Source organism: Kitasatospora sp. NPDC059673, assembly GCF_042734215.1.
Taxonomy (GTDB): Bacteria; Actinomycetota; Actinomycetes; order Streptomycetales; family Streptomycetaceae; genus Kitasatospora.
The window spans coordinates 1-161,781 of sequence record NZ_JBHWEN010000019.1 but is presented as its reverse complement, the minus strand read 5'-3'; the positions used below and the strand labels follow the sequence as shown (position 1 = coordinate 161,781).

160 protein-coding genes and 2 pseudogenes are annotated in these 161,781 nt (G+C 72.7%); 87 read left to right on the top strand and 75 right to left on the bottom strand.

Translation table 11 applies throughout. From position 1 onward, the window contains the following. The first annotated feature begins 82 nt into the window (after positions 1–82). The 19 genes from pafA (at position 83) to ACFV18_RS22580 (ending at position 17,772) form a co-directional block, all read left to right on the top strand. Entirely contained in the window at positions 83–1,444 is a 1,362-nt protein-coding gene (gene pafA / locus ACFV18_RS22670) for a Pup--protein ligase (RefSeq protein WP_380485913.1), read from the top strand. A 72-nt stretch (positions 1,445–1,516) separates the two neighbouring features. Continuing rightward, positions 1,517–2,503 (top strand): FKBP-type peptidyl-prolyl cis-trans isomerase, encoded by a 987-nt coding sequence (locus ACFV18_RS22665; RefSeq protein WP_380485911.1) that lies wholly within the window; start codon positions 1,517–1,519, stop codon positions 2,501–2,503. A 114-nt stretch (positions 2,504–2,617) separates the two neighbouring features. After that, positions 2,618–3,892 carry an FKBP-type peptidyl-prolyl cis-trans isomerase gene (locus ACFV18_RS22660; protein ID WP_380485909.1) on the top strand — a complete coding sequence of 425 codons (1,275 nt, stop codon included), beginning with the start codon at positions 2,618–2,620 and terminating at the stop codon, positions 3,890–3,892. Positions 3,893–3,952: 60 nt separating this feature from the next. Then, positions 3,953–4,324, top strand: coding sequence for an FKBP-type peptidyl-prolyl cis-trans isomerase (locus tag ACFV18_RS22655; protein WP_189273557.1), 372 nt, complete (start codon positions 3,953–3,955; stop codon positions 4,322–4,324). Between the two features lie 116 nt (positions 4,325–4,440). After that, positions 4,441–5,415 (top strand): helix-turn-helix transcriptional regulator, encoded by a 975-nt coding sequence (locus tag ACFV18_RS22650; protein ID WP_380485907.1) that lies wholly within the window; start codon positions 4,441–4,443, stop codon positions 5,413–5,415. After that, positions 5,412–6,368 carry a helix-turn-helix transcriptional regulator gene (locus ACFV18_RS22645; RefSeq protein ID WP_380485906.1) on the top strand — a complete coding sequence of 319 codons (957 nt, stop codon included), beginning with the start codon at positions 5,412–5,414 and terminating at the stop codon, positions 6,366–6,368. The genes ACFV18_RS22650 and ACFV18_RS22645 overlap by 4 nt, the downstream gene beginning before the upstream one ends. A gap of 5 nt (positions 6,369–6,373) precedes the next feature. Beyond that, on the top strand, positions 6,374–6,604 hold the full coding sequence (locus ACFV18_RS22640; protein WP_380485904.1) for a hypothetical protein: 231 nt from the start codon (positions 6,374–6,376) through the stop codon (positions 6,602–6,604). A 16-nt stretch (positions 6,605–6,620) separates the two neighbouring features. Beyond that, the gene (locus tag ACFV18_RS22635) at positions 6,621–6,776 is read left to right on the top strand and encodes a hypothetical protein (protein ID WP_380485902.1); all 156 of its coding nucleotides are present in this window, start codon (positions 6,621–6,623) and stop codon (positions 6,774–6,776) included. Positions 6,777–6,937: 161 nt separating this feature from the next. Continuing rightward, positions 6,938–7,204: a Sec-independent protein translocase subunit TatA gene (tatA, locus tag ACFV18_RS22630; RefSeq protein ID WP_380485900.1), complete on the top strand. Its 267-nt coding sequence runs from the start codon at positions 6,938–6,940 to the stop codon at positions 7,202–7,204. Positions 7,205–7,299: 95 nt separating this feature from the next. Next, positions 7,300–8,193, top strand: a complete 894-nt coding sequence (gene tatC, locus ACFV18_RS22625) for a twin-arginine translocase subunit TatC (protein ID WP_380485923.1) — start codon at positions 7,300–7,302, stop codon at positions 8,191–8,193. Positions 8,194–8,363: 170 nt separating this feature from the next. Continuing rightward, on the top strand, positions 8,364–9,530 hold the full coding sequence (locus ACFV18_RS22620) for an NAD(P)/FAD-dependent oxidoreductase (RefSeq protein WP_380485898.1): 1,167 nt from the start codon (positions 8,364–8,366) through the stop codon (positions 9,528–9,530). Between the two features lie 49 nt (positions 9,531–9,579). Continuing rightward, positions 9,580–9,888: a (2Fe-2S)-binding protein gene (locus ACFV18_RS22615; protein ID WP_380485896.1), complete on the top strand. Its 309-nt coding sequence runs from the start codon at positions 9,580–9,582 to the stop codon at positions 9,886–9,888. Next, positions 9,869–11,266, top strand: coding sequence for an FAD-dependent oxidoreductase (locus ACFV18_RS22610; RefSeq protein ID WP_380485894.1), 1,398 nt, complete (start codon positions 9,869–9,871; stop codon positions 11,264–11,266). The genes ACFV18_RS22615 and ACFV18_RS22610 overlap by 20 nt, the downstream gene beginning before the upstream one ends. A 117-nt stretch (positions 11,267–11,383) precedes the next feature. Further along, positions 11,384–12,247: a dihydrodipicolinate synthase family protein gene (locus ACFV18_RS22605; RefSeq protein ID WP_380485921.1), complete on the top strand. Its 864-nt coding sequence runs from the start codon at positions 11,384–11,386 to the stop codon at positions 12,245–12,247. Between the two features lie 89 nt (positions 12,248–12,336). Next, entirely contained in the window at positions 12,337–13,344 is a 1,008-nt protein-coding gene (locus ACFV18_RS22600) for a proline racemase family protein (RefSeq protein WP_380485892.1), read from the top strand. A gap of 32 nt (positions 13,345–13,376) precedes the next feature. Next, positions 13,377–14,753 (top strand): aldehyde dehydrogenase family protein, encoded by a 1,377-nt coding sequence (locus ACFV18_RS22595; protein WP_380485890.1) that lies wholly within the window; start codon positions 13,377–13,379, stop codon positions 14,751–14,753. A 367-nt stretch (positions 14,754–15,120) separates the two neighbouring features. After that, positions 15,121–16,128, top strand: a complete 1,008-nt coding sequence (locus ACFV18_RS22590) for a proline racemase family protein (RefSeq protein ID WP_380485888.1) — start codon at positions 15,121–15,123, stop codon at positions 16,126–16,128. Next, complete coding sequence (locus ACFV18_RS22585; protein WP_380485886.1) at positions 16,125–17,045, top strand: ornithine cyclodeaminase family protein; 921 nt, start codon at positions 16,125–16,127, stop codon at positions 17,043–17,045. The genes ACFV18_RS22590 and ACFV18_RS22585 overlap by 4 nt, the downstream gene beginning before the upstream one ends. Before the next feature lie 49 nt (positions 17,046–17,094). After that, a complete protein-coding gene (locus ACFV18_RS22580) occupies positions 17,095–17,772 on the top strand; it encodes a GntR family transcriptional regulator (protein ID WP_380485884.1) in 678 nt (225 codons plus the stop codon). Positions 17,773–17,919: 147 nt separating this feature from the next. Here ACFV18_RS22580 and ACFV18_RS22575 read toward each other — a convergent pair whose 3' ends face one another. Continuing rightward, positions 17,920–18,528: a flavin reductase family protein gene (locus ACFV18_RS22575; RefSeq protein ID WP_380485882.1), complete on the bottom strand. Its 609-nt coding sequence runs from the start codon at positions 18,526–18,528 to the stop codon at positions 17,920–17,922. 140 nt (positions 18,529–18,668) lie between these two features. Here ACFV18_RS22575 and ACFV18_RS22570 point away from each other — a divergent pair, with 140 nt between their 5' ends. Then, a complete protein-coding gene (locus ACFV18_RS22570; protein WP_380485880.1) occupies positions 18,669–19,358 on the top strand; it encodes an ArsR/SmtB family transcription factor in 690 nt (229 codons plus the stop codon). 9 nt (positions 19,359–19,367) lie between these two features. On the opposite strand, the gene ACFV18_RS22565 is transcribed toward ACFV18_RS22570, so the two are convergent. Together ACFV18_RS22565 and ACFV18_RS22560 are read right to left on the bottom strand one after the other, a co-directional pair. Continuing rightward, positions 19,368–20,063, bottom strand: coding sequence for an ABC transporter ATP-binding protein (locus tag ACFV18_RS22565; protein ID WP_380485878.1), 696 nt, complete (start codon positions 20,061–20,063; stop codon positions 19,368–19,370). Positions 20,064–20,095: 32 nt separating this feature from the next. Beyond that, positions 20,096–21,151 (bottom strand): ABC transporter permease, encoded by a 1,056-nt coding sequence (locus ACFV18_RS22560; RefSeq protein ID WP_380485877.1) that lies wholly within the window; start codon positions 21,149–21,151, stop codon positions 20,096–20,098. Between the two features lie 178 nt (positions 21,152–21,329). Between ACFV18_RS22560 and ACFV18_RS22555 the strand changes: the two genes are divergently transcribed. The 4 genes from ACFV18_RS22555 to ACFV18_RS22540 all read left to right on the top strand — a co-directional run bounded on the left by ACFV18_RS22555 (position 21,330) and on the right by ACFV18_RS22540 (position 25,257). Beyond that, positions 21,330–22,688, top strand: coding sequence for a sensor histidine kinase (locus ACFV18_RS22555; protein WP_380485875.1), 1,359 nt, complete (start codon positions 21,330–21,332; stop codon positions 22,686–22,688). Then, the gene (locus ACFV18_RS22550; RefSeq protein WP_380485873.1) at positions 22,685–23,329 is read left to right on the top strand and encodes a response regulator; all 645 of its coding nucleotides are present in this window, start codon (positions 22,685–22,687) and stop codon (positions 23,327–23,329) included. Before ACFV18_RS22555 ends, ACFV18_RS22550 begins: the two co-directional genes overlap by 4 nt. Before the next feature lie 63 nt (positions 23,330–23,392). After that, positions 23,393–24,295, top strand: coding sequence for a TetR family transcriptional regulator (locus ACFV18_RS22545; protein ID WP_380485871.1), 903 nt, complete (start codon positions 23,393–23,395; stop codon positions 24,293–24,295). A 2-nt stretch (positions 24,296–24,297) separates the two neighbouring features. Next, complete coding sequence (locus ACFV18_RS22540) at positions 24,298–25,257, top strand: hypothetical protein (protein ID WP_380485870.1); 960 nt, start codon at positions 24,298–24,300, stop codon at positions 25,255–25,257. Here ACFV18_RS22540 and ACFV18_RS22535 read toward each other — a convergent pair. Further along, positions 25,250–26,095 (bottom strand): NAD(P)H-binding protein, encoded by an 846-nt coding sequence (locus ACFV18_RS22535; RefSeq protein WP_380485868.1) that lies wholly within the window; start codon positions 26,093–26,095, stop codon positions 25,250–25,252. The two genes, ACFV18_RS22540 and ACFV18_RS22535, sit on opposite strands and share 8 nt — an antisense overlap. Before the next feature lie 124 nt (positions 26,096–26,219). Here ACFV18_RS22535 and ACFV18_RS22530 point away from each other — a divergent pair, with 124 nt between their 5' ends. From ACFV18_RS22530 to ACFV18_RS22515, 4 genes are all read left to right on the top strand, one after another. Further along, positions 26,220–26,609, top strand: coding sequence for a winged helix-turn-helix transcriptional regulator (locus tag ACFV18_RS22530; RefSeq protein ID WP_380485866.1), 390 nt, complete (start codon positions 26,220–26,222; stop codon positions 26,607–26,609). A 270-nt stretch (positions 26,610–26,879) separates the two neighbouring features. Next, positions 26,880–27,062: a VOC family protein gene (locus ACFV18_RS22525; RefSeq protein ID WP_380485865.1), complete on the top strand. Its 183-nt coding sequence runs from the start codon at positions 26,880–26,882 to the stop codon at positions 27,060–27,062. A gap of 90 nt (positions 27,063–27,152) precedes the next feature. Further along, on the top strand, positions 27,153–27,638 hold the full coding sequence (locus ACFV18_RS22520; RefSeq protein ID WP_380485863.1) for a hypothetical protein: 486 nt from the start codon (positions 27,153–27,155) through the stop codon (positions 27,636–27,638). Between the two features lie 80 nt (positions 27,639–27,718). Beyond that, a complete protein-coding gene (locus tag ACFV18_RS22515) occupies positions 27,719–28,141 on the top strand; it encodes a hypothetical protein (RefSeq protein ID WP_380485861.1) in 423 nt (140 codons plus the stop codon). A 522-nt stretch (positions 28,142–28,663) separates the two neighbouring features. Here ACFV18_RS22515 and ACFV18_RS22510 read toward each other — a convergent pair. After that, positions 28,664–29,137, bottom strand: coding sequence for a carboxymuconolactone decarboxylase family protein (locus ACFV18_RS22510; RefSeq protein WP_380485859.1), 474 nt, complete (start codon positions 29,135–29,137; stop codon positions 28,664–28,666). Between the two features lie 135 nt (positions 29,138–29,272). Next, entirely contained in the window at positions 29,273–29,746 is a 474-nt protein-coding gene (locus ACFV18_RS22505; RefSeq protein WP_380485858.1) for a hypothetical protein, read from the bottom strand. A 149-nt stretch (positions 29,747–29,895) separates the two neighbouring features. On the opposite strand from ACFV18_RS22505, the gene ACFV18_RS22500 reads away from it, so the two are divergent. Together ACFV18_RS22500 and ACFV18_RS22495 are read left to right on the top strand one after the other, a co-directional pair. Then, positions 29,896–30,915, top strand: a complete 1,020-nt coding sequence (locus tag ACFV18_RS22500; RefSeq protein ID WP_380485856.1) for a nitronate monooxygenase — start codon at positions 29,896–29,898, stop codon at positions 30,913–30,915. 94 nt (positions 30,916–31,009) lie between these two features. Then, positions 31,010–31,678 carry a RibD family protein gene (locus ACFV18_RS22495; protein ID WP_380485854.1) on the top strand — a complete coding sequence of 223 codons (669 nt, stop codon included), beginning with the start codon at positions 31,010–31,012 and terminating at the stop codon, positions 31,676–31,678. A gap of 9 nt (positions 31,679–31,687) precedes the next feature. Here ACFV18_RS22495 and ACFV18_RS22490 read toward each other — a convergent pair whose 3' ends face one another. Next, complete coding sequence (locus tag ACFV18_RS22490; protein ID WP_380485852.1) at positions 31,688–32,809, bottom strand: DUF6183 family protein; 1,122 nt, start codon at positions 32,807–32,809, stop codon at positions 31,688–31,690. Between the two features lie 123 nt (positions 32,810–32,932). Continuing rightward, the gene (locus tag ACFV18_RS22485) at positions 32,933–34,378 is read right to left on the bottom strand and encodes an aminopeptidase P family protein (protein WP_380485850.1); all 1,446 of its coding nucleotides are present in this window, start codon (positions 34,376–34,378) and stop codon (positions 32,933–32,935) included. Positions 34,379–34,648: 270 nt separating this feature from the next. On the opposite strand from ACFV18_RS22485, the gene ACFV18_RS22480 reads away from it, so the two are divergent. The 7 genes from ACFV18_RS22480 to ACFV18_RS22450 all read left to right on the top strand — a co-directional run bounded on the left by ACFV18_RS22480 (position 34,649) and on the right by ACFV18_RS22450 (position 44,918). Beyond that, on the top strand, positions 34,649–36,388 hold the full coding sequence (locus ACFV18_RS22480) for an ABC transporter substrate-binding protein (RefSeq protein ID WP_380485848.1): 1,740 nt from the start codon (positions 34,649–34,651) through the stop codon (positions 36,386–36,388). Positions 36,389–36,404: 16 nt separating this feature from the next. Further along, positions 36,405–37,364, top strand: coding sequence for an ABC transporter permease (locus tag ACFV18_RS22475; RefSeq protein WP_380485846.1), 960 nt, complete (start codon positions 36,405–36,407; stop codon positions 37,362–37,364). Next, entirely contained in the window at positions 37,361–38,350 is a 990-nt protein-coding gene (locus ACFV18_RS22470; RefSeq protein WP_380485845.1) for an ABC transporter permease, read from the top strand. Before ACFV18_RS22475 ends, ACFV18_RS22470 begins: the two co-directional genes overlap by 4 nt. After that, entirely contained in the window at positions 38,347–39,330 is a 984-nt protein-coding gene (locus ACFV18_RS22465; RefSeq protein ID WP_380485843.1) for an ABC transporter ATP-binding protein, read from the top strand. The genes ACFV18_RS22470 and ACFV18_RS22465 overlap by 4 nt, the downstream gene beginning before the upstream one ends. Next, the gene (locus ACFV18_RS22460; RefSeq protein WP_380485841.1) at positions 39,327–40,343 is read left to right on the top strand and encodes an ABC transporter ATP-binding protein; all 1,017 of its coding nucleotides are present in this window, start codon (positions 39,327–39,329) and stop codon (positions 40,341–40,343) included. The genes ACFV18_RS22465 and ACFV18_RS22460 overlap by 4 nt, the downstream gene beginning before the upstream one ends. A 289-nt stretch (positions 40,344–40,632) precedes the next feature. Continuing rightward, positions 40,633–42,954, top strand: coding sequence for a collagenase (locus tag ACFV18_RS22455; RefSeq protein ID WP_380485839.1), 2,322 nt, complete (start codon positions 40,633–40,635; stop codon positions 42,952–42,954). A 170-nt stretch (positions 42,955–43,124) separates the two neighbouring features. Then, the gene (locus ACFV18_RS22450) at positions 43,125–44,918 is read left to right on the top strand and encodes a glycoside hydrolase family 36 protein (RefSeq protein WP_380485837.1); all 1,794 of its coding nucleotides are present in this window, start codon (positions 43,125–43,127) and stop codon (positions 44,916–44,918) included. A 2-nt stretch (positions 44,919–44,920) separates the two neighbouring features. On the opposite strand, the gene ACFV18_RS22445 is transcribed toward ACFV18_RS22450, so the two are convergent. From ACFV18_RS22445 to ACFV18_RS22395, 11 genes are all read right to left on the bottom strand, one after another. Then, positions 44,921–45,295 (bottom strand): hypothetical protein, encoded by a 375-nt coding sequence (locus ACFV18_RS22445; protein WP_380485836.1) that lies wholly within the window; start codon positions 45,293–45,295, stop codon positions 44,921–44,923. A gap of 98 nt (positions 45,296–45,393) precedes the next feature. Beyond that, positions 45,394–45,825: a roadblock/LC7 domain-containing protein gene (locus tag ACFV18_RS22440; protein ID WP_380485834.1), complete on the bottom strand. Its 432-nt coding sequence runs from the start codon at positions 45,823–45,825 to the stop codon at positions 45,394–45,396. Between the two features lie 37 nt (positions 45,826–45,862). Further along, positions 45,863–46,732: a transcriptional regulator gene (locus ACFV18_RS22435; protein ID WP_380485832.1), complete on the bottom strand. Its 870-nt coding sequence runs from the start codon at positions 46,730–46,732 to the stop codon at positions 45,863–45,865. Positions 46,733–46,965: 233 nt separating this feature from the next. Further along, positions 46,966–47,349 carry a hypothetical protein gene (locus ACFV18_RS22430; protein WP_100584651.1) on the bottom strand — a complete coding sequence of 128 codons (384 nt, stop codon included), beginning with the start codon at positions 47,347–47,349 and terminating at the stop codon, positions 46,966–46,968. A 178-nt stretch (positions 47,350–47,527) separates the two neighbouring features. After that, on the bottom strand, positions 47,528–48,826 hold the full coding sequence (locus ACFV18_RS22425) for an MFS transporter (RefSeq protein ID WP_380485830.1): 1,299 nt from the start codon (positions 48,824–48,826) through the stop codon (positions 47,528–47,530). Further along, on the bottom strand, positions 48,823–49,395 hold the full coding sequence (locus ACFV18_RS22420; protein ID WP_380485828.1) for a helix-turn-helix domain-containing protein: 573 nt from the start codon (positions 49,393–49,395) through the stop codon (positions 48,823–48,825). The genes ACFV18_RS22425 and ACFV18_RS22420 overlap by 4 nt, the downstream gene beginning before the upstream one ends. A 64-nt stretch (positions 49,396–49,459) precedes the next feature. Further along, entirely contained in the window at positions 49,460–51,805 is a 2,346-nt protein-coding gene (locus ACFV18_RS22415) for an immune inhibitor A domain-containing protein (protein ID WP_380485826.1), read from the bottom strand. A 62-nt stretch (positions 51,806–51,867) separates the two neighbouring features. Then, on the bottom strand, positions 51,868–53,949 hold the full coding sequence (locus ACFV18_RS22410; protein ID WP_380485824.1) for a prolyl oligopeptidase family serine peptidase: 2,082 nt from the start codon (positions 53,947–53,949) through the stop codon (positions 51,868–51,870). Between the two features lie 302 nt (positions 53,950–54,251). Beyond that, the gene (locus tag ACFV18_RS22405) at positions 54,252–54,581 is read right to left on the bottom strand and encodes an ArsR/SmtB family transcription factor (RefSeq protein ID WP_380485822.1); all 330 of its coding nucleotides are present in this window, start codon (positions 54,579–54,581) and stop codon (positions 54,252–54,254) included. Between the two features lie 48 nt (positions 54,582–54,629). Then, positions 54,630–55,004 (bottom strand): hypothetical protein, encoded by a 375-nt coding sequence (locus ACFV18_RS22400; protein ID WP_380485821.1) that lies wholly within the window; start codon positions 55,002–55,004, stop codon positions 54,630–54,632. 756 nt (positions 55,005–55,760) lie between these two features. Further along, on the bottom strand, positions 55,761–56,492 hold the full coding sequence (locus ACFV18_RS22395; RefSeq protein WP_380485819.1) for a hypothetical protein: 732 nt from the start codon (positions 56,490–56,492) through the stop codon (positions 55,761–55,763). A gap of 402 nt (positions 56,493–56,894) precedes the next feature. On the opposite strand from ACFV18_RS22395, the gene ACFV18_RS22390 reads away from it, so the two are divergent. Next, positions 56,895–59,744 carry a DEAD/DEAH box helicase gene (locus ACFV18_RS22390; RefSeq protein ID WP_380485817.1) on the top strand — a complete coding sequence of 950 codons (2,850 nt, stop codon included), beginning with the start codon at positions 56,895–56,897 and terminating at the stop codon, positions 59,742–59,744. A gap of 201 nt (positions 59,745–59,945) precedes the next feature. Here ACFV18_RS22390 and ACFV18_RS22385 read toward each other — a convergent pair whose 3' ends face one another. Further along, a complete protein-coding gene (locus tag ACFV18_RS22385; protein WP_380485816.1) occupies positions 59,946–60,782 on the bottom strand; it encodes an SAM-dependent methyltransferase in 837 nt (278 codons plus the stop codon). Positions 60,783–61,097: 315 nt separating this feature from the next. On the opposite strand from ACFV18_RS22385, the gene ACFV18_RS22380 reads away from it, so the two are divergent. Further along, complete coding sequence (locus tag ACFV18_RS22380; protein WP_380485814.1) at positions 61,098–61,670, top strand: RNA polymerase sigma factor; 573 nt, start codon at positions 61,098–61,100, stop codon at positions 61,668–61,670. A gap of 2 nt (positions 61,671–61,672) precedes the next feature. Beyond that, entirely contained in the window at positions 61,673–62,473 is an 801-nt protein-coding gene (locus tag ACFV18_RS22375) for a hypothetical protein (RefSeq protein ID WP_380485812.1), read from the top strand. 7 nt (positions 62,474–62,480) lie between these two features. Here the strand turns inward: ACFV18_RS22375 and ACFV18_RS22370 are convergent, their stop codons facing one another. Then, entirely contained in the window at positions 62,481–63,383 is a 903-nt protein-coding gene (locus ACFV18_RS22370) for a 5'-3' exonuclease H3TH domain-containing protein (RefSeq protein WP_380485919.1), read from the bottom strand. 174 nt (positions 63,384–63,557) lie between these two features. Continuing rightward, positions 63,558–64,622 carry a cation diffusion facilitator family transporter gene (locus ACFV18_RS22365; protein ID WP_380485810.1) on the bottom strand — a complete coding sequence of 355 codons (1,065 nt, stop codon included), beginning with the start codon at positions 64,620–64,622 and terminating at the stop codon, positions 63,558–63,560. Positions 64,623–64,816: 194 nt separating this feature from the next. Here ACFV18_RS22365 and chrA point away from each other — a divergent pair, with 194 nt between their 5' ends. Further along, positions 64,817–66,016 carry a chromate efflux transporter gene (gene chrA, locus ACFV18_RS22360; protein ID WP_380485808.1) on the top strand — a complete coding sequence of 400 codons (1,200 nt, stop codon included), beginning with the start codon at positions 64,817–64,819 and terminating at the stop codon, positions 66,014–66,016. Positions 66,017–66,152: 136 nt separating this feature from the next. Next, a complete protein-coding gene (locus ACFV18_RS22355) occupies positions 66,153–66,440 on the top strand; it encodes a hypothetical protein (protein ID WP_380485806.1) in 288 nt (95 codons plus the stop codon). 409 nt (positions 66,441–66,849) lie between these two features. On the opposite strand, the gene ACFV18_RS22350 is transcribed toward ACFV18_RS22355, so the two are convergent. Then, positions 66,850–67,584, bottom strand: coding sequence for a gamma-glutamyl-gamma-aminobutyrate hydrolase family protein (locus ACFV18_RS22350; protein ID WP_380485804.1), 735 nt, complete (start codon positions 67,582–67,584; stop codon positions 66,850–66,852). A 217-nt stretch (positions 67,585–67,801) separates the two neighbouring features. On the opposite strand from ACFV18_RS22350, the gene ACFV18_RS22345 reads away from it, so the two are divergent. Beyond that, positions 67,802–69,010, top strand: a complete 1,209-nt coding sequence (locus ACFV18_RS22345) for a DUF2510 domain-containing protein (protein ID WP_380485802.1) — start codon at positions 67,802–67,804, stop codon at positions 69,008–69,010. Positions 69,011–69,056: 46 nt separating this feature from the next. Here the strand turns inward: ACFV18_RS22345 and ACFV18_RS22340 are convergent, their stop codons facing one another. The 5 genes from ACFV18_RS22340 to ACFV18_RS22320 form a co-directional block, all read right to left on the bottom strand. Next, complete coding sequence (locus ACFV18_RS22340; protein WP_380485917.1) at positions 69,057–70,208, bottom strand: RNA polymerase sigma factor; 1,152 nt, start codon at positions 70,206–70,208, stop codon at positions 69,057–69,059. 26 nt (positions 70,209–70,234) lie between these two features. Beyond that, positions 70,235–70,645 (bottom strand): YciI family protein, encoded by a 411-nt coding sequence (locus tag ACFV18_RS22335; RefSeq protein ID WP_380485800.1) that lies wholly within the window; start codon positions 70,643–70,645, stop codon positions 70,235–70,237. 108 nt (positions 70,646–70,753) lie between these two features. Then, positions 70,754–71,974 (bottom strand): alanine racemase, encoded by a 1,221-nt coding sequence (locus tag ACFV18_RS22330; protein ID WP_380485798.1) that lies wholly within the window; start codon positions 71,972–71,974, stop codon positions 70,754–70,756. Between the two features lie 343 nt (positions 71,975–72,317). Further along, positions 72,318–73,352 (bottom strand): ABC transporter substrate-binding protein, encoded by a 1,035-nt coding sequence (locus ACFV18_RS22325; protein WP_380485796.1) that lies wholly within the window; start codon positions 73,350–73,352, stop codon positions 72,318–72,320. A 107-nt stretch (positions 73,353–73,459) separates the two neighbouring features. Next, on the bottom strand, positions 73,460–73,795 hold the full coding sequence (locus ACFV18_RS22320) for a hypothetical protein (protein ID WP_380485794.1): 336 nt from the start codon (positions 73,793–73,795) through the stop codon (positions 73,460–73,462). 107 nt (positions 73,796–73,902) lie between these two features. On the opposite strand from ACFV18_RS22320, the gene ACFV18_RS22315 reads away from it, so the two are divergent. The 3 genes from ACFV18_RS22315 to ACFV18_RS22305 all read left to right on the top strand — a co-directional run bounded on the left by ACFV18_RS22315 (position 73,903) and on the right by ACFV18_RS22305 (position 75,611). Continuing rightward, a complete protein-coding gene (locus tag ACFV18_RS22315; RefSeq protein WP_380485792.1) occupies positions 73,903–74,637 on the top strand; it encodes an SseB family protein in 735 nt (244 codons plus the stop codon). Positions 74,638–74,792: 155 nt separating this feature from the next. Then, the gene (locus ACFV18_RS22310) at positions 74,793–75,146 is read left to right on the top strand and encodes a beta/gamma crystallin domain-containing protein (RefSeq protein ID WP_380485791.1); all 354 of its coding nucleotides are present in this window, start codon (positions 74,793–74,795) and stop codon (positions 75,144–75,146) included. Positions 75,147–75,404: 258 nt separating this feature from the next. After that, a complete protein-coding gene (locus ACFV18_RS22305) occupies positions 75,405–75,611 on the top strand; it encodes an MbtH family protein (RefSeq protein ID WP_380485789.1) in 207 nt (68 codons plus the stop codon). A 98-nt stretch (positions 75,612–75,709) separates the two neighbouring features. On the opposite strand, the gene ACFV18_RS22300 is transcribed toward ACFV18_RS22305, so the two are convergent. After that, positions 75,710–75,877, bottom strand: a complete 168-nt coding sequence (locus ACFV18_RS22300) for a hypothetical protein (protein ID WP_380485787.1) — start codon at positions 75,875–75,877, stop codon at positions 75,710–75,712. 347 nt (positions 75,878–76,224) lie between these two features. Between ACFV18_RS22300 and ACFV18_RS22295 the strand changes: the two genes are divergently transcribed. Further along, positions 76,225–76,914 (top strand): GNAT family N-acetyltransferase, encoded by a 690-nt coding sequence (locus ACFV18_RS22295; RefSeq protein ID WP_380485785.1) that lies wholly within the window; start codon positions 76,225–76,227, stop codon positions 76,912–76,914. A 141-nt stretch (positions 76,915–77,055) separates the two neighbouring features. Here ACFV18_RS22295 and ACFV18_RS22290 read toward each other — a convergent pair whose 3' ends face one another. Together ACFV18_RS22290 and ACFV18_RS22285 are read right to left on the bottom strand one after the other, a co-directional pair. Continuing rightward, positions 77,056–77,247 (bottom strand): DUF5999 family protein, encoded by a 192-nt coding sequence (locus ACFV18_RS22290; protein WP_043911656.1) that lies wholly within the window; start codon positions 77,245–77,247, stop codon positions 77,056–77,058. A 359-nt stretch (positions 77,248–77,606) separates the two neighbouring features. Then, positions 77,607–78,344: a hypothetical protein gene (locus ACFV18_RS22285; RefSeq protein ID WP_380485783.1), complete on the bottom strand. Its 738-nt coding sequence runs from the start codon at positions 78,342–78,344 to the stop codon at positions 77,607–77,609. Positions 78,345–78,705: 361 nt separating this feature from the next. Between ACFV18_RS22285 and ACFV18_RS22280 the strand changes: the two genes are divergently transcribed. The 3 genes from ACFV18_RS22280 to ACFV18_RS22270 all read left to right on the top strand — a co-directional run bounded on the left by ACFV18_RS22280 (position 78,706) and on the right by ACFV18_RS22270 (position 81,497). Further along, positions 78,706–80,205, top strand: a complete 1,500-nt coding sequence (locus ACFV18_RS22280) for a glutamate--cysteine ligase (RefSeq protein ID WP_380485781.1) — start codon at positions 78,706–78,708, stop codon at positions 80,203–80,205. 108 nt (positions 80,206–80,313) lie between these two features. Next, positions 80,314–81,102: a CPBP family intramembrane glutamic endopeptidase gene (locus tag ACFV18_RS22275; protein ID WP_380485779.1), complete on the top strand. Its 789-nt coding sequence runs from the start codon at positions 80,314–80,316 to the stop codon at positions 81,100–81,102. A 101-nt stretch (positions 81,103–81,203) separates the two neighbouring features. Next, entirely contained in the window at positions 81,204–81,497 is a 294-nt protein-coding gene (locus tag ACFV18_RS22270) for a hypothetical protein (RefSeq protein WP_380485777.1), read from the top strand. On the opposite strand, the gene ACFV18_RS22265 is transcribed toward ACFV18_RS22270, so the two are convergent. The 7 genes from ACFV18_RS22265 to ACFV18_RS22235 all read right to left on the bottom strand — a co-directional run bounded on the left by ACFV18_RS22265 (position 81,478) and on the right by ACFV18_RS22235 (position 87,426). Continuing rightward, the gene (locus ACFV18_RS22265) at positions 81,478–81,996 is read right to left on the bottom strand and encodes an HAD domain-containing protein (RefSeq protein WP_380485776.1); all 519 of its coding nucleotides are present in this window, start codon (positions 81,994–81,996) and stop codon (positions 81,478–81,480) included. The genes ACFV18_RS22270 and ACFV18_RS22265 overlap by 20 nt on opposite strands. 81 nt (positions 81,997–82,077) lie before the next feature. Then, positions 82,078–83,334, bottom strand: coding sequence for an MFS transporter (locus ACFV18_RS22260; protein ID WP_380485775.1), 1,257 nt, complete (start codon positions 83,332–83,334; stop codon positions 82,078–82,080). Positions 83,335–83,377: 43 nt separating this feature from the next. Continuing rightward, entirely contained in the window at positions 83,378–83,737 is a 360-nt protein-coding gene (locus ACFV18_RS22255) for a GNAT family N-acetyltransferase (RefSeq protein ID WP_380485773.1), read from the bottom strand. Positions 83,738–83,784: 47 nt separating this feature from the next. Next, positions 83,785–84,480, bottom strand: coding sequence for a dienelactone hydrolase family protein (locus ACFV18_RS22250; RefSeq protein ID WP_380485771.1), 696 nt, complete (start codon positions 84,478–84,480; stop codon positions 83,785–83,787). A gap of 120 nt (positions 84,481–84,600) precedes the next feature. Then, positions 84,601–86,052 (bottom strand): sugar porter family MFS transporter, encoded by a 1,452-nt coding sequence (locus ACFV18_RS22245; RefSeq protein ID WP_380485769.1) that lies wholly within the window; start codon positions 86,050–86,052, stop codon positions 84,601–84,603. A 67-nt stretch (positions 86,053–86,119) separates the two neighbouring features. Beyond that, positions 86,120–86,767, bottom strand: coding sequence for an FMN-binding negative transcriptional regulator (locus ACFV18_RS22240; protein ID WP_380485767.1), 648 nt, complete (start codon positions 86,765–86,767; stop codon positions 86,120–86,122). Continuing rightward, on the bottom strand, positions 86,761–87,426 hold the full coding sequence (locus tag ACFV18_RS22235) for a pyridoxamine 5'-phosphate oxidase family protein (protein ID WP_380485765.1): 666 nt from the start codon (positions 87,424–87,426) through the stop codon (positions 86,761–86,763). Before ACFV18_RS22235 ends, ACFV18_RS22240 begins: the two co-directional genes overlap by 7 nt. A gap of 34 nt (positions 87,427–87,460) precedes the next feature. Here ACFV18_RS22235 and ACFV18_RS22230 point away from each other — a divergent pair, with 34 nt between their 5' ends. After that, on the top strand, positions 87,461–88,804 hold the full coding sequence (locus tag ACFV18_RS22230; RefSeq protein ID WP_380485763.1) for an aminotransferase class I/II-fold pyridoxal phosphate-dependent enzyme: 1,344 nt from the start codon (positions 87,461–87,463) through the stop codon (positions 88,802–88,804). 103 nt (positions 88,805–88,907) lie between these two features. Here ACFV18_RS22230 and ACFV18_RS22225 read toward each other — a convergent pair whose 3' ends face one another. Next, positions 88,908–90,266 carry an NAD(P)/FAD-dependent oxidoreductase gene (locus ACFV18_RS22225; RefSeq protein ID WP_380485762.1) on the bottom strand — a complete coding sequence of 453 codons (1,359 nt, stop codon included), beginning with the start codon at positions 90,264–90,266 and terminating at the stop codon, positions 88,908–88,910. Positions 90,267–90,410: 144 nt separating this feature from the next. Here ACFV18_RS22225 and ACFV18_RS22220 point away from each other — a divergent pair, with 144 nt between their 5' ends. The 4 genes from ACFV18_RS22220 (at position 90,411) to ACFV18_RS22205 (ending at position 93,008) form a co-directional block, all read left to right on the top strand. Continuing rightward, positions 90,411–91,166: a HipA family kinase gene (locus tag ACFV18_RS22220; protein ID WP_380485760.1), complete on the top strand. Its 756-nt coding sequence runs from the start codon at positions 90,411–90,413 to the stop codon at positions 91,164–91,166. Further along, positions 91,166–91,552 carry a DUF3037 domain-containing protein gene (locus ACFV18_RS22215; protein WP_380485758.1) on the top strand — a complete coding sequence of 129 codons (387 nt, stop codon included), beginning with the start codon at positions 91,166–91,168 and terminating at the stop codon, positions 91,550–91,552. Before ACFV18_RS22220 ends, ACFV18_RS22215 begins: the two co-directional genes overlap by 1 nt. Before the next feature lie 83 nt (positions 91,553–91,635). Further along, the gene (locus tag ACFV18_RS22210; RefSeq protein WP_380485756.1) at positions 91,636–92,079 is read left to right on the top strand and encodes a MarR family winged helix-turn-helix transcriptional regulator; all 444 of its coding nucleotides are present in this window, start codon (positions 91,636–91,638) and stop codon (positions 92,077–92,079) included. A gap of 11 nt (positions 92,080–92,090) precedes the next feature. Continuing rightward, a complete protein-coding gene (locus ACFV18_RS22205) occupies positions 92,091–93,008 on the top strand; it encodes a DUF2797 domain-containing protein (RefSeq protein ID WP_380485754.1) in 918 nt (305 codons plus the stop codon). A gap of 7 nt (positions 93,009–93,015) precedes the next feature. Here the strand turns inward: ACFV18_RS22205 and ACFV18_RS22200 are convergent, their stop codons facing one another. Together ACFV18_RS22200 and ACFV18_RS22195 are read right to left on the bottom strand one after the other, a co-directional pair. Further along, positions 93,016–93,372, bottom strand: a complete 357-nt coding sequence (locus ACFV18_RS22200; protein ID WP_380485752.1) for a DUF6204 family protein — start codon at positions 93,370–93,372, stop codon at positions 93,016–93,018. 32 nt (positions 93,373–93,404) lie between these two features. Next, a complete protein-coding gene (locus ACFV18_RS22195; protein ID WP_380485750.1) occupies positions 93,405–95,627 on the bottom strand; it encodes a HelD family protein in 2,223 nt (740 codons plus the stop codon). Positions 95,628–95,757: 130 nt separating this feature from the next. On the opposite strand from ACFV18_RS22195, the gene purB reads away from it, so the two are divergent. Together purB and ACFV18_RS22185 are read left to right on the top strand one after the other, a co-directional pair. Next, positions 95,758–97,197 (top strand): adenylosuccinate lyase, encoded by a 1,440-nt coding sequence (gene purB / locus ACFV18_RS22190; RefSeq protein ID WP_380485748.1) that lies wholly within the window; start codon positions 95,758–95,760, stop codon positions 97,195–97,197. 197 nt (positions 97,198–97,394) lie between these two features. Continuing rightward, on the top strand, positions 97,395–98,054 hold the full coding sequence (locus ACFV18_RS22185) for a hypothetical protein (RefSeq protein WP_380485746.1): 660 nt from the start codon (positions 97,395–97,397) through the stop codon (positions 98,052–98,054). A gap of 20 nt (positions 98,055–98,074) precedes the next feature. Here ACFV18_RS22185 and ACFV18_RS22180 read toward each other — a convergent pair whose 3' ends face one another. After that, positions 98,075–99,568 (bottom strand): MFS transporter, encoded by a 1,494-nt coding sequence (locus ACFV18_RS22180; RefSeq protein WP_380485744.1) that lies wholly within the window; start codon positions 99,566–99,568, stop codon positions 98,075–98,077. A 1,127-nt stretch (positions 99,569–100,695) separates the two neighbouring features. After that, a complete protein-coding gene (locus ACFV18_RS22175) occupies positions 100,696–101,622 on the bottom strand; it encodes a diiron oxygenase (RefSeq protein WP_380485742.1) in 927 nt (308 codons plus the stop codon). A 175-nt stretch (positions 101,623–101,797) separates the two neighbouring features. On the opposite strand from ACFV18_RS22175, the gene ACFV18_RS22170 reads away from it, so the two are divergent. Together ACFV18_RS22170 and ACFV18_RS22165 are read left to right on the top strand one after the other, a co-directional pair. After that, entirely contained in the window at positions 101,798–102,802 is a 1,005-nt protein-coding gene (locus ACFV18_RS22170) for a PHP domain-containing protein (protein WP_380485740.1), read from the top strand. Between the two features lie 64 nt (positions 102,803–102,866). Beyond that, complete coding sequence (locus tag ACFV18_RS22165) at positions 102,867–103,553, top strand: VOC family protein (RefSeq protein WP_380485738.1); 687 nt, start codon at positions 102,867–102,869, stop codon at positions 103,551–103,553. Between the two features lie 40 nt (positions 103,554–103,593). Here the strand turns inward: ACFV18_RS22165 and ACFV18_RS22160 are convergent, their stop codons facing one another. Next, positions 103,594–104,394 carry a tyrosine-protein phosphatase gene (locus tag ACFV18_RS22160; protein WP_380485736.1) on the bottom strand — a complete coding sequence of 267 codons (801 nt, stop codon included), beginning with the start codon at positions 104,392–104,394 and terminating at the stop codon, positions 103,594–103,596. A 234-nt stretch (positions 104,395–104,628) separates the two neighbouring features. Here ACFV18_RS22160 and ACFV18_RS22155 point away from each other — a divergent pair, with 234 nt between their 5' ends. Beyond that, the gene (locus ACFV18_RS22155; protein WP_380485734.1) at positions 104,629–105,198 is read left to right on the top strand and encodes a DJ-1/PfpI family protein; all 570 of its coding nucleotides are present in this window, start codon (positions 104,629–104,631) and stop codon (positions 105,196–105,198) included. Positions 105,199–105,259: 61 nt separating this feature from the next. Further along, positions 105,260–105,865 carry a TIGR03086 family metal-binding protein gene (locus ACFV18_RS22150; RefSeq protein WP_380485732.1) on the top strand — a complete coding sequence of 202 codons (606 nt, stop codon included), beginning with the start codon at positions 105,260–105,262 and terminating at the stop codon, positions 105,863–105,865. Between the two features lie 55 nt (positions 105,866–105,920). Here ACFV18_RS22150 and ACFV18_RS22145 read toward each other — a convergent pair whose 3' ends face one another. Further along, positions 105,921–106,520: a TetR/AcrR family transcriptional regulator gene (locus tag ACFV18_RS22145; RefSeq protein ID WP_380485730.1), complete on the bottom strand. Its 600-nt coding sequence runs from the start codon at positions 106,518–106,520 to the stop codon at positions 105,921–105,923. Between the two features lie 391 nt (positions 106,521–106,911). Here ACFV18_RS22145 and ACFV18_RS22140 point away from each other — a divergent pair, with 391 nt between their 5' ends. Next, positions 106,912–108,345: an MFS transporter gene (locus ACFV18_RS22140; RefSeq protein ID WP_380485728.1), complete on the top strand. Its 1,434-nt coding sequence runs from the start codon at positions 106,912–106,914 to the stop codon at positions 108,343–108,345. Positions 108,346–108,413: 68 nt separating this feature from the next. On the opposite strand, the gene ACFV18_RS22135 is transcribed toward ACFV18_RS22140, so the two are convergent. Beyond that, positions 108,414–108,803: an SCO5389 family protein gene (locus ACFV18_RS22135; RefSeq protein WP_380485726.1), complete on the bottom strand. Its 390-nt coding sequence runs from the start codon at positions 108,801–108,803 to the stop codon at positions 108,414–108,416. Between the two features lie 208 nt (positions 108,804–109,011). On the opposite strand from ACFV18_RS22135, the gene ACFV18_RS22130 reads away from it, so the two are divergent. Then, a complete protein-coding gene (locus ACFV18_RS22130) occupies positions 109,012–109,281 on the top strand; it encodes a DUF2630 family protein (protein ID WP_380485724.1) in 270 nt (89 codons plus the stop codon). 90 nt (positions 109,282–109,371) lie between these two features. On the opposite strand, the gene ACFV18_RS22125 is transcribed toward ACFV18_RS22130, so the two are convergent. After that, the gene (locus ACFV18_RS22125; protein WP_380485722.1) at positions 109,372–109,896 is read right to left on the bottom strand and encodes a MarR family winged helix-turn-helix transcriptional regulator; all 525 of its coding nucleotides are present in this window, start codon (positions 109,894–109,896) and stop codon (positions 109,372–109,374) included. Between the two features lie 78 nt (positions 109,897–109,974). Between ACFV18_RS22125 and ACFV18_RS22120 the strand changes: the two genes are divergently transcribed. The 3 genes from ACFV18_RS22120 to ACFV18_RS22110 all read left to right on the top strand — a co-directional run bounded on the left by ACFV18_RS22120 (position 109,975) and on the right by ACFV18_RS22110 (position 113,599). Continuing rightward, positions 109,975–111,051, top strand: coding sequence for a substrate-binding domain-containing protein (locus ACFV18_RS22120; RefSeq protein WP_380485720.1), 1,077 nt, complete (start codon positions 109,975–109,977; stop codon positions 111,049–111,051). 128 nt (positions 111,052–111,179) lie between these two features. Further along, a complete protein-coding gene (locus ACFV18_RS22115; RefSeq protein WP_380485718.1) occupies positions 111,180–112,583 on the top strand; it encodes an APC family permease in 1,404 nt (467 codons plus the stop codon). After that, complete coding sequence (locus ACFV18_RS22110) at positions 112,580–113,599, top strand: acetamidase/formamidase family protein (protein WP_380485717.1); 1,020 nt, start codon at positions 112,580–112,582, stop codon at positions 113,597–113,599. Before ACFV18_RS22115 ends, ACFV18_RS22110 begins: the two co-directional genes overlap by 4 nt. 157 nt (positions 113,600–113,756) lie before the next feature. On the opposite strand, the gene ACFV18_RS22105 is transcribed toward ACFV18_RS22110, so the two are convergent. Continuing rightward, a complete protein-coding gene (locus ACFV18_RS22105; protein ID WP_380485915.1) occupies positions 113,757–114,185 on the bottom strand; it encodes a MarR family winged helix-turn-helix transcriptional regulator in 429 nt (142 codons plus the stop codon). A 301-nt stretch (positions 114,186–114,486) separates the two neighbouring features. Between ACFV18_RS22105 and ACFV18_RS22100 the strand changes: the two genes are divergently transcribed. Next, positions 114,487–114,897, top strand: a complete 411-nt coding sequence (locus ACFV18_RS22100; RefSeq protein ID WP_380485715.1) for an organic hydroperoxide resistance protein — start codon at positions 114,487–114,489, stop codon at positions 114,895–114,897. 261 nt (positions 114,898–115,158) lie between these two features. On the opposite strand, the gene ACFV18_RS22095 is transcribed toward ACFV18_RS22100, so the two are convergent. Then, positions 115,159–115,941, bottom strand: coding sequence for an SGNH/GDSL hydrolase family protein (locus ACFV18_RS22095; protein WP_380485713.1), 783 nt, complete (start codon positions 115,939–115,941; stop codon positions 115,159–115,161). A gap of 140 nt (positions 115,942–116,081) precedes the next feature. Between ACFV18_RS22095 and ACFV18_RS22090 the strand changes: the two genes are divergently transcribed. Further along, complete coding sequence (locus ACFV18_RS22090; RefSeq protein WP_380485712.1) at positions 116,082–116,213, top strand: DUF6126 family protein; 132 nt, start codon at positions 116,082–116,084, stop codon at positions 116,211–116,213. 69 nt (positions 116,214–116,282) lie between these two features. Here the strand turns inward: ACFV18_RS22090 and ACFV18_RS22085 are convergent, their stop codons facing one another. Continuing rightward, entirely contained in the window at positions 116,283–116,630 is a 348-nt protein-coding gene (locus ACFV18_RS22085) for a MazG-like family protein (RefSeq protein ID WP_380485710.1), read from the bottom strand. A 152-nt stretch (positions 116,631–116,782) separates the two neighbouring features. Continuing rightward, positions 116,783–117,145, bottom strand: coding sequence for a UBP-type zinc finger domain-containing protein (locus ACFV18_RS22080; RefSeq protein ID WP_380485708.1), 363 nt, complete (start codon positions 117,143–117,145; stop codon positions 116,783–116,785). Positions 117,146–117,503: 358 nt separating this feature from the next. Between ACFV18_RS22080 and ACFV18_RS22075 the strand changes: the two genes are divergently transcribed. Next, on the top strand, positions 117,504–118,079 hold the full coding sequence (locus ACFV18_RS22075) for a TerD family protein (RefSeq protein ID WP_380485707.1): 576 nt from the start codon (positions 117,504–117,506) through the stop codon (positions 118,077–118,079). On the opposite strand, the gene ACFV18_RS22070 is transcribed toward ACFV18_RS22075, so the two are convergent. Both ACFV18_RS22070 and ACFV18_RS22065 read right to left on the bottom strand, forming a co-directional pair. Further along, positions 118,061–118,396 carry a hypothetical protein gene (locus ACFV18_RS22070; RefSeq protein ID WP_380485705.1) on the bottom strand — a complete coding sequence of 112 codons (336 nt, stop codon included), beginning with the start codon at positions 118,394–118,396 and terminating at the stop codon, positions 118,061–118,063. The two genes, ACFV18_RS22075 and ACFV18_RS22070, sit on opposite strands and share 19 nt — an antisense overlap. A 787-nt stretch (positions 118,397–119,183) precedes the next feature. After that, complete coding sequence (locus tag ACFV18_RS22065; RefSeq protein ID WP_380485704.1) at positions 119,184–119,693, bottom strand: hypothetical protein; 510 nt, start codon at positions 119,691–119,693, stop codon at positions 119,184–119,186. A gap of 116 nt (positions 119,694–119,809) precedes the next feature. Between ACFV18_RS22065 and ACFV18_RS22060 the strand changes: the two genes are divergently transcribed. Next, on the top strand, positions 119,810–120,793 hold the full coding sequence (locus tag ACFV18_RS22060) for an aldo/keto reductase (protein WP_380485703.1): 984 nt from the start codon (positions 119,810–119,812) through the stop codon (positions 120,791–120,793). Positions 120,794–120,949: 156 nt separating this feature from the next. On the opposite strand, the gene ACFV18_RS22055 is transcribed toward ACFV18_RS22060, so the two are convergent. The 4 genes from ACFV18_RS22055 to ACFV18_RS22040 all read right to left on the bottom strand — a co-directional run bounded on the left by ACFV18_RS22055 (position 120,950) and on the right by ACFV18_RS22040 (position 124,318). Continuing rightward, on the bottom strand, positions 120,950–121,180 hold the full coding sequence (locus ACFV18_RS22055; protein WP_380485702.1) for a DUF6296 family protein: 231 nt from the start codon (positions 121,178–121,180) through the stop codon (positions 120,950–120,952). A gap of 140 nt (positions 121,181–121,320) precedes the next feature. Continuing rightward, on the bottom strand, positions 121,321–122,220 hold the full coding sequence (locus ACFV18_RS22050; RefSeq protein ID WP_380485700.1) for a hypothetical protein: 900 nt from the start codon (positions 122,218–122,220) through the stop codon (positions 121,321–121,323). Next, on the bottom strand, positions 122,217–123,293 hold the full coding sequence (locus tag ACFV18_RS22045; RefSeq protein WP_380485699.1) for an SPFH domain-containing protein: 1,077 nt from the start codon (positions 123,291–123,293) through the stop codon (positions 122,217–122,219). Before ACFV18_RS22045 ends, ACFV18_RS22050 begins: the two co-directional genes overlap by 4 nt. Before the next feature lie 155 nt (positions 123,294–123,448). After that, positions 123,449–124,318, bottom strand: a complete 870-nt coding sequence (locus tag ACFV18_RS22040) for an NAD(P)-dependent oxidoreductase (protein ID WP_380485698.1) — start codon at positions 124,316–124,318, stop codon at positions 123,449–123,451. A gap of 287 nt (positions 124,319–124,605) precedes the next feature. On the opposite strand from ACFV18_RS22040, the gene ACFV18_RS22035 reads away from it, so the two are divergent. Then, complete coding sequence (locus tag ACFV18_RS22035; RefSeq protein WP_380485697.1) at positions 124,606–124,923, top strand: DUF6191 domain-containing protein; 318 nt, start codon at positions 124,606–124,608, stop codon at positions 124,921–124,923. A 263-nt stretch (positions 124,924–125,186) separates the two neighbouring features. Here ACFV18_RS22035 and ACFV18_RS22030 read toward each other — a convergent pair whose 3' ends face one another. From ACFV18_RS22030 to ACFV18_RS22015, 4 genes and pseudogenes are all read right to left on the bottom strand, one after another. Beyond that, positions 125,187–125,963 carry a VOC family protein gene (locus tag ACFV18_RS22030; protein ID WP_380485696.1) on the bottom strand — a complete coding sequence of 259 codons (777 nt, stop codon included), beginning with the start codon at positions 125,961–125,963 and terminating at the stop codon, positions 125,187–125,189. A 338-nt stretch (positions 125,964–126,301) separates the two neighbouring features. Then, on the bottom strand, positions 126,302–127,171 hold the full coding sequence (locus ACFV18_RS22025; protein ID WP_380485694.1) for an SGNH/GDSL hydrolase family protein: 870 nt from the start codon (positions 127,169–127,171) through the stop codon (positions 126,302–126,304). A gap of 347 nt (positions 127,172–127,518) precedes the next feature. After that, positions 127,519–128,688, bottom strand: coding sequence for a glycosyltransferase (locus ACFV18_RS22020; RefSeq protein ID WP_380485692.1), 1,170 nt, complete (start codon positions 128,686–128,688; stop codon positions 127,519–127,521). A 536-nt stretch (positions 128,689–129,224) separates the two neighbouring features. Further along, positions 129,225–130,376: pseudogene (locus tag ACFV18_RS22015) on the bottom strand (glycosyltransferase family 4 protein); the annotation flags it as partial. Between the two features lie 492 nt (positions 130,377–130,868). Here ACFV18_RS22015 and ACFV18_RS22010 point away from each other — a divergent pair. Beyond that, the gene (locus ACFV18_RS22010; RefSeq protein ID WP_380485690.1) at positions 130,869–133,598 is read left to right on the top strand and encodes a TIM-barrel domain-containing protein; all 2,730 of its coding nucleotides are present in this window, start codon (positions 130,869–130,871) and stop codon (positions 133,596–133,598) included. Between the two features lie 249 nt (positions 133,599–133,847). Here the strand turns inward: ACFV18_RS22010 and ACFV18_RS22005 are convergent, their stop codons facing one another. After that, the gene (locus ACFV18_RS22005; RefSeq protein WP_380485689.1) at positions 133,848–134,270 is read right to left on the bottom strand and encodes an avidin/streptavidin family protein; all 423 of its coding nucleotides are present in this window, start codon (positions 134,268–134,270) and stop codon (positions 133,848–133,850) included. Positions 134,271–134,593: 323 nt separating this feature from the next. Here ACFV18_RS22005 and ACFV18_RS22000 point away from each other — a divergent pair, with 323 nt between their 5' ends. Both ACFV18_RS22000 and ACFV18_RS21995 read left to right on the top strand, forming a co-directional pair. Continuing rightward, the gene (locus ACFV18_RS22000; RefSeq protein ID WP_380485687.1) at positions 134,594–135,424 is read left to right on the top strand and encodes a pentapeptide repeat-containing protein; all 831 of its coding nucleotides are present in this window, start codon (positions 134,594–134,596) and stop codon (positions 135,422–135,424) included. Between the two features lie 152 nt (positions 135,425–135,576). Then, on the top strand, positions 135,577–135,849 hold the full coding sequence (locus ACFV18_RS21995) for a hypothetical protein (RefSeq protein WP_380485685.1): 273 nt from the start codon (positions 135,577–135,579) through the stop codon (positions 135,847–135,849). Between the two features lie 211 nt (positions 135,850–136,060). On the opposite strand, the gene ACFV18_RS21990 is transcribed toward ACFV18_RS21995, so the two are convergent. From ACFV18_RS21990 to ACFV18_RS21980, 3 genes are all read right to left on the bottom strand, one after another. Then, complete coding sequence (locus tag ACFV18_RS21990; protein ID WP_380485684.1) at positions 136,061–136,633, bottom strand: rhodanese-like domain-containing protein; 573 nt, start codon at positions 136,631–136,633, stop codon at positions 136,061–136,063. 147 nt (positions 136,634–136,780) lie between these two features. After that, positions 136,781–137,794, bottom strand: a complete 1,014-nt coding sequence (locus tag ACFV18_RS21985) for a sulfite exporter TauE/SafE family protein (RefSeq protein WP_380485682.1) — start codon at positions 137,792–137,794, stop codon at positions 136,781–136,783. Then, on the bottom strand, positions 137,791–138,168 hold the full coding sequence (locus ACFV18_RS21980) for a rhodanese-like domain-containing protein (RefSeq protein WP_380485681.1): 378 nt from the start codon (positions 138,166–138,168) through the stop codon (positions 137,791–137,793). Before ACFV18_RS21980 ends, ACFV18_RS21985 begins: the two co-directional genes overlap by 4 nt. A 403-nt stretch (positions 138,169–138,571) precedes the next feature. Between ACFV18_RS21980 and ACFV18_RS21975 the strand changes: the two genes are divergently transcribed. Together ACFV18_RS21975 and ACFV18_RS21970 are read left to right on the top strand one after the other, a co-directional pair. Beyond that, entirely contained in the window at positions 138,572–139,942 is a 1,371-nt protein-coding gene (locus ACFV18_RS21975; protein WP_380485679.1) for a rhodanese-like domain-containing protein, read from the top strand. Positions 139,943–140,074: 132 nt separating this feature from the next. Beyond that, positions 140,075–140,341: a metal-sensitive transcriptional regulator gene (locus tag ACFV18_RS21970; protein WP_380485677.1), complete on the top strand. Its 267-nt coding sequence runs from the start codon at positions 140,075–140,077 to the stop codon at positions 140,339–140,341. A 245-nt stretch (positions 140,342–140,586) separates the two neighbouring features. On the opposite strand, the gene ACFV18_RS21965 is transcribed toward ACFV18_RS21970, so the two are convergent. From ACFV18_RS21965 to ACFV18_RS21955, 3 genes are read right to left on the bottom strand one after another with little or no spacing between them, the layout of a single operon-like run. After that, positions 140,587–140,853, bottom strand: a complete 267-nt coding sequence (locus ACFV18_RS21965) for a metal-sensitive transcriptional regulator (RefSeq protein ID WP_043911730.1) — start codon at positions 140,851–140,853, stop codon at positions 140,587–140,589. A 32-nt stretch (positions 140,854–140,885) separates the two neighbouring features. Further along, positions 140,886–141,848, bottom strand: a complete 963-nt coding sequence (locus ACFV18_RS21960; RefSeq protein WP_380485675.1) for a lysophospholipid acyltransferase family protein — start codon at positions 141,846–141,848, stop codon at positions 140,886–140,888. Continuing rightward, on the bottom strand, positions 141,845–142,801 hold the full coding sequence (locus ACFV18_RS21955) for a GNAT family N-acetyltransferase (protein ID WP_380485674.1): 957 nt from the start codon (positions 142,799–142,801) through the stop codon (positions 141,845–141,847). Before ACFV18_RS21955 ends, ACFV18_RS21960 begins: the two co-directional genes overlap by 4 nt. Positions 142,802–143,198: 397 nt before the next feature. Here ACFV18_RS21955 and mptB point away from each other — a divergent pair, with 397 nt between their 5' ends. Continuing rightward, positions 143,199–144,644 carry a polyprenol phosphomannose-dependent alpha 1,6 mannosyltransferase MptB gene (gene mptB, locus ACFV18_RS21950; RefSeq protein WP_380485672.1) on the top strand — a complete coding sequence of 482 codons (1,446 nt, stop codon included), beginning with the start codon at positions 143,199–143,201 and terminating at the stop codon, positions 144,642–144,644. A gap of 47 nt (positions 144,645–144,691) precedes the next feature. Next, a complete protein-coding gene (locus ACFV18_RS21945; protein WP_380485670.1) occupies positions 144,692–145,882 on the top strand; it encodes a glycosyltransferase 87 family protein in 1,191 nt (396 codons plus the stop codon). A gap of 72 nt (positions 145,883–145,954) precedes the next feature. Here ACFV18_RS21945 and ACFV18_RS21940 read toward each other — a convergent pair whose 3' ends face one another. From ACFV18_RS21940 to ACFV18_RS21920, 5 genes are all read right to left on the bottom strand, one after another. Beyond that, positions 145,955–146,788, bottom strand: a complete 834-nt coding sequence (locus ACFV18_RS21940) for a class I SAM-dependent methyltransferase (protein WP_380485668.1) — start codon at positions 146,786–146,788, stop codon at positions 145,955–145,957. Between the two features lie 120 nt (positions 146,789–146,908). Then, positions 146,909–148,102 (bottom strand): glycerate kinase, encoded by a 1,194-nt coding sequence (locus ACFV18_RS21935; RefSeq protein WP_380485666.1) that lies wholly within the window; start codon positions 148,100–148,102, stop codon positions 146,909–146,911. Positions 148,103–148,293: 191 nt separating this feature from the next. Further along, positions 148,294–149,154, bottom strand: a complete 861-nt coding sequence (locus tag ACFV18_RS21930) for a sugar phosphate isomerase/epimerase family protein (protein WP_380485664.1) — start codon at positions 149,152–149,154, stop codon at positions 148,294–148,296. Next, positions 149,151–150,299, bottom strand: coding sequence for a dihydrodipicolinate synthase family protein (locus ACFV18_RS21925; protein ID WP_380485662.1), 1,149 nt, complete (start codon positions 150,297–150,299; stop codon positions 149,151–149,153). Before ACFV18_RS21925 ends, ACFV18_RS21930 begins: the two co-directional genes overlap by 4 nt. Positions 150,300–150,785: 486 nt before the next feature. Then, entirely contained in the window at positions 150,786–151,937 is a 1,152-nt protein-coding gene (locus ACFV18_RS21920) for a Gfo/Idh/MocA family protein (protein WP_380485661.1), read from the bottom strand. 419 nt (positions 151,938–152,356) lie between these two features. On the opposite strand from ACFV18_RS21920, the gene ACFV18_RS21915 reads away from it, so the two are divergent. Together ACFV18_RS21915 and ACFV18_RS21910 are read left to right on the top strand one after the other, a co-directional pair. Then, positions 152,357–153,397, top strand: a complete 1,041-nt coding sequence (locus ACFV18_RS21915; protein WP_380485659.1) for a LacI family DNA-binding transcriptional regulator — start codon at positions 152,357–152,359, stop codon at positions 153,395–153,397. 118 nt (positions 153,398–153,515) lie between these two features. Further along, positions 153,516–153,824, top strand: a complete 309-nt coding sequence (locus ACFV18_RS21910; RefSeq protein WP_380485657.1) for a hypothetical protein — start codon at positions 153,516–153,518, stop codon at positions 153,822–153,824. 197 nt (positions 153,825–154,021) lie between these two features. On the opposite strand, the gene ACFV18_RS21905 is transcribed toward ACFV18_RS21910, so the two are convergent. Beyond that, positions 154,022–154,459, bottom strand: a complete 438-nt coding sequence (locus ACFV18_RS21905) for a MarR family winged helix-turn-helix transcriptional regulator (RefSeq protein ID WP_380485655.1) — start codon at positions 154,457–154,459, stop codon at positions 154,022–154,024. 132 nt (positions 154,460–154,591) lie between these two features. On the opposite strand from ACFV18_RS21905, the gene ACFV18_RS21900 reads away from it, so the two are divergent. Beyond that, entirely contained in the window at positions 154,592–155,440 is an 849-nt protein-coding gene (locus ACFV18_RS21900) for an NAD(P)H-binding protein (RefSeq protein ID WP_380485653.1), read from the top strand. A 58-nt stretch (positions 155,441–155,498) separates the two neighbouring features. Here ACFV18_RS21900 and ACFV18_RS21895 read toward each other — a convergent pair whose 3' ends face one another. Next, positions 155,499–155,978, bottom strand: coding sequence for a MarR family winged helix-turn-helix transcriptional regulator (locus tag ACFV18_RS21895; protein WP_380485651.1), 480 nt, complete (start codon positions 155,976–155,978; stop codon positions 155,499–155,501). Positions 155,979–156,005: 27 nt separating this feature from the next. Between ACFV18_RS21895 and ACFV18_RS21890 the strand changes: the two genes are divergently transcribed. The 6 genes and pseudogenes from ACFV18_RS21890 (at position 156,006) to ACFV18_RS21865 (ending at position 161,717) form a co-directional block, all read left to right on the top strand. Further along, positions 156,006–156,347 (top strand): 4Fe-4S dicluster domain-containing protein, encoded by a 342-nt coding sequence (locus ACFV18_RS21890; RefSeq protein WP_380485649.1) that lies wholly within the window; start codon positions 156,006–156,008, stop codon positions 156,345–156,347. Further along, positions 156,344–156,562 (top strand): hypothetical protein, encoded by a 219-nt coding sequence (locus ACFV18_RS21885; RefSeq protein WP_380485648.1) that lies wholly within the window; start codon positions 156,344–156,346, stop codon positions 156,560–156,562. The genes ACFV18_RS21890 and ACFV18_RS21885 overlap by 4 nt, the downstream gene beginning before the upstream one ends. Positions 156,563–156,611: 49 nt before the next feature. After that, positions 156,612–156,893 (top strand): annotated as a pseudogene (locus ACFV18_RS21880) (hypothetical protein); the annotation flags it as partial. Positions 156,894–157,019: 126 nt separating this feature from the next. Further along, positions 157,020–157,424, top strand: a complete 405-nt coding sequence (locus ACFV18_RS21875; RefSeq protein WP_380485646.1) for an SHOCT domain-containing protein — start codon at positions 157,020–157,022, stop codon at positions 157,422–157,424. A 46-nt stretch (positions 157,425–157,470) separates the two neighbouring features. Next, positions 157,471–159,513 carry a SpoIIE family protein phosphatase gene (locus ACFV18_RS21870; RefSeq protein ID WP_380485644.1) on the top strand — a complete coding sequence of 681 codons (2,043 nt, stop codon included), beginning with the start codon at positions 157,471–157,473 and terminating at the stop codon, positions 159,511–159,513. Further along, entirely contained in the window at positions 159,510–161,717 is a 2,208-nt protein-coding gene (locus ACFV18_RS21865; RefSeq protein WP_380485642.1) for a SpoIIE family protein phosphatase, read from the top strand. Before ACFV18_RS21870 ends, ACFV18_RS21865 begins: the two co-directional genes overlap by 4 nt. Positions 161,718–161,781 lie beyond the last annotated feature (64 nt).

Here is a 161,781-nt window from a genome sequence, read left to right as displayed (position 1 = left end):
CCCCCCTGCCGGGCGGGCCGCCTGCCGATCCATCACCGCACCGAGGGGTTTCACGGAGCTTCCCACAGAGAAGAGTCGCCATATGGACCGCCGAATTTTCGGGCTCGAGAACGAGTACGGCGTCACCTGCACCTTCCGCGGCCAGCGCCGCCTGTCGCCGGACGAAGTCGCCCGCTACCTCTTCCGCCGTGTCGTCTCCTGGGGCCGCAGCAGCAACGTCTTCCTGAAGAACGGCGCCCGCCTCTACCTCGACGTCGGTTCCCACCCCGAGTACGCGACCCCCGAGTGCGACGACGTGGTCGAGCTGGTCACCCACGACAAGTCCGGCGAGCGGATCCTCGAAGGGCTGCTGGTGGACGCCGAGCGGCGGCTGCACGAGGAAGGCATCGCCGGCGACGTCTACCTGTTCAAGAACAACACCGACTCCGCCGGGAACTCCTACGGCTGCCACGAGAACTACCTGGTCGCCCGGCACGGCGAGTTCTCCCGGCTGGCGGACGTGCTGATCCCGTTCCTGGTGACCCGCCAGCTGATCTGCGGCGCCGGCAAGGTCCTGCAGACCCCGCGCGGCGCCGTCTACTGCGTCAGCCAGCGCGCCGAGCACATCTGGGAAGGCGTCAGCTCCGCCACCACCCGCTCCCGCCCGATCATCAACACCCGCGACGAGCCGCACGCCGACGCCGAGCGCTACCGCCGCCTGCACGTCATCGTCGGCGACTCCAACATGTCGGAGACCACCACACTGCTCAAGGTCGGCGCCACCGACCTGGTGCTGCGGCTGATCGAGGCCGGCGTGGTGATGCGGGACCTGACGCTGGAGAACCCGATCCGGGCGATCCGCGAGGTCAGCCACGATCTGACGGGCACCCACCAGGTCCGGCTCGCCAACGGCCGGGAGGCCAGCGCCCTGGAGATCCAGGAGGAGTACTACACCAAAGCGCTGGAGTTCGCCGACCGCAAGGGCCTCAACGAGGGCACCGTGGCCCGCGTCCTGGACCTGTGGGGCCGCACCCTGGACGCGGTGCGCAGCGAGGACCTCGGCAAGGTCGGCACCGAGATCGACTGGATCATGAAGTACCAGCTGATCGAGAAGTACCGCGCCAAGCACCAGATGACCATGTCCAACCCGCGGGTCGCCCAGATCGACCTCGCCTACCATGACATCCACCGCCGCCGCGGCCTGTTCTACCTGCTGCAGAAGAACGGCCAGGCGCAGCGCGTCACCACCGACCTCAAGACCTTCCAGGGCAAGTCGGTGCCCCCGCAGACCACCCGGGCCCGGCTGCGCGGCGACTTCATCCGGCGCGCCCAGGAGCAGCGCCGCGACTTCACCGTCGACTGGGTGCACCTGAAGCTGAACGACCAGGCGCAGCGCACCGTGCTGTGCAAGGACCCGTTCCGGTCGGTGGACGAGCGGGTGGAGAAGCTGATCGCCGGAATGTGACGTTGACGGTCCGTCGGGGGCGCGCCCGAGTGCCTCCGACGGACCGGACGAATCGGGCCATACGCTGGCTTCATGCGTCGAATCGCCTGCCTGCTCTCCGTTCCCCTCGCCGCCGTGCTGCTGACCGCGTGCGGCAGTGACTCCGGCAAGACCTCGGGGGCGACGCCCTCCGCGGCCGCCTCCCCGGTGGAGGTGCCGAGCCCGGTGGCGTCCGCCTCGCCGATGCCCACGATCAGCGGGGAGTTCGGTTCGAAGGCGACGATCACGCTGCCCGCCGGCCAGCCGAGCGGGCAGTTCGTGGTGAGCACCGAGACCGAGGGCACCGGGGCGACCGTCAACAAGAACGACTGGGTGACCGTCAACTACACCGCCAAGGACTGGACCAGCGGCAAGGATCTGACCAGCTCCTACGACTCCGGCGGCAAGCCGCAGCTGTACCAGGCGGGCAGCGGGCAGCTGGTGCCGGCGTTCGACGTCAGTGTGGAGGGCAAGAAGGTCGGCAGCCGGCTGGTGGTGGTGGCCCCGCCGGCCGCCGGGTTCGGCACCCAGGGATCGACGGCGCTCGGCGTCGGCAAGGACGACACCGTGGTGTTCGTGCTGGACATCATGCAGTCGGTGCCGCAGGACGCCACCGTCTCCGGGCAGGTCACCGAGCCGCCCGCGAACGCGCCGCAGGTCAAGGACAACGGCAAGGCCGCGCCCACCATCACCATCCCGGCCGGTGAGCAGCCGCCCGCCGATCTGCAGCAGTACGTGCTGATCAAGGGCACCGGCCCGGAGGTGAAGTCCGGTCAGACCCTGGTGGTCCAGTACACCGGCGTGACCTGGGCCGACGGCAAGCAGTTCGACTCCTCGTGGAGCCACGGCGGGGCGCAGGCGCTGCAGGTCGGCACCGGCAGCCTGATCAAGGGCTGGGACCAGGGCCTGGTCGGCAAGACCGTCGGCAGCCGGGTGATGCTGGTCGTCCCGCCGTCGCTGGGCTACGGCGACAAGGCCAGCGGCGCGATCCCGGCGAACTCCACCCTGGTGTTCGTGATCGACATCCTGGAAGCTGTCTGATCACCACCTGACAGCGGGGCCAGGACCGGACTGACCGGCTCTCATTCCGACCTGACATACTGCTGCCCCGCACCAGTGGTACATGCGTCGTCGGGCGAGATGAATTGGGGAGTCATGTCTGAGAAGCCGTCGAGCCCGGGCGAGGCCGACAACACCGGGCAGCGCCGGCCGGGAGACCGCGAATCGATCGTGGTTCCCGCCGAGATGCTGACCCAGGCCGGCTGGGCCCCGCCGTCGCCCTCGGCGCCGGGCGCGGAGGGCAAGGCCGCCGAGGCGCCGCAGGTGTTCGCCTCCACCCAGCGCAAGGCCGACCGGTCCGAGGCCGGCTACGACGAGGACCCGGGCAGCTCCGGCCGCCTCGGCGCGATCCTCGGCACGGTGCTCGCGGTGCTGCTGATCGGCTCCGCGATCACCATGTACCAGGTCAACAAGAGCGACGACAAGCCGGCCGGCAAGTCGGACGCGGCGAAGCCCGCCGCCAGCGACACGCCCAGCCAGGAGCCGGTGCCGCCGATCAAGGACAGCGCCAAGGCGCTCCCCACGGTCACCGGTGACTTCGGCACCAAGGCGACCATCACCGTGCCGGAGGACAAGCCGGACGGCACCTTCGTGGTCAAGGAGCTGTCCGCGGGCACCGGCCCCAAGGTCGAAAAGGGCAACTGGGTGTCCGTCGACTACACCGCGATGGACTGGAACACCGGCAAGGAGATCCCCGGCTCGTACGGCGAGAAGGCCGGCAAGCCGCAGCTGTACCAGGCCGAGGCCGGCAAGCTGATCCCCGCCCTGGACAAGGCCGTCGCCGGGCACAAGGCCGGCAGCCGGGTGCTGGTGGTCGCCCCGCCCGCCGCCGCGTTCGGTTCCCAGGGCAACACCCAGCTCGGCATCGGTGCCACCGACAGCCTGGTCTTCGTGCTCGACATCCGGCAGGCCACCGCGCCCGACGCGGTGCTCACCGGCGAGATGACCCCGCCGCCGGCCGACATGCCGCAGGTCAAGGACAACGGCAAGAAGCCGTTCGACATCACGCCCGTCCCCGGCGCCGCCGACCCGACCGAGCTGAAGTCGCACGTCCTGATCAAGGGCAAGGGCCGCAAGGTCGAGAGCGGCGAGAAGGTCGTCGTCCAGTACACCGGCGCGCTGTACAAGGACGGCAAGAAGTTCGACTCCTCGCTCGACCGCGGCCAGGCGTTCACCTTCGCCACCGGCGCCGGCAGCGTCATCGAGGGCTGGGACAAGGGCGTCGTCGGCCAGACCATCGGCAGCCGCATCGAACTGGTCATCCCCGCCTCGCTGGCCTACAAGGACCAGGCCAGCAACGGCATTCCGGCGAACTCCACGCTGGTGTTCGTGATCGACATCCTGGACGCCGGCGTCGGCGGCGAGGACTGACCGGCCGCCGCTTTTGTCTAGGATGAGCAGCGTTCACGCAACCGAACGAGAAGAGCAACAGTGAGCCTGACCAAGCCGGAGATCGACTTCCCGGGCGGCGACGCCCCGACCGAGCTCCAGATCCGCGACATCGTGGTCGGCGACGGCGCCGAGGCCAAGGCCGGCGCGAACGTCGAGGTCCACTACGTCGGTGTCACCTTCGCCTCCGGCGAGGAGTTCGACGCCTCCTGGAACCGCGGCCAGACCTTCCGCTTCCCGCTCGGCAAGGGCCGCGTCATCAAGGGCTGGGACCAGGGCGTCGAGGGCATGCGCGTCGGCGGCCGCCGCGAGCTGGTCATCCCGCCGCACCTGGCGTACGGCAACCAGTCCCCGAGCCCGCTGATCCCGGCCGGCTCCACCCTGATCTTCGTGGTGGACCTGCTGGGCGTCTGACCTCGGACGCACCACCGAACCCCCGGCCGCGCACGCAGCCGGGGGTTCGGCTTTCGCGGAGCGTGTCCGTACCGGTACGGTCGGCGGGTCACCCCCGAACGGAGGAAAGGTCAGCGATGGCGATCGCCAAGGCAGAGCGGCTGATGAACCTCGCCCTGTGCCTGATGAACACCCGGCGTCCGCTCTCCAAGAAAGAGCTGCGCGAATCCGTCGAGGCGTACCGGGAAGCCTGGCAGCAGGGCTCCGAGGACGCCTTCAACCGGATGTTCGAGCGCGACAAGGACGACCTGCGCGAACTCGGACTGATCATCGATGTGGACGAGAACGCGCTCGACGGCGAAGTGGGATACCTCGCCCGCCGTGACCGCAACCGCCTCCCCGAGATCGCCCTGGACGCCGAGGAGGCCGCCGCGCTCGCCCTCGCCGCCCGGGTCTGGCAGCAGGCCAAGATGTCCGGCGCGGCCAGCGGTGCCCTGCAGAAGCTGCGGGCCGCCGGCGTCCCGTTCGCCGAGGAGCGCGAGCACGGCGCGCTGGAGCCGCGGATCCCCGGCCGGGAGGCCGCGTTCGAGCCGCTGCTCACCGCCGCCCGCGACCGGCGTCCCGTCACCTTCGACTACCGCAAGGCCGGCGCCGCCGTCGCCGAGCCGCGCTCGGTCGAGCCGTGGGCGCTGGAGTGCTGGCGCGGCCACTGGTACCTGGCAGGCTGGGACCGCGACCGCGGCTCCGCCCGGGTGTTCCGGCTGTCCCGGATCACCGGCAAGGTCCGCTCCCGGGCCGGGGCGTTCACCGGCGAGGTTCCCGAGCACGTCGATGTGCGTGCCGTGGTCGCCCGGTTCGCCGGGGAGGGCGCGACCGCCGTGGCCGTGGTGCGGATCCGGCGGGGCGCGGCCTACCCGCTGCGCCAGCGCGCCCTGGACACCCGGCCGGTGGACGCCGACTGGGACGAGCTGGACATCCCGTACGGCAACGGCCTGGGCGCCGACCTGGCCGAGTACGGCCCCGACGTCATCGTGATCGGCCCCGAGGACCTGCGGGCCGACGTCATCGACCGGCTGCGCGCCGTCGCCGGTCTCGCGGAGGTTCAGGCATGAGTAACGCGATCGACCAGACGCGGCGGATGCTGTCGCTGGTCACCTACCTGCGCGAACGCCCCGGGGCCGAGGTCGCCGAGGTGGCGCGGGCGTTCGGGATCACCGAGCGCGAACTGATCGGCGACCTGAACGTGCTGCCGATGTGCGGGACGTCCTTCCGCGGCGGCGACCTGCTCGACATCGACACCGACGGCGAGCGGATCTGGTGGCACAACGTGGACGACGTCGCCCAGCCGCTGCGGCTGGCCGCCGACGAGGCCACCGCGCTGCTGGTCGCCGCCCGGGCGGTGGCCGGCCTGCCCGGACTGCGTGAGCGCGACCGGCAGGCGCTGACCCGGGCCGTGGCCAAGATCGAGGACGCGGCCGGCGAGAGCGCCGAGTCCGCCGCCCGGATCGGCGTCACCTTCGAGGCCGAGGGCACCGTCTTCGCCGACATCGACCGGGCGCTCAGCGAGGGCCGGCTGATCTGGCTGCGCTACTGGTCGCACGGCCGCGGCGAGCTCACCGAGCGCGAGGTCGACCCGATCCGCCTGGTCACCGAGGGCCACACCTACCTGGAAGGCTGGTGCCGCACCTCCGAGGACCGCCGCACCTTCAGGCTCGACCGGATCGCCGAGATCAAGGTCCTCGAGGAGCCCGCCAACCCGCCCCGGATGCAGCCCCGCGACCTGTCCGCCGGCCTGGTCGCGCCCGGCGCCGACGACCCCGAGGTGGTGGTCGAGGTCGGTCCCGGCGGCCGCTGGGTCGCCGAGTACTACACCCACGACAGCGCCGAGGAACTCCCCGACGGCGGCCTGCGGATCACCCTGCGCTCCGCCGAACCGTCCGGCCTGCGCACCCTCGCCCTGCGGCTCGGCCGGGACGGCCGGATCACCAAGCCGCCGCAGCTCGCCGAACAGGCCCGCACCGCCGCGCTGGCCGCGCTGGAGCACTACCGGGACGGACAGGTCTGAACCACGTGACCGAGGGCACCAGATTCAAGGTGTACTGCTCGCAGTGCCGGGAGAAGGTCGAACTCCCGGCACCCGAGTTCCGGCTGGCGCTCGGGGCGAGCAAGGAACGCACCTTCTACAGCTTCACCTGCCCGGCCTGCGGAGCGTCCGTCCGCAAGATCGCCGGGGAGCGGATCGTCGCCGCGCTCACCGCAGCCGGCGTGCACACCATGCGGCTGCTGCCGGTGGACGGATAGGAAAGGCCGCACGCACATGAACTGGACCCTGGTCGGAGCCGTCCTGCTGTCCACCGCCGGACTGCTGGTGCTCGGCGTGCTCGCCGTGCGGCTCTGGCTGGACGCGCGGGCGCTGACGCGGGAGGTGGACGGGGCGGTGGCCGCCCTGCAGCGGGCCGCGGACCGGGACTGACGGTTCGGGTGGGCCCGGTCACTGATCGTTGGGGACCGGGTTCCCGCCGCGACACCCCGAGCGGCTACCATCGCGCAGGGGGAGCCCTGCCTCCCTGACCTCCCGGACCTCCGGACCTCCCGGACCTCCCGGACCTCCCGGACAAGGAAGGCGGTGCTCCGATGCGGATTCTGTCACCCGCCTCGCTGCTGATCGTTGCGGTGTTCGCCGTGCTGCTGTTCGGCGGCAAGCGGCTGCCCGACGTGGCGCGGGGGCTCGGGCGGTCGCTGCGGATCCTCAAGAGCGAGGGCAAGGCACTGCGCGGCGAGTTCGCGGCCGGGGCGCAGGGCCCGACGGCCGGCTCCCCGGCTGCCGCCGCCGAGCCGGAGCGGGTGGTCAAGGCCGCTCCGGGCGCCCCCGGCGCCTCCCGTACCGACCGGGTCGCCTGAGCCGGCCCGCACTTTCCGACCACCACCGACGAGCGCACGATTCGAGGACCGGGTTGAGCAAGACGACCAAAGCGCCCAAGGACCCTGAGGGGCGGATGGCGCTCGCCGACCATCTGCGCGAGCTGCGCAACCGGCTGGTCAAGTCACTGCTGGCGATCATCGTGTTCACGATCGTCGCGGCGTTCTTCCACAGGGACCTGATCGACTTCCTGATCAAGCCGCTGCCGGCGTGCAACCCGGACGGGTCGTTGCCGGGCGGTCTGAAGCACTGCGTGGAGGTCTCCACCATCGGCCTGGCCACGCCGTTCACCATCGCGCTGAAGGTCAGCCTCACGGCCGGTGTGGTGGCCGCCACCCCGGTGTGGCTGTACCAGCTGTGGAGGTTCGTGGCGCCGGGCCTGCACCGGCACGAGAAGCGCTACTCGATGTCGTTCCTGGCGCTCGGCACCCCGCTGTTCCTGGCCGGCGCGGTGCTCGCGTACGTGGTCATGCCGACCACCGCGATGATGCTGATCAGCTTCGTCGCGGACGGCGTCAAGCCGATCGTGCCGGTGGAGACCTACCTCGACCTGATCACCCGCATGGTGCTGGTCTTCGGTCTGGGCTTCGAACTGCCGCTGTTCCTGGTGATGCTGAACGTGGTCGGGGTGCTCTCCGGCAAGCGGCTGATGGGCTGGTGGCGGGGCTTCGTGATGGGCATCACGGTGTTCGCGGCCTTCGCCACCCCGTCCGCCGAACCGCTGTCGATGCTGGCGCTGGCCGCGCCGATCTGGCTGCTGTACTTCATGGCGGCCGGGTTCGCGCTGCTCAACGACAAGCGCAGGCTGGCCCGCAACCCCGACGCGCTGCTGGACGACGAGGAGGCCTCCGTGGTCGACCTGACCGTGGAGGGCGTCGCGGACGCGGAGGCGGTGGGTGCCGCCGAGCCGGTGCAGGCCTCGGCGCCGGTGCCGGCCGCGCGCCACGACCAGATCGACGACATCACCTGACGCGCGAGCGCTGAGCGCGGGCGGCCCCGGACCTGACGGTTCGGGGCCGTTCGGCGTTCTGGGGAGCGGGGGTCCGCATGGGATTCGCTGCGCGCCTCAGCGGGTGGGCGAGCGGGTTCGGGCTGGTGGGGGGCTTGTCGGTGATTCTGAACATGTGACATATTACTGACGTGCTGAAGCGAAACCCCTACGACGTTGTGGTGGTCGGCGCCGGTGTGGTCGGTGCCGCGTGTGCCTACTACGCGGCCCGGGCCGGGCTGCGGGTCGCCGTGGTCGACCGCGGGCCGGTGGCCGGCGGTACCACGGGCGCCGGTGAGGGCAACCTGCTGGTCTCCGACAAGGAGCCCGGGCCCGAACTCGACCTCGCGCTGCTCTCCTCAGGTCTGTGGCGAGAGCTCGCGGAGGAGTTCGGCGACCGGGTCGAGTACGAGCCCAAGGGCGGCCTGGTGGTCGCCTCCGCGCCCGCCGGGCTGGATGCCCTGCACCGCTTCGCCGAGGAGCAGCGGGCGGTCCGGGTGGAGGCCGTCCCCGTCGATGCGCAGGCGCTGCGCGAGCTGGAGCCGCACCTCGCCGAGGGTCTGCCCGGCGGTGTGCTGTACCCGCAGGACGCGCAGGTGCAGCCCGCGCTGGCGGCGGCCCACCTGTTGCGGGCCTCCGGTGCCGACCGTTACCTCGGCGAGGCCGTCACCGCGCTGCGGCGTGGCCCGGGTGGGGCGATCGCCGGTGTGGTCACCGAGCGGCGGGAGCTGGCCGCGCCCGCGGTGGTCAACGCGGCCGGTACCTGGGGTGGTGCGGTGGCGGAGCTGGCCGGGGTGCGGTTGCCGGTGCTGCCGCGGCGCGGCTTCGTGCTGGTGACCGAGCCGCTGCCGCGAGTGGTGCGCCGCAAGGTGTATGCCGCCGACTACGTGGCGGACGTCGCCTCCGGGTCGGCGGACCTGCAGTCCTCGGCGGTGGTCGAGGGCACTCCGGCGGGGCCGGTGCTGATCGGTGCCAGCCGGGAGCGGGTCGGGTTCGACCGCACGCTCAGCCCCGAGGTGCTGCGGCGGCTGGCCGCGCAGGCGATGGCGCTGTTCCCGGTGCTGCGGACGGTTGCCGTGCAGCGGGCGTACCGGGGATTTCGGCCGTACCTGCCCGACCACCTGCCGGCGATCGGCGAGGACGCGAGGGTGCCCGGGCTGTACCACGCGTGCGGTCACGAGGGCGCGGGGATCGGGCTGGCGCCGGCGACCGGGCTGCTGATCAGTCGCCAACTGGTGGGTGCCGCGCCCGAGTTCGAGATGGCGCCGTTCCGTCCCGAGCGGTTCGAGGATGCGGGCGCGGATACGGGGGAGCAGTAGTGCCGGCGGTGGGGTTGCGGGTGTTCGGTGTTGGCTGGGAGGTGTGAACGTGGATCCGGTTGATCTGGTGGGTGCTGAGCCCGGGGCGGCGCGGGTGGTGCTGTTCGACGGGCGGGCGGTGACGGCGTTGCCCGGGCAGACCCTGGCGGCGGCCCTGTGGGCGGACGGTGTGATGGCGTGGCGGCGGACGCGGGTGGGCGGACGGCCGCGCGGGGCGTTCTGCGGGATCGGGCAGTGCTTCGACTGTCTGGCGACCGTCAACGGGCGTCCGAATCAGCGGCTGTGTCTGGTGACCGCCGAGGACGGCGACGTGGTGAGCACGCAGGAAGGGCACGGTCGTGGTGAACTCGCGGTCTGAGTACGACCTCGCGGTGATCGGTGCCGGCCCGGCCGGGCTGGCGGCCGCTGATGCGGCTGCCGGGTTCGGGCTGCGGGTGGCGCTGGTGGACGCGGGGGCGCGGCTCGGCGGGCAGTACTACCGGCATCCCGCGCCCGAGCTCGGGGCGGCGCGGCCGGAGAAGCTGCATCACGGGTGGGAGACGTTCGCGGGGCTGCGTGAGCGGCTGGCGGCGGCCCCGTCGGTCGAGCACCTGGCCGGACATCACGTGTGGGCCGTCGAGCGGGGCGGGGACGGGTGGACCCTGCACACGACCCGGGGGCCGGAGGGCGGCGACCGGGACACCGTCCGGGCGCGTTCCCTGCTGCTGGCCACGGGCGCGTACGAGCGTCAACTGCCGTTCCCCGGTTGGACCTTGCCCGGTGTGGTGACCGCCGGTGGGGCGCAGGCGATGCTGAAGTCGGGGCTGGTGCTGCCGGGGCGGCGGGTCGTGGTGGCGGGCAGTGGGCCGCTGCTGCTGGCGGCCGCGTCCTCGCTGGCGGCGGCCGGGGCGCGGATTCCCGCGATCGTGGAGGCGACGGCCTACCTCGGCTATGCGCGGGGGCTGCCCGTGCTGGCGGGCAACCCGGCCAAGCTCGTGGAGGGCGCCGACCACGCGGCCCGGCTGCTGCGGCACGGGGTGCGGCTGCGCCGTCGGGCCGCCGTGGTCGAGGCGCACGGCACCGACCGGGTCACCGGCGTCACCGTGGCCCGGCTGGACGCCCGCTGGCGGCCGGTGCCCGGCACCGAGCGGCGGATCGCGTGCGATGCGCTGGCGGTCGGGCACGGCCTGGTGCCGCAGATCGAGCTGGCCGTCGAACTCGGCGCGGACACCGTCACCACCGCCGACCACACCGCCGCGCTGCGGGTGGACGCCCAGCAGCGCACCAGCGTGCCCGGGCTGTGGGCGGCGGGGGAGACCTGCGGCGTCGGCGGCGCGGACCTGGCGCTCGCCGAGGGGGTGCTCGCCGCCCACTCGGTGGCCGGAAAGCCCGCTCCCGCACGGGAGTTGAGGACTCGTCGGCGGCGGCGGGAGTTTGCCGCGCTGATGGCCGCCGCGCACGCGCCCGGGCCGGACTGGACCGGCTGGGTGACCGACGACACCGACGTCTGCCGGTGCGAGGAAGTACCGGCGCGGGCCGTCCGGGAGGCCGTCACCGAACTCGGCGCCGCCGATGCGCGGACCGTCAAACTGCTCACCCGGGCCGGCATGGGCTGGTGCCAGGGCCGGATGTGCGGGACCGCCGTGGCCTGCCTGTCCGGCGGGCCGCTCGGGCGGCCCGACAGCCGGCCGCTGTCCTGTCCCGTTCCGCTGGCCCAGCTGGCGCAGCAGGACGGGACGTCGGAACTGTCGGAGTAGAGCTCCGGCGGGGGTCTTGCGCCCTCGTCGAGGATTTGTAAAATGTCACACATCATATCGAGGGAGATCCCCGTGACTCGCACCGCCCACGACCCCGCCCGCCCCTGGCGCGGCATCATGGTCGCCACCACCCTGCCGTTCCACGAGGACGGCAGCGTGGACTACGACGCCTACGCCGACCACGTCCGCTGGCTGATCGACAACGGCTGCGACGGCGTCGTCCCCAACGGCTCGCTCGGCGAGTACCAGACCCTCACCCCCGAAGAGCGCGCCAAGGTCGTCACCACCGCCGTCGAAGCCGCCGGGGACGGCTCCCGCGTGATGCCCGGCGTCGCCGCCTACGGCAGCGCCGAGTCCCGCCGCTGGGCCGAGCAGGCCGCCGAGGCCGGCGCCGGCTCCGTGCTGCTGCTCCCGCCGAACGCCTACCGCGCCGACCACGACGCCGTGCGCGCCCACTACGCCGAGGTCGCCGCCGCCGGCGTGCCGATCGTCGCCTACAACAACCCGATCGACACCAAGGTCGACCTCGTCCCCGCGCTGCTCGCCGACCTGCACTCGGCCGGGCACATCGTCGCCGTCAAGGAGTTCTCCGGCGACGTCCGCCGCGCCTACGAGATCGCCGAACTCGCCCCCGGCCTCGACCTGCTGATCGGCGCCGACGACGTCCTGCTGGAACTCGCCATCGCCGGCGCGGTCGGCTGGATCGCCGGCTACCCCAACGCGCTGCCCGCCACCAGCGCCGAGCTGTACCACGCCGCCGTCGCCGGCGACCTGGCCACCGCGCTGCCGCTCTACAAGTCGCTGCACTCGCTGCTGCGCTGGGACTCCAAGACCGAGTTCGTCCAGGCGATCAAGCTCTCGATGGACATCGCCGGCCGCACCGGCGGACCCACCCGCGCCCCGCGCCTGCCGCTGCGCCCCGAGATCGAGGCCGCCGTGCGCGCCGCGACCGAGAAGGTGCTCGCCGAGGGCCACAAGTAGGCCAGGTCCAGCAGGAGATGAAGCACCGGTCCGGATCGGCGACTGCCCGGTCCGGACCGGACCACCACCCGTCAGGAGGGAACCCCGCGATGCGGACCCGTCACGTCTTCCACGCCGTCGACTCGCACACCGAGGGCATGCCCACCCGGGTGATCACCGGCGGCTTCGGCACCATCCCCGGCGCCACCATGGCCGAGCGGCGCGCCCACTTCCAGCAGCACCTGGACCACTTCCGCACCCTGCTGATGTACGAGCCGCGCGGCCACGCCGCGATGAGCGGCGCGGTCCTGCAGCCGCCCACCCGGCCGGACGCCGACTTCGGGGTGCTGTACATCGAGGTGTCCGGCCTGCTGCCGATGTGCGGACACGGAACCATCGGTGTCGCCACCGTGCTGGTCGAGACCGGCATGGTTCCGGTGGTCGAGCCTGTCACCACGGTCCGGCTCGACACCCCCGCCGGTCTGGTGGTCGCCGAGGTCCGGGTCGAGGGCGGCGCGGCCGTGGGCGTCACCATCCGGAACGTGGCCTCGTACTCGGTGGCGCTCGACCGCAAGCTCGACGTGCCCGGGTACGGCACGGTGACGTACGACCTGGCGTACGGCGGCAACTACTACGCGATCCTGCCGCTGGAGCAGTTCGGGCTCCCGTTCGAACGGGAGCGCAAGGACGAGATCCTGGCCGCCGGGCTCGCCATGATGGACGCCATCAACGCCTCCCCCGAGCACCGCCCCGTGCACCCCGAGGACCCGAACATCCACAGCTGCCACCACGTCCAGCTGCTCGCCCCCGGCTCCGACGCCGTCCACTCCCGGCACGCGATGGCCATCCACCCCGGCTGGTTCGACCGCTCCCCGTGCGGGACGGGCACCTCCGCGCGGATGGCGCAGCTGCACGCGCGCGGCGAGCTGGCGATCGGGGCGGACTTCCGCAACGACTCTTTTCTGGGTACCACGTTCGTGGGTCGTCTGGTGGAGGAGACCACGGTGGCCGGCCTGCCCGCCGTGGTGCCGACCGTCACCGGCCGCGCCTGGGTGACCGGGACGGCGCAGTACTTCCTCGACCCGACGGATCCGTTCCCGGCCGGGTTCCTGCTGTAGACGTTTTTGGCTTGAGTGAAAGGTATGTGCCTGTGAGCACCATCGACTCGTACAACCCTGCCGACCCCGGTGATCTGGTTGTCTCGGTAACTGCGGCAGGGGCGGAGGGAGTTGAGGCGTCCATCGCGCGGGCGCGGGCCGCCCAGCGGGAGTGGTGGGCGCTCGGTGCGGCCGGGCGCTCGGCAGCGCTCGGGAAGGCCGCGGCGGCGGTGGAGGCGGCCGCCGACGAGCTGGTCGCGCTGACGGTGCGCGAGGTCGGCAAGCCGGTCGCGGAGGCGCGCGGCGAGGTGGCGCGGACGGTCGCGATCTGGCGCTACTACGCGCAGGCGCCGTTCGCCGCGTCCGGCGAGGTGCACGAACCGGCCGCCGGGCAGGGCCTGCTGCTGACGCGGCGCCGGCCGTACGGCGTCGCGGGCCTGGTGACGCCGTGGAACTTCCCGCTGGCGATCCCGACCTGGAAGGCCGCGCCCGCGCTGGCCGTCGGCAACACTGTGGTGCTCAAGCCCGCCCCCGAGGCGACCGCCTGCGCGCTGCGCCTCGCCGAGCTGGCCGGCCTGCCGGACGGCGTGCTGACGGTCGTCCCCGGCGGCGGCGAGGAGGGCGCGGCGCTGGTCGCCGGGACGGACGTGGTGTCGTTCACCGGTTCGACCGCCGTCGGGCGGCAGGTGGTTGCGGCGGCGGCCGGCCGGGGCGTTCCCGTGCAGGCGGAGATGGGCGGGCTGAACGCCGCGCTGGTGCTTCCGGATGCCGACTTCGGGCAGGCGGCCGCGCAGATCGCGTCCGCGATCGCCGGGTACGCGGGGCAGAAGTGCACCGCGACCAGCCGGGTGATCGCTGTCGGTGACGCGTACGAGCCGTTCGCGGAGGCGCTCTCGAAGGCGCTGGCGCAGGTTACCGCCGCTGACCCGGCGATGGCGTCCGCGGTGTGCGGGCCGGTGATCAACCGGCAGGCGCTGGAGCGGCTCACCGACGCGATCGACGGTGCGCGGGCCGATGGTGCGAAGGTGCTGGCCGGCGGGGCCCGGGCGGAGCGGGACGGGTGGTACCTGGAGCCGACACTGCTGGCGGACGTGCCGGCCGAACACCCGCTGGCGAGTGAGGAGTTCTTCGGGCCGGTGGCGGTGCTGCTGGCCGCCGCCGATCTGGACGAGGCGATCGCGCTGGCCAACGGGACCCGGCACAGCCTGTCGACGTCCGTCCACTCGCGGAGCCTGGACGTTGCGCTGGCCGCGGCGGATCGGCTCGACGCGGGCATGATCCGGATCAACGCGCCGTCGAGCGGGGTGGACTTCCACCTTCCGTTCGGCGGGGCGAAGGCGGCGTCGTACGGGTCACGGGAGCAGGGGCGGGCGGCGCTGGACTTCTACACCGCCTCGCGGACGGTGAGTGTGCTGCCGGCCGGGGAGTAGCAAGGCGGCGGCGTTCGGCTGGCGCGCGAGGGGCCTCCGGCGGGTGGGCGATGCGGGCGCCGGGTGGCCCACGGGCGCGCGGCGGACGGGCGTCCGGGCCGGGGCGGCGTGGTGCGGTTGGACGCCGGCGTTGGTTGTGGCGGCCGGCGGGCGGGTGTCCGTGCCGGGCAGTCGGTGCGGCCGGTGGTGGGTGGGCGGGTGGCTCTGTGCGGGAGCCGCGCGCCCCCCGCCGGGCGCCGGGTGGCCGGGGTGCCTGCGGCGGCTGCGCGCCCCGCCCGGTCCGCCGCCGTGAGGGGGCTGGTGTGGCGTCCGCTTGGGCGTTTGTTGTTTTGTCCGTTGTCAGCGTGCTTTTTGTCGTGGAGTACTGATGAACATCACCACCACCGACTATCACACCGCCGGTGAACCGTTCCGGATCGTCACCGGTGGGCTGCCGCCGGTGCCCGGGGACAGCGTCGCCGAGCGGCGGGCGATTGCCATTGGGGCAGGGGGCACGGCGACGTCGCCGAGGCGGGGGGCGTTGGACGATGTGCGCCGGTTGCTGACGCGGGAGCCGCGGGGCCACGCGGGGATGTACGGCGGGTTCGTGGTTCCGGCGGACGACGGGGAGGCGCACTTCGGGGTGCTTTTCTGGCACAAGGACGGGTATTCGACGGCGTGCGGGCACGGGACGATGGCGCTCGGCGCGTGGGCGGTGGACACCGGTCGGGTGGCGGCGCCGGACGACGGGACGGCGCTGGTGCGGATCGATGTGCCGTCGGGCCGGGTGAGTGCGACGGTGCACCGGCGCGGTGGGCGGACCACTGCTGTGACGTTCCGCAATGTGCCGACCCGGGTGCTGGCGCGGAAGGCCGAGTTGAATGTCTTCGGTGGGACGGTGACGGTCGATCTGGCGCATTCCGGTGCGGTGTACGCCTCGCTGCCGGCTGCCGCGTTCGGGCTGTCCGTCGTCCCTGAGCGGCTGGCCGAACTGACCGCTGCCGGGCGGGAGGTCAGGGCCGCGCTGGAGGGGCATCCGGCGCTGGCGGAGGACCGGGACGGCGTCTACGGCGTCATCCTGTACGACGAGCTGCCCGACACGCCGTCGGGACCGCATCAGCGGAACGTCACGGTGTTCGCGGACGGCCAGATCGACCGCTCGCCCTGCGGGTCCGGTACCTCCGCGCGGCTGGCGCTGCTCGCCGACGAAGGGGCGCTGCGGCCGGAGCAGACGCTGCGGCACGACTCGATCATCGGCACGGTGTTCACCGGCCGGGTCCGCGGGCAGGGGCCGGACGGCGTGGTCACCGAGGTGACGGGTGCGGCGCACCGTACCGGTGAGCACCGGTTCGTGCTGGACAGTGACGACACTCTCGGCGCGGGGTTCCTGCTGTGAGGCCGACGCTGGAGTTGACGCTCGATCACCGGGCGGCCGTCGAGGCGCTGGAGCGCACGCTGCTGGACGGGCTGGACGTCGAGGGCTGCCCGCAGCGGTCCGCGGTGCCGGTGCCGGCCGGGGAGTTGCTGCTGATGCCCGCCGCCACCCGTGCGTACGCCGGGGTGAAGGTCGCCGGGGTGGCGCCCGCGAACCCGGCGGCCGGGCTGCCGCGGATCACCGGCAGTTACCTGCTGCTGGACGGGCCGACCCTGCAACCGCTGGCCCTGCTGGACGGTGCGGCCCTCACCTCGTTGCGCACGCCCGCCGTCACGGCGCTCGCGCTGCGCGCGCTGGCCGGGCCGGACGTCGCGCACCTGGTGGTGTTCGGTGCGGGCCCGCAGGCGTTCGGGCATGTGGCGGCGTTGCGTGCGGTGCTGCCGTTGGAGCGGGTGACGGTGGTGGCCCGCCGGCCCGATGCGGCGGCTCAACTGGTGCGGTACGCCGCCGAGTTGGGGCTGGAAGCGGCGGCCGGCGGTCCGGAGGCGGTGGCGAAGGCGGACGTGGTGGTGTGCTGCACCACGGCGCGGACCCCACTGTTCGACGGGCGGCTGGTGCCGGACGGGGCGGCGGTCGCGGCGGTCGGTTCGCACGAGCCGGACGCGCGCGAGGTGGATGCCCAACTGGTGGGCCGCGCCGATCTGTTCGTGGAGGCGCGGGCGGTGGCCCGGCGGGAGGCGGGGGACCTGCTGATGGCCCAGGCGGCAGAGGAAAGGCTGGTCAATCTGTCGGAACTGCTGGCCGGGGCGGCAGTTGTCCGCCATGATCGGCCGAGGTTCTTCAAGAGCGTCGGCATGGCCTGGCAGGATCTGGCGGTGGCGGCGGCCCAGTACGAGCTCACGGGGTCAGGTGAAAGCGGATCAAAGCGTTCACTGTGAGCAACGTGACATTGTACAATGGGGCTCTGCTGACCCCGGAGGAACCGCCATGTCCGACCTGAAGCCCCGCAACCTCATCTCCGTCCAGGAGCGGCTGCGCGACCAGGTCGCCCACGCCCTGCGTGCCGCCCTGATCTCCGGTGAACTGCGCCCCGGCGTGGTCTACTCCGCGCCCGCGCTGGCCACCGACTTCGGGGTCTCCGCCACCCCCGTCCGGGAGGCGATGCTCGACCTGGCCCGCGAGGGCCTGGTCGAGGCCGTCCGCAACAAGGGCTTCCGGGTCACCGAACTCAGCGAGCGCGACCTCGACGAGTTCACCGAGATCCGCGCACTGATCGAAGTCCCGACGGTGGGCCAGGTCGCCCGCACCGCCACCGCCGAGCAGTTGGAGGCGCTGCGCCCGCAGGCCGCGGCGATCGTCGCGGCCGCCCGCAAGCACGACCTGATCGGCTACCTGGAGGCCGACCGCAAGTTCCACCTCGACCTGCTGGCCCTCGCGGGCAACGCCCGCCTGGTGGAGACCGTCGGCGACCTGCGCAAGCGCTCGCGCCTGTACGGCCTCAACCGGCTCGACCAGGGCGGCGAACTGGTCACCTCCGCCGAGGAACACCTGGAACTGCTGGACGTGCTGCTCACCGGCGACGCCAAGGCCGCCGAGGAGTGCATGACCCGGCACCTCGGCCACATCCGCCACCTGTGGGCGGCCGGGGACCAGGCCGGCGGCTGAACGGCTGTCGGCGGCTGAACGGCTGTCGGCGGCGGGAGCCCCTGCGGCTGACGGCTGTCAGGTGCGGGGCGTACGGTTGACCGGCCGCCAGGTGCGGAGCGTGCGGCTGGCCAGCCGTCGGCCGCAGGGCATGCGACTGGCCGGCCTTCAGGTGCGGGGCGTGCGGCTGCGCGAGGAGTGGCCGAGCTCCGCGCCCAGCCCGAAGTAGTGCCGGAAGTTGTACACCAGCGGGCTCCACGCGGCCGGCTCCACGTAGTCGGTGCCCGGCACGGTGATCGACTCGGCCGCGTGCACCCGCAGCACCCGCACCTCCGCCACCAGGAACTCCCCCGTGGTGTCCGCTCGCAGGTCCGCCACCTCGGCCTCCAACTGGAGCGGGCACTCGGCGACCCGGGGCGGCGCCACCAGCTCGGCCGGCTGCGCGGTCAGCCCCGCGTGGGCGAACTTGTCGCGGACGAAGTGCGCCGCGTCCGCCCGCCCGGTGGTGTCACCGAGCGACTCCACCTGCCGCCACAGCCCCGGGCCGGGGACGTTGACCACCAGTTCGGGGCGGGCGGCGAGGTTGCGGGAGGTCTGCCCGTCGGGCCCGAGGCCCAGGACCACGGTGCGGTCCAGCGCCCAGGCGGAGGAGATCGGCGCCAGGTTGACCGCGCCGTCGGCGTCGACCGTGCTCAGCAGCACCACCGGCGTGCCGAAGTACAGGATGTGCGGTTCCACCACGCGGTGCGCCAGCGGCAGGTGGTTCGGTTCGTTCACGCGGTGCGCCCGTGGCGGGTGGTTCGGTTCGTTCACGCGGTGTGCCAGTGGCGGGTGGTTCGGTTCGTTGTGCATGCCGCCGACCGTAGGCCCGGCACCCTTCGGCCACCGCCGAAGCGTCCGCGCGGCACCATGGACGGGTGGACTCCCTGCTCAGCGCCCGCCGGCTCGCCGACACCGCGGCCCTGCTCGCCGACCCGACCAGGGCCGCGATCTGCCTCGCCCTGCTGGACGGGCGGGCCTGGACGGCCGGCGAACTCGCCCGGCACGCGAAGGTCGCCGCCCCCACCGCCACCGGCCACCTCAACCGGCTGGTCGCCGCCGGGCTGCTCGCCGAGGAACGCCAGGGCCGCCACCGCTACCTGCGGCTCGCCGGGCCCACCGCCGCCGAACTCGTCGAAGTACTCGCCCAGTTCACCGGCGGACCGCCGCCCGCCGCGACCTCGCTGCGCGCCGCCCGCCGGGACGCCGAACTCGCCCGCGCTCGCACCTGCTACGACCACCTGGCCGGGGCGCTCGGCGTCACCGTCACCGAGGCGATGACCACCCGTGGCCTGCTGGACGACCGGCACGGCCTCGCCCTCACACCCGCCGGCACCGACTGGCTCGCCGCGGCGGCCATCACCGTCGCCCCCGCCCGCCGCGCCGCCGTCCGCGCCTGCCTCGACTTCACGGAACGCCGCCCGCACCTGGCCGGCGCCGTCGGCGCCGCGCTGTGCGCGCACGCGCTGACGGCGGGCTGGGTGGAGCAGCGGCCGGACAGCCGGGCGGTGCGGGTGACGGCGGCGGGGGAGCGGGCGCTGCGCGACCTGCTCGGCGTGCGGTGGTGAGCCGCGGCCTCAGCGGGTCGTCAGGCGGCCGTCCTGCATCTCCAGGACCCGGTCGGTGCGGCTCAGCAGGTCGCGGTCGTGGGTGACCATGACGGTGGCCGTGTTGTGGGTGCGGGTGACCTCGGCGAGGAGGTCGACGACCTGGGCGCCGCGTTCGTGGTCGAGGGCGGAGGTGGGCTCGTCGACCAGGAGAACGGAGGGGTCGCCGAACAGGGCACGGGCGATGTTCACCCGCTGGCGCTCGCCGCCGGACAGCTGGTGCGGGCGGCGCTGTTGCTTCGGGCCCGCCAGGCCCACCGACTCCAGCAGGTCCTCGGCGCGCTGCCGGGCCGCGGCCGGGCGGCGGCCGCGGACGGATTCGAGGACCAGGAGCTGCTCCACGGCGGTCAGCGAGGCCAGCAGGTTCGACTGCTGGAAGACGATGCCCAGGCGCTCGCGGCGCAGCGACGTGCGTTCCTTGTCGCTGAGCGCGCCCGCGTCCACACCGTCGATCAGCACCTGCCCCGTGTCGGGGCGCTGGAGCGTCGCGGCGACTGCCAGCAGGCTGGACTTGCCGCAGCCCGACGGGCCCACGATGGCCGCGAACTCGCCCGGGGCGACGGACAGCTCGACGTTGTTCAGGGCCGTCAGCCGGCTCTCGCCGTCCGGGTAGGTGAGGGTGACGCCGCTCAGCGCGAGGCCGGTGCGGACGGCAGTGGTGGTCATGGCTAGGTCCTTCGGGAAGAGAGGTACGACGGTCATCGGTTGGCGCCCAGCGCGGCGAGCGGGTCCACGGCGGTGATCCGGCGCACTGCGAGAGCCGCGCCCAGCAGGCCGAGCACCACCATCGCGCCGACCGGCACCGCCACCGTGAGCACGCCCACGTCGAACGGCACCGCCGCCGAGGCGATCGCCCCGCCGATCGCGCCGATCGCCCCGCCGAGCAGCGAACCCGCCACCAGTACGGCCGCGGCCTGGGCGAGGGCGTCGCGCACCAGGTAGCCGCTGGAGGCGCCGACGGCCTTGAGCACCGCGATGTCGGGGCGGCGCTGCACCGTCCACACCGTGAAGAACGCGCCGATCACCAGGGCGCTGACCGCGAACAGGAAGCCCTGGATCATCAGCAGGCTGCCCCGCTCCGCCGAGTACCCGTTGATGCCCGCGAGTGCGTCGCTCCGGGAGACCGCCTTCAGGTCGGTGGGCAGGTCCTTCGGGGTGCCGTGCACCGCGATCGCGGTCGGCTGCTTCTGGCCGGAGACCTGCTGCCACGTCGTCGGGGTGGTCCACACGCTCGGCGCGTGCGACAGCGAACGCTCCGCGGTGACCGCGCTGACCGTCAGCCTCTCCGCGCCCAGGGTGACCTGGCTGCCGGGGGACAGGTGGTACTGCTTCGCGACGTCGGAGCCGACGGCGACCTCGCCGTCCTTGGGCGCCGCACCGGACGACACCGGCGGCAGCAGCGCCGCATCGGTGCCCAGCACGCTCACCGAGGCTGCGCCGTCGGGGGCCGTCAGCCGCGTCATCGCCACGCCCAGCGAGTGCGCGTCCCGGGTGCCCGGGGCCGCGGCGACCTTCGCCTGCTGGTCGGCCGTCACCGTGCTGGAGGCGAATGACACCTCCGGCTCCGCGCCGGCCGGCGCGCCGAACACCACGCCGTCCACGGGCAGTTCGGCGATCGTCGAGGACGCCGCCGACGAGAGGCCGCCGGTAAGGCCGTAGAGGAACACCACCAGGGTCGTGATCAGAGTGACCACCGCACCCATCAGGGCGAACCGCCCCTTGGCGAAACGGATGTCACGCAATGCGACGAACACGGGAAACCTTCCGAAAGGACACTGGACGAGACCACTCCACCTTCGCGTTTTTCGCCCGCCCTGCCATCGGCGAGATGGGCGGAGTACGCACCGTCCGAGCGGTGCAGCCGAAAATCCATCGAAAGGTTGATGCCGCGCCGTACCGACCGGCCGCCGGCGCCCCGTACCCTCGGACAGCGTGCCCCGTACCGAACCCTCCCCGTCCACGCCGCGCACCGAGCCGCGCACCGAACCGCACCGCTCACCCGTCGGCCCGACGCCCGCGCTGCGGCTGGCCAACCTCGCCGTGCACGGCCTGTTCTTCACGCTGCTCGTCGTGCTGCTGATCCGCGCCGCCGCCAACGGCGAACTCGGCGTGGCCGGCTGGGCCTGCGCCGGGGCACTCGCCGCCGCGTACGCCGCGGGCGGTTTGATGCGGCAGATTCGCGAGTCCCGCGCCCTCGGCGCCGCCTGGCTGCTCGTGGTCGCCCTGCTGTGGATCGAACTCACCCTTCACCACCCCGAGTTCAGCTACCTCGCGTTCCCGCTGTACTTCGTCTGCCTGCACGTCCTGCCCGTGCGGTTGGCGCTGCCCGCCGTCGCCGCCCTGACCGGCGCCGTGATCGCCGCACAGGCCACCACCCCCGGCGGGCTCACCACCGCCAAGGTGCTCGGCCCGCTCGCCGGCGTCGTCGTCGCCCTGCTCACCGCCTACGGCTACGCCGCCCTCTACCGGGAGAGCCGGGCCCGCCAACAGCTCATCGACGACCTGGTCCGCACCCGCGACGAACTCGCCGACAGCCAGCGCGAAGCCGGGCGCCTCGCCGAACGCCAGCGCCTGGCCCGGGAGATCCACGACACCCTCGCCCAGGGCCTGTCCGGCATCGTGCTGATGGCCCGCGAGAGCGCCGCCGCACTGCCGCACACACCCTCGGACGCCGCCACGCTGCTGGGCGACATCGAACGGACCGCCTCCGCGAACCTCGCCGAGGCCCGCCGCTTCGTCCACGCCCTCACCCCGCCCGCGCTCGACGACACCACCCTCGCCGACGCGCTGCGCCGCCTCGCCGACGGAGCCGACGCCGCCTTCCACCTCGACGGCGAGCCCTACCCCCTGCCCGTCGAAGCCGAGGTCGCCCTGCTGCGCCTCACCCAGGAAGCCCTCGCCAACGCCGTCCGGCACTCCGCCGCCCAGCACATCGCCGTCACCCTCGGCTACCTCGACGACACCGTCACCCTCGACGTCTTCGACGACGGCACCGGCTTCGACCCCGCCACCGCACCCGCCCCCGGCTCCTTCGGCCTGCACGGAATGCACGAACGCATCGCCGCGCTCGGTGGCACACTCACCGTCGAGTCCACGCCCGGGGAAGGCACCGCCGTCGCCGCGACCCTGCCGCTGCGCGCGATCGACCCGCCGGGGGGTCCGGTCGAAGAGCCGCCGGCGGGTGAACCGGCCCCGGGCGAAGCACCGCCGGACCGACCCTGGCCGTCGCCGCCGGGCACCGCGCAGCGCGTGCGACCGGCGGGGACGCGGCTGGTGGGGGTGCGGCGATGATCCGGGTGCTGGTGGTGGACGACCACCCCGTGGTGCGGCGCGGCCTGCGCGCGATGGTCGACGAGCTGCCCGACGTCACCGCCGTCGGCGAGGCCGCGGACGGGGCCGCCGCGCTCGACCTGCTCGCCGCACTGCCGGCCGGGCAGCGCCCGCACGTCGTCCTGATGGACCTCCAGATGGGCGCGGGCATGCACGGCGTCGAGGCCACCCGCCGGATCACCGCGCTGCCCGACCCGCCCGCCGTCCTCGTCCTCACCACCTACTCCACCGACGCCGACATCCTCGCCGCCGTCGAAGCCGGCGCCACCGGCTACCTGCTCAAGGACGCCCCGCCCGAGGAGCTCGTCGCCGCCATCCACGCCACCGCGCGCGGCGAGACCGTCCTCGCCCCGCCGGTCGCCGCCCGCCTGCTCGGCCGGGTCCGGGCCGGGCGCCCCACGCTCTCCCCGCGTGAGGCCGAGATCCTCCAGCTGCTCGCCGAGGGCCTCCCCAACCGGCAGATCTCCAAGCGGCTGTTCATCAGTGAGGCCACCGTCAAGACGCATCTGGTCCACGTCTACGAGAAGCTCGGCGTCGACTCGCGCACCTCGGCCGTCGCGGCGGGGCTGGCGGCCGGGCTGATCCGGCCGGTGGATCGCTGAGCCCGGCGCTTTGGCTTTTTGGACTGGGTATGATTTTGTACCCGGTCTGGATATGCTGAGCGGATGGTCGGACTACGGGAATTCAAGAAGGAACGGACCGGACGCCGGATCGCCGAGCAGGCCCTGCGCCTGTTCGGCGAACGCGGCTTCGAGGACGTGACGATGGGCGAGATCGCCCAGGCGGCCGAGGTGGCGCGGGCGACCCTGTTCGCCTACTTCCCCACCAAGGAGTCGCTGGTCCTCGACGGCGTCGCCGGTGACGACCTGGCCACGATCGTCGCCGACCGCCCCGACGGGCAGAGCGCCCTCGCCGCCCTGCGCGCCCACCACCGCGACCTGGCCGCCGGCCCCGTCGCCGCCGCCGACCTGCCCGCGCTGCTCACCCGCGTCCGGGTGATCCAGGCCAGCCCCACGCTGCGCGCCGCCGCCGACAGCCTGCGCTACCGGCAGCGGCAGGCACTCGCCGACGTCCTGGCCGAGGAGTGCGGCGAGACGGCGGGCGCGCTGATGGCCGCCCAGATCGCTGCCTCGCTGGCCGTCCTGCAGGAACGCCACTTCGCCCGGCTGGTGGCCGGCGCGAGGGCGGAGGAGGCCGGCGCGAGGGCGGAGGAGGCCGGTCGGGTCCTTGTCGCGGACCTTGAACTCGCCTTCGACCTGCTGGAGCGTGGCCTCGGCGGGGCGGAGAGTGGCTGTGGTCGGGTGGAGGGGCAGACGGAAGGCGGCTTCGGCGGGGCGAGCGGGCTGGCGGAGAGCGGCTTCGGCGGGGCGAGCGGGCTGGCGGAGAGCGGCCTCGGCGGGGCGGAGGGGCGGCTGGAGAGTGGCCTTGGCGGGGCGAGCGGGCTGGCGGGGGGTGGTCTCGGCGGGGCGGAGAGCGGCCTCGGCGGGGCGGGCGGGCTGGTGGAGGGTGGTCTCGGCGGGGCGGAGGGGCAGACGGAGAGCGGCTGCGGGCGGGCGGAGGGGTACTGACCGTGCGTACCCTCGGCATCACCTACGACACCGGAACGTTCACCGGCGAACGTCTCACCCGCCGCCGCTTCGACCACGCGCAGGTCCGCCGCGACCTGTCGGTGATCGCCGACGAGCTGCACTGCGACGCCGTCCGGATCACCGGTGGCGACCCCGAACGGCTCGATGTGGCCGCGCGGTTCGCCGCCGACGCCGGACTGGAGGTCTGGTACTCGCCGTTCCCCGCCGACCTGCCGCCCGCCGGGTTGCTGCCGCTGTTCGCGGACTGCGCCCGACGCGCAGAGGCCTTGCGTCGCTCCGGCGCCCGGGTGGTGTTCGTCGCAGGCGGCGAACTCAGTGTGTTCGCCGAAGGGTTCCTGCCCGGCGCCACCCACCTCGACCGGCTGCACGCCATGACCACCGCCGACCTGGACTGGTGGCTCTCGCTCGGCCCCGTCCCGGAACGGCTCAACGCCTTCCTCGCCGAGGCCGCGACCATCGTCCGGCAGGAGTTCGCCGGCCCCGTCGGCTACGCGGCCGGACCGTGGGAGCCCGTCGACTGGACCCCGTTCGACCTGGTCGGCCTCGACGCGTACCGCTCCGCGCAGAACGCCGCCGACTTCCGCGAGCAGCTGCGGGCCGCCCGCGCCCACGGCAAACCCGTCGCTGTCACCGAGTTCGGCACCTGCGCCTACCGGGGCGCCGCCGACCTCGGCGGCATGGCCTGGCAGGTGCCGCCCGGCGCCGTCCCCGACGAGAGCGAACAGGTCCGCTGTCTTGGCGAACTGCTCGACGTCTTCGAGGAGGAGGGCGTCGGGGCCGCGTTCTGGTTCACCTTCGCCTCCTACCACAAGCCCGGCCCGCGCGACCTCGGCTCGTACGGGGTGGTGCGCACCCTGGACGGCGACGGTGGGTGGGAGCGCAAGCAGGTGTTCGGGGCGATGGCGGGGCGATACGGGGGCGCTGACGGAAAGGTCACTTGAACGCGGTGAGGTGCCGCTGCGCCCAGGCGGCGAAGGTGCGCGGGGCGTGGCCGAGGATGCGTTCGACGTCCGGGCTGATGCGTCGTTCGGCCGGGGTGGGGTCGCCGAGGATGCTCAGGGTGGTCGCGGCGACCGGCTCCGGCATGAATCGGAGCAGGTGGGCGCGTGCCTCGGCCGGGGTCAGTTCGACGAAGCGCACCGGTTCGCCGAGTGCGTCGGCGAGTGCCTCGGCCTGCTGGCGGGGGGTGATGGCTTCCGGGCCGGTCAGTTGGTAGATCTCGCCGTCGTGGCCGTGTTCGAGGAGGGCGGTCGCCGCCACCTCGGCGATGTCGTCCGGATCGACGGAGGGCAGGGCGACGTCGGCGAACGGCGCGGCGACGGTCCGCTGGGTGCGGACCGACTCGGCCCAGGCGTACGCGTTGGAGTGGAAGCCGCCCGGCCGCAGGATCGTCCACGCCAGCCCCGACCGCCGCACCGCATCCTCGAAGGCGAGGCCCGTTGCCCCGTGCGACTGCGACTCGGGACGGGTCACCACGCCCAGGGAGGACAGCAGGACGATCCGGCTGATGCCGGCGGCCTTTGCGGCGTCGAGGATGTCGGCCGGGTTCAGCAGGTGGGCGCTCGGCCCGCCGTTCTGCAGGAACAGCGCGTCGGCGCCGTCGAACACGGGCCGCAGGCTCTCCGGATCGGCGAGGTCCGCGCGGAGGTGCGCGACCTGCTCCGGCACGTCCGCCGTCGAGACGTTCCGGGAGGTCGCGGTCGTCCGTGCGCCGGCCGCCGCGAGGATCCGCACCAGCGAACCGCCCACGTTGCCGGTCGCGCCCGTCACTACGATCATGAACAACTCCCGTGGCTTTTGGGGTGGTTGAAGCCGCCCGGTTGGTGCGTTCAGGCGGTGGGAGGACGCTAACAAGGCCGATACAGTAGGTACCTAGAGGAAAGTGACTACCCGTGGAGTGCGCGTGGCCACCGAGACGGACTGGGCGCCGGCCGCCGACGCCGACCCCGAACTCGCCTGCCCCACCAGCGCGGTGGTGGACATCGTGTTCAGCCGGTGGACCACGCCGATCCTGTGGACCCTGCACACGCACGGCCGGCAGCGCTTCGTCGAACTGGAGCGGAGGATCGGCACGATCACGCCGAAGGTCCTGACGCAGCGGCTGCGGCAGTTGGAGCGCGACGGCATGGTGGTGCGCACGTACCACCCGGAGGTTCCGCCGCGCGTCGAGTACGAGATCAGCGAACTCGGCCGCAGCTTGGCGCCGTTGTTCGCGCAGCTCGCCGGGTGGGCGGCGGCCAACCTCGACAAGGTCGAGCGGGCTCGGCACGAGTACGACGGGCAGGCGTCCTGACGGGTCCGGCCGTTGCGCCTGCTCCTGGCTGAGGGCTCCGGGCGGGGGCGGCGAGGTCGTCCGAGATTGTGATGGCGAGGTGTGTGTCGATGGCCTCGCCGCGTGCTGCGGGCCGCGTGCGGTCGGAGTCAGGTGGTGGTGGCGGTGCGTGTCGTTGCGGGTGCGGCAGCGGACAGGCGGAGGGCAGAAGGCGAAGCGCCCGCTGCAGTCCTGGTTGGCGACGGTCCGGGGTGCGGCGGTGGTGCGCGGATCGCGCTTGGGTTCGGCCGGATGCCGGTGCAGGAGCACCCGCGCGTTCACCTCGACCTGTACGACGAGGATGCGGCGGAGCAGGCCGCCGAGGTCGAGCGGTTGGTGGTGCTCGGTGCGCAGCGCGTCGAGTGGGACGGCTGCCCCGAGGACCCGGACTTTGTCGTGCCTACGCCGAGGCCGAGGGCAATCGCTTCTGTGTGATCGACACCAGTCACGGCTGACGGTCGGGTGGGTGGGCGAGCTTGGGAAAACCGCTGGTCGGGAGGGTGGCGGGCTGGCAGGCTGCGGGTCATGAAGACATTGCGGGTGATGGCGATGCGTCAGGTCGCCGGGCGGCTCTGGCCCGAGCACCTTCCGATGGCCGCTGCGGAGTTGCTGGTCGGCGGCCACGACTCCCCGGCCTTGCGGGAGTTGGCGGGGTGTAGCGGACGCGAGCGGCGCGACGATCTGGAGCAGCTGTGGTACCAGGTGCTCGACGAACTGGGCGTGGAGCGGCTCGAGTTGCAGGAGGCCGAGCGGTGGGCGCTGCGCGACATCGCCGCGCGGCTGGTCTCGGGTGACCTTGTGTCGCTCCCCGAACTGGTGGCGGAAGTCACCGGGTTGGACATCGACAACGCGGAAGGGGAACTGGAGCTGGGGTTCTCCCTCGCGGTGCGGGCGGGCTGCTGCGAGGGGTGCGTCGCCGATGAACTCGCTGCCGGGAAGCCAGAGTTGCTCGCCGGGTGGGAGGCGGAGGTGCGGGCTGCCGCGGTGGCGTTGGTGGCGGAGGGGCGGTGAGTGGGGTGTTGAAGTTGGGGCGGGTGCGGGTGGTTGCTCTGCGGTATCGCGCCGGCGAATTGTCTACGGGTGAACTGCCCATGGCGGCGGCCGAGTTGGTGGCGGATGGGTTCGAGTCGTTGGCGCTGTACGACTTGGCCGGGCGGGGGCGGCGGGAGCCGGCGTCCGAGCTGGAGCCGTTGCTGCGGCAGGCGATGGAAGAGTTGGGGGTGCCGTTTCCGGGGTGGGCGGAGAGTGAGCGCTGGCTACTGCGCGACCTGGCGGCCCGGGTGGGGGAGGGGCGTTTGACGCCTCGGGAGTTCGCGGAGGCGGTGGAGGGCGGGGAGTTCGCCAGGGCCGTGGAGGGCCGGGAGTCGGGCGGCGCGGGCCAGGACGAGGCGGCGTTGTGCAGGCTGCTGGCCGACTGCTGCTCGTGCTGTGTCGGGCATTGGGCGCCCTCGGTGTTCGCTGCGTGGGAGGCGGAGGTGCGGGTGGCTGCCGCCGCGTTGGTTGCGCGGGGGTGAGTGGGGTGCGGGAGCGTGTGGGTGGGTCGGGGTCGGGCTGATGGTGAACTGGCGTTGGTCGCTGCTGAGTTGGTGGTCGGTGGGGGCGTGCGTCCGATGTGGAGCCGCTGTTGTGGCGGGTGCTGGGCGAGTTCGGGGTGCTGAGGCGAACGTCGGGTGCCTGGGGGTGTTCGTCGCGGGGTCGAGTCGGTTTTGGTGAACTGCCGCTGGCTGGCGCCGAGTTGATGGCCGGTGAGAGCTCGCAGGTCCGGGTTGGAGCCGTTGTTGCCGTTTTCCTGGGCGCGCGGACGGTGAGTGACGGTTGCGCGCGGGCTTGCTGCCCGGGTGGGGGAGTTGGCTGAGGCGGTGATGGACCGGGGGTTGGAGGGGGCGGGCCGGGAGGAGGTGGCGCTGCCGCGGCAGGTGCCGGGCGAGTCCGGGTGCCGTTTCCGGGAGGGGTGAACGTGGCCACCCGCCGTGGCGCCCCCCGGGGCCGCCACCCGCCGTGGCGCCCCCCGGGGCGTCACGGCGGGTGGTGGTGTGTCAGGCGTACTGGCCCGGGACGTAGTCGCCCGCAGGCTGGCGGATGATCACGTTGACCCGGTTGTAGGTGTTGATCAGCGCGATCAGGCCGACCAGGGCGATCAGCTGCTCCTCGTCGTAGTGCTTGGCGGCCTCCGCCCAGGCCTCGTCGCTGACGCCGCCCGCCGCGTCGGCGATTCGGGTGCCCTGTTCGGTGAGTTCGAGCGCGGCGCGCTCGGCCTCGGTGAAGACGGTCGCCTCGCGCCAGGCGGCGACCATGTTCAGGCGCTGCTGGGTCTCGCCGGCGTGCGCGGCGTCCTTGGTGTGCATGTCGGTGCAGAACCCGCAGCCGTTGATCTGGCTGGCGCGGAGCTTCACCAACTCCTGGGTGGCGGCCGGCAGCGAGGAGCCACCGATGGCGGCGCCGGCCGAGTTGATGTGCTTGAGGATCTTCCCCGCGAGCGGGTTGCCGAAGTAGTTCAGACGTGCGTCCACGGTCGGGCTCCTTGTCGTGTGTGCCTCTGCAAGGACTGACCCCGCTGCTCCCCCGAATGTGACAGCCCCGCGGATGTGACGCCCGTCACGCTACCTGTTCATGTCTGTTCGGTCGCGCAGGCGGGCCGGGACGGTTCAGGCCGGCGTCGCCCCGACGTCGCGCACCCACACCGGGAAGGGCGGGAACTCCGGCTCGGGGGCCGATCCGTCGGGAACGTCCTCGGCATTCGCCCAGGGAACCGCGATCAGCTCCTCGTCGCGCAGGTAGCCCTCGACGACCGGGCCGAGATCGTCCACCGGCAGGTACGCGGCCCCGAAGGGCAACTGTTCGGCGGGCACCGACCCGGTCGAACACCGGAGCTGCCCGGCCTGCTCGTCGTGCCACACGTAGAAGGTCGCCACCCCGGCGAAGCCCTGCTCGCGGACGCGCCGCCGGATGCCCTCGGCGGTCCGCTCGAAGGCGGCGACGACCTCCGCCACGGACAGGGAGTGCCGGTCCTCGTCCTCCGTGCTCAGCAGCCAGGTATTGGTCCGCCACTCCACCCGCCGGTCGGCCGGCTCCAGCGCCAGCGGTTCGTCCGCCACCTCGGCGATCCAGGTCAACAGCATCCGGGGAGTATCCCGGTGCGGTGAGCGCTCCGGCAACCGGCCGACCGGACGCCGACCGACCCCGTACCGAACGACCATCAGTGGAATCGGTCGCAGACGTAGGGTGGGCGGCGAGCGGAATCGGTGCGTACGGAGGCGGAGGGAACGGCATGGCGTTCGACGTGGAGGTGCCACTGATCGCGGCGCCGATGGCCGGCGGGCCGAGCACTCCCGAACTGGTCGCGGCCGTCAACGGTGCGGGTGGCCTCGGTTTCCTCGCCGCCGGGTACCGGACGGTCGGCGCGACGCTCGAACAGATCCGCCGCACCCGCGAGCTGACGGAGCGCCCGTTCGGCGTCAACCTGTTCGTACCCGCGCCGCCCTCCGACCCCGGGCCGGTCGCCGCCTACCGCGAGCGGCTGCAGCCGGAAGCCGAACGGTGGGGCGTCGAGCTGCCCACCGAGATCCGGGCCGACCGCGACGACTGGGACGCCAAACTCGACGCGCTGCTGCGCGAGCCCGTCGCGTACGTCTCCTACACCTTCGGGCTGCCCGGCCGTGACGAGGCCGATGCGCTGCGGGCAGCCGGCATCCGCCAACTCGGCACCGTCACCAGCCCCGAGGAGGCCCGCGACGCCACTGCGCTCGGCCTCGACTCGCTGGTCGTCCAGGGGCCGGAGGCCGGCGGGCACCGTGGCACTCATCGCACCGAGGACGTCCCCGGCACTCTCCCGCTGCTCCAACTCCTGGCTGCTGTAAGGGAAGTGACCTCGCTTCCGCTCGTTGCGGCGGGCGGCCTCGGGGACGGCACCGCAATTGCCGCTGCGCTGCGAACGGGGGCGAGTGCCGCGCAACTCGGCACCGCGTACCTGCGCACCGACGAATCCGGCGCCACGGCCACACACCGCCGGGCGCTCGTCGAACTCCCCGAGACCACCGTCACCCGCGCCTTCACCGGCCGCCCCGCGAGGGCGCTCCGCAACGCGTTCATCGCCCGTCACGAGGCGTACGCCCCGGCGGCGTACCCGGAGGTGCACTACCTGACCCAGCCGTTGAGGGCGGCCGCTGCCCAGCGCAACGACCCTGCGGGGATGCACCTTTGGGCGGGTACGGCGCACGCCTTGGCTCGGGAGGGCGGTGCGGCGGAGGTGACACGGGGGTTGTGGGGGGACGCGCTGCGCGCGGGGTAGGGACGCGGGGGCGTTGCTCTCGGTGACGTTGTGCGGCCTGGCGTGTGATCATGCCCGAGGACCGCCGGAGTCCATTGCTAAGAACGGAGCCATCATGGCCGAGCGGCCCTTTGTCTTGCTGAGCGTTGCGACGTCGATCGACGGGTGCATCGATGACACCTCGTCGGAGCGGCTGCTGTTGTCGAATGCGGAGGACTTCGATCGGGTGGATCAGGTGCGGGCCGAGTCGGATGCGATCCTGGTCGGCGGGAACACGTTGCGGTCGGACAATCCGCGGCTCCTCGTCAACAGTGAGAGGCGGCGGGCCGAGCGGGTGGCGGCGGGGAAGCCGGAGTATCCGTTGAAGGTGACGGTCACGGCGGCGGGTGACCTCGATCGGGGGCTGAGGTTCTGGCACTTCGGGGGCGAGAAGGTCGTCTACACCACTGACGCCGGTGCGTCGAAGCTGGGCGACACGCTGGACGGGCTGGCCGAGGTGGTGAGCACCGGCGACACCGTCGATTTCGGGGCGATGCTCGATGACCTCTCTGCCCGTGGGGTGCGGCGCCTGATGGTGGAGGGCGGCGGACGGATTCATACGCAGTTCCTGTCGCTGGGCCTGGCCGACGAGATCCATCTGGCGGTGGCGCCGTTGCTGGTCGGCGAGGCGGAAGCGCCGCGCTTTGTGTATCCGGCCGAGTTTCCGGGCGGCAGTACGCATCGGATGAGGTTGCTGGGGGCCGAGACGGTGGGTGATGTGGTGCTGTTGCGCTACGCGCCGTGAGGGCGGCTGTCAGTCGGTGTCGGTGGCTGCGAGGACGGCGAGGCGGCGGCGGTCGGGGGTGAGGGTGGCGAGGCCGAGGTCCCAGGCGATGTGGTCGAACCAGGGGGCGGGCGCGTCGAAGGTGAACCAGTGGCAGGCGGTGGCGCGGGCTTCTGCGGTGGGGAGGGTGGCGTCGGACAGGGCGGCCACGGACTGCCAGGCGGCGAGGCGACCGTAGGCGCCGTGCGCGCCGAGGTTGTAGGCGCCGCCGGTGGACGCGGCGGTGAACAGGATGCTCCAGGCCTCGGCCGGTGGGCAGGTGGTGACGGAGAGAGCGGAAGGTTCGGCGCCGGCCAGGCAGTCCAGGCCGAGGGCGAGGAGTGCGGCGGGGACGGACTCGACGGGCAGGGGCACGGCGAGGTCGAACACCCGGGCCTCGATGCGACCGTTGGACTCCTCGGCCCAGTTGGCGACGGCCCGGCCGAGGGCCTCGGTCAGCTCCGGGGTGGTGGTCTCGGTGGCGGGCGGGAGCGGCGCAGCGCTGCGGCGGGCCGTCAACTGCCTGCCTTCCGACGGCGGGTGGGGCAAGACGTGGCAACTGTCCTGCGGGCCGTGGCCGGGCAGGTCGGCGAGCGCCTCCAGCGGGGAGGGCGTCAGGGGCAGCGCGCCCAGCGGGTGGTGGGCGTAGTGCGGGGCGGTCGCCCAGGCAGAGAGGCGGGGAATCGCGGAGAGGTCCACGCCGCGCAGGATCAACTCGTGGACCAGGCAGGCCCGTAGCTCGTTCGAGGCGGGCCCGGCGAACACGGCGGCGAGGTCGGCCGGCCGGTGGCCGGATGCCAGCAGCGAGGCCACGAGGCGGTCGGGGCCCCGGCTGCCGGACGGTGCGGCGGCGAGCAGACGCAGTGCCTGGCGGAGGTTCTCGGCGCCCGGCGTGGTGGCGAGCAGGCGTACCAGGTGGTTGTGGACGCTCCGGTACTGCCACACCTCCGGGGAGGAGTTCAGGTCGGCGGCGAGGGCGAGGCCGAGGTCGGCGAGGAACGCGGCGTCGCCCGCTGCGAGCCGTTCCTCGGCCACCGCCCAGATGCCGGTGACGCTCTTCAGGTCGGGGAGTTCGGCCAGGATGCGGGCGATACGGACGATACGGTCGGTCACGGGAGCCGAGCCTACGCACCCGTGACCCGACCGTTCATCCGGTTGTCGGGCCGCCCGCCCGCCGATCGGGCCGCCCGCCCGCCGATCGGGCCGCCAGCTCGCCGATCGGACCGGCCGCGTGCCTCAGGCCAGCAGCTCGCCCATCCAGGACTCGATGCCGTCCACGGTGCGCGGCAGCGCGCCGGACATCAGGCGGGCGCCGTCGGCGGTGATGACCAGGTCGTCCTCGATGCGGATGCCGGTGCCGCGCAGGGCGGGCGGCAGGGTGAGGTCGTCGGGCTGGAGGTAGAGGCCGGGTTCGACGGTGAGCACCATGCCCTCCTCCAGGACGCCGTCCAGGTACGTCTCGGCGCGGGCCTTCGCGCAGTCGTGGACGTCCAGGCCGAGCATGTGGCCGCTGGCGCAGAGGGTGTAGCGGCGGTACAGGCCGGAGTCCTCGCGCAGCGCCTGCTCGGCGGGGACGGGCAGCACGCCCCAGTCGGCGAGGCCTTCGGCGATCACTCGCATCGCGGCGCGGTGGAAGTCGCGGAAGGACGCGCCGGGGCGCAGCGTGGCGATGCCCGCGTTCTGGGCGGCGAGGACGAGTTCGTAGGCGTCGCGCTGCGCGGAGGAGAAGGTGCCGGACAGCGGCAGGGTGCGGGTGATGTCGGCGGTGTAGAGGGTGTCGGTCTCCACGCCGGCGTCGAGCAGCAGGAGCTGGGTGGGGTCGAGCGCACCGTCGTTGCGGATCCAGTGCAGGACGCAGGCGTGCGCGCCGGAGGCGACGATGGTCTCGTAGCCGGTGCCGTTGCCCTCGGCGCGGGCGCGGGCGTTGAACGCGCCCTCCAGGATGCGTTCGCCGCGGTGGTGGCGCAGCGCGGCGGGCAGGGCGCGGACCACGTCGGCGAAGCCGGTGGCGGTGTGGTCCACGGAGAGCTGGAGCTGCTCGACCTCCCACGGGTCCTTGATCAGGCGCAACTCGGAGAGTGCGGCGGCGAGTTGGCCGTCGCGCACGGCGTTCTCGGCGGACGGGCGGCCGGCCAGGGCGTCCAGGACGGGGTCGACGTCGGCGAGGACGCGGGTGGGGGCGCCGGTGGTGAACAGCTTCGGCAGGTCGTCGAGGTGGGCGGTGCGCAGGCCGGTGAGGTTGGCGGCCTCGGCGAGGTCGGCGCGGCGGCCGACCCAGAACTCGCCGTAGCGGCGGTCGCGGAAGAACTCGCCGGTGCCGTTGGCCCGGTCGGAGCGGGGTCGCAGGTACAGCACGGCCTCGCCGTCGGGCTCGATCACCAGGACGTGGCCGACCTGCTCCTCGCCGGTCAGTCCGGTGAGGTGGGCGTAGGCGCTGTGCGGGCGGAAGCGGTAGTCGCAGTCGTTGCTGCGGATCTTCAGCTGCCCGGCGGGGACGAGGAGTCGCTCGCCGGGGAAGGCGGCGGCGATTCGGGCCCGGCGGGCCGGGGTGTACGCGTGGCCGGGGACGCGCAGGTCGGCGGGCAGCGGGGTGGCGGCCCACTGGTCGGCCATGAAGTCGGCCAGGGCGGGGGAGACGGGGAGGTCGTGGCTGCCGGTGTTCAGGGTGGGCTGGTCGGCCATGGAAGGGGAGTCCTCCGAGCGGGGTCGAGACGGGAACAACTGGTTTGAGCGGCAAGGAAGTTGCACTACTGAGCGGCGGGCAATGACACGGCTCGATAACGGTCCGGCCGCCTCATTGCGTAGTGCAATTTCACATTACTATGTTACGGGTCACACCTTAGAGCGGGCCAGACCCCGGCGGCACCGATCCCCGGCGGCACTGATCCCCGACGGCGCCGATCCCTCGGCAGCCCGATCCCCGTTGAGCAGCCCCCAGTTCCGGAGATACACATGAACAGGCGTACCCACGCCGCCCTCGCGGCGGCCATCGCGGCGTCCCTCACCCTCGCCCTCGGCGCGTGCAGCAGCAGCGGCAGCGGCAGTGACGACAGCGGCGACCAGCACGGTGTGACCACCGAGGGCAACGGCATCGTCGGCGGCACCCCCGTCAAGGGCGGCACCCTGACGATCCTGTCGAACCAGGACTTCGACCAGCTCGACCCCGCCCGCAACTGGACCATGCCGGTGATGGACGTCGGCGTGCGGATGCTCTACCGCACCCTGACCACCTTCAAGGCCGCCCCCGGCGCCGAGGGCCTGAAGATCGAACCCGACCTGGCCACCGACCTCGGCACTCCCAGCGACGGCGCGAAGACCTGGACCTTCCACCTGAAGGACAACCTCAAGTACGAGGACGGCACCCCGATCACCGCCGACGACATCAAGTACAACGTCGAGCGGTCGTACTCGCCGGAGCTGCCCGGCGGCCCCGACTACGCGGTGCGCTACCTCAACGCCCCGGCCGGCTACCAGGGCCCGCTGGGCGGCGAACGGCTCGGCAACGAGGCCATCGAGGTCCCCGACGCCAAGACCATCATCTTCCACCTCAAGCGCCCGGTCGCCGAGTTCGGCTACACCGCCACCCTGCCGACCTTCTCGCCCGTCCCCAAGGCCAAGGAGACCGGCGCCAACTACTCCAACCACCCGGTCTCCTCCGGCCCTTACAAGATCGAGAGCTACGACCGCGGCAAGCGCATGGTGCTGGTCCGCAACACCAACTGGGACGAGGCCACCGACCCGGTCCGCAAGGCCTACCCCGACAAGATCGTGGTTGACCAGACCCTCAAGAGCACCGGCATCGCCGACCGCCTGATCGCCGACCAGGGCGACGACAAGAGTGCCATCTCCTACGTGGACCTGACGCCCGCGAAGATCTCCGAGGTGCTCACCAACCCCGAGGTCAAGAAGCGCCTGATCAGTGAGAACGCGGGCTGCACCACCAAGCTCGACATGAACACCACCAAGGCGCCGTTCGACAACGCCAAGGTCCGCCTGGCCATGCAGTACGCGGTGGACAAGGAGTCCCTCGCCGCCGCCATGGGCGGCCCCGCGTTCAACGACATCGCCACCACCTACCTTCCCCCGGTGCTCACCGCCGGCACGCCCGTCGACCACTTCAAGATCAAGCCGGGCGGCGACCCCGAGAAGGCCAAGCAGCTGCTCGCCGAGGCGGGCTTCCCGAACGGTTTCTCCACCGACTTCGTCACCTCCACCGGCGGCAAGCCGCAGGCCGAGGCCATCCAGGCCGCACTCAAGCGGGCCGGAGTGAACGTCACCATCACCACCGTCGACCCCACCGCCGTCAACTCGATCGTCGGCGACAAGGACAAGCAGCCCGGACTCACCAGCCTCGGCTGGTGCCCCGACTACCCGTCCGCCGCCACCTTCCTGCCGATGATCTTCGACGGCCGGGCGATCAAGGACAAGGGCAACAACGGCAACATGACCCGGTTCAACGACTCGGCGGTCAACGCCGAACTCGACCGGATCGCCGGCCTGGACAACCTGCAGAAGGCCAACGAGGCCTGGCTCGCCCTGGACGGAAAGATCATGGACGCCTCGCCCGCCGTCCCGATGGTCTGGCAGAAGAAGCCCGTGCTGGTCGGCTCCAACGTGGCCGGCGCCTACGCCCACCCGGTCTGGGCCGGACAGCTCGACTACGCGGTCATCGGCCTCAAGTCCGTCAAGTAGAGCGGGAGTTCCCACCATGACCACCCCGCTCCCGACGGCCGCGGCCGAGGGGGCGGGGGCCCCGGACACCGCCGAGGCCCCCGCGTCCCCCTGGAAGCTCGCCCTGCACCGCCTGCGCCGCCAGAAGGCCGCCCTCGTCGGCGCCGGCATCATCGCCTTCTTCGTCCTCGCCGCACTCCTCGCCCCGGTGCTCACCGCGATCAGCGGCACCCGCCCCGACACCGTCGACAAGAAGGCCGTCGATCCCTACCTCGGCGGCCTGCCCCGCGGCGCCCTCGGCGGCATCAGCCCCCAGCACTGGCTCGGCGTCGAACCGCTGCTCGGCCGCGACATCTTCGCCCGGCTCCTCTACGGCGCCCAGATCAGCCTGCTGGTCGCGTTCAGCGCCGCCCTGCTGATCACCCTGATCGGCACCGTCCTCGGCATCACCGCCGGCTACTTCGGCGGCCGCGTCGATGCCCTGATCAGCCGGTTCATGGACGTCATGATGTCCTTCCCCAGCCTGATCTTCATGATCGCGCTGCTCTCCGTCGCCCGGGACGTCAACCGCGTCCTGCTGCTGGTCGGCGTGATGTCGCTGTTCTCCTGGCCCTACATCGCCCGCGTGGTCCGCGGCCAGACCCTCTCCCTCAAACACCGCGAATACGTCGAGGCCGCCCGCGCCAGCGGCACCCGCAACAGCCGCATCCTGTTCGGCGAGATCCTGCCCAACCTCACCGGCACCATCATCGTCTACGTCACCCTCGCCGTCCCCGGCCTGATCGGCACCGAGGCCGCCCTCAGCTTCCTCGGCGTCGGCATCCGCCCGCCCACGCCCTCGTGGGGCCAGATGATCTCCGACGCGGTGCTCTACTACAAGGTCGACCCGATGTTCTTCATCCTCCCCAGCGCCTGCCTGTTCCTGGTGGTCCTGGCCTTCACCCTGGTCGGCGACGCCCTGCGGGACGCCCTCGACCCGAAGGGCAGCCGGACGTGATCGGATACCTGCTGCGCCGGCTCGCCGCGATGGCCGCCACCCTGCTGGTGGTCTGCGCGCTCACCTTCGCCGTCTTCTACCTGTTCCCCGCCGACCCCGCCGCCCAGTTCTGCGGCAAGGACTGCTCCACCGAACGCATCGAACTCGTCCGCCAACAGCTCGGACTGGCCGACCCCCTGATCGTCCAGTTCTGGCACTACGTCACCGGCATCTTCGCCGGCCAGACCCTCGGCACCGGCCAGTACGCCGTCCACTGCGGCTTCCCCTGCTTCGGCTACTCCTTCCAATCCGCCCAGCCCGTCTGGGACCTGATGATGGACCGGCTGCCCACCAGCATCTCCCTCGCGCTCGGCGCCGCCGCCCTCTGGCTGCTCCTCGGCGTCGGCACCGGCGTGCTCTCCGCGCTGCGCCGCGGCACCCGCCTCGACCGCACCCTGATGGTCGGCACCATCGGCATCGCCGCCCTGCCGGTCTACTTCACCGCGATGATCCTGCTCTACCTGGTCGTCACCGTCGCCGGACTGCTGCCCTACCCCCGGTACATCGCCTTCGGTGAGAACCCCGGCCAGTGGGTCGCCAACCTGATCCTGCCCTGGATCACCCTCGCCCTGCTGAACGCCGCCATCTACGCCCGGATGACCCGCAACTCCGTCATCGAGACGCTCGCCGAACCGTACGTGCGCACCGCCCGCGCCAAAGGCCTGCGCGAGCGCCGCGTCGTCGGCAAGCACGGCCTGCGCCCCGCCCTCACCCCCGTCGCCACCATGCTCGGCATGGACCTCGGCGGACTGCTGGCCGGCGCCCTGATCACCGAATCCCTGTTCAGTCTCCCCGGCGTCGGCAAACTCTTCGCCGACTCCCTCAACAAGTCCGACCAGCCCGTGGTCATGGGCGTCACCCTGCTCGCCTCCTTCTTCATCGTCAGCTCCAACCTGGTCGTGGACCTCCTCTACGCCTGGATCGACCCGAGGGCGAGGCTCGCATGACCGCACCCCTGCTGGCCGTAAAGAACCTGGCCGTCACCTTCGACACCGCCGAAGGCACCGTCCACGCCGTCAAAGGCATCGACTTCACCGTCGAACGCGGACGCACCCTCGGCATCGTCGGCGAATCCGGCTCCGGGAAGTCCGTCACCTCCCTCGCCGTCATGGGACTGCACCGCGGCGCCACCGTCACCGGCTCCGCGAAACTCGACGGCACCGAACTGATCGGCGCCCCCGACGACCAACTGCGCACCCTGCGCGGACGCAGGATGGCGATGGTGTTCCAGGACGCCCTCACCGCCCTGCACCCCTACTTCACCGTCGGCGACCAGATCGCCGAGGCCTACCGCGCCCACTTCGGCGGCACCCGGAAAGCCGCCCTCGCCCGGGCCGTCGACGTCCTCGGCGACGTCGGCATCCCCGAACCCGCCCGCCGCGCCCGCGAACACCCCCACCAGTACTCCGGCGGCATGCGCCAACGCGCCATGATCGCCCTCGCGCTGTCCTGCGAACCCGACCTGATCGTCGCCGACGAGCCCACCACCGCCCTCGACGTCACCGTCCAGGCCCAGGTCCTCGACCTCCTGATGCGCCTCCAGCAGGACCGCGGCCTCGGCCTCGTCCTGATCACCCACGACCTCGGCGTCATCGCCCGCGCCGCCGACGACGTCCTCGTCATGTACGGCGGCGCCGCCGTCGAACAGGCCCCCGCCGACACCCTGTTCACCACCCCCCGGCACCCCTACACCCGCGGCCTGCTCGACTCGCTGCCCCGCCTCGACGCCGAGGACGGCACCGCCCTGCGCGCCATCCCCGGCGCCCCGCCCTCGCTGCTCGCGCCACCCGCCGGCTGCCCCTTCCACCCGCGCTGCCCCGCGTACGCCGCCGCGCCCGACCCCCGCTGCACCGGCGAACGCCCGCCACTGCGCGCCGTCGCCGAGCGCCACCGCAGCGCCTGCGTCCACGACGAGGTGACCGCATGACCACCCAGACCGCCCACCGGGCCGACCGCACCCAACCCGCCGACGCCGACGCCCTGTTGAGCGTCCGCGACCTCGGCATGACCTTCCCCGGACCGCGCGGGACGCTGCGCCGGGCCCCCGGCATCCGCGCCGTGGACGGCGTCAGCTTCGACGTCCGCCCCGGCGAAACCCTCGGCCTGGTCGGCGAATCCGGCTGCGGCAAGTCCACCACCGGACGGATGCTGGTCCGCCTGCTCGACCCGACGGCCGGGCAGGTCAGCTTCCGCGGACAGGACATCACCCGCGCCCCGCAGCGCCAACTGCGGCCGCTGCGCAGCAAGTTCCAGATGATCTTCCAGGACCCGTTCGCCTCGCTCAACCCGCGGCAGACCGTCCAACAGATCATCGCCGCGCCGCTGCGGGCGCAGGGCGTCCCGTCCGCGACGATCCGGGAAGAAGTCCGGGACCTGATCCGGCTGGTCGGGCTCGCCCCCGAACACCTGGAGCGCTACCCCCACCAGTTCTCCGGTGGACAGGCCCAGCGCATCGGCATCGCGCGGGCGCTCGCGACCCGGCCGGAGCTCGTCGTCGCGGACGAACCGGTCTCCGCGCTCGACGTCTCCATCCAGGCGCAGATCGTCGGCCTGATGGAACGCCTGCAGGCCGAACTCGGCGTCGCCTACGTCTTCATCGCCCACGACCTCGCCGTGGTCAAGCACCTCAGCCACCGGGTCGCCGTCATGTACCTCGGCCGGATCGTCGAACTCGGCGACAAGGCGGACGTCTACGGGAACCCCGCGCACCCCTACACCAAGGCGCTGCTCTCCGCCGTCCCGCTGCCCGACCCCGCCGCCGAGCGCACCCGCGAACGCATCGTCCTGCTCGGCGACCCGCCCAGCCCCGCCAGCCCCCCGCCCGGCTGCACCTTCCACCCCCGCTGCCCCAAGGCCCAGGCCATCTGCCGGACCGAGGCACCGGCGCTCACCGCCGACAGCTCCACCCGCCAGGTCGCCTGCCACTTCCCCGAGGCATAGCGGCCCTCCGGGACGCACCAGGGACGGGAGCGGGCACAGACGTGCTCTCTCCCGTCCCGACCGGAACGAGCCCCCACCGACCACCCCCACCTCGGAGCTCCGCGAGGGACGCAAGGAACTGCGCGTCCGACCGTGAACCGGCCCGGCCCCCGACCGCCCGTCAGCCACGAGCACCGACGGGCGGCCGCCGAGCTGTGCGCACGGTCACCCACGCAGTTCCTCGCGCCCCTGACGGGGCCTGCGCAGAACGCCCCCACCCGCCCCCACCCGACGAAAGGCAGCCCCCACCGTGCGATCACCCCGCAAGACCCTGCTGGCCGCAGCCATCGCCGTGTCCCTCGCGCTGCCGGTGCTGCAGAGCACCCACGCCCTCGCCGCCGACCCGGCGCCCGCCACCCCCGCCGCCGTCCCCGCCGGCGCGCCCGCGGAGCGCACCGCCTACGACGAGGCCGAGCACCTCGGCAGCGCCACCCCGCAGGCCGGAACCGCCGCGCCCGCACCCGGCGGCGGCACCCTCGGCGGCGACCACATCCCCGGCGCCCTGCCCCAGCGGGTCGGCCAACCCGCCCCCACCGCAGCCGAGTTGGCGACCACCGCAGCGGGCGTCAACTGCGACCTGAACGGCCTGACCGGCCTGACCCCGCAGGGCCTCGCCGACTTCCTCGCCGACCCCGCCGTCACCGAGGCCTGCCTCGGCGCGACCCTGTGGACCTGGGACGCCCGGTTCGCCACCACCATGGACCCGGCGCACGTGCAGGCCGTCGCCGCCAAGGCGGAGAGCCTCGCCGGAACCAACAGCCCCGCCCTGTACCGGCTCTGGTACTTCCTGCACGCCGCCGTCTACCACGACTTCACGCAGAACAGCATCGACCTGACCACCGCGCCCACCACCGGCGCCGTCCAGCGCGCCATCGACGCCCACCTCGCCACCGGCCACGCCTTCGACGCCACCCCCGAAGCCGGCCTGGTCATGCGCGAACTGGGCATCGTGGCCGACGCCACCGGCATCCGCCAGCACAACCTGCCACTGTTCAAGCAACTGCTGTCGCACTTCGGCCCCGGCAGCCCACTGGTCGCCGTCCCGCAGTGGGGCGGCGGCGCGCTCGCCGCGCTCACCGGCAACTACCTCGGCATCAACAACCGCGACCAGGCCTACACCACCGCCGTCGCCGCCGACCCCGCCTACCGCGCCCTGCTGCGCGGCTTCGCCACCGCCGGACACCTCAAGGGCACCCCGAACGAGTGGCTGGCCCGCGACGCGATGGCCGAGTACGGCCGGCTCGGCGAACTCGACACCCTCAAGGCGCAGATCACCGCGGACATCGGCCCGCTCCTCACGGACACCAGGAACACCTTCGGCGAGTACTCCGCCCCGTGGATCAAGGCGGCCGGCTGGGCCAACACCTACGGCGTGTGCGCCCCGTTCGGGGTGTGCAAGGACACCTTCGAGGCCCGCCTCTTCCCGTACACCTACAAGTACGACAACGGCGCGATCGAGGTGCGCACCGGCCTCGACAAGGCCACCGTCGACCGGATGTACTACGCGAGCAAGCAGGTGAAGACGCAGTTCTTCCGCGTCCTCGGCACCGACACCCCGCTGGCCGGCGACACCAACTCCACCCTGCACATCCACCTCTACGCGACCCGCTCCGACTACGAGGTCTACCACCCCCTGCTGACCGGCATGGAGACCAGCAACGGCGGCATCTACATCGAGAAGGGCGCGACCTTCTACACCTACCAGCGCACCACCGCCGAGTCGTACCTGACGCTGGAAGAACTGTTCCGCCACGAGTACACGCACTACCTCAACGGCCGCTGGGCGGTGCCGGGCTTCTACAGCGAGGAACGCTGGTACGCCGGAGACCGGACCACCGCGATGGACGAGGGCACCGCCGAGTTCTTCGACGGCGCCACCCGCGACCGGGGCATCCTGGTGCGCAAGGCCCTGGTCAACAAGCTCGCCCAGGACGAGGCCGCCGGCCTGCCCCGGATGACGGTCGACCAGATCCTGCACGCCCGCTACGCCGACAAGCCCGACTTCCACTTCTACAACTACGCCGGCACCTTCTTCGAGTTCCTGTGGACCGCCCACCCGTCCCTGCTGCGCGAGATGTACGGCTACCAGCGGGCCGACGACCCGGCCGGCTTCGACGCATGGCGAGCCCGCCTCGGCGCCGACCGCAACCTCGACCGCGAGTACTCGGCGTTCCTCGACCAGCAGATCAAGAAGATCGACCAACTCGCCGTACCCAGCACCGACTTCACCCCCAACGGATACCTGGCCCAGGCCTACCCCTCCGAGGTGCGGGACGCCTTCGCCAAGGCCACCTACAACACCCCGGACTGCAAGGACAACGGCGACTGGAACAACAAGCCGATGCGCTTCGTCTGCACCGGCCGGATCACCGCCAACCTCGCCAACTCCGGCAGCCCCGACCAGGTGTTCAAGGACATGTCCGCCACCGTCGACCACTTCATCCTCGACCGCACCAAGGGCGTCACCAACAACCTCGACGACATGAACTGCTACTTCGGCAAGGTCGACATCTGGCCCAGCGGCCAGGCCGGCACCGCCGACTACACCTGCGAAGGCCCGCTGCGCCGCTGAGCCGCTGACCGGCCCGTTGCGCCGCTGAACCGCTCGTTGCGCCGCTCGCTGCGCCGCTGACCGGCGCGCGTCGCCGGGCCGACGCACCGAACACCCGCCCCGGCCGGCCGTTCTCCCGCTTCCGCGGCCGGCCGGGGCGGGACCACCCCCCCCGTGAAAGGAAACCCCGCGTGACCGCACTGTCCTGGGACGGCTCCGCCCCGCCGTCCGGCCGCACCGAGACCTCCCGCACCGTCGATGCCGGCCCGCTCACCGTCCGGGTGACGGCGGTCGGCAGCGAGGCCGCCCCGGCCGTGACCGTGACCGAACTCGCCTTCCCCGGCGTGCTGTTGATCGAGGCGTCCAGCACCGAGCCGGACGCCCGCCTGCGGATCGAGTGGCAGCTGCCCTGCACCGGCGCCACCGGCTACTGGACACCCAACACCAACGCCCGCTGGCTGCCCCCGAGTTGGGCGACGCCCCGGGAGGCCTCGCTGCCCAAGGGCGCGCCCGTCGGCAGCCTGGTCGGCCCGGGCGACGGCGCGCTGTGCACCTTCGCCGTCGGCGAACTCGTCCGGCCCGTCGCCATCGGCGAAGGCGCCGTCGAGGAGACCGGACGCTACAGCTGGTGGGTCGAGCAGGACGGCCCCCGGATCGCCCTGCGCATCGACCTGAGTGGCCGTCACTTCGCCGACACCGTAAGGGAATCCGCCGACTGGTGGGCCACCCTCGCGCCCGTCCGCAGCGTCCCCGACGCCGCCTTCGAGCCGGTGTTCTGCACCTGGTACGCGCTGCACCTGGCGATGGCCGCCACCGACGTCGAACGCCTCGCCGAACTCGCCGCCCCGCTCGGCTTCCGCACCCTGATCGTGGACGACGGCTGGCAGACCGACGAACGCACCCGCTCCTACGCCACCACCGGCGACTGGCAGCCCGCCCCCACCGACTTCCCGGACTTCGCCGGGCACGTCGCCCGGATCCGCGGCCTCGGCCTGAACTACCTGCTGTGGCACGCCGTCCCGTTCGTCGGCGACCGCAGCGAAGCGGCGAAGCGACTGGCCGGCCACACCCTCGCCCACCTGCCGCAGCTGGAGACCCACCTGCTCGACCCGCGCAGCGCCACCGTCCGCGCCCACCAGGTCGAACGGCTCGCCGCCGCCGTTGAGAAGTACGGCGTCGACGGACTGAAGGTCGACTTCATCGACACCTTCGCCCGCCGGCCCGCACCCGGCGCCGCACCCCACACCGCCTCACCCGAAGCGGACTGCGCCACCGTCGCCGAAGGCGTGCGGAAACTGCTCGCCGACCTCGACGAACGACTCCGCGCCACCCGCCCCGACGTGCTGGTCGAGCACCGGCAGGACTACCTCGGCCCCGGCCTGTGGCCGTACGCCACCATGGTCCGGGCCGCCGACTGCCCGCACAACGCCGTCGAGAACCGGGTCCGCACCGCGGACCTGCGACTCACCGCCGGGCCGCTCGCCGTGCACGCCGACCCGCTGACCTGGCACCCCGAGGAGAGCCCGGAGCAGATCGCCGTACTGTTCCAGTCGGTGCTGTTCGCCACCGCCCAGGTCTCCGTCGACCTCGGCGTGCAGCGCGCCGAGCAACTGGCCGCCCTCAGGTTCTGGCTGGGCGTCATGAAGGAACACCGCGAGCTGCTCCAGCGAAGCGAACTGCGCCCGCACCGGCCCGAGTTGGCGTACCCCGTGATCGAGGCGCGGAGCGCGGACGCGCTCGCGTTCGGCCGCTACGCCCCGCTGCCGCTGCGCGCCGACGGCGACTGGCGGCTGCTGCTGGTGGCGAACGCCGACCCGGACACCTTGGTGCGGATCGACTTCGACCGGGCGCCGGGCCGCCTCGACCTGCTGGTCCAGGACTGCCTGGGCGGGGAGGTGGCGCGGGCGCAGACCCCGATCGAGGGAACGGAACTCGCCGTCCGGGTGCCCACCGGGGGCCTGCTCACCCTCCGCAGGGCCGGGTAGCGTCAGACCTCCAGGTCGGTCTCGACCTTCTTCAGCTGGTGGCGGGCCATCGCCAGGTTCGCCCGGTTGCGGTCCAGCGCCAGGTACAGGAACAGGCCCTTGCCGGAGCGGGAGGTGAGCGGGCGGATCAGGTGGTACTGGGAGGAGAGAGTGATCAGGATGTCCTCGATCGCCTCGTTCAGGTTGAGCAGTTCCATCGCGCGCAGCTTGGCCCGGACCACGTCGGTGTTGCCGGCGGCGGCGACGTTCAGGTCCAGTTCCGGACCGCCGCCGATCAGGCCCAGGGCCATCCCGCTGTTGTAGTCGACCAGGGCGACACCGATGGTGCCGTCGATCGACCCCATGATCTCCTTGAGCGCGGATTCCACAGCAGCCATGGTGCAAGTACCTCTTCCAGTAAGTGAATTGACGGCACGTCAGATCGACGGACCGGGTGGTTCGGAGGTGAGATGAGCGTCGAAGGGGGAGGGGAGGGTCAGAGCGGGCTGCGGTCCAGGTCCGTGTCGGCGAGGGCGGCTATCCGCGCCCCGGCCCGGCGGGCCTCCAGGTGCAGGCGGCCGACGTTGGCCTGCGCGCCCGCCAGCAGCGTGAGCACGGTGTACGAGCCGGCGGCGTACGTCGCCGTGTAGCCGCGCTCGCCGCGGGTGAGCAGCTCCAGGAAGGCGCCCTGCCCGGTGGCCTCCGTCAGTCGCGCGCCGACGCCGAGCGCGGCGGCGGTCAGCGCGGCCACGCTCTCCGCCTCCAGGGCGCTGGTGTCGTGGGCCACCACCAGACCGTCGACGGTGGCGACCAGCGAACCCGTCAGGTGCGGGACGCGGGAACGCAGGCCGCGCAGTTCGGCCTGCACCTCGGCTTCGGGCAGCACGGGCGTCCTCCTCGCGGTCAGTTGACGAAAGGTGCGCTTCATGACTCGGACGGCGGGCAGGGGCGGACGGGCAGGGCGGTCACAGGGCCTCCAGAGCGGCGCGTAGACGGAGCAGCAGGCCCACCTCCGGGTCCGAGGAGTCGTAGGAGCGCGGACCGGGCGGCAACAGCACGTCCGGCGGCGCGGGCCCAGGCCCGGCGGCCGGTGGCGGGTCGGGGAGGACGGCGGGCCGGCCGGCCGCGAGCAGTCCGGCGGCGGCCAACTGCCGGACGTCCAGCAGGGTGCCGAAGGTGGAGCGGCCCAGCAGCCGGGCCAGTTCGGGCACGGTGCGGGTGCCGTCGGCGGCGGCCAGCAGCGCCTGTCGGCGGTGGCGTGGCACGGCCGAGCGGCGCACCGGGGCCGCGCCGGTGGCGATGGGCGGGGCGGAGTCGAGCTCGGCGGACGGCCAGCAGGCGTCCAGCAGGGCGCGCCGTCGGCCGACCGCGCCGCGCAGCTCCAGGACGGACAGCGGGCGGCCGAGCCGGAAGGCGGGGCGGGCGTCGGGGTCGAAGCGCAGTTCGACGTCGTGCTGGGCGAGCGCGTCCTGGGCGCCGTCCAGGGTCGCGGCGAGGCGGGCGAGTTCGAGTTCGCCGGGTCCGACCAGGCCGGTCGCGAGCAGCTGGTCGGCGGGGTGCCCGCCGCCGAGCGCCATGCTCTCCTCCCAGGCGCGGACGGTGATCCGGCCCGCGCCGGTGAGCAGGTGGCCGACGCTCGCGCCGCGCGGCGACTCGGCGTGCACCACCAGTCCGGCCGCCAGGTGCACCGCGCCGTCCGGGCCGTGCAGGACGCCGGTGACGCCCTGGGCGGCGAGGTCGGTGAGCGCCGCCTCGAAGGTGGTCGCGGGCGCGCAGCTGGACCGCCGGCGGCGCGGCAGCGGAGCGGCCTGGGCGCGTCCCGGCCGGTGCCCCAACTCCGGTGATACAGAGGTGAGTTGGGGTCCAGGGAATGGGGGCGCGACCAGCAGTGGCGGTACGGTCGGCATCGGCGGAACGGCGGCCGGAGCGAGCGCGCGGGCAGTCGGAGCGAGCTCGCGGACGGCCGGAGCGGCGTGCCGGGCGGCCTGCGGGACGACGCGCGGGGGAAGGGCGTCGAACCTCGGAGTGGGTGTCTCGGTGGGTGCGGTGAGGGTATCGGTGGGCCACATCAGGTGAGCACCAGTCGGTCGGCGATGGCGGCGAGGCGGAGCCGGGCCATCGCCAGGTTGGCGTGGTCGCGGTCCAGCCGGAGGTAGAGGAAGACGTTCGCGTCGAAGGCGGCGGGGACGAAACGGATCAGGTGGTAGTTGCCGGCCGAGGTGACGATGACGTCCTCGGCGGGCGGGGCGCCGGAGTCCGGGTCGGCGAACGACGGGGTCTGGGTGACGGCCCGGGCGAGTTCGGTGGCGTCGGCGGCCCCGACCTCGTGGTCGCCGTCGGGGCCCAGTCCGGCGGTTCCGATGGCCAGGCCGTTGGTCCAGTCGACCAGGCTGACCCCCAGGGCGCCGGTGATCCCCATGGCTTCCGCAAGGCACTCCTCGATACCGGGCACGTAGCGCGTTCCCTCCCCACCGTGTGGGGCACGGTGCGTCGCTGCCACCGCCTTCACCTGCGGTAGTCTGACCGAAACGCAACGCTACCGGCGGGGTCCCCGGAGGGCGAGACTTTCGGCCATATCCATCGGGCATATGCCCGAATGCGCTAGGGTGGCCCGTTCTCCCGAGCTGTCGTCAGGCCGGCTGTTCGTTCCGTTCCCCCTGGTCAGCGGGTTCGTCCCGGTCCACCGGCCCGTCCTGGCCGGGGAGTTCGCGCAGGCGCGGGATCGGCGAGAACAGCACCCACAGCCCGGAGGCCACCGCTCCGATCGCGGCGATCCAGAGTGCGGGGCGCAGGCCCAGGGCGGAGCCGAGCAGGCCGCCGAGCAGTGAACCGAGCGGCCGCACACCGTAGTTGACGGCCTGGTAGGCGCCGAACACCCGGGAGCGCAGGGCGTCCGGGATGCAGGCGGCGAAGATCGCCCCGGCCGAGATGTCGAGGATCATCACACCGGCGCCGGACAGGAATTCGGCACCGAACAGCAGCGCGGCGGCGGTGCCGACCGAGCCGCCGGCCAGCGGGATCAGCAGCAGCGGCGCGGGGAACAGCACCAGGCCGAACAGGAAGGCCGGCCCGACGCCGATCCGGGCGGCCAGCCGTCCGGTGACCGCCGCGCCGAGCAGCGCACCGACCGCGGCGGCGGCCAGCACCGAGCCCAACAGGCCTGCGCTGAAGCCGAGTTCACGGGTGGCGTAGAGCACGAACAGTGCGCTGATGACGAAGGTGAACAGGTTGACGGTGGCGGTGCCGAGCAGCGCGGCCCGCACCACGGGGGAACGGCGGATCCAGCGCAGCCCCTGGCCGGCCGAGCCGCGCCCGGCCTCGGCGGGCGGCGGCTCCGCCGCCTCGATCCGGTGCAGGAACAGTGCGGACGTCAGAAAGGACGCCGCGTCCACCACCAACGCCAAAGGAGCGGCCAGCAGTTGGACCAGCAGGCCGCCGAGGCCCGGGCCCGCCACGCAGCTGGCCGCGCGGCTGCCGTTGATCAGCGCGTTGCCGCGCAGGTACTGGCCGGCGGGGACGAGCGCGACGAACAGCGGCGGGTTGCAGACGTTGAAGAACACCGACAGCGCGCCGACCGCGAGGACCACCGCGTACAGCTGGAACAGCGTCAACAGGCCCGCGGCCCAGGCGATCGGGACGGTCAGCAGCACCGCGGCACGGCCCAGGTCGGTGGCGATCATCACCCGGCGGCGCCGCCCGTAGCGGTCGGCCCAGCCGCCCGCGTGCAGCGACAGCAGCAGGTACGGCAGGTAACCGGCGGCGGCCAGGTAGCCCATCTGCGCGGCGTCGGCATGCAGGGCGGAGACCGCGATCAGCGGGATCACCAGCAGGGTGATCTGGTCGCCCAGCGAGGAGATGCTCTGCCCGGTCCAGTACCGGCGGAAGGCCGGCTCGCGCAGCAGCTCGGGTATGCGTGGGCGACCGGTCACGGCCGCACGTCCGTCGGGACGGCCAGTTGGATCAGCTGGACGGGGCGGGCACCCTCCGGGAGAGCGTCCGCGCGCTCCACGTAGGGGCGGGTCAACTCCTCGATCCGGGTGAGGAGTTCGGCGAGCTCCTCGGCGGTGACCCGGACCACGGTGTCGCCGAAGCCGGCCGCCTCGCGCCACTCGGGCGGATCCTCGGCGCGCTGCTCCAGCCAGGCGGTGGCGCGGGCGAAGTAGCCGTCCAGCACGGCGCGTTGCAAGGTGTCGACGGCGGCGGCCTGCTCCGGGTCGGCGGGGGAGGCGTCCCAGCTGGTGAACGTGGCCGTGGCCCGCCAGGGCTTCTCCCGGCCGCGCCCGCCGCCGGCCTCCTCGACCAGCCCGTACTTGGCGAGCTGGCGCAGGTGGAAGGAGCAGCTGGCGACCGACTCGGTGCCGATCAGCTCCGCGGCGCGGGTCGCGGTCAGCGGCCCGTGCACGCGGAGCAGGCCCACCAGGGCCATCCGGGTCGGGTGGGCGTAGGCGCGCAGGGCGCGCGGATCGGTCAGCCGGACGGCCGACGGCTGTTCGCTCATGTATCTAAAGCTATCTTTGGAAAGAAGCCTTTACAAGAGGAACAGCCGCCGGCCGGTGCTGGATTCAGGAGGCCGGGCCCACCTTGACGGTGGTCAGCTTGCCGCCCTGGGTCTCACGCACGACCTCGATCCGGGTGTTGGTGTCCGGCACCTTCACCCCGAGCTGCGGGATCGCCGGGTCGCTGTACACCCCGCTGTGGTCGTTGAACACCGGCACCGCCGGCTCCGAGGGCACCTTGGTCGCCACGCCCGCCTTGTGCAGCGTGAACGCGTCGGTCTTCTTCAGCGAGAACGTCGCGTCGTAAGGCTGCGAACGCCCGTTGCTGAGCGAACCGTCCGCGAACCGCAGCGCCTTCGGGTGCGCGTCCACCGGCAGGATCAGCCCGCCGCCCAGGTGATCGACGGTGTTGTTGTCGCCGTAGGAGGTGTCCCACAGCCACACCAGCACGCCCTCCTGGTACGGGTAGGTGTCGATGACGTCGCCGCGGCCCGGGACGTCCCGGTAGCCGAAGTTGTACGGGCCGGTCTTCAGGAACGCGCCGTACCCGACGTAGCGGCGGTTCTCCACCAGGTACGCCCGCGGGTGCTGCTTGACGGCGTCCTTGCCGTGAATGACCGAGAACCCGACGGCCGCCCAGTCGCCCGGGCCGCCCTCCGCGCCGTCGGCCAGCAGCACCGCGCCGTCCGCGGTCAGCTTCACCGCGTCCACCAGCACGCCCTTGCCGTGGGTGTTGGTGTCGGAGGTGACGTGGAAGCGCACCTGCACCTGCTTGCCGAGGTAGCCGTCCAGCGGGAGGTGCAGCTGCCGCCAGCCACCCGAACTGCCGCTCAGGCCAGGGGTGTTCGCGGGAGTGTCGCCGATCGGCTGCCCGTCGACGGTGCCGTGCAGCGGCGTCCAGCTCTTCCCGCCGTCGGCCGAGGCCTCCACCGTGAAGAAGTCGTAGTCCTGCTCGGTGTCCCACCAGGATGCGGCGTCCAGCGCGGCCGAGCCGGTGGTACGGGTCAGGTCCACGGTGCGCGCCAGCGAGGCGTCCATGTTGTCGCCGGTGTCGCTCCACCACTGCGCGCCGCCCTCGAACGGGTCGGCCAGCGTGGTGGTGGTCGAACCCGGCGGCAGGTGCACCAGGACGGCCTGCGCCTGGTCCGTGTTGTAGCCGGAGACGCCCAGGGTGTGGCTGGAACGGGTGGCGGCCTGCGCCTCGTCGTAATTCAGCCAGCCCATCTGCAACTTGCTCCAGGCGTCCAGGTCGCCCGGGTACTCGCCGGTGCTGTTGCGCCCCTTGCCCAGGTACGAGCCCGAGGACATCAGCGACCAGAAACTGACGGAGTTGTCACCGCCGTTGGTCGAGTACAGGTCCGGCAGGCCCAGGTTGTGCCCGAACTCGTGGGAGAACAGGCCCACTCCGCTGTTCTCGCCCGCCTGCACGTAGTCGTACACGTACAGGCCGGTGTCGCCGACCGGCGCGCCGCCGATCCGGTTGCCCTCCGGGCCGGTCCGGCCGGACGGGTCGGGGAAGGTCCAACTGCGGTGCGCCCACAGGGCGTCGGCGCCCTGCGCGCCGCCACCCCAGGTCTCGTCCACGCCGGCGTGCACCACGATCACGTTGTCGAGGTAGCCGTCCGGCTCGTCGAAGTTCCCGTCCTTGTCGTAGTCGTAGCGGTCCTGGACGTCGTACTGCGCCAGCTCCGCCTTGACGTCCGCCGCCGAGCGGCCCTTGGCGATCTCGCCGTCGTACCAGGCCTTGGTGGCGTCCCGGACGAACTCCTGCGCCTGCGTCCAGGCGCCGCCGCCCTGCGGGCCCTTGTTGGAACCGTACCGGGCCTCGTTCCACGGCAGGGTGACCCAGTCGGTGACGGTGCCCTCGATGTCGTACCGGCCCGAGGACTGGGTGCGGTAGAAGTTGCGCATCGAGTTCGCGCCCGGCGCGTCGTCGAAGAACATCTTCTGGTAGAAGCTGCGGCTGAAGTCGCTCTGCCAGTAGGTGTGCGTGTCGTTCGAGCCCGGCTTGGCGATCTGGTTGTGCTGCGGGCCCGGGGTGCCGCCGTAGCGCGGCTTCCCGTTGTACAGCGTGGAGTTGTCGACCTGGTCGCCGAACTGGGCGAGGATCACGAAGACCTTGTCGGTGCGCTGGTGCGCGAGCTGGACGTAGTCGTTGCCGATCTTCACCTTGGCCGGGGTGGTGCCCTTGTCGCTCCTGGCGACCTTGCCCTGGTTGACCTGCTCCATGGCCTGCGCCTTGAGCGCCTGCCGGGCCCGTTCCTGCGGCGGCAGCGGGGACGACGGGGCCTCGCGGCCCTCGGACGCCGACTGCGGTGCCGGGGAGGACGGTTGGGCGGACGCCGGGACGGCGGTCAGGGCTATCGCGCCAGTGGTCAGCGCAGCCAGGAGGGCTGTGGGGAGTCTGCGCAAGTCCCGCTCCTTAGCGGAAGGGAAGGTAAAGGAATGGGGGGTAATATTTCACATGTCATGCATCACGCGGAAGGGGTCGCGCCCAACTCCCGTCGCAGGAAGTCCAGTTCCACCGCCGCCACCCGCTCCAGCTCCCCGTCCGGCAGCATGTGGCTCACTCCCGGCAGCGGAAGCACCGCGTGCGGACGGCCGGTCCGGGTCAGCGCCTGCGACAGCAGCAGCGTGTGCGAGGGGTGCACGTTGTCGTCCGCCAGCCCGTGGATCAGCAGCAGCGGACGGGTCAGTGACGGCGCGTCGGCGAGCAGGCAGTCCGCCTCGTACCCCTGCGGGTTCTCCTGCGGCAGCCCCAAGTACCGCTCGGTGTAAGCGGTGTCGTACAGCCGGAAGTCGGTCGGCGGCGCACCCGCGCTCGCCGCGTGGAACACGTCCGGCCGGCGCAGCACCGCCATCGCCGCGAAGTACCCGCCGTACGACCAGCCGCGCACGCCCACCCGGGACAGGTCCAGATCCGGGTGCGCGGCGCCCAGCGCCTGCAGCGCCGCGACCTGGTCGTCGATCGCCACCTGCGAGAAGCGGCGGAAGATCGCCCGGGTGAACTCCGGTGACACAAAGGGCGTTCCGCGGTTGTCCACGGTCACCACCGCGAAGCCCTGGTCGGCCCACCACTGCTTCAGCTGCCAGCGGCGCGGCTCGTGCGCGACCGCCTGGTAGCCCGGGCCGCCGTACACGTCCAGCAGCACCGGCAGCCGCCGGCCCGCCACGTGCCCGCGCGGGTACAGCACCGCGGAGGGCAGCCCGTGCTCGGTCACCCTGGCCAGCAACGGCGTGGGACGGTACGGGAGTTCGGCCGCAAGGTCGGGGAAGGCGGTGCGGATGCCGTGCCGGCGCAGCTCGCGCCGGACGCCGTCGAGGGTGGCCGAGGTGAGCAGCAGCACGCCCTCGCCGTGCGCGGCCACCGTGTGCACGCCCGGGCCCTCGGTGAGCCGCTCCGGGGCCCCGCCGTCCGGGTCCAGCAGGAACACGTGCTGGTCGGCCGGGTCGCCGTCGCCCGCCTCGACCAGCAGGCCGCCCTGCCACGGGCCGACCACCCGGCGCACCTGGAGCCGCTCGTCCGTCAGCGGCTTGCCGTCCAGCGCCAGGCCGCGCGCCGCAGGGGTGTCCGCCGAGGTCAGCACCCTCCCGTCGGGCAGCCGCAGCGGGGTGCCCGGCAGCGGGTCCACCCAGAACTCGTCCTCGGTGCAGGAGAGTTCACGCGTGACGCCGGTGGCCGGGTCGGCGCTCAGCAGCAGGATCCGCTGCTGGAGCCGGTCCGCGACGGTCAGCAGGATCTCCCCGTCGCCCTCCCAGCCGGCCGCCAACACGTACGGGAACTCGGCATCGTCCCAGCGCAGTTGGGTGCGGGCGCCGGACAGGCGCAGCACCCACAGCTGGACGTCCGCGTTCGGGCCGCCGGCCTGCGGGTAGGCGAAGGTGTCCGGCTCCTGCTCCGGGTGCGCCGGATCGCCCAAGTGCCGCAGCGGCAGCGGAGATTCGTCCACCCGGGCGGTCAGCAGCGCGGTGCCGTCGGGCGACCACCAGTGGCCCCGGGTGCGGCCCAGCTCCTCGGTCGCCGCGAACTCCGCCACGCCCCAGCGCGCCCCGTCCGCCGGGCTGAGCCGGCCGCCCGGCGTCAGGTGCAGCGCGTCGTCGGCGACGTACGCGACGAACGAGCCGTCCGGGTTCGGGCGCGGGTCGAACGCGGGGCCCGCGACCGGGAGTTCGGTGCAGGCGCCGGTCCCGGTCTCGCAGCGGAAGAGCCGGCCGTCGAGGGCGAAGACCGCCGTGGCGAGATCGGCGGTGGCGGCGAACGAGCCGATGCCGGGCGCCCAGAGCCGGATCCGCTCGCGCAGGCGGCGCTCCACCGCAGGCAGGTCCGCGATCGCGCCGGTGCGGTCGGGCGCGAGGTCCAACGGGTCGGCGATCAGGCGTTCCTGACCGTCCGCCAGGTCATAGCTCCACAGGCGCTCGACCGGGTCGGTCGGGCCGGTGGAGCGCAGGAACAGGGCGCGGCTCGCGTCGGCGGCGAGAGTGACCGCGCGGGGTGAGCCGTAGCTGAAGCGGCCGGTGGCGGCGCTCAGCGCGAGGAAGGGGTCGGTGTGGGTCACCTGCTGAATGGTGGCCCGAGGAGGCTCGATTATGCCAGATGTATGACATGTGAAATTTCACACAGCACCAGCGCCCAGCCGGTCGGCTATCGGTCGGGCGGCGCCATGTGGACCGCCTGAAGTGCCCGAGCTGCCTGAACTGCCCGAGCTGCCTGAACTGCCCGAGCTGCCTGAACTGCCCGAGCTGCCTGAACTGCCTGAACTGCCCGAGCTGCCCGAACTGCCTGAGCTGCCCGAACTGCCTGAGCGAACACCGCTGACGGGCCATCCGGGTGGGGGAGCGGGTGGCCCGTCGGGGGTGCTCAGTGGGAGGCGCGGAGCTGCTCCAGCAGCATGCCCTGGTCGGCGAGCAGCTCGGTGAGTATCCGGCGGGCGGTGCGCAGCAGTTCGGCGACGTCGGCGCCGGCCAGCGCGTAGACCACGGTGGAGCCCTCACGGGTGGCGGTGACCAGACCGGAGCGGCGCAGGATGGCCAACTGCTGGGAGAGACTGGACGGTTCGACGTCGAGCTCGGGCAGTAGCTCGCGGACGGGCGTCGGCCCCGCCTGGAGCAGTTCGAGCACTCGGATCCGGACCGGATGGCCGAGCATCCGGAAGAAGTCGGCCTTGGCCTGGTACAGCGGTACGGGCATGCTTCCTCCCCTTCTGTCGTCGGCGGCCCACGGGCCGCCGCTCCGTACTCAGACCTCCAGGGACGACTCGATCCGCTTCAACTGGTGCCGGGCCATTGCCAGGTTGGACCGGCTGCGGTTGAGCACGAGGTAGAGGAACAGCCCGCGCCCGCCGGCCGTGGTCAGCGGGCGGATCAGGTGGTACTGCCCGGTCAGGGTGACCAGAATGTCCTCGATGCCGTCGTCGTGGAGGTTGAGCAGCTCCATCGCCCGCATCTTGGCGCGCACCAGGTCGGTGTTGGCGGCGGCGGCGACGTTCAGATCGATCTCCCCGCCGTCGCCGAGAGTGCCCAGTGCCATCCCGCTGCCGTAGTCCACCAGGGCCACCCCGATGGCACCTTCGATGGTCATGGCTTCCTTGAGCGAGGTCTCGAGATTCGCCATCGCCTGTCCTCCTGTCGTGGGGTTCGGTGGCACGACTGTAGGAACCGGACCGCACTGCGGCCATCTGCCGACCACAATCGTTCGACTCTGGTCGCAGGTTGATCTGTCGCCGCCGATTCGCCGACCACATGAAGACATTTGCAACTCTGGATGTGAACAGTTCACGTAAGTGCGATTTCTTCGGTCGGCCCTGGGGAACATCCGCGAAACCCGCCGAACGCAACCATCCCTGCGCGGATCATCCCTGGGTAGATGAACTCCCTCCGAGCCGCCCGAACACAAACGGACCCGCCCCGAGCCGGACGAACCCGCCCCGAACACGACGCACCCGCCCCGAGCCGGACGAACCCGCCCCCGAAACGTGACGGAGCCCGGGAGCGGTATCCAGCTCCCGGGCCCCTGAGGTGCCACCCAATTGCTCTGCGCCGGCACATTTAAGGCCGAGGGTCACTCTCACAACGTCGTGCTTTGCCATTGAAGCTACCGCGCCGCGGAGAGGCGCAGGCGGGAGTCGAACCCGCATCCGACGTTACCGGCCCTCGACCGGTCGATCCGGCGCTCGGCGGCGAATGCTGAGACTTGAGCGAGAGTCTGAGATTGACGGGGTTTGCCTCTGCCAAGTTGGGCCACCCCGGCGCGCGTTGGTGCCGGGGGGAGGACTCGAACCTCCACCGTGTACCCCGAAGTCAGCTTCAACTTCAGTGTCAGCTTGCGCTTTTCGCGCCACCCCCGGTCTCACCCGGGGGGCTCATGGGGCTACCCGAACAGGTAGCCGAAAACGGCGTCGCCGACCCGGCGGTCGGTGACCTCCCCGGCGTTCGCCTCCTCGCGGGCGAACTGCACCGCCTGCTGGAGCTTCTCCACCCGCTCCAGCAGCTCGTTCACCCGCCGCGCGGGCAGCGCGCCGGAGAACTTCACGGTCGTCCAGTACCCGATCGCGACGTCCTCGTAGTAGACCTCGACCTGCGCCGGGTGCTTCTCCGTCGCCTCCGCCTTCACGTGGTTGCGCGGCACCTTCTTGGTGCGGATGGTGCGCACCGCCTCGGTCTTCCACGCGTCCGAGGACGGGTCGTGCGACCAGGACTCGGCGGCGTCCAGCACCGGCAGCTTGCGGACGAACGTCCGCAGGTCGGTCAACTGCTTCTCCAGGAACAGCAGGTAGGTGACGGGCACGCCGGCCACCAGCGTCCGCCCGTCCACCACCACGTCCGCCCGGGCCTCGGTATTGGCCCAGTCCTTGGTGGCCGTCACGTCGAACAGCCGGGTCAGCGTGGCGGCGGTGGCGCGCAGCACGTCCTCCGCCTTGACCTGGACCCGCGTCGACTCGGGCGGCAACTGCTCGCCCTCCTCGTCCTTCGGCTGGTACGACCGCGAGATGCCGGCCAGCAGGGCGGGCTTCTGCAGATCCTGGTGAGCCTGCGTCAGCTCCTGGAACGACTTCGACTTGACGCCTTTTTCCACGGCGATGATCTGGTTCAACTTGGCCACGGCGAGGACGCTAGCGGAACGCGAGTTCGACCCGCACCCGGTTTTCCGCACCCGGGCCGGACCCGCCAGTACCCACTCCCGCGCCCCCTTCCCGATCTCTCCCGCACGCCCTCCCTGATCCCTCCCGCAGGCCCTCCCCGATTACCCCCGGCACCCGCCCGATCACGCTTCGCACCATTCACCGCCCATTCGCCGCCCACCCACCGCCCGCCCATTTCAGCTGCCGGAAAAGTCTGATGTTGATGTCACTCCAGACGGGTAATCTCAGGCTGAGATGCTCGATCACCACACCCCAAGCACCCGCTGCGCCCCGTCGCCCTCCAGGGCCACGGCCCCGCAGCCGCAGGCGTCGCCGTCTGCGCCCCCGTCCAGCCACACCCACGGGAAGAAAAGGTGACGCCAGTGCACGGCAGCCCCACGCCCGAAGAGCAACTCAGCCCCGCCGAGCGGTACGCGGCCTCCCGCGAGCGCGCCAAGGTGCAGGCCACGGCCCTCTACGGCTTCCAGCAGTTGTACGACTTCCCGCTCGACGACTTCCAGGTCCGCGCCTGCGAGACGCTGGAGAGCGGTAAGGGCGTCCTGGTCGCCGCCCCGACCGGCAGCGGCAAGACCATCGTCGGCGAGTTCGCCGTCCACCTGGCGCTGGCCGCCGGCCGCAAGTGCTTCTACACCACGCCGATCAAGGCGCTGTCCAACCAGAAGTACGGAGACCTGGTCAAGCGCTACGGCGCCGCCAAGGTCGGCCTGCTCACCGGCGACAACTCCGTCAACGGCGACGCACCGGTGGTCGTGATGACCACCGAGGTGCTGCGCAACATGCTGTACGCGGGCTCCAGCGCCCTCGACGGCCTCGGCTACGTGGTGATGGACGAGGTGCACTACCTCGCCGACCGCTTCCGCGGCGCCGTCTGGGAGGAGGTCATCATCCACCTCCCCGAATCCGTGACGCTGGTGTCGCTGTCCGCGACCGTCTCCAACGCCGAGGAGTTCGGCGACTGGCTGGACACCGTGCGCGGCGGCACCGAAGTGATCGTCTCCGAGCACCGCCCCGTCCCGCTGTGGCAGCACGTGATGGCCGGCAACCGGATGTACGACCTGTTCGCCAGCCCCGACCGGGACGGCCGCCCCAAGGGCAGCCTGAAGAACCCCGCCAAGGCCGTCAACCCCGAACTGGTGCGCCTGGCCCGCTCCGAGAGCGACCGCGGCCGGGACAGGTTCGCCCGCGGCCGCGGCCGCTCGATGCCCGCCGGCCGCCCCGGCCGGGTCTGGACGCCGGGCCGGGTCGACGTGATCGACCGGCTCGACGCCGAAGGCCTGCTGCCCGCGATCACCTTCATCTTCAGCCGGGCCGGCTGCGAGGCCGCCGTCCAGCAGTGCCTCAACTCCGGCCTGCGCCTGAACCGGGAGGCCGACCGTCTCACCGTCCGCCGCTTCGTCGAGGAACGCTGCCGCGACATCCCCGACGAGGACCTCAACGTGCTCGGCTACTTCGAGTGGCTCGACGGCCTGGAGCGCGGCATCGCCGCCCACCACGCCGGCATGCTGCCGCGGTTCAAGGAAGTCGTCGAGGAGCTCTTCGTCAAGGGCCTGGTCAAGGCGGTCTTCGCCACCGAGACGCTCGCCCTCGGCATCAACATGCCCGCCCGCTCGGTGGTCATGGAGAAGCTGGTCAAGTGGAACGGCGAAACCCACGCCGACATCACCCCCGGCGAGTACACCCAGCTCACCGGCCGGGCCGGCCGCCGCGGCATCGACATCGAGGGCCACGCCGTGGTCCTGTGGCAGCGCGGCCTCGACCCGGAGGCACTGGCCGGCCTGGCCGGCACCCGCACCTACCCGCTGAAGTCCTCCTTCCGCCCGTCCTACAACATGGCCGTCAACCTGGTCGGCCAGTTCGGACGGCACCGCTCCCGCGAACTGCTGGAGACCTCCTTCGCACAGTTCCAGGCCGACCGCTCGGTGGTCGGCATCGCCCGCCAGGTGCAGCGCAACGAAGAAGGCCTGGACGGCTACCGCGAGTCGATGACCTGCCACCTCGGCGACTTCGACGAATACATGTCGCTGCGCCGGCAGCTCAAGGACCGCGAGAACGAACTCGCCCGCGAAGGCTCCTCGCAGCGCCGCGCCTCCGCCATCGAATCCATCGAGCAGCTCCGGCCCGGCGACATCATCCACGTCCCCACCGGCAAGTTCGCCGGCCTCGCCCTCGTCCTCGACCCCGGCCTGCCGCCGGACAGCCGGAGCGGGCACGGCCGCGGCGGCCACCGCCACCCCGACTACCAGGACGGGCCGCGTCCCGTCGTGCTCACCGCCGAACGCCAGGTCAAGCGCCTCGCGATGATCGACTTCCCGCACCCGGTCGCCGCCATGGACCGGATGCGCATCCCCAAGTCCTTCAACCCGCGCAGCCCGCAGTCCCGCCGCGACCTCGCCTCCGCACTGCGCACCAAGGCCGGCCACCTCGAACCCGAGCGCTACCGCAAGGGCCGCGCCGCCGCCGCCGACGACCCCGAGATCGCCCGGCTGCGCGCCGCCCTGCGCCAGCACCCCTGCCACGGCTGCGACGAACGCGAGGACCACGCCCGCTGGTCCGAGCGCTACCACCGCCTGCACCGCGACACCGAACTGCTGGAGCGCCGGATGCGCTCCCGCACCCACACCATCGCCCGCACCTTCGACCGGGTCTGCGGCCTGCTCACCGACCTCGGCTACCTCAGCGGCGACACCGTCACCGAGGACGGCAAGCGCCTGGCCCGCCTCTACGGCGAACTCGACCTGCTCGCCTCCGAATGCATCCGCGAGGGCATCTGGGACGGCCTCGCCGCCGCCGAACTCGCCGCCTGCGCCTCGGCGCTGGTCTACGAGGCCCGGCAGTCCGACGACGCCACCGCCCCCCGGGTCCCCGAGGGCGGCGCCAAGGACGCGCTCGGCCGGATGGTCCGGATCTGGGGCAAGCTCGACGCCCTGGAGGAGCAGCACAAGATCTCCACCGCCGAGGGCGTCGGCCAGCGCGAACCCGACCTGGGCTTCGCCTGGCCCGCCTACCGCTGGGCACTCGGCCACGACCTGGACTCCGTCCTGCGCGACGCCGACATGCCCGCCGGCGACTTCGTCCGCTGGACCAAGCAACTCATCGACGTCCTCGGCCAGATCCAGGACGCCGCCGGCGACAACCTCGAACTCCGCCGCACCGCCCGCAAGGCCGTCGACGGCATGCGCCGCGGCATCATCGCCTACTCGTCCGTCGGGTAACGGCAGCTGACACACCCAGGGCCCGGCCGCTCCTCCCGAACGGCCGGGCCCTGCGCTGTTGTCAGGTCCGCCTTCCCCACGTGCGGCCGACGAGCTTCGGGGATCTCTGGCAGGCGGGAGTTGCGGTCTGCCGGCCCATCGGATCGGGGACGGTTCGGCTTCACAACCGGCCCGCGGGCGTGACACGGTGGAAGTGCCGGGTCAGGGGCGGAACGCCACGGCTCCGTAACAGGAGGCTTGGGCATCGCTGACCGTGACCCCGGCGGGTTCGGCGTCGGGGCGCCAGCGCGGGGTGGGCACGATTCCGGGGTCGGCCAGGTTCCAGCCGTGGAAAAAGCGGGCGAACTCGGCGCGCGCGCGGGTTTGGACGTAGGTGCCGGACTCCCGGTACGCGCGGACGCCGCGAGCCGTGTCCTCGGGCGCGAAGTCGGGGGTGACGTGGGAGAGGACCAAGGCGCTTCCGGAGGCGCGGAGCCTGCGTTTGAACGCCTCCGCTATCTCGTACACGTCGTCGTCGGACATGAAGTGCAGAAGGGCGTTCATGCTGAGCGCCACCGGTCGGCCCAGGTCGATCACCCCGGTGGTCTCGACGGCGTCAAGGACGTGTTCGGGGTCGCGCGCGTCCGCCTGGATGTAGGCGGTACGGCCCTCCGGTTTGCTGTGCAGCAGTGCCTGTGCGTGGGTGAGCACGATGGGGTCGTTGTCCGCGTAGACGACTCGGCAGGACGGGTCGACCTGCTGGGCTATCTCGTGCAGGTTGGGCGAGGTGGGAATGCCGGTCCCCACGTCCAGGAACTGGGTGATGCCGTGGTGGGCCAGCATCCTGGTCGTCCGGTGCATGAATGCCCGATTGGCGCGGGCGGCGATCGGCGCGTTCGGGAACACCGCGAGGGTCTGTGCGGCCGCAGCCCGGTCCGGCTCGAAGTTGGTCGTGCCGCCGAGGAAGTAGTCGTACATTCGCGCCGAGTGCGGGCGGTGGATGTCGAGAGTCACCTCGGCCCCGGGTATGTCGCCGCTTCCCCTGGTTTCGTCCGCCATCTGCTCCCCCAGTCCTCGGCGTGACCTCCTCCCACTATGCCCACACCTCCCAATGGGCAATCAAGGGCGGTCGGAGTCCGAAACCAGGCGCCATGGTCTGCCGCCCGATGCCTTTCCGAACTGATCGCATTTGAGCGGAAGTTGATGGTCAATCAGCTGACTGAGCATCATTCACTTTGTTTCACAGTGTTGTTGTGTGATCGGCTTCACGTTCGACGATCCGATGCGCTTCCATGTCGGTGCGGGCAGTAATCAGCCCACTACAGAAGCGACTTGCGACCGGCAACGAAGCCGGCCGCTAGGAGGAATCGAGCCGTGAACCAGTACGAAAAGGCGCCGCGGTCCCACATGAGGGAAGTACTGCGACGGTCGTATATCGCGTTCTGCGACAGTCACAGCGGTGTCTGGTTCGGCCTCGCCTGCGCCATGCTCCACGACGAGGATCGCGCCCTGCGAGTGGTCGAGGAGCTGAAGCGGCAGCTCCAGTCGCAGTGGAGTGCCGTGATGCGCGCCGAGCAGCCTGTCGATGAGGTGCGCAAGCTGCTCATCAGCCTGATCGGGGACGCCGTCGCCGAGGCCTTCATCGAGACCGGACAGCTGCCCCGCAGCCCGAAGGACGACCGCTCCGAGTGCATCCGCCACTTCCTCAAGCGGGTCCAGGATGAACTGGGCGACCTCGGTGGTCGTCAGGAGGTGGCCGAGGCGCTGCGGCGTCTTACTGAACGTCAGCGCACAGTGGTGGTCCTGCGCGACCTCCTCGCGCTCGAGTACTCGCTGATCGCCGAGCACCTGGACACCACCGAGACCAACGCGCGGACCACCCACCACCAGGCGATGCGCAAGCTCCGCCGCCTGCTGGGTGTGCAGGAAACCGCGAGCGAGGAGTGAACATGGGACGCGACCGCTCGGCATCCGCACCCGCACCCACCGGACAGCGGACCGGACCGGCCGACGGGGGACGCCGTGACCCGGCGGACCTGTCGCCGCGGGACCTGGCGGCCGCGGCCCGCAGCGCCTGGCGCCGCCTGTTCGGTGCTCCGCGCCCGATGGGCACCGAGCACCGGCAGGCGGCCCACGAACTCGGCCTCGCCGTCTCGCTCGTCCTCACCCAGCCCCAGGCGGCCCCGTCGTTGGAGCAACTGGCCAACAGTCGTCGCATTCACCCCGAGGGCGCGTTGGTCCTCGGGGCTCTGCTGCAGGTGACGGGCCGCCGGGAGGCCGCGCAGTTCTGGTGGGAGTTCGCCGCCGGCGCCGGCAGCTACACGGCCGCCAGCTGCCTCAACCTGCTGCACCGCAGCCGCGGCGAGCTCCAGGACGCCGACATGTGGCGGGACCGGGCCGAGGCGATGGCCGAGGAACCCCGCCCTGCCGTCACGCCCGTCGCAGTCGGCGCCAGTCTGCTCCCCGCACATGTGCGCGACGACATCATCGCCCGCTGCCACGAAGGCCTCGACGTCCACCTTCCGCCGCGGATCGCCGCCGTCATCCACCAACTCCCGGTCGCCGTGGACGACGAGGACTACGGCGAGGTCCCCCAACCCGATCCCTCACTGCTGCCCAACCTCACCGCCGCCGGCGCCGCCCACCCAGCCCCCGAGACCGCCCGCCGCGACGAACCCATCCTCTGGTACTACCGGCACCGGCATCCCTCGGAGGGCATCCTCACCGCCACCCGGAACCCGTGCGGCTGACGCGTTCCTAGCGGGCCGCCAGTACCTCCAGCACCCGGGTCAGCGACGTGCCCAGGCCCCAGCGGGCGGCGAGCGATTCCAGGGCCATCGGGTCGCGGGGCTCGCGGGGCAACTGGGGGTCGAAGGGCGGGAGTTGGATGTCGGTGGCGACTCGGACCACGGTCGGGGCGACGTCCAGGTACGGGGCCGCATCCAGGAGGTTCTTGCGGCGGGCCGGGGTGAGCTTGGAGGCGGGGTCGGCGGCGGCCGCGCGGACGGCCGCCAAGTCGCCGTAGGTCTGGATCAGTTGGGTGGCGGTCTTCTCGCCGATGCCCTTCACGCCCGGCAGGCCGTCGCTCGCGTCACCGCGCAGGGCGGCGAGGTCGGCGTAGGAGGAGCCAGGGACGCCGTACTTTGCCAGCAGCGCCGCGTCGTCCATGCGCTGCGCCGCGCCGATGCCCTTCGCCGGGTACAGCACCGTCACCGCGCGGGCGTCGTCGACCAGTTGGAAGAGGTCGCGGTCGCCGGTGACGATCTCGACCGGGCCGGTGGCGCGGGTGGCCAGGGTGCCGATCACGTCGTCCGCCTCGTAGCCGGGGACGCCGACCCGGGCCAGGCCGATGGCGTCCAGCACCTGCTCGATCACCGGGACCTGCGGGGCGAGGGTGTCCGGCACCTCCTCCTCGCCGTCGGTCGCCGCCTCCGCCACCCGATGGGTCTTGTAGGTGGGGATCAGATCGACCCGCCACTGCGGGCGCCAGTCCGCGTCCATGCAGGCCACCAGGTGGTCCGGACCGTGGTCCTGCACCAGGCGGGCGATGAAGTCCAGCAGCCCGCGCACCGCGTTCACCGGCTCGCCCTGCGGCGAACGCAGCGAATCCGGTACGCCGAAGTAGGCGCGGAAGTAGAGGCTGGCGGTGTCGAGCAGCATCAGGCGCGGTGCGGTGGGTGCGGTCACCCCCTGATCATGCCGCATGCCGGTGACAACCCGGCCCTCAGCGCGGGTGCGGCCCGGCTCTCACGTGCGGGTGCTCAGTGCGGGTGCGGTCCGGCTCTCACACGCGAGTGCTCAGCGCGGATGCGGCCCGGCCCTCAGCGCGGGTGCTCAGTGCGGGTGCGGTCCGGCACGATGCACCGGTCCGTGCGCGTCCGCGCAGTGCTCGCGGGTCTCCTCCTCGGCAGCCGCGCTGCTGGACGAGATCTGCAGCAGCCCGTCCGTGCCGCTCTCGCCGACGTGGTCGACCTGGAGGGTGGCGTGGGTGATCCGGTACTCCTCGCGCAGCCGCCGCTGCAGCTCGCGCTGTACCGCGTGGCAGTCGCCGCCCGGGGTGACCAGGATGTGCGCCGACAGCGCGGGCTGGTTGGAGGTGATCTCCCAGATGTGCAGGTCGTGGATCTCCTCCACCTGCTCGGTGGCCACCAGCCGGTCCGCCACCTGGTCCGGGTCGATCCCGGCGGGCGCCGCCTCCAGGAAGATCCGCGCCGAATCCCGCACCAGTCCGATCCCGGCCCGCAGCATCAGTGCCACCACCACCAGCGAAGCGATCGCGTCCGCCCGGACGAAACCGGTGAGCAGCACCACCGCACCCGCCACCGCCGTCGCGATGAACGCGTACAGATCGGTCAGGACGTGCTGGAAAGCGCCTTCCACGTTCAGCGAGGACCGGTTCGCCTTCGACATGCACCAGGTCGCCGCGACGTTCACCACCACGCCCACCAGCGCCGTCACCAGCACCAGCGACCCCGTCACCGCCGGCGGCGCGATCAGCCGGGCGACCGCCTCGTAGCCCAGCCACGCCGACAGCACCAGCAGCGTCACCCCGTTCGCCTGCGCGGACAGGATCTCCGCGCGCTTCAACCCGTACGTGTAGCCGCCGCGCGCCGGACGCGCCGCCAGCCGCATCGCCACCAGCGCGAGCGCGATCGACGCCGCATCGGTCAGCATGTGCGCCGCGTCCGAGATCAGCGCCAGCGACTGCGCCGCGAAACCGACCACCACCTCGCCGGCCATGAACACCACCAGCAGGATCAGCGCGCTCCACAGCCAGCGGCGGTCCGCGTCCGCCGAAACGGCGTGGCTGTGGCCGGCGTGCCCACCGTGCCCGTGATCGCCCTGGTGATCGTGATCGTGCTCGCGGTCCTGCTCGTGCGCGTGCGCGTGGTTGGCCATCGAGGTCCCTCCGCATCCGGTCTCCGCACCGGAAGTGAACCCCAATCCGGAGGAAGATCCAAAGGCTGTACTGGTGACCGTTGTCGTTCTCTTGTAGGCCATTCGGGTCAGGTAAGGTGCGGCCCGCATCCGCCCAGGTCGCGCGGATGTTCGGGCCGCTGAACAGAAGTGCCGCCGGACGGGAATGAGGAGCGATGACGGAGCAGGTGCCGCTGACGGTGATCGCCAAGGAGTGGGGCCGGATCGGCGTGCTCGGGTTCGGCGGGCCGCCCGCCCACATCCTGCTGCTGCGCCGGCTGTGCGTGGAGCAGCGCGGCTGGCTCGCGGCGAGCGAGTTCGAGGACGGCATCGCCGCCACCAACCTGCTGCCCGGCCCGGCCTCCACCCAGCTGGCGATCTTCACCGCCTGGCGGGTGCGCGGAACGGCCGGTGCGCTGGTCGGCGGCGCGGCGTTCATCCTGCCCGGGCTGGCGCTGATCCTGCTGCTGGCCGCCCTGTTCCTGGCCGGCAACCCGCCGCGCTGGGTGCTCGGTGCCGCCGCCGGGGCGGGTGCGGCGGTCGCCGCCGTCGCCGTGCAGGCCGCGACCGCGCTGCTCCCGGCCAGCCTGCAGCGCTCCGGCGCCGGCCCGGCCCGGGTTCGCTGGGCCTGCTACCTGCTGCTCGGCGCCGCCGCGGCGATCCTCACCGGACCGTGGCTGGTGCTGGTCCTGCTGGCCACCGGCGCCGCCGAGATCGCCTTCCGGCGCGGCACCCGCCGAACCAGCCGAACGGGTGACACCCCCGACACCGCGGCGCGCCGACCGGAGGGTGAGCCCCCGCGCCCGGCGCTCCCGCTGCTGGTCCCCGGACTGGCCGCGACCGGCGGACTCGGCGCGCTCGCCTGGGTCGCCTTCAAGGTCGGCGCGCTCTCCTACGGCGGCGGATTCGTGATCATCCCGCTGATGCAGCAGGACGCCGTGCACCGCTACCACTGGATGACGGACGGCCAGTTCCTGAACGCCGTCGCCCTCGGCCAGATCACCCCCGGCCCGGTCGTCCAGACCGTCGCCGTGGTCGGCTACGCCGCTGCGGGCATCCTCGGCGGACTGCTCGCCGCGACGGTGGCCTTCGCCCCGTCCTTCCTTCTCGTGCTGCTCGGCGCCGCCCACTTCGACCGCCTGCGCGCCAACACCGCCGTCCAGGACTTCCTCACCGGCGCCGGCCCCGCCGTCATCGGCGCGATCGCCGGCTCCGCACTCCCGCTGGCACTGGCCCTGCACCGCCCCTGGCAGTACGCGATCCTGGCCCTCGCCGCGCTCTGGCTGCTCGCCCTCCGCCGGGGCGTCGTCCCCTGCCTGCTGGCCGCCGGCGCGCTCGGCACCGTCGCCGCGCTGGTCGGCCTCCCGCTCCCATAACGGGAGCGTGCGGACCGGCAGGGGGCGCGTCGGGCGGCGAACGAGCCGGGTCCGATGGCGTGGTGCCCGGGAATGGGTGCCGCAGGTGCGTACCGTGACCGCCGAACGACGGAACCTCGGAGAAGGAGCGCCACGGATGGCCGCCACGCCTCGCACACTCGCTGTCGCCGTGCTCGCCGCCCTGCCGCTGGCCGCCCTGGCCTGGACGGCGCCCGCCGTCGCCCGGCCCGCAAGCATGTGCGGCGACGCCGTCACGCAGACCCGGCAGGACCTGGCCAACGCCGGCGCCCCCACCGACGACACCGGCTGGCAGGACGTCCGCGACGACGCCCAGCAGTTCATCGACGACCACCCCCGGAACGGCGGGGCCACCGAGGCGCTCAAACGTGACATCAACGAACTGAACACCTACTGCGCGCCCTGAAGGAGCCCGACACTCCCTGCCGCGCACCGGCGGCATCGCGGCGGCCGGTGCGCCCGCCGCCGTGCCCGCCGTCAGGCGGTAGCTCTTGCAGGTGCTCGTCGGCAGGCCGATCAGCACCACGTGGGTGATGCGTGCTGCCGGAGCGGAACGAACACCGGCTGAACGCCGGCCCGGCGGGCGGCGGTTGCGGTCACCACGGAGCGCAGGGTGTCGAGCAGGCCCACCCCCTCGGCCACCGGCTCCCGGCGCGGCCACACCTTGCCGCCTTCGGAGAGGAGGTCGTTGTACGGGGCGGCGGGCAGGACGGCGGTGCGACGGGGGCGTACACCGCGGACATGGGCTCCTCGACTCCGTCTCCGCGCTCCGGGCCATGGTCGGAGCCATGCCGATGGCCCACCCGAAGGCCGCGTCAGACGGCCGGGACGGGGACGGGGGCGCGGTAGAGGCGGGTGGCGTGGATGAGGGCGCGGGCCACCCGGAGGTCCTCGCCCTGTTCGGGGTGCCACTGGACGCCGAGGGTGAAGCCGGAGCCCTCGACGGCCTCGATGGTGCCGTCGGAGGCGTGGGCACAGACGGTGAGGCCCTCGCCGAGTCGGGCGACGGCCTGGTGGTGGTAGGTGGGGACGACGACGGACGGCTCGGGGAGCAGGTCGGCGAGCAGGGTGCCGGCGACGGGGTGGATCGGGTGGCGGCCGTACTCGCTCGGGTCGCCGAGGTGGTTGATGCCGTCGCCGACCACGTCCGGCAGGTGCTGGATCAGTGAGCCGCCGCAGACCACGTTGAGCAGCTGCATGCCGCGGCAGATGCCCAGCAGCGGGGTGCCGGAGGCGAGCGCGGAGCGGATCAGGGCGGCTTCCCAGAGGTCGCGTTCGGGGGCGTTGGCGACGGTGAGCGGGTGGGCGGGTTCGCCGTACAGGGCGGGGGAGACGTCCTCGCCGCCCGCGATCACCAGGCCGTCCAGGCGGGCCACCGCGTCCGCCGCGTGCTCGGGTGCGTCGGGCGGCAGCATGACGGCGATCCCGCCGACCTCCCGGACGAGGGCCGGGTAGCGCTCGGGGAGCAGCACCGACCGCATGGCGTCCCACCGCCCCCATCCGGCGTTGGTGAGGAAAGTACTGATGCCGATCACGGGGCGAGAGGTCATGGCGCGGATTCTGTCGCGCGGGCGCGCCCCCGGTAGTGCGACGCACCACCGGCGTGCGCCTGTCAGGCGCGTGGAGCACAGAACACGCCCCAGCTGGCGCATCCGGACCACCCGAACGGCGGTTGCGCGCGATTCTCACCCGAATCTCATCGCCGAACCCTCGATTGTGGCCGCACGCTGATTTCCCGCTTATCCGCAGCCGCTTAGGGTCTTCGATGTGAGCGAGCAGCAGATTCCGGCCGGGTGGTACCCGGACCCCGTCGACACCGACAGCGACCCCCGCCCCGAGCGCTGGTGGGACGGCAAGGGCTGGACCGCCAGCACCCGCCCGGCCTCGGCCGCCCCGACCGGCACCCCTGCCGAGGCCCCCGCCGAGACCCCCGCCGACGGGGCCACCGGTGCGCCCGTCGCCGCGCCTGCCGACGGGGCCACCGGTGCGCCCGTCGGCCCGCCCGCCGAGGCCGCGCCGCCCGCCTCCGGCGCCGAGGACACCTCCGGCGCCGAGGACACCTCCGGCGCCGAGGACACCTCCGGCGCCGAGGACACCTCCGTCCTGGAGGGCACCGTGCTGGCCACCCCCGGGCAGTCCGTCCACTACCCGCCGCTGCCGCCGTACGCCGAGCAGCCACCGGCCAAGCCGCGCCGCCGCCCGTCCAAGCCGGTGCTGGTCGCGGCCTCGGTGGCCGCGCTGCTCGGCCTGGCGGTGGGCTCCGGTGTCACCTACCTGGTGATGGACGGGCACGAGGGCAGGTCCGCCTCCGCCGCGCCGTCGCAGGACGGCCGGTTCGGGCACAAGGGCCAGGGCGACGGCGAGAGCGACGGCCAGGACGACGGTCAGAAGAGCCCGGGCGACATCCTGCCGGGCCTGCCCGGCCAGGGCGACGGCAAGGGCGGGAACGGCAAGGGCAAGGGCGGCGTGAACGCGAACCTCGCCGTGGACCTCGTCAACGGCATCTCGCTGCCGATCCCCACCGGCTGGACGGGCGGCACCACCAAGAGCGGATTCGCCAGTACGTACGTCGGCGAGTACACCTGCGTCGGCGGTTCGGACACCTGCACGCTGGGTGGCGTCAACACCAGCCGGATCACCGGCACCGACGCCAAGCAGGCCGCGCAGCAGGACATCGAGGCCGCCGCGAAGGACTCGTACGGCGACATCAAGGGCCACAAGGAGCTGAAGAGCGAGGCGGTCACGGTGGCCGGCCGGTCCGGCTACCTGGTGCGCTGGCAGGTGGACGCGGCCAAGGGCAACAACGGGTACGTGGAGACGGTGGTCTTCCCGACCGCAGACGGCAAGGCGCTGACCGCCGTCCACCTGGGCTTCGACATCGCCGACAAGGCGCCGGGCCTCGACCAGATGGACTCGATCGTCAAGGGCATCGCCGCCTTCCAGGGCGGCCTGCAGCTCCCCGGCACCACCACCTGAGCACCACCCCCTGAGCGCCACCCCCTGAGCAGCGCCGCCGAGCGGCTCAACCCCCTTCGCGCAGAAGGGTGTTGAGCCGCGCGGCCTGCCGCACCAGGTGGTCCCGCTCGGCGACCGCCCCGGCCTTCGCCGCGGCCTCGGCGTACAGCCGGGCCGCCGTCCGCAGGTCGCCGGAGCGCTCGTGCAGATACGCGGACGCGGCGGTGTGCCGGGGCAGCGTGTCGTCCAGCTCGGCGAGCGCGGCCAGGCCCGCCTGCGGCCCGTCCGCCTCGCCGAGGGCGACGGCCCGGTTGAGACGCACCACCGGGCTGCCCGTCAGGGCGGCCAACTCGTCGTACCACTCCACGATCTGCACCCAGTCCGTCTCCTCGGCCCTCGGCGCGTCCGCGTGCAGCGCCGCGATCGCCGCCTGTGCCTGGAACTCGCCCAGCCGGTCGCGGGACAGCGCCAGTTGCAGGATCGCCACCCCCTCGGCGATCAGCGCGGTGTCCCAGCGGGTGCGGTCCTGCTCGGCCAGCGGGACGAGGCTGCCGTCCGGCGCGGTGCGTCCGGCCCGGCGGGCGTGGTGCAGCAGCATCAACGCCAGCAGACCGGACACCTCCGGGTGGTCGATCCGGGCGGCCAACTGCCGGGTCAGCCGGATCGCCTCGGCCGCCAGGTCCACGTCTCCCGAATAGCCCTCGTTGAACACCAGGTACAGCACCCGCAGCACCGTCGCCAGATCGCCCGGCCGGTCCAGCCGCGCCCCACTCACCGTCCGCTTGGCGCGGCTGATCCGCTGCGCCATGGTCGCCTCCGGCACCAGGTACGCCTGCGCGATCTGACGCGTGGTCAGTCCGCCGACGGCGCGCAGCGTCAGAGCCACCGCCGAGGCCGGCGTCAACGACGGGTGAGCGCACAGGAAATACAGCTGGAGCGAGTCGTCCACGGCCGGCACCGGGCCGGGCTCCGGCTGCTCGTCCACCAGGTCCTCGCGGCGGCGGCGCGAGGCGTCCGAACGGGCCGCGTCCAGGAACCGCCGCCAGCCGACGGTGATCAGCCAGCCCTTCGGGTCCCGCGGCGGATCGTCCGGCCAGGTCCGCACCGCCTCCAGCAGCGCCTCCTGAACAGCGTCCTCCGCCGCCGCGAAGTCCGCGCCCCGGCGGACCAGCACGGCCAGCACCTCGGGCGTCAGGACGCGCAGCAGCGCCTCGTCCATCGCGCTCACCCGGCCGTCCCGGCCGTTCACTCGGTGACGGTGTTCGGCATCTCGGTCAGGAACGGGCGCAGCTCCAGCCACTCGTGGATCGGCTCCCCGTTCGCGCCGGGCGCCGCGGACAGCTCGGCGGCCAGCTCCAGCGCACGCTCGTAGGAGTCCACGTCGATCGCCATCCAGCCTGCGATCAGGTCCTTGGTCTCGGCGAACGGCCCGTCGGTGACCGGCGGGCGGCCCTCGCCGTCCGACCGCACCCAGACGCCCTGCGGGGCGAGCGCCTGCGCGTCGACGAACTCGCCGGTCCCCCGCAGCTTGTCGGCGAAGGCGTTCATGTAGTCGATGTGCGCCGTGACCTCCTCGGGCGTCCACTGGTCCATCGGCACGCAGTTCACCGCCAGCGGGTTGCCGCGGTAGTGCTTCAGCAGCAGGTACTTCGCCATCGTTCTCACTCCTCAGTGGTGACGCGACCCATTGTGGTCGCCTTCACCCCGGGGACGGAGCCGCGACGGGGTTCTCGACACGGCCGCCGAAACTTTCTTTCCGGCCCGCTACAGGAAGGTGTGGCCCTCGCCGCGGTAGGTCGGTACCGTCTCCACCACCGCGTCGCCCTCGACCAGATGCAGCTGCGCGAAACGCTCGCACAGCTCGCCGGCCTTCGCGTGCCGGAACCACACCCGGTCGCCGACCAGCAGGTCGTCCGCCGCCGAACCCAGCAACGGCGTCTGCACCTCGCCCGCGCCCTCCTGCGGGTCGTAGCGCAGACCGGCCGGCAGGTACGGGACGGGGGAACGGTCCGCCCCCGCCGGGCCCGACGCCGGGTAACCGCCGCCGAGCACCGTCACCACGCCCACCCCGGGGCGGCGCACCACCGGCTGCGCGAACAGCGCCGCCGGACGGCCCCGGAAGGAGCGGTAATTGTCGAACAGCCGGGGCGCGAACAGCCCCGACCCGGCCGCCACCTCCGTCACCGCGCGCTCCGCCACCGTGGACTCCACGCTGCCGGTCCCACCGCCGTTCACGAACTCCAGATCCGCGACCTGCCGCACCCGCCGCACCACCTCGGCCCGGCGCCGCGCCAACTCCGCCCGCGCCTTGGACTGCATCAGCCGGATCGCCGCCGAACGCACCGCACGGCCCGGTATCGCGTCCCCGACACCCGCCACATGGCCCTCGTACGCCATCAGCCCGACCACCTCGAAGCCGCGCCGCCCGTTCACCAACTCGGCGAAACGGCCCAGCTGTTCGGGCGTGCGCAGCGGCGAACGCCGCGCCCCGACCCGGACCCGGCCGCCCAGCAGGTGCAGCGAGGTGTCCAGTTCCAGGCAGACCCGCACCGTCGCCGAACCCTCGCGGGCCGCGTCGATCAGATCCAGCTGCGCCACGTCGTCGACCAGCACGGTCACCTGCCGGGCCAGCTCCGGATCCGCCGTCAGCCGCCCGAACCCGGCCCGGTCCGCCGACGGGTACGCCAGCAGCACGTCCGTGAACCCGCCGCGCACCAGCCACAGCGACTCCGCGAGCGTGAAACTCATGACCCCCGCGAAGCCCTTCCGCGCCAACACCCGTTCCAGCAGCGCCCGGCAGCGCACCGACTTCGACGCCACCCGGATCGGTTTCCCGCCCGCCCGCCGCACCAGATCCGCCGCATTGGCGTCGAACGCGGCCAGATCGACGATCGCCAGCGGCGCGTCCAGGTGCGCGGTCGCCCGGTCGTACCGGGCACGGTCGGAGACGGTGCCGCGAGTCGCGGTGGTGTCAGCGAGAGCCATGGCCGCAGACTGCCACATCGCCCTACCCGGCGGTAGGTCTCTGTTCCAGGTAGTTCATCGGACTGGTTCCCGGAGCCGTCGGCGGTCGCCTGCCGGGCGGACACACGCAGACGGGTGAGCGCGGGGCCGCTGTGCGCACCGACCGATCGACGTTCCAGGGGCCCCCGTCCGATCGGCCGACACCGAGGGCTGGTTCGACCTGGTCGAGGCGTGGTCGGCCACGCGGCGCTGAGGCTGCCGGCCGGAACGGTCCTGGTCCTGTCGGTGCGCGGGTGCCCCGGCTGACCACCGCCCGCCCCCGCCCGGGAGGTGGGCACCGTCGTGCCCGGGGCACGGACTCGGCTCAGCCCGTGTGCAGCACCCGCCACCGCACCGGGTCGGCCGGGTCGCGGTCGGTGACCTGGACGGGCGCCCACGCCCACTGCCGCACGCCGATCCCCGGCACCCGCTCGAACCGGATCGGCCCCCGGCTGCCCGTCACCCGCACGCGTGACCAGTCCGCCGCACCCGACCCCACCATGGCCGTCAGCACGGCGATGGGGTCCCAGCCCTCGAACGCGACGAACGACGGCTCCCCGCCGAGGTGTTGGCGCAGCGCCTGCGCGACCCGCGCGCCCAGCGGGTCGAGCCGCTCCGGCAGGTAGCGCAGGAACGGCACTCCGGCGCCGTCCGCGCCCAGCAGTGACGCCCATTCGGTGAACTCGGGCTGTCCGGCCGGGGCGCCGATCAGGACGTCGGCGAGCCGCCGGTCCCGGCGGACGGCCCGGACGATCGGGACCGCCGGGTCCGGGAAGCCCGTCAGCAGCAGGACGGCGCTCACCCCGGACGCGGCCAGCGCGTCGGGTACGCCGACCGGGTCGAGTGCCAGGACGCTGCCGCCGTGTGCCGCGAAGTGCTCGCGCAGGATGCGGGTGCCGGACTCCCAGTACGCGCCGCCCTGGGTCACCACCGCGATCCGGCGGTGCCCGGTGCCGAGCAGGAAGTCCGCGTACACCCGCCAGCCGTGCGACTGGGCGGGTGCCAGCCGCGCCACCAGCTCCGTCGGGTGCTCGGTCAGGGCGTCCAGCACCGCCGAGGAACAGAGGAACGGCACCCCGAGCCGGTCCGCCCGCGCCGCGGCCGCCCGGGCCACCACGCTGTGGAACTCGCCTGCCAGCGCCGCCACTTCGAGCCCGGCCAGCTCGGTCACCGCCGCCTTTGCGCGCTGCGGATCCGCCGCCGTGTCCCGCACCAGCAGCTCCACCGGGCGCCCGGCCACGCCGCCCGCCGCGTTGACCTCCCGGACGGCCAACTCCATTCCGCCCAGCAGCTGTTGACCCGCCTCGACCCACCCCGGCCGACTCAACGGAACCAGCACACCGATTCGCACCGCGCCCATGCCCGCGCCACTCCCGCCCGACGACCCGCCCACTCCCACGGAGTCGATCATCGCGACGGCACGGAGCGGCAGGCAAGGACCGGCGGGAAATGGTCGGCGGGCAGGAGTCAGCGGACGGCGCGCGTGGTGGCCGCGGCCTTCCGGATCTGCTCGCCCAGCTTCGCGGCGGTCGCGGCCGCCTCGGCGACCAGCTTGGCCGCGTCCACCGCCTGCGGATCGCCGGTCAGGCCCGGCAGCGCCTCGGCCTGCTGCCGCAGCAGGTCCGCCAGGGCGGTGACCAGGGCGTCCATCCGCTCCAGCGAGTTGGTCGCGTCCGCCGGCCGGCCCCACGCGGCGCGCCCACCGGCCACGTCCTTCGCCGCCACGGCCACCGCCTCGGCCGCGCCGCGCACCGCGAACATCGGGTCGTACGTTCCCACGATCTCCCCTTCCACCGGCACCATCCAGCCCAGCGTGCCGCACCCGCGCCACGCACGCGGGGAAATCCGAGCCCTGACGGCGCGCGCCCACCGCCGACCGCCCCGAGGTAAACGTGGCATACGCTCAACGGGTGGAGCGCAAGAACATCCCCAACCCCGGGTTCGCCGAGGACGACGGCAGTGCCGACCCCGTCCTCGCCGCGGCCCTCGCCGCCTGGCAGCAGAACCCGTCCACCGAGGGCGAGTTGCTGACCGTGCTGACGCGAAGCCGCCTGATGGTGCCGATCGTGGCCGTACTCGGGGAGGTGGAGTACGACGAGAACGGGCACAAGCGCGAGAAGACCAGCGACATGGCGGTGCCGGTACTGGAGGCCGCCGACGGACGGCGCGCGCTGCCCGCGTTCACCTCGATGGAGACCATGGCCCGCTGGCGCGCCGACGCCCGCCCGGCACCGGTGGCCGCCCCGCAGGCCGCGATGGTCGCGTTCTCCGAGCGCGCCGACATCCTCCTCGTCGACCCGGCCGGCCCCGTGACGTACCAGCTGTCGGGCGCCCGCCTGCGCGCCGTCGCCGAGAACCGGCCCTACCTGCCGCCGCGCACCGACCCCGAGGTGCACCGGGCGCTGCGCGACCTGCTGGCCGCCGAACCCGAGATCGCCGCCGCGCACCTCGCCCCGGCCGCCGACGCCGACGCCACCCTGGCCCTCGTCCTCGCCGACCCCACCGCCGACCCCCGCCCGCTCGCCACCCGCCTCGCCCAGGCCCTGGCCGCCGACGACACGCTGCGCCTGCGCCTGGACAACGGACTCCAGCTGGCGTTCCTGCCCCAACAACTCGACCAGAAACCGTTCTTCACTCGCGCCTGAGAACCGCTCCTCACACGAATGGGTGAACTCATGCAAGGGCGGTTCGCGTTCGGAGTGTTGCGTCCGAACGGGGGACCGCCCTCGCTACGTTGAGGGCTCCCGGACCAGGCGGCAGCAGGCCGTCCGGCGGTCGGCTTCGCGCGAAGGGGAATCCCGTGTTCTCGAGGACCAAGAGGGTCGTCTGTTCGCTGGCCACGGCGTTCGCGGCGGCGGTCGCGTTCACCATCACCGTGCCGAGCGGTCACGCCTTCGCCATCGACCACGTCCAGTGCGTCGGCGGCGAGAACTTCCTGAAGATCTGGTCGCACCTGGACGGCCGGGACAGCGTGGACTGCTACGCCAACGGCGGCACCACCGACTTCGGCAGTTGGTGGGTGGACCGCATCTCCACCGGCAACAACGACCTGATCTACTACGACGTCAACGGCGACTCGGTGCGGATCGACCGCTGGACGGACATCACCTTCCCCAACCACCCGCCGCAGGTCCGGGCCATCCAGATCCTCTGAACTGCCGTACGGGGGCCTGCCTGTTGATGTTCCGCCGGCAAACAGGCCCCGTCCGACAACAGGCTCAGCAGGTGATCGGACGGGTGTCCGGCCGGCTCATTACTGGCGCCCGCCGTACGTTCAGCCCCTTATCGCACCACGGCTCTGACTTGCAGCAGATCGACAGGGGATCACTCGAACTGCTGATTGCAGCTGTACGGGGTGATCGCCACGGGAAATGCTCGGCTCGGCACTGACCCACACGAAACGGAGATCGACATGGCCGAGGACGACGACGAGGTGACCTACCAGGTCACGGTCAATCAGGAAGAGCAGTACTCGCTCTGGCCTGCGGACCGGGAGCTTCCGGCGGGCTGGAAGGCCGAGGGCAAGACCGGCACCAAGGACGAGTGCATGACCTACATCAGGAACGTGTGGACGGACATGCGCCCCCGTTCGCTGCGGGAGGCGATGGGCAACGCGTAGTTGCTCCTGGAACGCCCGGGCCACCAACCCGACACTCGCCCCGGTCAGGCCCGTTGGAGCCTAGCCGGGGCGAAGTGCCGCCCGGGCCGGAGGCGCCGTCAGCTCCCCGATGCCTCCCGCCGGGCGCGCTGCTCCAGCAGCCGGACGACGCCTGCGGAGACGTACTCACCGGTCGTGAACGGCGACTTCATGTCGTGGGCCCACAGTTCGCGGGCGACGGCGTGCGGGACCTCGGAGTCCGAACCCGCCTCGTGGCGGACGATCACCGGGCAGCCGGCGTGAAGGCCGGCAGGCCCGGGCCACCACCGGGCGACCTCGTTCCGGCATGAAGATCACCACGTGCTGGACCTCCTCCAGCTTGCCCGGGCGGGCGGGGGCGGCCAGCGCCTGACGGACACTCGGCGGCGCCGCGGACAGCATCGCCCCGGCGGCGGCACCGCCCAGCAGGCTGCGGCGCGACAGTTCGGGACTCATCGGGGCTCCTCGGGCATGGTGACGCGCTCCGCAAGCTGTACGGACATCTTGCCTGGAAGGAAACTCCGGGGACGGCTCCCATCCTCAACAGGTAATATCCCTTTGCCTAGTGAGACCCTTACCGCAGGAGTGTGTGGCCATGCCCGACGACCCGACCGTCCCCGCCCTCGTCCGGGCCTGGATCAGCGGCTGGACGGTCTCCCGGGGCGCCGCCGACCCCCGGCCCGAGCCCTGGGGCTGGAGCATCGACGTCGGCCAGCCCCGCCACCCCTGGCGGCACGTCCTGCCCGCCCCCGCCGAGCCGGACGTCCGCAAACTCACCGAGGGCACCACCGTCCCGTGGACCTGGCTCAAGCTGTTCGACGTGGACGAACGCGCCCTGCCCTGGATCGGCGCCGGCTGGCACGTGGACGCTCCCGGCCACCTGATGACCTGTCGGCTGGGCCCGGAGAGCCCGACCGTCCCGGCCGGCTACCGGATCACCACCTGGAGCCGCGGCGGCGTGATCCGCGCCCTGGTGCGCACCACGGACGGCGAGTACGCCGCGGGTGGGCAGATCGGCATCGGGCCCGGCTCCGACGGCTCGCCGCTCGCCGTCGCCGACCAGATCGAGACCGCCCCCGAGCACCGCCGCCGCGGCCTCGGTTCCCTGCTGATGCGCACCCTGCAGAGCGAGGCGCACGCGGCAGGCGCGCGCACCGGTCTGCTGGTCGGCACCACCGAGGGGCGCGCCCTCTACTCCGCCCTCGGCTGGCGCTGGCATGCCCCGATGCTCAGCTTCTGGTACGACCCGTCCACGCCCACCGACCACCCGCTCGGCGGCTCCTGAGGCCGCGCCGAGGGCCGCGTCGAGAGGCCGCGCCCAGGGGCCGCTCCGAGGGGCCGCGCGGAACGGCCCGGGAACGCCGACGCCCGCCGGGAGGGCGCACTCCGGGCGGGCGGTGATCGGTGCGGTGGAGCGGAACGGCGTTCAGGCGGCGATCAGCAAGGTTCGGCGCGGGGCGATCACGCGGCCGTCCGGCAGCAGCTCGCCGGTGTCGTCGAACAGCAGGACCCCGTTGCAGAGCAGGCTCCAGCCCTGCTCGGGGTGGCGGGCGACCGGTTCGGCCGCTTCACGGTCCGAGGACTCGGCGGACGGACAGTCGGTTCGGTGCTGGCACATCGTTGTACCTCGCTTCGCTCGGGATTCGCGCCGCCGCACGGCCACCCCCCGGGGCGCCCGCCCTGCCGACGGAAGTTTTCTCACCGCATCAGGTGTGAAACGGCGTCAGCCGGGTAGGACGAGTGGTCCTCCCCGACCGACACCAGTGTCCGACTCCGCGGGCCCTCGCGCAGGCATTTGGTGACATGCGCCACAGAAGATCCGGCGAGATCACCCTACCGGGCGGCGGGCGGTTCGATCCGCGCACGGACGGGCCATCCCGGAGCGATCCGATCGGACCAGTCCGGCATGGCCCACCCGGGTGGTGCAAGCGGAAGAAGGGCGTCAGCCGACTGCCGCGCCGGCCGGGCCGAACGGCGTCAGCCGATCAGTGCGGTCGGCCGGGCCGCCGGGGCGTTGGCCAGCCGGGCGAGCAGTTCCGCGGCGGGCAGCACCTGATGGGCCGCCACCCCGAGCGGGGCGGGCGCCAGCGGGATCAGCAGATCCTCCCCGGGCAGCGCGCTGTGCAGCCACAGCGCGGAGGCGTAGTGCTCGGGCAGCGACAGCAGCCGCGGCTCGTAGCGGGCGGGGGAGGGGTGCACCAGCTGCCAGGCCTGGCGCAGCGCCCGCACCGTGGAGTCCAGGTAGGGCCCGGCGGTCAGGTGCGAGAAGGCCGGCCCGTCCGCGCCGGCGGCCACCTCGGCGGCGGCCGTCACCTGCTCCAGCCCCTCCACGGTGAACTCGCCGACGGCCAGCGGCCGGTGCTCCGGCCCCGCGCCCGCCGCGCCGCCCGCGCCGCCCGCCGCGCCGCCCGCCGTGTCGCTCGCTCCCGCCGCGCCGCCCGCGCCGTCGCAGTCCCCGTGCGGGCAGTGCGGGGCCGCCGCCGCGTCCGGACGGGCGGCGCGCAGCAGGAAGCGCCAGCCGATGCAGTCCGCCCCGGCCAGTTGCGGCGTGGGCCCGCGCAGGGCGTGCACGGGCAGCGCGAGCAGCGGCTCCGGGCGCCCCACGCTATGGCGGAGCACGGCGGCCGCCGACGGCGGCAGCGCCACCCCGGGCGCGAGGGCCGAACGGACGGCGTGCAGGGCGCCGGCCGGGGGCTGGGACAGGTGCAACGTCATGGTGAGTCGCCTCTCCGTTCGAGATCGGCGTGCTGCGGCATACCGGCATGGCATCGACATTGAGGGGTCTGGCCGTGTCCGGTTGGGCATGATCGCCGAGGGGGTGGGCGGGTCGTCGACGAGTCCCTCGACAGTGGGGGTTTCTCGGACGGCCCTGACCTGGCCTGAGCGGCGTGCGAATTCTACTCGAACAAGTGCGCAGGGTGACCTTCATATCACGGTCCGTGTCATTGCGCAAGTGGGTTTGAGCTGACCGGCCGTCAGAAACAGTGCTCCGTTCGGCTGTTCGTACCGTGGGCTATAAATCTTCGCCGTGGGCATGATGCACAGGCACTGTCGACCGAGGGGAGGGAAGGCACCCGTGGGCGAGAAGGTCGTGGCGACCCGGGCGGAGCTGGCCGACCGGCAGCTGTACCGCCGCAAGCTCCAGTCCTGTCTGGACGTACTGGGGCGAATGCTCAGGGAGGAACGGTTCGACCGCCCGAAAGCCATGATGGGCCTGGAGATCGAACTCAACCTGGCCGACGAGCAGGGGCTCCCCATGCTCGGCAACGAAGAGGTACTGGACGCGATCGCCTCGGCCGACTTCCAGACGGAGCTCGGCCGCTTCAACATCGAGCTCAACATCGCCCCCCGCCGCCTGGGCGGACACGTCTTCGAGGACCTGCGCGAGGAACTCGGCACCGCCCTGCGCTACGCCGACCGGCGGGCCGAGCAGGCCGGCGGGCGCCTCGTCATGGTCGGCATCCTGCCCACCCTCGACCTGGAGCACGCCGGACTGGAGGCGATGAGCAGCAACGACCGCTACACCCTGCTCAGCGACCAGATCCTGGCCGCCCGCGGCGAGGACATCGCGCTCGACATCGACGGCGTGGAGCGGCTCACCATCGACTCGGTGTCGATGGTCGCCGAGGCCGCCGCCACCTCCCTGCAACTGCACCTGCAGGTCACCCCCGACCGGTTCGCCTCGGTGTGGAACGCCGCCCAGTCCATCTGCGGCGTCCAACTCGCCCTCGGCGCCAACTCGCCGTTCCTGTTCGGCCGCGAACTGTGGCGCGAGACCCGCCCGGTGCTGTTCCAGCAGGCCTGCGACACCCGCACGGCCGAACTCAAGGCCCAGGGCGTGCGCCCGATCACCTGGTTCGGGGAGCGCTGGGTCGACTCCGCCCACGACCTGTTCGAGGAGAACCTGCGGTACTTCCCCGCCCTGCTGCCGATCTGCGACGACGAGGACCCGGTCAAGGTGCTGGCCTCCGGCGGTGCCCCCCGGCTCGGCGAGATGCGGCTGCACAACGGCACCATCTACCGCTGGAACCGCCCCGTCTACGACGTCGCCGACGGCGTCGCGCACCTGCGGGTGGAGAACCGCTGTCTGCCCGCGGGCCCCACCGTCGCCGACGTCCTCGCCAACGCCGCCTTCTACTACGGCCTGGTCCGGGTGCTGGCCGAACAGCCCCGCCCGATCTGGACCAGGCTGCCGTACGAGAAGGCCGACCAGAACTTCCTGAACGGCGCCCGGTACGGCATCGACGCCGTCCAGTGGTGGCCCCGCTCCGGGCGCGGCGCCCGCGGCCTGGTCGAACTGCCCGCCACCGACCTGGTGCTGAACGAACTGCTGCCGCTCGCCCACCAGGGCCTCGACCGCTGGGGCATCGCCGCCCGCGACCGCGACCACTACCTCGGCATCATCGAACAGCGCTGCCTGCGCCGCACCAACGGCGCCGCCTGGCAGGCCGCCACCGTGCACCGCCTGCGCGAACGCCACAACCTCGACCCGCACGCCGCGATCGCCGCCATGACCCGGCGCTACATCGAGGGCATGCGCAGCGGCGAACCCGTGCACACCTGGCCGGTGGACTGACCACTGACACCCCAGCACAGGGTTCAGGAACGTCTCATCGTCCTGTGAAAGGATGATCGGCCCGGAGCCGCCGTGCGCTCCGGGCCGCATCCGCCCTCGGGGAGACCAGTGACCACCGCCTCGGCCGAGCCCGCCACCACCAAGACCCCCTCCCGCCGGCTGCTCGCCGCCGAACTGCTCATCGTCCTCGGGCTCTCCCTCGGCGCGAGCGGCGTCACCGCGCTGATCAGCTTCATCGGCTCGCTCACCGAATCGGCCGACCTCGGCCAACAGGTCGCCACCCTCAACGCCTCCCGCGCCCCCGGCCGCCCCTGGCTCGACCTCGCCTGGCAGCTGTACTACATCGCCCGCGGCCTGATGCCCGTCGTCCTGGTCGGCTACCTGCTGGTCCGCGAAGGCGCCTCGCTGCGCACCCTCGGCTTCGACCTGCGCCACAAGCTCTCCGACCTCGGCCGCGGCACACTGCTCGCCGCGGTCATCGGCGGCTCCGGACTGGCCCTCTACCTCGGCGCGCAGGCGGCCGGCTTCAACCTGACCGTCGCCCCCTCCGGCCTGCCCGACGTGTGGTGGCGCATCCCCGTGCTGGTCGCCGCCGCCTGGCAGAACGCCATCCTGGAGGAGGTCGTGGTGGTCGGCTACCTGGTGCGCCGACTGCACCAGATCGGCTGGTCCTGGCCCGCGATCATCACCGCCAGCGCCGTCCTGCGCGGCTCGTACCACCTGTACCAGGGCATCGGCGGGCTGGTCGGCAACATGGTGATGGGCGTGGTGTTCTGCCTGCTCTACCGCCGCTGGCGCCGGGTCGGCCCGCTGGTCGCCGCGCACGCCCTGATCGACACCGTCGCCTTCGTCGGCTACGCGCTGCTGGCCGGGCACGTCAGCTGGCTGCCCTCCTGAACGAATCCCGCCTGACGGGTGGTCGGCTGCGGGTAGGGTGACGCCCGGTGGGCGGCGCGCGGCGCGCCGTCGAGCAGGGGAGCAGGGGAGCGGGGGCGGCCATGGGTGGGCAGCAGGGGTGGCACGGAGACCGGGAGCGCACCCGCCGCATCACGGAGGCCCTGCACAAGCTGACCGGCCGCCGGCCGCTGGTGGAGCGCGGCCGCAAGAAGGGCACCACCAAGGTCAGCGTGAAGGTCGCCGAACGCCCGGACAGCACCCAGACCTTGGCGCTGCTGCGGGTGCTGCGCCACGGCGACCGCTTCGGGCACAACCGCACCGCCCGCTGGGAGCACGTCTGGGTCGAGGTCGCCGAACCACTCCCCACGCCCGAGGTCAGCCCGTCCGACGGCTGAACCAGGCCTGCGAGGGAGGACGGCGCAACAGCCGGTCCACGTGCGCGCGTTGCAGGCCCTGCGCCGGGTCGATCGGCATCAGCAGCCGGTCCGCGCGCAGTAGGCTGCGGCGCACCAGCCGCGCCGGGATGCAGTCGTCCACCCAGGCGAACGGGCGGCCCTGGGCGTAGCGCAGCAGCGGCGCCCACTTGAACGCCGAGAACAGCTCCATCAGCGGCACCTGCGGATCGCCCGGCTGCGGCACGTAGCCGGTGAACTTCACCACCGGGAGCTCGGGCAGGCCCAGCAGCGGCGCGATGTACTCATTGGCCTGGAACTCCCAGGTGGTCGCCCACACCAGCTCGTAGCGGTCGGCCAGTTCGCGCAGCCACTCGCCGTGGCGTGGTGACAGCAGCACCGAATAACCCAGCAGCGTATGGGAGTCGAAGTCGTCCTCGGGGTAGGGGAACACCGGGTTCAGCACCCCGTCGACGTCAAGGTACAGCAGCGGTTTGCCCATGCGGGTCCCTTCCCCGGGTCAAGGCCAGTTATCGGGACTGGACGAGATCCTGGCCCCGGGGGTTGCAGACCGGGCCCGGTGTCACCCGGACGTGGCTGGCTCCGGCTGCGGGGCCCGGCCGCGCGCCTCGGGCACCGTGCGCTCCAACTGCCGTACCTCCGGCACCAGCAGCACCGCCGCGGCCAGGCCCAGGCAGGTCAACGCGCAGGCCCACAGCGCACCGGACTGGCCCAGCAGGTTCGCCACCGGGCCGGCCAGCGCGGTGCCCGCCGGCATCAACGCGAAGGAACCGAAGGCGTCGTACGCGGAGATCCGCGACAGCAGCTCCTCCGGAATCTCCTGACGGAGCGCCACCAGCCAGCCCACCACGAACACCGTGACGCCGGCACCCGACAGGAACATCGCCACCACGACGGGCACCAGCGGCAGACCGAGCGCCAACGCCAGCGCGGGCAGGCCGAACAGGAACACCCCGCCGTTGCCGACCAGCAGCACCCGGCGCGGTTGCCAGCGGGCCATCAGCACCGCGCTCGCCACCATGCCGACACTGAGCGCGGCCATCGCGGTGCCCCATGCACCGGCGCCGCCCATCCGCCGATCGGCGATCACCGGCCCGTACACCGTCTCCACGGCGAGCACGCAGGCGTTCATCAGGGAGAACTGCACGACGATCGCCCACAGCCAGCGGCGCGAGACGAACTCCCGCCAGCCGACCCGCAGTTCGTGCACCAGGCTGGGCCCCGTCCCGCGCTTCCCGCCGACCTGCTTCAGACCGGAGCGCATCAGCGCCGCCACCGCGAAACAGAGCGCGTCCGCCGCCAGCACCCAGCCAGGGCCGGCCACCGCGGCCAGCATGCCGCCGAGCGCGGCGCCCGCGATCTGCGCGCCGTTGACGCCCATCTTGAACACCGAGATCGCCTTCGACGCGTGCTCGGCCGGCACCGCCTGAAGGATCACCCCCTCCGCCGCCGGGGTGTAGAACGCCTGCCCCGCGCCACCCGCCGCCGACAGCACCAGCAACGCCCACAGCGGCGGATGCCCGATCAGCACCAGCGCCGCCAGCACCGCCTGCGAGAGCGCGTTGAACACATTGGCGCTCACCATCACCACGTGCCGCGGCCACCGGTCGGCCACCGCCCCGCCGAGCAGCATCAGCACCACCAGCGGCACCGTCCGCGCCGCCGTCACATACCCCACCTCGGTGGTGTGCCAGCCCGCGCCCAGCACGGCGAACGCGGTGGCGATCGGCGCGGCGGCATTGCCCAGCCCGCTCACCACCGTGGCGGCGGTCTGGATCCGATAGTTTCGGCCGGCCCACGCCGGAAAACTGATGCGCACGGCCAGACGATGGACCGCCAACCCCGGCCCTGTCCAACGAATTTCAGGGCGACCAGTGCGCCGCGAGCAGCCCCAGCAGCACCTCGTCGACGAACCGCCCCGACACCCAGGCGGCCCCGCGCAGCGTCCCCTCGACGCGGAACCCGGCCCGCTCGGCGGCGCCGATCATCGCCGCGTTGTCCGCCAGTGTGTCCACCTGCAGGCGGTGCAGGCCGCGCACCCCGAAGCCGTACCGGCACAGCACCCGCACCACGTCCGTCCCCAGGCCGCGCCCGCGGGCCGGAACGGCGACGCCTCGACGGGCAGCGGCCGTCAGGACCATCCGTCCGTCCGGACGCGCATGCAGGACGGCGACATCGCCCTCGTGCCGGGCCCGCAGCAGGATCTTCTCCCCGATCAGCATCCCCCAGAGCTACCACCGGCCGCACCGTTCGGACCAGCGGGTTTCCGTCAGCCGAGGTGCGCCCGGAGGAAGGTGAGGGTGCGGCGCCAGGCGATGGCGGCCTGGAGGGGGTCGTAGCTGCTGGGGGTCTTCTCGTCGTTCATGAAGGCGTGGCCGGCCGGGTAGAAGTGGATCTCGGGGCGGCGGCCGGTGGCCTCGCCGATCCGGATGGCGGCCTCGTCGACCACCGCGACGGGCAGCGAGGCGTCCTGTTCGCCGAAGTGGCCGAGGACGTGGGCGGTCAGGCCGCGGTAGTCGTAGTCGAGGTCGCCGGGCAGGCCGTAGAACGGGACGACGGCGGCGACCCGGTCGCCCTCGTGGGCGGCCAGGCGCAGGGCGAGGCCGCCGCCCATGCAGAAGCCGACCACGCCGATCGCGTCGCCGACCGAGGACGGGTGGGCGAGCAGGTGGGAGACGGCCGCGGCGAGTTCCTCCGCGACCCGGGCGGGAGGCAGTTCGTGCTTCATCCGGGCGGCGGTCTCCCGGTCGTGGGTGACGGTGCCGCCGTACAGGTCGGGGGCGAGCGCGAGGAAGCCCTCGGCGGCCAGCCGGTCGGTGAGTTCGGCGATGTGCCGGGTCAGCCCCCACCATTCCTGGATCACCAGGACTCCGGGGCCGACCCCGGCGGGCGGCACCGCCAGGTAGCCGTGCACGGTCCGGCCGGAGCGGCCGGTGAAGCTGACGTTCTGGCGAGCAGCGCCCATGGCTCTCCGTCAAGGTGGCCGCGCGCGGCAGCTCGCGGCGGCGGGCAGGAAGTCTCGTCTGGCACTCTAGGCCCCAACTCGCTTCCCCTGGCGGCACACTGAGGGCGTGTCAGAGGGAGTTCAGCCCATCTCTTCCAGCGCTTTGCCCTTGGTCTCCTTGATGCAGAAGGCCACGAACGGGATCGACAACAGGGCGAAGCAGGCGTAGATCACGTACGTCGCGGACAGGTTCCAGTCCGAGAGGTCGGGGAAGGTGACGGTGATCGCCCAGTTGGCGATCCACTGTGCGGACGCGGCGACCGACAGGGCCAGTGCCCGGATCGCGTTCGGGAACATCTCACCGAGCAGCACCCACACCACCACGCCCCAGGAGAACGCGAAGCAGAATACGAACACGTGCGCGGCGACCAGTGCGACCGTCGCGTACGTGTTCTCCAGGGTGGCCGTGCTGCCGGTGCCGTGCCGGTAGGAGAACGCCCAGGCGGCCAGTCCGAGCGAGAGCGCCATGCCGGTGGAGCCGGCCAGCGCCAGCGGCTTGCGGCCGATCCGGTCGACCAGCGCCATCGCGACCACCGTGCCGATGACGTTGACGATCGAGGTGGACAGCGAGATCAGCAGCGAGTTGGACTCGTTGATGCCGACCGACTGCCACAGGAACGACGAGTAGTAGAAGATCACGTTGATGCCGACGAACTGCTGGAACACCGAGGCGCCGATGCCGACCCAGACGATCGGCAGCAGCCCGAAGCGCCCGCCCAGCAGGTCCTTCAGCCGGGGCTTGCGGCGGGTTTCCAGCACCCGCCGGATCTCCGCCACCCGGGCGTCCAGGTCTACGCCCGCGCCCTCCACCTCCACCAGCACCTTGCGGGCCTGCTCCTCGCGCCGGTCGGCGATCAGATAGCGCGGCGACTCGGGGATGGCCAGCGCCATCAGCCCGTACACCAGGGCGGGCACCGCCTCCACGCCGAGCATCCACTGCCAGGCCTGGATGCCCGCCAGGTGGTTGGTGGACTCGCCTCCCGCGGCCTGGTTGAGCGCCCAGTTGGCGAGCTGCGAGACGGTGATGCCGAGCACGATCGCCATCTGCTGGAACGAGGCCAGCCGGCCCCGGTACGCGGTCGGCGCGACCTCCGCGATGTAGGTCGGGGCGATCACCGAGGCGATGCCGATCGCGATACCGCCGAGCACGCGCCACATCGCCAGCACCTGGATGCTGGGCGGGAACATCGACCCGATGCCGCTGATCGCGAACAGCGTGGCGGCCAGCAGCATGGTCCGCACCCGGCCCATGTGGTCGGCCAGCCACCCCGCGACCACCGCACCGGCCGCCGAGCCCAGCAGCGCGATCGCCACCACGAACGCGGTCTCGCCGTTGCCGACGCCGAAGTGCTTCTGAATACCGGTGACCGCGCCGTTGATCACCGCACTGTCGTAGCCGAACAGGAAGCCGCCCATCGCGGCGGCAGCGGAGATGAACACGACATGGCCGAGGTGCTCGTCCCGGACGGCGGAGGAGTGGGTAGCCAGTGCTCTTCTCCCTACGTGACGATCCGTCCGGTGAGGGGCGGACATATCCGGAGGTCATTCGACCAGCGGCCGCGCCGCCACGCGCTCCGACACGCCCGCAGTCGGCGAGCCGTCAGCCCGATGAACCGCCGAGCGCCGGGCGGCGGGTGCGCCGCCGCAGCAGCTGCGCCCGGGCTGCCGCGTCCTGCGGGTTGCCGGTCGCCGCGTACCGCTCGGCCAGCCGTTCGGCGATCTCCAGCTGGAGCTCCACCGGCTTCTTGTCGTCGTACTTGAACTTCGCCCGCACCCGGCGCACCGTCAGCCGCAGCCCGCGCACGCCGGTCAGCAGCGGCCCGTACGGCGCCGCCCCGACCGTCACCCGGTCCTCGGGCCACTCGGGCTGGAAGTGCGCCAGCTGCCGGTTGAGGATCTCCGCCTTGCCCGCCGGGTCGTCCACGATCTCGGCGGTGCAGGAGAACTGCACCGAGGCGTAGTAACTGGTCGGCGTGTACGGCGCGTCGCGCCAGCGGCCCGGCGCGAACGCGTAATCGTCGGTGACCGCGAGCGTCACGTGCGGGTCGGCCCGCACCGCCGCCAGCAGCGGGTTGGGGGCGGCCAGGTGCAGCAGGATCTCGCCCGCCCCGACGTCCAGCAGGAAATGCGTGGGCACCATGACGGGGCCCTCGGGCCCGTTGGCGGCCAGCGTGCCGAAGTCCCGCCCGGCGGCCAGCCACTGCTGCCACTCCGGCTCGGTGCCCCGGTCCCAACCGCGGATCAGCATGCCGGGCCCGCCAGGTAGCCGGGCAGCTCGGCGGTCGAGTGCGGGGAGGCCTCCGGCGCGCCGTACACGGGGGCGACAGGCACCACGCCCGCCCAGTACGGCAGGTCGAGGTCCTCCTCCTCGTCGATCACGTCGCCGGTGCGGGTCTTCGCCGACACCTGGTCCAGCTCCAGCCGGATCACCGCCGTGGCCGCCAGCTCCTTAGGGTTGCCCGGCCGGCAGTCCGCGGCGCGGCCCGGCACGGCCTGCTCGACTATCGCGTCCAGCGCCACCCGCAGCTCCTCGGGGTCGGTGACCTGGTGCGCGGTGCCGTGGGCCACCACCGAGCGGTAGTTGACGGAGTGGTTGAACGCCGACTTCGCCAGCACCAGGCCGTCCAGGTGCGTCACCGTCACGCACACCGCGAGGCCCTGCTCGCCGCGCGCGCCGCGCAGCGGGCGGCTGCCGGTCGAGCCGTGGATGTACAGCCGCTCGCCGACCCGCGCGTACAGCGTGGGCAGCACCACCGGCGCGCCGTCCCGGACGAAGCCCAGGTGGCACAGGTATCCGGCGTCCAGGATCGCGTGCACCGCGTCCCGGTCCCAGTCGGCCTGCTCCCGGTCCCGGGTGGGGGTGGTGAGATCGTTGCGGGTGTACGTGTCCTTCGGCGCGTCCGACATGACAGTCCCTCTGTACTAGTGCATAATTCCGTTTGTGCTAGGAGAGTATCGGATCACGGGTCGGCGGGCCAGCGAGATCGCCGCCGATATCGAACGCGCCGTCGCCGACGGGCAGTTGGAGCCCGGAACCGCCCTGCCACCACTGCGCGACCTGGCCGCGGAGCTCGGCGTCAACCCCAACACGGTCGCCGCCGCCTACCGCCTGCTGCGCGAACGCGGCGTCATCGAGACCGCCGGCCGACGCGGCAGCCGGATCCGTCCCCGCCCCGCCACCACCCCCCGCGACGAGGCCCGGCTGCCCGTCCCGCCCGGCGCCCGCGACCTGTCGGCCGGCAACCCCGACCCCACGCTGCTGCCCCCGCTCGGTCCCGCCCTCGCCGCCGCCGCGGCCGGCCCCACCGTCCTGTACGGCCACCCCGTCGCCGAACCCGAACTCCTCGACGGCTTCCGCGCCGAGTTCCGCGCAGACGGCGCCCCCGAGGGCGAACTCGCCGTCTGCTCCGGCGCGTTGGACACCATCGGCCGCGTCCTGGCCGCCACCCTGCGCACCGGCGACACCGTCGCCGTCGAGGACCCGGGCTGGGGCAGCGTCCTCGACCTCCTCCCCGCCCTCGGCCTGCGCACCGCGCCCGTCCCGCTCGACGACGAAGGCCCGCTCCCGGAGGCCGTCGCCGCCGCCCTCGACGCCGGCGCCCGCGCCCTGATCGTCACCAGCCGCGCCCAGAACCCCACCGGTGCCGCCCTCACCCCCGCCCGCGCCGCCGCGCTGCGCACCGTCCTCGCCGCCCGCCCGCGCACCGTGCTGATCGAGGACGACCACGGCCACGGCATGGTCGACCAGCCCTTCCGGTCGCTCGCCGCCGACGGCCACGGCGGCACCACCGTCACCCACTGGGCGCTGGTGCGCTCCGCCGCCAAGGCCCTCGGCCCCGACCTGCGGGTCGCCGTCCTCACCGGCGACGCCGACACCGTCGCCCGGGTCCTCGGCCGCCAGCGCCTGGACAGCGGCTGGGTCAGTCACCTGCTGCAACGCGCCGTCGTCGAACTGCGCCGCACCGACGCCGCGCCCGCCGCCGCGATCGCCGCCGCCTACCGGGCCCGGCGCGAGGCGCTGCTCACCGCACTCGCCGCGCACGGCGTGCGGGCCCACGGCGAGAGCGGCGTCAACGTCTGGGTGCCCGTGCCCGACGAGACCGCCGTCGCCGCCGCCCTGCTGCACCGCGGCTGGGTGGTCGCCCCCGGCTCCCGCTTCCGCCTCGCCTCCCCGCCCGCGATCCGGATCGGCATCGGCACCCTCCACCCCACCGAGGCCCCCGTCCTGGCCGCCGCCGTCGCCGCCGCCCTGCACGGCCCCGCCCACGGCTCCCGGGTCACCTGAGACGCACCGGGGTGACCGTCCCCTGTGAGCACGCCGAGCTGTACCCGTACGTCCTGTGACGAGGCCCCCGCCCCGTGCGGGCGGGGGACGGGCGGGCGGGGCGTCAGCCCTTGGCCAGCAGGGACTGGGCGTGTTCGCGGACCTGGTCGCGGGAGAGGTAGGCGTCGGTGTACTCGAAGTCGCGCAGGCGGGCGGGCTGGCGGGCCAGGAAGCCGGTGCGGACGAAGTCGTCGCCGGCGGTGGCGTTCAGCAGCCAGTTCGCGCTGGTGCGGTACTTCGCGCTGTTGGTGCGCATGGCCATCACGTGGTAGCTGCGTGCCACCAACTGGGCGGGCAGGCCGTGCAGTTCGACGCCCAGCGGCTTGGACACCGCGTCCTTGCCGCCGAGGTCGACCACCAGGCCCAGGTCCTTGTGGAAGTACGGCTGCAGCGGCTGGTTGCGCAGCGCCGCCACCAGGTTGTCCGCGAGCTGCCGGCCCTGGCGCGCCGAGTGCTGGGCGGTCGGCGGGCACACCGCGCCGTCGCCCTTGGCGAGGTCCGGTACCGCGGCGGCGTCGCCGAGCGCGAACACGCCCTCGAACTGCGGCACCCGCATCTCCGCCGTCACCGCCAGGCGCCCGCGCACCGTCTCCGCGTCCAGGGTGCCGATCAGCGGCGACGCGGCCACGCCCGCCGTCCAGATCAGCGTCCGGCACGGCAGCGTGCGGCCGTCGGTGAACTTGACCGTCTCCGCGCCCACTTCCGCGACCGACACGCCCAGCGAGACGTCCACGCCGCGCTTGCTGAGGATCTCCATCGCGGTCCGGCCGAGCTTGTCGCCCAGCTCCGGCATCAACTTCGGTGCGATGTCGATCAGATGCCACTTGATCAGGTCCGGGTCCAGCCGCGGGTAGCGCTTGATGGCCGCCGTGGTCAGCCGCTGAAGGCAGGCCGCCGTCTCGGTGCCCGCGTACCCGCCGCCGACCACCACGAACTGCAGCCGCGAGGCCCGCTCCTTCTCGTCCATCGACGCGGAGGCCAGGTCGAGTTGGGCGATCACGTGGTCGCGGATGTAGGTCGCCTCGGCGAGCGTCTTCATGCCGCGCGCGTAGTCCGGCAGGCCCGGGATGTCGAAGGTGCGGGTGACGCTGCCCGGCGCCAGCACCAGGTAGTCGTACTTCTCCGCCACCACCTCGTCGGTGATCTTGCGGACCACCGCGACCCTGGAGCGCGGATCGATGCCGATCGCCCCGCCCGGCACTATGTGGGTGCGCCGCAGCGAGCGCCGCAGCGAGACCGCCACCGACTGCGGGGTCAGCACCCCGGCCGCGACATGCGGCAGCAGCGGCAGGTACAGCTGGTAACTGAACGGCGTGACCAGCGAGATCTCCGCCTCGGAAGGGGCGAGCTTGCGCTCCAGACGACGCGCGCACTCCAGCCCGGCGAAGCCGCCGCCGACGATCAGGATCCGAGGTCGTTCCATCGTTCATCCCCTACGTTTGCGGGTCCGTGACTGACTAAGGACGACTGTTGGCCACATTCGCACGGGCCCACGGCGGGTGCATCTCCAACCGGCCGCGGCCGCTGCCCGGCCCGAGCCGCCGGTGAGGGCCGCTAGGCTGTCGGGATGCTCTCCGAGGTGACGGCCGTCCGCTACGCGACGCCGCTGCGCGAAGGCGGTTCGATGCCCGGCCTGATCGAGGCCGACGACCGCCGGATGTACGTGCTGAAATGGGTCGGCGCGGCCCAGGGCCGCAAGGCGCTGGTCGCCGAGGTGCTGGCCGGTGAACTGGGCCGCGGGCTCGGCCTGCCGGTGCCCGAACTCGCCCTGATCGACCTCGACCCGGTGCTCGCCCGCAGCGAGCCCGAGGTGCAGATCCAGGACCAGATGCGGGCCAGCGGCGGCACCAACCTCGGCATGGCGTACGTGTCCGGGGCGCTCAACTTCGACCCGCTGTGCTTCGAGACCGACACCGACACCGCCGCCCGGGTGCTCTGGTTCGACGCCCTGATCGGCAACGTCGACCGGTCCTGGCGCAACCCCAACCTGCTGGTCGCCACCGGCGGCCTGCGGCTCATCGACCACGGCGCCAGCCTGATCTTCCACCACAGCTGGTCGCGCGCCGACGCCTGGCGCCGCAAGCCCTACGACGCCTCCGACCACGCCCTGCGGCACGCCGCCGGCCACCTGCCCCAGGTAGACGCCGAACTCGCCGCCCTCGCCGAGGCCGCGCTGCCCGCCGCCGTCGCCGCGATCCCCGACGTGTGGCTCACCGACGAGCCCGGCTTCGACACCCCCGAGGCCGTCCGCGCCGCCTACCGTGCGCAGCTCACCGCCCGCCTCGCCGGGCCCCGCGACTGGCTCCCGGAGGTGGACGCCTGATGGATCAGCACCCCAAGGACTACGAGTACGCGCTGATCCGCGCCGTCCCCCGGGTCGAGCGCGGCGAGTGCGTCAACATCGGCGTCCTGCTGTACTGCCGGGACTCCGGCTACCTCGGCGCCCGCACCCACCTCGACCAGGGCCGGCTGCTGGCCCTCGACGCCGTCGCCGACGTGGCCGGCGTGCGGCGCGCGCTGCGCGGCATCCAAGCGGTCTGCGAGGGCGGCGAAGCCGCCGGGCCGGCCGCCGCCGACAGCCCCGGACAGCGCTTCCGCTGGCTCACCGCCCCGCGCAGCGCCGTCGTCCAGCCCGGCCCCGTGCACACCGGCCTGACCGCCGATCCGGACGCGGAACTCCACCACCTGTTCGACCGTCTGGTGCTGTGAGACCCATCCACCACCGCGACCGGCCAACTGCTTGCCTCACTCAATACTTGAGGCACTGAAACGATGGGCGTACCCTGACCGCCATGGGCAGCACCACAGGCACCGGCACCGCCGCACCCACCACCACCGAACTCATGGAACAGGTCGCGGCCGTCGGCGCCGCCTACTTCCAGGACTTCGCCGCCGCCGCGGCCCGCCACGGCCTGAACTCCTCGCAGGCCAAAGCACTCAAAGCCGTCCTCGAACCCGTCCCCATGCGCGCCCTCGCCGGACGCCTCGGCTGCGACGCCTCCAACGTCACCGGCATCGTCGACCGCCTCGAAGCACTCGGCCTGGCCCGCCGCGAAGCCGCCGCCGCCGACCGCCGCGTCAAGATCGTCACCATCACCGAGGACGGCCGCGCCGTCCTCGACCGGATCCGCGACGACATGACCCGCGCCCGCCAGGCCTTCGACAGCCTCGACGACGGACAACGCACCGCCCTGTCCCGGCTCTGCCAACAGGTCCTGCCGCTGCTGCGCCCCTGACTGTCCGTCGCATGACCTACGCTCAGCCGATGCACCAGGCGAACGGATGGACCTCCACCGGGCTGCGCTGGCAGGACGGCGCACCCCGCCTCACCGCCACCGACGGCCGCACCAGCCACACCCGGCCGCTCACCGACGGCCTCCCCGTCGCCTGGCGGATCGCCGGCCCCCGCCGCTGCACCGGCGCCGCCACCGCCCGCGGCCACCGCCCCTGCCCGCACCACGCGCACCTCGAACCCGACGGCACCACCACCCAGTGCCCCACCTGCCAGAACGCCGACCGCGGCCTGCAACTCGCCCGCGACCGCATCCTCGACGACGGCCGCACCTACCGCCTCTACCTCGCCTGGTTCGGCCCCGGGCTGCTCAAGGTCGGCCTCACCGCCGAAGAACGCGGCACCGTCCGCCTGCTCGAACAGGCCGCCCTCACCTGGACGTTCCTCGCCCACGGCCCGCTGCCCGCCGTCCGCCGCGCCGAACTCACCGTCGCCCACGCCAAACTGGCCCGCGAACGGATCCCCGCCGCCGCCAAGTACCCCGCCTGGTGGACGCTGCCCACCCCCGCCGACCGGCACGCCGAACTCACCGCCGGCCGCACCCGCGCCCACCAACTCCTCGCAGGGCACCCGCTCACGCTGCTGCCCGACCACCCCGTCACCGACCAGGTCGAGCTCTACGGCCTCACCGCGGGCGCCCCCGAGCAGTACCAGCAGGTCAAAGCACTGAGCGACGGCGCCCGCCTGACCGGACGACTGCGCCGCCCGATCGGCGGCCACCTCTTCCTCGACCCGCCGGCCGGACCCCCGCTGCTCCTCGACACCCGCCTGCTCACCGGCTGGACCCTGCACGCCGAGGCCGCCGACACCTGCGACGGCCTCACCCTGCTGCCCCGGGCCCGCCCCGCCGCCGAGCAGGACACGCTGTTCTGACCGGTCGTCAGGCCTTCCTGCGGGCCTCCTGCTTGCCCCGGGCACCGACCGCCGCCAGCGACATGTCCTGCGCCTGCGACTTCAGGTTCTTGTAGCCGTACCCCCGGTCCGTCAGCCACAGCTCCGCCGCCGTCTCCGCGCGTACCGACGCCGCCACGATGTCCTCCTCCGCCTCCCCGTACTCCAGGAACCGGAAGGTGAAGAACGGGCGCGCCGACAGGTCGTACGTCAGATGCCCCTCGTCGGTGAACTTCGCCTGCAGCACGTCGTGTTCGGCCGCCGCGGCGGTCAGTTCGGCGTGCTGCTCGGGCGTGAGGGCGTCGAAGGAACCGCGCACCATGATCCGGAACGTACGAGTCGTCATGGCGGGACCCTAGCCCGTTCCGGCTGTCCCGATCACCCCATTTTCGGCGACCCTGTCCGTTCGGGCTCCGTCCGCTCGGGCCCCGTCCGCTCGATGGCCGCCCGCAGCGGCTCCGGCAGCGGGCCGTGGTGGGCGACGGTCAGCCGCCGGGTGGCCCGGGTCAGCGCCACGTACAGGTCGTGGCCGCCGCGCGGGGACTGCGCCAGGATCGCCGCCGGGTCGGCCACCACCACCGCGTCGAACTCAAGTCCCTTGCACTGCACGGCAGTCAGCGCCCCCAGGTGCGCCAGCTCGGCCAGCCGCCGGTCCGGCACCACCAGGCCCGTGGTGCCCGGCCCGTCCTGGGCCAGCAGGGCCGGCAGCTGCGCCGGGTAGTCCGTGACGACGACCGCCCGCGGCGCTTCCCCCTCCGCCCGCACCGACTCCGGGGCCCGCGCCGCCGGATCGACCGCCGCCAGCACCGCCGCGGCCACCGCCATGATCGGCGCCGGCGTGCGGTAGTTGACGCTCAACCGTTCCTCCCGCCAGCGGGTGCCCAGGTAGCGGCCCAGCATCTCCTGCCAGTCCTGCGCGCCCGCCGCCGAAGAGGTCTGCGCCAGATCGCCGACCACCGTCAGCGAACGGGTCGGAATCCGCCGCATCACCATCCGCCAGGCCAGCGCCGACAACTCCTGCGCCTCGTCCACCACCACATGCCCGAACGTCCACTCCCGGTCCGCCGCGGCCCGCTCCGCCGTCGAGCGGTACGGCCCCGCGCCGGCGTGCCGGTCCGCCAGCGCGGCCGCGTCCAACTCGCCCTCCTGGTCGGTCACTTGGAGCACCCCTCGGGCGTACGCCTCGGCATTCGCCCGGGCCCGGCGCCCTTCGGCGGCGGCCCGGCGCTGCTCCGCGCCGTCGCTGCCGAGCAGTTCGGCGGCCTCGTCCAGCAACGGGACGTCCTCCACCGTCCACGGCGCACCGGGTGCGCGGTGCAGGGCGGCGCGTTCGGCGGGGGAGAGGGACGGGGCCAGGCGCTCCGGGTCGGCGAGCAGCGACTCGACCAGCCGGTGCGGCGTCAGCAGCGGCCACAGTGCGTCCAGGGCGGCCCGGACCGCCGGCTCGGCCCACAGTTCGCCGGGCGCGTACCGGGCCTCCTCCTCGTCCCACGGGCGGCCGATCGCGTCCGCGCGGGCGCGGGCCAGGCCGCGCAGGGCGGTGCGCAGGAACTCGGCGCGGGCCGCGTTGTGCGGCAGCCGCAGGCCGCGGGCGCGCTCCCGGGCCACGGCCAGCAGCCGGTGGGGGAGCGGCAGGTCGAGTGCCTCGATCAGGCCGTCCCCGGCGGGCAGCCGCTGGTGCAGGCGCACCGCCTCCGCGAGGACGTCCGCCATCCTCGGCGAACCCTTCAGGAAAGCGGTTTCCGGTTGGTCCGCGTCAACCGCGCGCACGCCCGGGAACAGTTCGCCGAGGGTGCGCAGCAGCACCTCCGTCTCGCCCAGCGAGGGCAGCACCTCCTCGATGTAGTGCAGGAACGCCCGGTTCGGGCCGATCACCAGCACGCCGCGCCGCTCCAGCACCTCCCGGTGGGTGTACAGCAGGTACGCGGCCCGGTGCAGCGCGGCCACCGTCTTGCCGGTGCCGGGCCCGCCGTGCACCACCACCGTGCCGTGCAGCCCCGAGCGGATCACCCGGTCCTGTTCGGCCTGGATGGTCGCCACCACCTCGCGCATCCGCCCCGTCCGGGCCCGGCGCAGTTCGGCCAGCAGCGCCGCCTCGCCGACCAGGGTGCGCCGGCCGTCGGCGCCCAGCGCGTCCAGGTCGAACGCCTCGTCGTCCAGACCGACCACCTCCCGCCGGCGGGTGCGCAGGTGGCGGCGGCGCAGCAGGCCGGCCGGGTCGGCGGCGCTCGCCGTGTAGAACGGGCGGGCGGCCGGGGCCCGCCAGTCCAGCAGCAGTGGTTCGAACTCCTCGTCCAGCAGGCCGATCCGGCCGAGGTGGCGGACCGTGCCGTCGCGGCCGTCGATCCGGCCGAAGCACAGGCCGCGCTCGACGGCCGTCAGCCGGGCCAGCCGGCGGGTGCGTTCGGCGAGCACCACCTCCCGCTCCAGCCGGGCCTGCTGGGTGCCGCCCGGCCCGGTGTGCTCGGCGCCGGCCTGCTCCAGGTCGGTGCGGGCCTGCTCGCGCAGGGTGTCCAGGCGGGCGTACAGCTCCGTCAACCGGCGCTGCTCGGTACGGAGTTCGGCCGCGAGGACGGCGTCGCTTGCCATCTGTTCGGTCAACGTGATATCCTAGCCCTGAGGAAGTTGTGAAGTGGCATGTGAAACTGGATGCAACCGGCCATGCTACCCGTCCGCCTGCCCGCCCGCACGGTGGATGCGCTGCACGAGCTCCTGACCTCGACTGTTAGGCTTGCGAAGCGTGAGCGCGAAGCCCAAGATCCCCAATGTCCTGGCCTCCCGGTACGCCTCGGCGACCCTGGCCCAGCTGTGGTCCCCCGAGCACAAGGTGGTCCTCGAGCGCCACCTGTGGCTGGCCGTCCTGAAGGCCCAGCAGGACCTCGGCATCGAGGTGCCGCCCACCGCGATCGCCGACTACGAGCGCGTCGTCGACCAGGTCGACCTGGCGTCCATCGCCGCCCGCGAGAAGGTCACCCGGCACGACGTGAAGGCCCGCATCGAGGAGTTCTCCGAACTCGCCGGGCACGAGCAGATCCACAAGGGCATGACCTCGCGCGACCTCACCGAGAACGTCGAGCAGCTGCAGATCCGCCAGTCGCTGGAGCACGTCCGCGACCGCACGGTGGCCGTCCTGGTCCGCCTCGGCCGGCTCTCCGCCCAGTACGGCGAGCTCGTGATGGCCGGCCGCTCGCACAACGTCGCCGCCCAGGCCACCACCCTCGGCAAGCGCTTCGCCACCGCCGCCGACGAGGTCCTGGTCGCCTTCGCCCGCCTGGAAGAGCTGATCGCCCGCTACCCGCTGCGCGGCGTCAAGGGCCCCGTCGGCACCTCGCAGGACATGCTCGACCTGCTGGGCGGCGACGCCGAGAAGCTGGCCGAGCTGGAGCGCCGGGTGGCCGGCCACCTCGGCTTCGACAACGTCTTCACCTCGGTCGGCCAGGTCTACCCGCGCTCGCTCGACTACGACGTGGTCTCCACCCTGGTCCAGCTCTCCGCCGGCCCGTCCAGCATCGCCAAGACGATCCGCCTGATGGCCGGCCACGAGCTGGTCACCGAGGGCTTCAAGGCCGGCCAGGTCGGCTCCTCGGCGATGCCGCACAAGATGAACACCCGCTCCTGCGAGCGCGTCAACGGCCTCGCCGTCATCCTGCGCGGCTACGCCTCGATGACCGCCGAGCTCGGCGGCGACCAGTGGAACGAGGGCGACGTCTCCTGCTCCGTGGTCCGCCGGGTCGCGCTGCCGGACGCGTTCTTCGCCTTCGACGGCCTGCTGGAGACCTTCCTCACCGTCCTCGACGAGTTCGGCGCCTTCCCCGCCGTCATCGAGGCCGAACTCGACCGCTACTTGCCGTTCCTGGCCACCACCAAGGTCCTGATGGCGGCCGTCCGGGCCGGTGTCGGCCGGGAGACCGCGCACGAGGTCATCAAGGAGCACGCCGTCGCCGCCGCGCTGGCGATGCGCGAGGGCGCCCGCGAGAACACCCTCGTCCCGGCGCTCGCCGCCGACGCCCGGATCCCGCTCGACCGCGAGGCGATCGACGCCCTGCTGGCCGACCGCCTCTCCTTCACCGGCGCCGCCGCCGCCCAGGTCGGCGAACTCGTCCGCCGCATCGAGGCCGTCGCCGCCGCCCACCCCGAGGCCGCCACGTACGCGCCGGGCGACATTCTCTGACGCTCCGCCCCCTTCGCGAAGCCCCGGAAGGCCCTGCACCCGCAGGAGCTCTCCGGGGCTTCCGTGCATGCGACGACCGGGCGGCACGCCGCTGAACAGGCCCGCGCACGTCGAACGTGAGTCAGGCGTGAGCGGGGGCTGCGAGCGTAGGGTCTGCCGGCGCCGGTTGGCGCGGGCAGGCAGAGAAAGAGGAGTTCATGAGGGCACGAATGGCGAAGACCGGAGCGGCTGCGCTGCTGCTCGCCGGCGGCCTCACGCTGGTGACGGCCTCGCCCAGCGCGGCCTACACGGGACGGGCGACGTACTACCCCGTGGGTCTCGGCGCCTGCGGCGTGACGTCCGCACCGGGCGACCTGGTGGTGGCACTGAGCCCCACCGAGTACGGCAACGGATACTCGACGCCGCACTGCTTCCAGTCGGTCTGGATCCAGCACGGAGGGACGTCGATCGTCGCGACCGTCGTCGACCGCGGGCCCGCCGGCATGCCGCTGCACGACCTCGATCTGTCGCGCGGGGCTTTCCTGGCGCTCGGCGGTGACCCCAACGGCGGTCCCATCGACGTCAGCTGGGGGTACGTCGACAACTCACCGGGCCCGGGAGCGACGACGACGCCTCCGGCGCCGGGACCCAGCGGCACGAGCATGCCGGCCCCCAGCGGCACCACGAAGGCGCCCACGCCCACCGGGACACCGGTCACGCAGAAGCCCGCGCCCACCGGGGTACCGATCAAACCTCCCGCGCCGGTCTACCCCGCACCGACGACGACGGCGCCGCAGCAGCCGACCGGGGCGCCCACCCCCGGCCCGACGGGGCCCCACACGATGCCGATTCCCACCGTGACCGCCGTCCTGAAGTAACGGCCTCGGGAGACGCGCCCTCAGGCCTCCTCGCTGTTCGGATGGATCGGCGGGGAGGTCGGGGCGCAGTACCAGTCGCAGTCCGGTTCGGCGATCGGGTGAGGCGGGGTGAGGGCGTCCGCGCGGATGGTGGCGAAGGCCAGCAGGGCACCGGCGGCGAGCAGGCCGGCGCAGATCAGCATCGCGGTACGGAAAGCGCTGTCCACCTCCGCCGGGATCCGGTACGCCTCGCCGCTCAGGCCCGCCAACGGCGGGATCGCGGCGACGGCGAACAGACCCGCGGCGCGCGCGGCCGCGTTGTTCACCCCCGACGCGATGCCCGCGCGACGCACATCCACCGCGGCGAGGACGGTCGCCGTCAGCGGCGCCACCAGCAGCGTCATACCCGCGCCCTGGACGGTCACCGCGGGCAGCACGTCCAGCCAGTAGTTCGCGTCCGGGCCGATCCGCAGCATCAGCAGCACCCCCGCCGCCACCAGCAACGGCCCCGCCGTCAGCGGCAACCGGGGCCCGACCGCGCGGCCGAACTGCCCCGCCCGCCCCGAGAACAGCAGCATCAGCACCGTGATCGGGACCAGTGCCACCCCCGACAGCAGCGGCGTGAACCCGGCGACGATCTGCAACTGCACCGTCAACAGCAGGAACACCCCGCTGAACGCCGCGTACACGCACAACGTGACCAGATTGACCGCCGTGAACAGCCGGGACCGGAACAGCGACAGCGGCAGCATCGGATTCGGCGAACGGTGCTCGACGAAGATGAACGCGGCGGTCAGCACGACACCCGCCAGCCCCGCGACGACCGCCCCCGGGGTCAGGCCGGAACCCGCCTCCGTCAGCGCATATGTGATCCCCGCCAGGGCGAGCGCCGCGAGCAGCGCACCCAGCACGTCGAACCGGCCCTCCTCGTCCGGGTCGCGGCTCTCCGGGACATGACGCGCCGTCACCGCCACCAGGACAGCCGCCAGCGGCACATTGAGCAGGAAGATCCACCGCCAGCCCGGGCCGTCCACCAGCCAGCCGCCGAGAAACGGCCCGACCGCCGCCGCGACGCCACCGAAACCCGACCACGCGCCCACCGCACCCGCCCGGTCGTCCTCGTGGAACACCGCCTGAAGGATCGCCAGCGAACCCGGCGTCAGCAACGCCCCGCCGATGCCCTGAAGCGCCCGGGCCAGGATCAGCACCTCGACGGTCGGCGCCGCGGCGCACCCCGCAGAGGCCAGCGCGAACCAGCACACCCCGATCAGGAACACCCGGCGGCGGCCGTAGCGGTCACCGAGCGAACCGCCCAGCAGGATCAGCGCGGCGAGAGTCAGCATGTAGGCGTTGATCGTCCACTGCAACGAGGCGAGACTCGCCCCCAAGTCCTCGCCGATCCGTGGCAACGCGACATTCACCACCGTGCCGTCCAGCAACGCCATCCCGGACCCGAGCGCCGTCGCCGCGACGACCCACCGCCCACGCCCCGTCCCCAGCCGAATCCCGCCGGCCACACCCGCCGCATCGCTCACGCAACGAATCCTCCGTCAGAACCCGCCCCCGACACCACCCCGCTACGCCCTCCGGGCGGCAGCGCGACGCGGGCGGCCGGGGAGGTTGAGGTTGCCCTGCGGGCGGCTGGGGGCGGAGGAGGAGAGAGTGCCCTGCGGTGCGATGGGGACGGTGGGCTCGGTAGGGGTGGCCGGGGGTGATGGTCCGTGGGTGGCTGGAGGGGAGGAGGGGAGTGCTTTGCGGGCGGCTGAGGAGGGAGGGGTGAGGTGGCCTCCGGGCCGCCGACCGGGAGGACGGGAGGGGCGGGCGGTGCTGCGGGGAGTTGCCCTGCGGGCGGCTGGGGCGGCTGGGGCGGTTCGGGTGGCTGCGGCGGTTCGGGTGGCTGGGGCGGGGTGTCCTTCGGGGCGTCGGTGCGGAGGATGGGAGGGGCGGGGGGAGTTGCCCTGCGGGCGGCTCGGGCGGCTCGCGCAGGGTGGCCTCCGGGGTGTCAGTGCGGAGCCTGGGAGGGCGGGTGGTGCTGTGGGGGAGTTGCCCTGCGGGCCGCTGGGGTGGCTGGGGCGGCTCGGGCAGGATGGCCTCCAGGGTGTCGACGGGGAGGACGGGAGGGGCGGGCGGTGCTGCGGGGAGTTGCCCTGCGGGCGGCTGGGGCGGCTCTCGGGCAGGGTGGCCTCCGGGGGTGTCGGTGCGGAGCCCGGGAGGGGCGGGTGGTGCTGCGGGGAGTTGCCCTGCGGGTGGCTCGGGTGGCTTGGGTGGCTTGGGTGGCTCGGGTGGCTCGGGTGGCTCGGGTGGGGGGCGGTTGGGCGAGCGGGAGTGTTGCGCAGGCGGTCGGGACCGGTATGTGGGGCGGATGCACGTTCGGGTGGCGGGGCCCGTGTGCGGGTGTCGGTCGGCGGGCGCGCGGAGAGCGGTGCCCCAGCAGTCGGCAGCGGCGTGCCGGGGGCGGCACGGGGCGAAGCGGACGGGACCGGCCTGTGGCTCGGTGGCGCGGAGCTCCCGGGAGACGGCCCCGGCCGCCCGCAGGCAGCGGGGCCCGCGGTGGGCCCAGGCTGCTTTTCCCGTGTTGCGGCCCGGCGTGCCGCCCGCAGGGCGACTGTTGGGCGGTGGGGTGCCGGGTGGGTGGGTGGGCGGGTGGGCGGGCAGGGCGAGGTCAGGAAAGGAGCGCGGCGCGGCGCCAGTGGCGGGTGGTGGCCGGGGTGATGATGCCGAGGTCGGTGAAGAAGTCGAGGGCCTTGCGCGACCAGTCGATGCGAGCCTGGCGCCAGTGCGGGTTGGTGGCGGCGGCGCGGCGGGCCTCGGTGGGGTCGAGGCCGGCGAGGGTGTAGACGCGGGGGTGGACGATCTCGGCGACGGACTGGCGGGCCAGGGTCGCGAGGGCGCGGCGGAAGAGGACGCGGCGGGCGGGGTGCATTCGGGCCCAGCGGCGTTCGAGTTCCGGCTTGGCGTAGCCGATGTGCCGGGCTTCCTCGACGACGTGTATCCGGGCGACCGAGCGGGCCAGCGGCTGCAGGCTATCGTCGCGGATCATCTCCCGCTGCATCGCGTCCGTGAACTCCTCCACGAAGATCGCCCCGGCGAAGGTCATCGTGGTGTCGTTGAGTAGGAAGTGCAGCCGCCCGAGCCGGTCCGCGCGCTTGGTGGGGCGGGCGGACGGGTAGCCGGTGGCGGTGATGTAGCGGGCGAACATGGTGGAGTGCCGGCACTCGTCCGCGACCTCGGTCAGCGCGTACTGGGCGTGCCCGGTGGTGAGGTCGTTCGCGTAGACGTGTCGGATCAGGCCCTCCATCAGGACCAGTTCGAACCAGATGCCGGCCGCCGTGGTGGAGGCGAACTGATGGACGCTCAGCTGCGCCCGCTGCCGTTCGTCGAGGCGTTCCCAGAGCGGGGTGCCGTACAGGGCGACGCGGTGGGCGGGCAGCGCGTACAGGTCGGGGTCGACGGGGGCGGTCCAGTCGATCTCGGTGAGCGGGTCGAAGGAGTGCTTGGCGGAGGCGCGCAGCAGGCGGGCGGCGTTGAGTTCGCGGTCGGCGTTGCGCTGCTGGGCGATCGTCCCGGTGGGGGCTGCGGTGTCGGGCATGGGCGGGCTCCGGAGGTGGCGGGGGCAGGGGCTCCAGGAGGAGTAAACCAATGAGACAGAGTGTCAACAAGGGTTTGGCGCAGATCACCGGCCCCGCAGTCGTTCGGCCCGCGCCCCACGGCCGTCCGGCTGCGGCCCGCATGCGACCCCCTGCGGCCCCGCGCAGACTGGCCGCATGGATCCGGTCACCGCCCTGGAACGCATCGCCTTCCTGCTGGAGCGTGAACTTGCCTCCCCGTACCGGGTCAAGGCGTTCCGCACCGCCGCCGAAGCCGCCACTCGGCTGCCCGCGGGGCCGGTCGACGTCGCCACCGCCGAACGCCTCCCGGGCGTCGGACCCGTCACCGCCCGGGTGATCGCCGACGCCACGGCGGGCCGCACCCCGCAGTACCTGCTGGAGGCCGAGGCCCGGGCCGCCGCCGGGACCGCGCCGTCCACCGCCGCGCTCCGGCTGCGCGAGAAGCTCCAGGGGGACTGTCACCTGCACTCGGACTGGTCCGACGGCGGCGCCCCGATCGAACTGATGGCGCGCACCGCCCGCGGCCTCGGGCACCGCTGGGCCGTGCTCACCGACCACTCGCCGCGCCTGACGGTCGCGGGCGGCCTGAGCGCGGAGCGGCTGCGCGAACAGCTCGACGTGATCGAGGATCTGAACGGCCGGCTCACCCCGTTCCGGCTGCTCACCGGCATCGAGTGCGACATCCTCGACGACGGCTCGCTCGACCAGGACGAGGAACTGCTCGGCCGGCTGGACGTGGTGGTCGCCTCGGTGCACTCCAAGCTGCGGATGGACCGCGCCGCGATGACCCGCCGTATGCTCTCCGCCGTCCGCAACCCGCTGGTCGACGTGCTCGGCCACTGCACCGGGCGGCGACTGGGCGGAAAGCCGCGCCCGCAGTCCGAGTTCGACGCGGAGGCGGTCTTCACCGCCTGCCGGGAGCACGACACCGCCGTCGAGATCAACTGCCGCCCCGACCGCCAGGATCCGCCCGACGACCTGCTCACCCTCGCCACCGACCTCGGCTGCCTGTTCTCCATCGACACCGACGCGCACGCCCCCGGCCAGCTCGACTGGCAGATCACCGGCTGCGAACGCGCCGCCGCGCTGGGCCTGGACGCCGAGCGGATCATCACCGCCTGGTCGGTCGATCACCTACTGGCCTGGACCGCAGCGGGGTGATCGCATTCACGGTGATCACAATCGCGGTGATCACATTGTCGGAGTGCGGCGCTACGCTGCTCGGATGAATGATCATCAGCTTCAGGCGGCGACCGACAGTAGGATCCGGCCGCTGGCCTTCCATGCCGCGCCCGGCACGGAGGACTGGCGGGTCCTGGGCGAGGGGGCGTGCACGTTCTTCCGCACCGCGTCCTTCGCCGACGGGACCCGGCTGGTGGCCGCCATCGCCACCGCAGTGGACGGCCTCGGCGCGCCGGACGTGGACCTGCGTCCCGAGGGCGTCACCGTCCGCCTGATCGCGGCAGGCGAGGACTACTACGGGCTGACGGAGCACCACATCGAGCTGGCCCGCCGGATCTCCGCCGCCGCCCGCGAACTCGGCGCCGCCGCCGAGCCGCACGCCGTGCAGACCGTGCAGGTCACCGTGGACGCCCTGGACATGCCCACCGTGGTCGCCTTCTGGCGGGCCGTGCTCGGCTACCGCGACCGGGCCGGGAGCCCCGAGGACCTGATCGACCCGGCCCGCCGCAGCGCGCCGTTCTACTTCCAGCAGATGGACGAGCCCCGGCCGCAGCGCAACCGGCTGCACGTGGACGTGTGGGTGCCGTACGACGTCGCGGAGCAGCGGGTCGCCGCCGCGCTCGCCGCCGGCGGGCGCCTGGTGACGGACGAGCACGCCCCCGGCCTCTGGGTGCTGGCCGACCCCGAGGGCAACGAGGTCTGCGTCGGCGCGGCCGGCGCGGCGGGCTGACGCCGGCCCGGGTCAGGCTGTCCGGGTCAGGCTGTCCGGGTCAGGCTGTCCGGATCAGGCGGTTGCGGAGGCTCTCCAGGGTCTCGTCCTTGAGCCCGAGGCCGGCCCGGGCGTAGCTCTCCGGGTCGCCCCAGTGGTCGGTGAGGGTGTCCAGGGAGGCGGCCAGGTACTCGGTGCGGACCGAGAGGATCGCGTCGGCGATCTCCGGGTCGCCGCCCCCGGCGAGGAAACGTTCCAGCAAGGGGGCGTACCGGACGTGCACCGCCGGATCGACGGACAGGTACTCGGTGCGCACGGTCTCCTCGTCCGCGCCGAGCAGCAGCAGGATCAAGGTGGCGGCCCAGCCGGTGCGGTCCTTGCCCGCCGTGCAGTGGAACAGCACCGGGCCGCCGCCCTGGTGCGCGAGGGCGGTGAGCAGCTGCTTGTAGGCGTGCCGGGCGGCGGCGGAGGTGACGAAGGCGCGGTAGTCCTCGCGCAGGGCGAGCGCGGCGCGGCCGCCGCGGAGGGTGCGGTTGGCGGTGGCCGGGTCGGCGAGCGCGGCCGTCAGCGCGGTGGCCACGCCGTTGCCCGCCCGGTCGGCGAGCACGTCCGCGACCAGCAGGTGCGCCCCGCCGGGCACCCGGTCCGGGTAGGCGGCGCGTTCGGCGCCGCTGCGCAGATCGATCACGGTGCGCACGCCGAGCGCCTCGAACATCGGGTCACCGGTCGGGTCGAGCCGGTCCAACTGGCCGGAGCGCAAAGCCAGTCCGGAGCGCACCCGGGCGCCGCCGGGCAGGTCGATGCCGCCGAGATCGCGCAGGTTGGCGACGGTGGCGGAGTCAATGATGTGCGAGTGCTGCATGACGACCTCCCTGCCGGCGGACTTGCCAGCACGCTAGGCGCGCCCCGGGCGGGTCGCCCCCGGAGTACCCCCGGCCGGGCGGGATGCTGCACCGAGCGGCGGAGCGCACGCCGGGCGGTGCGCCGTGCTGCGCGCGCCCCATTGATTGACGGCGCGTCAGCGGGCAGGGTGGGCAGCGCGGGCCCCGCCGGGGTGGGCGGTGTGCCGAACGCGCGGAAGGAACGGGAGCCCCGAATGGCAGCGAAGATCCTGATCATCACCGGCGACGCCGCCGAGTCGCTGGAGGTGTTCTACCCCTACCAGCGGCTGCTGGAGGAGGGCTACGAGGTGCACATCGCCGCGCCCACCCGGAAGACCCTGCAGTTCGTGGTGCACGACTTCGTCGACGGCTTCGACACCTACACCGAGAAGGCCGGCTACACCTGGCCCGCCGACCTGGCGTTCGACGAGGTGGACCCGGCGCAGTACGTGGCGCTGGTGCTGCCCGGCGGCCGGGCGCCCGAGTACCTGCGCAACAACCCGGAGGTGCAGCGGATCGTCGCGCACTTCGTCGCCGACGACAAGCCGCTCGCGCAGATCTGCCACGGCCCGCTGATCACCCTGCGGACGGGTTCGATGGCCGGCCGCCGCACCGCCGCGTACCCGGCGCTGGAGCCGGACGTGGCCGCCGGCGGGGCGAGCTTCGTGGACGGGGACGCGGTGGTGGACGGCACAGTGGTCTCCGCCCGCGCCTGGCCGGACCACCCGGGCTGGATGCGCGCGTTCGTGGAGCTGCTGCGCGAGAAGGCCCCGGTCAACGAGTAGTCCGTCCGGAGCGCGGGGTGTCGCCTTGCCCGGAAGTCGCGGGCGGGCAAGCGTGGGGCCCATGGCGACACACCTCGACGACCAGGCCCTGCTCGCGTTGCACGCCCAGGCCCTGGACCACTTCGGCCGGCTGGTCCGCGCCGTGCCCGACGACCGCTGGCAGGCTCCCACGCCGTGCACCGACTGGACGGTCCGCCAACTGGTCGGGCACCTGACCTACGAACAGCTGTGGGTGCCGGACCTGCTCAACGGCGCCACCATCGCCGAGGTCGGCGACCGCTACGACGGGGAGGTGCTCGGCGACGACCCGGTGGCGGCGTGGACGGCCGCCGCCGACGCCGCCCGGGCCGCGTTCGCCGCCCCCGGCGCGCTGCGGCGCACCGTGCACCTCTCCTACGGACGGCGGCGGGCGGCCGGGTACGCCCGGGAGATGACGGTGGACGCGATCGTGCACAGCTGGGACCTGGCCACCGGGATCGGCGCCGACGCCCGGATGGACCCGGCGGCCGCGAGCTTCGCCCTGGACGAACTCGCCCCGCAGGCAGGCATGTTGGCAGCCTCGGGCCTGTTCGCGGATGCGGTGCCGGTGCCGGACGACGCCGATCCGCAGACCCGGCTGCTGGGCCTGGTGGGACGCGACGCGGCGCACCCGTTCCGCGACAACTGAGGCAGCGCCGGGGAGAGGGGGCGTCAGGGCGAGGGGGCGCCAGGGAAGGGACGGGTCAGGCGCGGGGGCGGATGCCGTCCAGGGCGATGGCGAGGACGCGGGCGCGCTGCTTGTCGTCCGGGAAGGCGACCGAGGCGATGCCGGAGACCAGGCGGAGCAGGTCGTCCATGTCCATGTCGGTGCGGACGGTGCCGTCCTGCTGGGCGCGCAGGAGGAGGGGGGTGCCGGCGTCGTACATGGACTGGCGGCAGGCGAAGAAGACGCCGGACTCCTCGCCCTGGAGGGCCTCGCGGATGGCGCGCTTGGTCATGGCGTAGTCGACGAAGCGGTGCAGCCAGGTGATCAGGGCGTCCCAGGAGGGTTGGCCGACCAGGCCGGCGGCGACCCGGCCGAGGTCCTCGACCTCGTTGGCGTAGACGGCCTCGAAGAGGTGCCGGCGGGTGGGGAAGTTGCGGTACAGGGTGCCGATGCCGACGCCGGCCCGGCGGGCGATGTCCTCCAGGGAGGCTTCGGCACCGTGTTCGGCGAAGGCCTCGCGGGCGGCGGCGAGCAGCGCGTCGAAGTTGCGCGCGGCGTCGGCGCGGCGCGGGCGCTGGGCGGCGAGGAACTCGCCGACGGAGATCGGCTCGGACACGGTGACCTCGTTTCGACACATCCGGATTGAACCGGAGGCTCACCTCCGCTAATCTGGAGGCATGCCTCGACTTTAGCATCGGGGCCCGGGTTTCGGCCTGCCGTCCGGTCGGCGACGGGCTGTTCATGTCGGCTTGGGTCGGCGCATGTCGGCTTGGGTCGGCGCGCCGTGTCGGCATCGCTGTCGTCAACCGGGGTTGACCGAGCCCGCACCGCAGTCGTCAATCAGGACTGACGGAACCTGCACCACTGTCGTCAATTCGCGTTGACCGTACGGGCATTGATCGTTCGCCCGATGGACCACTGCTCCTTCTCCGCACCACCGCCCGCTCGTCCGGGTGTCTGCCTGCCAGTTGTGCGCCGTGGCGTGCCGTTGTTCCCGTGCGCCGCGACCCGAGTCCCGAGAGGGTTCGATGAATCGCCAGTCCCACCGCCTCACCTTCGGCGTGCTCGCCGTCGGGGCGGGCGTGTTCGCGTTGCTCCAGTCGCTGATCACGCCGGCCCTGCCGATCGTCCAGGAGGCGATGCACACCTCGCAGTCCACCGTCACCTGGGTGATGACCGCCTACCTGCTGTCCGCGTCCGTGTTCACCCCGATCCTCGGCCGGGTCGGCGACCTGGTGGGCAAGAAGCGCACCCTGGTCGCGGCGCTGGTCGCGCTGCTGACCGGCTGCCTGGTGGCCGCGCTCGCCCCCAACATCGCGGTGCTGCTGATCGCGCGCGTTCTCCAGGGCATCGCGGGTGCGCTGTTCCCGCTGTCCTTCGGCATCATCCGCGACGAGTTCCCGGCCGGGCGGGTGCCCACCGGCATCAGCAACCTGTCCGCCGTGATCGCCGTCGGCAGTGGCCTCGGCATGGTGCTGGCCGGGCCGATCGTCGGCGCGCTGGACTACCGCTGGCTGTTCTGGATCCCCGTCATCGTGGTGGCCGCCACCGTGCTGCTCGCCTGGCGCTACGTCCCCGAGTCGCCGACCCGCGGTGAGGGCGGCGTCGACTGGATCTCCTCCGTACTGCTCTCCGGCTGGTTGGTCGCTCTGCTGCTGCCGGTCAGTCAGACCGCTCAGTGGGGCTGGGGATCGGCCCGGGTGCTGGGCCTGCTGGCCGCCGCCGTGGTGCTGTTCGCGCTCTGGGTGGTGAACGAGGCCCGCTCGCGCAACCCGCTGATCGACCTGCGGGTGATGCGGCTGCCCGCCGTGTGGACCACCAACACCGCGGCCCTGCTGTTCGGCGGCGGCATGTATGCCGTGTGGGCGTTCCTGCCCGGCTTCGTCCAGACCCCCGCCAGTGCGGGCTACGGCTTCGGCTCCACCGTCACCGGCGCCGGCCTGCTGATGCTGCCGATGGTCGGTGCGATGTTCGTCTCCGGCATCCTCGGCGGACGCCTGGCCGGCCGCTTCCCCGCCAAGGCGCAGCTGGTCACCGGTGCGTTGCTGTGCGCCGTGGCCTGCGCGCTGTTCGCCGCCCGGCACGACACGCCGGCGGACGTCGCTGTCGCGGCCGGCGTGTTCGGGCTCGGCGTCGGCCTGGCGTTCGCCTCGATGAGCAACCTGATCGTGCAGAGTGTCTCGCCCGCGCAGACCGGCGCCGCCACCGGCATGAACGCCAACATTCGCACCATCGGCGGTTCGATGGGTGCCGCGCTGATGACCGGCCTGGTCACCGGCCACCTCCAGCCCTCCGGCCGCCCGATGGAGTCCGGCTACACCCACGGCTTCGCGCTGCTCGCGGCGTTCTGCCTGGCCGCGGCGCTCGCCGCGCTGCTGGTGCCGACCCGGGGCACCCGGCCGGTACCCGCGCCCGTGGAGCCCGCCGCGGCCCAGCGGGACAATGAAGTCACCCTCGGATGAGCCGAGTTGGACGTGCGGGTGCCGCCGCCCCGGTGCAAGCGCAGGGCGGCGGCCTTGTGCCGTGATGGTCAGCAGTCCCGCAACTCCGGTGACTGGTTCAGCAGTTGGGCCCGCACGGAGGTGAACTCCCGGTAGGCGGCGGTGTTTTCGGCGTTCGGGTGGAAGACCGCCAGGCGGTGGCAGTTCTGGAAGGCCAGTTTCACCGAGAAGTGCCGCTCCAGCGCCCCGCGGATCGAGTCGCTGGCCAGCGCGCGCAGCAGCTGGGCGCGTTCGGCGTCGGTCGGGGCGACCGTGTTGTCCGCGAACTCGGCGTCGCTGGTGGCGAGTTCCGCCGTCAGGTCGTTGACCAGCCGGTACGCGTAGGGCAGTGAGGTGCGGACGGTGGCGAGGAAGTCGGCGTCGGCGACCTCGTCGCGTTCGGCCAGCGAGAGCAGGGAGGGGGAGACGTCCAGCGACATGGGGGTGGGCCCTTCGGAGGTGAATGGAAGTGGAAGTCGTTTTCAATAAGTGATCCTGGCAAGCCCTCCGACGCCCTGTCAATTACGCTCCCCCGTTCGGACCAAGGCGCCACGCCACGGCAGGGGAGCCATCCCCGATCCGCCCTGGTGGCGGCCCACATCGCGGCTTCCTAGAGTGAGGAACAGGCGGACCGTGAGGAGGCCCCCGATGGACGAGCAGGGCAAGGCCGGCGGCACCGACCGCCGCATCCTGGACCGGATCAGCGCCATGGTCGACGAGGAACGGAAACTGCGCGCCGCGCTCTCCGAAGGACGCATCGACCAGTCCACCGAACAGCGCGAACTCAAAGACCTGGAAGAACAACTCGACCAGTGCTGGGACCTGCTGCGCCAACGCCGCGCCCGCACCGACGCCGGCGAGGACCCGAACCAGGCCGGCGTGCGCAGCGTCGAGGAGATCGAGCGCTACGAGTCCTAGGCCGGTCTTCAAACCGGCTGCCCTGCGACGCGGGCCTGGGAGACCGGCCCCAGGCGCGCCGCAGACGTTCGTGGCCGGGCCGGGGTGGTGTCAGACCGACGCGAGGCGGGTGAGCGGACCGGACGGGTCGGGGCGGCCGCAGGCGGCGCGGACGGCGGCGTCGTGGGCGGCGGCGAGGGCGTCGAGGCGGGTCAGGCGGGTGCGGCCCTGGCGGGAGAGGTGGGCGGTGATCCGGCGGCGGTCCCGCTCGTCCTGGCGCCGGTAGACCAGCCCGGCATCCGCGAGGGCATCGACCAGGCGGCTCAGACTGGCCTGCGGAATCAGCAGCGCCTGCGCCAACTCGCCCATCGCCCGGCCCTCGCCGTCCGCGAGCGCCCGCAGCACCCGCCACTGGTCGACCGTGCAGTCCTCCTCGGCGAGCGCCGTCGCCAGGCCGGAGGTGAGACGGCGGTGGGCGAGCGCCACGAGCTCCACCAACAGCGGCGGCGAACCCGCCGAACCCGGCGCGGCGATCGCGTGCGCGGCCGCCCCGGGCACGCCCGCCCCGGGCACGCCCGCGGCGGCTGCGTTCGCGGCGGCGGCAGTTGCGTTCGCGGCGGCGCCCTGCGTGGCCATCCGGCCCTCCCGTTCCCAGGTCCCCCGAGCCTCGCGGGCTTTCCCGGGGCCGACATCCCGACCATACTCGCACCGGTGATGCTGGATGCCAGGCTGGTCGACCCGCTCGACGCGCTCCACCTCCCCAGACCGGACGGCGCGTTCCGGGTCGGCCTCGTCGTACCGCAGTCCGGCCCGCTCGGACTGACCGGCCCCTCCGCACTCGACGGCGCACTGCTCGCCGCGCACGAGATCAACGCCCGCGGCGGCATCCTCGGCCGCCCACTCGACCTGGTCCTGGTCGACGGCGGCGGCGCACCCCGCTCCGTCGCCGCCGAAGTCCGCCGACTGCTCGACGCCGGAGCCCTCGACGCCCTGGCCGGCTGCCACACCAGCGACGTCCACCGTGCCGTCGAGACCGTCGCCGCCGGACGCACCGCCTACATCTACACCCCGCCGCACGAGGGCGGCACCCGCCGCCCCGGCGTGCTGTGCACCGGCACCGACCCGTACGGCCAACTCGCCGCTGGAATACGCATGCTGACGGAGCGTCATCAGCTGCGCCGCTGGGCGCTCATCGGCAACGACTACATCTGGCCGCGCTCCGTCCACCGCGCCGCCGCCACCCTCGCCAGCCGTGCCGGAGCCCGGATCGTACTGGAGCGCCGCGTCCCGTTCGGGGCCGTCCAACCGGCCGTCGAACCGCTGCTCGACGCGCTGCGCACGGCCCGCGCCGACGCCCTGCTGCTCAGCCTGATCGGCCGCGACCTGGTCCACTTCAACCGCGCGCTGCGCCGCAGCGGACTCGACCGCCGGCTCGTCAGGCTGTCCGGGGCGCTGGAGGAGAACGGTCTGCTCGCGCTCGGCGGCGACGACACCGGAACGCTGTACGCCGCCATGCCGTCCTTCGCCACCCTGGCCGAGGAGCCCCGGCAGCTGCTCGGTGAGCGGCATCGGGCGCTGTGCGGGCCGTGGGCGCCCGTTCTGGACGCGTACGCGGTCGGACTGTACGACGGACTGCAGCTGCTCGCGGCGCTCGCCCACCGTCACGCACTGGAGCCGCACGGCCTGGCGCGGGCGGCCGGCCGACTGCTGGGCGGAGCGCGGCGCACCGTGCATCTGGCCCGGGCCGAGGGCGCCGGATTCGCCGTCCTCCCGCCGCTGGGTGCCTGCTGACCTGCGGGTACGGTCGCACGCTCACGTTCTCGGCCGGTGGAACGCCGTCCCAAAACTCTTCCATATGGAAATACTTCGCTCTACAGTCTCCCCACACACCCGCAGGGTCGTCACGGAGAGAGAGCACCATGGCCGACACACCCGCGCACCAGGGCATCGAGAACTACGGCTACCAACAGGAGTTGCGCCGGTCCCTGACCTTCACCGACCTGCTCGTCTACGGGCTGGTCTTCATGGTGCCGATCGCCCCCTTCGGCATCTTCGGCGGCGTCTTCCAGGGCTCCCGCGGCATGGTCGCCCTGGCCTACATCCTCGGCATGGTGGCGATGATGTTCACCGCCCTGTCGTACGCCCAGATGAGCCGGGCGTTCCCGATGGCCGGCTCGGTCTACACCTACGCCGGACGCGGCATCGGCGCACCGGTCGGCTTCCTGTCCGGCTGGATGATCCTGCTGGACTACGTGCTGGTGCCCGGCCTGCTCTACCTGATCGCCGGCGTCGCGATGAATTCGCTGGTGCCGTCCGTCCCGGTCTGGCTGTGGCTGATCGGCTTCGTGCTGCTCAACACCGTCGTCAACTACCTGGGCATCGAGACCACCGCGAAGGTCAACAAGGCCGTGCTGATCGGCGAACTCGTCGTGCTCGCCCTGTTCCTGGTGGTCGGCGTGATCGCGCTGGCGAACGGGAAGGGCCGGGGCTTCGACTTCACGCCGCTGTACGACTCGCACACCTTCTCGTGGAGCGTGGCGTTCGGCGCGGTCTCGATCGCCGTGCTCAGCTTCCTCGGCTTCGACGGCATCTCCACCCTCTCGGAGGAGAACCGCGACTCCACCAAAGCGATCGGCCGGTCGATGGTGGCCGCGCTGCTGCTCGCGGGCACGCTGTTCATCGTGCAGACCTGGGTGGCCTCGCTGCTGGTCGCCGACCCGGACGCGCTGATCGCCGACGGCGACCCGAACGGCACCGCCTTCTACGACGCCGCCCGCACCGCCGGCGGCGGCTGGCTGGCCACCCTGACCGCCGCGTCCACCGCCGTGGCCTGGGGCTTCGCCAACTCCCTGGTCGCCCAGGCCGCCACCTCGCGGCTGCTGTTCGCGATGGCCCGCGACCGCCAACTGCCGCGATTCCTCGCCAGGATCCACCCCACCCGCCGGGTGCCCGTCAACGCCACCCTGCTGACCGCCGGCATCTCGCTGGTGCTCGGCCTGTACATGGCCTCGCGCGCCGACGGCATCACCCTGCTCAGCACCCTGGTCAACTTCGGCGCGCTGACCACCTTCCTGGTGCTGCACGTCGCCGTCGTCGTCCACTACCTGATCCGTCGGCGCAGCAAGGACTACTGGCGCCACCTGATCGCCCCGCTGCTCGGCTTCGCGATCCTCGGCTACGTGGTCGTCAACGCCAACATCGCGGCCCAACGGCTCGGATTCGTCTGGCTGTTGATCGGCGGGATCGTGCTGGCCGGTCTGATGCTGACCGGCCGCAAGCCCCGACTGGCCGTCACCACCACTTCCGAGGAGACCGACAAGTGACCCTGCCCGAGATCGTCCAGCTGACCCCCGCGCCGGAGGACTGGGCCTACACCTTCGGTGGGCGCGCCCCGCTGACCACCGTTCAGCCCGGCAGCATCGTCGAGTTGACCACCGAGGACTGCTTCGGCGGCAAGGTGCGCGGCGTCGGTGACCTGCCCAGCCAGGTCTGCGTCTTCCCGTACCTCAACCCCGTCACCGGCCCGATCGCCGTGGCCGGCGCCCAGCCCGGGGACGTCCTCGCGGTGCACTTCGTGGAGATCACCCCCGCCCGGGACCACGGCATCTCCAGCACCTTCCCGCACTTCGGCGCGCTGACCGCCACCCACCGGACCGCGATGCTGCACCCCGCGCTGGAGGAACGGGTCTGGGTCTACGACCTGGACGTCGCCGCCGGCCTGTGCCACTTCCGGGCCCGCAACGGCGACTTCACCGTCGCGCTGCCGCTGGACCCGATGCACGGCACCGTCGGCGTCGCCCCCGCCGCCGGCGAGGTGCTGGCCTCGATCACGCCCGGCGCGCACGGCGGCAACCTGGACACCCCCGAGATGCGGGCCGGCACCACCGCCTACTTCGGCGTCAACGTCGAGGGCGGCCTGCTGGCCATCGGCGACGGCCACGCCCGCCAGGGCGAGGGCGAGGTGTGCGGCACCGCCGTCGAGGCGGCGATGCGCACCACCGTGATCGTCGACCTGATCAAGGGCGGCGGGCCGGCCTGGCCCCGGCTGGAGAGCGACGACCACCTGATCAGCACCGGCTCCGCCCGACCGCTGGAGGACGCGTTCCGGATCAGCCAGCACGACCTGGTCGGCTGGACCGGCGAACTCCTCGGCCTGGACCAGCTCGACGCGTACCAGCTGGTCAGCCAGGCCGCACTGGCGCCGGCCGCGAACGTCTGCGACACCAACTACACGATGGTCGCCAAGCTGCCGAAGTCCGTCCTCGGCCGGGTCCGCGCGTACGACGGTCTGCACGAGCGGTTGCGCGCGACGGCGGCGGCGTACTTGCGGCAGCGGTAGGCGCCGGTAGGTGCCGGTGGGCGCCGGTCGTTCCTGCGGCAGCGGTAGGTGTGCCGGTGGGCGCCGGTCGTTCCTGCGGCAGCGGTAGGTGTGCCAGTGGGCGCCGGTCGTTCCTGCGGTGTGGCTCCGGCGCCCGGGTGTCGGGGATCCTCGACGCTCAGGCGCCGGCCGCGTCCAGGTTCGCGGTCAGCCGGGTGAGCAGTTCGCGCAGGGTGCGCAGGTCGGAGAGGGGCAGTCCGGCCGCGGCGCCGATGTGGCGCGGGACGGCGCGGGCGGGCTCGCGCAGGTCGCGGCCGGCCGGGGTGAGCGAGACGATCACCGACCGTTCGTCCTGCGGGCTGCGCTCGCGCACGATCAGTCCCGTCGCCTCCAGCCGCTTGAGCAACGGGGAGAGCGTGCCGGAGTCCAGCCGCAGGCGCTCGCCGAGTTGCTTGACGGGCAGTTCGTCGTGCTCCCAGAGCACCAGCATCACGAGGTACTGGGGGTACGTCAGGCCGAGATCCTTCAGCGCCGTCCGGTAGACGCTGCCGAACGCGCGGGAGGCGGCGCTCAGCGAGAAGCAGATCTGCTGGTCGAGCAGGAGCATGTCGGAGCCCGCGGCCGCGAGTTCGTCCAGCGTCGTGGGCGTCGTGGGCGTCGTGAGTGTTGTGGGCGTCGCGGTTGTCACGGGCGTCGCGGCCTCGGCGGCCTCGTGGGGTCCCGTCGGGGCTCGGTTCTCCTCGTGCCTGGTCATGGTTCAAGGGTAGCAAGTGGGCGATTTGGTTGTGCGCAATTGAATTGTGTGCTGTAGTTATGGGGCAGGGCAGGCCGGGGACGGCGCCGGCGGACACGCTTGCCGGACCTGGACACCGGTCTGGGATCACACAAGGACGACAGGAGGGCTCGGAATGGAACCGCTCTACACCGCAGTTGCCACCTCGAACGGCCGCGAGGGGCGCTCCGTCACCTCGGACGGCAAGCTCGACCTCAAGCTCTCCCCGCCGCCCGCGCTCGGTGGCAGCGGCGAGGGCACCAACCCCGAGCAGCTGTTCGCCGCCGGGTACGCGGCGTGCTTCTCGGGTGCGCTCGGCCTGGTCGCCCGTCAGTCGAAGATCGACATCTCGGAGGTCTCGGTGACCGCCGAGGTCACCATCGGCAAGGACGACAGCGGCTTCGGCCTCGCCGTCGTCATGCGGGTGGAACTGCCGGAGGAGCTGGCCGGCGAGACCGGTGAGCTGCTGGTCAAGCAGGCGCACCAGGTCTGCCCGTACTCCAAGGCGATCAGCGGGAACGTTCCGGTGGAGCTGGTCGTCGAGTAAGGCGAGGCAAGGGGTCTCACCTGGGGACTGCGGGCCGCTTTACCGCGTGGGGGCGGGGCGGCCCGCAGTGGTGCCCAGGGGCTTTCGGCGCATGGCCGGGCCGAAGTCGGGCCTGGCGGGGCCGGGTTGGGCTTCGGGCGGGGCCGGGTTGGGTTTCGCGCGCGGCCCGGTTGGGTCTCGCGCTGGGCCGGTTGGGTCTCGCGCTGGGCCGGGCTGGGCCTTGGGCGGGGCCGGGTTGGGGTCAGGTTTGACTGGGCCGGGTCAGAGCGGGAGCAGGTCCGGGCGCTTCGCCTCGATGTGGTCGCCGGACGACTCGCCGCGCAGGCGGCGGCCCACCCACGGCAGCAGGTAGGTGCGTGCCCACTGGAGGTTCTCGCGGCGCTGCTCGGCCGGGGTGGTGACCGGCACCGGCGGCCAGGCGGCCTCGGGGTCGTCGATCTCGGTCAGGCCGAGGGCGCGCGCCGCCAGCAGCGCCACCCGCTGGTGGCCCTCCGGCGACAGGTGCAGCCGGTCCTCCGACCAGGCCCGGCGGTCGTGCACCGCGCGCAGCGACCACAGGTCCGCGACGGCGAGACCGTTGCGGTCGGCGATCGCCCACAGGTGCGAGTTGTAGGTGGCGACCTTGCCGCGCAGGTGGCGCAGCACCGGCACGTTGCGGGTGTCGAAGCCGGTGCAGATCAGCACCGTCCCGGCGTTCTCGCGCAGCTCCAGGACAGCCGACTCGAAGTGCTCGGCGATCAGGTCCGGGTCGCTGCCCGGGCGCAGGATGTCGTTGCCGCCGGCACACAAGGTCACCAGATCGGGCTGGAGTTGGCGGACCTTGGGGACCTGCTCGGTGACGATCTGGTCCAGCAGGCGGCCGCGCACGGCAAGGTTGGCGTAGCGGAGATCGGGATCCGGGCGCCGCTCGGCCAGCATTCCGGCCAGCCGGTCGGCCCACCCGGCGAACTTTCCGTCGGGGCCGGGGTCGTTCAAGCCCTCGGTGAAACTGTCACCGAGCGCGGCGTAGGAACTGATGTCGAGGGTCTCCTGGTAGTCGGCCATGGAAGAGATAGTTCACTGTGTGAAGTGACCTACGCCACCGTAGGTGGCCCTAAGTTCCCCGTGATCTCCGCCACGGGCCCGCGCGGCGCTACCCTGCATAGGTCAGAACGATGGACGGGACCGGACTGCAGGAGGACCGCGTGGCCAGCGACGCTGTGCGCGAGGAGAAGGCGCGGCGCAAGCAGATGCTGATCCGCGCGCTGATCTACATCGTGGGCACCCACGTGTTTGCCGGATTCGTGCTCCTGCTGTTCGCCGTCGGGAAGCACTGACGGGCTGCGTTCCTTCTCGGTGCGGGGCTTCGGCGCGGGGTATCAGTGCGGGGGCTTCGGCGCGTGGCTTCAGCGCAGGGCAGTGTCGGTGTCGGCCTCCGGTGCAGGCAGCGCCCGGGCGGCGACCTTGGCCAGGTGCGCGTCGAAGGCGGCGGCCGGGTCCGGGTGCACCCGGACCAGCGCGACCATCGCGGTGATCACGACGTCGCACAGTTCGCCCGCCACGTCGTCCCAGGTGTGCGAGAAGCCCTTGCGCGGGTTCTGGCCGAGCGCGCCGATCACCGCCTCGGCCACCTCGCCCGCCTCCTCGCTGATCTTCAGGCACTGCAACACCCGCTGCATTTCCGGGGGTTGAGTACTGCCCTCGGCCAGCCACGCCGCCAGCCGCCGCACCGTCTCCCACTGCTGCGCGTCCACGTTCCCGCCCCTCCGCCGTCGTTCGTGCGCTCGGTGTGTGCGGGCAGCTGCGCTTGCTTGCCTGCCTGCCTGCCTGCCTGCCTCGCACCGCAACCGACCGTACCCGGCACGGACGGTGGCGCGGGTACGGTCGGTTGCGGTGGGGCGGGGAGTCAGCGCAGGCGCTGCTGCCAGTCGAACGGGACGCGGCCGGCCGGGCCCGGGGTGGGCTGGGTGACCGGGTGCGCGGACGGGCCGGCCAACGGCGGGCCCTCGTAGAACTGTTCGGTCTCGGTGTTCCAGAACCAGTCCTCGCCCGGCTCGAAACTGGTCAGGAACGGGTGGCCGGCCGACCGGGCGTGTGCGGTGGCGTGCTGGGACGGTGAGGAGTCGCAGCATCCGATGTGTCCGCACGCCGCGCACCTGCGCAGGTGGAACCACCAGCCCTGGCCTTCGCCGGCCAGACACTCCATGCAACCGTCGCCGCTGGGCGGTACCGTCGGGTCGATACCGGGGATCGTCGTGTCTTCACTCATCTCGGGCACCTCCGCGGAAAGGGTATGCCGGGGGTGGCGGGCGATGCCCGTTAGTCGGTCCCGGCGCGGCGCGGCGGGGGTGCCGGGGCTCGGGTCCGCGATTACCGATCCGATGATCGGGCGGGGCGGTGTGGTGTCGGCCGGTATGTCGCGTGCGGCGCGTCGGGTGTGGTGGCGTGCCGTCAGCTCCGGTGGCGGGTGGTGGCCTTTTGGGGTGTGGCCGGTGCGAAGGTGGATTCCGTCCTGTTCTACAGTGCTGTAGATTCAACTTCGGGGCCTGCGCCCGCGTCACGCGGCCGGGTGCCGGCCGCCGGGCCGAACTGCCGGGCCCGGTACGGGGATACCACAGGAGGGCAACATGGGAGTCTCGCTCGCCAAGGGCGGAAACGTCTCGCTGACGAAGGAGGCCCCGGGGCTCACCTCCGTCATCGTCGGCCTCGGTTGGGACGTCCGGGCCACCACGGGTGCGGACTTCGACCTCGACGCCAGCGCGCTGCTGTGCAGCGAGGCCGGACGGGTCCTCAGCGACCAGCACTTCGTCTTCTACAACAACCTTCGCAGCCCTGAGGGTTCGGTCGAGCACAGTGGCGACAATCTGACCGGTGGCGGCGACGGCGACGACGAACAGATCCAGGTCGATCTGGCGGCCGTTCCGCCGCAGGTCGCGAAGGTCGTTTTCCCGGTGTCGATCTACGATGCGGAGCAGCGCCGCCAGAGCTTCGGCCAGGTCCGCAACGCTTTCATCCGGGTCGTCAACCAGGCAGACGGCAGCGAGGTCGCGCGCTACGACCTGAGCGAGGACGCGTCCACCGAGACCGCGATGGTCTTCGGCGAGCTCTACCGTTACGGCGTCGAGTGGAAGTTCCGTGCCATCGGCCAGGGTTACGCCTCCGGCCTGCGGGGCATCGCGCTGGACTACGGCGTCAACGTCTGACACTTCGCACAGGTCACTCGTTCCGATGATCGGATGACCCGCTCGACTGCGGGCAGGGCTGGATTCCAGGATCCGGCCCTGCCCGCGTTTTCTTCTGCTGAAGCCCTCAACCGGTGCGGAACGGGCCCAGGAGTCGGGAGCGGGGCGTTCGGATCCTCGCCTTCGGTGGACAGGCCGACGTAGGCGCGCAGGGCGGTGGACAGGCCGACGTAGGCGCGCAGGGCGGTGGCGCGGGTGCCGGGAAGGCCGGGCGCGTTGAACGAATCGTGCAGGCCCGAGCCGAACGGCAGCTCCAGGTAGTCGTGGGTGGTCAGCAACTCGGCGCGAGTGCGCAGGAGTTCGTGGCGGCCGGGGGGAGAAGTTGGCGAACCGCGCGGTGGCGCCGCCGGGTTCGAACACGGTCTCCAAGAGCTGCCCGGCACAGACCGCGAGGGGGGCGGGGTGCGACTCCGGTGCACTCGAGACGGTGCAGGCTGCGGGCCATCTTGCCGAGGACTGCGTCCGGCTCCTCGGCGATGCCCATCAGGCGTAGGGCCTGTCTTCGAACGCGCGCCGGGGCTCCGCGGCGTCTGGTGTGTGCTCTCGGCGTGCCGGGCGGAAGGCCTCGTACTGGGTGTGTACTTGGCCTTTCGCCCGGTGCGGCGTGGGCCCCCTCCTGCCCGAAGGCTGGGGGCGCGTCGTGGGGCAGACGGCGGTTTGAATGCAGGCCCTTGCAGGCTACGGACGGTGCAACTGTGCAGGTCGCCCCCGTGGTGGGCGGTGATGGGTTCGGGCAGGGGCCGGGTGCGGAAATCGGCGAGCTCGGCGACGATGCGCTCCACGGGCGGGAGGCCGGGCGCCACGCCGGAGCGCACGATCAGCAGGCGGGCGGGCGCGGTGGCGGCCGTTCACCGCAGCAGCAGGTTCTCGTCGTCGAGGCGGCCGAGGAGCCGGCCGGCCGGGTCGTGGTCGGCGAGGAACCCTACCGCGATGAGGAGGGTGGCGGCGGTGACCGGGTCCTGTTCGTCGTCGAGGCATTCCAGCAGCGCGGGCAGGGCGGTGCCGGCCTCCTCGGGGAACCAGCCGAGGCGGTAGGCGGTCGGGGTGCGGACCTTCGGGTCCGGTTCATCGAACAGGGTCAGCAGGCAGGGGAGTTGGGCGCGGACGGCGTCGTAGGAACGCAGCGCGCCTTCGCGGCTGTCGGTGGGGTGTCCCGGCCGCGCAGTACGCCCGGCCCGCGCGCAGGAGCCGCAGCCAGCTCTCGTCGGTCTCGGCGGCGATTTCCTCGTCGCACCACCGCAGGCTCTCCTCGGGGCTGATGGTCGCGGCGCACCGGGCGGTGGTGTCGATGCCGAGCGGGAGGTCGTACGTGTCATGCCGGTCGATGGCCAGGCGGGTCAGCAGCATCAGCGTGTCGGCCCGGGCGCCGGGCGGGCCGGCGACGGCGATCCGCGCGAGGAACGGCACCGCGTACGCGGAGCCCGAGTACCGGCTCCCGCTCTCTCTGGCTGCCTCGTCCGGCGCGCACACGGCCCGGAGATCGCCGGGCACGTCCTCGGCACTTCCGTAGGCGTGCCCCAGCGCGGACCAGTCGATGTCGTTCAGGCCTGCCCGCAGGTCATCGGGTTCTTGCATGATCGGCACGCTCGCATGCGCCGCTGAGACCGGCCCCGGGTCCGCCGTGCGGTGGAGCTGCGGTGCGCAGGGTGTCGGGGGTTGGGTGGCGTCGGGCAGTGTGACAGGCTCGGCGCATGGAACAGCGTGTACTTGGCCGGACCGGGCGTCCGGTGTCAGTGGTGGGTCTGGGGACGTGGCAGCTGGGCGCCGACTGGGGCGTGGTGCTGGAGGACGACGCGCTGGCCGTGCTGGACGCCGCCGCCGACGCCGGGGTGACGTTCTTCGACACCGCCGATGTTTACGGGGACGGCCGCAGCGAGCAGTTGATCGGCCGCTTCCTGAAGTCCCGCCAGGGCGACGGCCTAATGGTCGCCACCAAGCTCGGCCGCCGGATGCCGCAGCTGCCGGAGAACTACACTCTCGCCAACTTCCGTGAGTGGACCGACCGTTCGCGCCGCAACCTGGGCGTGGACCGGCTCGACCTGGTGCAGCTGCACTGCCCGCCGACGGCGGTGTACTCCAGCGACGAGGTGTTCGACGCACTCGACACCCTGGTCGAGGAGGGCCGCACCGCCGCGTACGGCGTCAGCGTGGAGACTTGCGCGGAGGCGCTGACCGCGATCGCCCGACCCGGCGTCGCCAGCGTACAGATCATCCTCAACCCGTTCCGGCTGAAGCCGCTGGACGAGGTGCTGCCCGCCGCCGAGAAGGCCGGCGTCGGCATCATCGCCCGCGTCCCGCTGGCGTCGGGCCTGCTGTCCGGCAAGTACACCAAGGACACCCTGTTCGGTAGGGACGACCACCGCACCTACAACCGGGACGGCTCCGCGTTCGACCAGGGTGAGACCTTCTCCGGCGTCGACTTCGCGACCGGCGTGGAGGCCGCCGACGAGTTCGCCCGCCTCGCCCCGCCCGGCGCCACCTCCGCGCAGACGGCGCTGCGCTGGATCGTCCAGCAGCCCGGCGTCACCACCGTCATCCCCGGCGCCCGCAACCCCGCGCAGGCCCGGGCGAACGCCGAGACGGCGGCTCTGCCGCCGCTGTCGCCGCGGACGCTGGACGCCGTCCAGGACCTGTACGACCGCCGTCTGCGGGCGCAGGTGCACTCGCGCTGGTGATCCGGCTTCCGATCGCGGCGGCGGTGCGGGGCTGTTGACCGGCGGAGGACGCCGGGAAGCGGCGGGAAGCGGCGTAGGACGTCGGAAGGCAACGGGAAAGCGTTTACCGGGTGTATTCGGTAAGCGCTTTCCCGTTGCAGATGGACGAGCCCGGGTTCAGGGCAACGGCTCGGCGTGCATCGGCGTTCGGGGAGCCTGATGGCCGCCGCTGGCCATCATCCGGACCTCGCCGGCGTCGCTGATCTCGGCCTGCACGATGCCGGACGGGTCCGCGTACACCGGGTGCCCGCCGGGCCCTCGGGTGCCGGTCGCCTCGACCACCACCACGTCCTGTTCGGCGTGGCCTCCGGTCTCGCCGGGGAAGGTGAGAGCGAATCGTCGAGCCATGGCCGGACCTCCTTCCCGTCGTTCCATCCATCCTAGGCAGGGCCCTCGCGCCGGTCGCTCCCGGACGGCGGGTGCGGCCCTTCGGCCTGCTGCGACGTCCCCCGGTGGCGCGGTCGGACGGTGCGAGGTGGCGGGTGGGCTCAGGCGAGCAGGTGGAGGCGCTGCGCGGCCGGGCCGATGCGGACGCTCTGGCCCCAGGTGAGGTGCAGGGCGTCGGACTCGATGCCGTCGCCGAAGGCCACCAGCCGCTCGGACTCGACGGTGAGGGTCAGCTGCTGCTCCGCGGTCAGCAGCCCCTCGACGCGGGAGGTGCCGGTGACCGGGGACGGCCACGCCTCCCGGACGAACCAGGACAGCTGCGCCACCGTCGGTGCGGGCAGCGCCAGCCGACTGGACCGCTCCAGCCACGCCGAGCGGCACCACCCGGTCGCGCCCGTGCCGGTGCCGACCAGCACGCCCGAGGACGCCTGTGACTCCGCGTCCCCACCGGGCGCGGCCAGCCGGTAGCGGGCGGTCTGGTGGCCGGGCTGTCCGAGATAGATCTCGTTCAGCGCCAGCAGGCGCTGGGTGTCGTCCGCCACCGCCTCCACCATGGTGCGCAGCTCCAACCGGCGCTCCACGCCCGGCCCGACGGCCGCCCGCAGCAGCGCCCCGGCCTGCCCCGGGCGGTGCCGTACCAGGACGCCCGGGTTGCGGCCCGGCTCCGCGTCGATGCCGATCACCGGCTGCCCCGACAGATACTTGGCGGTATTGGCGACCAGTCCGTCCTGGCCGACCACCACCACCAGGTCCTCGGGTCCGAACAGGAACCGGTCCAGGTCCGACCGCTCCACCCGGGTCTGCCGCCAGTCCAGCGGCACCGCCGCCGACACCTCGGCCAGCGCGCCCCGGGCCAGGTCGTGCCGCTGCTCCGCCTCGGCGAGCGAACGTCCACGGCCGGTGAGGAAGAACTCCGCCTGGCCGTGCGTCCCGTGGTGGGCGACCAACTCCTCGTACTCGGTGCGCCGGTGGACCAGCACCACGCGCGGGGCGAGACTCACCGGACCGGCCGATCCGTGCTGTCGGCCTCGGTGGCGGGGATGGCTGCCGGGGCGGAGAGCCGGGTGAGCAGGCCGGTCAGCACGTCCGGGGTGAGGGTGACGCTGTCGATCCGCGGCAGGTGTTCGGCCAGCCGGATCAGCGCCAGCGCCTGCAGGATCTCCGGCCCGACCTGCTGGTGCGCCGTCAGCCACGCCGCCTCTGCAGCGGCCTTCGCCTCGCCCAACGACCTTGCGGCCTCGGCCTGTTGAGCGGCAAGAATGCCGGCCGCCTCGGCCTCCGCCACCGCCAGGCGGGTGCGCCGGGCGGCCTCGGAGTCGGTGCGCACCGCGTCCGCGGCCGCCTTCTGCTCCGCCTCGCGACGCGCGTTCGCGCCCTGCTGCGCCACCAACTCCTCTTCGCGGCGGGCCAGTTCGATCTGGCTGGCGAGTTCGTTCTCGGCGATGGCGCGTTCCCGTTCGACCGCGACCGCGCGACGCTCGTAGGTCGCCCGGTCCGCCTCCTGCTGGACCTGCTCCCGGGCCGGGGTGCGCAGCGCCCGCTCCAGTTCGGCCTCGGGCCGGACGGCGGTGACCCGCACCGCGAGCACTGTCAGCCCGATCTCGCCCAGCCGGGGCTCGGCGCCCAGGCCCTCGGCGATCCGTTCGCGGACCGCGGTCACGCCGTCAACCAGCGTGTCCGCCAATGGAGTTCGGGCGATCAGCTGGAGGGCGTGCTGCTGGGCGGTCTCGGTGAGCAGGGTGGCGAGCTGGGCGAGCGGTTCGGCGCGCCACGCGCCGGTGTCGGGGTCGATGCCGAAGTCCAGGCGGGTGGCGGCGACCGTCGGATCGCTGATTCGGTAGGTGACGGTGGCCTGCACCGCGAGATCCTGGAAGTCGGCCGTGCGGGCGTGGAACATCATCGCCAACTCGCGGTCGTCCACCGGTACTTCGGATATGGCGGCGGTGAGCGGCCGGAACCAGAAGGCGAGGCCGGTGCCTTCGTGGGCGAGCTGCCCGCCCCGCAGGTGGCGAATGTGGCTGGTCGGCGCGGAGCGCAGGTGGCGGAAGCCGAAGCGGCGGGTGATGTCGGCCATGGGAGTCGCGGCGTCCTCTCTTTTCGTCCCTATGACGATAATCCGGGCTACCGGTTGTCGTCAATACGACGAAAAGAGGGGCTGTATACGTAACGGTGCGCTGCGGGCGGCCGTTGATCGATTCTGTCGACCCTTGGGGCTTGCGGCTGGTGGCGTCAGAGTGCGGCCCGGGTGCGGGACGTGGTGGAGATCGCGGCGAGGTCGCGTTCGCCATGACCGTGGGCGATGGCCTGCAGCAGCGAGTCACGCAGCAGAGAGGCGAGGGGGAGGGGCACGTTGGCGCCGGCGGCGGTGTCCAGGGCGAGGTTGACGTCCTTCAGGCCGAGCGCGAGACGGAACCCGGCCGGATCGAAGGACTGCTCGGTGATCATCGCGCCATAACCGGCGTAAACGGGCCCCGGGAAAAGGGAGTTGGTGATGACGTCGAGCAGCGCGGACGGCGCGAGACCGTTCGCCTCGGCGAGTGCGGCAGCCTCCGAGAACGCCTCGATCGCCGACACCAGAAGGAAGTTGGCGCTGACCTTCGCCACATTCGCTGCCGCCGGGTCCTCGCCGAGATGCCAGGTGCGCCGACCGATCGCGTCGAACAGCGGTGCCACCCAGTCGAGTTCGGCCCTCGGGCCGGACGCCAGGATGTTCAGGTTCCCGGCTGCCGCGGCCTCCGCCCGGCCCAGCACCGGTGCCGCGATGTAGCCAAGGCCGTGCTGCGCATGCAACTCAGCGGCCCGGCGCGCCAACCCCGGCGAGACGGTGGCCATGTTGACGTGCACGGCGGCCCGCGCGACGGACAGCAACTCGTCGTTCAGCACCAGGCGTTCGACCACCCGGTCGTCCGCCAGCATGGAGATCGCCACCTCCGCGCCGAACGCCTCCGCGAGCGTACCCGCCGCCGAGGCCCCGTCCGCGACCAACTCCGCCACCGGCTCAGGTGACCGGTTCCACACCCGCACCGAGTGCCCCGCGTCCAACAGCCGGCGAGCCATCGCCCGCCCCATCGCACCCAGACCGACGAAACCGACGTCCATGCTCACTGCCTCCAGCGGGATGCCAACGGGGCACGGTGCTCCGAGGGCGATGCTACGACGCGAGTCCGCGACTCGGCCGGTGCGGCGCGGCGGCGCGGTGGGCCTGGTGGCCTCGGTGCGAGGACGGCGCGGGTCAGGTCGCGATGGTCGGTGCGGCGGTCGTTGCGGGGTCGTCGTGGCGGTCGTGCGGCGGTCGTCGCGGCGGTCGTGCAGTGGTCGTTGCGACGGTGTTCGGGGGAGTGGCACGAGGCCTGTTCGGCGGGCCGTCGGGTGGTGATACTGGGTGGATGGGGTTCATCGTCTTCATGACGCTGCCGGGTCTGGTGCTGCTGCTCACCGCACTCGCGGTGGTCGATCAGGTACTGCTGCGGGCCGGGCGCGCCGGACTCCTGCCCTGGCGGCCCGGCAACCGGCAGGGGCAGATCTCGGCGACCGGCTTCGAGCAACTGCACGCCCAGTTCTTGGCGGGCAAGCAGAACGAGCTGAAGGAACGGCAGTCCGCGCTGATGCTCCGCGACGAGGACGAGGACGGTGCCCCGCCGAATCGGAGCCGGATCGACCTTTCCCGGGGCTCGGCGGTGATCCGGCTGCCGAAATCCTCCTGACGGCGGCTCGTCCGATTTCCGCAGGGAGAATGCTTCCGTCGCACGGCGAGAGGGAGCAGTGCATGAACGGGTACGGGGCCCGATGTGTGTTCCGGTGGACGGCTGCGGGCGGGCGGGTCCTACGAGGAGCGGATCACCATCTGTCCGGGCGGCGAGCTGCTGGTGGCCGGCCGCCCGGATTCGTCGATGTTGCGCCGCCGAGGCGGAGGATGGTGTGAGCCATCGGTAGGCCGCCCGGTCAGGGGTGATCGGCAGGGCGCGGGTCAGGCCGTCGGCGGGGGCTGGACGAGGGTGAACGCCGCGCCCTGGTCGTCGGTTGCCACGGCCATGCGGCCGTACGGTGTGTCGAGCAGGGGTTGGGTGATGCGACCGCCCAGGCCGGGGAGCTTGGCCATGGCCGATTCGATGTTCGGTACGGCGAAGAACAGCATCCAGTGCGCCTTGATTTCGGGTGGCAGGTTGGCCGGCAGTTCGCCGATGCCACCGACCGTGCCGTGCCGCAGGTTGAGGGTGGCGTACTTCATGGTGTCGTTGGGTACCTCGTCGTACCTGTAGCCGAACACGTCGCCGTAGAACTTGCGGTTGGCCTCGTAGTCGCGGCTCATGTTCTCGTTCCAGGTGACCGTGCTGTCCTCGTTGGCGACGCCGAAACCGGTGTGGTCGCCGGACTGCCACAGGCCGAACACGGCGCCGGCCGGGTCCGTCGCGATCGCCATCCTGCCGAGGGTCATCACGTCCATCGCGGGCGACAGGATTGTCCCTCCCGCCGCGGTGATCTTCGCGACGGTGGCGTCGAGGTCGTCGGTGGCCACGTACGTGGTCCAGGCCGTGGGCATGTCGGGCATCATCTTCGGACCGATGCCGGCGACGTGCGCGCCGTTCTTCAAGGCCAGGCTGTAGCCGCCCATCTCCGGGCCGCCGCGCTGAAACTCCCAGCCGAGGAGGCCGCCGTAGAACGCGACGGCCTTGTCGATGTCGTCAACGGACAGATCGACCCAACAGGGCGTTCCAGCAGGCCATGGGGTGTTCCGGGTGACCATGCGTGCCTCCGAGCGGTGCGGGTTGCTGGATTGAGCACTGCACCGTAACCAGGACACGGACACTGTGCCGGGGCCGAATGACAGCACTTAACCCGTTCCAGGGAGGGGATTCGACTGTTTGCCGCCGTCGAACGTTCCTGGGCCGAGGCGGGGGCGAGACGTGCGCGGCCCGGAACGGGATCGGTGACCTCGGCTGCAGGTGTGGTGAGCTCGACGGCCTTGGGTGAACCGCGTGTCGTGCGGGGCGCGGGTCCATCGGCCCACAGGGCGGTGGAGCGTGCTGCCCGTCGGAGGTGCACGCCGGAGTCGAGTGGTGGCGCTTCGGCAAGTGCGTTGCGCTATCCGGTGGTTGAGGCCTTCGCCGTGGGCGGGGCCGACTGGGGGCCGGGGGCGGTGAGGCGGGCGATGATGGCGGCGGTGGACCGGTCCGCCGCGCGGTCGAGGTCGCGGGCCGAGCCGCGTAGCAGGTGGCGGGCCTCGATTGCGGCGAGGGCGAGCAGGCCCGGGAGCAGGTCGGTGGAGCGGGCCGCCAGCCAACGGGTGCCCTGGGTGGCCATCCACCACAGGTCCGCGCCGGGGACGGGTGTGGGGGCGGGCAGTTCGGCGGGTGGCGGGCCCACCGGGTGGCCGCATTCGGCGAGCAGGGCGTGGAAGTCGTGTGCGATCAACTGGTGCCCGGCGGCGCTGGGGTGGAGCCGGTCTGCACTCAGCAGGCTGCGCCGGTCCGTCCAGGGCAGGTCCGCGAGGTGCAGGTGTACCGCGTGGTGATGCGCGGACAGCGCGTGGACCACCGCGTTGACGCCGCGCATCCGGCGCGCCAGCGGCCGGGCGAGCGGTGCGGGCAGCCGGAGCAGCCGACCGGGGTCGGGCAGGCAGGCGGTGAGAGGGACGGTACCGGAAGCCTTCAACGAGGAGAGAGCTGCGCTGAGGTGACGTGCCGTCAGGTCTAAGTTGAAGGAGGTGCGCAGGGTGTCGTTGCCGCCCACGACCACCGCCGCGTACTGCGGGCGCAGGGCAAGGGCGGCGGGTAGCTGGGAGACCAGCAGGTCGCGGCTGAGTGCGCCGCTGGTGGCGAGGTTGTGGAAGTCCACGGGGTCCGGCGAGAGGCTCGGCGCGAGCAGCGCCGCCCAGCCTCGCCAGCCGCCGGGGGCGGGGTCGCCGACGCCCTCGGTGAGGGAGTCACCGAGAGCGGCGAACCGTACCGTCATCACGTCCCTCCAGTGGGGTTGGGTGCGTGTGGGATGCGGTGGGGGAGTGGGTAGTTGGGGTCTGCTTGCTACGGGGTGGGGTGGTGGAGGGCGGGTGCGGAGGGGGAGGGGTGGGGTGCGTGTGGGATGCGGTGGGGGAGTGGGTAGTTGGGGTCTGCTCGCTACGGCGCGAGGTGGTGGAGGGCGGGTGCGGAGGGGGAGGGGTTGGGTGCGTGTGGGATGCGGTGGGGGAGTGGGTAGTTGGGGTCTGCTCGCTACGGCGCGAGGTGGTGGAGGGCGGGTGCGGAGGGGGAGGGGTGGGGTGCGTGTGGAATGCGGTGGGGGAGTGGGTAGTTGGGGTTTGCTCGCTACGGCGCGAGATGGTGGACGGCGGCTGCGGAGGGGGACGGGTGGGGTGCGTGGTGGGCGGCGAGGAAGGCGGTGACGGCGGCTTCCCAGCTGAACCGTTCGGCCCGGGCGCGTGCGGCGGCCCGCCGTTCGGCCTCGGGGCGGTCCAGCAACTCCCGTACCGCGTCGGCGAATCCGCGGCCGCTGTCGGCGGCGGCTAGGCCCGCTCGGCCGACCACCCGGGGCAGCGCGGAGGAGCGGCTCACCGCGACCGGGGTGCCGCAGGCCAGCGTTTCGAGTGCGGCCAGGCCGAAGGTCTCCACCGGGCCCGGTGCGATCACGGCGTCCGCGGTCGCCAACAGGGCTGCCACGTCGGCGCGTTCGGCGAGGTGACCGAGGAACGTCACAGGTAGCCGCAGCTCGGTGGCCTGCCGCTCCAGGCGCCGGCGCAGCGGGCCAGTTCCGGCGACGGCCAGTACCGCCGGGACGCGGTGGTGGCGGCGCAGCTCCGCCAGTGCCTGAAGCGCCCGCTCCGGCCGCTTCTCGCCCGACAGCCGTGAGCACATCACCAGCAGCACTTGGTGCGGCTCGGCCAGCCGCGCCCGCAACGCCGGGTCGTGGCGGGCGGGGTGCATGGTCGTCAGATCGACACCCAGTGGCGCCTGGGCGACGTTGGTCGCGCCGATCCGCTCGAACTCCTCGGCCGCCCAGGCGGTCGTGCACAGCACGGTGTCATAGGCCTGTGCGGTACGGGAGTTGAGTCGGTCGGCGAGGCTGCGGGCCGTGTGCCGGGGCAGGCCCCAGGTGCCGAGGACGCCCGTGGCGCTCTCGTGCGAGACCATCATCGACCGCACCCCGTGCGCCTTGGCCCAGGCGCCCGTCCAGCGCAGCGTGGTGCGGTCCGACACTTCAAGCCGGTCCGGAGCCAACTCCTCCAGAACGGATGCCACTTGACGTCGATCCCGGAGCACCCGGTAGCCGCCGCTGCCCGGCACCCGGGGCCCGGGCAGCGTGATCACCCGGCCCTGCTCGGTCCACTCGTCGCGGCGGCGCGGGCCCGGGACGACCAGCACCGGCTGGTGACCCGCTGCGAGGTAGCCCGCGCCGAGGTGGCGGAGCGCGGTCCGCAGGCCGCCGGACACCGGCGTGACGAAGTTCGCCACCCGGACGAGGTGCAGCCCTCCGCTCATGCCGGCTGCTCCTCGACCAGCCCGCCGGCCGGGCGTGCGGCGAGATCGCGGCCGGGACCGGGGCCGGGGTCGCACTGCGGCTCGGCGGGAGCGGATGGGGGCGACTGGGGGTCGGGGTGGCGGGGCGTCGATGCCGGGGGGACGGTGGCCGGTGCGACGGCGACGGCGATGGCGTTGGTGTTGGCGGGGGTGTTGGTGATGGTGTCGGCGGGGGTGCAGGAAAGCGGTTTCCGGTTGGTGTGGGTCTCGTTCGGGATCGGCGGGGTGTGCGCGGTGGCGGGGCGGCGGGGCGTTGGTCCCGGCGGGGGAGCGGTCGGCAGGTTGGTCGGCCCGTCGCCCGGCGCGGTGGCTGGTGCGGGGCTCGGTGTGGCGGCGGGTCCGGCGGTGCGGGAAAGCGGTTTCCGGTTGGTGTGGGTCTCCTTGGTGTCTGGGTGCCGGGGCGTCGGTGCCGGTGAGACGGTGGCCGGTGCGGTGGCGTTGGCGGGGGTGTCGGCGGGGGTGCGGGTAAGCGGTTTCCGGTTGGTGCGGGGAGGTGTGGCTGCCGGGCGGGTGCGGTGTTCGGTGAGGACGTCCTCGTAGTGCTGGATGAGCTGGTCGCCGACGGCCTCCCAGGTGCGGTCGGTGACGTCGGTGCGGCCGGCGGCGCCGTAGCGGGCGCGGGTGTCCGGTGCGGCGGCGAGGGTGGCGACGGCGCGGGCGACGGCTGCGGCGTCGTGTGGGGCGACCAGCAGGCCGGTGCGGTGGTGGCCGACCAGGTCGAGCGGGCCGCCGACGGCCGGCGCGACCACAGGGATACCGCTGGCCATCGCCTCCTGGATGGTCTGGCAGAAGGTCTCCAGCGGACCGGTGTGCACGAACACGTCCAGGGTGGCGAAGCAGCGGGCGAGTTCGGCGCCCGTGCGGCGGCCGAGGAAGACCGCGCCGGGCATCGCGGCCTTCAGCGCGGGGGCGCTCGGCCCGTCGCCGATCACCACGACCCGCACCCCGGGCAGCCGGGAGGCCTCGGCGAGCAGATCGACCCGCTTCTCCGGAGCGAGCCGCCCGACGTAGCCGACCAGCACCTCGCCGCCGGGGGCCAGCGAGCGGTGCAGGGCCTCGTCCCGGTGGTCGGGGTGAAAACGTACGGAGTCGACGCCGCGCGCCCAGATCCGAACGTTGCGCACGCCGTGCGCGGTCAGGTCCTGGGCGGCCGGGGTGGACGGGGCGAGGTTGCGCGCGGCGGAGCGGTGCACGGAGCGGATCCGCGCCCAGGCGAGCGCCGCGCCCAGAGCGCGACCCATCCGGTACGCCTGCGCGTACCCCGCCAGGTCGGTCTGGTAGACGGCCACTGTCGGCAGGCCGAGGCGCTCGGTGATCCGGGCGGCCCGCGCACCGAGCACGAACGGACTGGCGAGGTGCGCCACGTCCGGCTGGTGGGCGGTCAGCGCGGTGGCCAGGCGGCGACTGGGCAGCGCGATGCGCACCTGCGGGTAGCGGGGCAGCGGAACGGACGGAATGCGCACCACCGGCAGCGGTTCCCGGTCCGGGCCGAAGGACTGCGGAGGGCAGTGCGCGCCGCGGGCCGGCGCGGGCGTGATCACCAGTGGCTGGTGACCTCGCCGGACGAGGTGCTCGGCGACCCGCAGCACGCTGTGGGCCACGCCGTTGACCTCGGGCGGGAAGGACTCGGTGACGATGGCGACTCGCATGCCAACGTTGTGGCCAAGCAGGGCATGCGCCCGGACAAAGGGATCTTTCGCGCAGACGAACGTCTGCCGCCATTTCCGCACACCCGGGCGGCACCGACCGCACCCCCGGAGGCTTCGGTGGTCGCCCTCGGCGCGGTTCGCGCAAACGGCCTTCGCAGTGTGCGCGAAGCTGCGCGGAACGCGGCTTGAACGAACGCTTGACGCCATGCCGGGTTGCTGCTCCGATGTGTACCGCTCAACTCGCCGGATCGGCCCCGCACCGCTCAACCACACGGCCCCGCAAGCGACTTGGCGCACCCCGACCCCCACCCCCTCATCCGGTCCGGCCCGGCGACGCACCGTTCACCGTCCCCCGCCCGCACAGGAGGAACCCCCATGCGCTCCGCCCCATGGACCTGGCCGCCAAGGCCGGGAAGGTCAAGGAGTCCAGGTAGTGCGCGAAGGCAGCTGCGCCCGGGCCGCCGGCACACTGCCACCACGCTCGTGCTGCTGATGCTGGCAACGCTGTTCGCCGTCGTCGGCCCGGCCACCGCCGCGCGCGCCACCACCGCCGGCAACGCCACCGGTGTCACCCGCTCCGGCGACACCTTCACCGTCACCACCTCCGGCGGGGCCGCCGCCCGGATCCAGCTGGCCCGAGCCGACATCTTCCGGATCTGGCTCTCACCGAACGGCGCGTTCACCAACGACCCGGCCGGCAGCGACCTCGCCGTCACCACCTCGTTCGGCAGCGTCGACGCCACCCTCGCCGACGCCGGAACCTACTGGCACATCGACACCGACGCGATCACCCTGCGGATCAACAAGTCCCCACTCACCTTCGCGCTCTACCGCGCCGACAACACCACGCTGCTCTGGGCCGAAGCCCAGCCCACCAGTTGGACCACCAGCCAGACCACCCAGTACCTGAACCGCGGTGCGGACGAGCAGTTCTACGGCACCGGCCTGCACCTGGGGGAGTGGGCGCTGCGCGACAAGACCGTGCCGGTCGCCGTCTCCAACCAGTGGACCGAGAACAGCAACGCCAGCCCCGCCCCGTTCTACATGTCCACCAACGGCTACGGCGTGCTGCGCAACACCTGGGCCCCCGGCAGCTACAACTTCGGCGCGCCCACCCAACTCACCCACAACGAAAGCCGGTTCGACGCCTGGTACTTCGCCGGGAACTCACTCAAGGACGTGCTGAACGCCTACACCGACGTCACCGGCAAACCCTTCCTCGCCCCCATCTGGGGACTCGAACTCGGCAACGCCGACTGCTTCAACGCCTCCAACCCCGCCTACACCGGCGACCACAACCGGCCGCGCCACCAGACCACGCCCGACGTGGTCGGCTACGCCACCGACGCCCGCGCCGCCGACATGCCCTCGGGCTGGTTCCTGCCCAACGACGGCTACGGCTGCGGCTACACCGACCTGCCCACAGCGGCCGCCGGGCTGAACGACCGCGGCTTCCACACCGGCCTGTGGACCTCCACCGGCCTCAGCAACATCAACTGGGAAGTGGGAACGGCCGGTTCGCGCGCCGTCAAGACCGACGTGGCATGGATCGGCGGCGGCTACAAGAGCGCGTTCACCGGCGTCAACCAGGCCGTGGCCGGCATCGAGAACAACTCCGACGGCCGCCGCTTCGTCTGGACCGTGGACGGCTGGGCCGGCACACAGCGCAACGCCGTGGTGTGGACCGGCGACACCCACGGCACCTGGGACGCCATGCGCTGGCACGTCCCGTCCATCGCGGGCGCGGGCCTGTCCGGCCTCAACTACGCCTCGGGGGACATCGACGGCATTTACGACGGCAGCCCGAAGACCTACGTCCGCGACCTCCAGTGGAAAGCCTTCACCCCCGCCTTCATGACCATGTCCGGTTGGGGTGCGAGCAACCCGTCCACCGGCTACAACGACAAGCAGCCCTGGCGGTTCACCGACCCGTACCTGTCGATCAACCGCAAGTACCTGCAGTTGAAGATGCGGCTGATGCCGTACATGTACACCATGAGCCGGATCGCCACCGACACCGGGGTGCCCGCGACCCGCGCCATGGTCCTCGAATATCCCGAAGACCCCATCACCCGGGGCAATCTGACGAGTGGTCAGTTCATGGCCGGTGACTCGTTCCTGGTGGCCCCCGTGGTCAGTGACACCTCCGTGCGCGACGGCATCTACCTGCCCGCGGGCAACTGGACCGACTACTGGACCGGGAGGACGTACAGCGGCCCGGGCTGGCTCAACGGCTACAGCGCGCCGCTCGACACCCTGCCGCTGTTCGTCAAGTCCGGTGCCATCGTGCCGATGTGGCCGCAGATGAACTACACCGGAGAAAAGCCCGTCTCCGCCCTCACCTACGACATCTACCCGCGTGGGAACTCCTCGTTCAGCCTCTACGAGGACGACGGCACCACCCGCGCCTACCGGAGCGGCGCGTACTCCCGCCAGCAGGTCAACGTCACGGCGCCGAACGGCGGTTCGGGAGATGTCACGCTGGCCGTCGCCGCCGCGAACGGCAGCTACGTCGGCCAGCTCGCCGCCCGCGACTACGAGTTCACCGTGCACGCGGCCGCCGCGCCGAGCGCTGTCACGGTGGGGACGTCCGCGCTGGCCCGGCTGAGCGGCAAGGCCGCGTACGACGCGGCGAGCACCGGCTGGTACTTCGACGCCGACGACCGCTCCGGCACGCTCTGGATCAAGGCCGGCAACCACGCCGTCACCAGTGCCTTCAGCGTCACCGCGACCGGCCTCACCCTGCCCACGGGCACCCCCGTCAGCGCCAGCGGCCCCATCCCGCAGGCGAGTTGGAAGGTCGTCTCCGTGGACAGCCAGGAGAGTGCCGCGGAGAACGGCGCCGCGACCAACGCCATCGACGGCAACAGCGGCACCATCTGGCACACCCAGTGGTCCACCACCGCCACCCCGCTGCCGCACGAGATCCAGCTCGACCTGGGTGCCCGCTACAGCGTTGACAGCCTGACCTACCTGCCCCGCCAGGACGGTGGCGTCAACGGCCGGATCGGCAGCTACGAGATCTACGTCTCCGACAGCACCGGCAGCTGGGGCGCCCCCGTCGCCAGCGGGACGTTCTCCGACACCTCCGCCGCCAAACCCGTCAACTTCACGGCGAAGAACGGACGTTACGTGCGCCTGCGAGCCCTGAGCGAAGCCGGGAACCGGGGCCCGTGGACCAGCGCCGCCGAAATCACCGCCACCGGAACGCCCGTACCGTAGCCGTGGGTTCGTCCGCCTCGCGCCTGCCCCGACCCGCCGTACGGGAAGGGGCGGGCGCGAGGCCGTCACCGGCGGGCCCGGTAGCCGCCCGCTGTCGCGGACCTGCGTGAACAGGTGCTACCACGCGACAACCCGACCATTTCCCAAAGCTTGTGAGCACCATGGGCCCGATGATCGTAGGACGCCACCGCGCCGACACGCCATCCTTTTTGGCGGCGCTCGGGGCGGTGGCGCTCCGGGCGACGGCGCTCAGGGCCTCGGGTGCGGCAGCGGGCGGGCCAGTCGGCGGACCTCGTCCAGCCGGGCGGGGTCGGGCTCCTGGCGGGTGAAGAGGTCGTGCCCGACCACCGTCGACTCCCACTCGTCCGGGGCCTCCGCGGAGCGGGTCAGCAGCCAGGCGGCCGAGATCCACTCCGCCCCGTTGCGCTGGTACTGGCCGCTCCACGCGGTCACCGAACCCGCGTCGCCGAGCTCGTTGTGCCAGGCCACCGTCCAGCCCACCGCCGTCCCGTGCCCGGCCTGCGCCGGTGCTACCAGGCGTCCCACCAGCGGATACGCGCCGCTCGCCAGGCCCGTCGCCGAGACGTACGTCCCGGTCAGCGAACCGTCCGGACCCTCCACCAACCGCATGTGCGAACCCAGTTCGCTGTACCAGTCGCCGGTGATGCCCACGCTGCTCTCCCGTCGCCCTGCCGCCCGCCACCGCCTCCGGCCCGGACGCGCCAGCCACCACTGTGCCGCCCCCGGCCGCCCGGGCGACGGCGACGCGCGGACGCCCCACGACGGATGACCCGAGCTGCGGACGTCCCGGGCCGCGGACGTCCCGAGCTGGCTGCGACGTCCCGAGCCGTGGACGCCTCGGGCCCGCGCGTGACCTGCCGTCCCCGGGGGCCAAGGCGCCCCCGGGGACGGGGCACGCGCGCGACCGGGGAGAATGGTGCCCGGAAGGAACGATCCGAGCCCGCCACCCCACGCTCCGCAGGAGACCCCGCACCGTGACCGACCAGCAACACCCCACCCAGACCGGCCGTCGCCTCGACCTGCTCGCCGACTGCTCCTCCTGCTTCGGGCTGTGCTGCGTCGCCCTGCCCTTCGCCAAGTCCGCCGACTTCGCGGCCAACAAGAGCGCCGGCACCCCCTGCCGCAACCTCGACGCCGACTACCGCTGCGGAATCCACACCAAGCTGCGCGACCGCGGCTACCAGGGCTGCACCGTCTTCGACTGCCTCGGTGCCGGCCAGAAGATCTCCCAGCACACCTTCGACGGCCGCAGCTGGCGCGAAGACCCGGACACCGCCAGACAGATGTTCGACGCCTTCCCGGTGATGCGCCAACTCCACGAACTGCTCTGGTACTTGACCGAGGCGCTGGAACTCCCCCGGGCCCGGCCGGTGCACGCCGAACTGCGCCGTGCGAGCGACGCGATCGACGAGCTGACCCGTCGGGACGCCGCCGCCCTGATCGCCGCCGACGTCCCCGCGATCCGAGCCGAGACCAGTGAACTCCTACTGCGCGCCAGCGAGTTGACCCGCAACGCGCTGCCCGGCAAGAAGCGCAACCACCGCGGCGCGGACCTGATCGGAGCCCGCCTGAAGGGCGCCGACCTGCGCGGCGCGAACCTGCGGGGTGCCTACCTGATCGCCGCCGACCTGTCCGGCGCGGACCTGCGCAGCGCCGACCTGATCGGTGCCGATCTGCGCGACGCCGACCTGCGCGGCGCGGACCTGACCGGGGCGCTGTTCCTGACGCAGTCCCAACTGGCCGCCGCCAAGGGCGACTCCACCACCCGCATCGGCTCCGGACTGGCCCGGCCCGCGCACTGGTGACGCCGGTCCGGCCGATGGGCAGGTGGGCGCGGTGGGTGGCAGGGGGCGCGAGGGGCGCGCGGGAACCCCGGAAACGGGATTAATGGACTGCGGCCTCTGCGATGCGCGCGTATGGTCATGAACTCCCCGACGCGAGAGGAGGATCATCCGCGATGGGACTGTTCAAAGACGCGCCGCCCAGCGCGCATCCGGAGTTCACCAACCTGCGGTTCATGGCCGCCGGTACACCCTCGTGGTGGAAACGCAACCGCCACAAGGTCGTTGGCATCGCCGGCCTGCTGATCGGATTCTGGCTGGCCGGACACCACGACACCGCCGCACCGGCAACACCCGCGGCACCTGCGGCGCCCACCGCACCTGCGGCTCCCACCGCACCTGCGGCTCCCACCGCACCTGCCGGGTCCTGCACCCCGACCGGGCGCTGACCACTCGCAGGGCGCTGACCACTCTCAGGGAGCTGACTGCCGGGCAGCGCCGGTGAGTTGAGGTCCAGCGCCGACGACCGATGACACCCGTAGGCCCTCGGTGCCTGTCCCGTGGCGACAACGGGCAGCACCGAGGGCCGAGTTCACTCACCGCCGTCCGGCCCGGCGTTCGGATCGGACGCCGGGCGCTTCGACGGCCGTGGTTCAGGCGTCACTTGCCGCCGTGCAGGGCGGCGAGCGTCGCCTGGAACGCGGCACCGGAGTTGCGCGGACGGTTGTACGGCAGCTTGCTCAGCATCGCGCCCATCGCGCAGGTGTTGGTGGCCGCCGAGAACAGCAGACCGAAACCGACCGCGGCCGACACCCAGCGCACGCCCGGCACGGCCAGGTCCACCACGACGCCGGCCAGGACCAGCGAGCCCGCCACCATGCGGACCTGGCGGTCCAGGCCCCAGCGGACCTTCTCGCCCGGCACCCTGTTCAGCGGGTGGCCGCCGGCCGCCCAGGCGGCGGTTCCGCCCGAGATCAGCAGCGCCGAGATGCCGGCGGCGGCCAGCTGCTCGCACGCGTTGCCGGCCCGGGCGCCCGAGGCGCAGGTGATCGCCAGCTCGCCGCGGGCAGCGGCGGCGCGCAGGGCTGGCAGCGCCTGCGACAGCTGGTCCAGCGGCACGTTGTGGGCGCCGGGAATGTGGCCGCCGGCGAACTCGCCGGGCGACCGCACGTCAATGACGGTCAGCTGCTGAAGCCGGGGCTGGAGCTGGTCGACAGTCAGGGGCGTGGTCATAGGGAGTGGGGCCTTTCGGGCAGGAGTGACCCGGCATGCGGTTGCCGCCGGGCGGGGGAGTGGACTGGAAGGCGCAGATGGGGCTGCGCGGTACGGGTGGCGCGGTGCGGCGATCCGGTGTCTGGCGCGGAGCTGTGGACTCGATGGTCAGAGCACGGCGTCCACCAGCATCAGGGCGGCCACCGCGAGCAGGGCAGCGGCGAAGATCCGCTGCAGGGCGCGGCCGGACAGCTTCGACGCCAGCCGCTTGCCGTCCCACGCGCCGAGGATCGCCGCCGCCGCGAACGGGCCGACCACGGCCCACGGGATGTCGGCGGCACCGCCGAGGCGGGGCAGCAGCGCGGACAGCGAGTTGAGTGTGATCACCAGCAGGCTGGTGCCGATCGCCTCGGCCATCGGGAACGCCAGGAACGACACCAGTGCGGGTACGGCCAGGAACCCGCCGCCGACGCCCAGCACGCCGGTCGCCGCACCCAGACCCGCCCCCGCCAGCGCGGACCGCCGTGCGGACGCGGGAGCGGGCGAAGCGGGCGATGCGGGCGATTCGGAGGCGGCGCCGGAGCCTTCGGAGGCCAACGGGAAAGCGTTTTCCGTTTCCGTTCTCGTTCCCGTTCTCGTTCCCGTTCCCGTTTCCGGATCCGCGACGCGCAAGGCCCCGGATGCGCGGTCGGCCGTCGCCCGCTCCGTGCCCGTCGCCTGCTTCGCGCCCGTCCCGCCGACCAGCACCTGGGCCGGTTCCGGCCTCCTGGCCTGGGCGGGAATCGAGGTGTGCCCCGCGACCCGGCGGCTGCGGCGCGGCGCGCGTCCGCCGGACAGCATCCGCCAGGCGGCCAGTGCGGCGAGCAGGGCGAACGCGGCGGTCAGCGCCGAGCCGGGGAGATGACGGGAGAGGGCGCCGCCGAGAGCGGCGAACGGGAGTCCGGCGGCGCCGAACAGCAGGCCGCTGCGCCAGCGGACGCGGCCGGCCCGGGCGTGCGCGAGCAGCCCGATGAGGGAGGTCACGGCGACGATCAGCAGGCTGGCGGTGGTCGCGGTGCCGGGCGTCAGGCCGAGCAGGTAGATCAGGGCGGGGACGGCCAGCATGCTGCCTCCGCCACCGAGCCCACCGAGGGCCAGCCCGACCACCGCGCCGGCGATCAGAGCGAGGACGACGGCGGTCATATCGCCGTGCCGCAGGAACACGCGCCCTGGTGCGACGGAAGCCCCGCCTGCAGCCAGGCGCGCATCCCGCCCACCACGTTGACCGTCCGCACGCCGCGCGCGTTCAGCAGGTCCGTGGCCACCTGCGAACGGTTCCCGGAGCGGCACAGCGCCAGCACCAGCTGGCCGTCGGCGCCCGGCTCGCGGTGCGCGTCGAGGGCGCCGGGAGCGTCCAGGCCGCCGAGCGGGACGAGGACCGCACCGGGCGCGTGCACCTCGGCGTACTCCGCGGGCTCGCGGACGTCCAGCAGCAGCGCCTCGCCGGCGGCGGCCAGGCGGTGCGCTTCGGCGGGGTCGATCTGCGCGGGAACGGGCGGCTGGGGGAACAGGGCCACGAGGTCCTCCTGGGCGGTGATGGGGGTGGCGCATGCGACTCGCGTGCGGATCGCCTGCGGATATGTGCGGGTCCGACGGTACTTCGGGGCGGCGGACCGTCCGAGGAAGATACCGGCGGGGGTATATCGTTGGAGTCGAGCATATACCCCCACCCGTATCGACCGGGATCGGCTAAGGTCGAGAACTGGCTGCAATAATACCCGTGGGGGTATCAGAGACGGCAGTGCGGAGCTCACCCGTGCCCGTGGCCGCTCGCAGCTTCACCCGCACCTGAACATTCCCTCCAGCCGAGACCGCCGGCCGATCCCTCGGGCCGATCCGTCCGGCGAAACCGCGGCACACCCCCGCGAACCCCCGGCGCGCCAGGCGGCGCGACCGGCCGACGCAGAGATGAGGACATCCGTGTTCTTCGCCCAGTACTACCTCGAGTGCCTCTCCCAGGCCTCGTACCTGATCGCGGACGAGACCACCGGCCGCGCCGTGGTGGTCGACCCGCGCCGGGACGTGGACGAGTACCTGGCCGAGGCCGAAGCGCGCGGCTTCACGGTCGAGGGCGTCATCAACACCCACTTCCACGCCGACTTCCTCTCCGGCCACCTCGAACTCGCCGCCCGCACCGGCGCCTGGATCGGCTACGGGCAGCGCGCCGAGACCGAGTACCCGATCCGCAAGCTCGCCGATGGCGAGCGGATCAGCCTCGGCACGGTGGAACTGGAGATCCTGGAGACGCCCGGCCACACCCCCGAGTCGATCAGCGTCCTGGTGCGCGAGAACGCCGACGACACCGTCCCGTACGGTGTGCTCACCGGCGACGCCCTGTTCATCGGCGACGTCGGCCGCCCCGACCTGCTGGCCTCCGCCGGCGTCACCGCCGACGAGCTCGGGCGGATGCTGTACGACAGCGTCCAGCACAAGCTGATGGCGCTGCCCGACGAGGTCCGGGTCTACCCCGCGCACGGTGCCGGCTCCGCCTGCGGAAAGAACCTGTCCACCGAACTGCAGTCCACCATCGGGCAGCAGCGCCTCACCAACTACGCGTGCGCGCCGATGACCGAGGACGAGTTCGTGGAGATCGTCACCGCCGGCCAGCCCGCCGCCCCCGGCTACTTCGGCTACGACGCCGACCTCAACCGGCGCGAGCGCGAACTGTTCGACGCCGCCACGCTCGCAAACCCGCTGGACGCCGAGACCTTCCTCGCCCGCCGCGCCGAGGGCGCCGTCGTGGTCGACGCCCGCGACCCGCTCGACTTCGCCGCCGGACACCTGGCCGGCGCCATCAACGTCCCCGCCGACGGGCGCTTCGCCGAACAGTCCGGCACCGTCCTCGACCCGGCGTGGCCGCTGCTGGTGGTCGCCCCCGAAGGCCGCGAGGAAGAGACCGTCACCCGGCTCGCCCGGATCGGCTTCGACCGCGTCGCCGGCCACCTCGCCGACCCCGAGGCCACGTTCCGCTCGGTGCCCGAGCAGATGCGCCAGGCCGCCCGCCGCACCGTCGCCGAGCTGCGCGCCGAACTCGCGGGCAGCGAGCCGCCGTTGGTCCTCGACGTGCGTGGCGGCGCGGAGCGCGACGGCGGGCTGATCCCCGGCTCCATGCACCTCCCGCTGGCCGAACTCCCCAAGCGCCTGGCCGAGATCCCCCAGGACCGCGCCGTCGTCGTGCACTGCGCCGGCGGCCACCGCTCGTCCATCGCCGCCAGCCTGCTGCGCCACCACGGCCACCCGCAGACCTCCGACCTGCTCGGCGGCTACGGCGCGTGGGAATCCGCAGTCTGACCGACCAGCCATCGCACCACCCCGACCGGTGGGCGGGAATACTCCGCCCGCCGCCCCGGTTGATACCGGCGGGGGTATTACCGGCCCCGCCCGGCACCCGCCGAGCAAGGCCCAGCACGAGGAGGAGACCCGATGCAGGTGGACGAGACGGCCGTCGGCGCCGTACTGAACCGGCTGCGCCGAGCCCAGGGCCAACTGGCCGGCGTCATCGCCATGATCGAAGCCGGCCGCGACTGCAAGGACGTCGTCACCCAGCTCGCCGCCGTCTCCCGCGCGCTCGACCGGGCCGGCTTCAAGATCGTCGCCAGCGGCATGCGCCAGTGCATGACCGAGGCCGAGGAAGGCGGCGCCCCGATGAGCGAGGCGGAACTCGAGAAGCTCTTCCTCACGCTCGCCTGAGGCGGTTCGCCGGCGGCAACTGCCGTTTGCGGCGGTGCCGCCGCTCGTGAACGGACCCTGGGTGCGCAGTGGTCGCGCCCGGGGTCTCGTGATGTGTTGCGCCGGGGGTCTCGTGCGTGTGTCGTGCCCGGGGTCTCGCGATGTGTCGCGGCCGGGGGGCTCGTGTGTCGTGCCCGGGGTCTCGTGCGTGTGGCGCGACGGGTCCGGCCCGGGCCGGGAAGCCGGGTCGGAGCCCGTTCGCCCCGCTACGCCAGGGTGAGGAAGAGCTTCTCCAGCTCGGCCTCAGTCATCGGGGGCGTGTTCTCGTCGGCGGAGGCGAGGCATTGACGCATGCCGCTGGCCAGGATCTTGAAGCCGGCCCGGTCGAGCGCGCGCGAGACGGCGGCGAGTTGGGTCACCACGTCCTTGCAGTCGCGGCCGGCCTCGATCATCGCGATCACGCCGGTCAGTTGGCCCTGGGCTCGGCGCAGCCGGTTCAGCACCGCGCCGACGGCCTCCTCGTCCACCTGCATCGAGCACTCCTCGCCTCTCTGAACTCGCCCGATCATACGGGAGCCGTACGGTCGTACCTGCCGCCGCCGTCGCGGGCGGGCCGCTCGGGTCGGTGCGCGGCGTTCGCGCGGGGACGCGGAACGTGTGGGCGGTCGGGCACGCGGACCGGCCGCTCGGACGGATGGGCGGCGCAGGTCGCGCGGTCCGGGGCATTCGGGTGACGGCGGCGGTCCACCACCCGCTGGGCGGCGGCCGCCAGTTGGCGCCGGCCGGGAAACAACGCGGGCGGCAGCTGCGGCAGGAACTCGACCTCGGCGGCCAGTCCCCGCACCGAGACCACTCGCCACAGCGAAGGCAGCAGCCCGTCCTCACCGACGAAGGCCGGGGCGGTACTCGGGCCGGCCGCCGTCCGGTAGCGCAGCGTCAGCGGTTGGACGGGGACGTCGGCCCGCACCGCCGCCTCGAACAGGGCGGGGCGGAACCGTCCGCCGCCGCGCCCGCACCAGGTACTGCCCTCCGGGAAGACCACCACCCGCTCACCGCGGCGCAGCGCCGTTGCGACCTCGCCGACGGTGCCGGGCAGCGCGCGCAGCCGGTCCCGGTCGATGAAGATGGTGCCGCCCCAGGAGGCCAGCGGGCCGAGCACCGGCCAGCGGCGGACCTCGGTCTTGGCCAGCATCCGGCCCGGGCCGGCGGCCGCGACCAGCAGAATGTCCAGCCACGAGATGTGGTTGGACACCACCAGCGATCCGCCAACCCGCTTGCCCGGTACGGCGATCAGCCGGATCCGCACCCCCAGCGTGGCCAGCAGCAGCCGCGCCCAGCAGCGCACCAGCCGCTCGGCCGGCAGTAGCCGGCGCAGCGCACGCACCGCGGGCGTCGCCAGGACACCCGCGAGCAGCACCACCACGCACCCGGCCAGCCGCAGCACCCGGCGCGCCACCCCCGCTCGCGGCCCGGTGACCGTCACGCAATCACCGGGCGTGCACGGTGCGGTCGGCAGCCAGGCACTCATGCCGCTGTCGCCGTTCCGGCCGAAGTGTCATTTGCGGTACGGGAGTTGTCGTCTCCCTCGGCTCCATCGGCTTTCCCGTCTCCCTCGGCTCCCTCGGATCCCTCGGCGATCGTGGAGATCGGCAGGTCCGCCGCTGCGGCCAGGAAGTGCCGCAGGTAGCGCGGGTCGGTGCGCTCCAGCGACAGCAGCACGTACAGGTCCGCCACGTTGAAGTCCGGGTCGAACGCGGGCTCCCCGCACACCCACGCGCCGAGACGCAGGTAGCCGCGCAGCAGCGCAGGGATCGGCGTCCGCCCCTGCCGGGCCACCCCGTCCGCCGACCACGGGCGCAGCGGCGTGACCCGATACTCCTGCGGCGCAAGGTACTTGGCGGACACCGCGTCCCACACCCCGGCGGCGGTGGTGCCCCCGTCGGACAGCGGGACCGAGCAGCAGCCCGCCAGCCACGCGTTGCCGGTGGCCGTCATGTAGCGGGCGATGCCACCCCACATCAGGTTGATGACCGCGCCGTTGCCGCGGTGCGCCTCGGCGATGCAGGACCGGCCGACCTCCACCAGGCCGTCCCGCAGCCCGCCCAGCCGACTCAGGTCGAACTCGGTGTCCGAGTACAACCGGCCCGCGCGGCGCGCCTGTTCGGGCCGCAGCAGCCGGTACGTGCCGACCACCTCGCCGCTCGACTGCTCACGCACCAGCAGGTGGTCGCAGAACTCGTCGAACGGGTCCGCGTCCAGGCCCGGCAGCGGCGAGTCCAGCACCGCTCCCATCTCCTGTGCGAACACCTGGTACCGCAACCGCTGCGCGGCCCGCACGTCCTCCTCGGTCCGCGCGAACACCAACTGGTACGAAGGCTGTTGGTCCGCTGCGTCGTGCGTGCCGGCCGAGGGGGACTGGACGGGGCGGGCGGGGGCGGTGGCCGAGTGGGACTGGACGGGGCGGGCGGGGGCGGTGGTCATGGCGGACTCTCCGGGGTCTCGGGGCGCGATACGGTGGCGGCGAACAGCACGGGACGACGCGCGACACACGGCGCCCGTCCCCGGTCCGCCGGTCGGGCAGCCGGTCACGAGCGGCATGGGTATGTCTCCCCGACCCGACTGGCCCTCAGGTGGACGGCCGACGGAGGTCAGATGTGCACATGCTGAATGGCCGGTTCGGTAACCGGAGTTCAGCGATTCGGGGGTCGGTGCGGCGCCGGATGCGGCCCGGAGGGCGGATCGGGAGCGAGCCTACGTGCGCCGTCGAACGGTCCGATCCGGTGCGGCGCCTGGCCGGTCCTCTCCGGACGCCCTGTGGTCATCCGCCGGACGCGGGGCCGTTGTCCGGCCGCCACGCCGTTCTGCCAGCCTTCCCGGCATGCCGAACACGGGCGCGAACGCCTCCCCGGGCCGGTACCGGTGGCTCGGACTCCTGGGTTCGCTCGCGCTGGCCGCCGGGGCCCTCACCGCAGGGGCTCGGCCTGCTGCCGACACCGGCCCTTCGCTGCGTTCCTCGGGTGGCGCGGGGACCGTTCTGGTCTTCGCCGGGCTGGTCGTCCTTACCGCCGCGTGGCTGCTGATCGGGCGCTCCGTCGAAGGCCAACCACCGCCCGGCGAACGGTGGTTGTACGTCACGCTGGCCTGGTGGGCCGCCCCGCTGCTGCTGGTGCCGCCGCTGTTCAGCCGTGACGTCTACAGCTACCTCGCCCAAGGTGCCATGCTCGCCCACGGGTTGGACGTCTACACGCACGGACCCGCCGACCTCGGTGGGCCAACTGCCGTACAGATACCGCAGGTGTGGCAGCACACCCCCGCCCCCTATGGGCCCGCCTTCCTGCTGGTGGCCCGGGCCGCCGCCCCGCTCGCCGACCACCCGTGGGCCGGAACGCTGGCCCTGCGTCTGGCTGCTGCCTGCGCTGTTGCCGTGATGGCCGCCCTGGTGCCGGCTCTCGCCCGTACCCTCGGCGCCGATCCGGTCGGCGCGTTGCGGTTGGGTGTGCTCAACCCGCTGGTGCTGGTCCATCTGATCGCCGGTGCGCACAACGACGCGCTGGCGTTCGTGCTGCTGCTCGGCGGTCTGCTCGCCGCGACTCGAGGGCGTGCGTTGCTTGCCGCAGTCCTGGTCGCCCTGGCCGTACTCGTGAAGGCTCCCGCAGTGCTCGCCCTGCCCGTGGTGTGCCTGATCGCCATCGCGGATCGCGCCCGGCGGGCCCAACTACTCAAAGCTGTACGGGCATTGGCGACCGTCGGCGCCACGGTGCTCGCCGTCGGCGCCACGGTGCTCGCCGTCGGCGTCACCGTGCTTGCCGTCACCGCCGTCGCGGGCACCGGATACGGCTGGATCGGCGCCCTCACCACCCCCGCCACCAGCACCAGTTGGTCGCTCACCACCAGCCTCGGCCGGCTGGCCGCCGATCTCACCGGCACCGCTCCGGACGGCGCGATCGCTGCCACGCGACTGCTCGGGCTTGCCTTCGTGGCTGTCGCAATCTGCGTGCTGGCGTGGAGAGTTGTTCGGCGGGGGAGCGAGCCGGTGGCGGCCCTGGCGCTCGCGTTCGCCGTCCTGGTCGCCCTCGGGCCGGCCTTCCGGCCGTGGTACGCGCTGTGGGCGGTGCTCCCCGCCGCGTTCGCCGTCCGTGCCCCGGGCGTCCGCCGGGTCGTCGAAATCACCTGCGCGGTACTGGTGTTCGTCGTGATGCCGGACGGGTTCGGTCCGGACGGTGCGGAACTCGTGCTCGCTGTCGGCGGATTGGTGATCGGGGCCGTGGTCGTGCTGGTGACGGAGCGCGGTGTGCCGTTCCGCGAACGGCAGTTGGCGTGCTGACCCGGGGAACGAACGCCGCTCGGCTCGCGGTCCTTGTCGTTGCCGTGGTGGTCACCGCCACCGTCCTGGCGGTCATTCCCGGGCATCGTGGCTGGTTCGACATCGGCGTGTACTACGGCACCGTGCGGCACTGGACCGAGACCGGACAGCTCTACGACTATGTTCGTCCCGGCACGGTCTACGGGTTCACCTACCCGCCGTTCGCCGCGGTCTGCATGCTGCCGATGCGTCTGTTCGGCTGGCATCCGGCGATCGCGGTCGGCGTCGTCCTGTCGGCTGTCGCCACCGCCCTCCTGCTGTACTGGCTGATCGATCCGATCGCCCGGCGGCGCGGCTGGTGCCGGTGGTACGCGTTCGGGCTGGCGGCTTGCCTGTGCGGCCTCACCAACCCGGTGCGCGACACCTTCAGCTTTGGGCAGGTCAATCTGCTGCTGGTCGCCCTGGTCTTCGGCGATCGGCAACTCGCCGACAGCCGTTGGAAGTTCCTCGCCGGCATCGGCACCGGACTGGCCGCCGCGATCAAGCTCACCCCCGCACTGTTCATCGTCCACCTGCTGATCACCCGCCAGTGGCGCGCCGCCGGGACCGCCACCGCCACCGCGCTGGGTGCCACCGGGCTCGGGTTCCTGATCGGTCCCGAGGTCTCCCGCCAGTTCTGGACCGCCATCCTCTGGGACACCGACCGGGTCGGCGGATTCGCCAACATGTCCAACCAGTCCCTGCAAGGACTCATCGCCCGCCTGGGGCCACAACTCCCGGGCCGCGCCCTGTGGGTGGCCGCCTCGCTCGCCGTCCTCGCCATCTGGGCGCATCGCCTGCAGCGCGCCACCCGGGCCCGCGACACCCTCGCCGCCTACAGCCTCACCGGCCTCGCATGCTGTCTGGTCAGCCCGATCACCTGGGTGCACCACCTGGTGTGGGTGCTGCCCGCGCTGGTGGTCCTCGGCGACACCGCTCTGCGCGAACGCCGCCGCGACCTGCACACCATCGGCTGGCTGCTCCAACTGGTCATCTCCAGCGGCATGGTGTGGCTCTGGCACCCCGACGGGCGCACCCCCGGCACGCTGTTCGGCGGCAGCGCCTACGTCCTGCTGACCTTCGCCCTGCTGGTGGCCATGCCGATCCGCGACCGGCCCGAGTCCGAGGGTCTTGTCGCCGAGACGGGTGCCGAGACGGATGTCGCTGAAACGGTCGCCATCCCGGGACCTCGCCCTGGGCGCCCCGCCGCCGTCGGATGAGCCGGTGATCGCATTTGGACGCCGAGCGGCACGGCCGCAGCAGGGCCGTCTTCGACGCCCAGTGGCGAGGACTCAGGACGGGCGGGAGGCGCGCAGCGAGTAGACCAGCGGGAGGCGGGGGCCGGGCGGCAGGAAGAAGTGCCCGTGCGCGTGTTCGTGCAGGAAATCCAGGTGCAGGCCGGCCGCCGCCAGGGCGCTGATCACGTCGCCGATGCCGTGCCGCCACTGCACCGTACGGGTTGCCGTCATCGTCGCGTCACGGTCGGCGTAGCTGCCGGGCGTGTCCAGGACAGCCGGTGCGCGGTCGAAGTAGTCCTCCACCACGGTGCGGCCGTCCTCGCCGACGAGTTCCGCGACCGGGTGGAACTCCGCCAGGTACACGAACCCGCCCGGGCGGACCAGGGAGGCCACCGTGCGTGCCCAACGTGCTAGGTCCGGCAGCCAGTTCAGGGCCCCCATGCCCGTGTAGACCACGTCGAAGGTCTCGCCGCCGAGGGCCTCCACCGCCCCGTACACATCAGAGGTGACGAAGTGCGCGGAGTCCACCCCGATCCGCTTCGCCAACTGCGCGGCCTCCACGAGCGCCGGCTCGGAGAAGTCCAGCCCCGTCACCAGCGCGCCGCGCCGTGCCCACGAAAGGGTGTCCAGGCCGATGTGGCACTGCAGGTGCAGCAAGCGCTTTCCCGCGACGTCCCCGACCTCCGCGAGCTCGAAGTCCCGCAGCACCTCCGCACCGGCGACGAACGCCGGAACGTCGTAGAACGCCCCGCCGACGTGGACCGGCACTCGCTCGTCCCAGTTCGCGCGGTTGGCCGTTTCCCAGCCCGTCCAGTCCGGGGCGGGCTGTCCGTCCGGTGCGTCCGGTGCATCCGGGGCGGGCTGTGGGGTGTCGTGGAAAGTAGACATGGCGACTTAGCATTCCGGGCCGTTGGTGGCCGGTCAACGGAATATCGGGAAGGCAGGGGCAGGGTTCACCCGACCGGTCGGCGGGCGCGGCGGGTCGGACCGGTGCCCGGTGACGGGCGATCAGGCGTGCGACGCTGTCCAGCGGCCCGCGAGCGTCGCCCCGGCGCGGTGCAGCCAGCGGGCAGGTTCGGCCCGGGCCGCGGATGCGGAACCGGCAAGCGAGGCAAGAGTGAGCACCTCGGCGGCGGCCGACTCGCCGGCCACCACGTTGGACGGAACGCCCGCCGCCTCGGCCAGCCGCACCACCTCGCCGACGGCCTTGCCCTGGAGACTGGTCGCGTCGTATCGGCCCTCGCCGGTGATCAGCAGCTCCGCTGAAGCCAACAGGCCTGGCAGTCCAAGGAGTTGAGCGACCGCCGGGGCGCCCGGCTCGACCACCGCGCCCCAGCCCGCCAGCAGTCCGTAGCCCGTACCGCCCGCCGCGCCCGCACCGGGATGGGACGGGTCGGCGCCCATCAATTCCGCCAGTCGCGTCAACCTGGCTTCCAGCAGCGGAAGTTCGCGCTCACCGGCACCCTTCTGTGGCCCGTACACCGCCGCCGCGCCGCTTTCGCCCAGCAGCGGGTTGGTCACATCCGTGAGCAGCACCACCCCGCCGGGTGGGGCGAAGCGGATCCGTGAGCGGTCGAAGGTGGCCGCAACTTCAAGCGCGGCGTCGAGATCTGACGATACGTCAGAGATCTCGTTGCCTTCGTCGTCCAACAGACGGGCGCCGAGTGCGGACAGCAGTCCGAAGCCGCCGTCGGTGGACGCCGAGCCGCCGAGGCCGATGAGGAGCCGGGTCGCACCGGCGTCCAGTGCGGCCGCGATCGTCTCGCCGGTGCCCCGGGTGGTCGCGGTCAGCGGGCGCAACTCGCCGCCCAGCAGCGGGAGTCCACTGGCCACGGCCAGCTCGACCACAGCTGTGCCGTCCGGCAGCAGCGCGAACTTTCCGCGCACCGGCCGACCGTCCGGCCCGGTCACGTCGGGGACGTCCACCAGTCGCGCGCCGGGACTGGCGGAGACGATGGCCGCGAGCGTGCCCTCCCCGCCGTCGGCCATCGGCACACACCGCACCTCGTCCGCCGACCGGACCGACCGCCAGCCCGAGGCCAGCGCCTCGGCGGCATCCGCCGCGTCGATCGTCCCCTTGAACGAATCCGGCGCCACGACGATCCGCATCTGCCCACCTCCGCCTCTCTCGACCTCGACCTGGACCTGGACCTGGACCTGGACCTGGATCGCGACCTCGACCCGGATCGCGACCTCGAACACGACCTTGACACACCGGCCCCGTACTCCGGCCCCGGCCCCGTACTCCCGCCCCGGCCCCGTACTCCGGCCCCGGCGCCGATGCGGGGCCACTCAACCGGACGGTGCCGCACATCCACCACTGCGACACGGCGCGGGCGGCGGGCCGTCCGGAGACCGGGCGATCCGCCGCCGCGCACCCGCACCAGCCTTCGTCAGCGGCGTACGATGTGCGTGCGGTGGCGTTCCTTCAGGGTGGTGAGGGTCTGCTCGCCCGGTGTATGCCACACCGCCTCGTTGAACAGCTCGACCTCGATCCAGCCGTCGTAGCCGGCGGTGGCCACCCGGTCGGTCAGCCAACCGAAATCGATGTGCCCGTCGCCGACGTGTCCCCGGCCCAGTAGCACGTCCGCCGGTAGCGGCAGCGTCCAGTCGCACACCTGGTAGGAGGCGATCCGGCCACCCGCCCCCGCGCGGGCGATCTGCTGCTCCAACTCCGGGTCCCACCAGATGTGGTAGCTGTCCACCACGACACCGACCTGCTCGGCCGGATGGGCCTCCGCCAGATCCAGCGCCTGGCCCAGCGTGGAGACCACCGCCCGGTCCGCGCAGAACATCGGGTGCAGCGGCTCGATCGCCAGCCGGACCCCGAAGTCCCCCGCGTGCGGCGCGAGTTCACCGATCAGGTCGGCGACCTGGCGGCGCGCCCCGATCAGGTCCCGGCTTCCGTTCGGCAGGCCACCCACCACCAACACCAGTGTGTCGGTGCCGAGTTCGGCCGCCTCCTCGATCGCGGCCAGGTTGTCCGCGAACGCCGCCCGACGTGCCGACTCGTCACCGGCCGTCAGGAACCCGCCCCGGCACAGGCTGCTCACCGCGACACCCGCGTCCCGGCACAGCCTCGCCGCCCGGGCCAGGCCCGCCTCGGCGACCTTGTCGCGCCACAGGCCGATCGCCGGAATGCCGGCGTCCACGCAGCCGCGCACCGCCTCCTCCAGGCTCCAGCCCTTGGTGGTGATCTGGTTCAGCGACAACTGCTCGCACGCCTCGGCCACCTTCAGCACCGCCGCGCTCATGCCCGCACCCCCGCCAGCGCCAGGAACTGCCGCATCCGGTCTGCTGCCAACTCCGGATCGCCCAGCACCCCGGCCGCGTCCGCCAGTCGGAACAACTCCACCAGGTGGCTCACCGAACGGCCGCTCTGCGCACCGGCCACCATGGTGAAGTGGTCCTGGTGGCCGCACAGCCACGCCAGGAACACGATGCCGGTCTTGTAGTGGAACGTCGGCGCCGCGAACAGGTGCCGGGCCAGCGGCACCGTCGGCTCGAACAGCGCGTCGTAGCGTGCCAGGTCACCGGCGTCGAGCGCCTGCAGGGCAGCCGCTGCGACCTCCGCGATCGGGTCGAACACGCCCAGCAGGGCATCGCTGTGCCCGATCTCGTCACCCCGCACCAGCTCGGGGTAGTTGAAGTCGTCGCCGGTGTACATCCGCACCCCGGACGGCAGTTCACGCCGCAGTGCGATCTCCCGGCCCGCGTCCAGCAGCGACACCTTGATGCCGTCGATCCGCCCCGGGTGGCTGCGAATCAGTTCGAGCACCGTCTGCGCGGCCGCATCCAGATCCGCGGAGCCCCAGTACCCGGCCAGCGCCGGATCGAACATCTCGCCCAACCAGTGCAGAATCACCGGCCGTTCGGCCTGCTCGACCAGCTTCCCGTACACCGACAGGTAGTCCTCCGGTCCACGCGCCGACGCCGCCAGCGCCCGGCTCGCCATCAGAATCGGCTGCGCACCCGCCGCCTCGACCACCGCCAGCTGTTCCTCGTACGCTGCCGACACCTGGGCCAACGAGACGTTGACGGACGCCAGTTGGTCGGTGCCCGCGCCGCATGCCAGCCGACCGCCGACGGACTTCGCCTCCGCACCCGAACGGGCGATCAGCTCCTGGGTGGCGGACCAGTCCAGGCCCATGCCGCGCTGCGCGGTGTCCATCGCATCGGCGACACCGAGGCCCAACTCCCAGAGCCGGTGCCGGAACTTGAGCGTTCCCTCCCAGTCCACGGCGGCCGGCGCACCGGGCGCGTTCCCGCCCAGCGGATCGGCCACCACGTGGGCGGCCGCGAACGCCACCCGGGACGAGGCCGGCCCCGACGGGGCGGCGAGCGCCGCGGGCTCGCGCAACTTGTACCGGCCGATGCCGGGCAGATCGAGATGAGTCATGGTGTCAGGCCTTGGAGTCGTGCGATCACGTGGATCGGCGGAGGGGGGAGGGGGAGCGGGAGATGGGGCGGGGGAGTTGGGGGCGGGAGGGGAGGTGCGGCCGATCGGGCGGAGGAGGTCATCTACGCGGAGATGATCCCTGCGTAGATCAACTCGGACGCGTGACAGGAAATGACAGAACGTGGCAGAAAGTGACACCCGTGGCGGGCGAGGGCTGGGCTTCTGCCGGGGAGCGCGGGGGAGCTGGGCGGGCATCGGGGCGGGGTGTGGTTCCCGCAGCCCGTTCCGCCGTCCCGCCCCCGCCACCTGGACCTGGCGCCCAGCGCCCGGCACGCCGCACCCGGCAGCCGTCACCCGCCGCCTGGACCGTGTGCCCGGCACGCCGCACCCGGCACGCCGCACCCGGCATCCGTCACCCGCCGCCTGGACCGTGTGCCCGGCACGCCGCACCCGGCGCCCCGCACCCGGCCCCTGCCGCCAGCCGCGTCAGAGGCTGAGCTCCGGCACCTCCAGCCGGCGGCCCTCGCGGGCCGATCGCAGACCCAGCTCGGCGAGCTGTACGCCCTTGGCGCCCTCCAGCAGGTCCCACTGGTACGGCGCGCCGGTCGCGACGTGCTTGAGGAACAGCTCCCACTGGACCTTGAAGCCGTTGTCGAACTCGGCGTTGTCCGGGACCTGCTGCCACTGCTCGCGGAACCGCTCGGTGGCCGGCAGGTCGGGGTTCCACACCGGCTTCGGGGTCGAACCGCGGTGCTGGATCCGGCAGTTGCGCAGACCGGCGACGGCGCTGCCCTCGGTGCCGTCCACCTGGAACTCCACCAGCTCGTCCCGGTCCACGCGGACCGCCCACGAGGAGTTGACCTGCGCGACGATCCCGCCCTCCAGCTCGAAGACGCCGTACGCCGCGTCATCGGCCGTCGCCGGGTACGGGCGGCCCTGCTCGTCGACCCGCTGCGGGATGTGCGTCGCGGCATGCGCGTACACCGAGCGGACCGGGGCGATGATGCCGTCCAGCACGTAACGCCAGTGCGGGAACATGTCCAGGATCATGCCGCCGCCGTCCTCGGCCCGGTAGTTCCAGGACGGGCGCTGCGCGTCCTGCCAGTCGCCCTCGAACACCCAGTAGCCGAACTCGCCACGCACCGACAGGATGCGGCCGAAGAAGCCGCCGTCCACCAGTCGCTTCAGCTTCAGCAGGCCCGGCAGGAAGAGCTTGTCCTGCACCGCGCCGTTGCAGACCCCTGCGGCCCGGGCCAGGCGTGCCAGTTCCAGTGCCGCGCCCAGTGACTCGGCAGTCGGCTTCTCGGTGTAGATGTGCTTTCCGGCCGCGATCGCCGCCTTGATCGCGGACTCCCGGGCCTGGGTGACCTGTGCGTCGAAGTAGATCTCCGCCAGCGGGTGCGCCAGTGCCTCGTCCAGCGAGGCGGTCCAGTGCGACAGGCCGTGCCGCTTCGCCAGTTCCTCCAGCTTGGCGGCGCTGCGCCCGACCAGGATCGGCTCCGGCCACAGCACCTGGCCGTCGTCCAGCGGCAGACCGCCCTGTTCGCGGATGGCCAGGATCGAGCGCACCAGATGCTGGCGGTAACCCATCCGGCCGGTGACGCCGTTCATGACGATGCCGATGACCCTGCGGGACATGGGGGGTCCTTTCCGTGGGTGGAGGTGGAGGTCGCGGTGGAGGTGGTGGAGGCGGTGCAGGTGCTGACGAGGGGGCGAGCGGGGAGGCTGGAAAGCGCTTACCGCGATGGCCGCGAGGAGGCCCGGGGCGGTGCGGGCGGGTGCGGGAAAGCGCTTTCCCGCGCCCCGTGGCCGATCGGCCGGTCACCTGGTCGAGAGTGGGAATGGGCGGTGCGCAGGCCTTGCGAGGGCCGATGGAAAGCGCTTTCCAGCCGGGCCGTCGAAGGTCCTTGGAAAGCGCTTTCCATGCGCCGAGGCTAAGCGGCCCGACCGCCCCGGTCAAGGCGTTGTGGTCGCCTCGGTCAACCGGGCGGGGCCGAGCGGTAACCTGTCCCTCGATCATCGGCGAGCAGGGCCAAGGGGAAAGCGGGGAGTATCGGGTGGCTGTCACTCTCGGGGATGTGGCGCGGCACGCTGGTGTCTCGCTGGCCACCGCCTCCCGGGCCCTGAACGGCTCGGCGCGGTCGGTGACGGAGGAGCTGTCGGCGAAGGTTCGGGCGAGCGCCGATGCGCTCGGCTACCTTCCCAACGCGCCGGCGCAGGCGCTGGCCCGGTCGTCCGGCGCGACGATCGGGGTGCTGCTGCACGACGTGGCCGACCCGTACTTCGGCGGGATCGCTCGCGGGGTCGGCGACGCCGCTGCCCGGGCGGGCCTGCTGTCGCTGGTGACCAGCACGGACGGCGACCCCCGGCGCGAGCTGGAGGCGATCCGGATGCTGCACGCGCACCGGGTCCGGGCGATCGTCCTGGCCGGGTCGGCGTACAACGACGTCGAGGTGATCCAGCAGCTGGACGAGGCGTTGGCGGCGTATCAGGAGCAGGGCGGCCGAGTGGCGGCCATCACCGACCACGGTCCGCTGTACGACACCGTCGAGGTGGCGAACAAGGAGGGCGCCGCCGCGCTCACCCGCGCGCTGGCCCAACTCGGCCACCGCCGCTTCGCGGTGATCACCGGCCCCGAGCGGATGCGGGTCGCCGAGGACCGCCTCGACGGAGTCCTGGACGCGCTGCGCGAGCTCGGTCTGGAGTCGGGTGACGGGATGGTCCAGCGCACGGAATTCACCCGTGAGGGCGGTCGGGCCGCGATGGCGCGGATCCTGGACGTCGCCCAGGAGAGTGGAACCGCGCTGCCCACCGCCGTGATCGCCCTCTCCGACATCTGCGCCGTCGGCGTCCTCGCCGAACTGCGCGACCGCGGCATCTCCGTCCCCGACCACATCTCGGTGGCCGGCTTCGACGACATCCCGCTGGCGACCGACCTGGCCCCGGCCCTGAGCACCGTCCGCCTGCCGCTCGCCAGGATGGGCGAGTTCGCAGTCCGGCTGGCCCTCCGCGAGGGCAACGGAGGCAAGACCGACACCAACTCGGCCTCCGCCGCGGTGGTGCTGCGGGACAGCACGGCCGCGCCGCGAGTCGACTGACGGCCGGTCGGGCGTGCGGGCGGATGTCGCGTGTCGGCCGCGTCCGGAAGTTTGTTGAGCCGTCAGGCAGTTGATGTCAAGCCAGAGCGGTCTCGGGGAGGGGCGATTGGTTCCTGGCATGCCTTCACATCTCAGTCCGGGCACCTCCGGCGCCTTCCGGCGTTTCGCCGGACGGCTCGCCCGCGGTTCGGTGGGCCACCTGATGCTGGAGGGGGTGGACTACTGGGAGGAGCTCCGGGATTCGCCTTCCCAGGCGGAGATCTGCTTCGCCATCTTCGCCAACGTCCTTGAGCTGGACGAGCGGGGAGAGCCGGTCAACGAGAAGTACGCCGAGCGTCGGGCCGCGACGTGGCTCTACAAGTACTGCACCGGGGAGCTTCCTCAGGGTGAACCGGACCTCGAAGCGTGGGAGTGCGAGCTCCACTGACACGCCGAGCCGATGAGATGACTGTCAAGGGGCTGCCGCAGTAAGGGAGTTGACGCTACCTGCGGGTGGCGGGACAGTCGCTTGCACCCGGTGGGCGTGGCCTCCTGGAGCCGAGCGGGATGCAGGACCTGGCGGGGACCGAGGGAGCGGGGGCCGGTGCCGAGGGGGCGGAGGCCGGGGGCCGAGGCCCGGGGCGGTCAGGTGTTGGCCGGGGTGGTGAGGAGGTCGGACGCTGCCCGGTGGATCTTGGTGAGCGCGCTGAGCAGGTGTTCGCGCTCGGCCGGGGTGAGGTCGGCCAGGACCTGTTCCTCCATGGCGCGGCGTTCGGCCTCGATCGGCTCCTGGAGGGCGCGGCCCGCGTCCGTGAGCCGGAGGCGGACCAGGCGGTTGTCGTGGTCGTCGCGGTGGCGGGTGAGGAGTCCGGCGGTGGCCATCCGGGTGGCCATCTTGACCACGGTGGGCGTGGTGACGTTGAGCGCGGCGGCGATCTCGCCGGGGGTGCGGCCGTCGCGTTCCCACAGGGCGGCGAGCAGGTGGTTCTGTCCGAGGTGGAGGCCGTGGCGGCGCATCGCCCCGTCGGCGAGGGCCCGGAGCGCCTTCGAGGTCTTGCCGTGCAGGTCCAGGAACTCGGGCATCGCGGCCTCCGGTGGGGTGCGGGTGAGCGGCTGGCAGGGCCGCCCGGCAGATTGATTGACGGCTAATCAGTTCCTGGCTAACGTTCTCGCCGGTGTCGGATCGCTAGACGGCTAACATCTCCAGGGGGATTGATGATACTGATCACCGGTGCGACCGGAAACGTCGGGCGGGAGCTGGTCCGGGCGCTCGACGCGGCCGGTGCCGAGCTGCGCCTACTGGTGCGCGCCCCGGACCGGGCCGCCGCGCTGCCCGCCCGCGCCGAGCGTTTCGTCGGGGACCTGGGCGAACCGTCCACGCTGGCGGCCGCGTTGACGGGCGTCGAGAAGCTGTTTCTGCTCACGCCGGGCATCGGCACCGCGCACACGGCGCACGTGGTTGCCGCCGCCGAGGCCTCGGGGGTGCGTCACCTGGTGCACCTGTCGTCCGCCAACGTGCTGGGCGACCCGATGCCCGCGATGGGGCGTTGGCACCATGAGCGGGAGGAGATCGTGCGTGGCAGCGGCATCCCGGCGACGATCCTGCGGCCCGGCGGGTTCATGACCAACGCCCTGGAGTGGGTGGGGACGATCCGCACGGAGGGGTACGTCCTGGACCCGATCGGCCCGGGTCGCTTCGCGCCGATCGATCCGGCCGACATCGCCGCCGTGGCGGCCCTGGTCCTGACCGAAGACGGTCACGAAGGTGCGGAGTACGTGCTGACCGGCGGCGAGTGCCTCACGGTCGCCGAGCAGGCCCGGATCATCGCGGGGGCGACCGGTCGCCGTATCGAGGTGCGCGCGGCGCGGACGCCCGCCGAGGCGGTCCGGGCCCGTTTTCCCGGCGGGGTGCCGCAGGCGCTGGCCGACGCCATCGTCGAGGGCTTCACGTTGATGCGCGCCGACACCGTCGGCTTCCGCACCGAGACGGTGGAGCGGATGCTCGGGCGCGGACCGGGGACGTTCGCGGACTGGTGCGCGCGCAACGTGGACGCGTTCCGCTGAGGGACTCCGGTCGGCCTCGAAGTGGTGGGCGGCCGACCGGAGTTGTCCGGCGAAGGGGTCAGGACTGCCCGCTGCCGAGGTAGTGCTCCAGGTGTTGCTGGTTGACGACCAGGCGCAGGCACAGGTGCCGGAACTGGGACAGTTCCTCGGGGGTGAAGCCGCGGAAGACGGCGGACATGGCGCGTTGGGTGGGGAGGCGGAAGGCGTCGAGCCAGTCGCGGCCGGCGGGGGTGATGGTGACGCGGACGGAGCGTCGGTCCTGGGGGTGCTGGACGCGGCGGGCCAGGGTTTCGCGTTCCAGGGTGTCGACCGGGCCGGTGACGTTGCGGGAGCTGACGCCGGCCGCGCGGGCGAGTTCGCCGATGGTGAGACCCTCCGGTTCGGCGTTGCCGAGTCGGGTGAGCAGGTCGAGGGCCCCGGCGCTGAGGCCGCGGCCGCCGGCGCCGTGGGCGCGCAGGCGGTCGATGGACTGGGAGGCGGAGCGGACGGCGGCGGCTTCCAGCGCGAGGGTGTCGTCGTCGAGGGCGAACGCGCGCATCGAGCTGCGGACGCCTGGGTCGTAGAGGTGGCCGTCGGGGTCCGCCCGTCCGGCGTGCCCAGGATCGACCTGGCAGCGAAGCTCCAGCTGAAGTGCAACCTGTGCTACGACCGCACCCCCTACGGCCTGGCCCCGATGTGCGCCACCGTGTGCCCGACCGGCGCCCTGTTCTACGGCACCGCCGAGGAGTTGCAGGCCGAGCGGCCCGGCGTGGAGGTCTCCACCGAGTTCGTGTTCGGCGCCACCACGGTCTCCACCGGCGTCGCCATGGTCGTCCCGCCGGAGCGCCGGGCACCTGTCCCCGGCGGAACACCGAACCTGATCGAAGTCAACGGGCGGCCCACGCCCGGGAACGGAGCGGTGGCGTGAGCAGCCCTGCCGACCCGTCCGGGCCGGGCGGCCCCGAGGACGCGCACCGGGCCGAGCAGGACGCGCTGCGCGGGCGGATCAGCGCCGACCCGCTCACCACCCGCCGCGACTACCTGCGGATCGTCGCCACCGTCTCCGGCGGCTGGTGGTCGGCTCCGCCGTCGTCTCCGCGGGCGTGCTGCATCGCCACGGCGACGGCATCGCGCCCCCGTTGAAGGTCGCCGACCGGCTGGAGCGCGGGCAGGAGGTGAGCTTCGACTACCCCCGCAGATTCGGCCGACCTCCGGCTACGCCGACGCCCGGGTCACCGCGACCGGCCCCGGACCCGGCGCGGGCACCGACCAGTAGCCGGAACGCTCGGCGATCCTGTCCGCCCGCCTCACCCTCGCCATCACGGTCGTCATCGGCCAACTGTGGGCACTCACCGTCGCCACCAACGCCTGGACGCGCGGCGAGATCGCCACCGCCTGGTGGTGCACCGGATTCAGCGCCGCCTCGTTCCTGGTGGTCCTGCTCGCCTGGCGAATCCCGTCGGCCGGCCGCTGAGCGCGCCACCGTCGCCCGGTGAATCCCGTCGGCCGGCCGCTGAGCGCGCCACGACCGCGGAACGCTGACATGCGGCGCCCGGAATGTGGTGATACCTCTCGAAGGACCTGTGGAAGGGAGCTCACGATGGTCGATTACCCGTTGCTCAACCTGTTCTGGACGATGCTGTTCCTGTTCCTCTGGATCCTCTGGTTCTTCCTGCTGTTCAAGGTGATCACCGACATCTTCCGCAGCCACGACATGGGCGGCTGGGGCAAGGCCGGCTGGACCGTCTTCGTCATCCTGCTGCCCTACATCGGCGTGCTGGTCTACCTGATCGTCCGCGGCAAATCCATGGGGAACCGCGACCGGGCGCTCGCCGCACAGGCGGAGAGCAACTTCCAGGACTACATCCGCAAAGCCGCCGGCACCGAGGGCCAGCAGGCCGGGCCCCGGCACGTGGACGAACTCGCCCGCCTCGCCGATCTGAAGAACAGCGGAGCCATCTCCGAGGAAGAATTCCGCGCGGCGAAGGCCAAGCTGCTCGCCTGAGCGCCTGAGATCCCGCCGGCAGGCGGGCGGGAGGAGGCCGGTCGGGGTGCCGGACACACCACTGACACCCGAGGTGTTCGACCGCGCCATCGTGGCCATCGCGCTGACCGCCGGAAACGACCACCGACTGGTGTACGTCAACGAAGCGTTCCGCGACCTGTTCGGCGACCGACCGCTCGGCGACCCGGCCCGCGAGGTGTTCACGGAGCCGGGCGCCGAAGGTTTCGTCGCCACCCTCGATGCGGTACTCGCCGACGGCACCGCCCGGCAGGTCACCACCCCGCGCACCCTCGGCTGCCCGGACAGCGCAAGCCCCCACCGGCACTTCGTCTACTCCTGCTCACCCGCCGCCACCGCGCACGGCCCCGGCATCCTCACCGCCGCCATCGACACCACCACCGAACTGCACTCCGCCCTGGAGACCGAACGCCTCTCCGCCGAACGCCTCCAGGCGCTGCGGCGCTACGAGGCACTGATGGCCGCCACCTCCCAAATGGTGTGGCTGGTGCACCCCGACGGCACCACCGGCGAACTCGTCCCCGGCTGGGAGGCCCTCACCGGCCGGCCCTTCCCCGAGACGGCCCGCGCCAGCTGGCTCGACGTCGTCCACCCCCAGGACCGCGACCAACTCGCCACCCACTGGGCCGCCGCCCGCGACCTGCCCACCGCCTTCGAACACGTCTTCCGGGTACGCGGCGCGGACGGCGGCTACCGGCACGTGAGGGCCCGCGCCGTCCCCATCGTCCGAAACGGCGAACCCGCCGAATGGATCGGCACCACCAGCGACATCGAGGACCAGTGGCGCAACCGGCTGCGCGAAAGACTGCTCGCCCGGGCCGGCGCCGTCACCGAGGCCGAACGCGCCGACGACGCCTTCGCCGCCCTCGCCGCCACCCTCGTCCCCGAACTCACCGACGTGTGCGCCGTCTACCTGCTGCGCGAACCCGACGCCGCCGGCGGCGCCGTCGTCGCCACCCGGGTCGCCTCCGTCGCCCGCCCCGGACTGCCCCCGCTGCCACCGATCAACCGGCAGACCTACACCCTCGGCGCACGCGCCCGGAAAGCGGTTTCCGACCGCACTCCCATCGTGCTCGAATTCGCCGACGGCAACATCCCCGCCGGCAACATCCCCGAGATCTCCGCCCGCTGGCTGGAACGCGCCCGCGCCACCAGCCTCACCCTGCTGCCGATCGTCGTCGACGGCGCCGTCGTCGCCCTCGCCGCCACCGCGGACTGCGAAGGCGCACCCCCGCCAGGACCCGCCGACATCGAACTCCAGCACGAAGTCCTGCAACGCGCCCAAGCACCGTTGCGCCAAGCCCTCGCCCTGCAACGCGCCCGGCACACCGCCGTCGTCCTGCAACGCGCCATGCTCACCACCCCGCCCCGCGTCGGCGGCGCCGACCTCGCCGCCCGCTACCGCCCGGGCAGCCGCAACGCCGAAGTCGGCGGCGACTGGTACGACGCGTTCACCCTCCCCGACGGCGCACTCGCCATGACCATCGGTGACGTCGCCGGCCACGACCTCGCAGCCTCCACCACCATGGGCCAACTCCGCGCCATGCTGCGCTCCATCGCCTACATCCGCCCGCACGGCCACACCCCCGCCGACACCCTGCGCGAACTCGACACCGCCGCCGAAGGACTGGGCATCAGCACCTTCGCCACCGCCGTGCACGCCCGCCTCACCCGGCACGGCGCGGACGGCGCCTGGGAGGTCGAATGGAGCAACGCCGGCCACCCCCCGCCCGTCCTGGTCCCCGTCACCGGCCCGCCCCGACTGCTCGCCGCCGAGGACGCCGACCTCCCGCTGTGCGTCGACCCGCGCCGCCCCCGGGTCACCCACCGCGACCCGGTGGGCCCCGGCGAAACACTGCTGTTCTACACCGACGGCCTCGTCGAAGTCCCCGGCGAACACCTCGGCGACGGCATCGCCCGCCTCTGCCGGTCCGCCGCCGAAGCCCGCCACCGCCCGCTCGCCGAACTCTGCGAACACCTGGCAGGCCTGGTCGCCGACGTCCGCGACGACATCGCACTGATCGCCTTCCGGCCCACCCCGCTCGCGACCTCGCAGGACCGGCCGCGATGAGCACCCCCAACGGCGGGACCGGCCAGGGCGATCCGGACAGGAGGGACGGCATGGACGGGCCGCACGACGCCGAAGCGCTGCTCGACGCCCTGTTCACCCAGGCCCCCATCGGCCTCTACCTGCTCGACCAGGACCTGCGGCTGGTACGCCACAACCCCGCCGCCGAGCGCCCCGACACACTGAGCGTCGGCCTGCACGTCGGCGACCTCGCGCCCGGCTTCGACGACACCGAACTCGAAACCCTCGCCCGCCAGGCCCTCCAGGACGGCGACTGGATCCGCGAACACCTGGTCCGCGGCCGCACCCCCGGCCAACCCGGCCGCGACATCGTCGGCGCGGTCTCGTTCTTCCCGATCCGCTCCCGCACCGGCCACCGCTACCTGGTCGCCGCCATCCAGGACGTCACCGAACGCCAAGCCACCCTCGACCGCCTCGACATCCTGCACACCGCACACCGCCAACTCGGCGCCTCCCTGGACGCCATCGGCTCCGCCGAGGAACTCGCCGACGTCGCCGTGCCCCGCCTCGCCGACATCGCCACCGTCGACCTGCTCGACGAACCCCTGCGCGGCCTGCCCACCCACACCGGACCCGCCGACCCCACCGCCCCGCTGCGCCGCGCCGCCTACCGGGCCGTGCACGACCCCGGCCGGCCCGCCGGGGGGCCGGGCCCGATCCCGCGCGGCGAACTGTCCACCTTCGGGGCGCCCACGCCCTACAGCCAAGCGATGGAGGACGGACGGGCCCGGCTGGTACGCGGACTGAGCGGCGAGGAGGACTGGCTGGCCGCCGACCCCGCGCGCGGACGCCGCCTGACCGGGCTCGGCGTCCACTCGATGATTGTCGCGCCGCTGATGGCCCACGACACCGTCCTGGGTCTGCTCGCCCTGTACCGCAACCGGCGGCCGGACCCCTTCGAACAGGCCGACCTGGACCTTGCCGTCGAACTCGCCTCCCGCGGCGCCCTGTCCATCGACAAGGCCCGCAGCTACGCCCGCGAACGCACCATCGCCACCACCCTGCAACGCCAACTCCTGCCCAGGGAACCGGCCGAACTCAGCGCCGTGGAGACCGCGCAGGTCTACCTGCCGGGCGCGGTCGGCCCCGGCGGCGACTGGTACGACATCATCCCGCTGTCCGCCGCCCGGGTCGGCCTGGCGATCGGCCGGATCACCGGAACCGGCATCGAGGCCGCCGCCCTGATGGGCCAACTCCGCACCGCACTGCGCACCTTGGCCGTGCAGGACCTGGCGCCGGACGAGCTGCTGGTGCGCCTGGACGAGGCCGCGCGGGTGCTGACCGAGGAGCAGCGCGACAGCCTGCCACCCGGCGCGGACCGGCTCCCGGACGGCCTCGCGTCCTGCCTGTACCTGGTGTACGACCCGATCGCCCGGACCTGCACCGCCGCGTCCGCCGGGCACCCCGCGCCGGTGCTGGTCGGCCCGGACGGCGAGCCGCTGCCGTTCGATGTCGAGCCCGCGCGGCCGCTGGGCTGGGGCGACTGCTGCTACGAGACGACCACCACCGAGCTGGACGAGGGCTGCGTACTGGCGCTGTACACCGAGGGGTTGATGTCCGGCCGTGCCCGGCACACCGACGAGGACGGTGCGCCCGACGGCCCGGGCGGGCGGCGGGCGGTGCTGGAACGGGTGCTCGCGCGGCCCGGCGAGGAACAACTGAGCGACCTGTGCGACCGGGTGGTGTACGCGCTGCTGCCCGAACGGCAGCGCGAGGACGCCGTGCTGCTGCTGGCCCGCACCCGGGCGCTGCCGGACGAGCGGGTCGCGGTGTGGACGCTGCCCGACGACCCGGCGGTGGTGCGCACGGCCCGGCGGCTGGCCGAACACCAGTTGGCGGCCTGGGAGTTGGGGGAGATGGAGTTCGCCACCGACCTGATCGTCAGCGAGCTGGTGACCAACGCGATCCGCTACGGGGAGCCGCCGATCCGGCTGCGGCTCATCCACGACCGGGACCTGATCTGCGAGGTGTCGGACAGCTCGGCCAGCACCCCGCACCTGCGGCGGGCGAAGAGCACCGACGAGGGCGGCCGCGGACTGTTCATCATCGGTCACCTGGCGCAGCGTTGGGGCACCCGGTTCGGCCGGGGCGGCAAGACCGTCTGGGCGCAGCAGGAGCTGTCGCTGTCGTCCACGGGCGTGCCGTACGAGGAAGGTGAGGAACCTGACGGCTCGGGCGAGGCCTGAGCCCGGCGGGGTGGTTTATTTTACTTACTGGGCGGCGCGGCGTATATTTGGTGGGGGTAGTTCT

Bases quoted from the DNA above. Each gene is read 5' to 3' on its own strand.
- ACFV18_RS22250 (WP_380485771.1), bottom strand. From the start codon at position 84,480: ATGGGCGCTGCTCGCCAGAACGTCAGCTTCACCGGCCGCTCCGGCCGG.
- ACFV18_RS22235 (WP_380485765.1), bottom strand. From the start codon at position 87,426: ATGTCGGACGCGCCGAAGGACACGTACACCCGCAACGATCTCACCACC.
- ACFV18_RS22305 (WP_380485789.1), top strand. From the start codon at position 75,405: ATGGCCGAGGACGACGACGAGGTGACCTACCAGGTCACGGTCAATCAG.
- ACFV18_RS22045 (WP_380485699.1), bottom strand. From the start codon at position 123,293: ATGGCCGACATCACCCGCCGCTTCGGCTTCCGCCACCTGCGCTCCGCG.
- ACFV18_RS21920 (WP_380485661.1), bottom strand. From the start codon at position 151,937: ATGTCCCGCAGGGTCATCGGCATCGTCATGAACGGCGTCACCGGCCGG.
- ACFV18_RS22500 (WP_380485856.1), top strand. From the start codon at position 29,896: ATGGCGTTCGACGTGGAGGTGCCACTGATCGCGGCGCCGATGGCCGGC.
- ACFV18_RS22480 (WP_380485848.1), top strand. From the start codon at position 34,649: ATGAACAGGCGTACCCACGCCGCCCTCGCGGCGGCCATCGCGGCGTCC.
- ACFV18_RS21990 (WP_380485684.1), bottom strand. From the start codon at position 136,633: ATGACCACGCCCCTGACTGTCGACCAGCTCCAGCCCCGGCTTCAGCAG.
- ACFV18_RS22215 (WP_380485758.1), top strand. From the start codon at position 91,166: ATGGATCAGCACCCCAAGGACTACGAGTACGCGCTGATCCGCGCCGTC.
- ACFV18_RS21955 (WP_380485674.1), bottom strand. From the start codon at position 142,801: ATGACCACCGCCCCCGCCCGCCCCGTCCAGTCCCACTCGGCCACCGCC.
- ACFV18_RS22035 (WP_380485697.1), top strand. From the start codon at position 124,606: ATGGGGTTCATCGTCTTCATGACGCTGCCGGGTCTGGTGCTGCTGCTC.
- ACFV18_RS22370 (WP_380485919.1), bottom strand. From the start codon at position 63,383: ATGCTGCTCGACACCGCCAGCCTCTACTTCCGCGCCTACTTCGGCGTA.
- ACFV18_RS22160 (WP_380485736.1), bottom strand. From the start codon at position 104,394: ATGCAGCACTCGCACATCATTGACTCCGCCACCGTCGCCAACCTGCGC.
- ACFV18_RS22385 (WP_380485816.1), bottom strand. From the start codon at position 60,782: ATGGCGGACGAAACCAGGGGAAGCGGCGACATACCCGGGGCCGAGGTG.
- ACFV18_RS21930 (WP_380485664.1), bottom strand. From the start codon at position 149,154: ATGAGCGCGGCGGTGCTGAAGGTGGCCGAGGCGTGCGAGCAGTTGTCG.
- ACFV18_RS22350 (WP_380485804.1), bottom strand. From the start codon at position 67,584: ATGACCTCTCGCCCCGTGATCGGCATCAGTACTTTCCTCACCAACGCC.
- ACFV18_RS21970 (WP_380485677.1), top strand. From the start codon at position 140,075: ATGCAGGTGGACGAGACGGCCGTCGGCGCCGTACTGAACCGGCTGCGC.
- ACFV18_RS22650 (WP_380485907.1), top strand. From the start codon at position 4,441: ATGGCGATCGCCAAGGCAGAGCGGCTGATGAACCTCGCCCTGTGCCTG.
- ACFV18_RS21925 (WP_380485662.1), bottom strand. From the start codon at position 150,299: ATGACTCATCTCGATCTGCCCGGCATCGGCCGGTACAAGTTGCGCGAG.
- ACFV18_RS22060 (WP_380485703.1), top strand. From the start codon at position 119,810: ATGGAACAGCGTGTACTTGGCCGGACCGGGCGTCCGGTGTCAGTGGTG.
- ACFV18_RS22600 (WP_380485892.1), top strand. From the start codon at position 12,337: ATGCGGACCCGTCACGTCTTCCACGCCGTCGACTCGCACACCGAGGGC.
- ACFV18_RS22325 (WP_380485796.1), bottom strand. From the start codon at position 73,352: ATGGGCGCGGTGCGAATCGGTGTGCTGGTTCCGTTGAGTCGGCCGGGG.
- ACFV18_RS22075 (WP_380485707.1), top strand. From the start codon at position 117,504: ATGGGAGTCTCGCTCGCCAAGGGCGGAAACGTCTCGCTGACGAAGGAG.
- tatA (WP_380485900.1), top strand. From the start codon at position 6,938: ATGCGGATTCTGTCACCCGCCTCGCTGCTGATCGTTGCGGTGTTCGCC.
- ACFV18_RS22440 (WP_380485834.1), bottom strand. From the start codon at position 45,825: ATGAAGCGCACCTTTCGTCAACTGACCGCGAGGAGGACGCCCGTGCTG.
- ACFV18_RS22320 (WP_380485794.1), bottom strand. From the start codon at position 73,795: ATGGTGCCGGTGGAAGGGGAGATCGTGGGAACGTACGACCCGATGTTC.
- ACFV18_RS22120 (WP_380485720.1), top strand. From the start codon at position 109,975: ATGCTGGATGCCAGGCTGGTCGACCCGCTCGACGCGCTCCACCTCCCC.
- ACFV18_RS22010 (WP_380485690.1), top strand. From the start codon at position 130,869: ATGCTGGCAACGCTGTTCGCCGTCGTCGGCCCGGCCACCGCCGCGCGC.
- ACFV18_RS22665 (WP_380485911.1), top strand. From the start codon at position 1,517: ATGCGTCGAATCGCCTGCCTGCTCTCCGTTCCCCTCGCCGCCGTGCTG.
- ACFV18_RS21895 (WP_380485651.1), bottom strand. From the start codon at position 155,978: ATGCGCGCGTTCGCCCTCGACGACGACACCCTCGCGCTGGAAGCCGCC.
- ACFV18_RS22175 (WP_380485742.1), bottom strand. From the start codon at position 101,622: ATGCCCGACACCGCAGCCCCCACCGGGACGATCGCCCAGCAGCGCAAC.
- ACFV18_RS22145 (WP_380485730.1), bottom strand. From the start codon at position 106,520: ATGTGTCGAAACGAGGTCACCGTGTCCGAGCCGATCTCCGTCGGCGAG.
- ACFV18_RS22040 (WP_380485698.1), bottom strand. From the start codon at position 124,318: ATGGACGTCGGTTTCGTCGGTCTGGGTGCGATGGGGCGGGCGATGGCT.
- ACFV18_RS22405 (WP_380485822.1), bottom strand. From the start codon at position 54,581: ATGCCCGTACCGCTGTACCAGGCCAAGGCCGACTTCTTCCGGATGCTC.
- ACFV18_RS22240 (WP_380485767.1), bottom strand. From the start codon at position 86,767: ATGCTGATCCGCGGTTGGGACCGGGGCACCGAGCCGGAGTGGCAGCAG.
- ACFV18_RS22030 (WP_380485696.1), bottom strand. From the start codon at position 125,963: ATGGTCACCCGGAACACCCCATGGCCTGCTGGAACGCCCTGTTGGGTC.
- ACFV18_RS22375 (WP_380485812.1), top strand. From the start codon at position 61,673: ATGGGACGCGACCGCTCGGCATCCGCACCCGCACCCACCGGACAGCGG.
- ACFV18_RS22590 (WP_380485888.1), top strand. From the start codon at position 15,121: ATGAACATCACCACCACCGACTATCACACCGCCGGTGAACCGTTCCGG.
- ACFV18_RS22135 (WP_380485726.1), bottom strand. From the start codon at position 108,803: ATGTCGCTGGACGTCTCCCCCTCCCTGCTCTCGCTGGCCGAACGCGAC.
- ACFV18_RS22105 (WP_380485915.1), bottom strand. From the start codon at position 114,185: ATGCTCCTGCTCGACCAGCAGATCTGCTTCTCGCTGAGCGCCGCCTCC.
- ACFV18_RS22645 (WP_380485906.1), top strand. From the start codon at position 5,412: ATGAGTAACGCGATCGACCAGACGCGGCGGATGCTGTCGCTGGTCACC.
- ACFV18_RS22125 (WP_380485722.1), bottom strand. From the start codon at position 109,896: ATGGCCACGCAGGGCGCCGCCGCGAACGCAACTGCCGCCGCCGCGAAC.
- pafA (WP_380485913.1), top strand. From the start codon at position 83: ATGGACCGCCGAATTTTCGGGCTCGAGAACGAGTACGGCGTCACCTGC.
- ACFV18_RS22565 (WP_380485878.1), bottom strand. From the start codon at position 20,063: ATGACCACCACTGCCGTCCGCACCGGCCTCGCGCTGAGCGGCGTCACC.
- ACFV18_RS22485 (WP_380485850.1), bottom strand. From the start codon at position 34,378: ATGGCCGACCAGCCCACCCTGAACACCGGCAGCCACGACCTCCCCGTC.
- ACFV18_RS22225 (WP_380485762.1), bottom strand. From the start codon at position 90,266: ATGGAACGACCTCGGATCCTGATCGTCGGCGGCGGCTTCGCCGGGCTG.
- ACFV18_RS21985 (WP_380485682.1), bottom strand. From the start codon at position 137,794: ATGACCGCCGTCGTCCTCGCTCTGATCGCCGGCGCGGTGGTCGGGCTG.
- ACFV18_RS22185 (WP_380485746.1), top strand. From the start codon at position 97,395: ATGAGGGCACGAATGGCGAAGACCGGAGCGGCTGCGCTGCTGCTCGCC.
- ACFV18_RS21905 (WP_380485655.1), bottom strand. From the start codon at position 154,459: ATGCCCGAGTTCCTGGACCTGCACGGCAAGACCTCGAAGGCGCTCCGG.
- ACFV18_RS22400 (WP_380485821.1), bottom strand. From the start codon at position 55,004: ATGGCGAATCTCGAGACCTCGCTCAAGGAAGCCATGACCATCGAAGGT.
- ACFV18_RS22095 (WP_380485713.1), bottom strand. From the start codon at position 115,941: ATGGCCGACTACCAGGAGACCCTCGACATCAGTTCCTACGCCGCGCTC.
- mptB (WP_380485672.1), top strand. From the start codon at position 143,199: ATGCCGAACACGGGCGCGAACGCCTCCCCGGGCCGGTACCGGTGGCTC.
- ACFV18_RS22535 (WP_380485868.1), bottom strand. From the start codon at position 26,095: ATGATCGTAGTGACGGGCGCGACCGGCAACGTGGGCGGTTCGCTGGTG.
- ACFV18_RS22505 (WP_380485858.1), bottom strand. From the start codon at position 29,746: ATGCTGTTGACCTGGATCGCCGAGGTGGCGGACGAACCGCTGGCGCTG.
- ACFV18_RS21900 (WP_380485653.1), top strand. From the start codon at position 154,592: ATGATACTGATCACCGGTGCGACCGGAAACGTCGGGCGGGAGCTGGTC.
- ACFV18_RS21910 (WP_380485657.1), top strand. From the start codon at position 153,516: ATGCCTTCACATCTCAGTCCGGGCACCTCCGGCGCCTTCCGGCGTTTC.
- ACFV18_RS22520 (WP_380485863.1), top strand. From the start codon at position 27,153: ATGAAGACATTGCGGGTGATGGCGATGCGTCAGGTCGCCGGGCGGCTC.
- ACFV18_RS22465 (WP_380485843.1), top strand. From the start codon at position 38,347: ATGACCGCACCCCTGCTGGCCGTAAAGAACCTGGCCGTCACCTTCGAC.
- ACFV18_RS22140 (WP_380485728.1), top strand. From the start codon at position 106,912: ATGAATCGCCAGTCCCACCGCCTCACCTTCGGCGTGCTCGCCGTCGGG.
- ACFV18_RS22100 (WP_380485715.1), top strand. From the start codon at position 114,487: ATGGAACCGCTCTACACCGCAGTTGCCACCTCGAACGGCCGCGAGGGG.
- ACFV18_RS22255 (WP_380485773.1), bottom strand. From the start codon at position 83,737: ATGCTGATCGGGGAGAAGATCCTGCTGCGGGCCCGGCACGAGGGCGAT.
- ACFV18_RS21940 (WP_380485668.1), bottom strand. From the start codon at position 146,788: ATGTCTACTTTCCACGACACCCCACAGCCCGCCCCGGATGCACCGGAC.
- ACFV18_RS22065 (WP_380485704.1), bottom strand. From the start codon at position 119,693: ATGCAAGAACCCGATGACCTGCGGGCAGGCCTGAACGACATCGACTGG.
- ACFV18_RS22055 (WP_380485702.1), bottom strand. From the start codon at position 121,180: ATGGCTCGACGATTCGCTCTCACCTTCCCCGGCGAGACCGGAGGCCAC.
- ACFV18_RS22200 (WP_380485752.1), bottom strand. From the start codon at position 93,372: ATGACGACTCGTACGTTCCGGATCATGGTGCGCGGTTCCTTCGACGCC.
- ACFV18_RS21875 (WP_380485646.1), top strand. From the start codon at position 157,020: ATGGTCGATTACCCGTTGCTCAACCTGTTCTGGACGATGCTGTTCCTG.
- ACFV18_RS22290 (WP_043911656.1), bottom strand. From the start codon at position 77,247: ATGTGCCAGCACCGAACCGACTGTCCGTCCGCCGAGTCCTCGGACCGT.
- ACFV18_RS22205 (WP_380485754.1), top strand. From the start codon at position 92,091: ATGACCTACGCTCAGCCGATGCACCAGGCGAACGGATGGACCTCCACC.
- ACFV18_RS22170 (WP_380485740.1), top strand. From the start codon at position 101,798: ATGGATCCGGTCACCGCCCTGGAACGCATCGCCTTCCTGCTGGAGCGT.
- ACFV18_RS22605 (WP_380485921.1), top strand. From the start codon at position 11,384: ATGGTCGCCACCACCCTGCCGTTCCACGAGGACGGCAGCGTGGACTAC.
- ACFV18_RS22165 (WP_380485738.1), top strand. From the start codon at position 102,867: ATGAATGATCATCAGCTTCAGGCGGCGACCGACAGTAGGATCCGGCCG.
- ACFV18_RS22285 (WP_380485783.1), bottom strand. From the start codon at position 78,344: ATGACGTTGCACCTGTCCCAGCCCCCGGCCGGCGCCCTGCACGCCGTC.
- ACFV18_RS22635 (WP_380485902.1), top strand. From the start codon at position 6,621: ATGAACTGGACCCTGGTCGGAGCCGTCCTGCTGTCCACCGCCGGACTG.
- ACFV18_RS21995 (WP_380485685.1), top strand. From the start codon at position 135,577: ATGGGACTGTTCAAAGACGCGCCGCCCAGCGCGCATCCGGAGTTCACC.
- ACFV18_RS22025 (WP_380485694.1), bottom strand. From the start codon at position 127,171: ATGACGGTACGGTTCGCCGCTCTCGGTGACTCCCTCACCGAGGGCGTC.
- ACFV18_RS22295 (WP_380485785.1), top strand. From the start codon at position 76,225: ATGCCCGACGACCCGACCGTCCCCGCCCTCGTCCGGGCCTGGATCAGC.
- ACFV18_RS22155 (WP_380485734.1), top strand. From the start codon at position 104,629: ATGGCAGCGAAGATCCTGATCATCACCGGCGACGCCGCCGAGTCGCTG.
- ACFV18_RS22335 (WP_380485800.1), bottom strand. From the start codon at position 70,645: ATGGCGAAGTACCTGCTGCTGAAGCACTACCGCGGCAACCCGCTGGCG.
- ACFV18_RS22495 (WP_380485854.1), top strand. From the start codon at position 31,010: ATGGCCGAGCGGCCCTTTGTCTTGCTGAGCGTTGCGACGTCGATCGAC.
- ACFV18_RS22355 (WP_380485806.1), top strand. From the start codon at position 66,153: ATGGCCGCCACGCCTCGCACACTCGCTGTCGCCGTGCTCGCCGCCCTG.
- ACFV18_RS22245 (WP_380485769.1), bottom strand. From the start codon at position 86,052: ATGTCCGCCCCTCACCGGACGGATCGTCACGTAGGGAGAAGAGCACTG.
- ACFV18_RS22270 (WP_380485777.1), top strand. From the start codon at position 81,204: ATGGGTGGGCAGCAGGGGTGGCACGGAGACCGGGAGCGCACCCGCCGC.
- ACFV18_RS22525 (WP_380485865.1), top strand. From the start codon at position 26,880: ATGCCGGTGCAGGAGCACCCGCGCGTTCACCTCGACCTGTACGACGAG.
- ACFV18_RS22545 (WP_380485871.1), top strand. From the start codon at position 23,393: ATGGTCGGACTACGGGAATTCAAGAAGGAACGGACCGGACGCCGGATC.
- ACFV18_RS22475 (WP_380485846.1), top strand. From the start codon at position 36,405: ATGACCACCCCGCTCCCGACGGCCGCGGCCGAGGGGGCGGGGGCCCCG.
- ACFV18_RS22365 (WP_380485810.1), bottom strand. From the start codon at position 64,622: ATGGCCAACCACGCGCACGCGCACGAGCAGGACCGCGAGCACGATCAC.
- tatC (WP_380485923.1), top strand. From the start codon at position 7,300: ATGGCGCTCGCCGACCATCTGCGCGAGCTGCGCAACCGGCTGGTCAAG.
- ACFV18_RS21865 (WP_380485642.1), top strand. From the start codon at position 159,510: ATGAGCACCCCCAACGGCGGGACCGGCCAGGGCGATCCGGACAGGAGG.
- ACFV18_RS22080 (WP_380485708.1), bottom strand. From the start codon at position 117,145: ATGAGTGAAGACACGACGATCCCCGGTATCGACCCGACGGTACCGCCC.
- ACFV18_RS22020 (WP_380485692.1), bottom strand. From the start codon at position 128,688: ATGAGCGGAGGGCTGCACCTCGTCCGGGTGGCGAACTTCGTCACGCCG.
- ACFV18_RS22330 (WP_380485798.1), bottom strand. From the start codon at position 71,974: ATGGCTCTCGCTGACACCACCGCGACTCGCGGCACCGTCTCCGACCGT.
- ACFV18_RS21965 (WP_043911730.1), bottom strand. From the start codon at position 140,853: ATGCAGGTGGACGAGGAGGCCGTCGGCGCGGTGCTGAACCGGCTGCGC.
- ACFV18_RS22550 (WP_380485873.1), top strand. From the start codon at position 22,685: ATGATCCGGGTGCTGGTGGTGGACGACCACCCCGTGGTGCGGCGCGGC.
- ACFV18_RS22660 (WP_380485909.1), top strand. From the start codon at position 2,618: ATGTCTGAGAAGCCGTCGAGCCCGGGCGAGGCCGACAACACCGGGCAG.
- ACFV18_RS22130 (WP_380485724.1), top strand. From the start codon at position 109,012: ATGGACGAGCAGGGCAAGGCCGGCGGCACCGACCGCCGCATCCTGGAC.
- ACFV18_RS22220 (WP_380485760.1), top strand. From the start codon at position 90,411: ATGCTCTCCGAGGTGACGGCCGTCCGCTACGCGACGCCGCTGCGCGAA.
- ACFV18_RS22420 (WP_380485828.1), bottom strand. From the start codon at position 49,395: ATGAGCGAACAGCCGTCGGCCGTCCGGCTGACCGATCCGCGCGCCCTG.
- ACFV18_RS22210 (WP_380485756.1), top strand. From the start codon at position 91,636: ATGGGCAGCACCACAGGCACCGGCACCGCCGCACCCACCACCACCGAA.
- ACFV18_RS22150 (WP_380485732.1), top strand. From the start codon at position 105,260: ATGGCGACACACCTCGACGACCAGGCCCTGCTCGCGTTGCACGCCCAG.
- chrA (WP_380485808.1), top strand. From the start codon at position 64,817: ATGACGGAGCAGGTGCCGCTGACGGTGATCGCCAAGGAGTGGGGCCGG.
- ACFV18_RS21960 (WP_380485675.1), bottom strand. From the start codon at position 141,848: ATGAGTGCCTGGCTGCCGACCGCACCGTGCACGCCCGGTGATTGCGTG.
- ACFV18_RS22515 (WP_380485861.1), top strand. From the start codon at position 27,719: ATGGCGGCGGCCGAGTTGGTGGCGGATGGGTTCGAGTCGTTGGCGCTG.
- ACFV18_RS22445 (WP_380485836.1), bottom strand. From the start codon at position 45,295: ATGGCTGCTGTGGAATCCGCGCTCAAGGAGATCATGGGGTCGATCGAC.
- ACFV18_RS22340 (WP_380485917.1), bottom strand. From the start codon at position 70,208: ATGGACGAGGCGCTGCTGCGCGTCCTGACGCCCGAGGTGCTGGCCGTG.
- ACFV18_RS22580 (WP_380485884.1), top strand. From the start codon at position 17,095: ATGTCCGACCTGAAGCCCCGCAACCTCATCTCCGTCCAGGAGCGGCTG.
- ACFV18_RS22115 (WP_380485718.1), top strand. From the start codon at position 111,180: ATGGCCGACACACCCGCGCACCAGGGCATCGAGAACTACGGCTACCAA.
- ACFV18_RS22265 (WP_380485776.1), bottom strand. From the start codon at position 81,996: ATGGGCAAACCGCTGCTGTACCTTGACGTCGACGGGGTGCTGAACCCG.
- ACFV18_RS22460 (WP_380485841.1), top strand. From the start codon at position 39,327: ATGACCACCCAGACCGCCCACCGGGCCGACCGCACCCAACCCGCCGAC.